The sequence below is a fragment of the Micromonospora sp. DT178 genome (assembly GCF_049841695.1).
Taxonomy (GTDB): domain Bacteria; phylum Actinomycetota; class Actinomycetes; order Mycobacteriales; family Micromonosporaceae; genus Micromonospora.
On sequence record NZ_JBNCKV010000002.1, the window covers coordinates 1 to 223163 of the forward strand.

Annotated in this window: 218 protein-coding genes, 1 tRNA gene, 4 pseudogenes and 2 riboswitches (1 of these 225 running past the window's edge); of the genes and pseudogenes, 128 read left to right on the forward strand and 95 right to left on the reverse strand. The window is 74.2% G+C overall.

Features of this window, described 5'->3' with window-relative positions; translation table 11 throughout:
• Positions 1-243 (forward strand): C39 family peptidase (locus tag ACLQ22_RS03715; RefSeq protein ID WP_425691076.1); only part of this gene is annotated, 243 nt, incomplete at its 5' end.
• Positions 244-334: 91 nt separating this feature from the next.
• Here ACLQ22_RS03715 and ACLQ22_RS03720 read toward each other — a convergent pair.
• Positions 335-1234, reverse strand: coding sequence for an A/G-specific adenine glycosylase (locus ACLQ22_RS03720; RefSeq protein WP_425691077.1), 900 nt, complete (start codon positions 1232-1234; stop codon positions 335-337).
• 131 nt (positions 1235-1365) lie between these two features.
• Here ACLQ22_RS03720 and ACLQ22_RS03725 point away from each other — a divergent pair, with 131 nt between their 5' ends.
• The 3 genes from ACLQ22_RS03725 to ACLQ22_RS03735 all read left to right on the forward strand — a co-directional run bounded on the left by ACLQ22_RS03725 (position 1366) and on the right by ACLQ22_RS03735 (position 3345).
• Positions 1366-1878 (forward strand): glycine cleavage system protein R, encoded by a 513-nt coding sequence (locus tag ACLQ22_RS03725; RefSeq protein ID WP_121401563.1) that lies wholly within the window; start codon positions 1366-1368, stop codon positions 1876-1878.
• Entirely contained in the window at positions 1875-2450 is a 576-nt protein-coding gene (locus tag ACLQ22_RS03730; RefSeq protein WP_366640188.1) for a peptide deformylase, read from the forward strand. Before ACLQ22_RS03725 ends, ACLQ22_RS03730 begins: the two co-directional genes overlap by 4 nt.
• 148 nt (positions 2451-2598) lie before the next feature.
• A complete protein-coding gene (locus tag ACLQ22_RS03735; protein WP_425691078.1) occupies positions 2599-3345 on the forward strand; it encodes a hypothetical protein in 747 nt (248 codons plus the stop codon).
• Positions 3346-3571: 226 nt separating this feature from the next.
• Here the strand turns inward: ACLQ22_RS03735 and disA are convergent, their stop codons facing one another.
• From disA to ACLQ22_RS03755, 4 genes are all read right to left on the reverse strand, one after another.
• Complete coding sequence (disA, locus tag ACLQ22_RS03740) at positions 3572-4753, reverse strand: DNA integrity scanning diadenylate cyclase DisA (RefSeq protein ID WP_121401744.1); 1182 nt, start codon at positions 4751-4753, stop codon at positions 3572-3574.
• 142 nt (positions 4754-4895) lie between these two features.
• Positions 4896-6350 carry a DNA repair protein RadA gene (gene radA / locus ACLQ22_RS03745; protein ID WP_425691079.1) on the reverse strand — a complete coding sequence of 485 codons (1455 nt, stop codon included), beginning with the start codon at positions 6348-6350 and terminating at the stop codon, positions 4896-4898.
• A 90-nt stretch (positions 6351-6440) separates the two neighbouring features.
• Entirely contained in the window at positions 6441-7190 is a 750-nt protein-coding gene (locus tag ACLQ22_RS03750) for a hypothetical protein (protein WP_425691080.1), read from the reverse strand.
• 139 nt (positions 7191-7329) lie between these two features.
• Positions 7330-8169: a UbiA family prenyltransferase gene (locus tag ACLQ22_RS03755; RefSeq protein ID WP_425691081.1), complete on the reverse strand. Its 840-nt coding sequence runs from the start codon at positions 8167-8169 to the stop codon at positions 7330-7332.
• Positions 8170-8214: 45 nt separating this feature from the next.
• On the opposite strand from ACLQ22_RS03755, the gene ACLQ22_RS03760 reads away from it, so the two are divergent.
• From ACLQ22_RS03760 to ACLQ22_RS03775, 4 genes are all read left to right on the forward strand, one after another.
• Complete coding sequence (locus ACLQ22_RS03760; RefSeq protein ID WP_425691082.1) at positions 8215-8988, forward strand: methyltransferase domain-containing protein; 774 nt, start codon at positions 8215-8217, stop codon at positions 8986-8988.
• Between the two features lie 44 nt (positions 8989-9032).
• Positions 9033-10199: an acyl-CoA dehydrogenase family protein gene (locus ACLQ22_RS03765; RefSeq protein WP_425691083.1), complete on the forward strand. Its 1167-nt coding sequence runs from the start codon at positions 9033-9035 to the stop codon at positions 10197-10199.
• A 100-nt stretch (positions 10200-10299) separates the two neighbouring features.
• Complete coding sequence (locus ACLQ22_RS03770; protein ID WP_425691466.1) at positions 10300-11358, forward strand: type III polyketide synthase; 1059 nt, start codon at positions 10300-10302, stop codon at positions 11356-11358.
• Between the two features lie 31 nt (positions 11359-11389).
• Positions 11390-12151, forward strand: coding sequence for a hypothetical protein (locus tag ACLQ22_RS03775; RefSeq protein ID WP_425691084.1), 762 nt, complete (start codon positions 11390-11392; stop codon positions 12149-12151).
• 124 nt (positions 12152-12275) lie between these two features.
• Here the strand turns inward: ACLQ22_RS03775 and ACLQ22_RS03780 are convergent, their stop codons facing one another.
• Positions 12276-12977: a hypothetical protein gene (locus ACLQ22_RS03780; RefSeq protein ID WP_425691085.1), complete on the reverse strand. Its 702-nt coding sequence runs from the start codon at positions 12975-12977 to the stop codon at positions 12276-12278.
• Positions 12978-13303: 326 nt separating this feature from the next.
• Between ACLQ22_RS03780 and ACLQ22_RS03785 the strand changes: the two genes are divergently transcribed.
• Genes ACLQ22_RS03785 through ACLQ22_RS03800 form a run of 4 tightly spaced genes read left to right on the forward strand, consistent with a single transcriptional unit; the run spans position 13304 to position 16076 of the window.
• Entirely contained in the window at positions 13304-13789 is a 486-nt protein-coding gene (locus ACLQ22_RS03785) for a CarD family transcriptional regulator (RefSeq protein ID WP_007073334.1), read from the forward strand.
• A gap of 56 nt (positions 13790-13845) precedes the next feature.
• A complete protein-coding gene (ispD, locus tag ACLQ22_RS03790) occupies positions 13846-14541 on the forward strand; it encodes a 2-C-methyl-D-erythritol 4-phosphate cytidylyltransferase (RefSeq protein WP_366640176.1) in 696 nt (231 codons plus the stop codon).
• Between the two features lie 16 nt (positions 14542-14557).
• Positions 14558-15040, forward strand: a complete 483-nt coding sequence (gene ispF, locus ACLQ22_RS03795) for a 2-C-methyl-D-erythritol 2,4-cyclodiphosphate synthase (RefSeq protein WP_091101607.1) — start codon at positions 14558-14560, stop codon at positions 15038-15040.
• A 10-nt stretch (positions 15041-15050) separates the two neighbouring features.
• Positions 15051-16076, forward strand: coding sequence for a tetratricopeptide repeat protein (locus tag ACLQ22_RS03800; RefSeq protein ID WP_425691086.1), 1026 nt, complete (start codon positions 15051-15053; stop codon positions 16074-16076).
• On the opposite strand, the gene ACLQ22_RS03805 is transcribed toward ACLQ22_RS03800, so the two are convergent.
• The gene (locus ACLQ22_RS03805; protein ID WP_425691087.1) at positions 16073-17239 is read right to left on the reverse strand and encodes a homogentisate 1,2-dioxygenase; all 1167 of its coding nucleotides are present in this window, start codon (positions 17237-17239) and stop codon (positions 16073-16075) included. The genes ACLQ22_RS03800 and ACLQ22_RS03805 overlap by 4 nt on opposite strands.
• A 95-nt stretch (positions 17240-17334) precedes the next feature.
• Between ACLQ22_RS03805 and ACLQ22_RS03810 the strand changes: the two genes are divergently transcribed.
• From ACLQ22_RS03810 to ACLQ22_RS03835, 6 genes are all read left to right on the forward strand, one after another.
• Complete coding sequence (locus ACLQ22_RS03810; RefSeq protein ID WP_425691088.1) at positions 17335-18207, forward strand: hypothetical protein; 873 nt, start codon at positions 17335-17337, stop codon at positions 18205-18207.
• Positions 18204-19403, forward strand: coding sequence for a fumarylacetoacetase (gene fahA, locus ACLQ22_RS03815; RefSeq protein ID WP_366640168.1), 1200 nt, complete (start codon positions 18204-18206; stop codon positions 19401-19403). The genes ACLQ22_RS03810 and fahA overlap by 4 nt, the downstream gene beginning before the upstream one ends.
• Positions 19404-19577: 174 nt before the next feature.
• A complete protein-coding gene (locus ACLQ22_RS03820) occupies positions 19578-19787 on the forward strand; it encodes a DUF397 domain-containing protein (RefSeq protein ID WP_132239904.1) in 210 nt (69 codons plus the stop codon).
• A 102-nt stretch (positions 19788-19889) separates the two neighbouring features.
• Positions 19890-20363 (forward strand): SRPBCC family protein, encoded by a 474-nt coding sequence (locus tag ACLQ22_RS03825; RefSeq protein WP_121401548.1) that lies wholly within the window; start codon positions 19890-19892, stop codon positions 20361-20363.
• A 153-nt stretch (positions 20364-20516) separates the two neighbouring features.
• Complete coding sequence (locus ACLQ22_RS03830) at positions 20517-21797, forward strand: PQQ-binding-like beta-propeller repeat protein (RefSeq protein ID WP_425691089.1); 1281 nt, start codon at positions 20517-20519, stop codon at positions 21795-21797.
• Between the two features lie 58 nt (positions 21798-21855).
• Entirely contained in the window at positions 21856-21981 is a 126-nt protein-coding gene (locus tag ACLQ22_RS03835; RefSeq protein WP_425691090.1) for a hypothetical protein, read from the forward strand.
• Positions 21982-22064: 83 nt separating this feature from the next.
• Here the strand turns inward: ACLQ22_RS03835 and hisC are convergent, their stop codons facing one another.
• From hisC to hppD, 4 genes are read right to left on the reverse strand one after another with little or no spacing between them, the layout of a single operon-like run.
• Complete coding sequence (gene hisC, locus ACLQ22_RS03840; protein WP_121401543.1) at positions 22065-23168, reverse strand: histidinol-phosphate transaminase; 1104 nt, start codon at positions 23166-23168, stop codon at positions 22065-22067.
• Positions 23165-24172, reverse strand: a complete 1008-nt coding sequence (locus ACLQ22_RS03845; protein ID WP_425691091.1) for an RDD family protein — start codon at positions 24170-24172, stop codon at positions 23165-23167. The genes hisC and ACLQ22_RS03845 overlap by 4 nt, the downstream gene beginning before the upstream one ends.
• Positions 24173-24194: 22 nt before the next feature.
• Positions 24195-24920, reverse strand: coding sequence for an RDD family protein (locus tag ACLQ22_RS03850; protein WP_425691092.1), 726 nt, complete (start codon positions 24918-24920; stop codon positions 24195-24197).
• An 11-nt stretch (positions 24921-24931) separates the two neighbouring features.
• Complete coding sequence (gene hppD / locus ACLQ22_RS03855; protein ID WP_425691093.1) at positions 24932-26137, reverse strand: 4-hydroxyphenylpyruvate dioxygenase; 1206 nt, start codon at positions 26135-26137, stop codon at positions 24932-24934.
• 150 nt (positions 26138-26287) lie between these two features.
• Here hppD and ACLQ22_RS03860 point away from each other — a divergent pair, with 150 nt between their 5' ends.
• From ACLQ22_RS03860 to ACLQ22_RS03870, 3 genes are all read left to right on the forward strand, one after another.
• Positions 26288-26776, forward strand: a complete 489-nt coding sequence (locus ACLQ22_RS03860) for an Lrp/AsnC family transcriptional regulator (RefSeq protein WP_121401539.1) — start codon at positions 26288-26290, stop codon at positions 26774-26776.
• A gap of 106 nt (positions 26777-26882) precedes the next feature.
• A complete protein-coding gene (locus ACLQ22_RS03865; protein ID WP_121401538.1) occupies positions 26883-28307 on the forward strand; it encodes a PQQ-binding-like beta-propeller repeat protein in 1425 nt (474 codons plus the stop codon).
• Positions 28308-28374: 67 nt separating this feature from the next.
• On the forward strand, positions 28375-30042 hold the full coding sequence (locus tag ACLQ22_RS03870; protein WP_425691094.1) for a fumarate hydratase: 1668 nt from the start codon (positions 28375-28377) through the stop codon (positions 30040-30042).
• Positions 30043-30102: 60 nt separating this feature from the next.
• Here ACLQ22_RS03870 and ACLQ22_RS03875 read toward each other — a convergent pair whose 3' ends face one another.
• Both ACLQ22_RS03875 and ACLQ22_RS03880 read right to left on the reverse strand, forming a co-directional pair.
• Positions 30103-31953 carry a DNRLRE domain-containing protein gene (locus ACLQ22_RS03875; protein ID WP_425691095.1) on the reverse strand — a complete coding sequence of 617 codons (1851 nt, stop codon included), beginning with the start codon at positions 31951-31953 and terminating at the stop codon, positions 30103-30105.
• A gap of 165 nt (positions 31954-32118) precedes the next feature.
• A complete protein-coding gene (locus ACLQ22_RS03880; protein ID WP_425691096.1) occupies positions 32119-34518 on the reverse strand; it encodes a hypothetical protein in 2400 nt (799 codons plus the stop codon).
• 153 nt (positions 34519-34671) lie between these two features.
• Here ACLQ22_RS03880 and ACLQ22_RS03885 point away from each other — a divergent pair, with 153 nt between their 5' ends.
• Positions 34672-36081, forward strand: a complete 1410-nt coding sequence (locus ACLQ22_RS03885) for a class II fumarate hydratase (RefSeq protein WP_425691097.1) — start codon at positions 34672-34674, stop codon at positions 36079-36081.
• Positions 36082-36280: 199 nt separating this feature from the next.
• Here ACLQ22_RS03885 and ACLQ22_RS03890 read toward each other — a convergent pair whose 3' ends face one another.
• Positions 36281-36826 carry a CGNR zinc finger domain-containing protein gene (locus ACLQ22_RS03890; RefSeq protein ID WP_425691098.1) on the reverse strand — a complete coding sequence of 182 codons (546 nt, stop codon included), beginning with the start codon at positions 36824-36826 and terminating at the stop codon, positions 36281-36283.
• A 75-nt stretch (positions 36827-36901) separates the two neighbouring features.
• Here ACLQ22_RS03890 and ACLQ22_RS03895 point away from each other — a divergent pair, with 75 nt between their 5' ends.
• Positions 36902-37867 carry an EamA family transporter gene (locus ACLQ22_RS03895; RefSeq protein ID WP_425691099.1) on the forward strand — a complete coding sequence of 322 codons (966 nt, stop codon included), beginning with the start codon at positions 36902-36904 and terminating at the stop codon, positions 37865-37867.
• Between the two features lie 136 nt (positions 37868-38003).
• Entirely contained in the window at positions 38004-39692 is a 1689-nt protein-coding gene (locus ACLQ22_RS03900; protein WP_425691100.1) for a S8 family serine peptidase, read from the forward strand.
• A 98-nt stretch (positions 39693-39790) separates the two neighbouring features.
• On the opposite strand, the gene ACLQ22_RS03905 is transcribed toward ACLQ22_RS03900, so the two are convergent.
• Positions 39791-40999 (reverse strand): hypothetical protein, encoded by a 1209-nt coding sequence (locus tag ACLQ22_RS03905; protein ID WP_425691101.1) that lies wholly within the window; start codon positions 40997-40999, stop codon positions 39791-39793.
• Between the two features lie 177 nt (positions 41000-41176).
• On the reverse strand, positions 41177-41824 hold the full coding sequence (locus ACLQ22_RS03910; protein ID WP_121401531.1) for an IclR family transcriptional regulator: 648 nt from the start codon (positions 41822-41824) through the stop codon (positions 41177-41179).
• 63 nt (positions 41825-41887) lie between these two features.
• Here ACLQ22_RS03910 and cysS point away from each other — a divergent pair, with 63 nt between their 5' ends.
• Both cysS and rlmB read left to right on the forward strand, forming a co-directional pair.
• Positions 41888-43303, forward strand: a complete 1416-nt coding sequence (gene cysS, locus ACLQ22_RS03915) for a cysteine--tRNA ligase (protein ID WP_425691102.1) — start codon at positions 41888-41890, stop codon at positions 43301-43303.
• Positions 43303-44436 carry a 23S rRNA (guanosine(2251)-2'-O)-methyltransferase RlmB gene (gene rlmB, locus ACLQ22_RS03920; protein WP_425691103.1) on the forward strand — a complete coding sequence of 378 codons (1134 nt, stop codon included), beginning with the start codon at positions 43303-43305 and terminating at the stop codon, positions 44434-44436. The genes cysS and rlmB overlap by 1 nt, the downstream gene beginning before the upstream one ends.
• 123 nt (positions 44437-44559) lie before the next feature.
• Here rlmB and ACLQ22_RS03925 read toward each other — a convergent pair whose 3' ends face one another.
• On the reverse strand, positions 44560-45651 hold the full coding sequence (locus ACLQ22_RS03925) for an ABC transporter ATP-binding protein (protein ID WP_425691104.1): 1092 nt from the start codon (positions 45649-45651) through the stop codon (positions 44560-44562).
• 332 nt (positions 45652-45983) lie between these two features.
• On the opposite strand from ACLQ22_RS03925, the gene ACLQ22_RS03930 reads away from it, so the two are divergent.
• Positions 45984-46060: transfer RNA gene (locus tag ACLQ22_RS03930), tRNA-Thr, on the forward strand.
• A gap of 178 nt (positions 46061-46238) precedes the next feature.
• Here ACLQ22_RS03930 and ACLQ22_RS03935 read toward each other — a convergent pair.
• Complete coding sequence (locus ACLQ22_RS03935) at positions 46239-46466, reverse strand: hypothetical protein (RefSeq protein WP_425691105.1); 228 nt, start codon at positions 46464-46466, stop codon at positions 46239-46241.
• A 114-nt stretch (positions 46467-46580) separates the two neighbouring features.
• Between ACLQ22_RS03935 and ACLQ22_RS03940 the strand changes: the two genes are divergently transcribed.
• From ACLQ22_RS03940 to ACLQ22_RS03955, 4 genes are read left to right on the forward strand one after another with little or no spacing between them, the layout of a single operon-like run.
• Complete coding sequence (locus ACLQ22_RS03940; protein ID WP_425691106.1) at positions 46581-47288, forward strand: TetR/AcrR family transcriptional regulator C-terminal domain-containing protein; 708 nt, start codon at positions 46581-46583, stop codon at positions 47286-47288.
• Between the two features lie 23 nt (positions 47289-47311).
• Positions 47312-47770 (forward strand): helix-turn-helix domain-containing protein, encoded by a 459-nt coding sequence (locus tag ACLQ22_RS03945; RefSeq protein WP_425691107.1) that lies wholly within the window; start codon positions 47312-47314, stop codon positions 47768-47770.
• A gap of 10 nt (positions 47771-47780) precedes the next feature.
• The gene (locus tag ACLQ22_RS03950) at positions 47781-48200 is read left to right on the forward strand and encodes a VOC family protein (protein WP_425691108.1); all 420 of its coding nucleotides are present in this window, start codon (positions 47781-47783) and stop codon (positions 48198-48200) included.
• Positions 48201-48239: 39 nt separating this feature from the next.
• Positions 48240-48905 carry a histidine phosphatase family protein gene (locus ACLQ22_RS03955; protein WP_425691109.1) on the forward strand — a complete coding sequence of 222 codons (666 nt, stop codon included), beginning with the start codon at positions 48240-48242 and terminating at the stop codon, positions 48903-48905.
• Between the two features lie 27 nt (positions 48906-48932).
• Here the strand turns inward: ACLQ22_RS03955 and ACLQ22_RS03960 are convergent, their stop codons facing one another.
• Positions 48933-49400 (reverse strand): hypothetical protein, encoded by a 468-nt coding sequence (locus ACLQ22_RS03960; protein WP_425691110.1) that lies wholly within the window; start codon positions 49398-49400, stop codon positions 48933-48935.
• Between the two features lie 207 nt (positions 49401-49607).
• Between ACLQ22_RS03960 and ACLQ22_RS03965 the strand changes: the two genes are divergently transcribed.
• The gene (locus tag ACLQ22_RS03965; RefSeq protein ID WP_425691111.1) at positions 49608-52001 is read left to right on the forward strand and encodes a M4 family metallopeptidase; all 2394 of its coding nucleotides are present in this window, start codon (positions 49608-49610) and stop codon (positions 51999-52001) included.
• Positions 52002-52120: 119 nt separating this feature from the next.
• Positions 52121-52894: an enoyl-CoA hydratase/isomerase family protein gene (locus tag ACLQ22_RS03970; RefSeq protein WP_425691112.1), complete on the forward strand. Its 774-nt coding sequence runs from the start codon at positions 52121-52123 to the stop codon at positions 52892-52894.
• A gap of 73 nt (positions 52895-52967) precedes the next feature.
• Here the strand turns inward: ACLQ22_RS03970 and ACLQ22_RS03975 are convergent, their stop codons facing one another.
• From ACLQ22_RS03975 to ACLQ22_RS03990, 4 genes are all read right to left on the reverse strand, one after another.
• Positions 52968-53411, reverse strand: coding sequence for an HNH endonuclease (locus ACLQ22_RS03975; RefSeq protein WP_121401520.1), 444 nt, complete (start codon positions 53409-53411; stop codon positions 52968-52970).
• Between the two features lie 239 nt (positions 53412-53650).
• The gene (locus ACLQ22_RS03980; protein WP_425691113.1) at positions 53651-54859 is read right to left on the reverse strand and encodes a hypothetical protein; all 1209 of its coding nucleotides are present in this window, start codon (positions 54857-54859) and stop codon (positions 53651-53653) included.
• 49 nt (positions 54860-54908) lie between these two features.
• Positions 54909-56441: an FAD-dependent oxidoreductase gene (locus ACLQ22_RS03985; protein WP_425691114.1), complete on the reverse strand. Its 1533-nt coding sequence runs from the start codon at positions 56439-56441 to the stop codon at positions 54909-54911.
• An 85-nt stretch (positions 56442-56526) separates the two neighbouring features.
• Positions 56527-57018: an MSMEG_6728 family protein gene (locus tag ACLQ22_RS03990; protein ID WP_425691115.1), complete on the reverse strand. Its 492-nt coding sequence runs from the start codon at positions 57016-57018 to the stop codon at positions 56527-56529.
• Between the two features lie 100 nt (positions 57019-57118).
• On the opposite strand from ACLQ22_RS03990, the gene ACLQ22_RS03995 reads away from it, so the two are divergent.
• Entirely contained in the window at positions 57119-58897 is a 1779-nt protein-coding gene (locus ACLQ22_RS03995; RefSeq protein WP_425691116.1) for an NAD-binding protein, read from the forward strand.
• Between the two features lie 37 nt (positions 58898-58934).
• On the opposite strand, the gene ACLQ22_RS04000 is transcribed toward ACLQ22_RS03995, so the two are convergent.
• A complete protein-coding gene (locus ACLQ22_RS04000) occupies positions 58935-60173 on the reverse strand; it encodes an APC family permease (RefSeq protein WP_425691117.1) in 1239 nt (412 codons plus the stop codon).
• Positions 60174-60182: 9 nt separating this feature from the next.
• On the reverse strand, positions 60183-60944 hold the full coding sequence (locus ACLQ22_RS04005; RefSeq protein ID WP_425691118.1) for a phosphatase PAP2 family protein: 762 nt from the start codon (positions 60942-60944) through the stop codon (positions 60183-60185).
• A gap of 113 nt (positions 60945-61057) precedes the next feature.
• Between ACLQ22_RS04005 and ACLQ22_RS04010 the strand changes: the two genes are divergently transcribed.
• Positions 61058-62266, forward strand: coding sequence for a DUF4032 domain-containing protein (locus tag ACLQ22_RS04010; RefSeq protein ID WP_425691119.1), 1209 nt, complete (start codon positions 61058-61060; stop codon positions 62264-62266).
• Positions 62267-62892: 626 nt separating this feature from the next.
• Here ACLQ22_RS04010 and nagA read toward each other — a convergent pair.
• Genes nagA through ACLQ22_RS04025 form a run of 3 tightly spaced genes read right to left on the reverse strand, consistent with a single transcriptional unit; the run spans position 62893 to position 65848 of the window.
• Entirely contained in the window at positions 62893-64002 is a 1110-nt protein-coding gene (gene nagA / locus ACLQ22_RS04015; RefSeq protein ID WP_425691120.1) for an N-acetylglucosamine-6-phosphate deacetylase, read from the reverse strand.
• On the reverse strand, positions 64002-64922 hold the full coding sequence (locus tag ACLQ22_RS04020) for an ROK family protein (RefSeq protein ID WP_425691121.1): 921 nt from the start codon (positions 64920-64922) through the stop codon (positions 64002-64004). Before ACLQ22_RS04020 ends, nagA begins: the two co-directional genes overlap by 1 nt.
• A complete protein-coding gene (locus ACLQ22_RS04025; RefSeq protein WP_425691122.1) occupies positions 64919-65848 on the reverse strand; it encodes an SIS domain-containing protein in 930 nt (309 codons plus the stop codon). The genes ACLQ22_RS04020 and ACLQ22_RS04025 overlap by 4 nt, the downstream gene beginning before the upstream one ends.
• A gap of 194 nt (positions 65849-66042) precedes the next feature.
• On the opposite strand from ACLQ22_RS04025, the gene ACLQ22_RS04030 reads away from it, so the two are divergent.
• From ACLQ22_RS04030 to ACLQ22_RS04120, 19 genes are all read left to right on the forward strand, one after another.
• On the forward strand, positions 66043-66828 hold the full coding sequence (locus tag ACLQ22_RS04030; protein WP_088998118.1) for a DeoR/GlpR family DNA-binding transcription regulator: 786 nt from the start codon (positions 66043-66045) through the stop codon (positions 66826-66828).
• A gap of 171 nt (positions 66829-66999) precedes the next feature.
• Positions 67000-68010: an ATP-binding cassette domain-containing protein gene (locus ACLQ22_RS04035; RefSeq protein ID WP_425691123.1), complete on the forward strand. Its 1011-nt coding sequence runs from the start codon at positions 67000-67002 to the stop codon at positions 68008-68010.
• Positions 68007-69023 carry an ABC transporter permease subunit gene (locus tag ACLQ22_RS04040; protein WP_425691124.1) on the forward strand — a complete coding sequence of 339 codons (1017 nt, stop codon included), beginning with the start codon at positions 68007-68009 and terminating at the stop codon, positions 69021-69023. Before ACLQ22_RS04035 ends, ACLQ22_RS04040 begins: the two co-directional genes overlap by 4 nt.
• A gap of 234 nt (positions 69024-69257) precedes the next feature.
• Positions 69258-69791 (forward strand): DUF3263 domain-containing protein, encoded by a 534-nt coding sequence (locus ACLQ22_RS04045; protein WP_425691125.1) that lies wholly within the window; start codon positions 69258-69260, stop codon positions 69789-69791.
• Between the two features lie 222 nt (positions 69792-70013).
• Complete coding sequence (locus tag ACLQ22_RS04050) at positions 70014-70748, forward strand: hypothetical protein (protein ID WP_425691126.1); 735 nt, start codon at positions 70014-70016, stop codon at positions 70746-70748.
• Complete coding sequence (locus tag ACLQ22_RS04055; protein WP_425691127.1) at positions 70745-71137, forward strand: phage holin family protein; 393 nt, start codon at positions 70745-70747, stop codon at positions 71135-71137. Before ACLQ22_RS04050 ends, ACLQ22_RS04055 begins: the two co-directional genes overlap by 4 nt.
• Positions 71138-71159: 22 nt before the next feature.
• The gene (locus ACLQ22_RS04060) at positions 71160-71867 is read left to right on the forward strand and encodes a DUF3618 domain-containing protein (protein ID WP_425691128.1); all 708 of its coding nucleotides are present in this window, start codon (positions 71160-71162) and stop codon (positions 71865-71867) included.
• The gene (locus tag ACLQ22_RS04065) at positions 71836-72735 is read left to right on the forward strand and encodes a hypothetical protein (protein ID WP_425691129.1); all 900 of its coding nucleotides are present in this window, start codon (positions 71836-71838) and stop codon (positions 72733-72735) included. The genes ACLQ22_RS04060 and ACLQ22_RS04065 overlap by 32 nt, the downstream gene beginning before the upstream one ends.
• 252 nt (positions 72736-72987) lie before the next feature.
• Positions 72988-73497: a GNAT family N-acetyltransferase gene (locus tag ACLQ22_RS04070; RefSeq protein WP_425691130.1), complete on the forward strand. Its 510-nt coding sequence runs from the start codon at positions 72988-72990 to the stop codon at positions 73495-73497.
• Between the two features lie 274 nt (positions 73498-73771).
• A complete protein-coding gene (locus tag ACLQ22_RS04075; RefSeq protein ID WP_425691131.1) occupies positions 73772-74257 on the forward strand; it encodes a hypothetical protein in 486 nt (161 codons plus the stop codon).
• Between the two features lie 2 nt (positions 74258-74259).
• Complete coding sequence (locus tag ACLQ22_RS04080) at positions 74260-75522, forward strand: SRPBCC family protein (RefSeq protein WP_425691132.1); 1263 nt, start codon at positions 74260-74262, stop codon at positions 75520-75522.
• Positions 75519-75956, forward strand: coding sequence for a gas vesicle protein GvpJ (gene gvpJ / locus ACLQ22_RS04085; RefSeq protein WP_425691133.1), 438 nt, complete (start codon positions 75519-75521; stop codon positions 75954-75956). The genes ACLQ22_RS04080 and gvpJ overlap by 4 nt, the downstream gene beginning before the upstream one ends.
• A 2-nt stretch (positions 75957-75958) precedes the next feature.
• Positions 75959-76714 carry a GvpL/GvpF family gas vesicle protein gene (locus tag ACLQ22_RS04090; protein WP_425691134.1) on the forward strand — a complete coding sequence of 252 codons (756 nt, stop codon included), beginning with the start codon at positions 75959-75961 and terminating at the stop codon, positions 76712-76714.
• A gap of 3 nt (positions 76715-76717) precedes the next feature.
• Positions 76718-77269, forward strand: a complete 552-nt coding sequence (locus tag ACLQ22_RS04095; protein ID WP_425691135.1) for a gas vesicle protein GvpG — start codon at positions 76718-76720, stop codon at positions 77267-77269.
• Positions 77229-77576 (forward strand): gas vesicle protein, encoded by a 348-nt coding sequence (locus ACLQ22_RS04100; protein ID WP_425691136.1) that lies wholly within the window; start codon positions 77229-77231, stop codon positions 77574-77576. The genes ACLQ22_RS04095 and ACLQ22_RS04100 overlap by 41 nt, the downstream gene beginning before the upstream one ends.
• Before the next feature lies 1 nt (position 77577).
• Positions 77578-77946 carry a gas vesicle protein gene (locus tag ACLQ22_RS04105; RefSeq protein ID WP_366640096.1) on the forward strand — a complete coding sequence of 123 codons (369 nt, stop codon included), beginning with the start codon at positions 77578-77580 and terminating at the stop codon, positions 77944-77946.
• Positions 77930-78769 (forward strand): GvpL/GvpF family gas vesicle protein, encoded by an 840-nt coding sequence (locus ACLQ22_RS04110; RefSeq protein ID WP_425691137.1) that lies wholly within the window; start codon positions 77930-77932, stop codon positions 78767-78769. The genes ACLQ22_RS04105 and ACLQ22_RS04110 overlap by 17 nt, the downstream gene beginning before the upstream one ends.
• Complete coding sequence (locus ACLQ22_RS04115; protein ID WP_425691138.1) at positions 78766-79014, forward strand: gas vesicle protein; 249 nt, start codon at positions 78766-78768, stop codon at positions 79012-79014. Before ACLQ22_RS04110 ends, ACLQ22_RS04115 begins: the two co-directional genes overlap by 4 nt.
• Entirely contained in the window at positions 79011-79454 is a 444-nt protein-coding gene (locus ACLQ22_RS04120; RefSeq protein ID WP_425691139.1) for a gas vesicle protein K, read from the forward strand. The genes ACLQ22_RS04115 and ACLQ22_RS04120 overlap by 4 nt, the downstream gene beginning before the upstream one ends.
• Before the next feature lie 78 nt (positions 79455-79532).
• Here the strand turns inward: ACLQ22_RS04120 and ACLQ22_RS04125 are convergent, their stop codons facing one another.
• The 7 genes from ACLQ22_RS04125 to ACLQ22_RS04155 are packed head-to-tail and all read right to left on the reverse strand — an operon-like array spanning position 79533 to position 87891.
• Complete coding sequence (locus ACLQ22_RS04125) at positions 79533-81851, reverse strand: AAA family ATPase (protein ID WP_425691140.1); 2319 nt, start codon at positions 81849-81851, stop codon at positions 79533-79535.
• Between the two features lie 22 nt (positions 81852-81873).
• Positions 81874-82422: a hypothetical protein gene (locus ACLQ22_RS04130; RefSeq protein ID WP_425691141.1), complete on the reverse strand. Its 549-nt coding sequence runs from the start codon at positions 82420-82422 to the stop codon at positions 81874-81876.
• 45 nt (positions 82423-82467) lie between these two features.
• Positions 82468-83205 carry a GTP-binding protein gene (locus ACLQ22_RS04135; RefSeq protein ID WP_425691142.1) on the reverse strand — a complete coding sequence of 246 codons (738 nt, stop codon included), beginning with the start codon at positions 83203-83205 and terminating at the stop codon, positions 82468-82470.
• Positions 83183-83656, reverse strand: coding sequence for a DUF742 domain-containing protein (locus ACLQ22_RS04140; protein WP_425691143.1), 474 nt, complete (start codon positions 83654-83656; stop codon positions 83183-83185). The genes ACLQ22_RS04135 and ACLQ22_RS04140 overlap by 23 nt, the downstream gene beginning before the upstream one ends.
• Complete coding sequence (locus ACLQ22_RS04145) at positions 83653-84123, reverse strand: roadblock/LC7 domain-containing protein (RefSeq protein ID WP_088998136.1); 471 nt, start codon at positions 84121-84123, stop codon at positions 83653-83655. Before ACLQ22_RS04145 ends, ACLQ22_RS04140 begins: the two co-directional genes overlap by 4 nt.
• Positions 84120-86720 (reverse strand): nitrate- and nitrite sensing domain-containing protein, encoded by a 2601-nt coding sequence (locus tag ACLQ22_RS04150; RefSeq protein ID WP_425691144.1) that lies wholly within the window; start codon positions 86718-86720, stop codon positions 84120-84122. The genes ACLQ22_RS04145 and ACLQ22_RS04150 overlap by 4 nt, the downstream gene beginning before the upstream one ends.
• The gene (locus ACLQ22_RS04155; RefSeq protein ID WP_425691145.1) at positions 86707-87891 is read right to left on the reverse strand and encodes a hypothetical protein; all 1185 of its coding nucleotides are present in this window, start codon (positions 87889-87891) and stop codon (positions 86707-86709) included. The genes ACLQ22_RS04150 and ACLQ22_RS04155 overlap by 14 nt, the downstream gene beginning before the upstream one ends.
• A gap of 362 nt (positions 87892-88253) precedes the next feature.
• On the opposite strand from ACLQ22_RS04155, the gene ACLQ22_RS04160 reads away from it, so the two are divergent.
• Both ACLQ22_RS04160 and ACLQ22_RS04165 read left to right on the forward strand, forming a co-directional pair.
• On the forward strand, positions 88254-91121 hold the full coding sequence (locus tag ACLQ22_RS04160; protein ID WP_425691146.1) for an alpha/beta fold hydrolase: 2868 nt from the start codon (positions 88254-88256) through the stop codon (positions 91119-91121).
• Positions 91118-91993, forward strand: coding sequence for an ABC transporter permease (locus ACLQ22_RS04165; protein ID WP_366640078.1), 876 nt, complete (start codon positions 91118-91120; stop codon positions 91991-91993). The genes ACLQ22_RS04160 and ACLQ22_RS04165 overlap by 4 nt, the downstream gene beginning before the upstream one ends.
• 43 nt (positions 91994-92036) lie before the next feature.
• Here the strand turns inward: ACLQ22_RS04165 and ACLQ22_RS04170 are convergent, their stop codons facing one another.
• Positions 92037-92597: a DUF4232 domain-containing protein gene (locus ACLQ22_RS04170; RefSeq protein WP_425691147.1), complete on the reverse strand. Its 561-nt coding sequence runs from the start codon at positions 92595-92597 to the stop codon at positions 92037-92039.
• An 811-nt stretch (positions 92598-93408) separates the two neighbouring features.
• Here ACLQ22_RS04170 and ACLQ22_RS04175 point away from each other — a divergent pair.
• Complete coding sequence (locus ACLQ22_RS04175) at positions 93409-94332, forward strand: hypothetical protein (protein ID WP_425691148.1); 924 nt, start codon at positions 93409-93411, stop codon at positions 94330-94332.
• A gap of 21 nt (positions 94333-94353) precedes the next feature.
• On the opposite strand, the gene ACLQ22_RS04180 is transcribed toward ACLQ22_RS04175, so the two are convergent.
• Entirely contained in the window at positions 94354-95112 is a 759-nt protein-coding gene (locus ACLQ22_RS04180) for a hypothetical protein (RefSeq protein ID WP_425691149.1), read from the reverse strand.
• Positions 95113-95286: 174 nt separating this feature from the next.
• Here ACLQ22_RS04180 and ACLQ22_RS04185 point away from each other — a divergent pair, with 174 nt between their 5' ends.
• The 4 genes from ACLQ22_RS04185 to paaN all read left to right on the forward strand — a co-directional run bounded on the left by ACLQ22_RS04185 (position 95287) and on the right by paaN (position 100421).
• Positions 95287-95715: a DoxX family protein gene (locus ACLQ22_RS04185; RefSeq protein WP_425691150.1), complete on the forward strand. Its 429-nt coding sequence runs from the start codon at positions 95287-95289 to the stop codon at positions 95713-95715.
• A gap of 120 nt (positions 95716-95835) precedes the next feature.
• Positions 95836-95971: riboswitch (SAM riboswitch) on the forward strand.
• A gap of 10 nt (positions 95972-95981) precedes the next feature.
• Entirely contained in the window at positions 95982-97268 is a 1287-nt protein-coding gene (gene thrC, locus ACLQ22_RS04190) for a threonine synthase (RefSeq protein ID WP_425691151.1), read from the forward strand.
• 407 nt (positions 97269-97675) lie between these two features.
• Positions 97676-98695 carry a GNAT family N-acetyltransferase gene (locus ACLQ22_RS04195; RefSeq protein ID WP_425691152.1) on the forward strand — a complete coding sequence of 340 codons (1020 nt, stop codon included), beginning with the start codon at positions 97676-97678 and terminating at the stop codon, positions 98693-98695.
• Positions 98696-98747: 52 nt separating this feature from the next.
• Positions 98748-100421 (forward strand): phenylacetic acid degradation protein PaaN, encoded by a 1674-nt coding sequence (gene paaN, locus ACLQ22_RS04200; protein ID WP_425691153.1) that lies wholly within the window; start codon positions 98748-98750, stop codon positions 100419-100421.
• 51 nt (positions 100422-100472) lie between these two features.
• Here the strand turns inward: paaN and ACLQ22_RS04205 are convergent, their stop codons facing one another.
• Entirely contained in the window at positions 100473-101006 is a 534-nt protein-coding gene (locus tag ACLQ22_RS04205) for a GNAT family N-acetyltransferase (RefSeq protein ID WP_425691154.1), read from the reverse strand.
• 211 nt (positions 101007-101217) lie between these two features.
• Between ACLQ22_RS04205 and ACLQ22_RS04210 the strand changes: the two genes are divergently transcribed.
• From ACLQ22_RS04210 to groL, 3 genes are all read left to right on the forward strand, one after another.
• The gene (locus ACLQ22_RS04210; protein ID WP_425691155.1) at positions 101218-101421 is read left to right on the forward strand and encodes a cold-shock protein; all 204 of its coding nucleotides are present in this window, start codon (positions 101218-101220) and stop codon (positions 101419-101421) included.
• A gap of 185 nt (positions 101422-101606) precedes the next feature.
• Positions 101607-102695: a hypothetical protein gene (locus ACLQ22_RS04215; RefSeq protein ID WP_425691156.1), complete on the forward strand. Its 1089-nt coding sequence runs from the start codon at positions 101607-101609 to the stop codon at positions 102693-102695.
• Between the two features lie 274 nt (positions 102696-102969).
• A complete protein-coding gene (gene groL / locus ACLQ22_RS04220) occupies positions 102970-104592 on the forward strand; it encodes a chaperonin GroEL (protein WP_425691157.1) in 1623 nt (540 codons plus the stop codon).
• Between the two features lie 56 nt (positions 104593-104648).
• Here groL and ACLQ22_RS04225 read toward each other — a convergent pair whose 3' ends face one another.
• The 3 genes from ACLQ22_RS04225 to ACLQ22_RS04235 form a co-directional block, all read right to left on the reverse strand.
• Positions 104649-104846 (reverse strand): hypothetical protein, encoded by a 198-nt coding sequence (locus ACLQ22_RS04225; RefSeq protein ID WP_088998151.1) that lies wholly within the window; start codon positions 104844-104846, stop codon positions 104649-104651.
• 91 nt (positions 104847-104937) lie between these two features.
• Positions 104938-105867 (reverse strand): GNAT family N-acetyltransferase, encoded by a 930-nt coding sequence (locus tag ACLQ22_RS04230; protein ID WP_425691158.1) that lies wholly within the window; start codon positions 105865-105867, stop codon positions 104938-104940.
• Positions 105868-105970: 103 nt separating this feature from the next.
• Positions 105971-106681, reverse strand: a complete 711-nt coding sequence (locus ACLQ22_RS04235) for a helix-turn-helix domain-containing protein (protein ID WP_425691159.1) — start codon at positions 106679-106681, stop codon at positions 105971-105973.
• Positions 106682-106744: 63 nt separating this feature from the next.
• Between ACLQ22_RS04235 and ACLQ22_RS04240 the strand changes: the two genes are divergently transcribed.
• Positions 106745-107335 (forward strand): dienelactone hydrolase family protein, encoded by a 591-nt coding sequence (locus ACLQ22_RS04240; protein ID WP_425691160.1) that lies wholly within the window; start codon positions 106745-106747, stop codon positions 107333-107335.
• A 9-nt stretch (positions 107336-107344) separates the two neighbouring features.
• Here ACLQ22_RS04240 and ACLQ22_RS04245 read toward each other — a convergent pair whose 3' ends face one another.
• Positions 107345-109915 (reverse strand): S8 family serine peptidase, encoded by a 2571-nt coding sequence (locus tag ACLQ22_RS04245; RefSeq protein ID WP_425691161.1) that lies wholly within the window; start codon positions 109913-109915, stop codon positions 107345-107347.
• Between the two features lie 78 nt (positions 109916-109993).
• Here ACLQ22_RS04245 and ACLQ22_RS04250 point away from each other — a divergent pair, with 78 nt between their 5' ends.
• The gene (locus ACLQ22_RS04250) at positions 109994-111811 is read left to right on the forward strand and encodes a glycerol-3-phosphate dehydrogenase/oxidase (protein WP_121400179.1); all 1818 of its coding nucleotides are present in this window, start codon (positions 109994-109996) and stop codon (positions 111809-111811) included.
• Between the two features lie 90 nt (positions 111812-111901).
• Positions 111902-112432 (forward strand): hypothetical protein, encoded by a 531-nt coding sequence (locus ACLQ22_RS04255; RefSeq protein ID WP_425691162.1) that lies wholly within the window; start codon positions 111902-111904, stop codon positions 112430-112432.
• Between the two features lie 25 nt (positions 112433-112457).
• On the opposite strand, the gene ACLQ22_RS04260 is transcribed toward ACLQ22_RS04255, so the two are convergent.
• Positions 112458-113858: an FAD-binding oxidoreductase gene (locus tag ACLQ22_RS04260; protein WP_425691163.1), complete on the reverse strand. Its 1401-nt coding sequence runs from the start codon at positions 113856-113858 to the stop codon at positions 112458-112460.
• 67 nt (positions 113859-113925) lie between these two features.
• On the opposite strand from ACLQ22_RS04260, the gene ACLQ22_RS04265 reads away from it, so the two are divergent.
• Positions 113926-114372 carry a DUF4031 domain-containing protein gene (locus ACLQ22_RS04265; protein ID WP_425691164.1) on the forward strand — a complete coding sequence of 149 codons (447 nt, stop codon included), beginning with the start codon at positions 113926-113928 and terminating at the stop codon, positions 114370-114372.
• Here ACLQ22_RS04265 and ACLQ22_RS04270 read toward each other — a convergent pair.
• Positions 114369-115004, reverse strand: a complete 636-nt coding sequence (locus ACLQ22_RS04270; protein ID WP_425691165.1) for an HD domain-containing protein — start codon at positions 115002-115004, stop codon at positions 114369-114371. The two genes, ACLQ22_RS04265 and ACLQ22_RS04270, sit on opposite strands and share 4 nt — an antisense overlap.
• A 74-nt stretch (positions 115005-115078) precedes the next feature.
• Here ACLQ22_RS04270 and ACLQ22_RS04275 point away from each other — a divergent pair, with 74 nt between their 5' ends.
• Positions 115079-116335, forward strand: a complete 1257-nt coding sequence (locus ACLQ22_RS04275) for an FUSC family protein (RefSeq protein WP_425691467.1) — start codon at positions 115079-115081, stop codon at positions 116333-116335.
• A 99-nt stretch (positions 116336-116434) separates the two neighbouring features.
• Here ACLQ22_RS04275 and ACLQ22_RS04280 read toward each other — a convergent pair whose 3' ends face one another.
• The gene (locus tag ACLQ22_RS04280; RefSeq protein WP_425691166.1) at positions 116435-117826 is read right to left on the reverse strand and encodes a PLP-dependent aminotransferase family protein; all 1392 of its coding nucleotides are present in this window, start codon (positions 117824-117826) and stop codon (positions 116435-116437) included.
• Here ACLQ22_RS04280 and ACLQ22_RS04285 point away from each other — a divergent pair.
• The gene (locus ACLQ22_RS04285) at positions 117825-118763 is read left to right on the forward strand and encodes a DMT family transporter (protein WP_425691167.1); all 939 of its coding nucleotides are present in this window, start codon (positions 117825-117827) and stop codon (positions 118761-118763) included. The genes ACLQ22_RS04280 and ACLQ22_RS04285 overlap by 2 nt on opposite strands.
• 82 nt (positions 118764-118845) lie before the next feature.
• On the opposite strand, the gene ACLQ22_RS04290 is transcribed toward ACLQ22_RS04285, so the two are convergent.
• Positions 118846-120141, reverse strand: coding sequence for an aminotransferase class V-fold PLP-dependent enzyme (locus tag ACLQ22_RS04290; RefSeq protein WP_425691168.1), 1296 nt, complete (start codon positions 120139-120141; stop codon positions 118846-118848).
• Positions 120142-120187: 46 nt separating this feature from the next.
• Positions 120188-120308: riboswitch (SAM riboswitch) on the reverse strand.
• Positions 120309-120330: 22 nt separating this feature from the next.
• Here ACLQ22_RS04290 and ACLQ22_RS04295 point away from each other — a divergent pair.
• Positions 120331-121824, forward strand: a complete 1494-nt coding sequence (locus ACLQ22_RS04295; RefSeq protein ID WP_425691169.1) for a PrsW family intramembrane metalloprotease — start codon at positions 120331-120333, stop codon at positions 121822-121824.
• Positions 121825-121887: 63 nt separating this feature from the next.
• On the opposite strand, the gene ACLQ22_RS04300 is transcribed toward ACLQ22_RS04295, so the two are convergent.
• Together ACLQ22_RS04300 and ACLQ22_RS04305 are read right to left on the reverse strand one after the other, a co-directional pair.
• Positions 121888-122055 carry a hypothetical protein gene (locus tag ACLQ22_RS04300; RefSeq protein ID WP_165947924.1) on the reverse strand — a complete coding sequence of 56 codons (168 nt, stop codon included), beginning with the start codon at positions 122053-122055 and terminating at the stop codon, positions 121888-121890.
• 100 nt (positions 122056-122155) lie between these two features.
• Entirely contained in the window at positions 122156-122494 is a 339-nt protein-coding gene (locus tag ACLQ22_RS04305) for a GroES family chaperonin (RefSeq protein WP_121400053.1), read from the reverse strand.
• 88 nt (positions 122495-122582) lie between these two features.
• Here ACLQ22_RS04305 and ACLQ22_RS04310 point away from each other — a divergent pair, with 88 nt between their 5' ends.
• A complete protein-coding gene (locus ACLQ22_RS04310) occupies positions 122583-123950 on the forward strand; it encodes an AI-2E family transporter (RefSeq protein ID WP_425691170.1) in 1368 nt (455 codons plus the stop codon).
• 121 nt (positions 123951-124071) lie between these two features.
• On the opposite strand, the pseudogene ACLQ22_RS04315 reads toward ACLQ22_RS04310, so the two are convergent.
• Positions 124072-124770: pseudogene (locus ACLQ22_RS04315) on the reverse strand (ATP-dependent DNA helicase); the annotation flags it as partial.
• Positions 124771-124890: 120 nt separating this feature from the next.
• A pseudogene (locus ACLQ22_RS04320) lies at positions 124891-126308 on the reverse strand (ATP-dependent DNA helicase); the annotation flags it as partial.
• A gap of 69 nt (positions 126309-126377) precedes the next feature.
• Between ACLQ22_RS04320 and ACLQ22_RS04325 the strand changes: the two are divergent.
• Positions 126378-126884, forward strand: a complete 507-nt coding sequence (locus ACLQ22_RS04325; RefSeq protein WP_425691171.1) for a DUF402 domain-containing protein — start codon at positions 126378-126380, stop codon at positions 126882-126884.
• Positions 126885-126960: 76 nt separating this feature from the next.
• Here the strand turns inward: ACLQ22_RS04325 and sigJ are convergent, their stop codons facing one another.
• Complete coding sequence (gene sigJ, locus ACLQ22_RS04330) at positions 126961-127923, reverse strand: RNA polymerase sigma factor SigJ (protein ID WP_425691172.1); 963 nt, start codon at positions 127921-127923, stop codon at positions 126961-126963.
• A 301-nt stretch (positions 127924-128224) separates the two neighbouring features.
• On the opposite strand from sigJ, the gene ACLQ22_RS04335 reads away from it, so the two are divergent.
• The 3 genes from ACLQ22_RS04335 (at position 128225) to ACLQ22_RS04345 (ending at position 130909) form a co-directional block, all read left to right on the forward strand.
• Positions 128225-129130, forward strand: a complete 906-nt coding sequence (locus ACLQ22_RS04335; RefSeq protein ID WP_425691468.1) for a PPK2 family polyphosphate kinase — start codon at positions 128225-128227, stop codon at positions 129128-129130.
• Positions 129131-129273: 143 nt separating this feature from the next.
• On the forward strand, positions 129274-129900 hold the full coding sequence (locus ACLQ22_RS04340) for a DUF47 domain-containing protein (protein ID WP_088998168.1): 627 nt from the start codon (positions 129274-129276) through the stop codon (positions 129898-129900).
• 4 nt (positions 129901-129904) lie between these two features.
• Positions 129905-130909, forward strand: a complete 1005-nt coding sequence (locus ACLQ22_RS04345; protein ID WP_425691173.1) for an anion permease — start codon at positions 129905-129907, stop codon at positions 130907-130909.
• A 52-nt stretch (positions 130910-130961) separates the two neighbouring features.
• On the opposite strand, the gene ACLQ22_RS04350 is transcribed toward ACLQ22_RS04345, so the two are convergent.
• The gene (locus ACLQ22_RS04350) at positions 130962-131930 is read right to left on the reverse strand and encodes a Gfo/Idh/MocA family protein (protein WP_366640033.1); all 969 of its coding nucleotides are present in this window, start codon (positions 131928-131930) and stop codon (positions 130962-130964) included.
• A 71-nt stretch (positions 131931-132001) separates the two neighbouring features.
• Here ACLQ22_RS04350 and ACLQ22_RS04355 point away from each other — a divergent pair, with 71 nt between their 5' ends.
• On the forward strand, positions 132002-132835 hold the full coding sequence (locus ACLQ22_RS04355) for an NUDIX hydrolase (protein ID WP_425691174.1): 834 nt from the start codon (positions 132002-132004) through the stop codon (positions 132833-132835).
• 34 nt (positions 132836-132869) lie between these two features.
• Here the strand turns inward: ACLQ22_RS04355 and ACLQ22_RS04360 are convergent, their stop codons facing one another.
• From ACLQ22_RS04360 to ACLQ22_RS04395, 8 genes are all read right to left on the reverse strand, one after another.
• Positions 132870-133283, reverse strand: a complete 414-nt coding sequence (locus tag ACLQ22_RS04360; protein ID WP_425691175.1) for a VOC family protein — start codon at positions 133281-133283, stop codon at positions 132870-132872.
• Positions 133284-133426: 143 nt separating this feature from the next.
• A complete protein-coding gene (pstB, locus tag ACLQ22_RS04365) occupies positions 133427-134203 on the reverse strand; it encodes a phosphate ABC transporter ATP-binding protein PstB (RefSeq protein ID WP_121400045.1) in 777 nt (258 codons plus the stop codon).
• 20 nt (positions 134204-134223) lie between these two features.
• On the reverse strand, positions 134224-135312 hold the full coding sequence (gene pstA / locus ACLQ22_RS04370) for a phosphate ABC transporter permease PstA (RefSeq protein WP_425691176.1): 1089 nt from the start codon (positions 135310-135312) through the stop codon (positions 134224-134226).
• Positions 135309-136400, reverse strand: coding sequence for a phosphate ABC transporter permease subunit PstC (pstC, locus tag ACLQ22_RS04375; RefSeq protein WP_121400043.1), 1092 nt, complete (start codon positions 136398-136400; stop codon positions 135309-135311). Before pstC ends, pstA begins: the two co-directional genes overlap by 4 nt.
• Before the next feature lie 51 nt (positions 136401-136451).
• A complete protein-coding gene (gene pstS, locus ACLQ22_RS04380) occupies positions 136452-137555 on the reverse strand; it encodes a phosphate ABC transporter substrate-binding protein PstS (RefSeq protein WP_425691177.1) in 1104 nt (367 codons plus the stop codon).
• A gap of 274 nt (positions 137556-137829) precedes the next feature.
• On the reverse strand, positions 137830-138756 hold the full coding sequence (gene mshD / locus ACLQ22_RS04385) for a mycothiol synthase (RefSeq protein WP_425691178.1): 927 nt from the start codon (positions 138754-138756) through the stop codon (positions 137830-137832).
• A 112-nt stretch (positions 138757-138868) separates the two neighbouring features.
• Positions 138869-139798, reverse strand: a complete 930-nt coding sequence (locus ACLQ22_RS04390) for a polysaccharide deacetylase family protein (protein WP_425691469.1) — start codon at positions 139796-139798, stop codon at positions 138869-138871.
• 106 nt (positions 139799-139904) lie between these two features.
• Entirely contained in the window at positions 139905-140624 is a 720-nt protein-coding gene (locus ACLQ22_RS04395; protein ID WP_425691179.1) for a winged helix-turn-helix transcriptional regulator, read from the reverse strand.
• 245 nt (positions 140625-140869) lie between these two features.
• Here ACLQ22_RS04395 and ACLQ22_RS04400 point away from each other — a divergent pair, with 245 nt between their 5' ends.
• The 6 genes from ACLQ22_RS04400 (at position 140870) to ACLQ22_RS04425 (ending at position 145310) form a co-directional block, all read left to right on the forward strand.
• The gene (locus ACLQ22_RS04400) at positions 140870-141931 is read left to right on the forward strand and encodes a hypothetical protein (protein WP_425691180.1); all 1062 of its coding nucleotides are present in this window, start codon (positions 140870-140872) and stop codon (positions 141929-141931) included.
• An 82-nt stretch (positions 141932-142013) separates the two neighbouring features.
• Positions 142014-142802 (forward strand): DUF2993 domain-containing protein, encoded by a 789-nt coding sequence (locus ACLQ22_RS04405; RefSeq protein ID WP_425691181.1) that lies wholly within the window; start codon positions 142014-142016, stop codon positions 142800-142802.
• A gap of 93 nt (positions 142803-142895) precedes the next feature.
• Positions 142896-142973: an Ms5788A family Cys-rich leader peptide gene (locus ACLQ22_RS04410; RefSeq protein WP_311202345.1), complete on the forward strand. Its 78-nt coding sequence runs from the start codon at positions 142896-142898 to the stop codon at positions 142971-142973.
• A 204-nt stretch (positions 142974-143177) separates the two neighbouring features.
• Positions 143178-144026 (forward strand): sulfurtransferase, encoded by an 849-nt coding sequence (locus ACLQ22_RS04415; RefSeq protein ID WP_357874982.1) that lies wholly within the window; start codon positions 143178-143180, stop codon positions 144024-144026.
• A gap of 3 nt (positions 144027-144029) precedes the next feature.
• Positions 144030-144353 (forward strand): DUF1416 domain-containing protein, encoded by a 324-nt coding sequence (locus ACLQ22_RS04420; protein WP_132230747.1) that lies wholly within the window; start codon positions 144030-144032, stop codon positions 144351-144353.
• A gap of 90 nt (positions 144354-144443) precedes the next feature.
• On the forward strand, positions 144444-145310 hold the full coding sequence (locus ACLQ22_RS04425) for a hypothetical protein (RefSeq protein WP_425691182.1): 867 nt from the start codon (positions 144444-144446) through the stop codon (positions 145308-145310).
• A gap of 7 nt (positions 145311-145317) precedes the next feature.
• Here the strand turns inward: ACLQ22_RS04425 and ACLQ22_RS04430 are convergent, their stop codons facing one another.
• The 3 genes from ACLQ22_RS04430 to ACLQ22_RS04440 are packed head-to-tail and all read right to left on the reverse strand — an operon-like array spanning position 145318 to position 148181.
• Complete coding sequence (locus tag ACLQ22_RS04430) at positions 145318-147375, reverse strand: glycogen debranching N-terminal domain-containing protein (RefSeq protein WP_425691183.1); 2058 nt, start codon at positions 147373-147375, stop codon at positions 145318-145320.
• The gene (locus ACLQ22_RS04435) at positions 147372-147752 is read right to left on the reverse strand and encodes an SCP2 sterol-binding domain-containing protein (RefSeq protein WP_425691184.1); all 381 of its coding nucleotides are present in this window, start codon (positions 147750-147752) and stop codon (positions 147372-147374) included. Before ACLQ22_RS04435 ends, ACLQ22_RS04430 begins: the two co-directional genes overlap by 4 nt.
• Before the next feature lie 54 nt (positions 147753-147806).
• Positions 147807-148181: a DsrE family protein gene (locus tag ACLQ22_RS04440; protein WP_121400033.1), complete on the reverse strand. Its 375-nt coding sequence runs from the start codon at positions 148179-148181 to the stop codon at positions 147807-147809.
• A 12-nt stretch (positions 148182-148193) separates the two neighbouring features.
• Between ACLQ22_RS04440 and mtfM the strand changes: the two genes are divergently transcribed.
• Positions 148194-148298: a small membrane protein MtfM gene (gene mtfM / locus ACLQ22_RS04445; protein WP_267897534.1), complete on the forward strand. Its 105-nt coding sequence runs from the start codon at positions 148194-148196 to the stop codon at positions 148296-148298.
• A gap of 55 nt (positions 148299-148353) precedes the next feature.
• Positions 148354-148947 (forward strand): FABP family protein, encoded by a 594-nt coding sequence (locus tag ACLQ22_RS04450; protein ID WP_121400032.1) that lies wholly within the window; start codon positions 148354-148356, stop codon positions 148945-148947.
• Positions 148948-148959: 12 nt separating this feature from the next.
• On the opposite strand, the gene ACLQ22_RS04455 is transcribed toward ACLQ22_RS04450, so the two are convergent.
• A complete protein-coding gene (locus tag ACLQ22_RS04455; protein ID WP_425691185.1) occupies positions 148960-149808 on the reverse strand; it encodes an aminotransferase class IV in 849 nt (282 codons plus the stop codon).
• 69 nt (positions 149809-149877) lie between these two features.
• On the opposite strand from ACLQ22_RS04455, the gene ACLQ22_RS04460 reads away from it, so the two are divergent.
• The 4 genes from ACLQ22_RS04460 to ACLQ22_RS04475 all read left to right on the forward strand — a co-directional run bounded on the left by ACLQ22_RS04460 (position 149878) and on the right by ACLQ22_RS04475 (position 153406).
• Entirely contained in the window at positions 149878-150306 is a 429-nt protein-coding gene (locus ACLQ22_RS04460; protein ID WP_121400030.1) for a Fur family transcriptional regulator, read from the forward strand.
• Positions 150303-151415, forward strand: a complete 1113-nt coding sequence (locus ACLQ22_RS04465) for a YgfZ/GcvT domain-containing protein (protein ID WP_425691186.1) — start codon at positions 150303-150305, stop codon at positions 151413-151415. Before ACLQ22_RS04460 ends, ACLQ22_RS04465 begins: the two co-directional genes overlap by 4 nt.
• Positions 151416-151507: 92 nt before the next feature.
• The gene (locus tag ACLQ22_RS04470; RefSeq protein WP_425691187.1) at positions 151508-152350 is read left to right on the forward strand and encodes a 3-keto-5-aminohexanoate cleavage protein; all 843 of its coding nucleotides are present in this window, start codon (positions 151508-151510) and stop codon (positions 152348-152350) included.
• Positions 152351-152446: 96 nt separating this feature from the next.
• Positions 152447-153406 carry an asparaginase gene (locus tag ACLQ22_RS04475; RefSeq protein ID WP_425691188.1) on the forward strand — a complete coding sequence of 320 codons (960 nt, stop codon included), beginning with the start codon at positions 152447-152449 and terminating at the stop codon, positions 153404-153406.
• 73 nt (positions 153407-153479) lie between these two features.
• On the opposite strand, the gene ACLQ22_RS04480 is transcribed toward ACLQ22_RS04475, so the two are convergent.
• Positions 153480-154277, reverse strand: a complete 798-nt coding sequence (locus ACLQ22_RS04480) for an alpha/beta fold hydrolase (RefSeq protein WP_425691189.1) — start codon at positions 154275-154277, stop codon at positions 153480-153482.
• A 168-nt stretch (positions 154278-154445) separates the two neighbouring features.
• On the opposite strand from ACLQ22_RS04480, the gene ACLQ22_RS04485 reads away from it, so the two are divergent.
• The 6 genes from ACLQ22_RS04485 (at position 154446) to ACLQ22_RS04510 (ending at position 159190) form a co-directional block, all read left to right on the forward strand.
• A complete protein-coding gene (locus ACLQ22_RS04485; protein WP_425691190.1) occupies positions 154446-155702 on the forward strand; it encodes an FUSC family protein in 1257 nt (418 codons plus the stop codon).
• 85 nt (positions 155703-155787) lie between these two features.
• A complete protein-coding gene (locus ACLQ22_RS04490) occupies positions 155788-156411 on the forward strand; it encodes a helix-turn-helix domain-containing protein (RefSeq protein ID WP_425691191.1) in 624 nt (207 codons plus the stop codon).
• A complete protein-coding gene (locus tag ACLQ22_RS04495; protein WP_425691192.1) occupies positions 156408-157172 on the forward strand; it encodes a hypothetical protein in 765 nt (254 codons plus the stop codon). The genes ACLQ22_RS04490 and ACLQ22_RS04495 overlap by 4 nt, the downstream gene beginning before the upstream one ends.
• 70 nt (positions 157173-157242) lie before the next feature.
• On the forward strand, positions 157243-157557 hold the full coding sequence (locus ACLQ22_RS04500) for a DUF2516 family protein (protein WP_425691193.1): 315 nt from the start codon (positions 157243-157245) through the stop codon (positions 157555-157557).
• A complete protein-coding gene (locus ACLQ22_RS04505; protein ID WP_366639995.1) occupies positions 157554-158441 on the forward strand; it encodes an alpha/beta fold hydrolase in 888 nt (295 codons plus the stop codon). Before ACLQ22_RS04500 ends, ACLQ22_RS04505 begins: the two co-directional genes overlap by 4 nt.
• Positions 158442-158452: 11 nt before the next feature.
• Complete coding sequence (locus ACLQ22_RS04510) at positions 158453-159190, forward strand: alanyl-tRNA editing protein (RefSeq protein WP_366639993.1); 738 nt, start codon at positions 158453-158455, stop codon at positions 159188-159190.
• Between the two features lie 46 nt (positions 159191-159236).
• Here ACLQ22_RS04510 and ACLQ22_RS04515 read toward each other — a convergent pair whose 3' ends face one another.
• Positions 159237-160139, reverse strand: coding sequence for a GNAT family N-acetyltransferase (locus tag ACLQ22_RS04515; RefSeq protein WP_327029680.1), 903 nt, complete (start codon positions 160137-160139; stop codon positions 159237-159239).
• A 157-nt stretch (positions 160140-160296) separates the two neighbouring features.
• A complete protein-coding gene (locus ACLQ22_RS04520; protein WP_425691194.1) occupies positions 160297-160920 on the reverse strand; it encodes a CGNR zinc finger domain-containing protein in 624 nt (207 codons plus the stop codon).
• Positions 160921-160985: 65 nt separating this feature from the next.
• Here ACLQ22_RS04520 and ACLQ22_RS04525 point away from each other — a divergent pair, with 65 nt between their 5' ends.
• Positions 160986-161435, forward strand: a complete 450-nt coding sequence (locus ACLQ22_RS04525; protein ID WP_425691195.1) for a VOC family protein — start codon at positions 160986-160988, stop codon at positions 161433-161435.
• 58 nt (positions 161436-161493) lie between these two features.
• Here ACLQ22_RS04525 and ACLQ22_RS04530 read toward each other — a convergent pair whose 3' ends face one another.
• Complete coding sequence (locus ACLQ22_RS04530; protein WP_425691470.1) at positions 161494-162189, reverse strand: nucleotidyltransferase domain-containing protein; 696 nt, start codon at positions 162187-162189, stop codon at positions 161494-161496.
• A 76-nt stretch (positions 162190-162265) separates the two neighbouring features.
• On the opposite strand from ACLQ22_RS04530, the gene ACLQ22_RS04535 reads away from it, so the two are divergent.
• A complete protein-coding gene (locus ACLQ22_RS04535) occupies positions 162266-163180 on the forward strand; it encodes an SDR family oxidoreductase (RefSeq protein WP_425691196.1) in 915 nt (304 codons plus the stop codon).
• Here ACLQ22_RS04535 and ACLQ22_RS04540 read toward each other — a convergent pair.
• Positions 163171-164160 carry a helix-turn-helix transcriptional regulator gene (locus tag ACLQ22_RS04540; protein WP_425691197.1) on the reverse strand — a complete coding sequence of 330 codons (990 nt, stop codon included), beginning with the start codon at positions 164158-164160 and terminating at the stop codon, positions 163171-163173. The genes ACLQ22_RS04535 and ACLQ22_RS04540 overlap by 10 nt on opposite strands.
• 137 nt (positions 164161-164297) lie before the next feature.
• Here ACLQ22_RS04540 and ACLQ22_RS04545 point away from each other — a divergent pair, with 137 nt between their 5' ends.
• From ACLQ22_RS04545 to ACLQ22_RS04555, 3 genes are read left to right on the forward strand one after another with little or no spacing between them, the layout of a single operon-like run.
• Positions 164298-164834, forward strand: coding sequence for a VOC family protein (locus ACLQ22_RS04545; protein WP_425691198.1), 537 nt, complete (start codon positions 164298-164300; stop codon positions 164832-164834).
• The gene (locus tag ACLQ22_RS04550) at positions 164827-165630 is read left to right on the forward strand and encodes a MerR family transcriptional regulator (RefSeq protein WP_425691199.1); all 804 of its coding nucleotides are present in this window, start codon (positions 164827-164829) and stop codon (positions 165628-165630) included. The genes ACLQ22_RS04545 and ACLQ22_RS04550 overlap by 8 nt, the downstream gene beginning before the upstream one ends.
• A 50-nt stretch (positions 165631-165680) precedes the next feature.
• Positions 165681-166514 carry an EI24 domain-containing protein gene (locus ACLQ22_RS04555; RefSeq protein ID WP_425691200.1) on the forward strand — a complete coding sequence of 278 codons (834 nt, stop codon included), beginning with the start codon at positions 165681-165683 and terminating at the stop codon, positions 166512-166514.
• A gap of 36 nt (positions 166515-166550) precedes the next feature.
• Here the strand turns inward: ACLQ22_RS04555 and ACLQ22_RS04560 are convergent, their stop codons facing one another.
• The 8 genes from ACLQ22_RS04560 to ACLQ22_RS04595 form a co-directional block, all read right to left on the reverse strand.
• On the reverse strand, positions 166551-167447 hold the full coding sequence (locus ACLQ22_RS04560; RefSeq protein WP_425691201.1) for a GNAT family N-acetyltransferase: 897 nt from the start codon (positions 167445-167447) through the stop codon (positions 166551-166553).
• Position 167448: 1 nt separating this feature from the next.
• Complete coding sequence (locus tag ACLQ22_RS04565; RefSeq protein WP_425691202.1) at positions 167449-167862, reverse strand: RidA family protein; 414 nt, start codon at positions 167860-167862, stop codon at positions 167449-167451.
• 57 nt (positions 167863-167919) lie between these two features.
• Entirely contained in the window at positions 167920-168924 is a 1005-nt protein-coding gene (locus ACLQ22_RS04570; RefSeq protein WP_416607580.1) for a LacI family DNA-binding transcriptional regulator, read from the reverse strand.
• A 17-nt stretch (positions 168925-168941) separates the two neighbouring features.
• Positions 168942-170312 carry a GH1 family beta-glucosidase gene (locus tag ACLQ22_RS04575; protein WP_425691203.1) on the reverse strand — a complete coding sequence of 457 codons (1371 nt, stop codon included), beginning with the start codon at positions 170310-170312 and terminating at the stop codon, positions 168942-168944.
• Positions 170309-171142 carry a carbohydrate ABC transporter permease gene (locus tag ACLQ22_RS04580; protein ID WP_366639974.1) on the reverse strand — a complete coding sequence of 278 codons (834 nt, stop codon included), beginning with the start codon at positions 171140-171142 and terminating at the stop codon, positions 170309-170311. The genes ACLQ22_RS04575 and ACLQ22_RS04580 overlap by 4 nt, the downstream gene beginning before the upstream one ends.
• On the reverse strand, positions 171139-172149 hold the full coding sequence (locus ACLQ22_RS04585) for a carbohydrate ABC transporter permease (protein ID WP_425691204.1): 1011 nt from the start codon (positions 172147-172149) through the stop codon (positions 171139-171141). Before ACLQ22_RS04585 ends, ACLQ22_RS04580 begins: the two co-directional genes overlap by 4 nt.
• A 76-nt stretch (positions 172150-172225) precedes the next feature.
• The gene (locus ACLQ22_RS04590; RefSeq protein ID WP_425691205.1) at positions 172226-173527 is read right to left on the reverse strand and encodes an ABC transporter substrate-binding protein; all 1302 of its coding nucleotides are present in this window, start codon (positions 173525-173527) and stop codon (positions 172226-172228) included.
• A gap of 240 nt (positions 173528-173767) precedes the next feature.
• Positions 173768-174529, reverse strand: coding sequence for a maleylpyruvate isomerase family mycothiol-dependent enzyme (locus ACLQ22_RS04595; protein ID WP_425691206.1), 762 nt, complete (start codon positions 174527-174529; stop codon positions 173768-173770).
• A gap of 70 nt (positions 174530-174599) precedes the next feature.
• Here ACLQ22_RS04595 and ACLQ22_RS04600 point away from each other — a divergent pair, with 70 nt between their 5' ends.
• Positions 174600-175691: a UDP-N-acetylmuramate dehydrogenase gene (locus ACLQ22_RS04600; RefSeq protein ID WP_425691207.1), complete on the forward strand. Its 1092-nt coding sequence runs from the start codon at positions 174600-174602 to the stop codon at positions 175689-175691.
• A 22-nt stretch (positions 175692-175713) separates the two neighbouring features.
• Here the strand turns inward: ACLQ22_RS04600 and ACLQ22_RS04605 are convergent, their stop codons facing one another.
• Together ACLQ22_RS04605 and ACLQ22_RS04610 are read right to left on the reverse strand one after the other, a co-directional pair.
• Positions 175714-176511, reverse strand: coding sequence for a class I SAM-dependent methyltransferase (locus tag ACLQ22_RS04605; RefSeq protein ID WP_425691208.1), 798 nt, complete (start codon positions 176509-176511; stop codon positions 175714-175716).
• A gap of 22 nt (positions 176512-176533) precedes the next feature.
• A complete protein-coding gene (locus tag ACLQ22_RS04610) occupies positions 176534-177295 on the reverse strand; it encodes an SDR family NAD(P)-dependent oxidoreductase (RefSeq protein WP_425691209.1) in 762 nt (253 codons plus the stop codon).
• A 180-nt stretch (positions 177296-177475) separates the two neighbouring features.
• On the opposite strand from ACLQ22_RS04610, the gene mshA reads away from it, so the two are divergent.
• The 3 genes from mshA (at position 177476) to ACLQ22_RS04625 (ending at position 180926) form a co-directional block, all read left to right on the forward strand.
• A complete protein-coding gene (gene mshA, locus ACLQ22_RS04615) occupies positions 177476-178840 on the forward strand; it encodes a D-inositol-3-phosphate glycosyltransferase (RefSeq protein WP_425691210.1) in 1365 nt (454 codons plus the stop codon).
• Positions 178841-179080: 240 nt separating this feature from the next.
• A complete protein-coding gene (locus tag ACLQ22_RS04620) occupies positions 179081-179608 on the forward strand; it encodes a YbjN domain-containing protein (RefSeq protein ID WP_425691211.1) in 528 nt (175 codons plus the stop codon).
• Between the two features lie 322 nt (positions 179609-179930).
• Positions 179931-180926, forward strand: a complete 996-nt coding sequence (locus ACLQ22_RS04625; protein WP_425691212.1) for a hypothetical protein — start codon at positions 179931-179933, stop codon at positions 180924-180926.
• Between the two features lie 549 nt (positions 180927-181475).
• Here the strand turns inward: ACLQ22_RS04625 and ACLQ22_RS04630 are convergent.
• Together ACLQ22_RS04630 and ACLQ22_RS04635 are read right to left on the reverse strand one after the other, a co-directional pair.
• Entirely contained in the window at positions 181476-182855 is a 1380-nt protein-coding gene (locus ACLQ22_RS04630) for an MFS transporter (protein ID WP_425691213.1), read from the reverse strand.
• Positions 182856-183124: 269 nt separating this feature from the next.
• Positions 183125-184456 (reverse strand): annotated as a pseudogene (locus ACLQ22_RS04635) (MDR family MFS transporter); the annotation flags it as partial.
• 150 nt (positions 184457-184606) lie between these two features.
• Here ACLQ22_RS04635 and ACLQ22_RS04640 point away from each other — a divergent pair.
• Positions 184607-185374, forward strand: coding sequence for a phosphoglyceromutase (locus ACLQ22_RS04640; RefSeq protein WP_121400171.1), 768 nt, complete (start codon positions 184607-184609; stop codon positions 185372-185374).
• Positions 185375-185432: 58 nt separating this feature from the next.
• Here ACLQ22_RS04640 and phoU read toward each other — a convergent pair whose 3' ends face one another.
• The gene (gene phoU / locus ACLQ22_RS04645) at positions 185433-186086 is read right to left on the reverse strand and encodes a phosphate signaling complex protein PhoU (protein WP_425691214.1); all 654 of its coding nucleotides are present in this window, start codon (positions 186084-186086) and stop codon (positions 185433-185435) included.
• A 199-nt stretch (positions 186087-186285) separates the two neighbouring features.
• On the opposite strand from phoU, the gene ACLQ22_RS04650 reads away from it, so the two are divergent.
• Both ACLQ22_RS04650 and ACLQ22_RS04655 read left to right on the forward strand, forming a co-directional pair.
• Positions 186286-187572: a sensor histidine kinase gene (locus tag ACLQ22_RS04650; protein WP_416607566.1), complete on the forward strand. Its 1287-nt coding sequence runs from the start codon at positions 186286-186288 to the stop codon at positions 187570-187572.
• Between the two features lie 23 nt (positions 187573-187595).
• On the forward strand, positions 187596-188279 hold the full coding sequence (locus tag ACLQ22_RS04655) for a response regulator transcription factor (RefSeq protein ID WP_088998216.1): 684 nt from the start codon (positions 187596-187598) through the stop codon (positions 188277-188279).
• Between the two features lie 59 nt (positions 188280-188338).
• Here the strand turns inward: ACLQ22_RS04655 and ACLQ22_RS04660 are convergent, their stop codons facing one another.
• On the reverse strand, positions 188339-189148 hold the full coding sequence (locus ACLQ22_RS04660; protein WP_425691215.1) for a hypothetical protein: 810 nt from the start codon (positions 189146-189148) through the stop codon (positions 188339-188341).
• 74 nt (positions 189149-189222) lie between these two features.
• Between ACLQ22_RS04660 and ACLQ22_RS04665 the strand changes: the two genes are divergently transcribed.
• Both ACLQ22_RS04665 and ACLQ22_RS04670 read left to right on the forward strand, forming a co-directional pair.
• On the forward strand, positions 189223-190167 hold the full coding sequence (locus ACLQ22_RS04665; RefSeq protein ID WP_425691216.1) for a Ppx/GppA phosphatase family protein: 945 nt from the start codon (positions 189223-189225) through the stop codon (positions 190165-190167).
• A 175-nt stretch (positions 190168-190342) separates the two neighbouring features.
• The gene (locus tag ACLQ22_RS04670; RefSeq protein ID WP_199729520.1) at positions 190343-191149 is read left to right on the forward strand and encodes a sugar phosphate isomerase/epimerase family protein; all 807 of its coding nucleotides are present in this window, start codon (positions 190343-190345) and stop codon (positions 191147-191149) included.
• Positions 191150-191230: 81 nt separating this feature from the next.
• On the opposite strand, the gene ACLQ22_RS04675 is transcribed toward ACLQ22_RS04670, so the two are convergent.
• Genes ACLQ22_RS04675 through ACLQ22_RS04685 form a run of 3 tightly spaced genes read right to left on the reverse strand, consistent with a single transcriptional unit; the run spans position 191231 to position 193260 of the window.
• Positions 191231-191803: a CGNR zinc finger domain-containing protein gene (locus tag ACLQ22_RS04675; protein ID WP_121400170.1), complete on the reverse strand. Its 573-nt coding sequence runs from the start codon at positions 191801-191803 to the stop codon at positions 191231-191233.
• 19 nt (positions 191804-191822) lie between these two features.
• Positions 191823-192989, reverse strand: coding sequence for a glutathionylspermidine synthase family protein (locus ACLQ22_RS04680; RefSeq protein ID WP_425691217.1), 1167 nt, complete (start codon positions 192987-192989; stop codon positions 191823-191825).
• A gap of 1 nt (position 192990) precedes the next feature.
• Positions 192991-193260: a hypothetical protein gene (locus tag ACLQ22_RS04685; RefSeq protein WP_233600126.1), complete on the reverse strand. Its 270-nt coding sequence runs from the start codon at positions 193258-193260 to the stop codon at positions 192991-192993.
• A 131-nt stretch (positions 193261-193391) separates the two neighbouring features.
• On the opposite strand from ACLQ22_RS04685, the gene ACLQ22_RS04690 reads away from it, so the two are divergent.
• Complete coding sequence (locus ACLQ22_RS04690) at positions 193392-194312, forward strand: proline dehydrogenase family protein (RefSeq protein WP_121399992.1); 921 nt, start codon at positions 193392-193394, stop codon at positions 194310-194312.
• A gap of 1 nt (position 194313) precedes the next feature.
• On the opposite strand, the gene ACLQ22_RS04695 is transcribed toward ACLQ22_RS04690, so the two are convergent.
• On the reverse strand, positions 194314-194724 hold the full coding sequence (locus ACLQ22_RS04695; protein WP_425691218.1) for a VOC family protein: 411 nt from the start codon (positions 194722-194724) through the stop codon (positions 194314-194316).
• A gap of 77 nt (positions 194725-194801) precedes the next feature.
• Between ACLQ22_RS04695 and ACLQ22_RS04700 the strand changes: the two genes are divergently transcribed.
• The 9 genes from ACLQ22_RS04700 to ACLQ22_RS04740 all read left to right on the forward strand — a co-directional run bounded on the left by ACLQ22_RS04700 (position 194802) and on the right by ACLQ22_RS04740 (position 202172).
• Positions 194802-195599, forward strand: coding sequence for an alpha/beta fold hydrolase (locus ACLQ22_RS04700; RefSeq protein WP_425691219.1), 798 nt, complete (start codon positions 194802-194804; stop codon positions 195597-195599).
• Complete coding sequence (locus ACLQ22_RS04705) at positions 195592-196161, forward strand: TetR/AcrR family transcriptional regulator (protein ID WP_425691220.1); 570 nt, start codon at positions 195592-195594, stop codon at positions 196159-196161. The genes ACLQ22_RS04700 and ACLQ22_RS04705 overlap by 8 nt, the downstream gene beginning before the upstream one ends.
• A gap of 5 nt (positions 196162-196166) precedes the next feature.
• A complete protein-coding gene (locus tag ACLQ22_RS04710; protein ID WP_425691221.1) occupies positions 196167-196502 on the forward strand; it encodes a YrdB family protein in 336 nt (111 codons plus the stop codon).
• Positions 196503-197058: 556 nt separating this feature from the next.
• Entirely contained in the window at positions 197059-198333 is a 1275-nt protein-coding gene (locus ACLQ22_RS04715) for a hypothetical protein (RefSeq protein WP_425691222.1), read from the forward strand.
• Between the two features lie 497 nt (positions 198334-198830).
• Positions 198831-199040, forward strand: a complete 210-nt coding sequence (locus ACLQ22_RS04720; protein ID WP_007465625.1) for a helix-turn-helix domain-containing protein — start codon at positions 198831-198833, stop codon at positions 199038-199040.
• Positions 199041-199256: 216 nt separating this feature from the next.
• A complete protein-coding gene (locus tag ACLQ22_RS04725) occupies positions 199257-199358 on the forward strand; it encodes a 30S ribosomal protein bS22 (RefSeq protein ID WP_007465623.1) in 102 nt (33 codons plus the stop codon).
• A 120-nt stretch (positions 199359-199478) separates the two neighbouring features.
• Positions 199479-200552: an NAD-dependent epimerase/dehydratase family protein gene (locus tag ACLQ22_RS04730; protein WP_425691223.1), complete on the forward strand. Its 1074-nt coding sequence runs from the start codon at positions 199479-199481 to the stop codon at positions 200550-200552.
• Between the two features lie 203 nt (positions 200553-200755).
• Positions 200756-201658: a lysophospholipid acyltransferase family protein gene (locus ACLQ22_RS04735; protein WP_425691471.1), complete on the forward strand. Its 903-nt coding sequence runs from the start codon at positions 200756-200758 to the stop codon at positions 201656-201658.
• Between the two features lie 196 nt (positions 201659-201854).
• Positions 201855-202172 (forward strand): hypothetical protein, encoded by a 318-nt coding sequence (locus tag ACLQ22_RS04740; protein ID WP_425691224.1) that lies wholly within the window; start codon positions 201855-201857, stop codon positions 202170-202172.
• Between the two features lie 43 nt (positions 202173-202215).
• Here ACLQ22_RS04740 and ACLQ22_RS04745 read toward each other — a convergent pair whose 3' ends face one another.
• The 3 genes from ACLQ22_RS04745 to ACLQ22_RS04755 form a co-directional block, all read right to left on the reverse strand.
• Positions 202216-203169 carry an HAD family hydrolase gene (locus tag ACLQ22_RS04745; protein WP_425691225.1) on the reverse strand — a complete coding sequence of 318 codons (954 nt, stop codon included), beginning with the start codon at positions 203167-203169 and terminating at the stop codon, positions 202216-202218.
• A gap of 48 nt (positions 203170-203217) precedes the next feature.
• A complete protein-coding gene (locus ACLQ22_RS04750) occupies positions 203218-204102 on the reverse strand; it encodes a DUF5667 domain-containing protein (protein ID WP_425691226.1) in 885 nt (294 codons plus the stop codon).
• Between the two features lie 288 nt (positions 204103-204390).
• Positions 204391-205350, reverse strand: a complete 960-nt coding sequence (locus ACLQ22_RS04755; protein WP_425691227.1) for an ECF subfamily RNA polymerase sigma factor, BldN family — start codon at positions 205348-205350, stop codon at positions 204391-204393.
• 553 nt (positions 205351-205903) lie between these two features.
• On the opposite strand from ACLQ22_RS04755, the gene ACLQ22_RS04760 reads away from it, so the two are divergent.
• Genes ACLQ22_RS04760 through ACLQ22_RS04770 form a run of 3 tightly spaced genes read left to right on the forward strand, consistent with a single transcriptional unit; the run spans position 205904 to position 208554 of the window.
• On the forward strand, positions 205904-207637 hold the full coding sequence (locus ACLQ22_RS04760) for an AMP-binding protein (RefSeq protein WP_425691228.1): 1734 nt from the start codon (positions 205904-205906) through the stop codon (positions 207635-207637).
• Positions 207630-207881 carry a glutaredoxin family protein gene (locus ACLQ22_RS04765; RefSeq protein WP_121399981.1) on the forward strand — a complete coding sequence of 84 codons (252 nt, stop codon included), beginning with the start codon at positions 207630-207632 and terminating at the stop codon, positions 207879-207881. The genes ACLQ22_RS04760 and ACLQ22_RS04765 overlap by 8 nt, the downstream gene beginning before the upstream one ends.
• Positions 207882-207903: 22 nt before the next feature.
• Entirely contained in the window at positions 207904-208554 is a 651-nt protein-coding gene (locus tag ACLQ22_RS04770; protein WP_425691229.1) for an HAD family hydrolase, read from the forward strand.
• Positions 208555-208666: 112 nt separating this feature from the next.
• Here the strand turns inward: ACLQ22_RS04770 and ACLQ22_RS04775 are convergent, their stop codons facing one another.
• Together ACLQ22_RS04775 and ACLQ22_RS04780 are read right to left on the reverse strand one after the other, a co-directional pair.
• Positions 208667-209320, reverse strand: a complete 654-nt coding sequence (locus ACLQ22_RS04775; protein ID WP_425691230.1) for a LuxR C-terminal-related transcriptional regulator — start codon at positions 209318-209320, stop codon at positions 208667-208669.
• Positions 209321-209344: 24 nt separating this feature from the next.
• Entirely contained in the window at positions 209345-210646 is a 1302-nt protein-coding gene (locus ACLQ22_RS04780) for a sensor histidine kinase (RefSeq protein ID WP_425691231.1), read from the reverse strand.
• A gap of 399 nt (positions 210647-211045) precedes the next feature.
• Here ACLQ22_RS04780 and ACLQ22_RS04785 point away from each other — a divergent pair, with 399 nt between their 5' ends.
• The 6 genes and pseudogenes from ACLQ22_RS04785 to ACLQ22_RS04810 all read left to right on the forward strand — a co-directional run bounded on the left by ACLQ22_RS04785 (position 211046) and on the right by ACLQ22_RS04810 (position 218408).
• A complete protein-coding gene (locus ACLQ22_RS04785) occupies positions 211046-211816 on the forward strand; it encodes a redox-sensing transcriptional repressor Rex (RefSeq protein ID WP_425691232.1) in 771 nt (256 codons plus the stop codon).
• Positions 211813-213171: pseudogene (locus ACLQ22_RS04790) on the forward strand (glutamyl-tRNA reductase); the annotation flags it as partial. The gene ACLQ22_RS04785 and the pseudogene ACLQ22_RS04790, both read left to right, overlap by 4 nt.
• Positions 213172-213284: 113 nt before the next feature.
• A complete protein-coding gene (gene hemC / locus ACLQ22_RS04795; protein ID WP_425691233.1) occupies positions 213285-214280 on the forward strand; it encodes a hydroxymethylbilane synthase in 996 nt (331 codons plus the stop codon).
• Positions 214277-215857 carry a uroporphyrinogen-III synthase gene (locus tag ACLQ22_RS04800; RefSeq protein ID WP_121399975.1) on the forward strand — a complete coding sequence of 527 codons (1581 nt, stop codon included), beginning with the start codon at positions 214277-214279 and terminating at the stop codon, positions 215855-215857. Before hemC ends, ACLQ22_RS04800 begins: the two co-directional genes overlap by 4 nt.
• Positions 215858-215876: 19 nt before the next feature.
• Positions 215877-216860, forward strand: coding sequence for a porphobilinogen synthase (gene hemB / locus ACLQ22_RS04805; RefSeq protein ID WP_121399974.1), 984 nt, complete (start codon positions 215877-215879; stop codon positions 216858-216860).
• 852 nt (positions 216861-217712) lie between these two features.
• Positions 217713-218408: a helix-turn-helix domain-containing protein gene (locus ACLQ22_RS04810; protein WP_425691234.1), complete on the forward strand. Its 696-nt coding sequence runs from the start codon at positions 217713-217715 to the stop codon at positions 218406-218408.
• Between the two features lie 65 nt (positions 218409-218473).
• Here the strand turns inward: ACLQ22_RS04810 and ACLQ22_RS04815 are convergent, their stop codons facing one another.
• From ACLQ22_RS04815 to ACLQ22_RS04825, 3 genes are all read right to left on the reverse strand, one after another.
• Positions 218474-221752 (reverse strand): lamin tail domain-containing protein, encoded by a 3279-nt coding sequence (locus ACLQ22_RS04815; RefSeq protein ID WP_425691235.1) that lies wholly within the window; start codon positions 221750-221752, stop codon positions 218474-218476.
• A gap of 97 nt (positions 221753-221849) precedes the next feature.
• Entirely contained in the window at positions 221850-222866 is a 1017-nt protein-coding gene (locus ACLQ22_RS04820) for a GNAT family N-acetyltransferase (RefSeq protein ID WP_425691472.1), read from the reverse strand.
• Between the two features lie 72 nt (positions 222867-222938).
• Positions 222939-223163: the 3' end of a lytic murein transglycosylase gene (locus ACLQ22_RS04825; RefSeq protein WP_425691236.1), read on the reverse strand. 1440 nt of this gene lie beyond the right edge of the window; only the last 225 of its 1665 coding nucleotides appear in the window; its start codon lies beyond the right edge, outside the window; the stop codon is at positions 222939-222941.

A 223163-nucleotide genomic window follows, 5' to 3' on the forward strand; every position in this document is an offset into this window, starting at 1 on the left:
GCCGACATCGTCACCGCCATCGACGAAGGCCACGCCGTGGTCGCCAACATCGCCGGCACCGCCACCGACACCGACGGAGTCACCCACTCCTTCGAGGGCGGGCACTACATCAGCGTCGTCGGCTACCGCGACAACGGCAACACCGTGACGATCGCCGACTCGGCCAACCCGGACCAGGCCTCCTACCGGATGAGCGTGGACAACCTGGCCGACTGGATCGCCACCCGCGGCTACACCGCCTGACCGACGACAACACCCACACGAAGACGGCAAAGGGCCGGACCCCGCACAGGGGGCCGGCCCTTTCGTCATGCCCGGGGCTGGCCCAATCCGGTCAGACCACCGGGACCGGTGGCCCGTCGCCGACGAGGCGGAACGAGGATTCGCCGACTGGTTCCACGAGACCGTCCCGCACCAGTCCGGCGAGGGCCCGGGACCGCTGGACGTCGTCGGCCCACACCTGGTCGAGCCGCTGGTGCGGCACCGGCCCGGGCGCCTCCCGTAGTACGCCGAGCAGCAGCCCGCGCACCTGGCGGTCGGTGCCGGCGTACCGCTGGGGGCGGCGGGTCGGACCCGCGGGGGCCTCGCGGCCGGACGCGCGCCAGGCGCAGACCGATTCGACGGGGCAGACGCCGCAGCGGGGCGAGCGGGCGACGCAGACCACCGCGCCCAGTTCCATGAAGGCCGCGCTGGCCAGGGCGGCGGCGGCCGGTTCGGCGGGGAGCAGTTCCTCGGTGGCGACCAGGTCGGCCGGGCGGGTCGCCGGGCCGGCGTCCGGTTCGCCGGCGATCGCCCGGCAGACCACCCGCCGCACGTTGGTGTCGACCACCGGGTGCCGCTGACCGTACGCGAACGCGGCCACCGCCCGGGCCGTGTACGTGCCGACGCCCGGCAGGGCCAGCAACTGGTCCAGCCGGTCCGGGACCCGGCCCCCGTGGCGCTCGACGATCGCCACGGCGCACTCCCACAGCCGCACCGCCCGACGGGGATAGCCGAGCCGCCCCCACATCCGGATCGCCTCGGCGGGGCTGTCCGCCGCCAGCGCGGCCGGCTCGGGCCAACGCGCCAGCCAGGCCTCCCAGGCGGGGAGCACGCGTACGACCGGCGTCTGCTGGAGCATGACCTCGCTGACCAGGATGGCCCACGGGCTCACGTCGGGTCCGCGCCAGGGCAGGTCGCGGGCGTTCTGCTCGTACCACCGGCTGACCAGGGTGGCGAAAGTGGGCTCAGACATGGCGTCGCCGATGATGCCACGCGGCCCGCCGCGGGGGCGGCGCGGGCGACGGGTGCCACCACCGTCCCGCTGGCTGGGCGGTCCGGGCGGGGCGCTGCGGCGGCGGCGCGCGGATCGGGCAGAATGCCCGGATGAACGAGCTCGCGATCACCGTCATCGGCCGGGACCGGCCGGGCATCGTGGCCGACGTCGCCGAGCTGCTCGCCCGGCTCGGCGCGAACCTCACCGACAGCACCATGACCCGGCTGCGGGGGCACTTCGCGATGACCCTGATCTGCGTGGGCCCGGCCGCCGCCGACGTCGAGGCCGCGCTGGCGCCGCTCTCCGCCGACGGCCAGCTGCTGGCCACCGTACGCGCGGTCACCCCCGACGGCGAGACGGCCCCTGCCGGCGAGCCGTACGTGATGGCGGTGCACGGCGCGGACCGGATGGGCATCGTGGCGGCCATGACCCGGGTGCTCGCCGACGCCGGCGGCAACGTCACCGACCTGAGCACCCGCCTGACCGGCTCGCTCTACGTGGTGGTCGCCGAGGTGGAGCTGCCGCCCGGAACGGCCGACGGGCTGGCCGGGCGGCTGGCGGCGACGGCCGAGGAGTTGGGCGTCGGGGTGAGCCTCCGGCCGGCCGATCCGGACCTGCTGTGACCGGCGGACCGGAGACCGAGGCGTACGTCGGCCTCGGCGACTGGACCCCGGAGTCCCTGGCCGTGCCGGGGGAGGTGCGACCGGTGGTGTCCGCGCCGGAGCAGGTGCTCAGCCGGGCCGGCGGCGAGGTGGATCCGACGGCGGCGGAGACGGTACGGCTGGCCGCCGACCTGATCGCCACCATGCGGGTGTCGCCGGGCTGCGTGGGGCTGGCCGCCCCGCAGGTCGGGGTGGGCGCGCAGGTCTTCGCGGTGGACGTGACCGGCCACCCGAAGGCGCTCACCGTGCACGGCACCTTCGTGCTGTGCAACGCCCGGGTCGTCGAGGCGAGCCGGTGGAAGGTGGCACGCGAGGGGTGCATGTCGGTGCCCGACCTGACCGGGGACGTCAAGCGGGCGAGCCGGCTGGTGGTGGAGGGCGTCCTGCCCGGCACCGGCCGGCCCGTACGGCTCGTGACGGACGGGTTCGAGGCGCGGGCGCTCCAGCACGAGATCGACCACTGCGCCGGCCTGCTCTTCCTGGACAGGGTCGCGGGCGCCCATGCCATCTACCAGCGCAAGGTGTACCTCTGAGTGGCGGCGGCGCGGCGACCCAGCGTCGTCGGCGGGCCACGGTCGGCAGGCGGAGACGTCGCATGTGGAGGGTCGGTGCGGTGAGCCACGGACGACTCGGCGCGTCGTGCGGGGCTGGCGTGCCCCGCGCCGCTACGGTGGGGGAATCATGCGTCTGACGGTCGGCCCCCTGCCACCCGCCGTTTACTGGCGGCGTCGCGCCGTCGTACTCGGAGCGGGGCTTCTCTTCCTGATTGTCCTGCTCTATTCGTGCACCGGGTCGGACCGGAACGCGAACAAGGGCGGTGACGCGCAGCCCACTGCGGGCGCGACGTCGTCCGGTGCCTCGCCGGAGCCCACCGGCTCGGTGCTCGCCCCGCAGACCGGGGGGCCCTCGCCGGGCGCGGCCGGTGGCCCTGACGCCGGCGAACCGTCGGGTGGTTCCGCCGGTGACCCGCCGGGTGGCTCGGTCACCACCGATTCGCCGCCGGTGGCGCCCGTGGTGCCGGCCGCCGGAGACGGCACCTGCACGGACGCCGAGATCACGGTGACCCCGGTGGCCCAGCCCGCCTCTGTGGTGCGCGGGGCCGTCGTGGACCTGCAACTCAAGATCAAGAATCGGTCCGAGCGGACGTGCAGCCGCGACGTCGGCGCCTCCGTGCAGGAGCTGTTCATCAAGTCGGGGGCCGAGAAGATCTGGTCGTCCGACACGTGCGGCACCGCCCAGGGCGCCGACGTGCAGTCCTTCACCCCGGGCTTCGAACGCTCCTACCAGGTGGGCTGGAACGGCCGCGACACCACCAAGTGCGCCAACGGGGTGGCGGCGGGCCCCAACCCGCCGGTCGGGACCTACCAGGTCTACGCCCGGGTCGGCACCAAGCTCAGCGAGCCGGTCAAGCTCACCGTCACCGGCTGAGCAACAGTGGGCCGGGCCGCCGCGCGGTCGACCGGCCAGGCCGGAGCGCGCGCCCGCCGGACGACGACGGCGGGCGCGGCCCTGGAACCATCACCCTGGCGGACCCAGGCCGGCGCGGCCGGGAGCCGTGGCTCTGGCGGGACCAGGCCGGCGGTAGCGGCGCGGCCCTGGAGCCGGTGCTGTGGGGCGTGGGGGACCGGGTCGGCGGCCGGCGTACCGGTCCGGGTCAGACGTAGCGTTCGAGGATCGACGCCTCGGCGAGGCGGGACAGCCCCTCGCGGACGCCCCGGGCGCGGGCGTCGCCGACCCCCTCGACGGCCTGGAGATCCTCGACCGTGGCGCCCAGCAGCCGCTGGAGGCTGCCGAAGTGCACGACGAGGCGGTCGACCACGGCCACCGGCAGCCGGGGCACCTTGGCCAGCAGCCGGAACCCGCGCGGGCTGACGGCCGCGTCGAGCGCGTCGGACGCGGCCGGGTAGCCGATCGCCTTGGCGACCGCGACCAGGTCGATCAGCTCGGTCGCGCCGAGCAGGTCCAGCTCCACCAGGGCCTCGTCGAGGGTGCGGGACTTCCGGCCGGCCGGCAGGTAGTCCCGGATCACCAGGGTGCGGTCGGCGTCGACGCCGGCCATCAGCTCGTCGAGCTGGAGGGCCAGCAGGCGACCGTCGGTGCCCAGTTCCACCACGTAGCCGGCGATCTCGTCGGCGATCCGGCGGACCATCTCCAGCCGCTGCACCACCGCGACCGCGTCCCGTACGGTGACCAGGTCCTCGATCTCCAGCGCGGAGAGGGTGCCGGAGACCTCGTCGAGCCGCAACTTGTAGCGCTCGAGCGTGGCGAGCGCCTGGTTGGCGCGGGACAGGATCGCCGCCGAGTCGTCCAGCACGTGCCGCTGGCCGTTGACGTAGAGGCTGATGATCCGCATCGACTGGCTGACCGAGATCACCGGGTAGCCCGTCTGGCGGGCGACCCGCTCCGCCGTGCGGTGTCGGGTGCCGGACTCCTCGGTCGGGATGGTGGGGTCGGGCATCAGGTGCACGGCGGCCCGCACGATGCGGGTGCCGTCGCTGGAGAGCACGACCGCGCCGTCCATCTTGCACAGCTCCCGCACCCGGGTGGCGGAGAACTCGACGTCGAGCGGGAACCCGCCGGTGCAGAGACCCTCGACCACCTTGTCGTAGCCGAGGACGATCAATGCGCCCGTCCGGCCGCGCAGGATGCGCTCGAGGCCGTCGCGCAGCGCGGTGCCCGGGGCCATCAGGGCCAGGTTCGCCCGCAGCGGGTCGCCGGCGCCCCCGGCGCCGCCGGTCACGCTCACGCTGATCGGGCGGGCGGGCGAGCCCACGGCGCCGGTGCGGGCGTGGGGTGTCGCGCCGGCGGGCTTGGTGGTGTCGCGGTCGATCGGCACGGGCACAGTCTACGGACTGCCCTGCGGTGGGTGCTGTCGTGGTTACTGTGATGTGTCGCGATGCCCCGCCTCGCCCGGACCGTGGGTCGGAGTCCGGGCTGTCCGGTTTCGGGTCGGACGTTCCGCCGACCTCCGCCGGCGCTCACTCGGCGGACGCCCGGGCGACGGCCTGGAGCGCCGAACGCACGTCGGTCACCTCGATCACCCGCATGTGCTCGGGCGTGACGCCGGTGCTCTCGGGGCCGCAGCCGGTCGGCACCAGCGCGAGCCGGAACCCGAGCCGGGCCGCCTCGGCCAGCCGGCGCGGCACCGCGCCGACGCGGCGCACCTCGCCGGTCAGGCCGACCTCGCCGATGGCCACCAGGTGCGGCGCGATGGCCAGGTTGAGCCCGCCCGAGGCGACGGCGAGGGCCACGGCGAGGTCGGCCGCCGGCTCCACCACCCGGATGCCGCCGACGGTGGCCGCGAAGACCTCCCGGTCGTGCAGGGTCAGGCGTTCGGTGCGGCGCTGGAGCACGGCCAGCACCATCGCCAGGCGGGCCGAGTCGAGCCCCGAGACCGTCCGCCGGGGCGAGCCGGCCACGGTCGCGCCGATCAGCGCCTGCACCTCGGTGACCAGGGCCCGGCGCCCCTCCATCGCCACCGTGACGCAGGTGCCGGGCACCGGCTCCGAATAGCGGGTCAGGAAGAGCCCCGACGGGTCGGCCAGGCTGCTGATGCCGCCCTCGTGCATCTCGAAGCAACCGACCTCGTCGGCGGCGCCGAACCGGTTCTTCACGCCGCGCACCATGCGCAGCGACGAGTGCTTGTCGCCCTCGAAGTGCAGCACCACGTCGACCAGGTGCTCCAGCACCCGGGGACCGGCCACCTGGCCGTCCTTGGTGACGTGGCCGACCAGCACGGTGGCGATGCCGCGCTCCTTGGCCACCGAGACCAGGGCGGCGGTGACCGCCCGCACCTGGGTCACCCCGCCCGACACCCCCTCGGCGTTGTTGGTGGAGATGGTCTGCACCGAGTCGAGCACCAGCAGGCCCGGCTTGACGGCGTCGAGGTGGCCGAGCACCGCGGCGAGGTCGCTCTCGGCCGCGAGGTAGAGCTGGTCGTGCAGGGCGCCCATCCGCTCCGCGCGCAGCCGGACCTGGCTGACCGACTCCTCGCCGCTGACCACCAGGGAGGGGCTGCCGGCGCCGGTGGCCCACTGCTGGGCCACGTCGAGCAGCAGGGTGGACTTGCCGACCCCCGGCTCGCCGGCGAGCAGCACCACCGCGCCGGGGACCAGGCCGCCGCCGAGGACCCGGTCGAGCTCGCTCACCCCCGTGGGGCGGGCCCGTGCCGGCGCGGCGCTGATGGTGGCGATCGGCCGGGCCGGCTCGGCCGGCATCCGGGAGCTGACCACCTTTCCGGAGACCGTCGGGCCGGTGACCGTGCACTCGACCACCGAGCCCCACTCGCCGCACTCCGGGCAGCGCCCGACCCACTTCGGCGGCTGGTGCCCGCAGGCGTCGCACTCGTAGGCCGGCCGGGGCTCCCGGGCGCCGGCACGGCCGCGCCCGCCGGCCCCGCCGGCGCGGGGGGAGGTCGATCGGGAGGTGGTCACATTGGGACGTTAGTCCCCCGGTACGACGAAGACACCGCCGGCGTGGCGGTCACCACGCCGACGGTGTCGTCGGTCGTCTGAGGGGCGGGGTCAGTGGCCGCCGTCCTCCTGGCCCTCGTAGCCGCCCTCACGCTCGATGATCGGCGACGGGGGCGCGGCCGGGGTGAGCGGCACGGCGACGGGCGCGGGGCCGGTGACCGTGACGCCGTTGCCGAAGTCGAAGGTCACGAAGACATTCTGGCCGGAGCGCAGCGACTCGTTGAGGCCGATGAGCCGGAGGACCCGGTCGGACCCGGTGTTGAGCTGCACGTAGCTCAGCGGCGGGATCTCGATCCGGGCCGGCTCGCCGGCCGGCGCGGCCGGGCTCTGCGGAGCCGCCGGGCTCTCCGGGGCGCTCGGGCTGGCCGACCCCGAAGGGCTCTCGGAGGCGCCGGGGCTCTCGGGGGCCGCCGGGCTCTCCGGGGCGCTCGGCGACGGCGACTCGCTCGGGGACGCCGACGGGCTGGCGGTGGCGCCGGCGCCGGTGATCACGACCTCGCGGGCGCTGTCGGTGGTCACGGTCACGGTGACCGGGTTTCGGGAGTCGTTGTAGATCACGGCGTTGAGGACGGCGTCGGCGCCCGTCTTGTAGCCCTCGGTGCCGGGGAAGTCGAGCAGCAGGCCGCGGACCGCGTACTCGCCGTTGCGGGCCGACAGGTTGACGCCCTGGACCGACGGCTCCTTGTTGGCGGTCTCGGAGACCTGGCCGGCGCCGCAGCCGGACAGCAGCAGCCCGGTCGCCGCGGCCATCCCGGACAGCAGCAGGGCCGCCCGCCGGGAACCCCTGATCGAGCGCGTCACGTCGGTCCTCCTCGTCACGATCCCACCCGGTGCTCACGCCGGGCGTGGTGGCCATGCCCGCGCAGACCGCGCTCCAGGGTAGTTGGGCCTGATCGACCCCCGCACGCCGACCCGGAGATGGCACCTGAGGGGGCGCGCCTCACACCAGCCGGCCGCTCGTGACCAGCAGGACGACGTCGATGAGGGCGACCAGCATCACGGCCCGGAAGGCGGCCACCTGCCGGCCTCCGGCCCGGGTGGCGGCGCGTCCCGCGTACCAGCTCAGCGGCGGCACCACGACGGCGACCGCGACCGCGGCGAGGCCGACCCCCGACGGCGGCCCGGGCGGCCCGAGGACCAGCGTGGCGGTCGCCGCGAGCAGCAGCAGCGCGGCGGCGGCCCGGCTGCCGGCCGGACCGAGCCGGTGCGGCAGCCCGCGCACCCCCGTCCGGGCGTCGTCGGCCAGGTCGGGCAGGACGTTGGCGAAGTGCGCCCCCGCGCCCAGGCAGGCCGCCGCGGCGACCAGCCAGACCGGCGGCAGCACCGCCCCGGGCAGCGCCAGCACCACGAAGGCGGGCAGCGAACCGAAGGAGACCGCGTAGGGCAGCACCGAGACCGGGGTCGACTTCAGCGGCCAGTCGTAGAGCAGCGCGGAGACCAGCCCGAGGGTGGCGCAGAGCGCGGCGGTCGGGCCGGTGGCCAGCGCCAGCGCCGGGGTGGCGAGCGCGGCCACCGCCGCGGCCACGGCCGTCGCGCGCCGACCGACCGCGCCGGCGGCGACCGGCTTGTCGGTACGCCCCACCGTGGCGTCCCGGTCGGCGTCGAGCGCGTCGTTGGCCCAGCCGACGGCGAGCTGGCTGGCCGCCACGGTGAGCACCACGGCGAGAATCCCACCCGGCCGGTGCCCGACGCCCCACGCCAGCAGCCCGGCCACCGTGGTGACCGCGGCGGCCGGCTCCGGGTGACTCGCCCTGACCAGCCCTAGCACCGTTGGCGACATGAGGAAAGTCTGGTCGTTACCGGGCAGTCGTGCCACGCTCGGTCCATGCCAGACGCAGGCCGCACCCTGCCACGCAACGATCCGCGCCAGTACGACGACCTGGCCGGCGAGTGGTGGCGGCCGGACGGCGCGTTCGCGATGCTGCACTGGCTGGCCGAGGCCCGCGCGGCCCTGGTGCCGACGGCCGCTCGCCCCGGTGCCCTCCTCGTCGACCTCGGCTGCGGCGCCGGGCTGCTCGCCCCGCACCTGGCCGGCAAGGGCTACCGGCACGTGGGCGTCGACCTCACCCGGTCGGCCCTGGAGCAGGCCGCCGCGCACGGGGTGACCGCCGTCAACGGCGACGTCACCGCCGTACCGCTGGCCGACGGCTGCGCCGACGTGGTCGCCGCGGGCGAGTTGCTGGAGCACGTGCCGGACTGGCGGCGCGCGGTCGCCGAGGCGTGCCGGCTGCTGCGGCCCGGCGGCCTGCTGGTCCTGGACACGTTGAACGACACGGCGCTGAGCCGGCTGCTGGCCGTGCGGATCGCCGAGCGGCTGCCCACGGTGCCGAAGGGGATCCACGATCCACGGTTGTTCGTGGACGCCCGGGAGCTGGTGGCGGAGTGCGCCCGGCACGGGGTCGACCTGCGCCTGCGGGGCATCCGGCCGGGGCTGCCCGGCCTGCTCGGCTGGCTGGTCCGCCGGATGCGCGACGCCGGCCGCCCGTACGCGGTCCCGGGCGACCGTCCGCACGCGACGGCTGCCGGCCCCACGCCGCGGATCGTGCCGACCTGGTCCACCGCCGTGCTCTACCAGGGGCGTGGTACGCGGAGCGGATAGCGGTGCCCGTCCCTGGGTAGGGAGAGGGCCGAGAAGGGGGCTGTATGACGCAGCACGCGTTGGCGGCGGCTCGCCGCCTGGCACCGAGGCTGGCCGCCCGGGCGGCGGAGCACGACCGGGACGGCTCGTTCCCGGTCGAGGACTTCCGTGACCTGCGCGAGGCCGGGCTCTTCGGCCTGATGGTCCCCACCGCCCTCGGCGGGATGGGCGCCACCTTCGCCGAGTACGCCGCGGTCGCCACCGAGCTGGCCCGGGGCAACGGCGCGACGGCCCTGGTCTTCAACATGCACGCCTCGGTCACCGGTGCGCTGGGCGCGGTGACCGAGGAACTGGCCGAGGCGCTCGGGGTCCCGGACGAGGCGCTGGCCGCCCGGGACCGGCTGCTCACCGCCGCCGCCCAGGGCTCCTGGTACGCCGTGGCGATGAGCGAGCGCGGCGCCGGCGCCCGGCTCTCCCAGCTCAGCACCGTCTACGAGCCGGCCGACGGCGGTTGGCACCTCAAGGGCAGCAAGACGTTCTGCTCCGGGGCCGGGCACGCGGACGGCTACCTGGTGGCCGCCCGCAGCGCCGCCGACCAGTCGGTGGTCTCCCAGTTCCTGGTGCCGGCCGGCGACAGGCTGACCGTCGAGCCCACCTGGGACTCGCTCGGCATGCGCGCGACCTCCTCGCACGACCTGCACCTGGACGTGACCGTGCCGGCCGACCGGCTGCTCGGCGGCGTGGAGGGGCTGGCCCTGGTGGTCGCCCAGCTCATGCCGCACTGGCTGGTGGCCAGCTACGCCGCCGTCTACGTCGGGGTCGCCCGGGCGTCGGTCGACGCGGCGGCCGAGCACCTGAACGCCCGCAACCTCGCCGGCCTGCCGGCGGTCCGGTCCCGCCTGGGCCGGGCCGACGCGGCGGTGGCGGCGGCCCAGCTGGTGGTCGCGGAGGCGGCCCGCCGGGTGGACGAGGCGCCGGGCGACGCGGAGACCAACCGCTGGGTCTGGCGGGCCAAGCTGCTCGCCGGCACCACCGCCGCCGACGTGGCGGCGTCCATGCTGGAGGCGGCGGGCACGTCCGCCACCCGGCGGGGACATCCGCTGGAGCGGCTCTACCGGGACGCCCGCTGCGGCTCGCTGCACCCGGCGACGTCGGACGTCTGCGCGGACTGGCTCGGCGTCGCCGCGCTGGGCGGTGACCCGGACCGCGACGGAACGGTTCCTCGTTGGTGAGCGTGGGGGGTCCGCCGAGGCGGCGGACGCACGGGCACACGGTGCGGGGGGCCCGCCCAGGGGCGGGTTCGACAGCCCGGTGCGCAAGGCCGGACGAGAGGTGGGCATGGTGGCCGTACCGGTGATCGCGGGGCTGGGGACGGCGCACCCGCCGTCGGCCGCGCAGGACGACCTGTGGGAGGGCTTCTTCTCGAAGCACTTCTCCGGCAGCACGCGGGCGCTGGCGCAGCGGATCTTCGCGCACTCGGGGGTCACCCGCCGGCAGGCCGCCGTGAACCCGCTGCTGGAGGACGTCTCCGACTGGCCGACGGAGCGGCGGATGCGCCGCTACCTGGTCGAGGCGCTGCCGCTGGGCAAGGAGGCGGTGGGCCGGGCGCTGACGGCCGCCGGCCTCTCCGCCGGCGACGTCGGGCTCTTCGTCGTCTGTTCGTGCACCGGGTATGCCACCCCGGGGCTGGACATCCTGCTCGCCCGGGACCTGGGCATGGCCCCGGACACGCAGCGCATGTTCGTCGGGCACATGGGCTGCTACGCCGCGCTGCCGGGCCTGGGCGCGGCGAGTGACTTCGTCACCGCCCGGGGCCGGCCCGCGCTGCTGCTCTGCGCGGAGCTGACCAGCCTGCACATCCAGCCCTCCAGCGCCCGGGTCGACACCCAGCAGATCGTCTCCCACGCGCTCTTCTCGGACGCCGCGGTCGCCGCCGTGGTCGTCCCCGGCGGCCGGGGGTACGCGCTGCGCGAGGTCACCTCCGTCACGGACACCTCGACGGCCGACCACATGACCTGGGACGTCACCGACACCGGTTTCCGGATGGGGCTGTCGCCGAAGGTGCCGCAGGTGCTCTCCACGCACGTCCGGGGCCTGGTCGAGGGGCTGTTGGCCCGGCACGGCACGGCGCTGTCCGGGGTGGACGGCTGGGCGGTGCACCCGGGCGGCCCGCGCATCCTGAACGTGGTCGAGCGGGAGCTGGCCCTGCCACCGGAGGGGCTGGCGGCGTCGCGGGCGACGCTGGACGAGCACGGCAACTGCTCGTCGCCGACGGTGCTGCTGATCCTCGACCGGCTGCGCCGGGCCGCGTCGCCGCCGCGGCGGGTGGTGATGCTGGCGTTCGGCCCCGGCCTGACCCTCTACGCCGCGTTGCTCGAACGACAGGAGTGAGCCGTTCGCCCGGCGCGGTTACCCTCTGATGATGGACGCCGATGCGGCAGGCCGGCCGGGATCCGGGCCGGGCGCGGGTGAGCACACGACTGCCGTCGGGGCCGACGATCGGGTGCGCGGCGCCGTACTGGCCGTGGCGGGGCTGGCCGCGTTGGTCGGCGGCGGCTGGTGGTGGCAGGCCGAGGCGCCCCGCACCGACCCCGTGCCGGACGCGTCGAACGTCGCACCGGCGGACCGGGTCCGGCCCGGCTTCCCATCGCAGGCCCGGGCCCGGGTGATGGTGACGGAGGGGGCCGGGGGCATCACCAACGTCTGGGTCGTCGATCCGGCGACCGGTGCTGTGGTCGGTACCGCCCCGGGCAGCGGCGCCACCTTCCGGACCGACCCGCGCGGCGGCGACGCGCTCGGGATCGACGTCAGGCCTGGCGGGCCTGACGATCCCCGCCGGCTCATGGACGAACGGCTCGACGGCGGCGCGCGTCGCGGCAGACTGGCCAGCTTCCCCGACACGGTCTGGACCGCCCGGGCCGAGCTCAGCCCGGCGGAGGGTCTCGTCAAGCGGGCCTCCGCCGAGGGCGGGGCGCGTCACCTGCTCCAGTACCGCTGTGTCGGCCCCGGCGAACTGCTGATCGTGGTCGAGGGGGCCTGGGCGGCGGACCCGATCACCAGCGCCTGCGACGGCTCGGTCACGTCGACGGAGGTCACCGGCAGGGGCGGGCGGTTCCAGGTCTCGCTGTCGAGCGCCAACGCCGAGCCACTACGGGTCGAGGCGCAACTGGTCGCCCTGCCCTGATCGCCGCCAGGCCCGCCCGGGGTGCCGACGGGCCCCGGCACGTCAGGAACCGGTGGCGGAACCCTCCCGTCCGGGCGGTGCCTTCCACGCGGTCGCCCGGGCGGTTCCTGCCCGGCGGTGCGGCTCAGGCGGCGAGGCGGGTCAGGTCGGCGCGGTAGTCCTCGGCCGAGTGGATCTCGGGGACCACCTTGACGAGGACGCCGGACCGGTCCACCAGCAGCGCGGTGGCGGCGCCGGGGCGGGCCGGCAGGTGCAGGAACGCGCGCAGCCCGCCGGCCGGGTCGGCGAGCGGTCGCACCGTGACCCCGGCGGACGGCGGCGTGGCGCGTACGGACCGGGTGCCGGTGACGGTGACCACCGTCACGCCGGCCGGCGCCAGGGCGGCGGCGGTGGCCACGTCGTCCGGGCAGGGGCAGCCGTCCACCAGGATGATCATCGCCGGCACCAGTCCGCGCAGGGGCACCGGTGACTGGCCCGCGTCGACCAGGTCCAGCGCGGGCAGCGGTCGACCGGCCGACCCGGCCGGCGGCGCGTACGGGGTGGGGGTGGGGGTGGGCTCAGGGGTGGACCGGCCGGACCGGGGCCAGGTGACCGCCGCGAGGCCGGCGAGGGTGGTCAGCACCGCCACCAGCAGCACCAGCAGGGGCAGGGCGAACGCGGACCGGGCCGGCGGCCACGGGACGGGGCGACGGGGCGTGTGACCCAGCTCGCGGCGGATCTGTTCGGCCTCGGCCGCCAGCGCGGAGGCGTCGTCCGGCACGACCACCCGACCCCACTCCGGTGGCAGGTCGGGCAGTCCGGGGCCGTCTGCGTCGGGCTTGCCCATCGGACCCCCAGGACGTCTCGGCGAGCGGACAGCGGCGCTACCTCCAGCGTCCCGCACGGGGCGGGCTGCCGCTACACCTGGGCGCGTACCCGGCCGGCGGGCTACCATGGGAGGAGCGCATAGCCCTTGATCTCGACGTTCGCGTCACTCGTGCCGGGGCGTCATCCGAGCGTTACGGAGCGTGGTCAAACCACCGGTTTGGCGGCCTGTCAAGCTGAAGAAATACCTCTCACAGGGCCCCTGAGCTGCGCCAACGGTCAGGACAGCGGTGAGACATCGGTGCCTGAGCGTGTTACCCTAGACACAGCGAAAGGGGTTTCGAACCTATGGTTTTCAGTGTCGGCGAGACCGTTGTTTACCCCCACCACGGGGCCGCACTCATCGAGGCAATCGAGACTCGGGTGATCAAGGGCGAGCCTAAGCAATACCTCGTCCTGAGGGTCGCACAGGGTGACCTGACGGTCCGGGTGCCCGCCGAGAACGCCGAGATCGTGGGTGTGCGCGAGGTGGTCGGCGAAGAGGGCCTCGGCAAGGTCTTCGACGTGCTCCGTGCACCGCACACCGAGGAGCCGACCAACTGGTCGCGGCGTTACAAGGCGAATCTGGAGAAGCTGGCCTCCGGTAACCCGCTGAAGGTCGCCGAGGTCGTGCGCGACCTGTGGCGCCGGGAGCGGGAGCGGGGTCTCTCCGCGGGTGAGAAGCGCATGCTCGCGAAGGCCCGCGACATTCTCGTCGGCGAGGTCGCGCTGGCCGAGAAGAGCACCAAGGACGAGGCGGAGACGCTGCTCGACAAGGTCCTGACCGAGGCCTAGTCCCCGCAGCATCGTCGTACCCGATTCGTAGCGAACAAACCACCGAGGACCGCGACGTGACCGCGCAGCTCAATCCGTGCGGTGACGTCGCGGTCCTCGTGCCTGCGGCCGGTGCCGGCGTACGGCTCGGCCCCGGCCGGCCAAAGGCGTTGCGCCTGCTCGGCGGGGAGCCCCTGCTGGTGCACGCGGTCCGCCGGCTCGCCGCCGCGCCGTCGGTGCACACCATCGTCGTGGCCGCCCCGGCCGCCGAGGTGGCGGCGGTGCGCGACCTGCTCGCCCCGGTCGCCCCGGTGACCGTGGTGCCCGGCGGCGCCGAGCGGCAGGCGTCGGTGGCCGCCGCCCTCGCGGCGGTGCCCGCCGGCCCGGAGATCGTCCTCGTGCACGACGCCGCCCGGGCGCTGACCCCGCCCGATCTGGTGGAATCCGTCGCGGCGGCCGTCCGCGCCGGGCACGACGCGGTGATCCCGGTGCTCCCCGTCGTCGACACGATCAAGGAGGTCGGCGCCGACGAGGTCGTCCTCGGCACCGTCGACCGCTCCGCCCTGCGGGCCGTGCAGACCCCGCAGGGCTTTCGCCGGGCGGTGCTGACGGCCGCGCACGCCGCCGCCGGTGACCCGCTCACCGACGACGCCGGTCTGGTCGAGAAGCAGGGCGTCCCGGTGTCCTGCGTCCCCGGCTCGGAGTACGCGCTGAAGGTCACCCGCCCGTTCGACCTCGCGCTGGCCGAGCACCTGCTCGCCGGCGGCGCCTGACGCGTACCCTCTTCGCATGATCGTTCCCCGGGTGGCCATCGGCACCGACGTGCACGCCTTCGAGGCGGGCCGGCCGTGCTGGGTGGCCGGCCTGCACTGGCCCGACCAGGACGGCCTGGCCGGGCACTCGGACGCCGACGTGGCCGCGCACGCCGCCTGCAACGCGCTGCTCTCGGCGGCCGGCCTCGGGGACCTGGGCGCCAACTTCGGCGTGGGCCAGCCCGAGTGGGCCGGCGCGTCGGGCGTCGCCCTGCTCACCGAGAGCGCCCGCCGGGTGCGGGCCGCCGGCTTCGCGATCGGCAACGTGTCCGTGCAGGTGATCGGCAACCGGCCCAAGATCGGCCCGCGCCGCGAGGAGGCCCAGCGGGTGCTCTCCGAGGCGGTCGGCGCACCGGTGACCGTCTCCGCGGCCACCACCGACGGCCTCGGCTTCCCCGGGCGGGGCGAGGGGCTCACCGGCATCGCGGTGGCCCTGGTGTACGAGGCTCCGGCCGCCTAGGCTCGCCGCGATGTCCAGCGACGCCACCTCCGACCGCTCCGCCGCCGACGGCTACCTCCAACGCGCCCAGCTCCTCGCCGAGCTGGGCCGCTACGACGAGGCCGCCGCCGAGGTCTCCTACGCCGTCGCCCTGGATCCGGCCGACGCAGGGGCGCTGACCATGCTGTCCCGGGTGCACCTCGCGGCCGGCCGGCCGACGGAGGCGCTCACCGCCGCCGACGCCGCGGTCGCCGCCGCCCCGGAGAGCGTTCCGGCGCTGGTCGCCCGCGCGCTCACCCTCGGCGATCTCGAGGAGTACGCCGAGGCGGCCCGCACCGCCGACCGGATCCTGGCGCTGGGTCCCGACGACGCGTACGCCCAGAGCAGCGCGGCGGCGATCCTGGCCGGCTCGCGCAACGGGCAGCCGGCGCTGAACGCGGCCTGGCGCGGGGTGGAGCTGACGCCCGAGAATCCCCAGGCGCACCTGGTGCTCGGGCTGGTGGCGGCGAACATGCAGATGTTCGACCTGGCCGAGCGCGCCTACCGGGAGGCGCTGCGGCTGGACCCGCAGCTCGCCGAGGCCCGGCACGACATCGGGGTGCTGCGGCTGGAGCAGCGGCGCTGGAGCGAGGCGCTGGAACACCTCGCCGAGGCCGCCGCGATGAGCCCCGGGCGGGTCGACTCCGGCCGGACCATCTCGGTGGGCCTGCGCCAGCTCGTGGTCTACGGCGCGGGCTGGACGATGATCACCGCCGTGCTGATCGCCTGCATGGCGCCGGGCAGCGCGGGGCTGTCCCGGGTCGCGGCGGCGTTCGCGGCGCTCGGCGGGGCCCTGGTGGTCTGGCGCTTCGCCGCCCGGCTGCCCGGCCTGTCCCGGACCATCCTGCCGAGCCTGCTCCGCTCCGACCGCACGCTGGCGCTGGCCGTCTACGCGGCGGCCGCCGCCCCGGCGCTGATCCTGCTCTACGCCCTGGTCGGCACCCCGTGGCCGCTGGCCCTCGCCATCGTCGCCGCGGTCGCCGCCGAACTCGCCGTGCTGTCCCGCACCACGGTCTAGGGGCGGCGGGCCCAGGTCCAGGCGTAGCCGTCGTCCTCGCAGGCGGTCGCGGCGTCGCAGAGGTCCAGCGGCCGGAACGTGTCGACCATGACGGCCAGCTCGTCGAAGAAGTCGGCGCCGATGGAGCGCTCGGCCGCGCCCGGCTGCGGACCGTGGGTGAACCCGGACGGGTGCAGCGAGATCGAGCCCTGCTCGATGCCGGAGCCGCGCCGGGCCTCGTAGTTGCCGCCGGTGTAGAAGAGCATCTCGTCGGAGTCGACGTTGTGGTGGTTGTACGGCACCGGGATCGCGTCCGGGTGGTAGTCGACCTTGCGGGGCACGAACGAGCAGATCACGAAGTTGGGGCCCTGGAAGGTCTGGTGCACCGGCGGCGGCTGGTGGATCCGGCCGGTGATCGGCTCGAAGTCGTGGATGGAGAACGCCCACGGGTACATGTGCCCGTCCCAGCCGACCACGTCGAACGGGTGGTGGGCGTAGACGTAGCGGGTCCAGCCGCGCCGGTGCCGGACGAGCACCTCCACGTCCTCGCCGTCGACCAGCAGCGGCGCGTCCGGCCCCCGGACGTCGCGCTCGCAGTAGGGCGAGTGCTCCAGGAACTGGCCACGCACCGAGAGGTAGCGCTTGGGCGGGCCGATGTGCCCCGCCGCCTCGACGGCGAGCAGCCGGGTCGGCGCGTCGCCGGTGGGCACCAGCCGGTGGATGGTCGAGGTGGGGATGACGACGTAGTCGCCGGGCACCGCGTCGAGCACGCCGAAGGTCGACTCGACCCGCAGGGTGCCCGACTCCACGTACAGGCAGTGGTCGCCGGTGGCGTCCCGGAACAGCGGGGACGGCCGGTCCGCCAGCACGTACGCGATGCGCACGTCGTCGTTGGCGAGCAGGTACCGCCGGCCGAGCACCGGGTCGGCGCCGGCGCCGTCGAGCTTGTGGGTGCGCAGGTGCCGGGGCTTGAGTGGAAGGTTCGGCACCCGGGTGAACGTCGGCGGAGCGAACTCCTCGGCCGCCACGATCGCGGTCGGCGCGTGCCGGTGGTAGAGCAGGGACGAGTCGGAGGAGAAGCCCTCCTGGCCCATCAGCTCCTCGGCGTAGAGGCTGCCGTCGGGCTGGCGGAACTGGGTGTGGCGCTTGCGCGGCACCTCGCCGACGCTGCGGTAGTACGGCATCTCGCCTCCCGGTTCGTCCCGTTCACCGATCCAATGGCGTCCGATAATCGGACGCTGTTGTCCGTTCCTTGTAGCGTCCCGTACATTCTTGTCTCGTGTCAACGCAGGTGCCCGCGCTTCTCGACGGCCTCGTCGACGACGCCGCCGTCTTCCCGCCCGGCAGCGCGCCGCTGCCCGACGCCGTCGCCGCGCACCGGCGGCACCGCACCTCCTGGTACGCCGACCTGGTCGGCCCGCTCCTGGCCCCCGCCACGAGGCTGCCCGAGCTGGCGGGCCTGCTCGGCGCCGACGAGCGGATCGCGGTCGGTGTGATCGGCGACGTGCCCCTCGACCGGCTCGACGAGGTGCGGAGCACGGCCGACCCGCGCATCCGCGTACGCCAGGTGGAGGCGGCGGTGGCCCGGCGCGGCGAGGACCCGCTGCCCGGCCTGACCGAGCTGGTGGCGCTGGCCCGCCGGGCCGGTGCCGGCCCGGCCGCCCTCGACGCCGTCTACGCCGAGCTGCCCCTCACGTTCGGGCTGATGGGGGCGCTGGACGCGCTCGCCGCCGCCCGCGCCGAGGGGGTGCCGATCGCCGCGAAGTTCCGCACCGGCGGGCTGGCCGCCGAGCTGTTCCCGACCCCGGCGGAGCTGGCCGCCGTGATCTGCGCCTGTCGGGACCGGGGCCTGCCGTTCAAGCTGACCGCCGGGTTGCACCAGGCGGTCCGGCACCTCGACCCGGAGACCGGCTTCACCCACCACGGCTTCGTCAACGTGCTGGCGGCGACGCTGGCGGCCGCCGGGGGCGCCACCGTGGAGCGGGTCGCCGAGGTGCTCACCGCGACCGACCCGCGCCCGCTGGTGCAGTACGCCGAGGCCGGGCTGGACGGCCCGCGCCCGCTGTGGATCGGCTTCGGCTCGTGCAGCATCCTGGAACCACTGACCGATCTGATCCGGCTGGGGCTGGTGAACGGGGGCTTCGACGCATGACGTGGGTGACTGGTGCCGACGGTTCGCCGTACGGGGTGACCAACCTGCCGTACGGGGTGTTCCGCCGCGCGGAGGGCGCGCCGCGCGTCGGCGTACGCATCGGCGACTTCGTGCTCGACCTGGCCGGCGCGGAGGAGGCCGGCCTGGTGCTGGCGGCCGGGACGCTGGGTCGGCCCACCCTCAACGACTTCATGGCCCTCGGTCGTCCGCAGTGGACGGCCGTCCGGCAGCGGGTGACCGAGCTGCTCACCGACGCCGCCCACCGGGCGGCGGTGGAGCCGCTGCTGGTGCCGCTGGCCGAGGTGCGGATGCAGCTGCCCTTCGAGGTCGCCGACTACGTCGACTTCTACTCCTCCGAGCACCACGCGTCCAACGTGGGCCAGATCTTCCGCCCCGGCCAGCCGCCGCTGCTGCCCAACTGGAAGCACCTGCCGATCGGCTACCACGGCCGGGCCGGCACGGTGGTCGTCTCCGGCACCCCGGTGGTGCGGCCGAGCGGGCAGCGGGCCACCCCGCAGGGCCCGGTCACCGGCCCGTCCGTACGCCTCGACATCGAGGCCGAGGTCGGCTTCGTGGTCGGCGTGCCCAGCCCGCTGGGCGGCCGGGTGCCGACCGAGGACTTCGCCGATCACGTCTTCGGCGTCGTGCTGGTCAACGACTGGTCGGCCCGCGACATCCAGGCCTGGGAGTACCAGCCCCTCGGCCCGTTCCTGGGCAAGTCCTTCGCCACCTCGGTCGCGGCCTGGGTGACCCCGCTGGACGCGCTGGGCGACGCCTTCGTCCCCGCCCCCGACCAGGACCCGCCGGTCGCCGACTACCTGCGCGACGTGCCGCACGTCGGGCTGGACCTGCGCCTGTCGGTGGAGTGGAACGGCGAGCGGGTCAGCGAGCCGCCGTTCGCCACCATGTACTGGACGCCGGCCCAGCAGTTGGCCCACCTCACGGTCAACGGCGCCTCGCTGCGCACGGGCGACCTCTACGCCTCGGGCACCGTCTCCGGGCCGGAACGGGGACAGGTCGGCTCGTTCCTGGAACTCACCTGGGGCGGGACCGAGCCGGTGAAGTTCGCCGGGGGCGAGACCCGCACGTTCCTGGAGGACGGCGACACGGTGACGATCACCGCCACCGCGCCCGGCCCGGACGGCACCACGATCGCCCTGGGCGAGGTGACCGGGAAGGTCCTCGCCGCCCGCTGACCCACCTTCCGATCATCGACGGTCCCCGGTCGCACAGTTGGTGCGACCGGGGACCGTCGCTTGCGCGTTGATCGTCGCGGATTCCGTGCCATGCCGCGCCGGGCCGGACCGGACGCCCCTTCCGGTCCCGGCCCGGCCGCCGGTTGGCGTACCGACGACAGGAAGGTGACGACGATGAACGATCTCCCGGGCGCGGTCTGGCGTACCAGCAGCCGCTCCAACGACCAGGGCCTCTGCGTGGAGGTGGCGGACAACCTGGTCGACGCCCTCGGCGTGGTGGGCGTACGCGACTCCAAGGACCAGGCGGGCCCCACGCTGGCGGTCAGCCCGCCGGGGTGGGCGGCCTTCGTCGGCGCGATCCGGGCCGGCCAGTTCGGTCGCTGACGGGTCGACCGCTCCGGATCGGGGCTCCCGGCGGTGGAAAATCCGCTCCGGGGGCCCCGATCCGCGCTCACCCGGCGTACCGTCGAGGCCACGGGAGGTGGCATGTCGACGGTGGCGGTCACGGAGTTCGTGGAGGCGCACGACGTCGACCTCTGGCGGCTGCTGACCGACCTGACCACCCGCACCCGGCGCTTCACCGGGCCGGTGGAGGTGCTCACCCCCGGCCGGTTCGGTCCGGGCACCGTGTGGCGGGAGACCCGTTCCCAGCCCGACGGCACCGCGCTGGTCGAGGAGTTCGTCGTCATCGAGGCCGAGCCGCCCCGACGGCTGGTGCTCGGCTCGCGGGGCGCCGGCGTGGACTACCGGATCACCTGGACGCTGCGCCCGGTCGAGCGGCGTCGCCGGGGCTGCACCGCCGTCACGGTCGAGCAGGAGGCGGTGCCGACCGCCCCGTACGGCCGGGTGGTCGCGCTGCTGCTCGGCGGGCTGGCGGCCCGGGCGGTCGAGCGCGCGCTGCGGCAGGATCTCGCCGACCTGGCCGCCGCGGCGGCCGCCAACGCGACCGAGGCGGCCTGAGGCGCACGCGGGGCGGCCTGGGACGAGTGCACGGGCAATGCGGCGCGCCGCGTGCGTGGCCCGGCAGGGGCCGCCGCCGGCACGCCCGTCCGCCGGTGACCTGACAGGGCCCTGACCGGCTCCGCTGGGTAGGGTGCCGGGCGGAGGTGCGGCATGGGGTTCCCGAACGGCCGGCGGCGGATCGCGGTGGCGGTCGCGGCGCTGCTCGGCACCGTCGCCGTCGCGACGACGGTCTACCGGGTGCTCGCCCCCGCCGAGGTCGTCACGCCCGCCCGCGCCGGGTATCCGCCGGCCGTGTCCCCCTCCGCCGGTGTGATCGGCCGGCTCCCCGTCGCCCCGCTCGTCGTGGACGGCCGGCTGCGGGTCTACGCGGCCCACCGCCAGGTCTACGCCGACCGCCCGGTCGACGGCCGGCACCGGACCACCCCGTACTGGTCGTACCGTCGCTGGCCGGCGGCGCTCGACGGGGTCGTGGCGAGCGGAACGACTGTGGTCACCCGCTGGTCGGACGGGCGGCTGGTGGCGCTGGACGCGCGGACGGGCCGGGTCGCCTGGCGGGCGGACGGGCCGGCGCCGGCCGGGGAGCGGATGGTCCGGCGCACCGGCGCGGCGACGGTCTGGGATCCCCGAGGGCTTCTCGTGGCCCGGGCGTCCGACGGCCGGCAGGCGGTGGTGGCGGCCGGGGCGGAGCGGATGAGTGCCGTGGATCTGGCCGACGGCCGCGAACTGTGGCAGTCCCACGTCACCGTCACGGTGCCACCGGGCGACACGGTCGCCGGGTGCCGGGACGCGCTCGGCACGACCGCGTCGGGGCACCTGATCATCGTCGACTCCTGCGCGGGGCCGGCGGTGGTGGAGTTCCGCGACACCGCGACCGGGGCGGTCGGGCTGCGCTGGCGCCCGCCGGCCGCCGGCGATGAGCTGGTGGCGACGCCGGTGGGCTGCGGCACCGGCCGGACGGGGTGCACCGGGTTGCGGACGGCGAGGCCGGGCGACGACGCGGGCCGGGGCTGGCTGCTCGGCGCCGGTGAGCCGGTCGCCGCCCCGGCCCTGGACCGGCCGGACGCCGAACTCGTCGGCGGGACGGCCGTGGCGGTCGTGGACGGGGTGGCGGTCGGCCGCTCGGCGCGTACGGGCGCGGAGTTGTGGCGGCGTCCCGACCTGCCGCAGGCGCGGCTGCTCGCCGTCCAGCCCGACCGGGTGCACCTGCTGACGGAGACGAACGACCTCGTGACGCTGGACCCGGCGACGGGGGCGCAGCGGTCCTTCTTCGCGCTCAACGTGGGCTCGGACGGGATCGGCTGGGCGCCCGGCGCGGCGTACGCGGCCGGCGGGTTCGTGGCCGTGGAGCGGCTCCGCAAGCCGGTCGACCCGACGGCGGACGACCAGCGGTACTACCTGACCTCGGAGCCGTTGGTCTTCGCCGCGACGTGAAACGCCGACTGGGCCCGGGTGCTCGACAAAACGGACATAAGTTACTTACAGTCCCTTTGTGCGTCTCCTGGCTGCCCTGTTGGGCGCGATCCTCATCCTCGTCACCGCGTCGCCGGCCGACGCCGCGCCGACCGACCCGGTGGGCGCCGTCCACCGCGGCGCCAATACCCGTTCCGCCGCCTGAGAGCGCGGCTCCGGGCCGGTGGCGGTCGCCGGAGACTGCCGGTCCGGTCCGCGAGGGGATGGCGGACCGGACCGGCACCTGCCTCAGGCCAGCGCGGCCTCCGCCGCCGCCAGGAAGGCGTCGTTCTCGGCCGGGGTGCCGATGGTGACCCGGACCCCGTCGCCAGGGAACGGCCGGACGATCACGCCCCGCGCCTCGCACGCCTTGCCGAAGTCCACGGCCCGGTCGCCCAGCGGCAGCCAGACGAAGTTCGCCTGACTGTCCGGCACGTCGGCGACGAGCTTGCGCAGGGCCTCCGTCACGCGGTCGCGCTCGGCCACCACGAGGGCGCACCGCCGCCGCACCTCGTCCTCCTGCGCCAGCGCGGCGAGCGCGCCCGCCTGCGCGGCCATGTTGCTGGAGAACGGCGTCACGACCTTGCGCACGGCCGCCGCCACCGTCGGGTGGGCGACCAGGAAGCCGATCCGCAGGCCGGCCAGGCCCCAGGCCTTGGAGAGCGTGCGCAGCACGGCCACGTTCGGCCGGTCGAGGTAGGTGAGGCCGTCCGGCACCTCCGGGTCGGTGACGAACTCGCGGTACGCCTCGTCGATCACGACCAGCACGTCCTCGCCGACCGTGTCCAGGAACCGGTCCAGTTCCGCCCGGCGCACCGACGTTCCGGTGGGGTTGTTCGGGTTGCAGACCACGATCAGCCGGGTCCGGTCGGTGACCGCCGCCGCCATCGCCGCCAGGTCGTGCCCGTGCCCGGCGTCGTTGGGCACCCGCACGCTTGTCGCACCGCTGGTCGCCGCGATGATCGGGTACGCCTCGAAGGAGCGCCACGCGTAGAGGAACTCGTCGCCGGGCAGGCAGGTGGCCCGGACGAGGTGCTCGGCCAGCGCCACCGACCCGCAGCCGGTGGCGATCCGGTCGACGTCCACGCCGTACCGCTCGGACAGCGCCTCGCGCAGCGCGAGCGCGCCCATGTCCGGGTAGCGGTGCACTCCGGCGACGGCCTGGGCGACGGCCTCCACCACGCCGGGCACCGGCCCGTACGGCACCTCGTTGCTGGCCAGCTTGATCGCCTCGGGGAGGCCCAGCTCGCGGGCCAGGTCGGCCGGGCTGCGGCCGGGCACGTAGTTGGGCAGCGCGTCCAGGTCGGGGCGGGTCAGCCGCAGCGCCGGCTGGTGACGTCCAGGGTCGGTCATGGGGTGTCTCCCGAGGGGTCGGTGCGGTCGTCGGGGGTGCGCTCGCCCGTGGTGGTGGGTTCGCGCGTGGTGGTGCGGTCGTCCGGCGTGGCGCGCTCGCCCGTGGTGGTGCGGTTGCCGCGGGGAAGCTGGACCACCACGGTCTGCGCCCGCTTGTCGTGCAGCGCCTGACGCAGGGGGTGGTCGAAGAGCGGGGAGAGCGCGTCGACGAGCTGGAGCAGCAGGCCGAGGCCGCAGCAGTACCAGAGCAGGGTGGGCAGGCCGAGGGTGTTCCACCGGCGCAGCGCCCGGCCGAAGCCGAGCGGCTCGTTCGCGCTCATCGGCACCACCTTGACGCCGACCAGCCGCTTGCCGAACGTCTGCCCGCCCGAGGCCGTCGTCGGCACCTCGTACGCGAGCCAGAGCGCCGTGGCGATCAGCAGGATGACGACCTGGAGGCCGCCGGCCTGCTCGCTGGGCTGCGGCAGGTTGTCGGTGGAGCTGTCGCCCGCCATCGCCCGCCGGAACACCTCCCGCCAGTACGGCGTGACCTCCTCGACCAGCCGCCAGACGAACCAGCCGTTCACCACGGCGTTCAGCGCGAAGACGATCGTGAAATCGATCAGCCGGGCGACCAGCCGGGCGCCGAACCCGGCCAGCGGGAGCCCGTGCGGGCGCGGCTCCGGCGGTCGTCCGGGCCAGCCGCCGGGTGGCCAGCCGGGCGGCGGAGCGCCGCCGGGCGGCGGGCCCTGCGGTTGGCCGTGCCCCTGCGGCGGCTGCCAGGGATAGGGCTGGCCCGGCTGCGGCTGCCCCGGCTGGGGTGGCCCGCCCGCGGGGGCGCCCGGCGCGGGGACCGGGGCCGCAGGCGACGTCGGGGCGGGCGCGGGTGGCGGCTCGGCCGGCGGCGGCCCCTCGGGCGGGGTGGCGTCGACGGGGATCGGCGCGCCGATCCAGCCCTCGCCGTCCCAGTAGCGTCGGGTCTCCGGATCGGCCGGGTCGACGTACCACCCCGGTCCGACACTCATGGCCTGGCCTCGCTGCGCTCGCTCACGCAGACACCTTAACGACGACGGTGCCGGCGAACTTGTCGTGGAGGCACTGCTGCCAGGGCTTGTCCCACAGCTGCCAGAGCCCGTCGAGGTAGCTGAGGCCGGGCAGGAAAGCGGCGGCCAGGTACTGCACGGCGTACCGCCTGCCGGCCATCCGCCGGTCGAGCGTGGCGGCCGGGTCGAGCGGCACGATCCGCAGCTTCATCATCCGCTTGCCGAACGTCTGCCCGGTGCGCTTCATGTACTCCACGTGGTAGAGCCAGTAGAGCCCGAGCATCACCACCACCAGGCCCAGTTCGAGCAGCAGGATCGGCAGCATGAAGTCGGTCAGGAACGACGCGGGGTCGGGCTCGGCGAGAGTGCCGTCCGGGTTGGTCCGGGTCAGGTCGTCCATCATGTTCCAGAACAGGATCAGGAACGGCGGCAGGAAGAGGACCATCGCCACCGCCGTGCTCACCGCGCCGTCGATCAGCGCGGCGAGCAGCCGGTCGCCGAAGCTGGCGAGCGGCCGGCCGCCCGGTCCGAGCGCCGGGGCCGGGCGGGGCGGCCCGGCCCAGCCCGGGGGCGGCGGCGTCCAGCCCGGGGGCGGGACCTGGCCGGGCGGGGCGTGCTGCGGCGGCACCGCGTACCCCTGACTGGCGGGACCGGAGGGCGGCGCGAAGCCGCCGGCGGCGGGCGGGGGCCCACCGGCCGGCGGCGTCGGGTACGTCGGAGGCTGCGTCACGCTCGTCAGTGTTACAGGTTGCCGCGCGCTTCCTGCTCCCGCTCGATGGCCTCGAAGAGCGCCCTGAAGTTGCCCTTGCCGAAGCCGAGCGAGCCGTGCCGCTCGATCAGCTCGAAGAAGACCGTCGGGCGGTCCTGCACCGGCTTGGTGAAGATCTGGAGCAGGTAGCCGTCCTCGTCCCGGTCGACCAGGATCTTGCGGGCCTTCAGCTCCTCGATCGGCACCCGCACCTGGCCGATCCGGGCGCGCAGCTCCGGGTCGTCGTAGTACGAGTCGGGGGTGTCGAGGAACTCGACGCCGGCGGCGCGCATCGCGTCGACGCTGGCCAGGATGTCGTTGGTGGCCACGGCGATGTGCTGGGCGCCCGGGCCCTGGTAGAACTCCAGGTACTCGTCGATCTGCGACTTCTTGCGGGCGATCGCCGGCTCGTTGAGCGGGAACTTCACCTTGCGGGTGCCGTTCGCGACGACCTTGCTCATCAGCGCCGAGTAGTCGGTGGCGATGTCGTCGCCGATGAACTCGGCCATGTTCGAGAAGCCCATGACGCGCTTGTAGAACTCGACCCACTCGTCCATCCGGCCGAGCTCGACGTTGCCGACCACGTGGTCGACGGCCTGGAAGAACCGCTTCGGCTGGAGGCCGGCGTCGATCATCGGCTGCCGGTCCACGATCGGCTTGCGGGCCACGAACCCGGGCAGGAACGGGCCGGTGTAGCGGGACCGGTCGACCAGGGTGTGCCGGGTGTCGCCGTACGCCGCGATGGCGGCCAGCCGTACGGTGCCGTGCTCGTCGCTGACGTCGTGCGGTTCGAGCAGGCCGGTGGCGCCCTGCGCGGTGGCGTGCGCGTACGCGGCGTCGACGTCCGGCACCTCCAGCGCGATGTCGGAGACACCGTCGCTGTGCCTCGCGACGTGCTCGGCGCCCTCGGCGTCCGGGCGGACCGCGCCGGTCAGCACGAACCGGGCCGAGCCGCTGGTCAGCACGTACTGGGCGTGGTCCCGGTAGCCCTGCTCGGGGCCCCGGTACGCCACGCAGGTCATGCCGAACGCGGTGGAGTAGTAGTGCGCGGCCTGCTTGGCGTTGCCCACCAGGAAGTGCACGTGGTCGAGGCCCTTGACCGGGAACGGGTCGCGGCTGATGTCGTGGTCCACGGCGCCGACGAGCACGTCGACGTCGACGTCGTCGGTCGCCTGGGGTCGGTCGATCGCCTGGGTCATCGCGGTCTCCCTCAAGTTCCGGTCGGCCCCGTGGCCGCCGCCGTTGGTCGTGTGCCGGGTTCCTGTGGCGAGGATCGCGGTGGAGTGCCGTACTGGGCAACTGTCGCGCCAACGCCTGGTCAGGTTGCGCATTAAGTAGGGTGATACACCATGAGTGCTGGTCAAGGTGTACAGCTCGATGCCCTCGACGCGCGGTTGATCGAACTGCTCGCCGAGGAGCCGCGCATCGGGGTGCTGGAGTGCTCCCGACGTCTCGGGGTCGCCCGGGGCACGGTGCAGGCCCGGCTGGACAAGCTCGTCGAGCGGCGCGTCATCTCGGGGTTCGGGCCGGAGATCACCCCGGCGGCGATCGGGTTCGGGGTCACCAGCTTCGTCACCCTGGAGATCAGCCAGCGGCACGGGCACGACAAGGTCGCCGCGCACCTGGCCGCGATCCCGGAGGTGCTGGAGGCGCACACCATCACCGGTTCCAGCGACCTGCTCTGCCGGATCGTGGCCCGCTCGAACACCGACCTCCAGCGGGTGATCGACCAGATCGTCTCGTACGAGGGCATCCGCCGCGCCTCGACGATCATCGCCCTGGCCGAGCAGATCCCCTACCGCACCCTCCCCCTGATCCGCTCCGCCGCCCAGCGCTGAGCAGCGGGCCGGAGCCCCTCCCGTACGCCCTCGGGCACGCGAGAAAGGGCGGCGACACGGCGGCGCGGGAGAGCGGCGGCGCTGCGGTCGTCGCTACCGTGTGCGTGTGGCGAAGGCGGGCGGCCTCGGGGGGTGGCGTGGCGGGCTGCTGCTCGCGCTCGTCGTGGTCGTCGCGCTCGCCGCCACCGGAGTGTGGAACCCGTTCCCCGGGGTGTGGGAGTGGGTCGACCGCAGCGAGCCGATCTCCGAGCCGGACGTGGTCTGGCAGCAGCGCGTCGGCGGCACCCCGCGCAGCGTGACCATCGCCGGCGACACCGTGGTGGTCGAGCAGCGCACCCGCGTGGAGGCGCGCAGCCTGGCCACCGGCGCCCAGCTGTGGGAGCGCAAGGCCGACTGGGCCGCGGTGGCCGGCGGCGACCGGGACCCGGTCGTCGTCGTGGGCAAGCTGCTGGTCAAGGGGTACGAGGTGCTGGACCCGACGACCGGCGCCACGCGGCGGCGCAACGGCGACGCGGTGGCCGTCTGGACGTACCGCAACATGCTGCTCGACGCCCGCTGCGTCGAGGCCACCGACTGCACGGTGAGCGCCTGGGACGCGCGCGGCACCGCCCCGCTCTGGACGGCCTTCGTGCCCGGGGTGCGCAGCGGGCTGCTCGGCGACAACCCGGGGCTGCTCGACACCCGCCGGCTCGACGCCGTTCGGATCGACGACGAGGTGGCCGGCCCGGAGCCCGTGCCGCCGCTGCTCGGCTTCCCCATCGACGGCCGGGTGCACGTCCTCGACACCGCCACCGGGCGGGTGCTCCAGGACGTCGAGCCCGGCCGCGACGAGCGGCTGTCGGTGGTCGGTGGCCGGCTGCTGCGGATCACCGCCCGCTCCCAGGACGGCACCTGCTACTTCGCCATCTCCGGCCGCGACCCGGCGACCGGCCAGGAGACGTGGCGGCGGGCCGGGATCAACCTGCGGACCGCCGACAACGCCGGCTGCGTGCAGCGGGAGGACCCGCACGGCGCGCGCAACGTGCTGATCGGGGTGGCCCCCGACGCCCGCGAGGCGGTCCTCGACGGCTACGACGGGCGGCTGCTGCTGGTGACCTCCGCCGGGGAGAAGCTGCTCGCGGTCGACGACCGGTACGCCCTGGTCCGGTCGGCCGACAAGCGCGCGGTGGTCGGCCGGGAGCTGGGCGCCGGGCGGGTCCGGTGGACCCGCCCGACCGGGGCGAAGGCCGGCGCGGCACTCACCCCGTACGCGGCCGTGATCGCCGACGAGAAGCCGTCCCGGCTGGTGGCGCTGGACCCGCGTACCGGGCGGGAACTGGCGAGCCTGCGCACCTCCGCGAACGCCCTCGCCGTCGGCCCGAGGGGCATGGTCATCGGCGAGGGGCGGGAGATCGGCTACGTCCGCTTCGGCGGGGTGCCGGGCGCCCCCGCCCCGCCGCGCGACGGCGGCGTACCCGGTCCCGGCGGCACGGCGGGCGTCCCCGGGCCGGAGGACAGCTGCGGCCCGAAGCGGGAGCTCTGCCCCGGGTGAGAGCGTCGTCCCAGGACCCACCCGGCGGGTGGGACTGATCGACTCTTCTGCCCTAGGCTTTCCGCTCATGAGCAGTGCCGCCGCGTTCTCGTACGCTCCCTTGCTGCCGACCGGCCCCGACCAGACGGAATACCGCCTGGTCACCGACGAGGGCGTCGACGTCGTCAACGGGCCGGGGGGTCGCCGGTTCCTCACCGTGGAGCCGACCGCGCTCACCGCGCTGACCGCCGAGGCGATGCACGACATCGCGCACTACCTGCGCCCCGCGCACCTGGCCCAGCTGCGGTCGATCATCGACGATCCGGCGGCCTCGCCGAACGACCGGTTCGTCGCGCTCGACCTGCTGCGCAACGCCAACATCGCGGCCGGCGGCGTGCTGCCGATGTGCCAGGACACCGGCACCGCGATCGTGATGGGCAAGCGCGGCCGGCACGTGCTCACCGACGGCAGCGACGCCGAAGCCGTCTCGCGCGGCGTCTACCAGGCCTACACCCGGCTCAACCTGCGCTACTCGCAGCTCGCCCCGCTGACCATGTGGGAGGAGCGCAACACCGGCAGCAACCTGCCGGCCCAGGTCGAGCTCTACGCGGAGGACCCGGACGGGCAGCCCGACGCGTACAAGTTCCTCTTCATGGCCAAGGGCGGCGGCTCGGCCAACAAGTCGTACCTCTACCAGGAGACCAAGGCGCTGCTGAACCCCACGCGGATGATGCAGTTCCTGGAGGAGAAGCTGCGGCTGATCGGCACCGCCGCCTGCCCGCCGTACCACCTCGCCGTCGTCATCGGCGGCACCTCCGCCGAGTACGCCCTGAAGACCGCCAAGTACGCCAGCGCCAAGTACCTCGACGCGCTGCCCACGTCCGGTTCGATGAGCGCGCACGGCTTCCGCGATCTGGAGCTGGAGGCGGAGGTGCTGGAGCTGACCCGCAACTTCGGCATCGGCGCGCAGTTCGGCGGGCGCTACTTCTGCCACGACGTGCGGGTGGTCCGGCTGCCCCGGCACGGCGCGTCCTGCCCGGTGGCGATCGCCGTCTCCTGCTCGGCCGACCGGCAGGCGGTCGCCAAGATCACCCCGTCGGGCGTGTGGCTGGAGCGGCTCGAGACCGACCCGGCGCGCTACCTGCCCGACGTCACCGACGAGACGCTCGACGCGTCCGAGGTGGTCCGCGTCGACCTCAACCGGCCGATGGACGAGATCCGCGCGGAGCTGTCGAAGTACCCGGTGAAGACCCGGCTGTCGCTGACCGGCCCGCTCGTGGTGGCCCGCGACATCGCGCACGCCAAGATCGCGGAGCGGCTGGACGCCGGTGAGCCGATGCCGCAGTACCTGCGCGACCACGCGGTCTACTACGCCGGCCCGGCCAAGACGCCGGAGGGCTACGCGTCCGGCTCGTTCGGCCCGACCACCGCCGGCCGGATGGACGCGTACGTGGAGAAGTTCCAGGCCGCGGGCGGCTCGCAGGTCATGCTCGCCAAGGGCAACCGCTCCGCCCAGGTCACCCGCTCCTGCCAGCAGCACGGCGGCTTCTACCTCGGCTCGATCGGTGGCCCGGCCGCCCGGCTCGCCCAGGACTGCATCAAGCACGTCGAGGTCCTGGAATACCCGGAGCTGGGCATGGAGGCGGTCTGGAAGATCCAGGTGGAGGACTTCCCGGCCTTCATCGTGGTCGACGACAAGGGCAACGACTTCTTCGCCGAGGTCACCAAGCCGGTGCTGACGGTCGGTCGGCGCTGATCCACGCGTACGCGAAGGGGCGCCGGGCGGTGGCCCGGCGCCCCTCGTCGTTGCCCTACGTCAGCTGGCCCGGCTGGCGTAGAAGGTGCCGCTGAAGGTCTCCGACACGATGCCGTCGGCGGTCCGCGTGTGGACGGTGACCCGGTGGATCCCGGCGGTCGTCGGGGTGTACCCCACCGACGCCGACCCGTCTGCGCCCGCCGCGACCGTCTGCGCCGGACGGCCGTCGAAGGAGTAGACGAACTCCGTCACCCCGGGCATGCCGGCCTGGAGGACGAACGTCCCCGGCGTGCCGGCGACCGCCCCCTGGATCTTGTTGATCGGGTACTCGACGGAGCTGACCGTGGGCTTGGTCGCCAGGTGGAACCGGTAGCTGCCCTCGCCGGACGGCAGGTCACCGGCCGTGCGACTGCGGACGTACACGGTGTTGTAGCCCGGCTTCGTCGGCGTGACCGTGACGGTGGCCGTGCCGTCAGCGGCCGCCGGGACGGTCTGCTCCGGCCCGTCGTCGAGCCGGTACGTGTACTCGACGACGCCCTCCATCCGGGGCGCGAACGTCAGGGTGCGCGGCTGGCCGTACCCGGCCGTCGGGTTGGCGTCGGTGATGGTCGGGCTGGTGGTGCGCACCCGGAACACGTAGCTCGTGGGCGTGGAGCGGTTGCCCGCGAGGTCCACCGCCTCGACGGTGAGCGTCCTCGGCCCGTCCCGGTCGGGGGTGAGGGCGACGGTCGCCGAGCCGCCCGGGACGTCGGCCGCCACGTCGGTCGCCGGCTGCCCGAACACGGTGTAGCGGAATCGCACCGTGTCGGTGTCGCCGCCGGCGGAGAAGGTGAACCGGCCCGGGATGCCGGGACCGCCGTACCAGCCGTCGTCGGCCGGGTAGTCCGTGGAACTGACCGTCGGCTGGGCGGGGCTGGTGGTGTCGACGGCGAACCGGCACTCCGCCGACCAGGCGGAGGTGGCGTGCTGGTCGGCCGCGCGGACCGCGAAGGCGTAGCTGCCGCCGTCGACCATCGCGCCGGCCGGCACCGTGTACTGGAAGCGGCGCGGCGCGGAGAACGTCCCCGAGGTCCACTCCGTCCGCTCGTCGGGCCGGTCGACCGGCCACCACGCGAAGGTCGCCGTCACCTGCTCAACGAGGCCGGACCCGCTCGCGTCCGGGTCGGTGACCTCGGCGGTGAGGGTCGGCGTGGCGGTGTCGACGACGTGGTCGCCGGCGCAGTCCCGCCCGGCGACGGTGAGGGCGCCCGGCACGTCGGGCGCGGCGTTCGCGGTCAGCGAGATGCCCGGCGTCCGCAGCCGCCGACCGTGGTGCTTGTTCTCCTCGTGGTCCCCGGGGACCCGGATCATCAGGGTGAGCGAGTCCCGCCCGGAGTCGACCGCCTGCTGCACGGTCCGCGTGAGCGGCAGTTCGAGGTGGGCCGCCGGGCAGGGGGCGGTGGGACCGAGGTCGCCGACCTTCTCCCGTACGGTCGGCGCGTCGTCCCAGGTCGGCGCGGTCGCCGGCGAATCGGTGCGCCACAGCTCCAGCTCGCGCGGCCGGTCGCAGTCCACTACCGCCGACTCCCCGGTGCGCAGCGTGGCGTCGATGATCTCCTTGCCCCGGTAGGGCGTCAGGTCGAACGTGAGGTAGGCCCTGGTCGTGTGCTTGACCCCGGCGGTCTCCAGGGTGCCGACCGGGACGTCCGCCTCGGTGGTGGTGGTGAAGGCCGCGCCCTGCTGCCGCGCGTCCGTGTAGCTCACGCTCGTCGGCGGGACCCAGTGGGCCGGTGCGGCGACGGCGGGCTGGGCGGTGACGGCGACCGCCCCGGTGGCGGTGAGTAGTGCGGTGAGCCCGGTGGTGAGGAACCGGCGCGGAGCGCGCCGACGGCGTACGGCGGGCACGCCGGTGGAACCCCGTTCTTCGTGCAAGGTGGAAGACCCTCCGATGGAGTGTGAATACTTCCACGATCTTAAGTGCCTGGTCCCGGTGCCGGCGCCCGACTTTCGACCGACCCCGTGCGCCGGTCGGTCCCTGCCGCGTACGCGAAGGGGGCGCCGGGCGTGCTGCCCGGCACCCCCTCGACGTTCCCGTGGTCAGCTCCAGTCGATCCAGAAGCCGTAGTACACCTCGCCGGAGACCACCCCGGCCGCCGTCCGGCTCCGGACGGTGATGTTGTGGCTGTACGGCGAGTCCGCCGTCCACGTCACCCGGGCCGTGCCGTCCGCGCCGACCGCGACGGTGCGTTCCGGGCCGCTGTCGATGGAGTAGACGAACTCGGTGCTGCCGGCCAGCTGGCTGGTGAAGACGAACTCGCCGGTCTGGCCGACCACCACCCCGCCCTGGTGGCCGAACACGTCCGAGGCGACCAGCGGGCTCTTCGGGTCGACCCGGAACGAGTAGTACTGGGCGTCCGTGACGATCCCGCCGGCCGTCCTGGCCCGCACCACGAGCTGGGTCCAGCCGCCGTACTCGGTGTTGAAGGTCTGCGGAGTCCAATGGATGGTGGCGGTGCCGTCGGCGCCGGCCTCGACCGTCCGCTCCGGCTCGTTCGCGAACTGGTACACGTACGAGGTGACGCCGCTCGTGCCGGCGTGCGGCGTAAACGTGAACGCGCCCGGGGCCCCGGGCCCGCCGCCGGTCAGGTTCCGCGGGTACACCTCCGAATTCACCTCGGGGGCGACGGAGGCCGCGTGGAACGAGTAGTAGGTGGATTCCGACTGCACCCCGGCACTGGTCCGGCTGAACACCTCGAGGGTCTGATTGGACACGTCGCGCGGGGTGTAGTTGATCGTCACGCTGCCGTCCGGGCCGGCCGCCACGGTCTGCGGGTCGCCGCCGTCGAAGCTGTAGACGTACTCGACGACGTCGTCCATCGCCGGCCGGAACACGAAGGTCCCCTCGGTGCCCGCCGGCGTACCGGGCCACCCGTTGTCCGGCCAGTTCGGGGAGCTGACGAAGGGTGAGGTCCGGACGTGGAAGGCGTACTGCGCGTCGCCGGAGGGCACGCCGCCGCTGGTGCGGCTCTGCACCCGCAGCGTGTTCTGGATCTCGGTCGGGATCACCGTCACCGTGGCGACGCCGGCGGCGTCGGCCGCGACGGTGCGCTCCTCGCCGTTGAACCACCACACGTACTCGGTCACGTCCGCCATCACCGGAGAGAAGGTGATCTCCCGCGGCTGGCCCAGCCGACCCTCCGGGTTGCCGTCGGTGACCCGGGGCGCGGTGTCCCGGACCCAGAACTGGTAGTCGACCGTGGCGGACCGGTTGCCGGTCCGGTCCACGCTGTACACCTCGATCCGGTGCGGACCGGAACGCTTCGGGGTGTAGGTGAAGGTGGCGCCGCCGCCGAGCCCGTCGGCGGCGACCTGCCCGTATCCGTCGTAACCCCAGTACTGGTAGCGGACGACGTCGTCGGAGCCGTTGGCGCCCAGGGTGAACCGGCCCGGGACGTTCGGCCCGCCGACGGACTGTTCCGGGTAGCGCGGGAAGTCCGTCGAGACGACCGTCGGCTCCGCCGGCTTGCGGGTGTCGACCGTGAACCGGCACTCCGGCGACCAGGCCGAGGTGTCCCCGTACTGGTCGGTCGCGCGGACGGCGAAGGCGTAGCGCCCGCCGTCGGCCAGCTGCCCCTGCGGCACGACGTACCGGAACCGGGCGGGCGCGTACATCGAGCTGGGCCACGTGAACTCGGTCCGCTCGGTGGGCCGGTCCACCGGCCACCAGGCGAAGGTCGCCGTCACCTGGTCGCTGCCGCCGGTCTCGTTGACGTCCGGGTCGGTCAGCTCAGCCTGGAGCTCGGGCGTGGTGGTGCCGACGAACGTGGCGTCCGTGCAGGCGACGCCGCTGACGCTCAGCTTGCCGGGCGCGTCCGGAGTGGCGTTGTGCTCCAGCGAGAGGCCGAGGTTGGTGATCCGCCGCCCGTAGTGGAGGGACTCCTCCGCGTCGCCGACCCGGATCATGAGGGTCAGGGTGTCCTGCTGCCCGTTGACCGCGGTGGCGACGGTCTCGGTGATCAGCCTGGAGAGGTAGCTCCAGGGGCAGGGCGCGTCCGGCAGGCTCAGATCGGCGATCTTCGCCCGGGCGGTGGGCGCGTTCTTCCACGTCGGCGGGGTGGCCGGAGTGTCGGTCCGCCACAGTTCCAGCTGTCGCGGCTTGTCGCAGTTGTTGACCGTCTTCTCGCCGGTGATGGCGCGGGCGCTGATGATGCGCTGCCCGTGGTACCGGGTCAGGTCGAAGGTGAAGTACGCCCGGGAGGTGTGGTTGCCGCCCTCGGCGTCGTTCCAGGTGCCGACCGGCACGGTGCCGTCGGTGGAGGGGAAGGTGCCGGTGGGTCGCTCGGCGTCCGTGACGGCGACGCTGGTGGGACGGAGGAAGGTGAGGCCGGCCGAGGCGGGCTGTGCGGTGACGGCCAGCGCGCCGGTGGCGGCGAGCAGGGTGGCGAGGCCGGTGGCCAGGAGTCGGCGCGGAACGCGCCGGTGGCGTGCGACGGGCACGCCGGCGGAACCCCCGTTGTTGTGCAAGTTGGAGCCCTCCATCGAAGAGGCAGAATTTTCGCGAGTTTAAATCAATCAGTTGATGCCAAGCGCCAGACTTTCGGCCGAGCTGGAGTCGGCGATCATCTGCGAGTCCCTCGTCGAGGCGGCAGGATGGTACGCGTGACGACTCCAGAGGCGACGGGCTACCGGATCGAACGCGACTCGATGGGCGAGGTGGAGGTGCCCGCCGAGGCGCTGTGGCGGGCGCAGACCCAGCGCGCGGTGCAGAACTTCCCGATCTCCGGCCGGGGCATCGAGCCGGCCCAGATCCGGGCGCTGGCCCAGATCAAGGGGGCGGCGGCCGAGGTCAACGGCGAGCTGGGCGTGATCGACGCGAACGTGGCGGCGGCGATCGCCGCCGCCGCCGCGCACGTGGCCGACGGCGGCTACGACGACCAGTTCCCGATCGACGTGTTCCAGACCGGTTCCGGCACGTCGTCGAACATGAACACCAACGAGGTCATCGCGACGCTGGCGAGCCGGGAACTGGGCCGGGACGTGCACCCGAACGACGACGTGAACGCGTCGCAGTCCAGCAACGACGTCTTCCCGTCCTCGATCCACCTGGCCGCCACCGAGGCGGTCGCGCGGGACCTGTTGCCCGCGCTGACCCACCTGGCGGAGGCCCTGGAGGGCAAGGCGGCGGAGTTCGAGACCGTGGTGAAGGCCGGGCGTACCCACCTGATGGACGCCACCCCGGTGACCCTCGGGCAGGAGTTCGGCGGGTACGCCGCCCAGGTCCGCTACGGCATCGAGCGGCTGGAGGGGGCGCTGCCCCGGCTGGCCGAGCTGCCGCTGGGCGGCACGGCGGTGGGCACCGGCATCAACACCCCGCTCGGCTTCGCCGCGAAGGTCATCGAGAAGCTGCGTGGCTCGACCGGGCTGCCGCTGACCGAGGCGCGCAACCACTTCGAGGCGCAGGGCGCCCGGGACGCGCTGGTGGAGACCTCCGGGCAGCTGCGTACGGTCGCCGTCGGTCTCTACAAGATCGCCAACGACATCCGCTGGATGGGTTCGGGCCCCCGCGCCGGCCTGCGCGAGCTGCGCATCCCCGACCTCCAGCCCGGCTCGTCGATCATGCCGGGCAAGGTGAACCCGGTGGTCGCCGAGGCGGTGCGGCAGGTCTGCGCCCAGGTGATCGGCAACGACGCCGCCGTCGGGTTCGCCGGCTCCCAGGGCGACTTCGAGCTGAACGTCATGCTCCCCGTGATGGGTCGCAACCTGCTGGAGTCGGTCCGCCTGCTCGCCGCGTCGAGCCGGCTCTTTGCCGACCGCCTGGTGGTCGGCCTGGTCGCGGACGCCGAGGTCTGCCTGGCGTACGCCGAGGGCTCGCCGTCGATCGTCACCCCGCTCAACCGTCACCTCGGGTACGACGAGGCCGCCTCGATCGCCAAGGAGGCGCTGGCCAAGCAGGTCTCGATCCGTGAGGTGGTCGTCTCCCGGGGGCACGTCGACTCGGGCAAGCTGACCGAGACCCAGCTCGACGAGGCGCTCGACCTGCTCCGGATGACCCACCCCTGACCCCGCGCCGGTGCCGCCGGCCGGTCCGGCCCGGTGGGCTCGGCACGTCGGCGGCGTTCCGGGAGGCGATGCCGGCGGGGCTGGTCGAGGCGAGCCGGCGGCCACCGTGATGCCCAGTGGGCCACGCTGCCGCGAGCCTTTGGAACTGGCCGGGGCAGCCGGTGCCGGGCCGTGTCGCTGACGGTTCCCCACCTTCGGTTCAGCGCCCGTCGGCGGCCTTGCGGGCGCGGTAGGCGGTGACGGCGGCGCGGTTGCCGCAGCCCGCGTCACAGAACCGGCGGGAGCGGTTCTTCGACAGGTCGACGAGCACGTTCTCGCAGTCCGGGTGGTCGCAGATCCGCAGCCGGCGCAGCTCCCCGGTGCGTACGAGATCCGCCAGCGCCATCGCGGCCTCGACGGCCATCCTGGTCGCCAGCGGCGCGTCGCGCGGCACGGCGTGGATGTGGTACGGCTCGTCGTCGTGCGTGATGAGCTGCGGCAGCGCGGCGTTCTCGCGCAGCAGCCCGTTGACGATGGCGACGATCCCCTCGGTGTCGGCGTACCAGACGTGGCGCAGCCGGGGTCGCAGGTCGCGTACGGCCCGCAGTTCGCTCTCGGTGTGCTCGTGCCGCCCGCTGTAGGCGTGGGCGACGAAGAACGCGTCCAGGGCGGCGACGTCGGGCAGGCCCTCACCGGCGCGGCCGTCGGTGTTGACCAGCGCGGCCATGGCAGTCAGGGAGCATTCCGTGTCATGGGTGAATAGCAACTTGACTCCTGTCGGGGTGGCCGCATAGCGTCACGAGCATAGTGGCATTTTACTCATGACAGTGGGAGTGGATCGATGCGTCAACCACCCGCCGCCGGGCTCGGTCTCGGCCTCGCCCTGCTCTCCGCCGTCACCTTCGCCACGTCCGGCACGTTCGCCCGGTCCCTCATCGACGCCGGCTGGTCGGCCGAAGCGGCCGTGGCCGCCCGGGTCGGCATCGCCGCGCTGGTCGTGGCGGTCCCGGCCGTGCTGTCCCTGCGCGGCAAATGGGACGTGCTGCGCCGCAACCTCGCCGCGATCGGCGTGTTCGGGCTGCTCGGGGTCGCCACGGCCCAGGTCTGCTTTTTCAACGCGGTCCGCTACCTGCCGGTCGGCGTCGCGCTGCTGCTGGAGTACCTCGGCATCGTCCTGGTGGTGGGCTGGATGTGGCTGGTCCACGGGCAGCGTCCCCGCCGGCTGACCGTCGCCGGCTCGGTGGCGGCCCTCGCCGGCCTGTTCTTCGTCCTGGACCTGACCGGCGCCGGCCGCCTCGACCCGGTGGGCGTGCTCTGGGGGCTCGGGGCGGCGGTCGGCCTCGCCGGCTACTTCGTGCTCGCGGGACGGGTCGACGAGGAGCTTCCGTCGGTGGCCATGGCCAGCGGCGGCATGGCCGTCGGGGCCGCCGTCCTGCTGCTGCTCGGCGCGGTCGGCGCGCTGCCGCTGCGCGTGTCCCTCGGCGAGGTCACCTTCGCCGGGCAGCGCACCAGCTGGCTGGTGCCGGTGGTCGGCCTGTCGCTGGTCGCCGCCGTCGTCGCGTACCTCGCCGGGATCGCCGGCACCCGGATCCTCGGCGCCCGGCTGTCGTCGTTCGTCGGGCTGACCGAGGTGATGTTCGCCGTGCTGATCGCCTGGCTGGTGCTGGGCGAACTGCCCACCGTGGTGCAGTTGCTCGGCGGCGCCCTGATCGTCGCCGGCGTCGCGCTGGTACGTGTCGACGAGCTGCGTGCTCCCCGTGCCGGGGACCGCCCGGAGCCGCGCGCCACCGAGCCCGCCCTGCCGTGACGGCCTGAACGGTGCGGCCTGCCGCCCGCGCTGCGGATGAAAGCGAGATTCCCGCCATAGCCGACGCTGCCCTGGCGGAATGCGCACCGGTGATGTCTGATGGCTGCCACGTCCCTCAACGAGAGGATCTGATGTGGTGAGCAAGCGCTTCACCGCCGGTGCTGTCGCGTCCGCGACCGTGCTGGCACTTGCGGTGACAGGTATGAGCGTGCCGGCCAGTGCCGAGCCGAGCAGTGCCCGTACCTTCACCGTCGTGGCCGAGGACGGCGTCTCGGCGGACGCCGCGATCGCCGCCATCCGGTCGGCCGGCGGCACGGTGGTCTCCCGCTCCGACGACGTCGGCATGTTCCGGGTGACCAGCGACCGGGCCGACTTCGCGGCCAAGGCCACCGCCGCGACCGCGCTGATCGGCGCCAGCGAGCAGAAGGCCATCGGCCGCAAGCCCAAGCTGGACCGGGTCGAGCAGGAGCACCTGCTGGCCGCCGCCGCGGCCAAGGGCGCGGGCGCCAAGCGCGGCAAGAAGATGGACCCGCTGGACGAGAAGCTCTGGGGCCTGGAGATGATCCGGGCGGACCAGGCGCGCAAGGTCGAGCCGGGTGACCGCCGGGTCACCGTCGGCGTGCTGGACACCGGCGTCGACGCCAGCAACCCCGACATCGCGCCGAACTTCAACTGGGCGCTGTCCCGCAACTTCGCCCCCGACATGGTGGACATCGACGGCCCGTGCGAGGTGGCGAGCTGCCTCGACCCGGTCGGCACCGACGACGGCGGGCACGGCACCCACGTGGCCGGCACGATCGGCGCCGCCGCCAACGGCTTCGGCCTCTCCGGCGTCGCCCCGAACATCTCCCTGGTCGAGCTGAAGGGCGGCCAGGACGCCGGCTACTTCTTCCTGGAGCCGGTGGTCAACAGCCTGCTGCACGCCGGCAAGGTCGGCCTGGACGTGGTCAACATGTCCTTCTACGTCGACCCGTGGCTCTACAACTGCACCGCCAACCCGGCCGACTCCCCGGAGGACCAGGCCGAGCAGCGGGCCACCATCAAGGCCATGAAGCGGGCGCTGAACTTCGCCCACGACCGGGGCGTCACCCTGGTCGGCGCGTTGGGCAACAACCACGAGGACCTGGGTGCCCCGCGCACCGACGTGTCGAGCCCGGACTACGGCGACACCGCGCCCTACCCGCGCGAGATCGACAACGACAGCTGCTGGGACCTGCCCACCGAGGGCCCCAACGTGATCAGCGTGTCGGCGGTCGGGCCGTCGGGCAAGAAGTCCGACTTCTCGAACTACGGCACCGAGCAGACCGCCGTGGCGGCGCCCGGCGGCTGGTTCCGCGACGGCTTCGGCACGGACACCTACCGCACCGACGCCAACATGATCCTCTCGACGTACCCGAAGAAGGTGCTCCAGGAGGAGGGCTCGGTCGACGCCGACGGCAACATCGTCGCCGGGTTCGAGGAGACGGTCTTCAAGCAGTGCAAGGCCAACGGTGAGTGCGGCTACTACACCTACCTGCAGGGCACCTCGATGGCGGCCCCGCACGCCTCCGGCGTCGCCGCGCTGATCGTCAGCAAGCACGGCAAGAAGGAGCGTCACGGCGGCTTCGGGATGGCACCGAAGCTGGTGGAGCAGCACCTCTACCGGACGGCGGCCGAGCACGCCTGCCCGGAGCCGCGCCTGCAGTCGTACGCCAACGAGGGCCGGGACGCCGAGTTCGACGCCTACTGCGCCGGAGGGCTGAACTTCAACGGCTTCTACGGTTACGGCATCGTCGACGCGTACGCGGCGGTAAAGACCCCGCTCAAGCCCAACGCCCGCCCGTAACGGCGGACGGCAGGGGCCCGGCCGACTCGTTCGGCCGGGCCCCTCGCATGTCCGGCGGCGGGCGGCCGATCCGCCGGACGGTGGCGGGAGCCTCCCGGTCACTGGCGCCAGCCCCGGGCCCCGAGCGCGGCGCGAACCTCGCGCAGGACACCGGGGAAGTCCTGGCGCAGTCGCCTGCCGGTCACGGGCAGCACGAGCCAGCCGGCACCGACCAGTCCGGCGATCCGGTCGAGGTGCCCGTTGCCGGCCTCGGCATGCCGCCCGTCCTGCGCGACGGCGACGCGGTACGCCGGCCACGCCAGGTCCGCGTGCAGGACCAGCCCGGAGACGACCCGGACCGGGTGCCGGGCGGCGGGGCGCGGCAGCCCGGCCAGCACCAGCCGCACCCGCAACTCGGACTCGACCGGCGACCGGGCGCCCGGATCCGCCAACTCGAACACCCAGCGCGCCCGGCGACCGCCGGGCCGCTCGGCATTGCGGTCGGCGACGGCGACGAGGGCTTCGCGGCTGGTCAGCCCCTCCCGGAGCAGCGAGTCGACGATGCCGACCGCACGGAGCGGTTCCAACCAGACCGCCGTCTCCCACGCTGCCGAGGTCGGATCCGTGCGGGCCGGCACGCCGGCGGTCCGCAGATCCGCCACCAGCAGGCCACCCGGGGGCGGAAGGATCGCGCCGGTCCGCCCGGTGGCGGACGGACGGGCCGCCGTGCTCCGGCCACCGGCGGGCGGGCGGGCCGCGACGTTGCGGCGCTCGGCGGCCGGGCGGGCCGCCGTGCTCGGGTCCTCGCCGGGCGGGCGGGCCGCGACGTTGCGGCGCTCGGCGGGCGGGCGGGGCGCGGTGCTCGGGCCCTCGCTGGGCGCGCGGGCCGCGATGTGCCGGCGGTCGGTGGGCGGTCGGCCCGGCACGCCCGAACCGTCGCCCGCCCCTCGGGATCGCGCGGACGCGCACGACGGCGGCGTGGCCGGGCCCGTGGAGTGCACGCGCAGGCCCCGCTGCGGGCCGAGGCGCATCGTCCTGGGGACGAGGACGTGCACGTCGTCGGCGAAGGAGGCGGCGTGCTCGACGCCGTGCAGGTAGGCCGCCGAGGGGCCGGCGACGACCGCCTCGGGCGGCAGCCGCAGGGCAGCGGCCCGGCAGGCCAGGGCGTGGTCCCGGTCCAGCCGGGCGTCGGCGTAGACGTCGTGGCGCAGGCGCAGCCAGGCCGAGCTGCGCAGCTGGTGCTCGGTGACCAGCCCCTGTCGGATCGCGTCTGAGCCGCGGAAGACCTGCCAGGCCAGTACGCCGGGCCGGTGCGGTGGAGGTGGCATGTGGGCAGCGTGCCCGCCGTCCGGCCCCGCCCGACAGCCCTGTGGACAACCGGGGCCGCCCCGAGGAATGCCGACTGTGGACAACCGGCACGGCGGCCGCCTGATGTGGTAGTGGCCGTTCCGACCTGGGGGCGACGACCCGTGGAGGGCGGCGGCTCGGGAAAGGAACGCGGTGGCTCAGGAGAGGGCGGTGGCGATGGCGGTGGCGGCGGCGAGGACCTGCGCGCCGACCACCTCGGCGTCCAGCGGGGCCAGCGCCACCACCCCGACGCTCGCCTCCAGGCCCGGCACACCGAGCACCGGGGCGGCCACTCCGTACGCGCCGGACTGGAGCTCCCCGGCGGTGCTCACCGGGCCGGCGGCGCCCGTCCGGCCGGCGAGGATGGCCCGCCCGGCCGCCCCGCGCTCCAGCGGGTGCCGTGCCCCCGTCCGGTACGCGACGTGGAACGACGTCCAGCTCGGCTCGACCACGGCGAGCGCGACCCCCTCGCCGCCCTCGACCACCGTCAGATGGGCGGTCGCGCCGGCCTGCTCGGCGAGGCGGCGCAGCGCGGGCAGTGCCCCCTCGGCGAGCAGCGGCTGGGCCCGCCGGGCCAGGTGCAGCACCCCGGCGCCGAGGCGCAGGCGGCCCTCGCCGTCGCGGCGCAGCATGCCGTGCGCGGCGAGCGCGCCGACCAGCCGGTACACCGCCGCCCGGCCGACGCCCAACCGGTTCGCCGCCTCGGTGACGGTCAGCCCGCCCGGCGCGTCGGCGACCAGGTGCAGCAGGCGCAGCCCCCGGTCCAGCGTCTGCGCCGTCTCCCCGCCCCGCGCCGTCGTCTCCACGCCAGCAGCGTACGACCCGGCTCCGGACAACCCCGGAACGCGTGGGACGGCTACCCTTGTACGGTGACGCTACGCCTGTATGACACCGCCACCCGATCGGTGCGGGACTTCGTCCCGCGGGAAGCCGGCAAGGTGGGGGTCTACCTGTGTGGTCTCACCCTCCAGGCCCCGCCGCACATCGGTCACCTTCGCTCCGGCGTCAACTACGACGTGCTGCGCCGCTGGCTGCTCGCCGCCGGCTACGAGGTCACCTTCATCCGCAACGTGACCGACATCGACGACAAGATCCTGGTCAAGGCGATGGAGCAGGGCCGGCCGTTCTGGTCGATCGCGTACGCCAACGAGCTGATCCTCGCCGATTCCTACCGGGCGCTCAACGTGCTGCCCCCGACGTACGAGCCGCGGGCCACCGGGCACATCCCGGAGATGCACGAGCTGATCGCCAAGCTGATCGCCGACGGGCACGCCTACCCGGCCACCGACGACTCCGGCGACGTCTACTTCGACGTCTGCTCGTGGCCGTCGTACGGCTCCCTGTCGGGGCAGTCGCCGGACGCGATGCAGTCGGCCGGGGACGCGCCCGACCGGGGCAAGCGCGACCCGCGCGACTTCGCGCTCTGGAAGGGCGCCAAGCCCGAGGAGCCGGCGGACGCCTACTGGCCGTCGCCGTGGGGGCGGGGCCGGCCGGGTTGGCACATCGAGTGCTCGGCGATGTGCTGGCGCTACCTCGGCGCCGAGTTCGACATCCACGGCGGAGGGTTGGACCTCACCTTCCCCCACCACGAGAACGAGATCGCCCAGTCGCAGGCCGCCGGGCTGCCGTTCGCCCGCTACTGGGTGCACCACGGGCTGCTCAGCATCGGCGGCGCCAAGATGGGCAAGTCGCTCGGCAACGCCCTCGACCTGACGTACGTCGACTCCCTCGGGGTGCGCCCGGTGGAGCTGCGCTACTACTACGCCGCCGCGCACTACCGGTCCCGGATCGACTACTCGGAGGACGCGCTGCGCGAGGCCGCCGTCGCGTACCGCCGGATCGAGGGTTTCGTGCAGCGGGCCGTCGAGCGCGTGGGCGCCGGCCAGCTCGGTGAGCTGCCGGGCGCCTTCGCGGCGGCCATGGACGACGACCTGAACACCTCCGCCGCGTTCGCCGTCCTGCACGAGGTGGTCCGCGACGGCAACACCGCGCTGACCGGCGGCGACGATGTGACCGTCCGCACGGCGCTGGCCTCGGCGCGCGCCATGCTGGATATCCTCGGGGTCGACCCCCTCGACCCGGCGTGGACCGGTGGCGGCCGCGCGGACGACCTGCGCGGCGTGGTGGACTCGCTGGTCGCGCTGGCCCTGGAGCAGCGCGCACAGGCCCGCGGCCGCAAGGACTGGGCCGCCGCAGACGCCGTACGCGACCAGCTCAAGCAGGCCGGCGTGGTGGTCGAGGACACCCCCCAGGGCCCCCGTTGGACTATTGGAGAGCAGGACTGATGGCCGGCAACTCGCAGCGCCGTGGCCGGCGTCTGACGCCGAAGGCGGGAGCCCCGAAGGGCTCCGGTGGCAAGAACAAGGACGCCCTCGCCGGGCGGGGCAGGACCCTGCCCGCCGACGAGCGGCCCTGGCACAAGGCATACTCGGGCACCGAGAAGCTGCCCCAGCGCACCGCCTGGAAGCAGGACAAGGAGCGCCGGGCGGCGGCCGAGGAGGGGCGCGCCCCGAAGATCGGTCAGCCGGGCAGCAAGGACACCACCTGGGGCAGGGGCGGTGGCCGGGGCACGCCGACCGGCAGCGGTCGCGGCACGGGCGGTCGGGGCGCCAGGCCCACCGGTCGTGGCGGCCCCCGGGTCGCACCGGGCCGCAAGTCCAACCCGTCGAAGGACACGCCGGAGCTGCTGGTCGGGCGCAACCCGGTGCTGGAGTCGTTGCGCGCCCAGGTGCCGGCGACCGCGCTCTACACCGCCCAGGGCATCGACGCCGACGACCGGGTCAACGAGATCGTCCGGACGGCCGCCGACCGGGGCATCGCGATCCTGGAAATCAGCCGGGCCGAGCTGGACCGGATGACCGGCGGCGTGCTGCACCAGGGCATCGGGCTCCAGGTGCCGGCGTTCGCGTACGAGCCCTTCGAGGACCTCGTCGCGGCGGCGCTGGAGCAGGCCGCCCCGCTGCTGGTGGCGCTGGACGGGGTGACCGACCCGCGCAACCTCGGCGCGGTGATCCGGTCCGCCGCCGCCTTCGGCGCGCAGGGTGTCTTCGTACCGGAGCGGCGGGCGGCCGGGATCACCGCGACCGCCTGGCGGACCAGCGCCGGCGCGGCGGCGCGGGTGCCGGTCGCCCAGGTGACCAACCTGACCCGGTCGCTGAAGGCCTGCCAGGACGCCGGCTTCCTGGTCGTGGGCCTGGACGCCGACGGCGAGACCGACCTCTACGACCTGGAGGCCGCCGTCGGCCCGCTGGTCGTGGTGGTCGGCTCCGAGGGGCGGGGGCTGTCCCGGCTGGTCGGCGAGACCTGCGACCTGACGGTCAGCATCCCGATGGTCTCCGACGTCGAGTCGCTCAACGCCAGCGTCGCGGCGGCCGTCACCCTCGCCGAGGTGGCGCGCCGCCGGGCCGCCGAGGGCTGATCCGCAGACACGGCAAGGGGTGGTCCGCCGACGGCGGACCACCCCTTCGCCTTCAGAGGCCCACGGCCGGACAAGACGATGGGGGTGCCCGCCGATCGGCGGGCACCCCCATTTCGTCGTACGTCAGATGCGGTTGCCGGTGCCCGCGTTGAAGACGTGGCTGCGGCCCTCGCGCGGCTTGACGAACACGGTGTCGCCCATGTTCGGCATGGTGCGCCGGTCGGTGCGGACCACGAAGCGCTCGTTGCTGCCCTCGAGCGCGGCGTGGCCGTAGATGTTGGCGTCAGAGCCGAGGTCCTCGACCAGCTCGACGACGACGGGCATGCCGCCCTCGGTCGGGCTGACCAGGTCGCAGTCCTCGGGGCGGAAGCCGACGGTCACCTTGTTGTCGCCGCCGTCGGCGCGGGCCGCCTCGACCTGCTCACGGGTGAGCGGGATCTGCAGGTCGGCGAAGGCGGCGCCCCGCTCGCTCAGCGGCACGGTCTTGATGTTCATGGCGGGGGAGCCCATGAAGCCGGCGACGAAGACGTTGGCCGGGGTGTCGTAGAGCGCCCGCGGGGTGTCCACCTGCTGGAGCACGCCGTCGAGCATGACCGCCACCCGGTGGCCCATGGTCATGGCCTCGACCTGGTCGTGGGTGACGTAGACGGTGGTGACGCCCAGCTTCGCCTGCAGCGACGCGATCTGGGTACGGGTCTGCACACGCAGCTTCGCGTCGAGGTTCGACAGCGGCTCGTCCATGAGGAAGACCTGCGGCTCGCGGACGATCGCCCGGCCCATGGCCACCCGCTGGCGCTGACCGCCGGAGAGGGCCTTCGGCTTGCGGCCCAGGTACTCCTCCAGCTGGAGCAGCGCCGCCGCCTCCTTGACCCGCCGGTCGATCTCGGCCTTCGAGGTCTTGCGCAGCTTGAGCGCGAACGCCATGTTCTCGTACACCGTCATGTGCGGGTAGAGGGCGTAGTTCTGGAAGACCATCGCGATGTCGCGGGCCTTCGGCGGCAGGTGGGTGACGTCCCGGTCGTCGATGTGGATCGAGCCCTGGTCGACGTCCTCCAGGCCGGCGAGCATGCGCAGGCTGGTGGACTTGCCGCAACCGGAGGGGCCGACCAGGACGAGGAACTCGCCGTCGCCGATCTCCAGGTCGAGCTGGTTGACGGCGGGACGCTCCGTGCCCGGGTAGATCCGGGACGCCTTGGAGTAGGTGACCGTAGCCATGGTGGGGTGCTTCCTTTCACCGGCAGGAACGTGCCGGACGATCCGAGTGAAGGAGCGGCCGGCACGGGTGCGCGCCGGCCCACGGGCAGCCTCTCGATGATCGAGATGTCGTCCGTGTCACTGCACGGTAAACGGCTTTTCGTCACCTGCCAAGGCGGGGCGCACGGGATGGGACGGACCGCATAGACATTCCGGTCACTCGGGCACGGGCGGACATCAATCGACCGTCGATGTCGGTGGACGTCGTTGGATCGGCGACGTTTCCCGTGGTCGGGGGGCCTGCCGAGGCGGAAATCCGGACGTCAGTCGCTATGCTGACGTCGGCACCACACGCCCCTGTAGCTCAGCTGGCCAGAGCACTCGCCTTGTAAGCGAGATGTCGCCGGTTCGATCCCGGCCGGGGGCTCCAAATTTCATCAGGCATGCCACGCCCGGTGCTGTCTGAACCGGGCGGTCGACCGCGACCCAGCAACTGGGTTCACGACAGCCGCGCCGAGGCTTCGCCCGTCGTGCAGAGTACGTCGGTGACAGCGGCGGCCCCGACGGGGACGCCCACTGTCGGACGCGCGGCGCCGGGCTGGCCGGTGTCAGGGCGTCGTGTCGAAGTGGACCTCCACGTCGTAGATCAGGCGGAGGGGCTTGCCGTTGGTGACGCCGACGAAGACCGGCTCGGCGGCCGGGGTGCGGCCGTGGCGCCAGACCTCGCTCCGGGCGGCGTCCCGGGACTCGTGGTGGTGTCTGCCGGCCCGGTGCAGGGCCAGGACCCGGCGGGCGGTGGTCGGGTCGGTGTCGAGATGGATCCGCATCAGGGGCATGTCCGGGCCTCCTCCGTGGCGTCACCACGGGCATGCGTGGCGGCCGACGGACCTAACGCGCGTCGAGCAACTTACCAGCGTTAAGTCACCCGATCACCGTACTAAAGTGGTCGGGTGACCATCAACCGATCCGGCCGGGCGCCGCGCGAAGAGCCGGCCGCCGTCAGCTCGGTGTGGCTCCGTGCGGAGTCCGCCCGTCCGCGCCGTACGCCGCCGCTGAGCCGGCAACGCATCGTCGACGCCGCGGTGACCCTGCTCGACGGGCACGGTATGGACGGCCTGACGATGCGTCGCCTCGCCCAGCAGCTCGACGTCACCTCCACCGCGCTCTACTGGCACGTGAAGACGAAGGACGACGTGCTCGACCTGGCCGTCGACCAGATCTTCGGCGAGGTACGGCTCCCGCACGAGGTGGGCGACTGGCGGGACGACGTCCGAGCGCTGGTCCGGGACTGGCGGGCGGCCATCCTCCGGCACCCCTGGGCGGCGAGCCTGATCGGGCGTCCCATGCTCGGCCCCAACGTGCTCGCGCGCACCGAGTTCCTCCAGTCGGCACTGGTCCGCGGCGGCTTCTCGGGCCGTCGGCTGGCGGTGGCGACCCGCCTGCTCGCCAACTACGTCGTCGGCGCCGCGCTCACCGAGGCCACCTGGCGGCGGACCGCGGATCCGCACGCGCGCGGCGAGGCCCGGCGGCACATCACGGCGGATCCCGCCGCCTATCCGACCCTCACCGCCTCCGGTCATCTCGACGATGCCCGATGGAGCGACGACGAGCTGTTCGACCAAGGCCTCGACGCGATCCTGGCGACCGCGCCGAGGTGACGGGCCCGGCGTGGCGGCACCCTATGCTGGGCGGCGTGAGCAGGGCTGTGGAGGAGTCGAACCGGGCCATGCTGCGCGCCCGGGACGCCATGGACCGCGCGTACGACCAGCCGTTGGACATTCCCGCCCTGGCCCGGATCGCGTACGTCTCCGAGGCGCACTTCATCCGCACCTTCCGGGCGACCTTCGGCGAGACCCCGCACCGCTACCTCCAGCGGCGGCGGGTGGAGCGGGCCATGTACCTGCTGCTGCACACCGACCGGGACGTCACCGACGTCTGCTACGCGGTCGGCTTCTCCAGCCTGGGCACGTTCAGCCGCACGTTCCGGCAGATCGTCGGGGAGCCGCCGTCGGAGTACCGCCGGCGCAAGGCGCCGACCGCCGCCGTGCCGGTGTGCTTCACCAAGGCCTGGACCCGGCCCAGCAGCTTCGGACAGCAGAGGTCAGTTTTGGATAAGCAGCAGGTCAGGCCCGCCCCGTAGCGTTCCCGGCATGACGATGAACGCGATCAGCCGCTCCCAGATCTACGTGCTCGACCAGGACGAGGCCCTCGACTTCTACGTCGGGAAGCTCGGCCTGGAGGTCAACACCGACCAGGACCTCGGCTTCATGCGCTGGCTGACGGTGAACCTGCCCGGCGACCCGGAGCGCGAGATCCTGCTGGAGAAGCCGGGCCCGCCGGCGCTGGACCCGGCCACGGCCGAGCAGGTCCGTGAGCTGCTCACCAAGGGGGCGCTGGGCGGTTACCTCTTCATGACCACCGACGACGCGCACAAGACGCACGAGGACCTCGTCGCCAAGGGCGTCGAGATCACCGACGAGCCGATGGAGCGCCCGTACGGGATCGACTTCGGCATCCGCGACCCGTTCGGCAACAAGATCCGCATCGGCCAGATGTTCCCCAGGGGCTGACCTGGCGGCGGGGAGCCATGATCGACAGGTGTGCCGCCGGTGGCACGCCTGTCGATCGCGTACGAGGGGGACGACGTGGGGACCCGCCTGCTCTACCTGGCCCGGCACGGCGAGCAGGACCGCCCGGCGGGAACCCCGCCGGGCGTCGACCCGCCGGAGACCGGCCTGTCCGACCGGGGCCGGCGGCAGGCGACCCTGCTCGGCGAGCGGCTGCGCGGCGTGCCCGTCGACGCCGTCCACCACGGCCCGCTGCGGCGCGCCGCCGAGACCGCCGAGCTGGTCGCGGCGTCGCTGCCCGGGATTCCGGTGTACGCCGCCGAGGAGGTCGGCGACCATCTGCCGCACGACACCGATCCGGCCGGCCTGCCGCCCGCGTACGCCCGGCTGCTGGCGGGTTTCTCCCCGGCGGAGCGGGCCGACGGGCCGCGGCTGACGGCGGCGGCCGTGCGGCGCTTCGCCACCGCGCCGGTGGACGGGGACCGGCGGGACCTGGTCGTCACGCACACCTTCCTGATCGCCTGGTTCGTCCGGCATGCGCTCGACGCGCCGGAGCGGCGCTGGCTGGGGTTCAACGCGCACCACTGCGGGCTGACGGTGATCCGCTACGGCCCGGGCGGGCCGCCCACCCTGGTCGCCGTCAACGACACCGCCCACCTGCCGCCCGAGCTGCGCGGCACCGGCCTGCCGGCGGACCACCGGTTCTGAGAGCCCGCCCGCTCGGCAGGGCCCGGCTCAGCCGGTGGCCGTGACCAGCAGTTCCACCACCGCGCGGGCCGTCGCCGGCGGGCCACCGTCGGACGGGCAGTCCACGTAGCCGGTCTCCACCGTCCCGACGGTCAGCCGGTAGCTGAAGGCATCCCGGCAGGCGGTGGGGGTCGGCGGGCGGCCGGCCTCGGCGGCGAGGGCCGGGTCGGCGACGAGTCGGCGCAGCCGGTCCAGGTCCGCGCCGGAGAGCCGGCCGGTACGCCGCGACCCGGCGCGGTCGACGACGCTCCACCGGCCGTCGGGCTCCACCGTCACGGTGTCGCCGCGCCCGGCGAAGCCACCCGACCGGGTCAGCACGACGCGGGCCGCGGCGGCCGTCGGTGCGGAGGCGGGCGGCGCGGTGGCCGGTGCGGACGGGCTTGCCGGGAGGCTCTTCGGCGGCGGCACCCGGTGCGGCGGCTCGGTCGTGGCGCAGCCGGACAGAACCGTCGCCACCAGCGCGATCTTGACGCCGGCCATCGAAGCTGATCTCATGCCGCTCGGACGCGCGGCGCGGCGGCGCGGTTCCCGCCGGCGCTGGTTCCACCGAACGGTCAGTGTCCCGGGCGGAATTCCGATCACCCCTTCTCTTTTGGGTCCTCACATCGTTATATCTACATGCGTGACTATACCTGTCACGCATACCCCCGTTCAGGAGGGCACGTGAAAAGACCCCTCGCCGCCGTCGGTACGGCCCTGCTCACCAGCGGCCTGCTGACCGTCGTCGCCACCCCGGCGCTCGCGGCACCCCCCACCGCCCCCGCCCCGGGCGGGCCCGCCGCCGCCGCGGCGAGCGTCCTGCGGACCAACCCCGGCGCCGTCCAGGGCACCGGCGCCGAGTCCTACCAGGTGCACAGCACCAAGGTGGACGCCGACGGCGCCGCGCACACCCGCTACACGCGGACCTACCTGGGCCTGCGGGTGTACGGCGGTGACTTCGTCATCCACACGACCCCGAGCGGCGGCTACGCCGGCTCCTCGGTCGGCCTGGACGCCCCGCTGACCCTGCCCACCACGGCGAAGGTCCCCGCCGCGGCGGCGAAGAAGGCCGCCCGCGCCGAGTTCTCCGGCACGCTCACCGCCGTGGGCACCCCGGAGCTCTTCGTCGACGCCAGCTCCGGCAAGGGCCGGCTCGCCTGGGAGACCGTCGTCACCGGCTGGCACCCGGACGGGCAGACGCCGTCGCGGTTCCACGTCGTCACCGACGCCACCACGGGCAAGGTCGTCGGCTCGTACGACGAGATCGAGGCCGTGGCCGGCACGGGCAACAGCGTCTACTCGGGCGCGGTCACGGTGGACACCACGCTCTCCGGCAGCACGTACCAGATGATCGACCCGCTGCGCGGCAACGGCTCCACGTGCGACATGAACAACGGCACGTCGACGTGCACCACCTTCACCGACGCCGACAACACCTGGGGCACCGGCGCCGCCTCCAACCGGCAGTCCGCCGCAGTGGACGCGCACTACGGCGCCGCCAGGACCTTCGACTACTTCAAGAACGTGCACGGTCGCAACGGCATCTTCGGCGACGGCCGGGGCGTGCCCAGCCGGGTGCACTACGGCAACAACTACGTCAACGCCTTCTGGGACGGCTCCCGGATGACGTACGGCGACGGCAGCGGCAACTCCCGGCCGCTGGTCTCCATCGACGTGGCCGCCCACGAGATGAGCCACGGCGTGACCGAGAACGTGGTCCCCGGCGGCCTGACCTACTCCGGCGAGTCCGGCGGCCTCAACGAGGCCACCAGCGACATCTTCGGCAACATGGTCGAGTTCTACGCCAACAGCCCCGCCGACCCGGGTGACTACCAGGTCGGCGAGAAGATCAACATCAACGGCGACGGCACCCCGCTGCGCTACATGTACAACCCGGCCCTGGACGGCTCGGGCGACAGCTGCTGGTCCACCTCGACGAAGAACAAGGACGTGCACTACTCGTCCGGCGTGGCCAACCACTTCTTCTTCAACCTCGCCGAGGGCACCGGGGCCACCCCGTACGGCACCTCGCCGATCTGCGGCTCCGCCCCGGCGGTGACGGGCATCGGCCGCGCCAAGGCCGAGAAGATCTGGTGGCGGGCGCTGGACACGTACTTCACCTCCAACACCTCGTACGTCAACACCAGCAACCCGGCCAACACCGCCCGGGCGTACAGCCTGCGCGCCGCGACCGACCTGTACGGCAGCTGCTCCACCGAGTACCGGACCGTCCAGGCGGCCTGGACCGCGGTGAACGTGGCCGGCAACGACGCGCCGTGCTCGACCGGCAACGACTTCTCGGTCTCGCTCTCGCCGACCTCCGGCGCGGTGAACCCGGGCGGCTCGGTCTCCACCACCGTGGCCACGGCCACCACCAGCGGCTCGGCGCAGACCGTGACGCTGTCGGCCGCCGGCCTGCCGAGCGGGGCGACCGCCTCGTTCAGCCCGGCCTCGGTGACCTCGGGCGGCTCCTCGACCCTCACCGTCGCCACCACGGCCGCCACGCCGCCGGGCACCTACACGGTCACCGTGAACGGCGCCGGCTCGGTCACCCGCAGCGCCACCTACACGCTGACGGTGAACGGCACCGGCGGCGGCTGCACCAGCCCGGGTCAGAAGCTCGGCAACGCGGGCTTCGAGTCCGGGGTCACCACCTGGACGCAGACCTCGGGCGTGATCGGCCAGCACGGCACCTCGCAGCCGGCCCGCACCGGCACGTGGAACGCGTGGATGAACGGGTACGGGAGCAGCCGCACCGAGACGCTCTCCCAGTCGGTGAGCCTGCCGGCCGGCTGCACGTCGTACAACTTCAGCTTCTGGCTGCACATCGACACGGCGGAGACCACCACCGGCACCGCGTACGACACGCTGCGGGTGCAGGTGCTCAACTCCTCCGGGACGGTGCTGGCGACCCTCGCCACGTACTCGAACCTGAACAAGGCCGCCGGGTACAGCCAGAAGTCGTTCTCGCTGGCCGCGTACAAGGGGCAGACCGTGACCCTGCGGTTCACCGGCGTCGAGGACGCGTCGCTCCAGACGTCCTTCGTCGTGGACGACACCGCCCTCAACGTCTCCTGACGTAGCCGTACCGTCGCCGGCCCGGTGACCACCCCGCCAGGGTGGCCGTCGGGCCGGCGCCGTTATGGTCGCCGCACGCGTCGCCGGTCCCGGCGGCCGGGCGGGACGTCGAAGGGGTGGTGACGGTGGCGGACGCGGAACTCCTCGTCGAGATGACCGGGCCGGTGGCGACGGTGGTGATCCGGAACCCGGCGCGGCGCAACGCGATGACCACCGCGATGTGGCGGCGGCTGCCGGAACTGCTCGACGGGCTGGAGGCCGACCCGGCCGTCCGGGCGCTGGTGCTCACCGGCGCGGGGGACACCTTCTGCGCCGGCGCGGACCTGGGCGACCTGGACGAGCTGCTGGACGCCGGCGACGCCAGCATCGCGGTGGCCGCTGAGGAGCGGCTCGCCGCCTTCGCCAAGCCGACCGTCGCCGCCGTCCGGGGCGCGTGCGTGGGCGGCGGCTGTCAGCTCGCCGTCGCCTGCGACCTGCGGATCGCCGCCGCCGACGCGCGGTTCGGCGTGCCGCCGGCGCGGCTGGGCCTGGTGTACCCGGCGCCGACCACCCGCCGGCTGGCCCGGCTGGTCGGCCCGGCCGCGGCCAAGCACCTGCTCTTCACCGCCGAGCTGGTCGACGCCGAGCGGGCGCTGCGGGTGGGCCTGGTCGACGAGGTGCTGCCGGGCGACGGGCTCGCCGCCCGGGTGGACGAGCTGACCGCCGCCGTGGTCGCCCGGTCTCAGCTGAGCGTCGCCGCCGCCAAGGAGATCGTCGACGGGCGGGCGGACGACGACCGGATCGCCTGGTGGCACGGGCAGGTCCGGGCCAGCGGCGAGGCCCGCGAGGGCGTCGCCGCCTTCCACGAGCGCCGCCCGGCCCGCTTCGGCTGGACCCCGCCCGCCCGGCACTGACCGCCGGGGGGCCGGCGGGCGCCGCGCCGGGGCGTACCCCCGACGCGGCCCCCCGTTCCCGCCGGCCGGCCCGTCACCGCCCCGCCAGCGACGCCCAGCTCGGCACCGCCGGCTCGCGCCGCAGCGGCATGCCCGCCTCGGCCGGCGTCCGGTCGCCCTTGCGCTGGTTGCACCCGTAGCAGGCGGCGGTCGTGTTCCGCCAGGTGTTCCGGCCGCCGCGCGAGCGGGGCAGGACGTGGTCGATGGTGCCGGCCGGCCCCCCGCAGTACGCGCAGCAGCGCCCGTCGCGGCGCAGCACGCCCGCCCGGGACCAGGCCGGTCCGGCGCTGAACCGCCACCGGGTCACCACGTAGCGGACGAGGCGCACCACCCGGGGGACGGGGAACACCCCGATCACCCGGTCCGGCTCGGCCTCGTGGATCTCGGCGACCCGCCGGCAGAGCATCCGGATCGCGTGCTGGACGGTGACCCGGTGCAGCGGGCCGAGGTCGGCGTTGACGACGAGGACGGCGTCCACCGGTGTCTCCCTTCGTGGCGGTGACGAGCTGGGCGGGCCGGAGCGCGAAAGAGCCGCCCGGTCCGGGTGCGGACGGGCGGCTCGACGTCGTGTGGGCACGCGTCAGTCGGGCCGGCCGCCCCCGGGGTCTTCGGCGCGGTGACCGCCGTTCGCCGAAGGCGTGGGCAGGCACGACGGCACACAGGTGACGTGCGACATCGACATGACCAGCTCCCGCGGCGGTGGTTGACCTTGCGCGATCACGGTAGGTCGGCGGGGGAGAGAGGGGCAACGGATTTCGATCGAGGCCCCGGCTCGTCGGGGCGGCGCTGCCGGCGGGCCCGGCCGGCGGCCCGCGCGGCGGCCAGCGGCCGGTCGATGCGTACGGCCATCCGGGCGGTCAGCTCGCTCTCCAGCAGCGGCCGGTTGACCTCCCCGGCGACCGCGAGCGCCGGCCCGGAGACGGTGCGCCAGATCGCGGCCAGCCCGGCGCCCAGCCCGAGCAGGGCCACGGCGGCGCGCGTCACCGGCGAACCGGCGGCGGCGAGCGCGCTCACCCCCACCACGGCGAACAGCACGGCGAGCAGCGGTACGAGCACCGGCCAGAAGATCCCCCGCACGGCCTGCACCACCAGCTTCCGGTCCCGGACGATCAGGTTCCGGGCGACGATGGCGTAGTCCTCCTCGTCGAGCAGGTCCCTCGGGTGCAGCCCGCCGGTGAGCACGCCCTGCCACAGCTCGCCCTGGTTGCGCAGCTCGCGGGCCAGCTCGGGCAGCCCCGCCTCGGTCGGGTCGCCCACGCCCGCCCTGGTGACCGCCGACGCCCACGCCGACAGCGAGCGGCGGACCACCGCGGCCGAGTACGGGGGCAGCACGCTGGCCAGCTCGCCCAGCCAACGGCCGATCTCGAACTGCCGCCCGCCGAAGCGCTGGGCCACCTGCCCGGCGTCGCCGTTGCGCACGGCCTCGCCGTACCGGACGGTGTCGGCCAGTGAACGCCCCAGCCGGTACGCCAGCCCCACCCGCTGGTTGGTGGCCATCGTCCAGCGCAGCAGCTCCACGTTCAGGTCGTCGAGGGCGAGCAGCAGGGCGTCGGCGGACCCGTCGGCCACCCGGCCCCGCGCGTCGGCGGTGGCGGGCACGGGGCCGACGCGCCGGGTCAGCTCGGCGATCTGGGTGAGCGCGACCTCCACGCCGTCCAGGTACATGTGCATCCGCCGCCGCCCCGACATCTCGGTCAGGTTGGACAGCTTCGCCGGTGCGCCCGCCGGCCGGTCGGCCCCGGGGTCGCGCAGCTCGGCGGTCCGCGCGTGGTGGTAGGCGTCCGCCATCCACCAGCCGAGCCGCAGGGCGGTCACGACGCAGGCCCGCTCGTCCCGGACCAGCGGGTACGCGTCGTCCCGCGGCACGTCGGCGACGAGTGGGTCGTCGTCCGTACGCGGCGACATCCCGCTGACCTCCCGGCTCATCCCAGACGGTCAGCCTAGGCCAGCCGGGCGGCCCATTTGTCCGTTTTGCTCATCCCCGACCGGCGAGCAGGCCCCGCGGCCGGATCGAGCGGACCGGCTCGGCCGCGCCACCCTCGGCCCGCAGGACGTGGTTGGCCGCGATGATCCCGGTCGCCGCCGACCGCTCCATCAGCGCGCTCGGGAAGTCCGTCCGGATGCCGTCGCCGGCCAGGTAGAGCCCGTCGGCGTCGGTGCGTACCCCCGGCCGCCAGGCGTGACTGCCGGGCGTGAACGCCGGCGCCTGCGCCTCCACCCGGGCGCGCAGCTCGCGGACCCGCAGCCGGGCCGCCTCCGGCCAGAGCGCCGTCAGCTCGACCCGCATCCGCTCGGCCAGCTCCTCGGCCGGCACGCCCGCGTCGCAGGCGTACGCGTGCAGCTCCACGACCGAGCCCCCGGTGCGTTCCGCCCAGCGGCGGGACTCGTTCTCCAGCCGGTGGTAGAGGGTCACCGAGTCCAGGGTGGGCTGCCGGGACACCCCGCTGAACACCGCCCGGTCGGCGGAGACGTCCCCGTCGCACCAGTAGCGCGCCACCGCGTACGGCGGGCCGGGCCGGCCGAACGCGGGCATCCGCGCCGCCAGCCGGGGCGCGTGGTCGGCCAGGCCGGGCGAGGCCGCGACCAGCGCGGCGAGGGCGGGCGGGTCGACGGCGAGCACCACGTGCCCGGCCGGGTACGACGTGCCGTCGGCGGTCGTCACCCGCCAGCCGGCGCCGTCGCGGGTCAGGGCGGTGGCGGCGGCGCCCGTCACCACCCGGCCGCCGTGCTTCTCCACGTGCCGCGTCAGCGGCTCCCAGATCGCCGTCGCGTAGTCCTCGTCCGGGCAGTCGAAGGCCAGCCCCTCCGGGTTGCCCAGCAGGTAGAAGTGGAACTGGGCGATCATCTCCGCCGCCGACATCTCCGCCTCGTGGTTGAAGAACGAGTGGGAGAAGACCTCGAAGAGCATGGCCCGGGCCCGGTCGGGCAGCCGCAGCGAGGTGAGCAGCGCGTCGGCGGTGGAGTCGTCGAACTCGGCGTAGGTGCGCCCCGGGTCGTAGGTGAGCAGCGGCAGCGCCGCGTCCCGGTCCATCCCCCGCAGGTCGCCCAGGCGCAGGCTGGGGCTGCGCAGCAGCAGCGCCAGCAGGTTCGCGGGTGGCGCGGGCGGCAGCCTGCCGAACTCCTCGGTCGGCCACCGCTCGCTCAGGATCGGGTAGCCCGGAACCGGCCTGAGGAAGCCCAGGTCCGGGTCGGCGCGGCGCAGGATCGACCGCCAGTTGTAGTACTGCCGGAAGAACGCGTGGAAGCCGTGCTCGTTCATCTGCCGGGTGCCGTCGGCGAGCGTCTCCGGCCAGGCCCCGAGCCGGCCGCCGAGCGTCGGCGCGGCCTCCAGCACGGTCACCGTCACCCCGCGCTCCGCCAGCACCACCGCCGCCGACATGCCGGCGATCCCGCCGCCGACCACCACCGCCTCGACCCGGCCCGGCACGCGCGGGGCGCCGCCACCGCCCGGGTCCACCTCATGCTCGCGTACGCCGATGAGCCGACCGACCACCTTCGACAGCGCCATGTGAACCTTCCAGCCGGATGGTCTCCAGTCTGCCCGGTGACCCGTCAGGAGGAACCTTCCCTCGCCGGGACCGCCTGACACGCTCTCACGTCGGCGGCGGCAGGCAGCGCCGCTGCCGGTCCGAGGCGGGCCAGACGTACTCCAGGTCGGGCGGGATGTCGTCGCCGAAGATCGGGCCGTAGTGCCCGGGGTCCTTGCGCAGCAGCGACGAGCGGTGGCTCAGGTGCAGGTCGTCGCGGCCCAGCCAGGGCGGCAGCTCCCCGGCCTCGGCCAGCTCGGCCTGGGTGCGCACCCGGGTCAGGCCGCAGGCGGCGGCGAGGTCGGTGGTCATCGTGGTCGCGCAGGTGTCGGCCCGGCCGGGCTCGCACCAGACCGCGCAGACGTCCAGCCCGTACCGGGTGAGGGCCTCCTCGTACCCGGCCCACATCTTCACCGCCGGGTGGTTGCGCCAGCCGTACGTGGGCCAGGTCAGCCCGCGCAGCACCTGGATGGTCTCCACCCGCTGCTTGCCCAGCCGCTTCTGGTCCAGCGTCCGGGCGCTGGTCAGGAAGTCCGGGTACGGCAGGAACGTCTGCATGCCGGTGCACTACCCGTCACCGGAGGGGACATGCCGACGCGACCAGCGTTCATGATCAGGGGGCTGCGCGCGGCGCGACCGGCTGACTACGATGCGGCGCATGGCGGAGCCCCTGCTGGATCGTGCGCGGCGTGCCGGCCGGCGGCTCCGGGTCAACGGCGACGCGCGGGCGCACTACGTGATCTGTGGTCGCGACGCCCTCGCCTACTGGGTGGTGCGGGCGCTGCTCGCCACCGAACTCCAGGCCGGCCGCGTCCGGATCACCCTGGTCGTGCCCGAGCGACCGCGCTCGGACGAGCCCGACGGGCGGGACCTCCAGGGCGTCGAGGTCGTCCGCGCCGACCGGCTGGACGAGGTCACGTTCCGCCGGGCCGGGCTGGCCGGCGCCGACGGGCTGGCCCTGCTGCACCAGGACGACGTCGGCAACATGCACGCCGCGCTGTGCGCGCAGGAGGTCGAGCCCGGGCTGCGCCTGGTGGTGCGGATGTTCAACACCGGCCTCGCCAACGGGGTGCGGCAGATCTTCCCCGACTCGGCGGTGCTCTCCGACGCCTCCATGGCCGCCCCCGCCTTCGTGGCCGCCGCGCTCGGCGAGGTCGCCCCCACCCACTTCCGGCACGGCGGGCGCACCCTCTACGTGGCCCGCCGCGACGACGTACGCCCGACCGACGTGGTGTGCGGGGTGGCCGACACCCGCGACCCGCAGCAGGTCCGGCTGCTGCCCGCCGACGAGCGCGCGGCCGACCTGGTGATCGCCGAGGCGACCGGGACGCCGCCCGGGACGGAGCTGGCCGCCCGCCGGCTGAGGCGGGCCCGCCGGCGCCGCCGCCCCCTGACGGTGCTGCTGCGCGCCGTGCGCAGCTTCGCCACCCGCAAGATCGGCGTGGCGGTGATCGTGCTGCTGGTGGTGATCGGCGTGCTCGGCTGGCTCAACGGCTACGCCGCGCACGAGAAGGACTGGGGGGACTCGCTCTACCTCACGCTGGTCACCACGCTGACCGGGCAGGATCCCAACCCCGACAAGTCGGCCGCCGAGCAGGTCATGCAGGTGGTGCTCAACCTGGCCGGGCTGGCGCTGATCCCGCTGATCACCGCCGTGGTGGTCGACGGCATCGTCAACGCCCGGCTGGCCCTGCACTCCGGCCGCATCCAGCCGGAGCGCTCCGGGCACGTGGTGGTGGTCGGGCTGGGCAACGTCGGCACCCGGGTGATGGCCCAGCTCTGTGACTTCGGCGTCGAGGTGGTGGCGATCGACAAGCTGGCCGAGCCGCGCGGTGGGGCGCTCGCCCGGCGGCTCGGCGTACCGCTGATCGTGGGCGACGCCGCGCTGGAGGAGACCCTCCAGTCGGCGTCCGTGGGCGGCTGCCAGGCGCTGGTGGTGGTCTCCACCGACGACGAGACCAACCTCCAGGCGGCGCTCATCGGCCGGGCCGTCAACCCGGAGCTCCAGGTGGTGCTGCGGCTCTTCGACGGCCACTTCGCCGAACGCATCCAGCAGGCGTTCGGCATCGGCGTCTCGCGCAGCGTGTCCTACCTCGCGGCCCCGTCGTTCGCCGCCGCGCTGCTGGACCGCGCCGTGATCGCCACCATCCCGGTCGGCCGACACGCGCTGCTGGTCACCGAGGTCTCCGTCGCCGCCGGGTCGTCGCTGGACGGCCGGCCGCTCGCCGCCGTCGGGCGGGCCGAGAGCGTACGCCTGCTGGCGCACGCCCGGGCCGGCCAGCGCCTCGACTGGGCGCCCGACGCGCGGCTGGTGATCGTCGCGGGCGACCGGCTGACGGTGGTGGCCCGCCGGGCCGGCCTGAACGCCCTGCTCCGCGAGGCCGCGCCCCCGCCGGAGGACCCGGTCGCGCCCACGCCCCGCGAGCCGGAGGAGTGACGGCGTCCGGTCCGCCGTGCTGCGACCCAGAAGGGCGTCAGACCCGGTGGGGGCGCAGGGCGTACCAGAGGGCGCCGACGGCGAGCACGGCGGCGCCGGCGAGCACGCTGGCCGGCGGCAGGTTGACCGCGAGCAGCAGGCAGCCGGCCAGCCCCAGCACGGCCAGCGCCCGCACCGGCAGCCGCCGGCCCGGGTTCCGGCCCAGCGTCAGCGCGGCGGCGTTGGTGATCGCGTAGTAGACCAGCACGGTGCAGCTGGAGAAGCCGATCGCGTCGCGGACGTCGCCGAGCAGCACGATCGCCACCACCACGGCGGCCACGGCCAGCTCCGCCCGGTGTGGCACCCGGTGCACCGGGTGCACGGCGGCGAGGGCCCCCGGCAGGTCGTGGCGGCGGGCCATCGCCAGCGCGGTACGCCCCACCCCGGCGAGCAGGGAGAGCAGCACCCCGGTCACCGCCACCGTCGCCCCGGCCCGCACCAGCCACGCCAGGCCGGGCAGCCCGGCGGCGGTCACCACGTCGGCCAGGGGCGCGGCGGATGCGGCCAGCCGGTCGGCCCCGAGCACGCCGACCGCCACCACGGCGAGCACCAGGTAGACCGCCAGCACCACGCCGAGGGCCAGCGGGACCGCCCGGGGGATGGTCCGCGCCGGGTCGCGCACCTCCTCGCCGAGGGTGGCGATCCGCGCGTACCCGGCGAAGGCGAAGAAGAGCAGCCCGGCGGCGGTGAGCACGCCCCGCCCGCCGGCGTCGAGGTCGCCGAGCCGGTCGAGCGAGAAGTCGCCGCCGGCCGCGCCGGCCACCGCGACCAGGGCCAGCACCGCCAGCACCACGACCACCAAGACCTTCGTCGCGGCCGCGGTCCTGCCGATGCCGCGCAGGTTCACGGCGGTCACCGCCGCCACCGCGCCGACGGCGACGAGCCGGGCCTGCCCCGGCCAGAGGTACGCCCCGACGGTCAGCGCCATCGCCGCGCAGCTCGCCGTCTTGCCGACCACGAACCCCCAGCCGGCCAGGAACCCGGCGAACGGGCCGAGCCGCTCCCGCCCGTACACGTAGGTGCCGCCGGACTCCGGGTAGCGGGCCGCGAGCCGGGCCGAGCTGGTCGCGTTGCAGAAGGCGACGAAGCCGGCCAGCGCGAGGGCCGCCAACAGGCCGGCCCCGCCGGCCGCCGCCGCGGCGGGCGCGAAGACCACGAAGACGCCCGCGCCGAGCATCGACCCCAGGCCGATGACCACCGCATCTCGTACGCCCAGCCGGCGCGCCAGTCGATCCACGACGGGACCCTAGGGGGCGGAGATGAACGGACGGTTCCAGTCCCGCAGCGCTCCCGGCAACGGCAGGTCGTCCCAGGGCACCCGGTGCACCAGCCGGTCGAGGACGAGGCCGAGCATCAGGGCGGCCAGCCCGTCGGTGAGCCAGTGGAAGTTCAGGTAGGTGGTCGTGACCAGCAGGATCGCGGGTGGCGCGAAGCGGACCAGCCGGTACGCGACCGGGGACAGCCGCCCGGCGGTCAGCGCGGTCAGCAGCACGGCGATCACCCCGTACCAGACGATCGCGTTGGCGACGTGCCCCGACGGGTAGGACATCGAGTAGGCCCCCGCCGGCAGCCGGTTGAAGATCTCCACCGCCTCGCCGGGCGGCAGGAACGGATCCTTGACCGTCGCGCTCGGCGCGGCCCGGTCGGTCCACAGCTTGAGCGGGCCGATGGTCAGGGACGTCAGCACGAACGCGCTCCCCACCAGCAACAGCGGCCGGACGGAGTGCCGGCGCCAGGCCACCGCGAGGGCGAGCGCCCCGGAGACCGGCATCAGCAGCCAACCGCCCTGCCCGAGCAGGTTGAACACCCGGGCGGTCCAGTACAGCGGCGCAGGGTCGTGCGCGAACGCCCACTCGCTGACCGCCAGGTCGAGATCGTGGAGCTGCCCCTCGGCGAGCGCCAGGGTCAGCGCGGCGAAACCGGTGAGCAGCAGCGCGTCGAACCACCAGCCGGCCGGCCGGACCGGCCGGAGCTGCGCCTTTCCCCGTACCGTCGTGGTCTCCCGCACCCCGTCACGCTACCGGCCCCGGTCGGTGCCGGACCGGGACGGGCCGGGGCCGCCCTGTGTGACGAGCCACGAAGGGAGGCGCTCGGCGGGGGGAACCCGTCAGACTTGTGCCCGTGCGGATCACCTCGGCCCTCGTGGACCCGGCGCTGCTCGATCTCCCCTGGTCGACCCCGCTGGAGGAGTGGCCTGCGCAACACCTGGTGGCGTTGCCTCAGGGCATCTCCCGGCACATCGTCCGCTTCGTCCGGCTGGGTGAGTACGTCTACGCGTTCAAGGAGACCCGCGAGCGGATCGCCGAGCGGGAGTACGACCTGCTGCGCGCCCTGGAGCGGATCGACTTCCCGTCGGTCGAGGCGGTGGCGATCGTCGCCGACCGGCAGACAGAGGACGGGGAACCCCTCGAGTCGGTGCTGATCACCCGGCACCTGCAGTTCTCGCTGCCCTACCGGGCGCTCTTCTCGCACACCCTGCGCCCGGAGACGATGGGCCGGCTGCTCGACGCGCTGGCCGCCCTGATCGTCCGGATGCACCTGACGGGCTTCTTCTGGGGCGACTGCTCGCTGTCGAACACGCTGTTCCGGCGGGACGCGGGGGCGTTCGCCGCGTACCTGGTGGACGCCGAGACCGGGGCGCTGCACCACTCCCTGTCCAACGGCCAGCGCGGCGAGGACCTGGAGATCGCCCGGGTCAACATCTTCGGTGAGGCGCTCGACCTCCAGGCCGCCGGGCTGCTGCACGAGTCGATCGACCCGGAGGTGGTCTGCGAGGAGGTCGTGCAGCGCTACGAGCGGCTGTGGCACGAGATCACCTACGAGCAGCAGATCGAGCGGGAGGCCCGGCACGACATCGAGGGGCGGATCCGCCGCCTCAACGAGCTGGGCTTCGACGTCGCCGAGGTGGCCATGTCCACGATCGACAACGGGCGGTACCTGGTCCGGCCGAAGGTGGTCGACGCCGGCTACCACACCCGGCGGCTGCTCCGCCTGACCGGCCTGGACGCCGAGGAGAACCAGGCCCGCCGGCTGCTCAACGACCTCGACGCCTACCGGGCCGAGAGCTACCTGACCGACGAGCAGCAGGCCGCGCACCGCTGGCTGACCGAGGTCTTCGAGCCGGTGGTCCGGGCCGTGCCCGCGCACCTGCGCCGCAAGCTGGAGCCGCAGGAGCTCTTCGCGCAGATCATCGAGCACAAGTGGCTGCTCTCCGAGCGGGCCGGCCGGGACGTCGGGATGGCCCCGGCCGTGCAGTCGTTCCTCTCCGACGTGCTGGTGCACCGCCCCGACGAGCAGGCGGTGCTCGGCGTCGAGGTCCCCACCGCCTGACCTCCCCAGAGTTCAGCCCAGCCCAGCCCAGCCCAGCCCAGCCCAGCCCAGCCTGGCCTGGGTGGCGTTCGGTCTGTCGTAACGCCCCGGTCCGGTCGGCGCGGGCTGGCGGTCCTGTTCGGCTTCACGCGGGCCTGAAAAACGAATGGCCTCGGTGCCGGGCCCTCGGCGGGAGGCATGGTGGCTCAGGCACTGTCGAGCTGCCCTCACAGATGGGGCAGACCGCTGGCCGGGCGTCCCGACGCTGCTGGCCCCGCTGGCCGGGCAGACCGATCCCAGGTAGACCCGATGTCGGGCGGACCCGGCGCCGGTAGACCGGCGCCAGGGGCAGACCCGACGACGGGGGTACGTGGGATGGCCGGGACAGCCGGCAGTGCCGGCCAACGTCATCAGACCATCGCCCTCAGCCAGGGCGCTCAGACGGCGTGGTCTCACAGATGGGGCAGCTCGACAGCGGCGAGGCGGTCACAGGGCGGGTGGCTCGGCGGCCTCGGCTCCGACGGCCCGTCCGGGAGCCCGCAACCGGCAACAGAGGTTCCGCCGCCACCGCCGCCATTGTCACTTCCGCCACCGCCACCGCCACCGCCGCTGCCGCCGGCCTGGCCTCGCCCGCCCTGCGGCGAGCGTCACTCCACCCAGGAGCCGCCGCGCATCACCCGGACCACGTTGAGCTCGTCGTCGAGCACCACCAGGTCGGCCCGGAGCCCGACCTGGAGCGCGCCCAGCTGGTCGCCGAGGCCGATCGCGCGGGCCGGCGTGGTGGACGCCATCCGCACGGCGTCCGCGATCGGGATGCCGGCGCCCACCGCGTGCCGCAGCGCGGCGTCCATGGTCAGGGTGCTGCCCGCGATCGCGCCGTCGCGGGCCAGCCGGGCCACGCCGTCCGCCACCGTGACCGTCTGGCCGCCCAGGTCGTACTCGCCGTCGGCCATGCCGGCGGCGGCCATCGCGTCGGTGATCAGGGCGGCCCGCTCGGGGCCCGCCGTCGACGTGGCGAAGGCCAGCATCCCGTCGTGCAGGTGCACGCCGTCGGCGACCAGTTCGCAGACCACGTTCGGGGCGTCCAGCAGGGCCACCACCGGGCCGGGTTCGCGGTGGTGCACCGGCCGCATGCCGTTGAACAGGTGGGTGCCGACGCTCGCGCCCGCCGCGACGGCGGCGCGGGTCTCGTCGTACGTGGCGTCGGTGTGGCCGACCGCGGCGACCACCCGGTGCGCGGTGAGCAGCTTGATCGCCTCCAGCGCGCCGTCCCGCTCGGGGGCGAGGGTGACCATCCGGACCGCCCCGCCGCCCAGCTCGATCAGCTCGGCCAGCTCGTCGGTGGACGGGTCGCGAAGGTATTCGGGGTTCTGCGCGCCGCAGCGGGCGGAGGAGAGGTACGGCCCCTCGAAGTGGATCCCGGCCAGCACCCCCTCGGCGACCAGCGGGGCGAACGCCTCGGTGGCCGAGCGCATCAGCACGAAGGGCGAGCTGACGAGGCTGGCCAGCAGGGTGGTCGTGCCGTGCCGCAGGTGGAAGTCGGCGGCCTGCCGGGCCTGCTCGGCGTCGCCGGTGGTGAAGGTGTGTCCGCCGCCGCCGTGCGTGTGCATGTCGACGAAGCCGGGCACGATCCAGTGCCCGTCGCGGACCGACGGGTACTCGGCCACCGCCCGGATCCGGCCCTCGTCCACCTCCACGCAGCCCTGCCGGACCACGCCGGTCGGGGTCACCACCTTGCCGTTCACCCGAAGAGCCATCACTTCTCCAGACTGTCGAGGGCGAGCAGGGCGGCGCCGAGGCAGCCGGCCTCGTCGCCGAGGGCCGCCGCGACCAGGCGCGGCTCCCGATGGAACGTCATCCGCTCGTGCAGCGCGGCCCGGAGCGGGTCGAGCAGCCGCGCGCCGGCCCGCGTGAGGCCCCCGCCGAGCACGACGGTCTCCACGTCGTAGAGGGCCTGACCGGTGGCGAGACCGTCGGCGAGCGCCTCGACGGCCTCGCGCCAGACGTCCGCCGCCAGCGGCTCGCCGGCCGCCGCCCGGTCGGCGACCTCGGCGGCGGTCGCCGGTTCGGCCGCCAACTCCGAGTAGCGCCGCCCGATCGCGGCGGCGGAGGCCACCGCCTCCAGGCAGCCGGGACGGCCGCAGCCGCAGCGCGGCCCGCCGGGGCGTACGAGGATGTGGCCGATCTCGCCGGCGGCGCCGTGCGCGCCGGTGGCGGCCGTGCCGTCGACGACGTGGGCGGCGGCGATGCCCGTGCCGATCGCGACGAAGAGGACGTGCCCGGCGTCGCGGCCCGCGCCGAGCCGCGCCTCGGCCAGGCCGCCGGCGCGCACGTCGTGGCCGAGCGCCGTGGGCAGCCCGAGCCGCTCGCGGGCGAGATCCCGCAGCGGTACGTCCCGGAAGCCCACGTTCGCCGACCAGACGGCGATCCCACGCTCCTCGTCGATCACCCCGGGCACCGCGATGCCGACCGCGACCGGGTCGAGCCCGTCGGCACGGGCCTTGCCGGCCAGCCCCTCGGCGACCCCCAGGACGGTGTCCACCACGGCGTCCGGGCCGCGCCCGGCGTCGGTGGGGTGCCGCTCGGTGTGCAGCACGGCACCGTCCGCCCGGACCAGGGCGCACTTCATCCCGGTGCCGCCGACGTCCAGCGCGACGACGACGTCGGCTGAGCTCACGCGAGGACCACGGAACGGGTCAGGTGCCGGGGCGCGTCGGGGTCGAGGCCCCGGCTGGTGGCGAGCGCGACGGCGAACCGCTGCGCCAGGATCAGGTCGGCCATCGGGTCGACCGGCGTACGGCCGGCGGCCCAACTGCCCAGGACCGTGCGGCAGCCGTGGGTGCGGCTGTGCACGAACGCGGCGCCCGTCGCCGCCACGTCCGCCGGCAGCCCCTCGGGCAGCTCGCCGAACGCCCAGACCAGCCGGCCCGGCGCGGCGATCGAGATCGGCCCGTGCCGGTAGTCCATCGCCGGGTACGCCTCGGCCCAGAAGGTGGCCGCCTCGCGGCACTTCAGGGCGGCCTCCTGGGCCAGCCCGACCGTCCACCCGCGACCGAGGAAGGTGGCCTGCTCGATGCGGGTCGGGTCGATCGGCAGCGGGGCGCGCACGGCCACCTCCGCGTCGGCGGCGAGCGCGTCGATGTTGTCGCCGAGGTGGGCGCGGAGCAGGGCCAGGGCGGTGGTCGCGAAGCGGGTCTGCACCACCGAGCGCTCGTCGGCGAAGGGCATGGTGACCGCCGCGTCGGCCAGCGCGGCGGCGGGGGAGTCGGGGTCGCCGACCAGGACGGTGGTCGGCACCCGCCCGCGCAGGGCGGCGATCAGCTCGGTGACCTCGGTGGTGGTGCCGGAGCGGGTGATCGCCACGAGCCGGTCGTAGCGCCGGCCGGTCGGGAACTCGGAGGCCTGGAAGGCGTCGGTCTCGCCCTGGCCGAGGTGCTCGCGGCGGGCCGCGTACGCCATCGCCATGAACCACGACGTGCCGCAGCCCACGACGGCGACCCGCTCCCCGGGGCGGGGGAGGTGGTTCGTCGCGGTGGCGGCGAGTCGCGCCGCCTCCCGCCAGCAGTCGGGCTGGCTCGCGATCTCGGCGTCGACGTACGACATGAGAACTCCTACGCAGGGGAGCGGTGCGCAATACGGCTCGTTAGAGCCGCCTTTCGCGCGTTATTCTGCGCGAAAGCGCCTGGTCGTGGCAACCAGCTCCGGCATCGCGCAAGCCAGGGTTTTGCGCCCTCGCAGTTTCGCGCACTACTGTGCACGCAATCAATCACCGACCGCGCAGTAACTGGAGGGCCCGGGTGGACCGGTACGCCAGATGGAACGCCCTGCTCGAGATGCTGACCGACAACGGCCGGGTCAGCGTCGAGGAGGCGGCCGAGCGGCTGGACGTCTCCCAGGCCACCATCCGGCGCGACTTCGACCAGCTCGCCCAGCAGCAGATGATCACCCGGACCCGGGGCGGCGCGGTCGCCAACGGCGTCTCGTACGACCTGCCGCTGCGCTACAAGACCGCCAAGCACTCGGCGGAGAAGCAGCGGATCGGCGCCGCCGCCGCGGCGCTGGTCTCGCCGGGCACCGTGGTGGGCCTGAACGGCGGCACGACCAGCACGGAGGTCGCCCGGGCCCTCGCCGTCCGGCCCGACCTGAACACCAGCGCCGAGGGCGCCCAGCTCACCGTGGTCACCAACGCGCTGAACATCGCCAACGAGCTGCTGGTCCGCTCCCGGATGAAGGTCGTGGTGGCCGGCGGCGTGGTCCGCCCGAAGTCGTTCGAGCTGGTCGGCCCGCTGGGCGGGGCGCTGCTGCGCGAGGTCACCCTGGACGTCGCCCTGCTCGGCGTGGACGCGATCGACCCGCAGCTCGGCGCCGCCGCCCACCATGAGGGCGAGGCGGCGATGAACAACCTGATGGTGGCCCGGGCCAAGCGGGTCGTGATCATCGCGGACTCGTCCAAGTTGGGCGGTCACGCCTTCGCCCGGATCTGCCCGGTGGACCGGGTGGAGACGCTGGTCACCGACTCCGGGGCCAACCCGGAGGTGGTGGAGGCGTTCCGCGCCGCCGGGGTGACGGTCGTCTGCGCCTGAGGTGACGGCAGGGGCGCCTTCCTGACCGGGGGGCGCCTCTTTCGACGGCTGGCGCGCGGGCGGAGCCGTTCCGGTCACCTGTTCGGCGCGTCGGATGCATACCGGGTATTGCAGGCCGCTGCATACCGCGTATGGTGTCGCGTGTCATACACCCATCGGGGGAGGTGCAGCTTGCCAGCTGTCCTGGAGATCGAAGGTCTCCGCAAGACGTACAAGAGCCGTCGGCGCGGCACCCGCAACGCGCTCGACGGTTTCGACATGCGGGTCGAAGAGGGGCAGGTGCACGGCTTCCTCGGCCCCAACGGGTCGGGCAAGACCACCACGCTGCGTACGCTGCTCGGCCTCATCCGGCCCGACGGCGGCCGGATGACGGTCCTCGGCCACGAGGTGCCCGCGGCGCTGCCCGCCGTCGCCGGTCAGGTCGGCGCGATCGTCGAGAGCCCGCAGTTCTTCCCGCACTTCACCGCGCGCGACACCCTGTCCCTGCTCGCCGGCGCGGGCGACGTGCCGCAGCAGCGCGTGGACGAGGTGCTGGAACTGGTCGGGCTGCGCGACCGTGCCGGCGAGCGGGTCAAGACCTACTCGCTCGGCATGAAGCAGCGGCTCGCCGTCGCCTCGGCCCTGCTGAAGAACCCCAAGCTGCTGATCCTCGACGAGCCGGCCAACGGCCTCGACCCGGGCGGCATCCGGGAGATGCGCACCCTGACGCGCAGCCTCGCCGAGTCGGGGATGACCGTGGTGCTGTCCAGCCACATCCTCGGCGAGATCCAGCTGATCTGCGACTCCGTCACCATCATCTCGCTGGGCCGGCGGGTGGCCTTCGGGCCGGTGGAGCAGGTGCTCGCCCAGCACTCCTCGGGGGCGGTCCGGGTGCGGCTGGAGGCGGTCACCGACCTGCCGATCGCCGCCGAGGCGCTGACCCGCGCCGGGATCCGGGTGACCGGTCAGCCCGACCATCTGATGCTCGCCGGGGTCGACAAGCCGGCCACGGTGACCCGGCTCCTCGCCGACCAGGGCCTCTACGTCAGCGAGCTGGCGCCGATCGCCGTCGACCTGGAGAGCGTCTTCCTCGAACTGACCGCCACCGCGCCGGTACCCGGGCAGCACCGGCAGGTCGACCAGTCCACGAAGGTCGGTGGCGCGGGGCAGCCCGGCGCCGCCGGAGGAGGGTGGGGCGCGTGAGCCTCTACCGTACGGAGCTGCGCCGGCTCACGAAGCGGCGCTTCACCCGCTGGATGAGCCTGCTGGGCCTGCTGGTGCTCGCGTTGGTGGTGATCGGGGTCTTCCTCACAAACGAGAAGATCGACGCCGCCGCGCTGGCGAAGGCCGAGCGCGCGGCCGAGCAGCAGTGGCAGCAGGACGTCCGCCACAACGCGCAGTACCGCGCGGAGTGCGAGAAGGCGAAGGCCGCCGGAACGGCCCAGGCCGAGCAGTTCCCGGAGGACTGCGCGGCCATCCAGCCGCCGCCCCGGGAGGCGATCGAGACGTCGTGGTTCCTGCCCTCCACGTTCGACTTCCGGGAGAACTTCGGCGACACGCTGCTGCCGCTCGCGGCGATCCTGGCGCTGGTCGGGTTCGTCGTCGGCGCCTCCTTCGTCGGGGCCGAGTGGAACACCGGCGGCATGATGAACCTGCTGCTGTGGCGGCCGAAGCGGCTGACCGTACTGCTGACGAAGCTGGCGGCGCTGCTCACCGGGCTGGTCGCCCTGGCGGTGCCCACGACGGCGCTCTGGTTCGGCAGCTTCTGGCTGGTCGCCACCTTCCGTGGCAGCACGGCGAAGATGACCTCCGGGGCATGGCAGTCCTTCGCCCTGACCGGGCTGCGCGGGCTGGTGCTCGCCCTGGTCACCGCGACCATCGGCTTCGCGCTCGCCTCGCTGGGGCGGCACACCGCGATGGCCCTGGGCGGGGTGATCGCCCTGATGGTCGTCGGCCAGTTCGGCCTCGGCATCCTGCTGGCGATGGCCGGCGTGCGCTTCGCCGAGGCCTGGCTGCTGCCCACCTACGCCCTGGCGTGGATGCAGAAGAAGGTGACGCTGGAGGACTGGAACGCCTGCCAGGCGACCTACTTCGGTGAGTGCAAACCGGACACCCTCGACATCACCTGGCAGCAGTCCTCGGTGATGATGGCGGTCGGCTTCGTGGTGATCCTCGGCGCGGCCCTCTGGGCGATGCGCCGGCGGGACATCTCCTGACCGTGGGCGGTGCGGCCGGCGGCTCTCCCCGGCCCCGGTCGCACCGCGCCCGCCTCGGCGGGGATGACGAATCCGGGCGGATCCGGTGGGTTCGCGGGACGGACACGACGTGAACCGGAGCGGTCACGTTCCGGCACTGTCGTCCGATGCGAACCTGGTCGGCCCTGGTTAGGCTGGTGTCCCCCCACCGGTCGGCGTCGTGGTGTGCCGCCCGCCAGCCCCACGAGGAGCGCCATGCAGCCCGCCGACGCCGCCCCGGCCGCCACCGAGCCGCCCGTGACGGGTCGGCCCGGCGAGACCGGCGCGACCGTCGGGGCGGACCCCACCGGGGAGGCGCGGGACGCCGGCAGCGTCGTTCCCCAGCCGCGTACCGGTCCGGGTGCCGGGACGCCGACGGTCCCGCAGCCCCGCTCGGCGCCGGCGCCGGACGTCGCCGTGGCGGCACCCCGCGAGGCCGACGCCCCGCCCCGCGAGGCCGGCGCCGACGCCCTGCCGGACCCGGTCACCCGCCCCGCCCCGGCGGACGCCCGGCCGGAGGACGGCCTCACCGAGCGTGAGCGCGGCATCCTCGCCTTCGAGCAGCAGTGGTGGCGGCACGCCGGCGCCAAGGAACAGGCCATCCGGGACACCTTCGGCCTCTCGGCCACCCGCTACTACCAGTTGCTCAACGCGCTGCTCGACAACCCGGCCGCCCTCGCCGCCGAACCGGTGCTGGTGGGCCGGCTGCGCCGGTTGCGGTCCTCCCGGGCCCGCAACCGCCGCCGCTGACCGCTGTCGCACCCCGCGACCGGTCCCGGCCTCCCGACCCCGTTCCGACCGCCCGGTCCGGTCCCGTCGCGCCCGGGCGGACCACCGCTCCTACCCCCGCCGCCGGCACGGAATGTCGGCGATCCGTGCGGGTACGCGGGTGTCGTTCCGGGCCGCGTCTCGCGGCCGGTTCACGTTCCGGGCCGTGACCCTGCGGCCCGGGGCCGACGGAGGGAGCGGGCGATGACGCAGATCAACCCGAGCCGGCCACCGGACGGTGCGACCGGCACCGCACAGCAGGCCCGGCAGGAGGCGTCCCGGGTCGGGCACCAGACGGCCCAGGTGGGCGGCCACGTCGCGCACACGGCCGCCGAACAGGGCGGACACGTGGCGACGGAAGCCCGGCGGCAGGCGCACCACCTGACCGACGAGGCCGGCACGCAGTTGCGTGACCAGGCCCGGGCACAGCAGCACCGGGCCGCCGAAGGGCTGCGCGGCATCGGGCGCGAACTCAGCTCGATGGCGGAGCGGAGCGAGGACTCCGGGATGGCCGGCCAGGCGGTCCGCCGTGCGGCGGACGCCGCCCAGCAGGCGGCCGGTTGGCTCGACGAGCGCGAACCCGGGGCGATGCTCGACGACGTGCGGTCGTACGCGCGCCGGCACCCGGGCACCTTCCTGGCCGGCGCGGCCCTGGCCGGCATGCTGGTCGGGCGGCTCACCCGGAACCTGACCGCCTCGAGCGACGGGGCGCGGGGCGCCGGCCGGCCGTCGATGCCGCCGACCGCCGCGCCAACCGGGCCGGGCACCGCGCCCACCGGGCCGGCCGCCGCGGCCACCACGGCCGGGCCGCAGCCGTACGAGCGGAGTGTCGAGGCGCCGTACCAGCCGGAGGAGGCGTACACCGGGACGGCCCGGGTGCGCAACGCCTCGCCGCCCGGCCGGCAGGGGCCGGACATCCCCGGTGGGGTGGCGCCGTGAGTGCCCCCGAGAAGGAACGGACGCAGTCGGTCGGCGACCTGCTGGTCGACGTGACCCGGGACTTCTCCACGCTGGTCCGCAAGGAGGTCGAACTGGCCAAGGCGGAGCTGCGCGAGGAGGCGGGTCAGGCCGGCAGGGTCGGCGGTATGTTCGGCGGGGCGGCGCTGGCCGGCGTCCTGACGGTGCTGTTCGTGTCGTACGCGCTGTGGTGGGGGCTGTCCAACGTGATGGACCAGGGCTGGGCGGCGCTGATCGTGGCCGTCATCTGGGCCGTCGTCACGGGTGGCCTGCTCAGCAGGGCGCGCAAGGAGATGGCGCAGCTCCGCTCGGTGCTGCCCCGCACGCAACGGACCGCGCGGGAGATACCGGACGCGGTGCGAGGCCGGTGAACCTGCCGGGAGGGAGCAGATCATGTCCAACGATCCGGACCGGATCCGGTGGGAGATCGAGAACACCCGGAACGAACTGAGCAGCGACGTCGACGCGCTGGCCGACAAGGTCAATCCGCGGCGGATCGCCGGTGAGCGCGTCGGGCAGGCGCGCGGCGCGTTCACCCGGGCCAGGGAGAAGGTGATGGGCGTGCAGTCGGACGGGCACGGCACCGCACAGCGGATGTCGCACGCGACAGGTCAGCGGATCTCACACGCGGCCGACTCGGCGCGGGGGTTCGGGGAGCAGTCCCGGGACCAGATGTCGCACATGGCCGGGTCGGTGCGGGATGAGGCCCGCTCGCTCGGGCAGCAGTCGCGCCAGCAGGCGCAGGGCAACCCCCTCGCGGCCGGCCTGATCGCCTTCGGCGCCGGGCTGCTGGTCTCGTCGCTGATTCCGCCCAGCCGCCCCGAACGGCAGTGGGCCGGGCAGGCCAGGGACATGGTCGGCGAGCACTCGGACCAGCTGCGGGCGCAGGCCGGACACCTGCGGGAGCAGGCCGGCCAGGTCGGCCGCGAGATGGGCCGCGAGATGGGCCACAACCTGCGCGAGCCGGCGCAGCAGGCGGCCCGGTCGGTCGGCTCCACGGCCGTCAGTGGCGCCTCCGCCGTCCGGGACGAGGGCCGGTCGGCCGCCCACCAGATGCAGGGGCAGGCGCATGAGGCCGCCGACGACCTCCGTCGCCGCTGAGGCGACCCGGGTGGTCGGGGCGGCGCGGACGATGCGGGTACGCTCCGCGTCCGCGCCGCCCCCCGGCCGGGCGGTCAACGAGGACCTGGTCTTCCGGTTCGGGCCGCTGGTCGGCGTGCTGGACGGCGCCAGCGTGCCGGAGGACTTCGACACGGGCTGCGTGCACGGCACCGCCTGGTACGTCCGGCACCTCGCGGCCCGGATCGGGCTGGCGGAGGCGGTCCGCCCGACGGCGACCCTGATGAGCAACCTGGCGGCGGCGATCCTCGCGGTGCGGGCCGACCACGGCGACGAGTGCGACCTGGACCATCCGGGCACCCCGTCGAGCACGGTCTGCCTGCTCCGCGACGGCGGCGACCACGTCGACCACCTGGTGCTCTGCGACAGCCCGCTGGTGCTCGACGCCGGCGGTCGGGTCGCCGTGGTCACCGACGACCGGCTGGACGCCGCGACGGCGGAGCTGCGGGCCATGGTCGCGGCCCTGCCGGCCGGAGGCGTCGACCGGGTCGCCCGGATCCGGCAGGCGGTCCACATGCAGCGGGCGCGGATGAACCGCACCCACGGTTACTGGGTGGCGGCGGCCGACCCGGACGCGGCGTTCCACGCGGTGACCGGGACCCTGCCGCTGCGGGGGCCGGGCGCGGTACGTCGGGCGGCGCTGCTCAGCGACGGCGCGTCGGCCCTGGTGGAGCAGTTCGGCGTCCTCGACTGGGCGGGGCTGCTGGACGTGGCGACCGCCGAGGGCCCGGGCGCGCTGATCGACCGGGTACGCGTCGCCGAGCGTGAGCATCCGGACCGGTTGCGCCGGCACAAGCCGGCCGACGACGCCTCCGTGGTGCTCTGCGAGTTCGACGCCGAGGAGCCCTGACCGGCCCCCGGGCAGGCGGTCCGCCGCACGAGGCCGGCTGCTCGGCCTCGCCGTGCAGTCGCTGCGTCGAGGCCACCGAAGAGCTGGACCCGCGCGTCTCCCCGCCCGCCCCTTGCCCTGGCCGGACGGCGGCCGACAGCGGAGCGTGAGGCGGAACACGATACGGTCCGACCGGCCGGTACCTTCCGCCGGACCGCCAGTCGGGGCCCGATGGGGTGGACTTGGGCCGGTGGGGCCGGCAGACTGCGGCACGTGGCGGGAACGGTACGGCTGGAGCCGGTGGACGAGCAGAACCTGGAACCGTTGCTCTCCGTAGCGGCTGCGGAAGCGGAGCCCGGCGACGTGATGCCGCCGGTGGAGGCCCCTGCGGGGTGGTCGTGCGCCCGGCGGGAGGCGTTCCGGGAGTTCCACCGGGCGAGCTTCGGGGGTCTGGACGGCCCGACCGGCACGTGCATGTACGCGATCCTGGCCGGCGGCGAGGTGGTGGGGATGATTCGGATGACCCGCCGCGACGAGCCGGGCACGGTCGAGACCGGGATGTGGCTGGGCCGCTCCGCCCGGGGTCAGGGAATCGGAGCGGTCGCCCTGCGTGAACTGTTGAACGAGGCGGCGGCGGCCGGAATGCGACTGGTGGTCGCGGAGACCACCGCCGACAACCACGGTGCCGTTTCCGTGCTGGAGAAGTGCGGCGCCAAATTGCACGAGAGTGGCGGCAAGGTGCACGCCGAGATATGCCTCGATTCGGCGCTGCCGGCCCTGTGACGCCCATTCTGCAATTCTTTCCTTTCTGACGTTCTTCCTGCTCGGCGCTGCCTCGCTGTCCGGTTTATCCGGTCTGTGAGGTGCCCGCTCCGGTCCGCGCGAATGGTGCCGACAAAGCGGCGGTGTGTTTCGCCGATAGGTCAACGGGTACTGCCCGTCGGGTCCGATTGAACGGGACACCTGATGTGCGGTCCGGCGCGTGCTGATCCCCGGCGGCCATTCTTTCGACCATTGCCGTCAGGTGTCCGGCGCTCCGGGGAGCGAAGGAGAACTGATGAACAGCGGAGCACGAATCGGGCTCGCGGTCGGCTTCGGCTACCTGCTGGGCCGCCGGCGCAAGCTGCGTACCGCCCTCACCCTGGCCGCCGCGGTCGCGGCCGGTCGGGCCAGTCGGGAGCCCGGCGGACTGCTGAAGGCGGGCGGCAACCTGCTTCACAAGTCCCCCCACCTGAGCAACGTCGGCCGCCTCGGCGGCCCGCTCGCCGCCGCCTCCAAGGCGGCCGCGACCGCCGCCGCCGGCAGCGGCATCGATGCCATCAGCGGCAAGCTGCGCGGCTCGGCCGACGCGCTGCGCCGCAAGGGCGGGGCCGGCGCCCCCGACGACGGCGACCGGCCGGACCGGGACACCGACGCCGAGCAGCAGAAGCGCGACACCGACGGCGGGCAGCGGGACCGCGACACCGGTGGCGGGCAGCAGGACCGCGACACCGACGGCGGGCAGCGGGACCGCGACGCCGACGACGAGCAGCGGGGGCGGTGACCATGCCGGACACGACGAACCCCGGCGGCCTCGGGAACAAGCTCCGGGGCCAACTCGCCGGCGAGGCGCGCAACCTGGCCAGCGCCATCGGCGAACGAGCGATGCAGGTGGTGACCGAGCGCATCACGGGCGCGACCGGCCGGCTCAGCGACTACGCGAAGCAGGGCGGCGGTCCCGGCCTGATCGCCGCAGCCACCGGCACGCAGAAGCTCGCCGAGGGCGGTTCACCGGTGAAGGCGATGTTCCATGCCGGACTGGCCGGCGGTAAGGAGAAGGTCATGTCGGCGCTCGGCAAGGGCGGCAAGGGCGGCAAGGGTGGCGGCAAGAAGGTCAAGGTCACCAACATCGTGGAGGCGATCGAGGTCGGCGTGCCGGTCCGGGTCGCGTACGACCAGTGGACCCAGTTCGGCGACTTCCCGAGCTTCATGAAGAAGGTCGAGAACGTCGACACCGAGTCGGACGAGAAGCTGACCTGGAAGGCGCAGGTCTTCTGGTCGCACCGGACCTGGGAGTCCACCATTGTCCGGCAGATCCCGGACAAGCTGATCCACTGGCGCTCCAAGGGCGAGAAGGGCTCCGTCGACGGCACGGTCAGCTTTCACGAGCTGTCGCCCGACCTGACCCGGATCCTGGTGGTGCTGGAGTACCACCCGCAGGGTCTCTTCGAGCACACCGGCAACCTGTGGCGGGCCCAGGGCCGTCGCGCCCGGCTGGAGTTGAAGCACTTCGTCCGGCACGTGATGACCCGGACCGTCCTCGATCCGGAATCGGTGCAGGGCTGGCGCGGCGAGATCGAGGATTCGAAGGTCGTCCGCGACCACGAGACCGCGCTGCGCGAGGAGCAGGAGGAGCGCGAGCGCCAGGAGGAGCGCGAGCAGCAGCGGGAGGGCGAGGGTCAGGAGGAGCGCGCGCCGCGCGGTCGGCGTGAGCCCGAGCCCGAGGAGGAGCCCGAGGAGGAGCCGCGCGAGGAGCGCCGGCCCGCCGAGCGTGGCCGCCGCCGACCGCCCCAGCGCCGTCGCCCGGCCGAGGACGAGGAGTACGAGGACGAGTACGACGAGGGCGACTACGACGAGTACGAGGAGGAGCCGGAGGAGGAGCAGCCCCCGCCGCGCCGCCGTGCCCCGGAGCGGGCTCGCCGTCCGCAGCCCCGCGAGGAGCCCCGTTCCCGCGAGGAGCCCCGGCCCCGCGAGGAGCCCCGCGCCCGCCGTTCCCCGGAGGCGCCCCGGCGACCCGTGGTCCGCCGTCGACGGGAGGAGCGGGAGTGACCATCGCGACGAGTGAGGGTCAGGCCGGCGGCGCCCTGGAACGCGGCGGTGCGGGCTCCAGCCTGGCCGATGTCGTGGAGACCGTGCTGGACAAGGGCGTGGTGATCGACGCCCAGGTCTCGGTCGCCGTGGTCGGCATCCAGCTACTGGAGATCAACGCCCGGATCGTCATCGCCAGCGTGGAGACCTACCTGCGCTTCGCCGAGGCGGTCGACCGGTTCGACATCACTCCAAAGGGCCAGAAGGGGCTGCCCGACCTGGTCGAGGGAGCCTCCGGGGCGGTCGGCGCCGGCAAGGCGGCGTCCGGGATCGGCAAAACGGTGGGCGCGATCGGCGGCGCGGTCAAGGACGCCGTCGACGAGCTGGGCTCGGACGACCGGGACCGGGACCGGGACCGCGACCGGCCCCGGCGGCGCCGGGACGAGGAGCGGTGAGCATGGCCGAGGAGACCGGACTGTTCATCTACGGCATCGTGCCCTCCGACGTGGAGCCGACCCCGGACGCCGCCGGGGTCGGCGACCCGCCCGGAGAGGTGACGGCGGTCCGGCACGACGACCTGGCAGCGCTGGTCAGCGAGGTGAGCCTGACCGAGCCGCTCGGTCGGCCGGCGGACCTGACCGCGTACCAGGAACTGGTGGACGGCACGGCGGCGGTGGCGCCGGTGCTGCCGGTGCGCTTCGGCACGGTCGTCACCGGGCCCGACGCGGTCGCCGACCTGCTGGACGCGCACCACGACCGGTTCGCCGCCGCCCTCGACGAGTTCGAGGGCCGGATCCAGTACACGGTGCACGGGCGCTACGACGAGGCGAACCTGATCGCGGCGGTGCTGGCGGACAATCCCGCCGCCGCAGACCTGGCGGACCAGGTGCGTGGGCAGCCGGAGGCGGCCACCCGGACGCAGCGGATCCGGCTCGGCGAGATCATCAGCCAGGCGGTGGAGCTGCGCCGGGAGGCGGAGAACCGGCAACTGGTCGACACCCTCGGTCCGCTCGTCGTGGCGAGCGCGCCCCGGGCGCCCAGCAACGAGCTGGACGCGTCGAACGCCGCCTTCCTGGTCGACCAGGACCGGGAGGACGAGTTCGTCTCGGCGGTCGAGGAGTACGCCGAGCAGCGCCGCGAGCTGATCCGGATGCGGCTGCTCGGCCCGCTCGCGCCGTACGACTTCGTCAGCGCCCATCAGTTGATGGGGTGACCGGTGGACATCCTGTGGACGCTGCTGACCCTGCCGTACGCGCCCGTGCGGGGGCTGACCGCGGTGGTGAAGGTGATCGCCCGGGAGGCGGAGTCGCGGCAGCGCAACCCCGTCGACGTCCGGCGCGAGCTGGAGGCGCTGGACGAGGCGGCGGCCGCCGGCGAGATCAGCGCCGCGGAACGGGACCGGGGGCAGCAGCAGGTGTTGGAGCGGCTGACCGGCGGTGTCCGGCGGCCGGCGCCCGCCCAGGGCCGGACCCCGGCCCGGAACGGCCCCGGGTCCCGTCGGGAGAACGGCGGGACCCGGCACCAGCCCGGCGCGGAACGGGCGCGGCAGCCCGGCACGGGCCGGGCGCGGCAGGCCGCCACGGAACGAGCCTCGCAGTCCGGCGAGGGTCGGGCGCGGCAGTCCGGCACGGGCCGGGCACGGCAGGGCGCCACGGAACGGGCCCGGCAGGCCGGTACGGAACGGGCGCGGCGGGTGTCGCGCGGCGGCGGCGAGGGAGGTGAGCGCGGTGGTGGACCTGATCCGCGGCGACGGCGGTCGGGCGCGTAGGAGTGAGCCCGTCGACGACCGGTACGACGACGAGGAGGAGTACCTCGAACCGATCTCGGCTGCCGAGGCGGCGCGCGAGGGGATGCGGCAGATCGTCGAGTTGACCGGCCGGGATCCGGTGGGGACCACCTCGCTGAAGTCGTCGCGAGACGGCTGGCTGGTCGGGGTGGAGGTCATCGAGGACCGGCGGATCCCCAGCTCCACCGACCTGCTCGGCCTCTACGAGGTGGAGCTGGACCTGGAGGGCGGCCTGCTCGGCTACCGGCGGGTGCGGCGCTACCAGCGCGGGAAGGGCGAGGTGGGTTGAGGTGAGCGTGCAGCCGCCGCCGGTGGTGCAGAACTCCGGCCAGGTCCTGCCCGCCGGGCACGAGCCGGCCAATCTCGGCGACATCCTGGAACGCGTGCTCGACCGGGGCATCGTGATCGCTGGCGACATCCGGGTCAGCCTGCTCGACATCGAGCTGCTGACGCTCAAGCTGCGACTGGTCATCGCCTCGGTCGACACGGCCCGGCAGATCGGCATCGACTGGTGGGAGCACGACCCGTGGCTCAGCTCCCGGGCGCGGCCGCCGGTGGAGCCCGGCCCCCGGGACCCGGAGCAGGTGGAGGCGGAACGCCGTCCCCGGGTCGCCCGGGAGGCCGCCCGCAGGGAGGAGCGGGATGAGTTCGACGGCTGACCTCGTACCCGCCACCGGGCCGGCGAGCCTCGGCGTCGGGGTGTGGCTGCACGGCGTGGCGCGGGACGTCGACCCGGCCCTGCTCGCCACGACCGCCGGGATGGACGGCGCTCCGGTGCGCGCGGTGCGGGCCGCGGGCCTGGTCGCCGTCGTCAGCGCCGCGCCGCTGGCCGAGTACGGCGAGGAGGCGCTGCGCCGCAACCTGGAGGACCTGGCCTGGCTGGAGCGGGCGGCCCGGACGCACCACGCGGTGGTCGCGGCCCTGTCCCGCGGCGGCGCCGTGGTGCCCGCCCGGCTCGCGACCGTCCACCACGACGACGCCCGGGTGGCGGGCCAGCTCACCGCCCGCCGGGTCGAGCTGACCGCCGTCCTGGAGCGGCTCACGGGCCACGACGAGTGGGGCGTCAAGGGCTACGTCGTGCCGGGCGCGACGCCCCGTGCGGCGGAGCCCGCCGATTCGGGCGGGGCCGGGGCGGCGTACCTGCGGCGGCGCCGGGCCCAGCTCACCGCCCGCGAGGAGGGGCAGCGGATCGCCGCCGACGCCGCCTCCGCCGTGCACGGGGCACTGGCCGGGCACGCAACGGCCGCCCGACGGCACCCGCCGCAGGACCGCCGGCTCTCCGGGGCACCCACCGCCATGGTGCTCAACGGGGCGTACCTGGTCGGGCACGGGTCGGTCGCCGGATTCCGCCAACTGGTCGGCGCGCTCGCCGGGCGGCACCCGGAGATCCGGCTGGAGCTGACCGGCCCGTGGCCGCCGTACTCCTTCGCCGAGGAACGGTCCGCCGGGCCGGCGCTCACCGTCCGGGAGCCGGCGTGGTGACCACGTCGCTCGCGGCCAGCAGCGCCGACGACCCGCTGGCCTACCGGCCGGTGGCCCTGGTCGACCTGCTCGACCGGGTCCTCGCCACCGGCGTGGTGATCAGCGGCGACATCACCATCGCCATCGCCGACGTCGACCTCGTCCGGATCTCCCTGCGGGCACTGGTCGCCTCCGTCGGCGCGCTCGCCCCGCCCGAGCTGCGGAACGCCACCTTGGACGACGTCTCGCCGGGAACGCCGGCATGACCGCCCCCGGCGACCGCGCGGTCGGCCCGGGCAGGCACGCGGACGGCGGGGCCGGGACAGCGGGCGCGGGCCGCGCGGGCGGCGGTGGCACCCGCCGGGACGAGGCGGCCGAACTCGCCGCCGCGCTCGGCGACACCCGGTGGCAGCCGCCCCGGGTGACGCCGCTGGACCGCCGGCTGGCCGTCGACCGGGACTCCGTCGAGCGGGGGCTGGCCAGCCTCGTGCTCACCGTGATCGAGCTGCTGCGGCAGCTCATGGAGCGACAGGCGCTGCGCCGGGTCGACCTCGGCGACCTCACCGAGGAGCAGGTCGAACGGATCGGCACCACGCTGATGGCACTGGAGGAGCAGATGACGGGGCTGCGCGAGTACTTCGGCCTCACCCCCGAGGACCTGAACCTCGACCTGGGGCCCCTCGGCCCCCTCCTGCCCACCGACTGACGAGTCGTCCACGACATCAGCCCGACAGCGCCCCGGCGGGCACACCCTCGCCCCCGGCCGGGCCGTGGGAGGCGGCGCTCAGCCCGCCCGCTTCTCGGCGTACGCGGCGAGCCAGGCGACCTGGGCCGGGTCCAGGGACGGGCGGACCCGGGCGCGGGCTGCCGCCACGTGCGCGGCCGTGACCGTGGACGCCGTCAGCGACTCCCGCATGGCGGCCAGGGCCGCCTCCCGCACCAGCGCGGCACAGTCCGCCGCCGAGAAGCCGTCCAGCTCCCCGCCCAGCTCCACGAGGTCCACCTCGGGCGCCAGCGGCACGTTCCGCGCCGAGGCGCGCAGGATCTCCGCCCGCGCCGGCCCGTCCGGCGGCGGCACGTAGACCAGCCGTTCCAGCCGTCCCGGGCGCAGCAGCGCCGGGTCGACCAGGTCGGGGCGGTTCGTCGCGCCGACCACCACCACGTTGCGCAGCGTCTCCACGCCGTCCAGTTCGGTCAGCAGCGCGGCCACCACCCGGTCGGTGGTGCCGCCGTCGCTGGCCTGGCCGCGTACCGGGGCGAGCGCGTCCACCTCGTCGAGGAAGATCAGGGTGGGCGCGGCCTCCCGGGCCCGGCGGAACAGCTCGCGGACCGCGCGCTCGCTCTCGCCGACCCACTTCGACAGCAGCTCCGCGCCCTTCACCGAGAGCACGTTCGCCCGCCCCGAGCCGGCCAGCGCCGTGACCAGGTAGGTCTTGCCGCAGCCGGGTGGGCCGTAGAGGAGCACCCCGCGCGGCGGCTGCACGCCGAGCCGGGCGAAGGTGTCCGGGTAGGTCAGCGGCCAGAGCACCGACTCGGTCAGCGTCTCCTTGACCTCCGTCAGGTCGCCCACGTCGTCCAGCGTCACCGAGGCCAGCTCCAGGGTGGAGGCGGCCATGGTGGTCGGGCGGACCACCTCCAGCGCGGCGGTGAAGTCGGCCATCGCCACCGTCGGCGTCTCGGCCGACTTCTGCCGCAGCGCCGCGCGCACCCCGGCCTCGCGCAGCAGCGCGGCCAGGTCGGCGGCGACGAAGCCGGGGGTACGCCCGGCGACCTCGTCGAGCCGCACGTCGTCGGCGAGCGGGACCTGCCGGGTCAGCACCGTCAACTGCTCCCGGCGCAGGGCCGCGTCCGGCAGCGGCACGCTGATCCGCAGCGAGAGCAGGTCCGGGGCGCGCAGCGCGGGGTCGACGGCCTCGGGCCGGCCGGTGGTGCAGACGACCGCCGCCCCCGCCCGTACGGTCTCGGCGACCACCTGCCGGAACACGGTCGCCACCGGCCCCGGCCCGTCCGCCGGGGCGAGCGCCTCCACGTCGGTGACCAGCAGCACCCCGGGGCCGTCGGCGCGCGCCTCGGCGGCGGCGGCGCGCAGCCGGTCGGCGGCGGCCTGGTTGGTCAGCGCGGCCACCTCGGGGGCCCAGAGCGGGCTGACCCGGGCCCCGACCCGGGCGGCCACGGCCCGCACGAGCGCCGCCTTGCCGGAGCCGGCCGGCCCGGCGATCAGGACGCCCAGCGAGACGGTCGTGCCGAGCCGGCCGAGCACCTCCCGGTGGTGGAAGCCGAGGTCGAGCAGCTCGGTCAGCTCCTCGGCCTGCGCCCGCAGCCCGGGCAGCTCGTCCACCGCGGGCGGCGCGTCGTCGACGCTCCCGACGGTCCGCCCGGTGGCGTCCACGGTGCCCGGGGGGCGTACGTCCGCCAGGCCGGCGCCCGTGGCGGGTGCCCGGCCCGGCGCGGTCCCGTTCGCCGTCGGGCCGGCCGCGTCGAGGCGTCGCCCCCGCGCGGCGGGTCCGGTGCCGGCGGAGCCGTGGGTCGCCTGACCGTGTTCCCAACCGACCACCGTGTCCATGGTGACCAGCGAGCCGGTGTCAGGCTCGGCGGCGACCACGGCGAGCAGCGTGCTGGTCCAGGCGTACCCGACGCTGTTGGAGAGGCTGCGCCGGGCGGCCTCCACCAGGCTGCGCACCGAGGCGTCGGGCAGCACGTCCTGCGGCAGCAGCGACACGTCGTCCCCGGTCGTCACCACCTTGCCGAGCAGGGCCAGCCGGAGCATCTCGGGCGAGACCACGGCGGCGATCTGCGCCGGACCGGCGAGGAGCACCCGACGGGCCGGCGTGACCGGCAGGCGGCTCACCGTCACCTGGGCGCCGTCGCGGATGCCGAGGTTGCCCAGCATCAGGTCGTCGGCGTAGAGCAGCGCGGTGCTGGCGGTCGGCTCGGCCGGCGCGACGATGCCGGCGGTCACCCGCCGGCCTGCCAGCCGCACCGGGTCGCCGGGACGCAGCGCCAGCGCGGTGAGCACCTCCGGGTGCAGCCGGACGACGCCCCGTCGGGCGTCGAGGGCCGCCGGCCGCAGGCTCGCGGTCAGGGTCAGGTCGGGTTCCGCCACCGCCCGACCCTAGCCGCCGTGGTCACGCCCTGCCCGTCCCCGGCGCGTTCCGCGCTCCGCGAGGAGCGTCACCGTCCCCGAGCAGGGCGGGGTCGCGGCGGATCAGCTCGGCCAGCCGCGCCGCCGGGTCGGGGGTCAGCCCCTCCTGGGCCGGCGTCCAGGCCGGCACCGTCTTGACCGACATCGGCCACGCCGGCGGCGGCGCGGGGGCCTCCGCGTCGACCGTCACGCCCGCGTCGGTCCAGGCGACCCGCAGCGGGTACGCCTGCCCGTCGTGCTCGACCCGGATGCTGACCGCCGTGCCGGGATGGCCGGCCACCACCCGGCGGACCGCCTCGGCGATCTCCACCACGGGGTCACGGGGTTCCGCGCCCCGCCGCGCGTCGGCCCAGCCGGGTCCGGCGTTGCGCCCCTCGCCCCGGACGTCGGCGCGCCCCGGGTCGGATCCGCCCCGCGCCTCCGACGCCGCGACGGCCTCCCCGCCCGTCGCCTCCGCGTCGGCCGCCCGCCGTCGCAGCGCCTCCTCGCGGCGGGCCATCCGGGCCAGTGTCTCGTCCAGTCCACCTCTCATCACGACCACCCCTTCTCGTGAAACGGGTCGAACCGCCGGAACGGTTCAGGACTTCCCCTCCCGGGTGGCCCGCTCGAGTGCGCGGTCCAGGACGACCAGCAGGGCGTCCCGCACCGAGAGCCGGTCCCGGGCGTCGAACTGCACCAGGGGCACGTGGTCGCCGACGGCCAGCGCCCACCGGATCGCGTCGAGGTCGTGCGCCAGCCGCCCGTCGAACGCGTTCACCCCGACCACGAAGGGCAGGCCGGCCCGCTCGAAGAAGTCGATCGCCGGGTAGCAGTCGTCCAGCCGGGCGCTGTCCACCACGACGAGGGCGCCGAGCGCCCCCCGGGCCAGGTCGTCCCACATGAAACCGAACCGGGCCTGACCCGGCGTGCCGAACAGGTACAGCTTCAGGCTGCGGTCGATGGTGACGCAGCCGAAGTCCATCGCCACCGTGGTGGTGGTCTTCGCGGAGCGTACGCCCGGGTCGTCGACGCCGATCCCGGCGGTGGTCATCTCCGCCTCGGTGGTCAGCGGGGCGATCTCGGAGATCGCGCCGACCGTGGTGGTCTTGCCGACCCCGAAGCCGCCGGCGATGAGGATCTTGACCGGGATCGGTGGTGCGGCGGCCGGCGCCGGCCGGGGCACGGCGGCCACCCCGGTTGCCGGCGCCCGGTGCGGCGGCGGAGCGGACGCGGCGGGCTGCGGCCCCGTGGGGGAGCCGTACCGGGCGGCGGCGCTGTTGGCGGCGATCCCGCCCAGCGGGGCGACCGGCCATTCAGGAGATCGCACGGAGTCCATCAATCACTCGCAGGATGATGTCGGGATCGAGGGCGTCGGCGCCCTCGTGCACGTCCAGGTGGCCGGCGGCGCGGAGGTCGCCGACCAGCACCCGGGTCACGCCGAAGTGCAGCCTGGTACGGGCGGAGATCTCGGCGACCGAGATCGGCTCGTCGCAGAGCGAGACGATCGCCTGCAACTCGGGCGCCAGCCAGGTCGGCGGCGCAGCCCGGTCGGCCGCCGGCCTGGCGGTCACCTGCGTCTCCAGCCCGATCGCCGGGTCGGCGCCGGCCACCCGCCCGGCGGTGAGCACGAACGGGCGCGGGCCGGCGGGCCCGTCCTCCGCCGCCGGCGCGGCCGTGGTCGCCGGCAGGCCGGGCCGGGCGTCGTGCGGGGACGACGCGCGCAGGTAGGGCCGGATCCGGACCGTGGGTTCCGGGTCCGGCCCCTCGCCGGCGACCTCGGGGGTCATTGCTGGGCGGCGTTCTTCAGTTCGGCGATCAGTCTCGGGGTGAGGGCGCCACCGGCCCGCCCGGCGAAGAGCGTCATCTCGTAGGCGACAGTGCCGAGGTTCGCCGAGCGGTCGGCGACCACCCCGAGCACGGAGCCGCTGCTGATCGCGCTGATCAGCAGGTAGCCCTCGGCCATGTCCACGACCACCCGGTTCAGCCCGCCGAGGGCGTACCAGCTCGCGGCGCCGCCGGCGAGGCTCGTCATGCCGGAGACCACCGCGGCGAGCCGCTCCGCGTTGGAGCGGTCCTTGATCGCCGACATGGCCATCAGCAGCCCGTCCGACGAGACGGCGATGGCCTCCAGCACGCCGGCCGTGCTGGAGGTGAAGGAGTCCAGCAACCAGTTGAAGGTGCGCGCCTCCGGGCTCAGGTCCCCGGCGCCCGGGTTCTGGTGGTCGACGTTGTCGTGCAGGAAGGGGCTGGTCACCGTGATGTTCCCTCTTCGTAGCGGCGGTCTTGGCTGACTTCACGCAGAGCGCGGGCGACGCCCGCCTCGAACGCGGTGAGGAGGTCGCGGACCTCGTCCGGGTTCTCCGGTGGGCTGTCGGGCTGACGGGCCGGCGTGGCGGTCAGGTTCGCCCCGGGCACCCGCCGGGTCAGCCCGGCCGGCGCGGTGCCGTCGGGCGTACGCCGGCCCACTTCGGCCCGACGTACGCCCGACTCGACGGCCTCGACGAGGGCGCGGGCGGCGGCCGGGTCCGCGTCGGTGACCTCCACCGGCCCGGGCTTCGGCGGGGCGGCCGGCGGCCCGGCCGGGCGCAGGGTGGCGCCGGGTATCCGCTGCCGGATGCCCCGCGGGGCGGCTGCGGCCGGTGCGGGTGGCCCGGTACCGGCCGGTGCCCGCAGCTCGACGCCGGCCGGTTCGCCACCGGAGCTGAACGCGTCCCAGGAGGCGCCGGACTCCAGGCTGCGGGTGGCGCGGCTCAGCAGCGCCGCGTCGAACCCGGACGGCGCCGCCTCCGGCGCCGCGCCGACCACCGCGTCGGGCCCGGCCGGGGCCGCGCCGATCGCCGGCCCGGACCTGGCCGGCGCCGCGCCGACCACCGCGTCGGACCCGGCCGGGGCCGCGTCGACCGCCGCCCGGGGCCGGGCGGCCTCCGGCGCGTCGGGCGGGCGCCGGTCGCGGGCGGGCACGGCGGCCCGGGCCACGGTCACGCCGGCCCGCTCGGCGCGGTGGACCACCAGCGACGTCTCCGGGACGGCCAGGTGCGCGGTCACCCCGCCGCCGGCGGTCGGCGTCAGGCGCACCTCCCAGCCGTGCCGGCGGGCCAGCCGGCCCACCACGAAGAGCCCCAGCACCTCGGTCGGCGCGAGATCGAGCCGCTCCCGCCGGGTGAGCCGGGCGTTCTCCTCCGCCAGCCGTTCCGGGGCCATGCCGATGCCCCGGTCCACCACGGTCAGCCGGGCGCCGGATCCGGTCGGCTCGCCGCCCACGGTGACCCGGGTGTGCGGCGGGGAGAAGACCGTCGCGTTCTCCATCAGCTCGGCCAGCGCCAGGACGAGGTCGCCGACGGTGCCGGGCGCCACCGACACGCCGGGCGGGACCTGCACGTCGACCCGGGTGTAGTCCTCGATCTCGCCGAGCGCCAGCCGGACCACGTCCCCGAGCGGCACCGGCGCCACGTGGGGGTCGGCGCCGGCCGAGCCGGAGAGCACCACCAGGCTGCCGGCGTTGCGGCGCAGCCGGCTGGAGATGTGGTCGAGCCGGTACAGGTGCTCCAGCCGGCCGGGGTCGGTCTCCTGCCGCTCCAGCCGGTCGATCAGCGCGATCTGCCGGCCGACGAGGTTCTGCGTACGGCGGCCGACGTGGCCGAACATCTGGGCCACGTTGCGCCGGCCGGCGACCTGCCGTTCCACGAGCCGGGCGGCGGTGCTCTGCACCCGGTCGAACGCGCGGGCCAGGTCGCCGATCTCGTCGCGGGCGCGCACGTCGACGGGGTCGAGGCGTACCGGTGCGGCGCCCTCGGTCTCGTCGTCGGCGACCCGGGTCAGCTCCGCCTCGGCGACCCGGGCCACCCGGTCGGCGGAGCGGGTGAGCCGGGTCAGCGGCCGGGCCACCGTCCGGGCGACGGCCGCGCTGAGCAGCACCACCAGGGCGAGGATCAGGGTGACGATCCCGCCCACCAGGTACGCCTCGGTCAGCGCCCGGCGTTGCTGCCCGCTCACCTCGGCGATGACGTCGGCGACGAGCTTCTTCTCGATGAACTGCCCGAAGGTGATCATCGAGCGGACCGACGGGAAGAGCGCGTCCAGCGGGATGTCCCTGGTCGCGCCGGCCGGGTCCAGCGCGCTCCTGGTGAGGAAGTCGGTGCTGGTCCGGGCGGCCACGGCCGCGTCGTTGAGCGTCACCAGCTTCAGCTGCTCCGGCGTGATCAGGCTGCGGAACCCCTGGTTGTCCGCCCGCAGCCCCGCCATGCAGGCGACGTACGAGGCGCTCGCCCGGGGCGAGCCGGTGGCCTTGACGAGCACGATGAGGGTGGCGCAGGCGCCCATCGCCTCGTCGACGCGGAGCAACCCGTCCAGCGCCAGCACCTGCCGCCCGGCCGCCGTGTCGGTGTCCACCCCGAACGGCAGCCGCAGCGCGTCGATCAGTCCCGTGCTGACCGGCCCGTACGCGGCCATGATCTGGTCGGGGGTGGCGGTGCCGGCGAGCACCGCGGCACGCAGGTCGGTGAGCCCGCGTACGCCGTGCAGGGCCTCGGTCACCTCCGGCGGCAGCAGGCCTGCCGGGGCGGCCCGCAGGTCGGCGACCCGGTCGTCCACGCCGGCGGTCTTCTGCATCAGCTCGCTGCGGGTGACCCGGCCGAGCAGCAGCCCGACCGAGAGGACGCGCTCCTGTTGCAGGTCCTGCACGAGGCTGCCGATCCGGCTGGCGACGCGGACCCGGTCGGCGATCTCGCCGGCCCGTTGCGCGGCAGCCACGCGGTCGAGCACCGCCGGCACGGCCAGCGCCACCATGCTCAGCAGCGGGATGACCACGAGCAGCGCGAGCTTGCCCCGGATGCGGAGCCTAGCGAGCAGCATCGAAGGTCCCCCACTGCGCGCTCCCGGACGCGCGGGCCGAACCCGCCGGCTGGAGCTGACGCGGTTCCGTGTCCCGGTCGGCGCCCGGCTGCCACGGCGTGTCCTCCGGCGGGACGTCGGCGCCGTACCGCTCCTGCCGGGCCTGTGCCGTGCGCCCGGAGGCCCGCCGGACGGCGGCGAGCCACACCGCGCCCAGCGCCGCCCACAGCAGGACGGCCAGCGCCCCGGCCGCCACGGTCAGCCAGCGGTCCCGGTCCAGGTCGCGGGAGCGTCCGGCGAGCAGCGCGTCGAGTTCGTCCAGGATGACGGGCTGGAGCTGCTCGGCGGCGGTCTGCGCGTTCAGCCGGGCGCCGGCGATCCGCGCCTGGTCGGTCTCCGCGTCGCGACCGGCCGGCGCGGAGTGGGCCGCCAACGCCTCGACGGCCCGCTGGTAGGTGTCGAGCGGGTTCAGCACGCTCGGGCCGAGGTCGGCGCTCTCCGAGCTGTCCACGGCGGCCCGCAGGTCGGTGACCAGGTCGCCGGCCGGGGTGAGGACGCCCACCCGGAGGGCGGCGATCTCGACGGCGGTGCGGTTCCGGTCGGCGGCGGGCCGGCGGGCGGCGAGCACGGCCAGGTCGGCCAGCCGTCCGGTCGCCACCACCGTCTCGGGCAGGTCCCGGCTCGCGTGCTGGAGGAAGAAGGAGTCCGGCCGGGGGTCGCGGACGAGCCCGGACGTTTCCCGGACCTTGCCGTGCAGGGCCAGCAGCAGGTCGGTGGCCTCGCCGTACGCGGTGAAGGCCGCCTCCGGGTCGGCGGGGCCGCGGGCGCCCAGCGCCTCGATCCTGGCCCGCAGGCCCGCCCAGCGTTCCTGGGTGCGCAACTCGTCGCCGATCCGCGCGTCGACGGAGGCGGCGGCCTCGACCGCGCGGGTCAGCGCCTCGCTGGTGACGGGCCGGGCGGCGACGGCGGCGGACTGGGCGTCGACCAGGGCGTGGGTGACCGGGGTGAGGGCGCGCAGGTACTCCACGCCCAGCCGTTCCCGCCCGGCCAGGTCCCGGTCGTCGGCCGTGAGCTGCCAGGTCTGGACGAAGAGCAGGGTCATCGGCGCGAGCAGGGCGACGAGGAGCAGCAGCGGCAGCACGCGGCCCACCGCGGCGGGCCGCCGGGGGGCCGGCGGTGCGGGGACGGTCATGTCTGTCTCCTCCGGCGGGAGCACGGGATCGGCGGGGTGTCGAGGGTCGACGGTGAAGTCCCGTGCACCGGACCGGAAAACTAACCGACCAGCGGGGGCCGTTCCGGCCGCCGGACGGTCAGCTTTGCGTCATGAAGCCCGAAGTAACCGTTGGGTCACCCGTCGGGCACCGTGCGTGCCGGGCCAGAGAGTGACAAGGATGGATCGGAGTTGATTTCCGACGAACATCGGAATTCACGTGATCCGAATTCATCTCGGTGGGACGGTCTGGACCGCGCCGGTGCGACACCGATCGGATCAGCCGGACGGACGTACGGAGGATCTCAGCCAACGCTCAGGATCCGGGCCGTACCGTGTGCCGAATGAGATCGCCGTTGTCGGCCGCGTGGATCCGGCGTGCCCTGCCCACCCGCCGACGCGCCGTCGCCGCGACGGTGGTCGTCGTGCTGCTCGCCGCCGCCGTGACCTGGGCCGTCCTGCCGCAGGAGCCGGCCGTCCGCACCGAGGCGGCGTTCGTGAACGTCCGCTCCGGGCCGGCCGGGAACGAGCCCGTCGACCTGGACACCACCTTCTACCTGCCGGAGGACGCCTCGGCGGCGAACAAGGTGCCGGCGGTGCTGCTGGCGCACGGCTTCGGCGGCACCAAGGAGTCCGTCCGCGCCGACGCCGAGGAGTTCGCCGGACGCGGCTACGCGGTGCTCACCTGGACCGCGCGGGGCTTCGGCCGCAGCGGCGGGCAGATCCACCTGGACCACCCGGACTACGAGGTCCGGGACGCCGAACGCCTGCTGGACTGGCTCGCCGCCCGGCCCGAGATCCGCACCGACGCCGCCGGGGACCCGAAGGTCGGCGTCGTCGGCGGCTCGTACGGCGGTGGCCTGGCGCTGCTGCTCGCGGCGCAGGACCAGCGCGTCGACGCGATCGTGCCGATGATCACCTGGAACGACCTGTCCCGCTCCTTCCTGCCGGAGAGCACGGGCAAGGAGCCCACCGACGGCGTGTTCAAGTCCGGCTGGGCCGGCCTCTTCTTCGGCGGCGGCGGCAACGTCGGCTCCGGGCCGGCCGGGCTCTCCGGGACCAGCGCCGCCCAGCCCGAGGGGGCGCCCGCCTCCGCCGGCCCGCCCAGTCCGGGTCCGGGCGCCGGGCCGGGCACCGGACCGGGACGCGGGCCCGCCGGGGCGGCCGACCCGGCCTGCGGCCGGTTCGCCGCCGACATCTGCGCCGCGTACCTGCGGATCGCCACCACCGGTAGGGCCGACCAGGCCGCCGTGGACCTGCTGCGCCGCTCCAGCCCTGCCGGGGTGCTCGACCGGATAAAGGCGCCGACCCTGCTGGTGCAGGGCGAGGCGGACACCCTCTTCCCGCTCGGCGAGGCCGACGCCAACGCGCGTGGCATCGCTGCCGCCGGCACGCCCGTCCGGGTGGCCTGGTTCACCGGTGGGCACGACGGCGGCGAGGGCCCGAAGACCGACTCGGACCGGGTGAAGTTCCTGACCGTGCAGTGGCTCGACCACTACGTCAAGGGCGAGGGCGACGCACCGGGCGACGACTTCACCTGGTCCCGCATCGCCGGCTTCGACGCCCTCGACCGGGGACTGGTGGCCACCGGCTACCGCTACGCCGACTACCCCGGCGTCGCCGGCACGGCCCGCCGGGACGTGCCGGTGGCCGGCCCCGCCCAGCCCGTGGCCAACCCGCCGTCGCGTAACCCGGCCGCCATCTCCTCGGTGCCCTTCGCCGGTGAGTTGTCGTCGCTGCTCGGCGGCGTGGCCGGGGACATCCCCGGCCAGCACGCCCGGTTCGAGTCGGAGCCGCTGGCCGAGGCGGTGGACGTGGTGGGCGCCCCGACCGTCGACGTCCGGGCGGCGTCGCCGACGGGGGAGGCGGTGCTCTTCGTCAAGCTCTACGACGTCGACCCCAACGGCGCGGCCACCCTGCCCAACGGCCTGGTCGCCCCGGTCCGGCTCACCGGCCTGCCGCCGACGATCGACGCGGCGCGGCCGGTCACCGTCACCCTGCCGGCGATCGTCCGGCGCTTCGAGGCCGGGCACCGGCTGCGCGTGGTGGTGGCGACCTCCGACCAGGCGTATGCCACTCCCGTCGAGCCGGCGGTGCACACCGTCTCGGCCGGCGGGAGCACGGTCAGCCTGCCGACCGTCGCCGGCGACCCGATCCCCACCTCCGCCACCGTGTGGCGCTGGGTGCTGGCCGGCCTGGTCGCGGCGATCGCCGTCGGGCTCGTCGTGGTCGTCGCCGTGGTCCGCCGCCGGCACCGCCGCCAGGACAGTTCCGTGCACCCGGCGTACGCGGGCGTCCCGCTGGCCGTGCGGCAGCTCCGCAAGGAGTACGCGGACGGCTTCGTCGCCGTCTCGAACGTGGACTTCGAGGTGCACCCCGGTCAGGTCGTCGGCCTGCTCGGCCCGAACGGCGCGGGCAAGACCACCACGCTGCGGGTGCTGATGGGGCTGACCCAGCCCACCGCCGGCGAGATCTACGTCTTCGGGCACCGGTTGGTGCCCGGGTCGCCGGTGCTGTCCCGGATCGGCGCGCTGGTCGAGGGGCCGGGCTTCCTGCCGCACCTGTCGGGGCTTGCGAACCTGAAGGCGTACTGGCGGGCCACCGGGCGGCCGGCCGAGGACGCGCACTTCGAGGAGGCCCTGGAGATCGCCGGCCTGGGCGACTCCGTGCACCGGCGGATCAAGAACTACAGCCACGGCATGAAACAGCGCCTCGCCATCGCGCAGGCGATGCTGGGCCTGCCCGAGCTGCTGGTGCTCGACGAGCCGACCGACGGGCTCGATCCGCCGCAGATCGCGGAGATGCGCCGGGTGCTCCAGCGCTACGCCACCGACGGCCGGGCGGTGCTGGTCTCCAGCCACCTGCTCGCCGAGGTGGAGCAGACCTGTACGCACGCCGTGGTGGTGAACAAGGGCCGCATCGTCGCCTCGGGCCCGGTCGAGGAGATCGTGGGCGAGTCGCCCAGCGTGCTCTTCGACGTGACCGACCCGGAGGCCGCCCGGGCGGTGCTGGACGGCCTGGACGGGGTGCGGGTGCTTCCCGACGGGGAGGGGCAGCTCGTGGTGGACACCAACGGCACCGCCCGCAGCGAGGTGGTCGCCGAGCTGGTCCGGGCCGGCATCGGGGTGGACCGGGTGGTGCCGCGGCGCCGCCTGGAGGACGCGTTCCTCGCCCTGGTGGGCGAAAACTCTCGGGGAAGCGGGGACCGATGATGGCGGGCACGTCACCCACGGTGGGAGCGGCGGCCGGCTACCGGCCCTCGGCGACCCTGCCGTTCGGCGCCGAGTTCCGGCGGCAGGCCTCCCGGCGGCGTACGCAGCTCGCGCTCGGCTTCATGGTGCTGCTGCCGCTGATCATCCTGATCGCGTTCCAGTTCGACACGGGCGACGACGACGACAACGGGCGCGGGGAGTTCGGCAGCCTGGTGGAGTTCGCCACGTCGGGCGGGCTGAACTTCACGCTCTTCACCATCTTCGTCTCGGCGTCGTTCCTGATGGTCGTGGTGGTGGCGCTGTTCTGCGGGGACACGGTGGCCAGCGAGGCGAGCTGGGGCAGCCTGCGCTACCTGCTGGCGGTGCCGGTGCCCCGGGCCCGCCTGCTGACGGTGAAGCTGCTCGTCGCGCTCGTCTACTCGGCCCTGGCGCTGCTGCTGCTCGCCGGCACCGCCCTGCTGATCGGCACGCTGCGCTACGGCTGGGAGCCGTTGCGTAGCACCGTGGCGGCCCAGCTCGAACCGGGCGAGGGGCTGCTGCGGCTGCTGGGCGTGCTCGGCTACCTGGCGGTCGTACTCCTGGTGGTGGCCGGCCTGGCGTTCCTGCTGTCGGTGGTGACGGACGCCGCGCTGGGCGCGGTCGGCGGCGCGGTGCTGCTCTGGATCCTCTCCAGCATCCTCGACCAGATCACCGCCCTGGGCGCGCTGCGCGCGTTCCTGCCGACGCACTACAGCACCGCCTGGCTGGGGCTGCTGTCGACGCCGGTGCAGACCGACGACGTGGTACGCGGCGCGATCTCGGCGATCAGCTACGCGACGCTGTTCTGGGGGCTCGCCTTCTGGCGCTTCACCCGCAAGGACGTCACCAGCTGAGACGCCGGGGTCGGCCGCGTGTTGCTGTGCGGGGCTGGACGCCTCACGGCAGCGGCACGGGGCTGCCCGGCGCCGACCTGCCCGGCACCGGGCTGTCCAGCCGGGTCGGCGTCGGTGCCGGGTCGGGCGCCCTCTTCTTCCATGCGCTCACGCCGATCCGACCCGTGTTGCCGAGGTCGATGGGCCCGTCCAGGCCGACGACCTGCGCGGGCACGCCCACGGCGGGCGCGACCTCCAGGCGCTCGCCGTTGGTGGCGACGACCGTCGAATCGGTGACCAGGTTGCGCCAGAGCACGGCGGCGCCGGCCCGCTCGCCGGGCCGCAGGGTCAACGGCCGGGGCGGGTCGTCGAAGCCCGACGTGATCTCCTTGGCCCCGTCGACCACCCGGACCGGTATGGGGTCGCCGTCGCCGTCGAACAGGCGCAGCACGGGGTAGCCGTCGAGCCGGTAGGGCTTCGTGCCGCAGTTGACCAGTTCCAGGCCGAGCGCGCGCAGACCCATCGCGGCGCTGGTGCCCGGCGAACTGATCCGGACGCCGGATGCCGGGCACTCGGTAGTGGGAGTGGCCCAGAACGCCGTCGCCGTCGCGGACGCTGTCGGCATCGTGCCGGGCATCGTGGTCGGTGCCGGATCGGCCGATGGCGGGTCGGCCGATGGCGGGTCGGCCGACGGCGGGTCGGTCGCCGGCGCACAGGCGCCGAGCAGGACGAGGCCGGCGATCGCGAGCCCGACCGTCCGTGCCGGACCTGGAACGCCGCCGCGAGAGCCCGGTGCAGGTCGGTCCGCGGGCCGGCGTGCGGGTCGGCGCGCGAGTCGGCGCGCGGGGAGTGCCATCGCCCGATCATCGCACCGGCCGGCGCGCCACCGATCCGCAGACACCCGCCCGGTGGAGGTTCGGTGGGCCCTGTCGAGCTGCCCCGTCGGTGCGACCGGCCGGAGCGGGTCACCCCTGCGGTTCCTGTCGAGCTGAATCGCCTACGACATCAACCGGCCCGGAACACCCGGGCGAGGTGGCGGCGGGTGCGGCGCTCCTGTCCGGACATCGTCCGGACGCTCTCGGTGAGGGAGTGGTGCCGGTGGGTGAGAATCGGGTATGGCCACTCCTCCCGCCGTGCCGCCACCTGAGCCGCCGGCCGAGCCGTCGTCCGTGTCCCCGCCCGTGCCGCAGGTCGAGCCGCCGTCCGTGTCCTCGCCCGTGCCGCCGGCTGAGCCGTCGTCGGTGTCTTCGCCCGTGCCGCCGGCCGAGTCGTCGTCCGTGTCTCCGCCCGTGCCGCCGGGTGGGCCGGCGTCGGTGTCTCCGCCCGTACCGTCACCGGCGCAGCCGGCCGGGCCGTCGCCCGGGGCGAAGGCCTGGGCCGTGCTGGCGGATGAGCGCCTGCCCGGGTTTCGCGGGCTTCCGCCGAAGCAGCGTGCGGTGTACGCGACCGTCGCCGCCGTCGTCGTCGTGCTCGGCGTGCTGTTCGCCTACCACGCCAACCTCCTCCTGGACCGGTCGACGGCCACCGATCGGGCCCGCTCGGACAGGCAGGCTCAGCAGGCGGTCGACCGGGAGCAGTCCGCGTTCGTGCCCACCGTCACTCCCCTCGACTACGACCAGTTCCTGCCCGAGGCATTCGCCGTGCTGCTCGACCGGCCGCTGACCGAGGGCGAGCAGGCCACCCTGACCGCCCTGAACGGCGACGCGTCGCGGGTGTGGGAGTTCATGAAGCCGCTCGGCGGCCGGATCGTCGAGGACGCGTCCTATGTGGCGCCCTTCGAGGACGGCAACGAGAACCGCGGCAATGCCCAGACGTTCGACCTGAACCTCAACAGCGACCGCGCGGCCGGACTCACGATCAACAACATGACCGCCGTCAAGGACTCGTGCCGCGCACCCACCGCGCAGACCGTCGTCGTCATCCCCCCGGCGGGTGCCGAGTCCCGGCAGGGCCTGCTGTGGGACCTGACCGGCGGGCCGACGGACAAACCGCACGGCCCGTACGTCCTCGACGAGGGCGAGCCGCAGGAGGGCCAGCTCTACTTCCGTCGCAACGTCGTCGAGCTGGGCAACGGTCAGTCGAACATGGCGTTCCGCATCCAGCCGGAGGTGTCCACCCACACCTGCGAGTGGCACATCGTCGCCTCGTACACCGACACGACCGGTTCCCACGAGCAGCGCATCCCGAGCGGCACCGGCACGTTCACCACCGAGGCGATCCCGTCGCAGCCCGTGCAGTACTTCGAGCGCGTGCCGACCTCGGGGTGGGGCTGCCTCGGCGAGGTGAGTCAGCAGAACTGCCCGGCCACCAGGAGCGTGCGGCTGCCGAGGCCACCAGTCCACCGGCCGGTCCCGGACTGAGGCGACAAGTTCCCGGGGAGGTCAGCGGGAGCGGGACCTGCGCTTGCGGGTGGGGGAGTCGGCGTCGGGGACCGTGTCCCCCGCGCCCGGGGCGTCGGCGGTGCCCCCGTCGCCGGACGCCCCGGTCACCCGGGCGTCGGTGTGGCTCAGCTCGGCCAGCGTCGTGCCCCTGAGCTGGTAGACGGCGGTGCGCCGGATGCTCAGCTCCGCCATCGGGCCGTCCGCCGGCCGGGTCAGGTAGACCACCGTCGCCCTGCCGTCGCGCACGCTGACGCTCTCCACCGGCGTACGGTCGCCGAGGTCGACCTGGGCCTGGTAGTCCGGTTCGCCGTCAACGTTGAGCCAGGCGGCGAGGGTGAAGAAGCGGCCGGTGCCGCCGCCGTCGAGCATGACCACGCCGATCGCGTCGCCCGCGCCGTCGCCGTCGAGATCGCCGACGGCGCACGGCCTCTGCAACTCCACCGTCGTGCCGTTCCGGTCGGCCCACCGGCCGTCCGTGAGGCGGATCGGGGCGGCGTACTCCCGGTAGCGGACCTTCCTGCTGCCGACCCGGGTGTCGCGCAGTTCGAGGCAGGTGAGCCGGTCGCCGGTGCGGCGAGGGCTCGGGGTCGCCCGGGTGGTCGCCGGGGTGGTGTCGACGTCGTCCCGCTTGGCGGCGGTGCCGGCGGGCCGGTCGGCGGACCGGTTCCGCTTCTTGCGGTTGCCGGTGGAGCAGGCGGTGGTGAGCGCCAGCAGGCAGGCCATGGAGAGCGCCACCACCGGGACGAGCTTGCGACGCATCGCGCGTTCCTTTCCGTCGATGTGCCCGCACGGTAACGGGCCCGCGCCAGCGCCTCTGTGGACGGTGCGTCGGCTCACCGTGGGAGCGTTCCCAAGGAGGGGGATTCGATCGACATCGCCAAATGTCCGACGGCATCCTGGTGTCGTCCCGTCGTCCTGCCCGGAGGTGCCCTGATGCTCACTGACCGGATCGGTGGCCCGGCCCTGTCCCTGTTCCGCGCCGTCGTCGGCCTGCTCTTCCTCTGCCACGGCCTGGCCTCGCTGCTCGGGGTGCTCGGCGGCAGCCGTGGCACCGGCGAGGCGGTCCCACTCGGCGAGTGGCCGGGGTGGTGGGCCGCGCTGATCCAGGCGGTCTGCGGCGGGCTGGTGCTCGTCGGGCTGTTGACCCGGGCGGCGGCCCTGCTGGCGTCCGGCTCGATGGCCTACGCGTACTTCGTGGTGCACCAGCCCGACGCGCTGCTCCCGCTGCGCAACGGCGGTGAGCTGGCCGTCCTGTTCTGCTGGTCGTTCCTGCTGATCGCCGTGTTCGGTCCCGGCGCGTGGGCGGTCGACACCGCGCTGCGCGCCCGACGCCCCGCCGACTCCCGCTCGGTGACCGCCTGAATCCGTACCGTCGAGGAAGGTCCGCCGCCCGCCCGACGGCGGCTGCGGGATCGCTCACAGCGTGGGATCTCCCGTCGATCCGGGCGGCGTCGGTGCTTAGACTCGATGGCACAACTGCATACCTCATCCAGAGGGGCTGAGGGATACGGCCCGACGACGCCCCGGCAACCACCCCGCGCGCTCACCGCAGAGCGACCGGCGGGGCAGGTGCCAATTCCGTCCCCGCCGCAGGGTGCGATGCGGGGAAAGATGAGAGGACCCTCGACATGACGTCGACGTTCGCCCCCTCCGGCATCGACACCGCCGCCAGCCCCGCCCGCGCCCTGGTCTGCCGCGCCTGTTCGGCCCGCTACCCGCTCGCCGCCCAGCACGCCTGCTACGAGTGTTTCGGCCCGCTGGAGGTCGACTACGACGCCGCCGCGCTGGCGACGGTCACGCGGGAGCAGATCGAGGCGGGCCCGCAGAACATCTGGCGGTACGCGGCGCTGCTGCCCGCCGGCCAGGACCCGGCCACCCGCGTCACCCTCGACCCGGGCTTCACCCCACTGGTGGCCGCCCCGAACCTCGCCGCCGAGCTGGGCATCACCGCCCCGCTCTGGGTCAAGGACGACAGCGCCAACCCGACCCACTCGTTCAAGGACCGGGTGGTCTCGGTGGCGCTGACCGCCGCCCGTGCGCTCGGCTTCAGCCGCTACGCCTGCGCCTCCACCGGCAACCTGGCCAACTCGGTCGCCGCGCACGCCGCCCGGGCCGGCGCGCCCTCGGTGGTCTTCATCCCCGGCGACCTCGAGCAGGGCAAGGTCATCACCACCGCCGTCTACGGCGGCGAACTGGTCGCCATCGACGGCTCGTACGACGACGTGAACCGCCTCTGCGGCGAGCTGGTGGAGACGGACGAGTTCGAGGACACCGCCTTCGTCAACGTCAACGTGCGCCCGTACTACGCCGAGGGCTCGAAGACGCTCGGCTACGAGGTCGCCGAGCAGCTCGGCTGGCGGATCCCCGCCCAGGTGGTGATCCCGATGGCCTCCGGCGAGCTGCTCACCAAGATCGACAAGGCGTTCGCCGAGTTGGTGGAGATCGGCCTGGTCGAGGCGCCGGCCGGCGGCTGGAAGGTGTTCGGCGCGCAGTCGGCCGGCTGCAACCCCATCGCCACCGCCCTGCACGCCGACACCGACACCATCACGCCCGTCAAGCCGACCGGCATCGCCAAGTCCCTCAACATCGGCGACCCGGCCGCCGGCGTCTACGCGCTGGAGGCGGTGCGCCGCACCGGGGGCTGGATGGAGTACGTCGACGACGACGAGATCCGCGCCGGCATCCGGCTGCTGGCCCGGACCACCGGCGTCTTCGCCGAGACCGCCGGCGGGGTGACCGTGGCCGTACTGCGCAAGCTGGTCGAGTCCGGCCGCCTCGACCCGACCGCGGAGACTGTCGTCTTCAACACCGGCGAGGGCCTCAAGACCCTCGACGCGGTGGCCGGCGAGGTCGGCCCCACCCACCGCATCAAGCCCTCCCTGCGCGCCGCCCGCGACGCCGGCCTCCTCGGCTGACCCTCTCCCACCCCCACCCCCACCCCACCCCCACCCCCCACCCCACCTCCACCCTGGCCGCGCGCCCTTCTCCGCGTCGATCATGAGGTTGGCGGCGAAGTCGATCGCGAACAGTGCCGCCAACCTCATGATCGACGCTCGGGACCCCGGGGTCCGAGGGTGGGGGTGGGGGATTCGGGGGGTAACTGGGTTTTCGCTGTGAGTGCGGAAAACGCGCCGACAAGGACTTGACGGCAGGAACCGGACGGCGCAAGATGCTCCGTGCGGGAGGGCGTTTCGCCGGAGACTTTCAGTTCTTGCGACCCAACGCCGGAGGCGTTGTGCGAGCGTCCCTCCCGACCAACTTCCGATCGGGCCAGCGGTTAATTCGCTGGCCCGATCGTCGTCGTGTGGCGCATCCTCGGCCGATGAGCATCGCGATCGCGCCGCTCGACGCCGCCGACCAGGCCGCGATCGACGAGGCGTACCGGATCGGCGCGGAGGCCAACGACGTCGACCTGCCGGACTTCCCGCCCCTCTGCCGGCGGCGCTTCGAGGCGGCGATCCGGCACCCGATGCCGGGCAACGAGCCGCTCTGGGCGCTGGCCCGGCTCGACGGCGTGCCGGCCGGCTACCTCGCGCTGGACCTTCCGCAGCTCGACAACATCGAGAACGCCACGGCCGAGGTGGTCGTGCACCCGGAGTGCCGGCGTCGCGGCGTCGGCCGGGCGCTGCACGACCACGGCGTACGCCTGCTGCGGGAGCGGGGCCGCAAGCGGGTGCTGGCGATGGCGGTCTCCGCGCTGCCCGGCGGCCCGGCCCGCTCCGGGGCCGCCGCCGCCTTCGCCGCGTCGACCGGCGCCCGGCCCGCGCTGGCGGAGGTCCGCCGCCGGCTCGACACCACCCGGCTTGACCAGGACGGCCTGGACGCCGCCCTGGCCGAGGCCCGGGGCCGGGCCGCCGGCTACCGCCTCCTGCGCTGGCAGGGGAACACCCCCGAGGAGTACGCCGCCGACATCGCCTACCTCGACGGCCGGCTGATGGCCGACGCGCCCCTGGGTGACGTGGAGTGGGAGCCGGAGCGGATCGACGTCGAACGGGTCCGTGGCATCGAGCGGGCGCTGGAGGCGCGGGGGCGGCGGCGCTACCACACGGCGGCGCGCCACGAGGCGTCCGGCCGGGTGGTCGCCTGGACCCTGCTCGACGTGGGGCCGTCGGCCGACTGGCACGCGTTCCAGCAGATCACCATCGTCGACCCGGAGCACCGCGGCCACCGGCTCGGCCTGCTCACCAAGGGCGAGAACCTGCGCCACCTGCTGGCCCACGAGCCGGCGGTACGCGCGATCGACACCTTCAACGCGGCCGAGAACGCCCACATGGTGCGGATCAACGAGCAGCTCGGGTTCCGCCCCGTCGACGGTTGGACCGACTGGCAGCTCACGATCTGAGTTGTGACACGGCCCTACTGATCCTGGTGCTTTCTGTTGCATGATGGCGGGCATGACGGAGACCCCGCACCCCCTGTACGACAGGCACGCCGACACCCTGACCCGGGCGCTGACCGCCATCACGGAGCGCGGGTACTGGTCCGCCTACCCCGAGTCGCCCAGCCCCCGGGTCTACGGGGAGACCGCCGCTGCCGACGGCAAGGCCGCCTTCGAGGCGTACCTCGGCGGTGACTTCCCCCTCGACCAGCCGGGCGCGGCCGACCGGGTCGCCACCGAGACCAGCCCGTTCGGCGTCGAGCTGAACGTCCGCTACCCGCACGCCGGCGCCGACGAGCTGGTCGCCGCCGCCTCCGCCGCCCTGCCCGGCTGGCGCGACGCCGGCCCGCAGGCCCGGGCGGGGGTCTGCCTGGAGATCCTCGACCGGCTGCACAAGCACATCTTCGAGCTGGCGAACGCGGTGCAGTTCACCAGCGGCCAGGCCTTCGTGATGGCCTTCCAGGCCGGCGGCGCGCACGCGCTGGACCGCGCGCTGGAGGCGGTCGCCTACGCGTACGCGGAGATGACCCGGCACCCGGGGACGGCGGGCTGGGAGAAGGCGGCCGGCAAGGGCGACCCGCTGCGGATGACCAAGACCTTCCACGTGGTGCCCCGTGGCGTGGCGCTGGTGATCGGCTGCAACACCTTCCCGACCTGGAACTCGTACCCGGGGCTGTTCGCCTCGCTGGTCACCGGCAACCCGGTGGTCGTCAAGCCGCACCCGCGCGCCGTGCTGCCGCTGGCGATCACGGTGAAGTACGCCCGCGAGGTGCTCGCCGAGGCCGGCTTCGACCCGAACCTGGTGCTGCTCGCCCCCGAGGCCCCCGGGGAGAAGCTCGCCTCCACGCTGGCCCTGCACCCGGCCGTGAAGATCATCGACTTCACCGGTTCCACCGAGTACGGCGACTGGCTGGAGGCCAACGCCCGGCAGGCGGCGGTTTACACCGAGAAGGCCGGGCTGAACACGGTGGTGATCGACTCCACCGACGACTTCGCCGGGATGTGCCGCAACCTCGGCTTCACCCTGAGCCTCTACAGCGGCCAGATGTGCACCACGTCGCAGAACATCCTGATCCCCGGCGACGGCATCGAGACCGACCAGGGGCACAAGAGCTTCGACGAGGTGGCGGGCGGGATCGCCGCGGCGGTTGCCAAGATCATCGCCGACCCGGCGCGCGGGGTGGAGATGACCGGCGCGATCGTCAACGACGGGGTGCTGGAGCGCCTCGACGAGGTCACCAAGGTCGGCGAGGCGGTGCTGGAGTCGCGTACGGTCGAGCATCCCGCCTTCCCCGGCGCGGTGGTCCGCACCCCGACGGTGGTCAGGCTGGCGGCCGACGACACCGCGACCTACTCGAAGGAGTGGTTCGGGCCGATCTCGTTCGCGATCGCCACGGACTCCACCGCGCACAGCCTGGAGATCCTGCGCGCCACGGTCGGCGAGAAGGGCGCGCTCACCGCGGCGGTCTACTCCACCGACGAGGCGGTCCTCGACGCGGCCGAGGCCGCGGCGATCGAGGTCGGGGTGCACCTGTCCTGCAACCTGACCGGCGGGGTCTTCGTGAACCAGTCGGCGGCCTTCTCCGACTTCCACGGCAGCGGCGCCAACGCGGCGGCCAACTCGGCGCTGACCGACGGCGCCTACGTGGCCAACCGGTTCCGCATCGTGCAGTCCCGCCGGCACGCGTGATCCCTCCGGCTGCCCGGACCGGCCCCGCACGGGTCGGTCCGGGCAGCCGGGTCAGGCCGGGCGGCGCATCTGGAGTTCGGTGAGCGCCGCAACGGTGGGGTGCGGGACGCGTACGCCGGTGTCGACGAAGCCCAGCCGCCGGTAGGCGCGGTAGGCCCGGTCGTTGCCGACCACGACCTCCAGCATCAGTTCGGGGCGACCGCAGGCGCGGGACCAGGACGCGACCGCGTCGACCAGGTCGCCGAGGAGGCCCGTGCCCCGCCAGGGCGGGGTGACGTAGACGGCGTACACCACGGTCAGCCCCGGCTCCCCAGGGACCGCCGTGCCGCCGGCGTGCCCGACGAGCCGGCCGCCCGGGTCCGCGACGAACTGCGCGGTGCCCGCCCCGACGGAGACGGACGCGATGCGGGCGGCGTAGTCCGCGTGCGACCGGGCCGCCGCGTCGGCGAGGGTCTCCAGGAAGGCCAGCGGGGCGTCGGCGAGCATCTCCAGCCGCAGCGCCCGCATCCGGGCCGCGTCCCGGGGCCGGACCCGCCGGATCTCCGCCCGCCGCGTCGGCCCCGAACCGCCGGGCGTGCTCGTCATGACGAATGCCTATCACAGCGATGACCGCCGATGGCGGTCGATCGAAGTATGTCCGATTTGTGGTCGTGCGCCGTCGTCACGCTTCGTGTAGCGTGCGATTTCGGTCACCGTTTCAGCGGCCCTCGTCGATCGCCGATCCGGTGGTCCTCCTGGTGCCGGCCCGCCCGGCCTCCGGGGTCGTGGAACGCCGCGCAGAGTGAGGAAGTGCACCGTGGCAGAGGGCACCGTGAAGTGGTTCAACTCCGAAAAGGGCTACGGCTTCATCGCCGTCGACGGCGGGCAGGACGTCTTCGTCCACTTCTCGGCGATCGAGATGGACGGCTACAAGGCGCTGGACGACGGCCAGCGGGTCGAGTTCGAGATCACCCAGGGCCAGAAGGGTCCCCAGGCCGAGCGCGTGCGCGTCATCGCCTGACGGGCGTCTCTCCCGCGCCCCCGCGCCGACCGACTTCCCGGCCACCGGTCGTGAGGCGCCGGCCGGGGGTGGTCCGGCGGGGCCGGGCAGCCGTCGGCCGGCCCGCCCCACGGGGGCGGGCCTCGGCCCGGTTGCGCCGGCAGGGGAGGATCGTGAGCCGTTCCAGCCATCGCTGAGGAGGGTTCATGTCCGACCAGCCGCCCCAGGCCGCGCCGCCCCCGGGAGATCCCGACCCCGCCGCGACGCCACCCGTCGGCCCGGGCGGCGCTGCGCCGGCGGGCCCGCAACAGCCGCAGGACTGGGTCTTCCCGCCCACCGGCGGGTATCCGGTCGGCTCCGGGCCGTACGGCGGGCAGCCGTGGTACCCGGGCGCCCCGGTCGCCTATCCCGGGCAGCCGGTCCACGGGTGGTACCCGCCGGGGCACGGCCTCGATCCGGCCGACCTGCTCGTCACCCCGCCCGGCGCCGGCGTCAACGGCTGGTTCGGCCGGTGCGTCGGCGCGGTGCGCCGGGGCTGGCGGCTGCTGCTGCCGATCCTGCTGCTCACCCAGGTGCTGCCGGCCCTGGTGGTGTCGGTGCTCTCGCTCGTCGTCGACCCGTCCGCGAAGTGGGAGGAGTCGATGGCCGACGATCCCGCCGCGCTGCCCGACACCTTCCTGGCCGACACGGGCATCCTGCTGTTCGTGGTGCTCGGCAGCGCCCTCGTCTTCGGTTTCGTGCAGAGCCTGGGCTGGGCGGCCGGCACCTGGGTGGTCACCCGGCAGGCGGCCGGTCAACCGGTGAGCGTGGGTGCGGCCCTCTCCTACGGGGCGCGCCGGGCGCTCGGCCTCTGGGGCTGGACCCTGCTGATGAGCGTGATCATCGGGCTCGGGGTCTGTTTCTGCGTGATCCCCGGGATCTACTTCGCCTTCGCGCTGAGCATGGCCGGCCCGGTCTACCTGTTCGAGCGGCAGCACCCGATCGGCCGTTCCTTCCGGATGTTCCACGACCGGCTCGGTCTGCTGCTCGGCCGGGTGGCGCTGGTGGCGGCGGCGGTCATCGTCGGCAGCGGGGCCGCCGGCATGGTGGAGGGCATCGGCACGCTGCCGTTCGGCACCACCCCGCTGGAGTCGCCGGGCACGGCGATCGGCGTGCTCGCGGTGACGCTGGTGGGCGCGGTGCTGGCCCTGCCCACCCACCTCGCCCAGCTGGTCGGCCTGGTCGTCACGTACGCCGAGCAGCGGGCCCACGAGGGGCCGGTGGACAGCGCGCGGCTGACCGGCGAACTCGGCTGACCGGGGCGATCGTGCTTGCACTCGGCAGGGGAGAGTGCTAAACAAGTCATTGGCACTCGCATACCGCGAGTGCCAACGGTCGGGGCGGTAGGGCCACGGTCGTAGCGGCGTCCAGACGCGGCTGCGGCACATGGCCGGTCGTCGCGGGCTATCCGGCCCGGCCGAGGAGACGTCGTCGTCGCCAGGTGGCGACGTCCCAAGGTGCGTACACCAGGCGGCCCATCCGGGACACACACTCCGGGTGGCCCGTGAGTGTCCAGGAGGACAACGCCGTATGGCCAAGATGATCGCGTTCGACGAAGAGGCGCGCCGCGGCCTCGAGCGGGGCATGAACCAGCTCGCCGACGCCGTGAAGGTGACGCTCGGCCCCAAGGGCCGCAACGTCGTGCTCGAGAAGAAGTGGGGTGCCCCCACCATCACCAACGATGGTGTGAGCATCGCCAAGGAGATCGAGCTCGAGGACCCCTACGAGAAGATCGGCGCCGAGCTGGTCAAGGAGGTCGCGAAGAAGACCGACGACGTCGCCGGTGACGGCACGACGACGGCGACCGTCCTGGCCCAGGCCCTGGTCCGCGAGGGCCTGCGCAACGTGGCCGCCGGTGCCAACCCGATCGCCCTGAAGCGGGGCATCGAGGCCGCCGTGGCCAGCGTCTCGGAGGAGCTGCTCAAGCTCGCCAAGGACGTCGAGACCAAGGAGCAGATCGCCTCCACCGCCTCCATCTCCGCCGGTGACACCAGCGTCGGCGAGATCATCGCCGAGGCGATGGACAAGGTGGGCAAGGAAGGCGTCATCACCGTCGAGGAGAGCAACACCTTCGGGCTGGAGCTGGAGCTCACCGAGGGTATGCGCTTCGACAAGGGCTACATCTCGGCCTACTTCATGACCGACCCGGAGCGCATGGAGGCCGTCTTCGACGACCCCTACCTCCTGATCGTCAACAGCAAGATCTCGTCGGTGAAGGACCTGCTCCCGATCCTGGAGAAGGTCATGCAGTCGGGCAAGCCGCTGCTGATCATCTCCGAGGACATCGAGGGCGAGGCCCTGGCGACCCTGGTCGTCAACAAGGTCCGGGGCACCTTCAAGTCGGTCGCCGTGAAGGCGCCGGGCTTCGGTGACCGCCGCAAGGCCATGCTGGCCGACATCGCCATCCTCACCGGTGGCCAGGTCATCAGCGAGGAGGTCGGCCTCAAGCTGGACGCCGTCGGCCTCGACATGCTGGGCCGCGCCCGCAAGGTCGTGGTGACCAAGGACGAGACCACCATCGTCGACGGTGCCGGCGACGCCGAGCAGATCCAGGGCCGGGTCAACCAGATCCGGGCCGAGATCGACCGGAGCGACTCCGACTACGACCGCGAGAAGCTGCAGGAGCGGCTGGCCAAGCTGGCTGGCGGCGTCGCGGTGATCAAGGTCGGCGCGGCCACCGAGGTCGAGCTGAAGGAGCGCAAGCACCGCATCGAGGACGCCGTCCGCAACGCGAAGGCCGCCGTCGAGGAGGGCATCGTCCCGGGTGGTGGCGTCGCGCTGGTGCAGGCCGGCAAGACCGCCTTCGACAAGCTGGACCTGGTCGGCGACGAGGCGACCGGCGCGCAGATCGTCAAGATCGCGCTGGACGCCCCGCTGCGGCAGATCGCCGTCAACGCCGGTCTTGAGGGCGGCGTGGTCGTCGAGCACGTCCGCAACCTCAACCCGGGTCACGGCCTCAACGCCGCCAACGGCGAGTACGTCGACCTGCTGGCCGCGGGCATCATCGACCCGGCCAAGGTGACCCGCTCGGCGCTGCAGAACGCCGCGTCGATCGCGGCGCTCTTCCTCACCACCGAGGCCGTCGTGGCGGACAAGCCGGAGAAGACCCCGGCCGCCCCGGCTGGTCCGGGTGGCGGGGACATGGACTTCTGAGTCCAGCTCCAACGCCGAAAGGGGCGGGCCGCGTCAGCGGTCCGCCCCTTTCGCTGTCACGTCGGCAGTGGCCGTTGGTTGCGTCTCTTCTGCGCCCGGTCGTACGGCTGCGGGATCTGCACCGGCTCGTCGACCAGCGTCACCGGCTCGTCGGCCGGCTCGTCGACGCCAGCCATCTCCGCCTGCTGCTCGGCGTCGCCGTAGTCGAGCCGGTCGAACGGCAACGGGCCGGGGCGTTCGTCGTCCGTGGTCATGGCTGCCTCCTCTACCGGAAACGGTAGGGCGCGACGATCACCAATGCGGGCGAATGGCGTTATGAGGATCTATATCCCCTTCGACCCTTTGTCAGCCCCCGAGTCCCTTGCGGTACAGGAAGAAGACGCGCTCGATCCGGGCACCCGCGCTGCCCGAGTAGAAGGGGACCGGCCCCACCCAGCCGATCTGCGCCGCCGTCACGCCCGCCGCCCGCTGGTCGCGCAGGCACCGGCGCAGCAGCACCCCGCCGATCCCCGAGCCCTCGGCCGCCGGGGCGGTGCCCATCGGGCCGAACCAGCTCGGCCGCGACGACCCGTACGCGGCGAAGCCGAGCACCTCGCCGTCGCGTTCGGCCAGGTGACAACCCGCCCCCTCCCGGCCCACCGAGCCGGCCAACTCGGCGTCCCAGGCCCCGCCGAAGGTGGCGCGGGCGAACTCCGCCAGCACCGGCAGGTCGCCCGCCTCGGCGCGGCGGACCGTCACCCCGAGCCCGGCCAGCCGCGCCTCCGCGGCCTCCGTCGGGCGCAGCGCGGGCGAGCCGTCGTACGACAGGTCGGCGGTCATGTTCCACGCCGTCCGGTCCTGTCGGTAGCCGAGCGCCAGCGCGGCACAGACCGCCGGGGTGTAGCGCACGTCGATGCCGGGCCAGGCGTAGTAGGGCGGATTCCCGGCGAGCAGCACCTCGGCCGCGCCGAGGCCGGCGAGGGCCCGCTCGGCGGTCGACAGCAGCGCCCGCCCCACGCCCCGCCGCCGGTGGGCGGGGTCCACCGCGACCAGGTCGACGTGACCACGGGCGTCGCCGTCGCTGGCGGCGAGGGAGCCGACGAGCACGCCCACGAGGCGCCCCTCCCGGTACGCGCCCCACGTGACCACCGGACGGTGGGTGGCGGCCCGTGCCCAGAGCGTGTCCACGATGGCCGGCGCCTCGGCCGTGTCCTCCGGCAGGTCGAGTGCCCGCCCGCAGAGTTCCACCACGGCGGGCCGCTGGTCGGGCCCCAGCTCGACGATCTCCAGGTCCATGGACGCCGACCCTAGATCACCGGAGCGTTCTGTCGGGAGGGGGCCTTGTCGGCGCCGCCCGGCCGGCGGGATGCCGTGGCGTGCCGCGACCGCCCCGGTCGCGTCAGCCGGCCGGCTTCGCCTCCGGTTGCGGTTCCGGCTTCGTCTCCGCCTCCGGTTGTGGTTCCGGCTTCGGCTTCGGTTCCGGCTTCGCCTCCGCCTCGGGCTTCGGTTCCGGCTCCACCTCCGGTTCCGGCCCCAGCTCCGGGTCGGGCTCCGGGAGGGTCGGCGCGTCGGTGGGGTAGAGGCCGGCGACGAAGCCGTAGACCTGATCGCCGGACCGGGGGATCTGGGCGAAGCGGCGGGCCAGCGCCTGGACCTCGGCCCAGAACGCGCGTACCTCCTCGACCGGGATACGGGCGTGGACGAGGGTGCAGCGCAGGTCGTCGGCGGCGTGGGCCGCGGCGGACTCGGCGACCGCCTCCGCGAGCCCGTTGACGGCGGTCGCGACCCGCTTGTCCTCGGGGCGGGTGAGCGCGCCGATGTAGAGCGTGCGGGCGACCCGGCCGTAGTACCGCTCGTCGATCGCCCGCACCCGCCGGGTCCGCACCACCCGGAGCAGGCCGGCGTCGACGAGCGCGTTCACGTGGTAGGCGACGCTGCTCTTGGGCCGATCGACCGCCCGGGCCAGCTCGGTCACCGTGGCGGCCCGCTCCAGGAGCAGCTCCAGGAGAGTCGCGCGCAGGGGATCGGCCAGCGCGCGGAGCTGCGCGGGCGCGGTGACCACGAGCATGTCGTCGAGGTCGTAGTCCGGGATCCGCTCATTGCTCGACATTTCTCGACCGTTCTAGAATCATGGATCATTCGATCGTTGTCGTCTGTTGACAGGAGTGTAGAGATGGCCGACGTCGTCCTGTTCCACCACCTGCGTGGGGTCACCGACGGGGTGCACGAGTTCGCCGAACAGTTGCGGGTCGGCGGGCACACCGTGCACACGCCGGACCTGTTCGACGGCGAGCGACCGGCGACCCTCGACGAGGGCTTCGCGCTGACGAAGCGCATCGGGGGCGAGGTGCTCCGCGAGCGCGCCGACCGGGCCGTGGCCAACCTGCCCGAAGGCCTGGTCTACGGCGGCTTCTCCTGGGGCGCCGCCACCGCCCAGCGGCTCGCCCAGACCCGGCCCGGGGCCCGGGGTGCGCTGCTCTACGAATCCTGCCTGCCCGTCACCGGCGAATGGGCCGTCGGCCCCTGGCCCGCCGGGGTCCCGGTGCAGATCCACGGCATGGACGCCGACCCGTTCTTCGCCCTGGAGGGCGACATCGACGCCGCCCGCGAGCTGGTCGGCATCGTCGGCCCCGACCTCGCCGAGCTGTTCGTCTACCCAGGCGATCAGCACCTGTTCACCGACAGCACGCTGCCGTCGTACGACGCGGACGCGACGACCCTGGTGGTGCGGCGGTCGCGAGGGCTGCTCGACCGGTTGCGCTGACCCCGGCTCTCACCCCCGCGCCCTCCGGACGGCGGCGTACGCGTCGACCAGGCCGGCGCCGGTGATGTTCGCGTCGCCGCCGCAGGTCTGCGTCCGGGAGGCGTACGTCGCCACGGCCGGGGCCGCGGTGTCCCGCAGGATCTGCCGCGTACGGGGCAGGTCGCCGACCAGCGCCGGGTCGGCCGACCACATCAGCGCCACCACGCCGGCCACCTGCGGCGTCGCCATGGAGGTGCCGCTCAGAACGGCGTACCCGCCGCCCGGCATCGCCGAGAGCACCTCGTCGCCCGGCGCGACCAGGTCCGGCTTGGCCGCCCCCGGCACCGGGCCCCGGGACGAGAACAGCGTCACCCGACGCTGCCGGTCCACCGCGCCCACGGTCAGCACGTCCGCGTACGGGGCGGGCGGGTCGTCGATCGAGCCGCAGTACGGCCCCGTGTTGCCGGCCGCGGCCACCACCATGATGCCGGCGGCGTCCAGGGCGGCGGTGGCCGGCCGGAGCACGCCCGGGTCGCAGCCCTCGATCGCCGGGCAGCCCCACGAGTTGGTGAGGATGTCCGGGGCGCGCGCCGGGCGCCCGTCGGTGAACGGGTCCCCGCCCGGGGGAAAGGGCGCCAGCATGAACTGGAGGCAGTCCAGGTAGTAGGCGGGGTTGCCGAGGTTGCGGTCCAGGTTGACGCAGCCGACCCAGCGGGCGCCCGGCGCCACCCCGATGCCGCCCCGCCCCACCGCGCTGCCTGCCGTGTGGGTGCCGTGCCCGCCCTGGTCGGTCGGCGCCCGGGTGCCGGCCCACGGGTCGTGCCAGGAGTCGTCGCCGCCCCGGAAGCCGCCCGCCAGCGCGGGGTGCCCGCCGTCCACGCCCGAGTCCGAACTGCCCACCACGATGCCGGAGCCGTCCACCCCGAGCTGGGACCAGACCCGGTCCGCACCGAGCATCCGGACGTTCCACTCGGGGCCGGCGGGCGCGGGCGCGGTGCCGCGACTGCGGCCGGCCGGCGCGGGCAGCGGTCGTACCCGCTGGCTGACGAGCACCCGGGCGACCTCGGGGCGGCGCGACAGCCAGGCCCGTACCGCCGGCCCGCCGTCCACCTCGACCGCGTTCACTAGGTAGTAGGGGGTGTGGTCCAGCCGCAGCCGGCGCAGGTCCCGGCGCAGGTCGGCCTGGGTCCGCTCGGCGGTCGCGACCAGCCGCCGGTGGACCTCGGCGACCCGGGCGTCCCGGCCGGCCCGACCGGTCGTCGCCGGGACGCCGGCGAGGTCGGCCTGCTCGCGGAGCACCACGAACAGCCGCTCGCCGTGCAGGCCGGACTGGCCCGCGCCGACGGCCACCACGCCGACCGCGACCAGCAGGGCGCCGGCGGTCACCCCGGCGACCCGCCGGCTCGGCCGCCGGCCCCGGGTGAGCAGCACCCCGTACGCCACGGCGAGGACGGCCGCGACGGCGAGCCCGGCGCCGGCGGCGGCGGCCACCCAGAACGGCACGTCCCGGGTGCCGGCCAGGAGGAGGGTGATCTCCTCGGGGTCGGCGAAGGCCAGCGGACCGAGCACGCCGAGCCCGACCAGCCAACGGGCCGCGGGCCGGAGGGCGCCCGTCCCCGCCCGCCCGGCCTGCTCCCGGCCGTCGGGGTCGGTGGGGACGGCTCCGGCGGGATCGGCCGGGAGGGGGCCCGACGGGTCGGCCGGAGCGACCCCCGGGGAGCCGACGGGGGCGGAATCCGGCGGGCCGGCCGGGGTCGGGCGGCGGGCCGCCGCGTGCAGGGCCGCCAGCGCGAAGCCGACCGGCGGCAGGGTCAGCAGCAGGGGGAGCTGGGCCCCGGACTGCCCCACCCCGGCGGCGAGCAGCAGCAGCGCGACCCCGGCGACCAGCCCGCCGACCAGCACCAACCGGGTCGGCCGGGGCGGCTCGCCGACGGTGAAGCGGGACCAGAACGCGTCGTCCAGCAGCGCCCCGGCCAGCACGCCCAGTGCGGCGGCGGCGAGCCCGGCGAGCACCGTCTCCAACAGCCCGCCGAGCGCCCCCAGCCAGGCCCAGGGCAGCAGCAGCGCCAACCCGCCGGCCACCCCGAGCAGCGTGGCGGCCGACGCGGGCACCCGGCGCGTCGCGACAGCCGCGGGCACCCGGCGCGTCGCGACCGCCGCGCGGCGGGCCAGCGCCCGCAGGACGAGGGCGGCCAGGGCGGCCGTGGCGGCCAGCGCGGCGAGGTACGCCTCGTGGTGCACCGGTGGCAGTGCCCGGAGCAGCCCCAGCGCGCCGAGCGCGAGCGCCGCCGCCAGCCAGGTCCGGCCGGCGGTGCGGGCCGCCGCCGAGCGGGGCAGCAGGGCGAGCGCCAGCGCGGGCGCGCCCACCAGCAGCACGGTGAACAGCACCGTCGCCGGCCAGAGCCAGACCACGCGGTCCAGCCCGGAGGCCAGCAGGACCTGGTCGGCCAGCCAGCCGCCGAGCTGGCCGACGACGACGAGTCCGACCGTCCAGCAGCCGGTCACCGCCGCCGCCACCACCGCCCAGGGGCTCGGCCGGCCCGGCGTGGCCGCCGGGCGTGGGACGGGTTGACCAGCGGGGAACGGGGGGCCGACCTCCATCCCCAGACAGTACGGCGCGGACGGCGTGTCCCGCGGGATGGCGGCGGCGGTTACGGTGGACGGGTGCGTGACCCCAACGTGTCCCGAACGACGGCCGGCCAGCTCTCCCCCGAGCGCCGGGCCGCCGACCTGCGCCGCCTGCGCGCCGAACGCTTCGACGTGCTGGTCATCGGCGGTGGCGTGACCGGAGCGGGGGCCGCCCTGGACGCGGCCTCGCGGGGGTTGAAGGTGGCCCTGGTGGAGGCGCGCGACTACGCCGCCGGCACCTCCAGCCGCTCCAGCAAGCTCATCCACGGTGGCCTGCGCTACCTGGAGCAGCTGGAGTTCCACCTGGTGCACGAGGCGCTCACCGAGCGCGGGCTGCTTGCCACCCGGCTGGCCCCGCACCTGGTCCGGCCGGTGCCGATCCTGGTTCCGCTGCCCGACGGGCGGGGCGTACGCGGCCTGCCCGCCCGGCTGTTCCGCCGCTCCTACTACGGCGCCGGCGTGGCGGCCTACGACGCCTTCGCCGGGGTCTTCGGCGGCGGGCGCGGCATGCCGCTGCACCGGCACCTGACCCGCGAGGGCGCCCGCCGGGTCTTCCCCAGCCTGCGCGCCGACGCGGTGGCCGGCGCCATCCGCTACTACGACGGGCAGGTCGACGACGCGCGGCTGGTGGTGACCCTGGCCCGCACGGCGGCCAGCCTGGGCGCGACCGTGGTGACCAGCACCCGGGCGGTCGGGCTCATCCGGCAGGCCCGCGAGGTCACCGGCGTCCGGATCCGCGACCTGGAGGCGCCCCCCGGCTCCCCGGACGCCGAGTTCGAGGTACGCGCCCGCACCGTCATCGCCGCCACCGGGGTGTGGAGCGACGACATGTCGCGGATGCTGAACGACGTCGGGCTGCGCCCCGGGATCCGCGTCCGGGCCTCCAAGGGCGTGCACCTGGTGGTGCCCCGCTCGGCGATCACCGGCGAGGCCGGGCTGATCCTGCGTACGGCCACCAGTGTGCTCTTCGTCATCCCGTGGGGCGGGCACTGGATCATCGGCACCACCGACACCGACTGGCGGCTGGACCGGTCCCACCCGGCGGCCTCCGCGCGGGACATCGAATACCTGCTGGAGCAGGTCAACACGGTGCTCGACCGGCCCCTCACGACGGCGGACATCGAGGGCGTCTACGCCGGGCTGCGGCCGTTGCTGGCCGGCGAGGCCGACTCCACCTCCAAGCTGTCCCGCGAGCACGCCGTCTTCGAGCCGATGCTCGGTCTGCTGCTGGTCGCCGGCGGCAAGTACACGACGTACCGGGTGATGGCATCCGACGTGGTCGACCGGGCCGCCCACCGGCTCGGTGCCGTACGCCCCTCCCGCACCGCCGACCTGCCGCTGCTCGGCGCCGACGGCTACCCGGCGATGTGGCGGGACCGGGCGGACCTGGCCCGCCGGCACGGGATGCCGGTCGGGGTGATCGAGCACCTGCTGGAGCGCTACGGCACCCTCACCCGCGACCTGCTCGCGCTGATCGACGCGGACCCGCTGCTGGCCTCCCCGCTGGCCGGCGCCCCGGAGTACCTGGCGGCCGAGGTGACGTACGCGGCCCGGGCCGAGGGGGCGCTGCACCTGGAGGACGTGCTCACCCGGCGGACCCGGATCTCCTTCGAGACGGCGCACCGGGGCCTGGAGTCGGCGGGCCACGCGGCCGAGCTGATGGGCGCGGTGCTCGGCTGGGACGAGGCCACCCGGGCCCGCGAGGTGGAGCACTACCGGGCCCGGGTGGAGGCAGAACGCGAGTCCCAGCTGATGCCCGACGACGCCACCGCCGACGCCGCCCGGCTCGGCGCACCCGACGTACGGGGCTTCGCGGCGGACCGCGGCGCGGACGACGACCAGGCCGAACTGCCGTCCTCGTCCCGCTGACCGGCGCGGCCCCGGTCACCCCCTACATTCGCCCGCCCCACCCCGGTCAGCGGTTACGGCCCTTACCTACGGTGGGGTAGGTTCCGGCGCGTGCCCCCCGCTTCCTGGTCGCGTCCGGTCCGCGTGTCCGTCGCCGCCCTGTTGGCCGCCGCCCTCGCCGGCTGCTCGCTGCCCGGAAGCGCCGACGACGGCCCCGCGCCGGGGCCGGCCGGCACCGGGTTGTCGCAGCCGGGTCCCGGCGGTGCGGCGACCGCAGGGAAGGGCGAGGTCAGCCTCCTCCAGCGGGTCGGCACGGACGGCCCGCTGCGCACGCTCAACGTGGAACCGGACGGCAGGTGGGAGTGCGTCGACTGCGCCGGCGACGGCGTGACGTCGACCGGGATGCTCGGCCCGGAACACGTCACCCGGCTCCAGGGGCTGCTCGCCGACCCGGGGCTGGCGAAGGAGACCGACCAGGCCCGGCGCTACCAGGTCACCTGCATCGACGCCCTGACCTCCAGCCTGCTCACCTCGACCGGCCTGGTCACGTCGCAGGACTGCCCGGGCGAGGAGCACCCGCCCATCGCCAACGAGATCCTGCTGCTGCTCACCCAGGCCACCCCGGCCGAGATGACCGCCTGACGGCGCCCGCCCCGGTCCGCGCCGGTCAGAGGACCTTGCCGGGGTTGAGTAGGCCGGCCGGGTCCAGGGCGGCCTTGATCGCCTGGTGCACCCGGACGCCGACCGGGCCGATCTCGCGGGCCAGCCAGTCGCGCTTGAGCAGGCCCACGCCGTGCTCGCCCGTGCAGGTGCCGCCCAGCTCCAGGCCGAGCCGCATGATCTCGTCGAAGGCGTGCCGGCCGCGTTCGAGGCTCGCCGGGTCGGCCCGGTCCACCACGATGTTCGGGTGCATGTTGCCGTCGCCGGCGTGGCCGACCACGCCGATCGGCACGTCACACTCCGCCGCGATCCGGGCCACCCCGTCGAGCAGCGCGGCCAGGGCGCCCCGGGGCACCGCCACGTCGTCGATGACCAGGCCGCCGTTGCCGCCCGGGTACGTCTCCGCCGCGAACTTCTCCATCGCCGGGTGCGCGAGCCGGCGGGCCTGCAGCAGGGCCGCCGCCTCCACGGCGTCGGTGGCCGCGTAGACCTCGTCGGCGCCGGCCGCCTCGCAGACCGCGGCCAGGCCGGCCAGGTCGTCGGCCGCGCGGGAGCCGGTGTCGGCGGCGGCCAGCAGCAGCGCCTGGGCGTCCGTGCGCAGCCCCATCGGCCGGTACGCCTCGATCGCGCGCAGGTGCGTCCGGTCGAGCAGCTCCAGCAGGCTGGGGGAGAGCCCCCGGGCGGCGATCTCGGCGACGGCCGCGCCGGCGGCGGCGGTGGACGGGAAGACCGCCACCATGGTCAGCGACTGCGCCGGGGCGGGCCGCAACGCCACGGTCACCTCGGTGATCACGCCGAGGGTGCCCTCGGAGCCGACGAAGAGCCGGGTGAGGTCGTACCCGGCCACCCCCTTGGCGGTACGCCGGCCGGTGCGCAGCACCTCGCCGGAGGCGAGCACCACCTCCAGCCCCAGCACGTACTCGGTGGTGACGCCGTACTTGACGCAGCACATGCCACCGGCGTTGGTGGCGACGTTCCCGCCGATCGTGGACGACTCCCACGAGCCCGGGTCGGGCGGGTACCACAGCCCCTGCTTCGCCACGGCGGCGGCGAGCGTCGCGTTGACCACGCCGGGCTGCACCACGGCGATCCGGCTGACCGGGTCGATCTCCAGCACCGCGTCCATCGCGACGGTGCTCAGCACCAGCGCGCCGTCGACGGCGTTGGCCGCGCCGGCCAGCCCCGTGCGCGCCCCCTGCGGCACCACCGGTACGCCGTGCCGCGCGGCCGCCCGCAGCGCGGCGGCCACCTGTGCGGTGGTGCGGGGACGGACCACGACCAGGGGCGTGCCGGCGGCGCAGAGGTCGGCCTCGTCCCGCTCGTGCATCCGCAGCAGGTCCGGGTCGGTCAGGACGGCGTCGTCGCCGAGCGCCGCCCGCAGGTCGTCGAGGAGGGGGGAACCGGCCATGTCGCCGAGGCTACGGTCGGTCCCGCGCGATCACCAACCGGTCCCCGCTGGGGGTAGCTTGGCCGACATGCTCTACCTGGACCGGCCCGCCTGGCCGTGGCGGGGACGGCTCTGGTCCCACCTGATCAGCGACGTCTCCCCCGCCGAGCTGCACGCCTTCGCCGAGACGTTGGGCGTGCCCCGCCGGGGGTTCGACCGGGACCACTACGACATCCCGGCCGACCGGTTCGCGATGGCGGTCTGGCTGGGCGCCCGGGTGGTGCCGAGCCGGGAGCTGGTACGCCTGCTCCGCGAGGCCGGCCTGCGCCGCCCCAAGCACCTGACCCGCCCTCGCCCCGACCAACCCCCCACCCCCACCCCCACCCCCACCCCCACCCCGGCCTGCGTCGATCATGCGGTTGTGGTGCCCCGCGAAAGCCACGAAGGGGCGCTTCTCGCCCACCACAACTCCATGATCGACGCGCGAGGGCGGGAGGGCGGAAGGCAGGGGCGGGAGGGAACGGGGCGGGGTTAGGAAAGGGTGGATAGTTCGCGGGTCAGGTTGGCTCGGGCCTGGGACTCCCAGCGGCGTGTCAGGGGCGGCAGCCGGAACAGCGCCGGCAGGGCGAGCAGCCCGGCGAGCACCCGGGCACGGCCGGCCCGGAAGGCGGGCTCGGGCACGTGCGCGTACTCCCGGCGGATCGCCGCGGCGTAGCGGTCGTACGCCTCGGGTGGCGCCGCCAGGACGGCCAGGTCGGCGTCGCAGAGCAGCGCGCCGTCGGCGTCGCCCGGCTCCACCGCGTGCCCGGCGGTGAGCAGCACCAGCCGGCGCACCTCGGCCACGGCGTCGGCCGGCAGGCCCGCCCGGGTGAGCAGCGTGCCGGCGAGCGCCGCGCTGTCGCGCTCGTTGGCGTCGCCCCCGGCGCGCGGGTCGTAGACGGCGTCGTGGCACCAGGCGGCGAGGCGCACCAGGTCCGGCCGCCCGGCGGCCGGCGCGTGCGCGTCGACCACGTCGAGGACGGCCGCCAGGTGGTCGGCGTCGTGGTAGTGCCGGTGGGGCTCCCGCCAGCGGGTCAGCAGATCCTCGCCGACCCGGGTCAGCTCCGCCGCGTCGGTCATTCCGGCGCCCCGGGCCGCGGCCCGCCACCGGTCGAGAAGGTCGACCACCCGGCCGAGTCTGCCCTACCGCCGTCCCCGCCGAGGATTCACCAGGCGTGGCACGGGTAGTCCCCGCCATGGCCGTGGCCCGGGACCGTCGACCCTCACTGGTGCGACGCGCCATACTGCGCGACCGGGGCAAGGAGCTCGACACGGCCCGGGTCGCCCAGGCCGTGGAGACCCTGCGGCACCGCAGCAAGACCACCCTGCACGACCGCCTGCACCGGTTGCGGATGGCGATGGGTCTCGCCGTGCAGGCCGGCCTCGCCGCCGGACTGTCCTGGCTGGCGGCGCACGAGCTGCTCGGCAACCCGCAGCCGGTCTTCGCGCCGATCTCCGCGGTCGGCACCCTCGCCGCCTCGGTCGGCCAGCGGTTCCGCCGTACGGTGGAGTTGATCGTCGGGGTGGCGATCGGGGTGGCCGTCGGTGACTTCCTCATCTACCTGCTCGGCACCGGCCCTTGGCAGCTCGGCCTGGTGGTCACCCTGGCCATCGTGCTGACCATCTTCGCGGGCGCCAGCGTGGCCATCGTCATCCAGGCGGCGGCCACGGCGGTGCTGATCGTCACGCTCAGCCCGTCGACCGAGAACCTGGAGATCCCCCGGTTCATCGACGCGTTCGTCGGCGGCGGCATCGCGCTGCTGGTCACCGCCATCCTGCTGCCGCTCAATCCGCTGCGGGTCATCAACCGGGCCGCCCGGCCCGCCCTGGACCTGCTCGCCGCCCAGCTCGACATGGCCGCGGACGCCCTGCGGGAACGGGACCGGGACAAGGCCCAGCGGGCCCTGGATCGGCTCCGCAACAACCAGGATGAGCTGAGCGCCTTCACCGAGGCCATCGAGGGGGCTAAGGAGACCGCCATGCTCTCCCCGGCCCGGTGGCACCGGCGGGACGAGCTCACCCACTACGCCGACGCCGCCGACCCGATCGACCGGGCGATGCGCAACGCCGGCACGCTGACCCGGCGCGCGGTGACCCTGATCGAGGACGAGGAGCCCATCCCGGAGACGATGCCCGACGCGGTGTCCCATCTCGCCGAGTCGGTACGCCTGCTCAAGCACGAGTTCGCCGTCGGCGAGGAGCCGGAGCAGGCACGGGAGCGGGCGCTGCGCGCCGTCAGCGAGGCCGGCCGGGCGTACGCCGAGGGGGTCGGCTTCTCCGGCAGCGTGGTGATCGCGCAGGTGCGGACCACCGCCAGCGACCTGATGGTGGCCTCCGGCGTCACCCAGGAGGAGGCGAACCGCGGGGTCCGGCAGTCCTTCGGCGACCAGGACCGGCCGCGCAACGAGGGGGAGCGGGACGACGGCCCGAAGCCGCCCGCCGCCCCGCCGCTCGGCTGACCCGCACCCCCCGTCGCCGGTCAGGTTGCAGGGCGCGGGCGAATGACCCATGCCCGCGTCGCCCGGTCGGGCCCGCAGGACGCGGGCGAGTGTCCCCGGTCAGGCCCGCAGGGCGCGGGCGAGACGGTGGACGGCCTCGTCCATGAGGTCGGGTGGGGCGGCGGCGTAGGTGAGGCGAAGGTGGGGGGCCGGGGGTTCGGCGGCGTACCAGGGGCGGCCGGGGAAGACGACGACGCCCTCGGCGGCCGCGGCGGCAGCCAGCGCGACGTCGTCGGTGCCCTCCGGCAGGCGTACCCAGAGGTGCATGCCGCCGCGCGGGACCGGCTGCCGGGCCAGTTCCGGCAGGTGCCGGCGGAGCGCGGTCAGCAGCGCCTCCCGGCGGGTCCGCAGCGCGGTGCGCAGGGCGCTGCGGTGACGGGTCCAGGCCGGGGCGGTGACGAAGTCGAGCGTGGCCTGTTGCAGTGGCCCGGCGACGAAGAAGTCGTCGAGCAGCCGGGCCGCCCGCAGCCGGGCGCCGGCCGGGCCCCGGGCGCCGATCGCCGCGACGCGCAACCCGGGGGCGGTCGACTTGGTCAGCGAGCGCAGGTAGACGACGTGCCCGTCGGGGTCGTCGGCGGCCAGCGGCGGCGGGGCCTGGCCGTCGATGGTGAGGTCGCGGGCGTAGTCGTCCTCGATCAGGAACGCCCCGGCGTCGCGTACGGCCTCGGCGACCCGGGCCCGGCGGTGATCCGCGAGCGTCGCGCCGTGCGGGTTGGCGTACAGCGGCTGGCAGTAGAACAGCCGGGCGCCGGTGCGGGCGAACGCGGCGGCGAGCTGGTCGGGCCGTACCCCGTCGGCGTCGGCGGGCACGGGCACCACCCGTAGGCCGGCTGCCCGGGCGGCGGCCAGTGCGCCCAGGTAGGTCGGCGACTCGACGAGCAGGGTGTCGCCGGGCGCGGCGAGCGCCCGCAGCGCGGACGACAGCGCGGCCTGTCCGCCCGGGCAGATCACCATGTCCCCGGCGCGCAGCCCGGCCCCGGCCTCGCGGGCGAACCAGGCGCGCAGGTCCTCGCGCCCCTCGGCCGGCCCGCGCTGCCAGGACGCGGGCTGCCGGGCGGCGCGGGTGAGCGCGGCCCCGAGCGCGGCGGCGGGTTGCAGCTCCGCGTCCAGGTAACCCCCGGACAGCGGGATCGCTCCTGCGGGCGGTAACGCCAGTAGCGCCTGCATCTCGTCCTCGCCCGGTCGGCGGGGGCCGAGCGCCACGGTCTGCCACGACAGGTCGGGGGCGTGCCACTCGCGGGGCGGGGCGGCCACGAAGGTGCCTCTGCCGGCCCGAGTCTCGACCAGCCCCTGGGCCACGAGCTGCCGGATGGCCTCGGCGACGGTGACCGGGGAGGCCTGGTGCCGGGCGGTCAGCTCGCGCACCGAGGGCAGCCGGGTGCCGGGCTCCGCGACGGCCGCGAGCGCGCGCAGGTCTTGGACGACGCGGTCGGCTGCGTTACCGTCATTCATGAACGGCAACAGTAGCGCTACTGTCAGGACCACGGTAACGGCGGACCGGACGGTCGGTCTCGCCCTCGGCGCGCTGGGCGTGCTCGCCTTCAGCATGTCGCTGCCCGCGACCCGCGTCGCCGTGCAGCAGCTCGACCCGTGGTTCGTCGCCTTCGGCCGGGCCGTCGGCGCGGCGCTGCTGGCCTGGGCGTACCTGCGCTCCACCGGCGCCCCGCCACCCACGCGCGGTCAGTGGCGGCGGCTGACGGTCGTCGCCCTCGGCGTCGTCGTCGGTTTCCCCCTGTTCACCTCGCTGGCGCTCATCACCCAGACCTCCGCGCACGGCGCGGTCGTCATCACCGTGCTGCCCGCCATGACCGCCGTGTTCGCGGTGCTGCGGGCCGGCGAGCGACCGCCGCCGCTGTTCTGGGTCGCCAGCGCCGGCGGGCTGCTGGCGGTGCTCACCTTCCTCGGCGCCAGCGGCGCGGTACGCGGGGCCCTCGCCCCGCCCGACCTGTTCCTGCTCGCCGCGGTCGTGCTCTGCGGCCTGGGCTACGCCGAGGGCGGTGCGCTCGCCCGCGAGCTGGGCGGCGCCCGGACGATCTGCTGGGCGTTGCTGCTCTCGCTGCCCGTCACCGTGCCCGTCATGGTCGTCGCCGCCGTGGCCGCTCCGCCGCGCGCCGACCCCGTCGCCTGGTCGGCGTTCGGCTACCTCACCGTGGTCTCCATGTTCCTGGGCTTCTTCGCCTGGTACGCGGGCCTGGCCCGGGGCGGCATCGCGCAGGTCGGCCAGATCCAGCTCGCCCAGCCGGTGCTCACCCTGCTCTGGTCGGCGCTGCTGCTCGGCGAGGCCGTCACCCCCGCCTCGATCGCGGCGGCGGTGGCCGTGCTGGCGTGTGTGGTGCTGATCCAGCGCACCCGCGACCGCGCGCCGGCACCGGCGGTGGGGGAGGCCTGACGGTACCCGCCGCTGCGCGCGGGGCCCGTACCGGAGCCGGCCGCCCCGCCGGCTCCGGTACGAGAAACGGGGCGTGGGCCGGTCAGGCCAGCGCGGCGAGGGCGGCGAGCAGCCGGTCCACGTGCCCGGTCGTGCTGCCCAGGCCGATGCTGGCGCGCAGGGCGGTCGGCGGCAGGTCCCGCCGACCGCTGCGGGCGGCCGCCTCGCCGAGCAGCCGCCGGGCCAGCGGGTGGGCGCAGAAGAGGCCGTCGCGCACCCCGATGCCGTACGTCGCCGCCAGTTCCGCCGCCACCTCCGCCGAGTCCCGGCCGGCCACCACGAACGACACGATCCCCACCCGGGGCGCGGCCGGCCCGAACATGCGCAACTCCAGCACGTGCGGCAGGGCCGCGAAGCCCGCGCGCAGCCGGGTCAGCAGAGCCTGCTCGGCGTCGTGCAGGGCGGCCCGGTCGGCGTCGGCCAGCGCGGCGCAGACCGCCGCCAGGGCGACCGCGCCGAGCAGGTTCGGCGTGCCCGCCTCGTGCCGGGCCGGGCCGGTCGCCCACCGTACGTCGTGGGTGGCCGCCCCGACGTGGCTGGTGGCGCCCCCGCCGGCCAGGTACGGCGGCGCGGCGTCCAGCCAGTCCGCCCGCCCGACGAGCACCCCCGTGCCGAACGGCGCGTACAGCTTGTGGCCGGAGAGCGCGAGGTAGTCGACGTCGAGGGCGGCGACGTCCACCGGCGCGTGCGGGGCGAGCTGCGCGGCGTCCACCGCGATGCGGGCCCCGTGCCGCCGGGCCACCCGGGCCAGCTCGGCCACCGGCCAGCGTTCGCCGGTCACGTTGCTCGCGGCGGTCACCGCGACCAGCACGGGCGGGCCTTGCCCGGCGCCGGGGCGGGCGGGCCCCGAAGGGCCCCTCGCGTCCGGCCTGCGCAGCTCGCCGAGCGCGGCGTCCAGCGCGCGGACCGCCCCGGCGGGCTCCTCCGGCACCGGCAGCCGGACCGAGCCCCGCGGCCAGGGCAGCAGGTTGGCGTGGTGCTCCCCGCCGAAGGTGACCACCGTCGTGCCGGCGGGCAACGCCCGGGCCAGCAAATTCAACGCGTCGGTGGTGTTGCGGGTGAAGACCACGTGGTCGTCGGCTCGGGCGCCGAGGAAGTCGCCGACCGTCTGCCGGGCGCGCTCGTAGGCGAGGGTGCAGCGCCGCGACAGCGCCCCGGCGCCGCGGTGCACGCTGGCGTACCAGGGCAGCAGCTCGGCTACCGCGTCGGCCGCGGCCCGCGCGCAGGGCGCGGTGGCCGCGTAGTCGAGGTTCACCTGGCCGGGTACGCCCAGCACGTCGAGCGGGGCGGCGACGGCGGGCGGCTGCGGCGCGGGCGGGGGTACGAGGGTGACGGTCATGGCCGACCTCCGGGTCCAGGGACCCCGGGTGGGCGCACACGGGCGGGGTCCGCGCTTGCCCGGCGCGCGGATCGGGCCGGGCCCGGTCATCACCCGGGGCACCCCACCGCGAACTCGACGAGGGTTGCCGGCCAGCAAGCCGGGGCTTGACGCTGGCGCTCGTGACCTGCCGGCAGCATAGCCGGGTGAATGCGGCCGGACCAGGCGGCCGGGGATGGCTACGCTGACCGCATGGCCGACACCCCGCCCGGCGCACCCCTGCCGCCGTCGCCGACCGCGCCCGCCGTTCCGCCGCCCGGCGGGGCCGGGCCCCGGATGCCGCTGCGTCGGCTGGGGTGGCGCCGGGCCCTGGTGCTGGCCGGCACCGTCCTGTTCATCGCGGCGTGCGCGCTGTTCATGGTCTTCACGCTGGGCGAGAACCTGGGCGTCGAGGCGCTGCTGATCGGCGTGGTGGCCGCGATCCTCCCGGTTCCGGTGCTGGTGGGCTGTTTCCTCTGGCTCGACCGCTACGAGCCGGAGCCCCTGAAATACCTGGTCTTCTGCTTCGCCTGGGGCGCGTTCGTCTCCACCGCGGCCTCGCTGACCGTCAACGAGTTCTCCGCCGGGCTGTTCGAGGACTGGGGGCTGCCGACCGCGCTGACCGCGGTGCTGGTCGCGCCGTTCATCGAGGAGCTGACCAAGGCCCTCGGGCCGATCCTGCTGCTGATCTTCCGCCGGCGGGAGTTCTCCGGGATCACCGACGCCCTGGTCTACTGCGGGCTCTCCGCGATCGGGTTCGCCATGGTGGAGAACATCCTCTACCTGGGCGGCTACGGCTACGCCACCGGCGTGGAGCGGTACGGGCCGGCGACCGGCACCCAGCAGGTCATCGCCATCTTCATCGTCCGGATCCTGCTCTTCGGCTTCGCCCACCCGCTGTTCACCTCCATGACCGGGGTGGGGCTGGGTATCGCCGCGCGCGCCGCCAGCCGGTGGGTGCGGGTGCTCGCGCCGCTCGCCGGCCTGCTGCTGGCGATGATGCTGCACGGGCTCTGGAACCTGCTGCCGACGCTCACCCAGGCCACCGGCGAGACGCTGATCATGTTGTACGGGTTCATCGGCGTGATGGTGCCGGTCTTCTTCGGCATGGTCGGGCTCGCCGTGTGGCTACGGGCCTGGGAGGGGCGGCTCACCGAGCGGACCCTGCCCGACTACGTCCGGGCGGGCTGGCTCACCCCGCCGGAGGTGGCGGCGCTGAGCAGCCTGGGACGGCGGCACGCGGCCCGGGTGTGGGCCAAGCGGGTGGCCGGCGACGGCGGGTTGAAGGCGATGCGCGGCTACCAGTTCGCGGCGACCCGGCTGGCGCTGCTGCGCGACGGCGCGCTGCGCGGCCTGGACCGCCGCCCGGTGGACCGGGAGCGGACCGCGCGGGAGGAACGGGAGCTGCTGGAGGCGATCGGCGCGTACCGGTCGTTCTTCGTGGGCCGGGACCCGCAGGCGCCGGCGGGGATCTGGGACGGGCACCGCTACCACCTGCGGTTCCCGGACGGCACGCAGCGGACGGTCGAGGCGCCGGACGAGCCCGTCGTGCCGATCCCGGTGGTGCTCGTCCCGCCGCCGCCCCCGGCGCACCCGGCCAACTTCGGCCCGCCCGGCTGGCACGGCCAGCAGCCGCCGGCGCCGTGGCCCCCCGGTCGCCCCTGACCCAGCCGCCGGCCACGCCCTGACCCCGGGACCGGGGCCGCCCTGTGAGGTCGGCCCCGGTCGTCAGGTCATCAGGCTGGTGAGGAAGTCACCGAGGCCCTGCGCCATCGCCATCAGCCCTGCCCCGATCGCCTTGAACATCTCCGCCGCGCCCTCCGGCCGGAAGGCCATGAAGTAGATCAGGAACGCGACGCTCCCCCAGAGCAGAATCTTCTTCACGAGTACCGGCATCGCGTCCCTCCCCAGGGCCGGTGATGCGGCTGGCTTCCCGGCGGGGAGCGACGCAAACGGCACCGGCGCCCTCATCCGGGCGGGTGGGGCGGGGGTGGGCTCAGAGGTAGAGGCCGGTGGAGTCGTTCTCCACCCGCTCGGCGGCCACGGCGTGCACGTCGCGTTCGCGCAGCAGCACGTACCCGCGGCCGTGCAACTCGACCTCGGAGCGGTCGTCGGGGTCGAAGAGGACCCGGTCGCCCGAGACGATGGCGCGTACGTTCGGCCCCACGCCCACGGCGGTGGCCCAGGCCAGGCGCTTGCCCACGGCGGCGGTCGCCGGAATCACGATGCCGGCGGTCGAGCGTCGCTCACCCTCGCTCCCCTCCATCCGCACCAGCACACGGTCGTGCAGCAGGCGGATCGGCAGCTTGGAGTCGAGATTCTGGTCGGCGGTCACGCCGGAGACGCTACCGTGTCCCGGTCGGCCGGCCGTGGGCGGTTACGCGCCGGGGGCCGGGGGCAATGTGTGGCGGACCTGCCCTACGGTGGCGTCGTCGGACGTATCCTGTCCGCCCACCGGCGTGGGCGGGCCGGTCTCTTGCCAGGAGGTGCGCTTGAGCCGCTTCGAGCAGATACGCGGACGGCTCCGTCGCGCGTACGAGTCGGGCCGGGAGTCGGTGCGGACGCGCCGTACGGACCCGGTCGACGGCCCCGAACCGGCCGGCGTGGCCTCGCCGACGTCCCCCGGACCGGCGGCGGCGCCGTCCGCGACCGTGGTCGGCGCCCCGCCGCCCGGGGCGATGCACAACTCCACCTCCAGCCGCGACGACGCGGACGTGCCGCACGCGTTGCGGATCGCCGCCGCCTGGTCCTGGCGGCTGATCGTGATCGGCGTCGTGGCCTGGGCGCTGCTGAAGATCGTCGGCACGGTCCGGATCGTGGTCATCCCGCTGGCCGTCGCGCTGCTGCTCTCGGCGCTGCTCGCGCCGGCGGTCGGCTGGCTGCTGCGGGCCCGGTTCCCCCGGTCCATGGCGACGGCCGTGGTCCTGGTGGGCGGCCTGGCCGGGGTGATCGGCACGCTGACCCTGGTGGTGAACGAGTTCATCCAGGGCGTGCCGGAGCTGAGCAAGAAGTCCTCGGAGGGCGTCCGGCAGATCCAGGACTGGCTGAAGACCGGCCCGCTGCACCTCTCCGACGGACAACTCGACAACTACATCGAGGAGGGCCAGAAGTGGATCAACAACAACACCGAGAAGTTCACCAGCGGCGCCCTCTCCACGGCCGCCACGCTGGCTGAGGTGCTGACCGGCACGCTGCTGGTGCTCTTCGCCACCTTCTTCTTCCTGCGGGACGGCAACAAGATCTGGCGCTTCCTGGTCCGGCTGCTGCCGGTGGCCGCCCGCTGGAAGGTCGACGACGCCGGGCGGGCGTCCTGGGCGACCCTGGTCGCCTACGTCCGGGCGACCGTGCTGGTCGCCTTCATCGACGCGGTCGGCATCGGCGTCTTCCTGGTCATCTTCGACATCCCGTTCGCCTTCCCGCTCGCCGCGCTGGTCTTCCTCGGGGCGTTCATCCCGATCGTCGGGGCGACCCTGTCGGGCGTCGTCGCGGTCCTGGTCGCGCTGGTCGACAGCGGCCCGGTGACCGCGCTGATCATCCTCGGCGCGGTGATCGGGGTGCAGCAGGTGGAGGGGCACCTCCTCCAGCCGCTGATCATGGGCCGGGCGGTGGCCATCCACCCGCTCGCGGTCATCATCGGCATCGCGGCCGGCGTGGTCCTCGCCGGGATCACCGGCGCGCTGGTCTCGGTGCCGCTGATCGCCGTGCTCAACACGGCCGTGCGCCGGCTCGCCGCCCGCACCGTCCCGGACACCCCGCCCGACGCCGTCGTCGTCGCCTCCCAGGCGCCCTGACCCACCCGACAACGCGGCCACGATCCGCGCAGCCGCACCGAGAGGGTGGCCTCCCGAGCCGGGGGTCACCCTCTCGGCGTCGCGTGGCCCCGGCAGGCGGTGCCGGGACCGGCGCGCGGGGTCAGGGCTTGGCGAGGCGTTCGAGGGCGCCGCGGGCGACCTCGGGCCGGGTGGTGTACCAGAACGGCGGCAGCGACCGGCGCAGGAACGGCCCGTAGCCCCGTGCGGTCTCCAGGCGCGAGTCGAGCACCGCCACCACGCCCTTGTCGCCCGTCGACCGGATCAGCCGCCCCACCCCCTGGGCCAGCCTGATCGCGGCGATCGGCACGCTGACCGCCGCGAAACCCGACCCGCCGCCGGCGTCCACCGCCGCCGCCCGCGCCGCCGCCAGCGGCTCGTCCGGCCGGGGGAAGGGCAGCCGGTCGATGACCACCAGCTGGCAGGAGTCGCCCGGCACGTCGACCCCCTGCCAGAGCGACATCACCCCGAACAGGCAGCTGGACTTCTCCTCCCGGAACCGGCGTACCAGCAGCGGCAGCGCCTCCTCGCCCTGGAGCAGGACCGGCAGGTCGGTCCGCGCGCGCAGCAGCTCCGCCGCCTGCTGCGCGGCCCGCCGGGAGGAGAAGAGGCCGAGCGTACGCCCGCCGAGCGCGGTGACCAGCGCGAGCAGCTCCTCGCCGGCCGCGTCGGGCAGCCCGGAGACGCTGGGCCGGGGCAGGTGCGCGGCGACGTACAGGATGCCCTGCCGGGGGTAGTCGAACGGCGAGCCGACGTCGAGGGAGCGCCACCCCGGCCCCGAGGTCGCCGGTGCCCCCGCCGGGCCGGTCGGGGCGCCGCCCCCGGTCGCGCCGCTGCCCTCCGCCGGCCCGGTGCCGCCGGTGCGCCCGGCGGAACGGGCGGCCAGGGCGGCGGCGGCCGGCGACGGCGGGTCGGCCGGGGGCGCCTCCAGGCCCAGCGCCCGGGCCACCGTGTCGAACCGGCCGCCCAGCGTCAGCGTCGCCGAGGTGGCGACCACCGTGCGCTCCTCGTACAGGTGGGTGGCGAGCGTGCCGGCGACCGAGAGCGGCGCGACCACCAGCGCCCGGCGACCGGTGTTGTCGTTCTTCTCCACCCAGGCGACGTCGTGGTCGGCCTCCTCCAGCAGCCGCTGCGCGGTGGCGGAGAGCTCGTCGAGCACGGCCTTGGCCTGCTGCTTGCGCACCGGGTCCGGGTCGTCGGACTTGACCTCGCCGATCGCGTCGAGCGCCGCCCGGGTGGCCGCGTCGAGCAGGGTGCACGCCTCGCGCAGCGCGGACGGCAGCCCCGAGGTGATCCGCCCGGCCGGCGCCTCGGCCAGCCCGACCGCCAGGGCGTCGCCGGCCGCGGTGAGCGACTCGGCGACGTCCGGCCGCAGCAGCGGGCGGGCCCGCTTCGCGGAGCGGTCGATCAGCTCCGGCACCAGCTCGGCCTGCGCGGCGGAGGAGACCCGGTCGGCCAGCTCGTGCGCCTCGTCGACGATGAGCAGCTTGTGCGGCGGCACGATGTGCCGGCCGGCGAGCATGTCCACCGCGAGCAGGCTGTGGTTGGTGACCACGATGTCTGCCTCCCGGGCGCGGGCCCGGGAAGCCTCGGCGAAGCACTCCGCGCCGAACGGGCAGCGGGATGCGCCGACGCACTCCCGGGCCGGCATGGAGACCAGCCGCCAGGCCTGGTCGTCGACGCCCGGGTCCAGCTCGTCACGGTCGCCGGTGTCGGTCTTCTCCGCCCAGTCGCGCAGCCGCTGGACCTGCTTGCCGAGCCGACCCGCCTCGCCGAGCCACTTGGTGCCGCCGCCGGGGCGTGCGGCCGGGGCGTCGAAGAGGGTGTCCTCCGGCTCGTCCTCGGTGGAGTTGTCCAGCCGGGCCAGGCAGAGGTAGTGGTGCCGGCCCTTCAGCACCGCGAAGGTGGGCCGCCGGCCGAGCACCGGCTCCACGGCGTCGGCGAGCCGGGGCAGGTCGTGGTCGACCAGTTGGGACTGCAACGCCAGGGTGGCCGTGGAGACCACCACCGGACCGTCCACCGTCAGCGCGGGCGTCAGGTAGGCCAGCGACTTGCCGGTGCCCGTGCCGGCCTGCACCAGCAGGTGCTCCCGCGCCTGCACGCACTCCTCGATGGCGGTCGCCATCTGCTGCTGACCGGGACGCGCCGCCCCGCCCGGCACCGCGCCGACCGCGGCGGCGAGCAGCTCCACCCCGCTCGGCCGGGCGCCCCGCCGCCGGCCTCCGGTGCGGGGCGAGGGGGCGGCGGAACCGGTGGCGAGGCGCGGAGTCACCGTGCGACGGTACCCGCCGTCCCCGACACCGGCCGCGCCGATCCGGGTGTGGCGTCGTCACGGTACGGTCTCCCGTCGACCGCGTCCGGTTACTTCCGTGCGGCGACCGATGGGCGGTATCGGTTAGGGTGCGACTCATGCCGAGCGACATGGTCCGCGTGATCTACCGCAAGTACGACGGCAGCGCCCACCGTGACTACCCGGCCCGCCGTCTGGCCGAGGACGAGCTCGGCGTCTGGCTCGGCGTGACCGAGGGCACGAAGTCCGTCTACCACGGCCGGCCGTCGGTGGAGCAGATCCCGTTCGTCCTCCTGGTGCCGCACCACGCCTGGTGGACCGGCATGTTCAACCCGCCGCCCCGGACCAGCGAGGTCTACTGCGACATCGCCAGCCCGGCCCGCTGGGAGAACGACGACACCGTCCACCTCATCGACCTCGACCTCGACGTGGTGCGTCGGCGGGCCACCGGCCTGGTGGAACTGCGCGACGAGGACGAGTTCGCCGAGCACCGCGCCCGCTTCGGCTATCCGGACGACGTGGTGACGCAGGCCGAGGCGGCGGCCCGGTGGCTCCTCGGGGCGCTGGGCGACGGCGTCGAACCGTTCGCCACGTCGTACCGGAAGTGGCTGGCCCTGGTGGTCTGACCGCCGGGCCGGCGGGACCCGAGCTGGCTGCCGCACATGCGGCTCGTCGGGATCAACGGCAGCGGCCCGGTCCTCATCAGCGCGGCGGCCAGCCGTCCTCGGCCGCCAGCGGCGGCAGGTCGCCCAGCTTCTCCGGGTTGAGCTGGTGGAACAACCCGGTCACCCGGCCGTCGTCGACCGCGAGGGCGGCGACGACCCGCAGCGTCCGGCCGTCCGGGTGCGGGCTCTCCATGTGCAGGCCCTCCACGCCGTCGACCAGCACCCGACGGGCGCGCAGCGTGCCGCCGTACCGGCCGGCGCGGCCGAACAGGCCCAGGACGAAGCGGGCCACCGAGTCGGCCCCGACCACCGGGCGCCGGGCCGCCGGGAAGTGGCCGCCGCTGTCGCCGATGGCGACCACGTCCGGGGCGAGCACCCGCACCAGCGCGGCCAACTCGCCCGACTCGACGGCGGCCACGAAGGCGGCGAGCACCCGGCGCTGCTCGACGGCGTCGGCGGTGTGCCGGGGCGCGTCGGGCGCGTGCACCGCCCGGCGGGCCCGGGAGGCGAGCTGGCGGGCGGCGGCGTCGGTCGTGCCGAGCACCTCGGCGATCCGGGAGAACGGCACGGCGAAGACGTCGTGCAGCACGAACGCGACCCGCTGCTCCGGCGCGAGTCGCTCCAGCACCACCATCAGGGCGGTGCCGACCTGGTCGGCGCGGACCGCCCGCTCGGCGGGGTCGGGCGCGAAGCCGTCGGTACGCGGGCCCTGGTCGAGCGGCGTCACCACGGGCTCCGGCAGCCACTGGCCCGGGTACGCCTCCCGCCGCATCCGCGCCGAGCGGAGCACGTCCAGGCAGATCCGGGCGCAGGTGGTGGTGAGCCAGGCGCCGAGGTGCCGGATCTCGGCGCGGGCCGCCGGGTCGGCGAGCGCGGCGGCGTACCGCAGCCAGGTCTCCTGGACGGCGTCCTCCGCCTCGCTGCGGCTGCCGAGCATCCGGTGGGCCACCGCCAGCAGCCGCCCCCGCTCCACCTCGAACTCCGCCACCAGATCCCCCACGCCACCCCTCCCGCCCTGACCCGCTCCCGCCCCGCCCACCCGCTCCCGCCCCATTCTCCCGCCCCCCGCACCCGCGCCCCGAGAGCGGGTCGATCATGCAGTTCTGGTGCCCCGCACAAGGGGCGAAGGCGCCGATTTCGCCCACCATAAGTCCATGATCGCGGGGCCGAGGGGCGACGGTCGGCGGGCGGGACGGGTGGGGGTGGGTGATGATCCGAGGGTGCGAGCGACTGATGAGCCGGACGTGGGCGGCGCGGGTGCGGAGCGGGTCGACGGGGTCGTGGGGCCGGTCGGGGGCGGCATGCGGGAGTTGCTCCGGGTGACGCCGGGCGCGCCGGCCGACCTCGGGGCGGTCGATCCCCGGTCGACGCCGGGTCTGCCCGGGCCCGAGGTGACCGGCCGGCGGCGCAAGGAGTGGGCGCGCCGCCAGGTCGGCCTGGTCGGCGCGGAGCTGGGTCGGCAGCAGGAGATGCTCTTCGCCGACGCGAAGGCCCGGGAGGCGGCCCGGGGCGGTGGCGCGGACGGGCCGGGTGCGGCCGCCGGGCGCCGGGTGCTGCTGGTGCTCCAGGCGATGGACTGTGGCGGCAAGGACGGCACCATCAAGCGCGTGGCCGGCGCGATGAACCCGCTGGGCCTGCACGTCCGCTCGTTCGGTCCGCCCACCCCCGAGGAGCTGCGGCACGACTTCCTGTGGCGGATCCGGCGGGCGCTCCCGCCGCCCGGTCAGGTGGGGGTCTTCAACCGCTCGCACTACGAGGACGTGCTCGTGGCGCGCGTCGACTCGCTGGTTCCCGAGTCGATCTGGCAGGCCCGGTACGACGAGATCAACGCCTTCGAGCGGGAGCAGGTCGACGCCGGGGTGGCCCTGGTGAAGGTGATGCTGCACATCTCGTACGCCGAGCAGGGCCGGCGGCTGCTGGAGCGGCTCGACGAGCCGCGCAAGCACTGGAAGTACGACCCCTCGGACATCGACGCCCGCGCCCGCTGGGACGACTACCAGGCCGCGTACGCCGAGGCCCTGGGCCGGTGCGGCACGGACGCCGCGCCCTGGTACGTGGTGCCGGCGGACCGCAAGTGGTACCGCGACTGGGCCGTCGCGCACCTGCTACGCGAGACGTTCGACACTCTCGATCTCGGGTATCCGCCTGCCGGTTTCGACGTCCGGCGCGAACGGGAGCGGCTGCTGGGACCCGGGAGAACGGCGTAGATGAACGGCAGGTGAACGACCGGTGAATGTGGCCTGACCAGGGGGAGGCCGCGCAATTCCCGGTCCGGTCGTTTTCTAGCATTCCCAGGCGGGCACCCTCCGGGCGACCGCGACCCTTCCACCGACACGACGAGGTCCGTGCTGTGAAGTTTTCCTTCCGCCCGAACGAGGGCGCCTTCTACGAGCTCTTCACCAGGGCCGCGCAGAACCTGGTGAAGGGCACCGAGCTGCTCAACGAGCTGGCCCTCCCCGGGGTGGAGGTGCAGTCGGTCAGCGAGCGGCTCACCGAGGTGGAGCACGACAGCGATCAGATCACCCACGAGCTTTACAAGAAGATCAACTCAACCTTCATCACGCCGTTCGACCGGGAGGACATCTACCGGCTCGGGTCGCTGCTCGACGACGTGATGGACCACCTCGAGGCGGTCGGCAACCTGCTCTACCTCTACGGCCTGACCAAGCTCCCCTCGCTGCCCCGCGAGATGCACGAGATGGTCAACGTCCTGGACGCGCAGGCGAAGCTGACCGCCGACGCCATGCCGCGCCTGAAGTCGATGAAGGACCTCGAGGACTACTGGATCGAGTGCAACCGGCTGGAGAACGACGGCGACCAGGTGTACCGGATGCTGCTGGTCCGCCTCTTCTCCGGCGAGTACGACGCGCTGACGGTGCTGAAGATGAAGGAGGTCGCCGACGAGCTGGAGGCCGCCTGCGACGCCTTCGAGCACGTGGCCAACACCGTCGAGACCATCGCGGTCAAGGAGTCCTGATCCTGTGAGTCCCGAACTCATCGCCGTGCTGGCGGTGATCGCGGTGGCGTTGGCGTTCGACTACACCAACGGCTTCCACGACGCCGCCAACGCGATCGCGACCAGCATCTCCACGCGGGCGCTCACACCCCGGGTGGCCCTGGCCATGGCGGCGGTCGGCAACTTCATCGGCGCCCACTTCGGCGCCGAGGTGGCCAAGACCGTCGGCAGCGGCCTGGTGAAACTGCCCACCGGCACGTCGAGCCTCGGCATCGTCTTCGCCGGCGTGATCGGCGCGATCGTGTGGAACCTGGTCACCTGGTACTTCGGCCTGCCGTCGTCCTCGTCGCACGCGCTGATCGGCGGCCTGGTCGGCTCGACCGTCGCCGCGTCCGGCACGGTGCTCTGGACCGGCATCGGGGAGAGCGTGATCATCCCGATGATCCTCTCGCCGATGGTCGGCTTCGTGCTCGGCTACGTCGTCATGATCGCCGTGCAGTGGATCTTCCGGAAGGGGCACCCGGGCCGGCTCAACCGGGGCTTCCGCTGGGCGCAGACCGCGTCCGCCGCCGCCATGTCGGTGGGCCACGGCATGCAGGACGCCGCCAAGACCATCGGCATCGTGGTGCTCGCCCTCTACGTCGGCGGCTACCAGGACGACCCCAGCTTCATCCCGGAGTGGGCGTTCTGGACGTCGGCCGCCGTGCTCGCCGCCGGCACGTACGCCGGTGGCTGGCGGATCATCCGGACCCTGGGTCGTAAGATCATCGACCTCCGGCCGCCGGAGGGCTTCGCCGCCGAGGCCGTGGCCAGCGGCGTGCTCTACTTCAACGCGCTGGTCCTCGGCGCGCCGATCTCGACGACCCACACGATCACCTCGGCGATCATGGGCGTCGGCGCCACCAAGCGGCTCTCCGCCGTCCGGTGGGGCGTGGCCGGCAACATCGTCGGGGCGTGGATCCTCACCTTCCCGGCCGCCGGTTCCATCGGCGCCCTGATGTACTTCCTGTTCCGCCCCCTGTTCAGCTGACGTACGCGAAAGGGGCCCCTCGTCGACGAGGGGCCCCTTCTCCGTTCCTCCGTCAGGAGTAGGAGACGCCGATCTGGGCGCGGACGGTGTCGAGGAGCGCCATCACCTCCAGCGTGGCGGCGTGGGGGACCAGGGGGCTCTCCAGGAGGCCCTCGGCGAGGCAGCGCTGGACCTCGGCCGCCTCGTACTGGTAGCCGCCGCCGACCAGCTCGCCGGTGATCGTCTCCGGCTCGGCGCCGGCCCGGTGCAGGGTCAGCGAGCCGGGGCGGAAGAACGGCTCGGGCAGGTCGATCCGGCCGGTGGTGCCGGTGACCGAGGCGACCAGCGGGGGCGCGCCGACCATGCCGCAGCTGAGGGTGGCGACCGCGCCCGAGTCGTACCCGAGGACGATGCCGGTGTTCTCGTCCACCCCCTCCGGGCTCAGCTTCGCCCAGGACCGGACGTGGTCGGGCACGCCGAGCAGCAGGTGGGCCAGGCTGACGGGGTAGACGCCGAGGTCGAGCAGGGCGCCGCCGCCGAGCGTACGGGCCCGCATCCGGTGCTCCGGCGGGAACGGCCCCGCCACCCCGAAGTCGGCCCGGACGCCGGTCACCGTGCCGATCGCGCCGTCCGCGACCAGCGCGCAGAGCCGCCGGACGAGCGGGTTCGTCCGCATCCACATGGCCTCCATCAGGAAGACCCCGGCCGCGCGGGCGGTGTCCACCAGCTCGACGCTGGTCGCCAGGTCGAGGGTGAACGGCTTCTCCAGCAGCACCGCCCGGCCGGCCGCGAGGCAGGTCGTGGCCGCCTCGTGGTGCGCGGCGTGCGGGGTGGCGACGTAGACGACGTCCAGCTCGTCGTCCGCGGCGAGTTCCGCCCAGGAGGCGTACGCCCGCGGCACGCCGTGCCGGGCCGCGAACCGCTCCGCGCTCTCGGCGGTCCGCGAGCCGACCGCCGCGAGTTCGGCGCCCGGGACCAGGCGCAGGTCCTCGGCGAAACGGGCGGCGATGTTGCCGGTGGCCAGGATGCCCCATCGAGTCATGCCGGCCACGCTAGCGAAGATCACCCGACGGCGGCGGGGGCGATCCATCCGTCGGGAACTAGGCTCGGCGCATGACGATCGACGCCGACGGCTTCCCCGCACCCCCGGCGCTCGTGGAGCACGCCCGCCGCTTCCGCGCCGAGGGCGGCACCCCGGCGGCGCCCCGGGTCGCGTCCACCGTGCTGCTGCTCCGCCCCGCCGGCGACGACTTCGAGGTGTACCTGATCCGACGGGTCGCCGCGATGGCCTTCGGCGGGATGTACGCCTTCCCCGGCGGCGGGGTGGACCCCTCGGACTCGCAGGCGCACCTGGACTGGGCCGGCCCGACGCCGGCCGGGTGGGGTGAGCGGCTGGGGCTGACCCCCGAGGCCGCGCAGGCGGTCGTCTGTGCCGCCGCCCGGGAGGTCTTCGAGGAGGCCGGGGTCCTGCTCGCCGGCCCCGACGCGCAGACCGTGGTCGGCGACGTGAGCGGTGACGACTGGGAGGCCGACCGGGTGGCGCTGGAGCAGCGCCGGGGCGGCTTCGCGGACCTGCTCGCCCGGCGCGGGCTCACCCTCCGGTCGGATTTGCTGCTGCCGTGGAGCCGGTGGATCACGCCGGAGTTCGAGCCGCGCCGCTTCGACACGTACTTCTTCGTGGCCCTGCTGCCGGAGGGGCAGCGGACCCGGGACGTCTCCGGGGAGGCCGACCACACCCTGTGGGTCCACCCGGCGGACGCCCTGGCCCGGGCGGAGGCCGGCGAGCTGACCATGCTCCCGCCCACCCTGGTGAGCCTGGCCCAGGTGGCGGCCGGCGGCGACCTGGCCGGCGTCGCCCGCGCGGCGGCGACCCGGGACGCGGCCACCCCGGTCACGCCCCGCCTCGACGTGCCCGAGATCGGCGAGCCCCGGTTCGTGCTGGGCTGACTGTGGTCGCCTCGTGCGCGGAGGCCGGCGCGGCTCAGGCCACGAAGATGCAGAACGGGTGACCGGACGGGTCCGCGAACACGTACAACGGCTCGTCGGGGTCGTCGGTCCGGTCGAGCAGAAGCTCCGCGCCCAGGGCCTCCGCCCGCGCACGCTGCCTCTCCAGCTCGGACGCGTTCGAGACCGTGAAGTCGAGGTGCAACTGCATCGGCACGTCGTGCCGGGGCCAGGTGGTCCGGGGCAGGCGGTCGACGAGTTGGAAGGCGAGCTTGGCCGCTCCGTCGGAGTCTCTGAGCACGAGCCAGTCCCGGTCGTCGGCCGTCCCGTCCGTCGGTGGTTCGTCACCGGGTCGGTACCGCAGCCCGAGCAGCTGCCGGTAGAACTCGGCAAGCTCTCGCGGGTTCGTGCTGTCGAGCACGGTGTGCAGCAACCGGGGATATTCGGACATGCCCGTCCTCCGCATCGACCGTAGGCGTTTCCCGACTCTAAGGCAGATCCTGGGGCGCTGCCGGGTTGCCACGGCCCGGGTGCGGGAAGGGAAGGGCCCCTTCCCCGCAGGGAGAGCGGGAGAAGGGGCCACCGCCTCGCGGCTCAGCCGAAGCGGCCGGTGATGTAGTCCTCGGTCTTCTTCACGCCGGGGTTGCTGAAGATCTTCTGCGTGTTGTCGTACTCGATGAGGCGGCCCGGGTCGCCGGTCTTCTCGATGGAGAAGAAGGCGGTCCGGTCCGAGACGCGGGCGGCCTGCTGCATGTTGTGCGTGACGATGATGATGGTGAACTTGTCCTTGAGCTGGAACATCAGGTCCTCGATGGCCAGCGTGGAGATCGGGTCGAGCGCCGAGCAGGGCTCGTCCATCAGCACCACCTGCGGCTCGACGGCGATGGTCCGGGCGATGCAGAGCCGCTGCTGCTGACCGCCGGAGAGGCCGGCGCCGGGCTTGCCCAGCCGGTCCTTCACCTCGTCCCAGAGGTTGGCCGAGCGGAGCGCCCGCTCGGCCGCCTCCTCCAGGATCGACTTCCTGCGTACGCCGTTGAGCCGCAGCCCGGCCACCACGTTCTCGAAGATGCTCATGGTGGGGAACGGGTTCGGCCGCTGGAAGACCATGCCGATCATGCGCCGGACGGCGGTGACGTCCACGTCCCGGTCGTAGATGTCCTGGTCGTCGATGGTGAGGCTGCCCTCGACCCGGGCACCGGGGAGCACCTCGTGCATCCGGTTGATCGACCGCAGGAAGGTGGACTTGCCGCAGCCGGACGGGCCGATCAGGGCGGTCACCGTCTTCGGCTCGACCGTCAGGTTGATGTTCTCGATGGCCTTGAAGGCGCCGTAGTAGGCGGTGACGTTCGAGGCTTCGATGCGCTTGGCCATGGTGGTGGTACCTCCGGGGTTCATCGGCCGAGCCGGTTGCGACGGGCCAGCAGCTTCGCCGCGACGGTCAGGATCAGCACGAGGGCGACCAGGGTGAGTGCCGCCGTCCACGCCCGCGCCGGCGCGTACCGGGACGCGTCGCCGGCCTGCTGGTAGACGAAGAGGGCCAGCGACGACTGGTTGTTCTCGAACGGGTTGAAGTTGATCGCCGCGCCGCCGCCGGCGACGAGCAGCACCGGGGCGGTCTCGCCGGCCGCGCGGGCGATGGCGAGCATGACGCCGGTGACGATGCCCGGCAGGGCGGTCGGCAGTACGACCCGCAGGATGGTCTTCCACTTCGGCACGCCGAGGGCGTACGCCCCCTCGCGCAGCGGCGCCGGGACGAGACGCAGCATCTCCTCGGTGGAGCGGACCACGGTGGGCAGCATCAGCACGCTCAGCGCGAGCGCGGCGGCGAAGCCGGAGAAGCTGGGCCGCCCGTCGTTGAACCACGGCGAGACGATCAGCACCCAGAACGCCAGCACGAACAGGCCGGCGACGATCGACGGGATGCCCGTCATCACGTCGACGAAGAACCGGATCGCGGCGGCGAACCGGCCCCGGCCGTACTCGACGATGTAGATCGCGCAGAGGATGCCGAGCGGGACGGTGATCAGGGCGGCGATGCCGACCTGCTGGAGCGTGCCGACGATCGCGTGGTACGCGCCGCCGTTCGGGTCCCGCGCGCCGATGTTGTTCATCGAGGTGAGGAAGAAGTCGGCGTCCAGCCGCTCGGCGCCTTTGCTGACCAGCGTCCAGACCACCGAGGCCAGCGGCAGGACGGCCAGCACGAACGCGGAGTGGATCAGCGCGCTCCAGGTGCGGTTGCGGGCCGACCGCCGCCCCTCGACCCTGTTGGCGGCGGCGAACAGGCCGGCCAGGTAGAGCAGCGCGGCGACCACCACGACCAGCACCGGGCCGCCGGTGCCGGTGCCGTACACGAACGCGGCGGCGACCAGCAGGGCGGCTGCCGCGATGGCCGGCGCGGCGTACCTCGGCAGGCGCCGGGCCCGCAGCGTGGGCGGCTGGGCCGGCGGACGGGTGCGGTGCGACGTGAGAGTGGTGGTCATGCGGCCGACTCCGTGAACTCCCGGCGGCGGTGGATGATCGCCCGCGCCGTGATGTTGACGATCAGCGTGATGGCGAAGAGCACGAGGCCCGAGGCGATCAGCGCGCCCCGTCCCGTGTCGTTCGCCTCGCCGAACGTGTTGGCGATGTTGGCGGCGATGGTGTTGCCGCCGCTCTCGATGAGGTTGAACGAGATGTTGAAGGTGATGCCGAGGGTCATCGCCAGGGCGATGGTCTCGCCGAGCGCCCGGCCCAGGCCGAGCATCACCGCGGCGACGATGCCGGGGCGGCCGTACGGCAGCACCGCGGTGCGGATCATCTCCCAGCGGGTCGCGCCGAGGGCGAGGGCCGCCTCCTCGTTGGCGGTCGGGGTCTGCGTGAACACCTCGCGGGAGAGCGAGGTGATGATCGGCAGCACCATGATCGCCAGAACCAGCGCGCCCAGCATGATCGACTTACCGAACGGGCCGTCGCCGCCGAAGATCGGGATCCAGCCGAAGTACGTGTTCAGCCAGGCGGAGAAGTCCCGTACCGGGTTGATGAAGACGTCGCGGCCCCAGAGGCCGAAGACCACGCTCGGCACCGCGGCCAGCAGGTCGATCAGGAAGCCCAGCGTGGTGCCGAGCCGGCGCGGCGCGTAGTGGGACAGGTAGAGCGCGATGCCCAGGGCCACCGGCACCGCGATGAGCAGGGCCAGCGCGGAGCTGAGCACGGTGCCGAAGGCGAGCGCCCCGATGCCGAACTTCGGCTCCGCGTCGTTCGGGAACCAGCCCTCGAAGCTCCAGAAGCTCTCGGTGTTGGCCCGTAGCGCCGGCACCGCCTTGGCGACGAGGAAGACCGCGATCGCCGCGATGACGACCAGGACGGCGGTGCCGGCGGCGAGGGTGAGGGCGCGGAAGGCCCGTTCGGCGCCGAACGCCCGGGCCCGGGGCAGCGCGCCGCCGCCGCCCAGGCCGGCTCCGCCCGGTGTACGGGTGCTGACTGGTGCCTCGGCCGGACGCGCCGAGGCACCGGCGGGCCGGTCGTGACCTTCGGTCACGCGCGTCCCGCCGGTGCCGGCGTGGGCCGAGCGGTGAGGGGTTTCACCCATCTGCTCGCTCGCTTCGGGTTGAGGTGGTGGTGTCGGTGTCGGTGCGGCGGCTCAGGCGAGGTTCTTGACTGCGGCCTCGACCTTGGTGCGGACCGTCTCGGGCAGCGGGGCGTAGCCCAGCTCGGTCAGGTCGGCCTGGCCGGCGGTGCTCGCGGCGTGGCCGAGGAAGCCCTTGACCAGCGGGAGCTTGTCGGCGGCGAGGCCCTTGGTGCAGACGATCTCGTAGGTCACCAGGACGATCGGGTAGGCCCCGGCCTCCTTGGTGTTGTAGTCGATCTTCATCTTGAGGTCGTCGCCCTGGCCGACCACCTCGGCGCCGGCGATGGTCTTGCCGGCCGACTCGGCGGTCAGCTCGGCGAACTCGCCCGCGCCGTTGCCGACCTTCGCGGTCTTCAGGCCGCCGTTCTCGGCGTACGACCACTCGACGTAGCCGATGGTGCCGTCCTGGCCCTTGATCGCGCTGGCCACGCCGTCGGACTTCGCCGCGCCGGTGCCGCCCGGGGCCTTCCACTCCTTGGCCTTGCCGAAGGTCCAGTCGGCCGCGGCGGTCTTGGTGAGGAAGTCGGTGAAGTTGTCGGTGGTGCCGGAGGAGTCCGAGCGGTGCACCGCGTTGATGGTGGTCGACGGCAGCTTGGCGTCCGGGTTGTCGGCCTTGATCGCCGGGTCGTCCCACTTGGTCACCTTGCCGGCGAAGATCTTCGCCAGGGTGGCCGGCTTGAGCTGGAGGTTGTCCACGCCGCTGACGTTGTAGGCGATGGCGACCGGGCCGATCACCATCGGCAGGTTGATCGCGGCGCCGCCGACGCACTTGGCGTTGGCCTGCGGCTGCTCCTCCTCCTTGAGGGCGGAGTCCGAGCCGGCGAAGTCGGCGGTGCCGGCGATGAAGGCCTGGATGCCGGCGCCCGAGCCGGAGGGCTCGTAGTTGATCTTGGCTCCGGAGCACTTCTGCTGGTACGCCTTGATCCACTCGTCCATCGCGTTCTTCTGCGCCGACGAGCCCTGGGCGTTCAGCGTGCCGGTGGCGCAGTCGGCGGCGGCCGACCCGGAGGCGGAGGCGCTGCTCGCGGGCTCGTTGTTGTCCGAGCCGCATGCGCTGAGAGCGAGCGTCGCGGTAAGAGCGAGGCAGGCGAGGGTGCCGTGCCGCTGGAGCTTCACCTGAGAGGTTTCCCTTCACGTCTGACTTCGCCCCCGGATTTGGGCCCGGGGTACCGGCGCTCACCGGCTGACCCAAAAGTTAGGAGCGCCAGGTAGCCGGTTCGCCGGTCGGAAGTGAACGTGGAGTGAACAGGTGCGGCAGGGCAGGTGACCGCTCGCTGAGGGTGAGTTGTCCGTTAAGTGAACCCGGGTGCCGCTGTCGGAAGTATGAGGATTTTCCCGGGTCGGGCGGCGCGGGCCCGGGTCGCGACGACGACCCGGGCCCGCGCCGACGTCAGGCCGACTGGTAGTTGACGTGCGCTGACCAGCGGGCGAAGCCGAGCCGCTCGTAGAGCGCCACCGCGGCGACGTTCGACTCGTCGACGTAGAGCATGACCCGGTCCAGGTTTCGCCGGTCCCGCAGGTACGCCAGGCCGGCCGCGGTCAACGCCCGGCCCAGCCCGCCGCGGTGGGCCGACGGGTCCACGCCGAGGACGTAGACCTCGCCGATCCGGGCCGAGCCGGGTCGCTCGTGGACCTTCGTCCAGTGGAAGCCGAGCAGCCGACCGGTGGAGCCGTCGACGGCGAGCAGGAAGCCCTCCGGGTCGAACCACGGCTCGGCGAGGCGTACCCGCAGGTCGGCGGGGGACCAGCGACCCTGTTCCGGGTGCTCGGCGAAGGCCCGCGCGTTGAGCGCCAGCCACTCCTCGTCGTCGGCGCCGGGCCGGAACGCGCGCAGCGTCACCCCGTCCGGCAACGGATGGTCGGGGATCGGGGCGGTCAGCGGCCGGCGCAGCTGCCAGAGCACCCGGGCCCGGCGCAGGCCCAGGTCGACGCCGAGCGCGGCGGCCGAGGGGTGGTCGCCGTGCGCCCAGACCCGCAGCGGGCCGTCGGCCGCTGCCAGGACGCCCCGGGCCAGCGCCCGGCCCGTCCCGCGCCGCCGGTACGCCGGGTGCACCACCAGTTCCACCCCGATCCCCGCGCCGGGGTCGGTGGTGTCCAGGTGCGCGTACCCGGTCAGTGTGCCGTCGTCCGCCCGGGTGGTCAGGTGCACCGCGGGCGCGTCCGGGTCGCGCAGCCGGAGCAGGACGTGCTCGTCGAACGGGTCGGCCCCGTCCGCGTCGCCGGCGACCCGTGCGAGGGTCGTCACGTCGGCGATCTCCGTGGGGCTGAGGCGGTCGGCCCGGGTCACCCGGGCGCTGCTCGCTTCGGGGTTGCTCATGACGTCACCGTAGTCCGGTCGACCCCCGGCGCCGCCGCGCTCGTCGGCCGCCGGGGCGGTGCGGGGGTCGCCCGCGCCGGACCGCCCCTGGTCGCGCCGTCCGCCGGCCGGCTCACGTCGCCCCGTCGGGCAGGGCCTCCACCTCGAACCGGCTGGTCAGGTCGGGCAGGATGCGGTGCAGGGCGTCCACGGTGCCCTGCCGGTCGCCGCCGGCGTCGTGCAGCAGCACGACCGAGCCGGGTACGACACCCGCCACGACCGTCGCCGCGATCCGGGCGGCTCCCGGCACCTCCCAGTCCTCCGGGTCCACGGTCCAGTGCAGCGGCGTCATGCCGAGCTCGTGGGACACCGACACCACCTGGCCCGTCCACGCGCCGCCGGGCTGCCGGTAGTACGCGATCGGCACGTCGGGCACCGCCGCCCGGATCGCCTCGCTGGTGCGCAGCAGGTCCGCCCGGATGGCGGCCGGCGACCGCCGGCCGAGTTCGACGTCGTGGTTCCAGCTGTGGTTGCACAGGGTGTGCCCGCCGGTCACGATGGCCCGGATCAGGTCCGGGTGGCGCTGCGCGTTCTCGCCGACCACGCAGAAGGTGGCCCGCACCTGGTGCTCGCGGAGCAGGGCGAGCACCTGCGGCGTGTACAGCGGGTCCGGCCCGTCGTCGAAGGTCAGCGCGACCAGCGAGGTGCCGCTGGTCGTCTGCGTGCCGAACGGCCCGTCGGCCGGTCCCGGCGACGGCGTGCCGTCGGGGCTGGCGCCGCCGTCCTGCCCGGCCTCCGCCGGGCTGGTGCTCGGCTCACCCTGCGGGGTGTGGCGCGGAGCGTCCTTTGTCGGGGGCTGGTCGGCGTAGTGGGGGCCGGTGGCGCTGGTGGTCACGCTGGACCGGGACGTCGGCGGGTCGGGGACCAGGCTGCGCCCGAGGGCGTACGCGGAACCGAGCAGCGCGGCGACCACCAGCGTGACGAGACCGATGGTGCGCGCGGCCGAGGGATCCCGGATCAGTGGGCCCGTTCGTGTCGATCCGCCGCCGCCCCCGTGGTCGATACGCACTCCGCCGCCCCCTTTTGTCGCAAACCCGGCAGTCAGAATAGAACCGACGAGCAGCACAAAAGGGGCATATGCGAAACCGTCCCGCGAGGGAACGGGAAAGTCAGACCGGCAGGGGCACGTGCTCGCTCTCCGGCAGGGACCGCGAGGGCGGTACGACGAACTTGTAACCCACCTGCCGCACCGTGCCGATCATCGACTCGTACTCGGAGCCGAGCTTGGCGCGCAGCCGCCGGACGTGCACGTCGACGGTGCGGGTGCCGCCGAAGTAGTCGTAGCCCCACACCTCGCGCAGGAGCTGGTCGCGGGTGAACACCCGGCCCGGGTGCTGGGCCAGGAACTTCAGCAGCTCGAACTCCTTGTAGGTGAGGTCGAGCGGCCGGCCCTTGAGCTTCGCGGCATAGGTGTCGGGGTCGATCGTCAGCTCGCCGGCGCGGATCGAGCCGCCGGCCCCGGAGGTGGCGTTGCTCAGCCGCCCGACGGCGAGCCGCAGCCGGGCCTCCACCTCGGCCGGCCCGGCGGTGGCGAGGATGACGTCGTCGACGCCCCAGTCGGCGTTGAGCGCGATCAGGCCGGCCTCGGTGACCACCGCGACCAGCGGCACCCCGAGCCCGGTGGCGTGCAGCATCCGGCAGGTCGCCCGTGCCTCGCTCAGCTCGGAGCGGGCGTCGACCAGCACCGCGTCCGGACTGGGGCCGGCGACCAGGGTGCGGACGTCGCGTGGCGCGGTGCGGACCGAGTGCGGCAGCAGGTCGAGCGCCGGCAGCACTGCGGATGGTTCGCCTGCGCGCGCGGTCACCAGCAGCAGGATCTCCACGATCACCTCCGTCCCGGCGGCCGTCGGCCGCGCGCGACCAGCGCACTCCGTGGCGGGGTGTGACGCTGATGAACTTGCGTGGTCCCGGCGTCGCTGACGGGGCGGGTAACGGCTTGAGCGTAACCGATCACCCCGGTCGCGCCTCCGCGTCCTTTCCCGTTTGCCCGGCTTGCCCCTGATCGTGCCCCAGGTTTTAACGTTGCCGAAACCGTGACCCCCGCGTCGGCCGGCGGGTCTGGCACGATCGGGGCGTGTTTCCCTCCAGCTCGCCCGAGGCCGGCCGCGACCAGTGGCCCGACGGGCCCCGCCCCGGGCCGTCCGGCCCGTCCCGTGGCCAGCCGCCGGCGCCGCGCACCGGGCCGGCCCCAGACGACGACGGCGAGCGCCGGGAGCGCAGCGGCCCGCGTCGCGCCCGGCGGGCCGGTGAGCCCGCCCGCCGGCCCGACGACGAGCCGGACGACGAGCCGGACGAGGAACCGGTCGAGCCGGTCGAGGTGCGCCGCCCGCTGGCGCTGACCGTCGCCGGGTTCGCCGCGCTGCTCGGGGTGGGTCTGGTGCTCGGGGCGCAGACCTCCGGCCCGGGGCACCGGCTGCCCTTCGCGTTCGTCATCTTCGGCGTGCAGTTGCTCTTCGTGCTGGCCTGGACGATGGCCATGCGGCCGCCCGCGCTGCTGCTGGTGGCCGCGGTCAGCGTCGGCGCCGCGGTGGCGGCCGACACCGCGGCCGTGCAGACGGACGTCGCCGGCCTGGCGCCGCTGGGCTACGTCGCGGCCGGCGGCTTCGCCCTGGGGGTGCTCGGCCAGCTCGTCCGGCGGGTCGACCGGGTGCGGGTGACCGACTCCCTCGGCAGCACCCTGCTGATCGTGGTCGGCGTCGTCGCCTTCGCCACCCTGATCGTGCTCAGCCGGATCCCGGCGGGCACCCAGGCCATCACGGTGTGCCTCACCGCCAGCGCGGTCGCGCTCACCGTCGCCCGGCTGACCGACGCGTTCGCGCCGTGGCCGCGGCTGGCCCCCCAGGTGCCCCGGGGCGCGGCCGGCGTGGTCGCCGGCGCGATGGTCGGCACGCTGGTCAGCGCCCTCCTCGGCAGCTACCTGGTGACGCCCTTCACCCCGACCCGCGCCGCGATCATCGGGCTGGTCGCGGCGGTCACCGCCGTGCTGGCCGACCTCGCCGTCGGGTACGCCGAGGCGGGCCGGCTGATGGCGGGGGAGCCGCCGACCATGTGGGTGGCCCGGCACATGCAGGGGCCCCTCGGTGGCTTCGCCCTGGCCGCGCCGGCCGCGTACGCCATGTGCAAGCTCGTTCTCTGACGCGGCGATTGAGTTTTTCCCCGATCGGGTACCACCGGTGGGCCGCTCCGCGGCACCCTCGGCACTGACGACAGGAGGCGGCGTGGCGCACGACGACACGTACGAGGAGCGGCCCCGGCGACGCGGGCGCAAGGTGCTCATCACGCTCGTCGTGCTGCTGCTGGTCCTGGGCGGCCTGATCGTGGCAGCCGACCGGATCGCCGTCGGGGTGGCCGAGCGGGCCATCGCCGACCAGGTCCGGCAGGAGATCGCCAAGCAGGGGGCACAGTCCTCGCCGCCGGAGGTGGAGGTCGGCGGGGTCCCGTTCCTCACCCAGGTGCTCGACGGCCGCTACGAGCGCATCTCCATCGCGCTGCGCGACGTGCAGGGCTCGGTGCGGGGCGACGCGGTCGCGCTGCCGAAGCTCGACGTGGACGCCCGCAACGTGCGCGCCTCGCTCGACACCATCCGTTCGGGGCAGGGTGACGTGGTCGCCGAGACGGTCGACGGGACGGGCACCATCAGCTACGACAGCCTCGCCAAGCTGCTCGACCGGCCGGGGCTGACCCTCGGCGAGCAGAACGGCCGGCTGGCCGTCACCGCCCCGGTCGACATCCTCGGTCAGCGGCTCACCGTGACCGGCACCGCCGAGATCACGGTCGGCAAGGAGGGGCAGGTGGCGCTGCGCTTCAACGACCTGAACGCCGACGGCCTGCCGAACCTGCCGCTGGCCCGGACGCTGCTGAACAACTACGCCCGCAGCATCTCCATCGACGTGCCCCTGCCCGAGCTGCCGTTCCAGCTCGCTGTCCGGGAGGTCCGGCCGCTGCCCGAGGGGCTGGCCGTCACCGCGGACGCCAGGAACGTGCCGATCAACTCCGCCGCCGGCTGATCCGACGGGCGCGGGGCGGGTGCCCGCCCCGCGCGTCCCGGATGCTGGTCGGCCCGCTGGTGCCCCGCCCCCCGGCTGGTAGGCTCCCTGCTCATGGGGACGCTCCTCACCAAACGGCGCGCGGTCGACCTGTGCCGCGTGGCCACCTGCCTGTGTCGCCCCGTCATCTGACGGCGGGGCTGTCCTCGGCCGCCTAGCGGCCACCGGCACGCAGGGGCTTTTTTCGTCTCCGTGCTCTCTTTCAACGCCCGGCAGCGGCGCCGTCGCACGAACCCGTGATCCGTCCATACGGTGGATCCCGCGCGTGGTGCGATCGTCATGACTTTCGATGCCCTCGTGCTGGTTCACCATTCATCCTCACCAGGGAGTGATCTGATGAGTCGCGACACCGCACTCGTCTCGGCCGAATGGGCCGAGAAGAACCTCGACGCCCCGGGCGTCGTCTTCGTCGAGGTCGACGAGGACACCTCGGCCTACGACACCGGCCACATCGCCGGCGCGATCAAGCTGGACTGGAAGACCGACCTCCAGGACCAGGTGCGCCGGGACTTCGTCAACAAGAGCCAGTTCGAGGCGCTGCTCTCCGAGCGGGGCATCAGCAACGACGACACCGTCATCCTCTACGGCGGCAACAACAACTGGTTCGCCGCGTACGCGTACTGGTACTTCAAGCTCTACGGCCACCGCGACGTGAAGCTGCTCGACGGCGGTCGCAAGAAGTGGGAGCTCGACGCCCGTCCGCTGGTCACCGACGCGGTGACCCGCCCGGCGACGCAGTACGTGGCGCAGGAGCCGGACACCTCGATCCGGGCCTTCCGCGACGAGGTCGTGGCCGCCATCGGCACCAAGAACCTGGTCGACGTGCGCAGCCCCGACGAGTTCGCCGGCCGGCTGCTCGCCCCCGCCCACCTGCCGCAGGAGCAGGCGCAGCGGGCCGGACACATCCCCACGGCGATCAGCGTGCCGTGGTCCAAGGCGGCCAACGAGGACGGCACCTTCAAGTCCGACGACGAGCTGCGCAAGATCTACGCCGACGCCGGGCTGGACGACAGCCGCGAGACCATCGCGTACTGCCGGATCGGCGAGCGCTCCTCGCACTCGTGGTTCGTGCTCCAGGAGCTGCTCGGCCACCGCAACGTGAAGAACTACGACGGATCCTGGACCGAGTACGGCTCGCTGGTCGGCGTGCCGGTCGCGCTCGGCGACGAGCCCGGGGAGGCCTGAGTCATGACCGCACCCACCGCTGCCGGCTGCGCAGCCCCCGACCAGGCCGCCCCGCTGCCCGCGAGCCTGGACCTGGAGAAGGAAACCGTGATCACCGGCGTCGTCCGGTCCGACGCGGGCGAGGCCGTCCCGGGCGCGTACGTCCGGCTGCTCGACTCGACCGGCGAGTTCACCGCCGAGGTGGTGACCTCGCCGGCCGGCCAGTTCCGGTTCTTCGCCGCGCCGGGTGCCTGGACCCTGCGGGCGCTCTCCCGGCACGGCAACGGCGACACCGCCGTGACCGCCGCGCGCGGCATCAACGAGGTCGCCGTCACGGTCGCCTCCTGACCCCCCACGCCCCGGCTCGGTTCGTGGCCCGTCCCCTGCACAGGTGGCGGGCCACGACCGTCTCCGGGCCCGGCCGACCGGCGTGACACGATGGCCCCCGTGAACGGCGTGGAAGCGGCGGGGCAGGCCCCGCCAACCGGGACCGGTCGGCCGGCGTCCTCCGGGCGGCGGTGGCGCTGGCTGCTCGCCGCCACGGTGGCGTGGGCGGTGCTGCTGGCGGCGCTGACCTGGACGTCGGTGCGCAACGATCCGCCGACGGTCCGGGAGCAGCGCACCCTGACCGAGGCCGGCCCGCTCGTCGACCGCGCGGTCGGCGCACTGGTCGCGGCGGCCGGCGACACCGCCGTGCTGACCCCGCCCGAGGTCGACCGGGGCTGCCGCGTCACCCCGTTCGCCGACGGCGCCACCCTGACCCGCGGGGTGGACGTGTTCGTTCCCAGCGGCCTGGAGCGGTCGCTGCTGGAGCGGGTCGCCGACCGACTCCCCGAGGGCTGGCGGGCCGGGGTCCGGGTGACGGCGGAGGACGGCCCCCGGCTGCGCGCCGACGCGGGCGAGTTCGTCACCGTCTCCGGCGGGGTCGCGGCGGACGGCCTCGTCCGGCTGACCGCAGACACGGGCTGCCGGCCGGTCGGCGACGGCTACACCGCGCCGGCGGTCGGCGCCGACGGCGCCGAGGCCGAGGCCCTGGCCGCGGCGCTGCGGGCGCTCGGCGGCCCGCCCGGGTCGGCCGCCGAGGTGGTCGTCGCGCCGTGCCCCACCGGCGGCACGGCCCGCACCGCCCGCGTCGCCGCCATCCCGGCCCCGCCGTCGCCGGCCGACGCGCTCGCCTCCGTGGCCCGCGTCCCGATGCTGGACACCGCGCAGGCGTACGCCTACCGGCGCGGCGCCGCCATGGTCGTCGCCGACCTCTCGGGCGACCAGGTCGTCGTCTCGGTCAACACCGGCTGCCCCGCCTGAGAAGGGGTCAGCGGCTGCGCGGATGGTCGTGCGGGGTGCGGCTGCGGCCCAGGGCGTCGACCCGGCCCCAGCGGCCGGGGATGTCGAGCAGCTCGATCCGCCCCATCCCCTCGGGCACGGCGGGGTCGATGATCAGGTGGTCGCCCTGCGGCTCCAGCCCCAGCATCACCCGGAGCAGCAACAGCGGCGTGCCGGCCGACCAGGCCTGCGGGCTGCACGCGGTGGGGTACTCCACCGGATACTCGGTGAGGGCCCGCTCGTAGCCGGCGAAGGCCTCCGGCAGCCGCCCGTCGAAGAACCGGGACGCGGCCAGCATCGCGTCGCAGATCTGCCCGGCCTCCTTGCGGAACCCGTACCGCCACAGCCCCCAGGCGATGATCGAGTTGTCGAACGGCCACACCGTCCCGACGTGATAGCCGACGGGATTGTACCGCCCCTGGTCGTCGGCGAGGGTCCGGACGCCCCAACCGGAGTAGAGCCGCGGCCCCAGCAGGTGCTCGGCGATCCGGCCGGCCCGCGACTCGTCGACGATGCCGCTCCACAGCAGGTGCCCGATGTTAGAGGTGAGGGCGTCCACCTGCCGGCCGTCGGCGTCCAGGGCGAGCGCGTAGTACTCCCGCTCCGGGATCCAGAAGTCCCGGTTGAACCGCATCTTCAGCTCCGCCGCCTCCCGCTCCAGCCGGTCGGCGTACGCGGGGTCGCCCCAGAATTCGCGGGCCAGTCGGGCCCCGCGGATCTTCGCGTCGTACGCGTAGCCCTGAAGTTCGCAGGTGGCGCGGGGGAAGCCGGGGAACCGGCCGTCGCGGTACGAGATCGCGTCCCAGGAGTCCTTCCAGCACTGGTTCGCCAACCCGCTGTCCGGGTTGCGGGTCTGGTACCAGAGGTAGCCGGTGCCGAGCAGGTCCCCGTACGTGTCGATCCAGGCGAGGGCGGCCCGGGCCTGGGCCTCCAGGCCCCGTACCAGCTTGTCGTTGCCGGTCCACCGCTCGTACTCGTCGAGCAGGATGACGAACAGCGGCGTCGAGTCGGCCGAGCCGTAGTACGGCGAGTGGGGCTGTTCCTCGAAGCCCGCCGTCTCGCCGTAGCGCAGCTCGTGCAGGATCTTGCCCGGCTCCTCGTCCCGGAAGTCGTCGATCCGGTGCCCCTGGAGGCCGGCCAGCATCATGAGGGTCGGCGGGATCAGCTCCGGCAGGAAGGGCACCAGCTGGAGTGAGGTGATGATGCTGTCCCGGCCGAACAGGGTCATGAACCACGGCAGGCCGGCGGCCAGCAGGCGCACGCCGAGGGTGATCGACTCGTAGCGCAGCGCCGCCAGGTCGTTGAGGCTCTGCCGGTACGCCCCGGCCAGCGGCTGGCAGTCGCAGCCGAGCTTCGGCGCCCGGGCGACGAGTTCGTCCTGCTCGGCCCGGATCGCGTCCGGGCCGCGACTGCCTCCGTACTGCGGCAGGTTGGCCCGGATGTCCTCGCCGCGCGCGCCGTAGACGACGGTCGACACGTGCAGCCGGGTCGTCCACTCGCCGCGCGGGCCGACCCGGACCCGGTAGGTCATGCCGGAGACCTCGATCTGCGCGGGCGCGCTGGTGCTGATGACCGTCTCCCGGTGGAACCGCTCCCGGCGGTAGGCCAGCCGCAGCTCGTTGTCGCCGACGGTGGCGGTGGTGTGGCCCTGTTTGTGTCGGACGTGCTTGATCTCGAACAGGTCCGCGAAGTCGGCGGCCATGTCGAGGTGGACGACGAACTCCACCTCCTCCCCGGAGTGGTTCAGCAGCGTCAGTTCCTCCTCGAAGCTGCCGCCGATGGCCCGGCTCCGGATCATCGAGACCTTCGCGTCCAGGTAGTGCGTCGGCTCGCCGGGGACGAGGAAGAACCGGGTGCGGAAGGACTCCGCCGTGTCGACGGAGAGGGCGTGCAGCCGTTCGCCGTCGAGGGTCAGCAGCCAGGTGGACAGGTGCCGGGTGTCGAACGAGAAGAGCCCGGTCGGGAAGTCGAGGGACGGCTCGATGTCGCCGCGGTTGTCGCTGACCAGGAAGGTGTTGCCGTCCAGGATGCTGACCAGTTGCTTCACCGCAGTCGCCCGGCCTGTTCACGGGCGACCGTGCGGGGGTCCCGGGTGCCGGGCGGGTCGGGGAAGAACCGGTGGAACAGCAGGAAGAGCACGACGTCGCCGCTGAAGCTGCTCTCGTTGCGCAGCACCGACGAGATCGCCTGGGCCCGGCCGGTGACGAGCCGGTCGAACAGGTCCACGCTGGTGTACCAGATCGCGTCGGCGGGGCCCCGGTTGCGGCTGACCTCGACCTCGCCCGGGCGGAGGTGCACCAGCCAGTGCACCGTCTGGCCGTCCTCCGCGAGGTCGATCTGCATCGTCCCGCTGACCGGACTGACCAGCACCTCGGGGGCGCGCGCCGGCAGTGATTCGAAGAATCGCTCCGTCGCCTCGGTCACACCCGAATCGTAGGCATTCGCCTGACCTGTCGGGCCGGTATCAGTGGGCGGCGGTCAGTAGACCAGGGCCTGGGCCCCTTCGGCCGTCGCCTCCTCGACGAAGACCGCGGCGCCGGCGATGCGGACGCCCGGCAGCACGTCGTCCGGCCCGATGTCCCGCCGGGCGGCGCACTGCGTGCAGGCGGTCACCGTGCCGGTGGTCAGGATCACGTGCAGCAGCTCGGCGAGCGGGGCCGAGTGCGGCAGCTCGAACTCCTGCGCGCGGCCGGGCAGCGCGAACCAGGTCGACTCCCCGGTCAGCCAGAGCGACACGTGCAGGCCGGCGGCGGCTGCGGTGGCGGCGACGGTGAATGCCTGGGCGCACCGCTCCGGGGCGTCCGCGCCGGCGGTGGCCTTGACGACGAGAGTGCGGGCCATGGGGCCCAGCATAGGATGGTCACGATGGTTACCGAGATCGGGTTCGTCAGCCTGCTGGTCGCCGGCCTGGGCGCGCTCGCCGGTGGCCTGGTCTACCTGGCCGTACGCATATCGAGAGGACGCTGGTGAGCGCGAGGAGTGAGCCGGGTCTGCGAGCCCCGCAGTCGCGAACGAAGGTGGCCTGGTGAGCGACGAGAACCCCCTGCAGCCACCGCCGTGGCTGAACGCGCCGCCGGTCGACCCGTACCCCTACGAGGAGAGCCACGACCTGCGCGTCGGCCCGAAGCTGCACCCCACGCTCGACGGCCTGCTGCCGTACGTCGGGGTGTGGCGCGGCCGGGGGCGGGGCGGCTTCCCCACCATCGAGGACTTCGACTTCGCGCAGGAGATCCGGATCAGCCACGACGGCCGGCCGTTCCTGTTCTACGAGTCCCGCGCCTGGATCCTCGACGAGCAGAGCCGCCCGGTCCGCCCGGCGGGTCGCGAGGTCGGCTGGTGGCGGCCGGTGATGGACGGCGACCGGGCCACCGACGAGCTGGAAGCGCTGATGACCGTGCCCACCGGGGTGATGGAGCTGCACATCGGCAAGCGCAAGGGCACACAGATCGAGTTCGTCACCGACGCGGTGGTCCGCACGGCGACCGCCAAGGAGGTCACCGCCGGTCACCGCCTCTTCGGCATCGTCGAGGGCGCCCTGCTCTACGCCCAGGAGATGGCGGCCGTGGGCCATCCCCTCTCCCCCCATCTCTCCGCCCGCCTCACCCGGGTGGCCGGCTGACCCTCCCCGGGGTCACGGGCGGGGAAAGCCCAGGAGCGCCTGGAGGGCGGGGGTACGCGCGCAGCGGCGCAGCGGGACGGCGTCCAGGGTGCGGATCTCCGCGAGGCCACGGACGGACGAGCTGAGCCAGACGCCGTCGGCGGTACGCAGCTCGGCCGGGGTGACCAGGCGCTCCTCGGCGCGCAGGCCCAGCTCGTGGGCGTGGCCGAGGAGCCAGCCGGCGGTCACGCCCGGCAGGATGCCGGTCTCGGCGGCGGGCACGGTGCAGAGGGTGTCGCCGGTCAGCCAGATCAGGTTGGCCGTGGGCCCCTCCAGCGCGTACCCGTCAGAGGAGACCCAGAGCGCGTCGTCCACGCCGGCACGGGCGACCCAGCGGCGGGCGGCGGTGCTCACCGCGTACGAGGTGGACTTGACGCCGACCGGCAGCCAGTCGAGTTCGGCGCGGGCCCGCGCCGCGACGCCGAGCGGCAGGGTCGCCACGGTGATCCCGTCCCGGCGCGCCGCCCGGGCCGCCGCCGGCACCTCGCCCAGCGTGGCGTAGCCGGTGGGTGGGCCGCCGCCCTCCGGGCCCCGGGTGCAGACCAGCCGCAGCGCCCCCTCCACCTCGGCGGGCCAGCCGGCGCGCACGGCGTCCAGCAGTTCGACCAGCACGTCGGCGGCGGGCAGCGCCAGCTCGACGGCCGCCGCCGCCCGGGCGAGCCGGGCCAGGTGCGCGTCGCGCAGCCACGGCCGCCCGTCGCGCAGGTGCATCGTCTCGAAGAGCCCGTCGCCGTGCAGCACGCCCCGGTCGTCGCCGCGCAGCACCGGCTCCCCGGGCGGCACCAGCCCGCGCCCCGGCACGGCGATCCTCGACGCCACCATGACCGCCGAGCCTAGCGGCGGACCGGTCGACACCGGCGGCGCGTGGGCGGGGCGAACTATGATCGGACGGTGTCCGAATCCTCCCTCGCGGAAATGCTCCGCGCCCGTGGGCTCCGGCTGACGGCGCAACGGCAGTTGATCCTCCAGGCCGTGCTGGAGTTGGGGCACGCCACCCCGGAGCAGGTGCACACCGCCGTCCGGGAAGTGGCCGCGGGGGTCAACATCACCACCATCTACCGCACGCTGGAGCTGCTGGAACGGCTCGGCCTGGTCACCCACACCCATCTCTCGCACGGCTCGCCGACCTACCACGCGGCCGGTGAGGACCAGCACGTCCACCTTGTCTGCCGGGACTGCGGCGCGATCGATGAGATCGATCCGGAGCTGCTGCGCCCGCTGGCCGAGCAGTTGGCGAGCCAGCGCGGGTTCCGGGTGGACATCGGCCACGTCTCGTTCTTCGGCGTCTGCGTCCGCTGCGAGAACGGGGACCGGAAATGATCGACATCGCGGGTGCGGTGAGCGTCGAGAGCATCGACGAGGCCAGCCGGGACCAGCCCGAGCCGGCGCACGCGGCGGCCGGCGTGCGGGGCGTGGCGGCGCACTACGGCGACCCGATGCGCGAGCAGCGCACCCTCGACACGGCGGTCGGCCTGGTCGACCGGTCGCACCGGGGCGTCGTCGCGGTGCCGGGCGAGGAGCGGATCGGCTGGCTGCACACCCTCACCAGCCAGCACCTGGCGCAGCTCGGTGCCGGCCAGGGCACCGAGCTGCTGGTGCTCTCCCCGCACGGGCACGTCGAACAGCACGCCATGGTCGCCGAGGACGGCGTCACCACCTGGCTCGACACCGAGCCGGGCGCCACCGCGGGCCTGCTGGCGTACCTGGAGCGGATGCGGTTCTTCAGCAAGGTCGAGCCGCGCGACGTGACGCCCGAGCATGCGCTGCTCTCCCTGGTCGGGCCGGAGGCGCCCGCCGCGGTGGAGACGCTCGGCGCGACCGGGCTGGCCGCGCCCGACGTGGTCGCGGTGCCGGGCCCGAAGTTCCGCTCCGGCGAGCTGCCGCCACGGCCGACCGCGCTGTACGACGTGCGCCCGCTGCCCGTGGGCGGCTGGGCCCGCCGGGGCCCGCTCGGCGTGGACCTGCTGGTGCCCCGGGCCGCGATGGAGCAGGTGGTCATCGAGCTGCGGGGCAACGGGGTGCCGGTCGCCGGCCTGTGGGCGTACGAGGCGGTGCGGGTGGCCGCCCGGCGGGCCCGGGTCGGGGTGGACACCGACCACCGGACGATCCCGGCCGAGGTGGACCTGGTCGCCCCGGCCGTGCATCTGGACAAGGGCTGCTACCGGGGCCAGGAGACCGTGGCCCGGGTGCACAACATGGGCCGACCGCCGCGTCGGCTCGTACTGCTGCACCTGGACGGGGTGACCACCGACCAGCCGCCGGTCGCCGGCACGCCGGTGACCCTCGACGGCCGGGCGGTCGGCTTCGTCGGCACGGCCGTGCACCACCACGAGCTGGGCCAGGTCGCCCTGGCCGTGGTCAAGCGCAACGTCGCCGACGACGCCCGCCTCCTCATCGGCGAGACCGCCGCCGCGATCGATCCGGCCTGACCGCCCGTCGGCGAAAGAATCTCTGCTCCGCGGGGCTGAGGCCGGAAAAGTTCCGGTCGACTGGCTCGCCGGCCTCGGTCTAGGATCCGGGCATGACGACAGGGACGTTGATCACGGTTGCCCCCACTGGCGCGGAGTCGGCCAAGGCCGAGGTGCCGGCCCTGCCGGTGACGCTCGACGAGCTGCTGCTCACCGCCAAGGAGTGCGAGGCGCTCGGCGCCGCCGTGATCCACGTCCACATCCGCGACGACGAGGCGAAGCCCACCCTGGACCAGGGGCGGCTGCGGGAGACCGTGGCGGCGCTGCGGGAGGGCACGGACCTGATCGTGCAGCTCTCCTCGGGCGGTGCGGTGACCGACCCGGAGGCCGACCGGCTCGCCGTGCTCGACGCCGGGCCGGACATGGCCTCCTGCACCATGGGCACGCTCAACTTCGGCGACGACGTCTTCCTCAACCGGTGGGAGTTCATCGTCGACCTGCACACCCGGATGCAGGAGCGCGGCATCGTGCCCGAGTACGAGATCTTCGACCTCGGCCACCTGACGGCCCTGCAACGGCTGCTCGGCAAGTACGGCCTGCCGGCCGGCGGGCACGTGCACGTCGACTTCGTGATGGGCGTGCCGGGCGGCATGCCGGGCAACACGGCCACGCTGGTCGCCGCCCACCAGGCGCTGCGCGACCTGCCCGAGGGCACCACCTTCTCGGCCACCGGCATCGGCCGCAGCACCATCCCGGTCATGCTGGCCTCGCTCTCGGCCGGCGGGCACCTGCGGGTCGGCATGGAGGACACGGTGACCTACGCCAAGGGCCGCCCGGTCGAGTCCAACATGCAGCTCGTCGCCCGGGCGGTCGGCTTCGCCCAGCTCGCCCAGCGGCCGCCGCTGACCACCGCCGAGGCGCGCGGTCTGCTCGGCGTGCCCGCCGCCGGCCGGTAAGCGGCGGCCTGGGCCGGCGCTGCTGTACACCGGCTCGTCGACGGCCTGCTCACCCGCCCGCCGGGCCCGGTCGGCGGTGCCGGTACCGTCCACCCTGTGGGAAAGACGTACGAGGGCGGCGCGCCGCTCGCCGAGGTGGTCCGGTCGGGGTTCGTCGAGGGCGTGCACCGGGGTTCGGTGGTGGTGCTCGACGCCTCCGGTGCGACGGTGGCCGGCGCCGGGGACGTGACCTCCCCGGTCTTCCCGCGCTCGTCCAACAAGCCGATGCAGGCGGTCGGGATGCTCCGCGCCGGGCTGGCGCTGACCGACCCCGCCGACGTGGCGCTGGTCTCGGCCAGCCACGCCGGTGAGGACTTCCACCTGGCCCGGGTCGGGGCGCTGCTGGCCCGCGCCGGGCTGGACGAGTCGGCCCTGCACTGCCCGCCGGACCTGCCCGTGGGCGACGAGGCCCGGACGGCCGTGCTGCGGGCCGGCGGCGGACCCACCCGTACGCAGATGAACTGCTCCGGCAAGCACAGCGGGATGCTGCTGACCTGCCTGGCCGCCGGCTGGCCGCTCGACGGGTACTGGCGTCCGGAACACCCGTTGCAGCAGCGGCTGCGGGACGCGGTGGAGGAGTTCACCGGCGAGTCGGCCGCGGCGGTCGGGGTGGACGGCTGCGGCGCCCCGGTGCTCGCCGTATCGCTGACCGGGCTCGCCGGGGCGTACCTCCGGCTCGTCTCGGCGGAGCCGGGTTCCGTGCCGCGGACGGTGGCCGACGCGATGCGCGCCCACCCGGACCTGGTCGGCGGCACCCGGGCCGAGGACAGCCGGCTCATGCGCGGGGTGCCCGGGCTGCTCGCCAAGGTGGGGGCCGAGGGGGTCATGGCCGTGGCGGTGCCCGAAGTCGGCGCGGTCGCCCTAAAGATCGACGACGGCGCGGGCCGCGCCCGGATGCCGGTGCTGGTCTCCGCCCTGCGCCGCCTCGGGCTGGACGCGCCGGTGCTGACCGAGTACGCCGAGCTGCCGCTCTTCGGCGGCGGCCTGCCGGTCGGCGCCGTCCGGCCCCTCTGGTAGCCACCCCGCCCGGCGCCCGGGGCCGTCGGCACCGGTGAGGTGCCCGTTCGGCCGGGGCGTCGGGCGGCCCGTGTCAGGGGAGGAAGTCGAGCAGGGCGGCGTTGACCGGGGCGGGGCGCTCCAGCGGCATCAGGTGGCCGGCGTCGGGCACGTCGGGCAGTCGGGTCGCGTCGGGCGCCTCGGCGGCGATCCGGTCGGCGAGCCGGCTGATGTCGGGCACGTCCGCGCCGCCGGCACCGACCAGGAGGGGCATCCGCAGCTCGTGGAGGCGGCCGATCGCGGGCGGGTCGAGTTCGGCGACGTCGACCGCGCTGAGCGCCAGCTCCGCGGCGAGCGCCCGCTGGTCCATCTCGCGGGCGAAGGCGAGCAGTTCCGGGTCGACGTCGGCGGGCTCGCGGCCCGGGCCGACCACCCAGAACCGCACCTCGCCGGCGGCGCTGGCGGCGAAGTCCTCCGGGTCGACCTCCCCGACCAGGCTGTCCCAGAGGTCGTTCGCCTCCTCCGACCATTCGTGGCCCGAGGCGGCGGTGCCGAGGAGTGCGAGCGCGGTGACCCGCTCCGGGTGGGCCAGCGCGGTGTCGATCGCCACGGCGCCGCCGAACGAGCAGCCGACCAGGGCGGCCCGGGGGATGTCGAGCGCGTCGAGCAGCCCGGCCACGTCGTCGTGGTGGGCGAACGGGGCCGGCGGCAGCTCGGAGTCCCCGTAGCCGCGCAGGTCGAGGGCGATCACCCGGTGCCGCGCGGCCAGCGGGCCGACCTGCTCCCGCCACATCCGGCGGTCGGCGATGCCGGCGTGCAGCAGGACGACGGGTGTGCCGCTGCCGGTGTCGTCGTACGCGAGCAGGGCGCCGTTCACCTCGATCTTGGTCACTGCGGAAAGGTACGCACCGGGCGACCCGGGACGCAACCGCGCGGAGGAGAAGGCGGGCGCCTTCCCGCCCGGCGCATCGCCGTCCGTCGACGCGGCGGTGCGCGATCCGCACCGCCGCCGTGCGGACGTCCCGGCGTTTGTCCGACCGGCGGCGGGGTAGTTGCGGGCATGCGGGGGCCGGAGCGAACCACGGGTGATCCGGCCCGGCGTGGCCCGGACGACCGGGTCGACATGGCGCTGATGTCCCTGCGGCGGTCCAGCCCACAGACGGCCCGCGACCGGCTGGTGAAGCTGCGGCTGAGTCTCCTGCTCGCCGTCCAGACCGGTGTCGCCGCCGCGCTCGCCTGGTGGATCGCCAACGACCTGCTCGACAATCCCCAGCCGGTCTTCGCGCCTGCCGTTGCGGTGGGCGCGGTCGCCAGCTCCGTCGGCCACCGCCTCCGTCGCACGCTGTTCCTGGTGGCCGGGGTGGCGGTCGGGATCACCGTGGGCGACCTGCTCGTCGCCGCCGTCGGCAGTGGCCACGTGCAGATCGGGGTGATCGTCGCCGTCTCCATCCTGCTGGCCGTGGTCCTCAGCGGCGGCGAGGGCGGCTTCATCACTCAGGCCGGCGGTAGCGCGATGGTCGTCGCCGTGCTGGCTCCCGCCTCCAACGACCTGGCCCTGCCACGCTTCATCGACGGGGTCGTCGGAGGCGGGGTCGGCGTCCTCGTGTCGCTGATCCTTCTGCCGTTGCACCCGATCCATCGGCTGAAGAAGGCCGCGGAGCCCCTGTTGGCACTGCTCGCACAGGAGATCGGCAACGCCGCCGACGCGCTGGCCGCCAGGGACGCCCGACTGGCGAAGGTGTCGCTCGACCGGCTGCGCGCCGCGGACCTGACGGACGTCGAAACGATCCTCGGCGCGGCCGACGAGGTCGTGCGGATCTCGCCGATACGGCGGCACAACCGCTCCGCGTTGCAGGGCTGGCAGCGGGGCGCCGGCCTGATGATGCGGTCGCTCGTGCAGAGTCGTCCGCTCATGGTGGCCCTGGAGACGGCGATCCGCCACGACGAACCGCTACCCGACACCCTCGAACGCGCGCTCCGCGACCTGTCCACAGCCGTCGCCCAGGTGCATCACAGTTTCGCTCCCAGCCGCCGCCAACCCACCGGTTCCCGGCGTGCCGCGCTCAGCGCCATCCGGCTCGCCCACGACGCCCTCACCGGCGGACTGCGCCTGAACGGCACGAACGTCGCCGCCCAGATCAAGATCATCGCCGTGAACACCCTCCGCGCGACCGGCCTGAGCAAGGCCGACGCCGAAGAGCTCGAACGCGAGGTCGCGCCCGATCCCGCCGCGCAGGCCCGGAGCGGGGCCGGCGCGACCGCCGGCGACGAGGGCGCGCACGCCGTCGGTGACGGGCCCGGGCGCGCGGACTCCTGACCCTGGGGCGGGTGCGGATGAGACTTCGCTAACTCTGGTTAGCATTTTGCTTGCAGCAGCTAGCAGGGCGCGTTAGCGTCGGGCCATGGCCACTGGTAAGGACCTTCCCGACGTCGGCGGGTTCATTCGCGACCTGCGCCGCAACGCGAAGATCTCGCTCCGACAGCTCGCCGAGCAGGCGGGGGTCAGCAACCCGTACCTCAGTCAGATCGAGCGCGGCCTGCGCAAGCCGAGCGCCGAGGTGCTCCAGCAGCTCGCCAGCGCGCTGCGCGTCTCCACCCCGGCGATGTACCTGCGGGCCGGGCTGCTCGACGACAAGGAGGGCCAGGGCGTGCTCGCGGCCATCTCCGTCGATCCCGACCTGACGATGGCGCAGAAGCAGTCGCTCACCCAGATCTACGAGACGTTCCGCCGGGAGAACGCCCGGCTCGCCGAGGCGACCGCGGCGGCCACCGGCACCACGCCCCCCGCCGGGCCCGACGCCACTTCCGGCGCGGGCACGCCGGATCCCGTCGAGGCGGCGCCCGACCTGGCCAACCTCGCCGCCACGGGCCCCACCACACCGGAGGGCACCCCGACCGAGGCCGTTCTGGAGTCGGTCGCCGTCACCGAGGCCGGCCCCGCCCCCGCTCCGACCGACACCCCCGAGAAGAAGGCCGCCCGCGACGCGGCCCGGAAGGCCGCCGACGCGGCCGAAGAGGAGAAGTGATGACCCAGCCGAAGACCAGCCGCATCCCGGCCCCGATCTACGCCGCCGCGGGCGCGGGCGAGCTCGCCCTCCAGCAGCTGCGCAAGCTCCCCGCCGTGGTGACCGACCTCGGCACCAAGGTCGTCGCCGACCTGGGCGGCAAGGCCGTCGTCACCGGCGTCGAGCTGCGCCAGAAGGCCAACGACACGCTGCGGACGGCGAACCTGACCGCCGGCAGCCTGCGGGAGAAGGCCGTCCCGACCGAGCTGGACCTGAAGCGCCTCCGCGAGGCCGCCGACCTGAACAAGCTGCGCGAGGTCGCCGACCTCGAGCGGCTGCGCGAGATCGCGGACCTCGACCGGCTCCGGGCGGTGGCGACCCGCAACGCCGCCGTGGTGGTCGCCGGCGCCCAGGCCGCGCAGGAGCGGGCGCAGGCCGCGTACGTCGCGCTGGTCGCCCGGGGCGAGCGGGTCGTCGGGGCCGGCGTGCTGGAGGCCGCCGAGACCGTGAACGCCGACATCGAGGCGACCGAGGCCGAGACCGAGCCGGCCGGGGCCGCCGCGAAGCCGGCCACCGTGCGCTCCGTCACCGCCGACGTGCCCACCCAGGCCGTCGCCGAGGAGGTGCCGACCCCGGCCGACGTGGCCGAGGTGCTGGAGGCCAAGCCGGCCGCCGCGAAGAAGGCGACGACCAAGGCCACCAAGGCCGCCGCCAAGCCGGCCGCCACCCCGTCGGCGAAGCTGCCCCGGGCCACCAAGCGGACCCGCCCGGCCGCCGAGTAGTTCGTTCCGCCGGTGACCCCGGATGCGTCCTGTCGGACGTATCCGGGGTCACCGGCATAAGCTTGCCGGCATGGCCTACGCCGCGCCGCTCTTCGCCTTCGATGTTCGCTACGTGGTCGAGCTGATCCTGCTCGTCTTCGCGTTGGTCGTGCAGGGCATCGCCCTGGTGCACGCCATCACGCAGCGTTCCGACGCCTTCTCCGCCATCGGCACCCTGCCCAAGGGCGGCTGGATCGGCATCCTCGCCGTCTGCCTGGTGCTGACCCTGCTCGGCTTCGGCCCGATCAGTCTCTTCGGGCTCATCGGCATCGCCGCCGGCCTGATCTACCTGCTCGACGTCCGGGTGGGGCTGCGCGACCTGAGCGACGGCAAAGGGTTCTGGTGAGGGGTTTCCGCTGGCCTCCGCCGCCGGACGGCGGGCCCCGCACCTGGGGGCCGGGCCCGGGCGCCCCGCGTACCGGCCGACCGGCCCTGCCGGAGCCGGACACCGAGCTGGTCGCCACGCCGCACGGCGTACGCCTGGAACAGCTCGTCACCGGCACGGGTGACCCGGTCACGGTGTTCGCCCACGGGCTGGGCAACGGCATCGCGACCACCCGGCCGTTCGGCAGCGGCGTGACGGGCCGCAAGCTGTTCTTCCAGTTCCGCGGGCACGGCCGCTCCGACGCGCCACCCGGCCCCTGGAGCTACCTGGACCTCGCCCGCGACCTGCGCGCGGTCGCCGACCTCGGCGGCGCCACCCGGGCCTTCGGCGCCAGCCTCGGCGCGGGCGCGCTCTGCCGGCTGCTCGCCGAGAGCCCCGAACGCTTCGAGCGACTCGTCGTCTTCCTGCCCGCGGCGCTCGACCGGCCGCGCGGCGAGGTCGCCCGGGCCCGGCTGACCGCGCTGTTCGAGGCCGTGGAGAGCGGCGACGCCTCCGCCGTGGCCGACGTGGTCCAGGCCGAGCTGCCGTCCGCCGTACGCAACACCCCGGCCGGCTGGGCCTACCTGCGCCAGCGCCTCGACCAGCTCCTGCGCGACGGGCTCGCCCCCGGGTTGGCGAGCCTGCCCGAGCAGGCGCCCCTGGACGACGCCGGCTCGCTGGCCGCGGTCGCCGCGCCGGCCCTGGTGATCGGTTGCGCCGGCGACGACCTGCACCCGGTCGAGGTCGCCGAGCAGCTCGCGGCCGCGCTGCCCCGGGCCACCCTGCACGTGTACGACCGGCCCGGCGTCCTCTGGACGGAACGCGCCGACCTGCGAAGCCGGATATCCGCCTTCCTGAACGAGTAACGTGCCCTGACATGGGCGTCACACACCACGGTCGTACGCACCGGTTGGACCTCGCCGATCCGACGCTGCGGGAGTGGGAGTGCACGGTGCTGCACGCCGATCCCGAGCAGGGCATCGTGCTGGACCGGTCGGCGTTCTATCCGGGCGGCGGCGGACAGCCGCCGGACCACGGCGTACTGCTCTGGCAGGGGGTGCAGACCCGGATCGTCGGCACCCGCAAGGGCGACGACCTCTGGCTGATCCCGGCCGAGGGCGACCCGCTGCCGCCGGCGGGAACGGCGGTCACCGGCGCGGTCGAGGACGACCGGCGCACCCGGCTGATGCGGACCCACTCCGGGCTGCACGTGCTCTGCGGGGTGGTGTTCCGCGACTTCGGCGCGCTCGTCACGGGCGGCAACATGGAGCCGGGCGAGGCCAGGATGGACTTCAACCTGCCCGAGGTGCCGTCGGACTTCAAGAGCCGCATCGAGGAGCTGGTCAACGCCGAGGTGGCCGCCGACCGGGCGGTGGCCGTGCGGGTGCTGCCCCGGGCGGAGGCGCTCGCCCTGCCCGACATCATCCGTACCCAGTCGAACCTGATCCCGCCGGAGGAGCAGGAGGTGCGGATCGTCGACATCGTCGGGCTGGACGTCCAGGCCGACGGCGGCACGCACGTCGCCTCCACCGCGCAGATCGGCAAGGTGCAGGTGGTCAAGGTGGAGAGCAAGGGGCGGGCCAACCGTCGGGTCCGCGTACGGCTGGCCGACTGAACCGGGTGGCTCCCGGCGCCGGTCGTCGACGCCGGGAGCCGGGCCGTCACACGAGATCGATGCGTTCCCGCTCGATCGGGTAGCCCGCCCGGGCGAAGGCGGCGGCCATCGGATGGTTCGTCTGGTCGGTGGCCGCCACGATCTCGGTCACTCCCGCCTCGACGAGCAGGTGGGTGGCCTCGACCAGCAGGTCGTACGCGTAGCCGTGCCCGCGCTGCTCGGGCACCACGCCGACGAAGCCGACGACCGGATCGCTGTGGTTGCGGGCCGGCACGGTGACGCCGACCAGTTCACCGGCCGGCGTCCAGGCCAGCCGCCACCAGTCGCGCGGGCTCGGCAGCCAGCGCAACAGGTCGAGCTCCTCCCGCGCCGCCGCTTCCGGCCCGTGCTCGGCGGCGGCGCGGCGGGTGTGGGCGTCGAGACTTCCCTCGCCGATGCGGCGCAGCACGTCGAGGATCACGGCGTCGTCGGGTTCCGGGCGGAACTCCAACCGGCCGGGCCGGGCGGGCAGCCCGTGCTCCCGCGTCCACCGGTACCGGTACCGCGCGACCAGCGGGGACATGCCGGCGGCGGTCGCCGCGTCGATGCGGGCCTGCGCCTCCGCCCGGACGGCCGGGTCGTCCCGCCAGCCGGATGGCAGCGAGAGAGAGTACTCGGCCCGCAGCGGCGCGGCGCGCAGCAGCCGGACCGCGGCCTCGTGGTCGGTGAAGTCGAGCCAGTCGAGGGCCAGCGGAGACTCGTCGTCCGGCCCACCCCACCAGGCGGCGCGGGCCACCACGGTGCCGGCGCGCAGGGCGACCCAGCTCCACTCGGGACGGTACTGACCGTCGGCGGCCATGTCGGAGTAGTTGTCGCCGAAGGCGGCGCGCCCCACCAGCCTGGTGTGGGGCAGGGAGTCGAACAGTGCTTCCTCGCCCGCGGTGAGCGGGCGGATGACCAGGTCGGTCATGAGGTCCTTCCGGGTTTCGTGCCCCCGGCTCAGAACCGTGGTGCCCTCGTGGCCGGGCGGGAGCACAGCGATGTCGTGGACACGGCGCTCACCTCCCTTTCCTCGACGAGGGCGTGCCGGAACCCTAACAGGGGCCCGCGGCCGCCGGGCAACGGATTTACTCGGCGCGGCGGGCGCGCAGCGAGCGGACCTTGTGCCGGTTGCCGCAGCGCTCCATCGCGCACCAGCGTCGCCGGCCGGGGCGCGAGGTGTCCACGAAGACGAGGTAGCAGTCGTGCGTGGCGCACTCGCGGATGCGGTCGCGGTACGGGCCGGTGAACAGGTCCACCGCGTCCCGGGCGATGCTGGCCAGCGGCTGTCCGCCGGTGGCCGGCAGCGCCCAGGCGCGCGCCCCGTCCGGGGCGAGTTGCGGCGCCAGCGGCATGCCGGCCGCCGCCCGGTTGAGGCTGGCGAGGTCGTCGGGGGTCGCGTCGAAGGTGGCCGGGTCGCCGGCCGGCGGCCGGGCCCCGGTGCGTACGCAGACCAGCCGCCACAGCGCGTCCCGTAGCCGGCGGGCGGCCACCAGTTCGTCGGCGGCCACCTCGATCCGGGCCGGGTCGAGGCGCAGCCGGGACAGCGCCAGCCAGTCGGCGAGGTCGCGGGGCCGGTGCAGCACCTCGTAGCGGGCCAGCGGGCCCGGGCCGCCGGTGGTGAGGAGTTCCAGGCAGAGCGCACCGGGGTCGAAGAGGTAGCGGGTCCCTTCGGGGCTGGTCAGGGTGAGTCCGCTTGCGCCGTCGGTCATGTAACCACTATAACTGGTTACATCGGTGGTCGTGAGGGCGGTCGCCGGAGACCGAGGAGGACGCCATGGCCGTGGAGTGGAAGCTCGTCGTCGACTGCGCCGACCCGAACGCGCAGGCCCGGTTCTGGGCGGCGGCCCTCGGCTACGAGATCGAGGACAACAGCGGGCTGATCGAGCGCCTGCTCGGCGGCGGCGCGATCGGGCCGGAGGCGTACCTCGACATCGACGGGCGCAAGGCGTGGCGGCAGTTGGCCGCCGTCCGGCACCCCGACGACCCGGTCGACCCGGCCAGCGGCACCGGGCTGGGCCGCCGGCTGCTGTTCCACCAGGTGCCCGAGCGCAAGCAGGTCAAGAACCGGCTCCACGTCGACCTGCACGTCGGCCCCGCCGAGCGGGAGGCGACGGTGAAGCGGCTGGAGGGGCTCGGCGCCACCGTGCTGCGCGAGGTGGCCGACTTCGGCAGCGTGCACACCACCATGGCCGACCCGGAGGGCAACGAGTTCGACGTGCAGTGACCCACCCCCGCACGGCCCCGCCAGGGGCACGTCCGCACCCCGGATCGGCCGGGGGAGGTCAGGGCGTGGCGGCCGCCGGTGGCAGGTGGGCGGCGCGCACGTCGAGCAGCCAGCGCTCCACGGTCGCCTCGTCCGGGCGGTCCGGCAGCGGGGTGCGGACGCGGTCGAAGTCCCGCTCCGCCTCGGCGATCAGCGTCCGGGCCTCGTCCAACGCGCCGCCGGCCACCCGCTCGCCGAAGCTGCGGAACCACTGCGGGTCGGCGAGCCGGATCTCCAGCACGCCGGTGGCGTAGAGCAGCCGGCCCTGGTGCACCAGCCGGGCCAGGTGCCGGGCGTGCTTGGCGGTGCGCCGCCGGGTGTCGGCGGAGAACGTCCCGTCGCCCCGGGACTCGAGCTTGCGGAACTGCTGGCCGGCGTAGCCCAGGTAGGCGTCGCGGACGCGGGGCGCGCTGAGGAACGCCGAGCGGATGGCGACCAACCGGTCGCCGAACTCCGTACGGGTCTCATAGCAGTCCTCCGGCAACCAGGCCAGCTCGGTGGCGGTCGGGTTGCCGCTCATCGCCAGGCGGCACCACTTCGCCGCCTCGTGCAGGGTGACGTCGGGGTCGGTGGTCACCACCGACTCGCGGGGCGGGTGCAGACCGTGGAACGCGACGGTGGGCGCGGCGAAGACGCCGATCCGGTCGACGTCGGAGCCCGGCCCGGCCAGCCCGTACGCGACCGAGCCGACGATCCCGGAGAGCAGCAGGTGCATGCCGGCGAGCATGACGGACGACACGGCTTCGCGAAACCGGACTTCGGCTGTCAGGTATCGCTGACAGGCTCGCCGCATGACGAAACCGCTGACAGGAAAGATCGCGCTCGTCGCCGGGGCGACCCGGGGCGCCGGCCGGCAGATCGCGGTCCAGCTCGGTGCCGCCGGCGCCACGGTCTACGCCACCGGCCGCAGCAGCCGGGCCGGCCGCTCCGAGATGGACCGCCCGGAGACCATCGAGGAGACCGCCGAAATGGTCACCGCCGCCGGCGGCACCGGCATCGCGGTCCGGGTCGACCATCTCGTACCCGAGCAGGTCCGCGACCTGGTCGCCCGGATCGACGCCGAGCAGGGCCGGCTCGACGTGCTGGTCAACGACATCTGGGGCGGCGACCCCCTGACCACCTGGGAGAAGCCGGTCTGGGAGCAGCCGCTGGAGGCCGGCTTCCGCAGCCTGCGCCTGGCGATCGACACGCACATCGTCACCGCCCACTTCGCCCTGCCGCTGATGATCCGCCGTCCCGGCGGCCTGGTGGTGGAGGTCGGCGACGGCACACGGGAGCACAACGAGGCCAACTACCGCCTCTCGGTCTTCTACGACCTGGCCAAGGTCTCCGTGAACCGGCTCGCCTTCAGTTGGGCGCACGAGCTGAAGCCGCACGGCTGCACCGCCGTCGCGCTCACGCCGGGCTGGCTGCGCTCCGAGGCGATGCTGGAGCACTACGGCGTCACCGAGGAGAACTGGCGCGACGGTGCCGCGAAGGAACCGCACTTCGTCATGTCGGAGACGCCGGCCTTCGTCGGGCGCGCGGTGGCCGCCCTGGCCGCCGACCCGGACCGGGCCCGCTGGAACGGCGAGTCGCTCGACAGTGGAGGGCTGGCCCAGGTGTACGGCTTCACCGACCTGGACGGCACCCGGCCGCACTGGGCGCGCTACAACACCGAGGTGGTGGAGCCCGGCCTGCCGGCCGACGACACCGGCTACCGCTGACCCGGGCCGGGGCCGGCGTAGCGGCGGGCCGTTCGCTCGGCCGCCTCGGCCAGCCGCGCCCGCAGCTCCGGCGGGTCGAGCACCTCCACCTCGGGGCCCAGCCCGAGCAGCTGGTGGTACGCGACGTCGACGGACTCGACGGGCAGCCGGGTCACCACCCAGCCCTGCCCGTCGGGGCCGCCGGCGGCGGCGACGGCCTCGTCGTACGCGAAGGGGGCGTCCGCCACGTGCCGGAGCTGGCGCAGGCCGGCGGGGCTGAGCCGGACGGTGGCCCGCTCCCGCAGCACGCCCCGGTGGAACGCCTCGGCCTGTTCCCGCCAGTACCCGGCCAGGTCGAAGCCCTCGTCCCGGTCGAAGGTCTCCGGGGCCACCCGCACGCCGGTGACCCGGTCCACCCGGTAGGTGCGCACGTCGTCGCCGACCCGGCCCACCAGATACCAGACGCCGTTCTTCAGTACCAGCCCGTACGGCCGCACGGTGCGCGTCACCTCGCGGTCGCCGCGTCGGTAGCGCAGCTCGACCACCCGGTCCCGCCAGACCGCGCCGGCCAGCTCGGTCAGCCACGGCGGCGGCCCCACCTCCCGGAACCAGCCCGGCACGTCCAGGTGGAACCGCTGTCCGGTGCGGGCCGGGGCGTCGCGGAGCGTGGGCGGCAGCGCGGCCAGCACCTTCAGCTCGGCCGAGGCGACGGCGTCCGCGAGCCCCATGTCGCCCGCCGGCCCGGGCAGCCCGGCCAGGAAAAGCGCCTCCGCCTCGTCCCGGGTCAGCCCGGTCAGCCGGGTCCGGTAGCCGCCGAGCAGTCGGTAGCCGCCGGTGCGGCCCCGGTCGGCGTAGACGGGCACCCCGGCGGCGGAGAGCGCCAGCACGTCCCGGTAGACGGTCCGCTCGGAGACCTCCAGCTCCCGGGCCAGCTCCGCCGCGGTCATCGTCTCGCGCGCCTGGAGCAGCAGAACCAACGAGATCAACCGGGCCGCCCGCACGCGTCCATCCTGCCGTGCCCGCTCGGCCGTCCCCAGCCGGTGGTCCGCCTCCTCCGGCGTCGTGTCCGGTCACGCCCACCGAGATTGTTGCGGATCCGGCTTGACCCTCACGGTGCGTGAGGCCGGAGGGTAGGTGCATGAGTGACTACTACGACGCTTTCGAGATGAGTCCCGTGCCCACCCCCGGCCCGGACGCGGTCGCGCCGGAGCCGTTCCGGGGCATCTACGGAATGCCCGCGTTCGTGACGATCCCCACGACCGACCTGGCGGCGTCGGTGGACTTCTGGACCCGTGGTCTCGGGTTCTTCGAGCTGTTCAGCATCCCCGGCACGCTCGTGCACCTGCGCCGGTGGGCGTTCCAGGACGTGCTCCTCCGCTCGGCGGAGAGCGTGCCGGCGCAGGCACCGGCGATGAGCTTCAGTTTCTCGGGCGTACTCAACCAGATCGACTCCCTTGTCGAGGCATGTCGTGCGTTGCGCCCGGACTCGGTCGACGGCCCACGGGACACCCCCTGGAACACCCGCGACGTGGAGGTGATCACCCCCGAGAACGCACGGATCATCTTCACGGCGGCGAAGCCCTTCGACCCGGCCAGCCAGGAGGCGCGCAACCTTGAAGCCATCGGGATCACCCCACCGGGCTCCGGTCGCGGCGACAATGAGGAGCATGCCTGACGCCACCGACGCGGACGGCCTGACCGTCGGCCAGGTTTCGACGCGTCTGGGCGTGACGGTCCGCGCGCTGCACCACTGGGACGACATCGGTCTGGCGCGCCCGTCGCTGCGCACGACCGCCGGATACCGGCTCTACACCGCCGGCGATCTGGAACGCCTGCACCGCATCGTCGTCTATCGGGAACTCGGCCTCGGCCTGGACGGAATCCGGGCCATCCTGGACGACTCGGCGGCGGACGTGCCCGGCGCACTGCGCGCGCAGCGCACCCAGATCGCCCAACGGATCGACCGCCTCCAGCAGCTCAGCGCCGGCCTGGACCGGATGATCGCCGCCCACGAACGCGGCCTGCTGCTGACCGCCGAGCAGCAGGCCGCGATCTTCGGTCCGCGGTGGGACCCGGACTCGCCCGCCCAGGCGCGTCAGCGCTACGGAGACACGACGCAGTGGCAGCAGTACGCTGAACGCTCCGCCTTCCGCAGCCCGGAGGAATGGCAGGCCGTCGCCGACGCGGTCGCCGACCTCGACCGTGCCCTCGCGGACGCGATGGACGCCGGTGTCACCCCTGGCAGCCCGCAGGCCAATCAACTCGTCGAGCGGCACCGCGCGGTGTTCACCTCGTACTTTCCCCTCACCAGGCAGATGCAGGTCTGTCTCGGTCGCATGTACGAGGCCGACCCGGGGTTCGCCGCCCACTACGACGGCATCCGCGCCGGCCTCGCCACGTGGTTCCGGCAGAGCATCGACGCCAACGCACGCGCCCACGACATCGACCCCGACACCGCCACCTGGCAGTAGCGCGCGGGTCCGGAGCCCGCACTGGTGGGGTACAACTAGGCTCTGCGGTCGTGAACGCACCCCGCATCGCCGCGCCCGTGACCGGTGCCGCCGGCCGGTTCTTCACCGGCGTGGGCCTGCTCCTGCGCGGCCTCGGTCTCTACGTCCGCAGCCCCGGGCTGATGCTGCTCGGCGTCATTCCGGCGCTGATCTCGGGCGCGCTCTTCGTGACCGCGTTCGCCACCCTGGCGTACTTCGTCGACGACCTGGCGGCGCTGGTCACCCCGTTCGCCGACGACTGGTCGACCACCTCGCGCAGCCTCGTCCGCGTGATCGCCGGGCTGGCCTTCCTCGGCCTCGGCGGCCTGCTCGCGGTGGTCAGCTTCACCGCCGTCACCCTGGTCATCGGCGACCCGTTCTACGAGAAGATCTCCGAACGGGTCGAGGAACGCCTCGGCGGCACCCCCAACGCGGTCGACGTGCCGTTCTGGCCGTCGCTGCGCCGCAGCATCGCCGACTCGCTGCGGCTGGTGGGCCTGTCGATCCTCTTCGGCATCCCGCTCTTCGCCGCCGGCTTCATCCCGGTGGTCGGCCAGACCGTGGTGCCGGTGATCGGGGCGGCGGTCGGCGGCTGGCTGCTCGCCGTGGAACTCGTCGGGGCCCCCTTCTACCGGCGCGGCATGCGGCTGCCGGACCGGCGCTCCATCCTCAAGGCGGACCGGCCGACCACGCTCGGCTTCGGGGTGGCGGTCTTCGTCTGCTTCCTGATCCCGCTCGGCGCGGTGATCGTCATGCCGGCCGCCGTCGCCGGGGCGACCCTGCTGGCCCGCCGGTCGCTCGGCCAACCCATCACGGAGGGGCGACCCGTGCCTCCGCCGGTCGGAACGGGCCACGCCGCCGGCTGACCGGACCCGTCAGGACAGGCCGCCGACCGGGACCCGTCAGGGCAGGTCGCGCAGGCAGGACCAGCTCGAGCCGACCGGGCGGTAGCCGAGCCCGACGTTGACCGCCAGCATCGGCGCGTTCGCCTCGTCGTTCGAGGTGTAGGCGACACGTACTCCGCCGGTGGCGGCGCGGTGCAGCGCCGCCGTCTTGACCAGGCGCGCGAGCCCACGCCCCCGGTGCGCCGGCACCGTGCCGGTGTAGTCCGACCACATCCGGTCGCCGTCGCGCTGGACGAGGCTGAAGGACACCACCTCGCCGCCGATTTCCGCCACCGTGCTGGCCACGTGGTCCAGGCCCAGGCTGTCCCAGATCTCGGAGCGCCAGCTCTCGTAACTGATCGCGTCGGCGGGCACGTCCTCCGGCTCGTCGGCCGCCGCCGCCACCTCGGCCAGGTAGACCCGACGCGGCTCGACGTCGGTCAGCGCAAGCAGCCGTACGCCCGGCGGCGACTCCGGCATCGGCAGGGCCGGCCGCAGGTCGAGGGCCGAGTAGCGCAGCTCCCGGCTCGGCGTGAAGCCGTGCCGGCGGGCGAACGGCAGCGACTCCGGCAGCGCCCAGGTGCGGATCCGGCGCGTCCCGATGTCGCGCAGGTGCCCGAGCGCGGCGGTCAGCAACGCGGTGCCGGCGCCCCGGCCCCGGTGCTCCGGATGGACGTGCAGGGTGGAGATCTCGCCGACGTCCGGCTCCGAGGTCCGGCCGTTGCGGTACGCCGACACCCAGCCGACCACGGTGTCGTCGACCTCGGCGACGTACGCGGTCCAGTCCTCACCGGGCGGGGGCTGGGCGATCATCTGCCGGGTCGACTCGACGCCGCGCACCAGATAGGGGTGCACGATCGCACGCATCGCCACCACGGCGGGCGCGTCGTCGGGGCGGGCGGTCCGGATCCGCACGTCAGTTCTCCTCGCGTACGGCGGCGACGACCTCGACCTCGACGAGCTGGTCGGGGTAGCCGAGCACGGCCACCCCGAGCAGGGTGCCGGGCGGCTCGTGGTCGCCGAACGCGTCCCGGACCACCTCCCACACGGCCACCAGGTCGGCCTGCCGGGACGACGCCACGTACACGGTGGTCTTGACGACGTCGGTGAGCCGGGCCCCGGCCGCCGCGAGGGCGGTCTCCAGGTTGGTCATCACCTGCCGGGCCTGGCCGACCGGGTCGCCGGGCGCGACGGTCCGGCCCTCGGCGTCGAGCGGGCAGGCGCCGGCGGTGAACACCAGCCGGGCGGGCGGCTCGACCGTGGCCGCGTACGCGTACTCGGCGACGTCGGAGAGAGCGGGCACGCGGATCAGCCGGGTCGGTGGGGTCACGGCGGTGACGCTACCGCCGGACCCCCGCGGGGCTCGACCGGTTATCCGCCGGCCCGGTCAGGCGGACTCGCGGACGATCAGCTCGGTGGGGAGCACCACGGGCTCGATGGCCTCGCCGGCGGCCAGCCGCAGCAGCAGCCGGGTCATCTGCCGGCCGAGCTGCACGATCGGCTGGCGGACGGTGGTCAGTGGCGGCTCGGTGTACGCGGCCGTCTCGATGTCGTCGAAGCCGATCACCGCCACGTCGTCGGGCACCCGCCGCCCCGCCTCGCGCAGCGTCCGCAGGGCGGCGTGCGCCATCAGGTCGGAGGCGGCGAAGACGGCGTCCAGGTCGGGGTGCTCGGCGAGGAGCTGCCGCATCGCCGTCGCCCCGGACTCGCGGGTGAAGTCGCCGGTCGCCACCAGCTCCGGCAGGCCGGCCTCGGCGACCGTGTTCCGGTAGCCGGCGAGGCGCTCGATGCCGGCCACCATGTCCTGCGGGCCGGCGATGGTGGCGATCCGGCGGCGCCCGCCGTCGAGCAGGTGCCGCACCGCCGTGGCCACCCCGCCGACGTGGTCGACGTCGACGTAGGGCACGTCGGCGCCGTCGAGCGGGCGACCGCTGCACACGACGGGGATGCCCAGCCGGGCGAGCCGGCCGGGCAGCGGGTCCTCGCCGTGCAGCGAGGCGAAGAGCACCCCGTCGACGTGCCGGCCGGTGGTGTAGCGCTCGACCCGGTCGTGCCCGGCGGGCGAGCCGGCCAGCATCAGCACGAGCTGCTTGTCGGCCGCCTCCAGCTCCTGCGCCGCGCCCCGGATGATCCCGGGGAAGACCTGGTCGTCGGAGAAGACCCGGGTGGCGGCCTCCGGCAGCACCAGGGCGATCGAGTCGGTCCGCTGGGTGACCAGGCTGCGGGCGGCCAGGTTCGGCACGTACCCCAGCTCGGCCACCGCCCGGCGGACCGCGTCCCGGATGGGCTCGGCGACCGTCGTGGAGCCGTTCACCACCCGGGACACGGTTGCCCGCGAGACGCCCGCCCGCCGGGCCACCGCCTCCAGTGTCGGCCGCTGCGCCGTCGTCATCCCCGTTACCACCCTCGTCACAGCCCGTTCCGGGAGATCACCTCCTGGTACCACCGGGCGCTGGACTTCGGTGTGCGTCGCTGCGTCAGGTAGTCGACGTGGATGATCCCGAACCGTCGACGGTAGCCCTCGGCCCACTCGAAGTTGTCCAGCAACGACCATACGAGATAGCCCCGGAGGTCCACTCCCCGGGAGATCGCCTCGTGCACGGCGCGCAGGTGCCCGTCGAGGTAGGCGATGCGGTCCGCGTCCACCACCTGCCCGGCGCCGTCGGCGTCGGCCTTGTCGGGGAACGCCGCGCCGTTCTCGGTGACCATCAGCGGCACGCCGGGGTAGTCCGTGGCGATGCGTTCCAGCAGCCGGGTCAGCCCGGCCGGCTCGATCATCCACCCCATGTCGGTCAGCGGCCCGGTCGGCGGGAGGAACTCCACCGCGCCCTCGGTGCCCGGCCAGGCGCTGCCGCCCGCGCCGTCCGGCCGGCCGGCGACGTAGGTGGGGGCGTAGTAGTTGACGCCGAGCAGGTCGATCGGGGCGGCGATCAGCTTCTCGTCGCCGTCGCGGACGAACGTCGGCTCGACGATGCGGGCCACGTGTTCCAGCACGTCGTCCGGGTAGGCCGCCCGCAGCAGAGGGTCGAGGAAGATCCGGTTGTGCAGGCCGTCGACCAGGCGCACCGCCGCCGCGTCCGCGGCGCTGTCCGGGTCGGCCGCGCGCACGTCGGCCGGGTTGACCGTGATCCCGACGGTCTGCGCGCCGGCCGCGCGCAGCGCGCGGGCCGCCAGGCCGTGCCCGAGCAGCAGATGGTGTACGGCGGTGAAGGCCGCGCCCGGGTCCTGCTCGCCGGGGGCGTGCACCCCGTTGCCGTAGCCGAGGTAGGCCGAGCACCACGGCTCGTTGAGCGTGGTCCAGGTGCGGATCCGGTCGCCGAGCCGCGTGTGCACCGCCGTGGCGTACGTGGCGAAGTGCTCGGCGGTCTCCCGGTTGGTCCAGCCGCCCCGGTCCTGGAGGGCCTGCGGCAGGTCCCAGTGGTAGAGCGTGACGATCGGGTCGATGCCCCGGGCCAGCAGCGCGTCGGTCAGCCGGTCGTAGAAGTCCAGGCCGCGCGGGTTGACCGGGCCGGTGCCGTCCGGCTGGATCCGGGGCCAGGCCACCGAGAAGCGGTACGCCCGCAGCCCCAGCTCCGCCATCAGCGCCACGTCGTCGGCGTACCGGTGGTAGTGGTCGCAGGCCACGTCGCCGGTGTGGCCGTGGTGGACCTTGCCCGGCGTACGGCTGAAGGTGTCCCAGATCGACGGGCCGCGACCGTCGTCGGTGGCCGCGCCCTCGATCTGGTACGCGGCGGTGGCCGCACCCCAGACGAAGTCGTCGGGGAATCGCAGAGTGCTCACGCCTTGACCGCACCTTCCATGATGCCGCCGATGATCTGGCGGCCGAACAGGACGAAGACCAGCAACAGCGGGAGGGTCGCGATGGCCGTTCCCGTGAACACCTGGGACATGTCCGTGTAGTACCCGTCGGACAGGGTGCGCAGGGCCAGTTGCACGGTGGGGTTCTCCGGGTCGTTGAGGACAGCGTACGGCCAGAGGAAGTCGTTCCAGGTCGTCATGAACGTGAGCAGCCCCAGCACGGCGGCGGCCGGGCGCAGCGCCGGCAGCACGACGTTCCAGTAGATCCGCGCGGTGTTGCAGCCGTCCACCCGGGCCGCCTCGATCAGCTCGTTGCTGACCGCCTGGCCCGCGTACTGCCGCATCATGAACACCCCGAAGCCGGTGACCAGGGCCGGCACGATCACCGCCGGCAGCCGGTCGTTCCAGTTCAGCTTCGTCATCAGCAGGTAGAGCGGGATGACGCCGAGCTGGGTGGGCACCATCATCGTCGCGATGATCACCATGAGCAGCGCGTTGCGCCCCCGGAACCGCAGCTTGGCGAAGGCGAACCCGGCCAGCGTGGAGAAGAAGACCACCGAGACGGTGACCGTGGTCGCCACGATCGCCGAGTTGACCAGGCCGGCGACGAAGTACGCGTCGGTGTTGTCGAGCAGCCGGGACACGTTCGCGCCGAAGTTGCCGCCGGGGGTGACCGGGGGCGGCAGTTGGCCCATCGCGTCGTTGGAGCGGCTCGCCACCACGAACATCCAGTAGATCGGGAAGATCGACAGGACCCCGGCGGCGATCAGCGCGGCGTAGGTGAGCCGGCTGGCGGCCCAGAGGCGGTTCATCGCGCTCCCTCCTTCGACTTCGCGTCCGCCTTCGGCGCCTTCGTGCCGCCGAGCCGGCGCAGGAGCAGCACGTTGATCGCCGCGACGACCGCGATCAGCGCGAAGAGCAGCCACGCCACCGCCGAGCCGTACCCGAAGTTGTAGTGGGGCGCGAAGGCGTTCTCGAACATGTACATGGTCACGGTCTGCGACTCCCGTAGCGTCCCGCCCCGGATCGGGTTGGTGCCGGAGTGGAACAGCCGGGGCTCGGTGAAGAGCTGGAGCCCGCCGATGGTGGAGATGATGACGGTGAAGATGATCGTCGGCTTGAGCAGCGGCACGGTGATCGACCAGAACTGCCGCGCCCGGCCGGCCCCGTCGATCGCGGCCGACTCGTAGAGGTCGCGCGGGATGGCCTGCATCGCGGCCAGGAAGATCAGCGCGTTGTAGCCGGTCCACCGCCAGTCGACCATGGTGGAGATGGCCACCCAGGACGCGAACCGGTTGGACTTCCACTCGATCGCGTCGATCCCGACCAGGTCGAGCAGCCAGTTGACCATGCCGAACTCGCGGCCGAAGAGCACACCGAAGACGATCGCGACCGCCGCCGTCGACGTGATGTTCGGGATCAGCACCGCCATCCGGAACGTCGTCCGGGCCCGCAGCTGCCGGTTGAGCAGGTTGGCCAGCCAGAGCGCGGCCAGCAGCTGCGGGACGGTGGAGATGACGAAGATGCCGAGGGTGTTGACCACGGCGTGCCAGAAGTCGGCGTCCTCCAGCAGCCGGCTGTAGTTCTCCAGCCCGACGAACGGGTGGTTGCTGCCGAGCAGGTCCCAGTCGTGCAGGGAGACCCAGAAGGTGTAGATCAACGGGTACGCCCCGAACACCCCGAAGAGCACGAAGAACGGGGCGATGAACAGGTAGGGCGAGTACTTCGTGTCGAGGCGGCTGAACCGCATCGTCGGTGGACGCCGACCGGTGCGGGGCGCCGGTGCGACCGGCGGGCGCGGGTCGAGCTGGACGGTCATGCCCGGACCACTCCTTTCCCGGGTGCGGGCGGGACCGGCGCCCCCGGCGCCCTCCCGCCCGCATCCCCGGCTCGGGCTACTTGGCGGCGGCCTTCTTCGCGTTGTTGACCGCGTCCGTCCAGCCCTGATCGGGCTTGCGCTGACCCAGCTCCACCGTCCGGACGGCGTTCTCGACCTCGGTGCGGACGGCCTGGTTCTTCGGCCCCATGTAGACGGGCTTCAGCGTCTTGGCGCCCTCGCCGAAGATCTGCCCGACGGGGGCGTCGGAGAAGTACGCGTTCTTCGCGTCGACGATCGCGGGGTCCGCCAGCGCCTGCGGCGAGGAGGGCAGCGGGCCCTTGGCCTTGAACGCCCCGATCTGGCCCTTGGCGCTGGTCAGGAACTTCGCCAGCTCGATGGCCTCGGCGCGGTGCTTGCTCTGGGTCGGTACGGCGAGCCAGGACCCGCCCCAGTTGCCGCCGTTGCCGGGCACCCGGGCGATGTCCCACTTGCCCTTGGCCTCGGCGCCGGCGTTGCCCTCGATGACGCCCGTCATCCAGGCCGGGCAGGCGATGGTGGCGAACTTGGCCTGCTTGAAGGCCGACACCCACTCCTCGGACCAGGAGCCGTACTTGCCGGAGAGGCCGGAGTCGATGATGTCCATCGTGGTGTCCCAGGCCTGCCGGACCGCCGGGTTGCTGTCCACCACCAGGTTGCCGCTGGTGTCGTAGTAGTGGTAGCCCTGCGCGTTGCCGGCCGTCTGGAGCACGATCGTGTTGAAGATGTTGGTCGCGGCGTCCAGGAACGCGGCGCCGGTGTTCTTCGCCTTGAACTGCTCACCGATCTTGATGTACTCCTGCCAGGTCGGCCAGAGCTTCGACACCGCCTCGCGGTCGGTGGGCAGGCCGGCCTTGGCGAACAGGTCCTTGCGGTAGCACATGGCCATGCCGCCGACGTCGGTGCCCAGGCCGATCAGCTTGCCGTCCTGGGTCATCCCGCCCTTCCACTTCCACTCCAGGAAGTTGCCCTGGAGCTCGGCCCCGCCGTGGTCGAGCAGGTTGACGAAGTTGTCGGGGTTGGCCTTGTACTCGACCATCAACCCCTCTTCGATGGCGACGACGTCGCCCGCGCCCTTGCCGGCGGCGAGCCACTGGGTCAGCTTCGGCGAGTAGTCGTCGAGGTTGGTGCCCGTGCCACGCTCGACGATCTTCACGTTCGGGTGGCTGGCCATGTATTCCTTGTAGAGCTCTTCGTAGCCGAACTGGCTGAACACGTCCACGGTCAACGTGATCTTGCCGTCCTCGGCGGGTTCGTCGCCGGCGCAGCCGGCGGTGGCGAACAGCGCGGTGGCGGCGACGAGGGCCACCGCCGCCAGGCGGCGGCGCGGAAAGACACCCATATCGGTCGGACCCCTCTCAGGTCGTCTGAGGTGGTGAGGCAGGTGGTGGAGCAGAGCTGAGAGAGCGCTCTCACGACAGGGTGGTGGTTGGTCCCGTCCGGTGTCAAGAGAGCGCTCTCTGCTGGTTATCGGTGGGGCCGGACGCGAAGAGAGTGGCCGCCTGTGCCGGGCGGCCACTCTCTTCGTACGTGCGGTGGGATCGCGCGGAGCCCTCGGGGCCCGGCTCCGCGCGGCGGTGGATCAGCCGACGCGGAGGCCCTCCAGCAGGGTGCGGTCGCCGGCCACGTCCAGCGTGTCGAGGCCGACCCGGCCCCAGAGCGCCAGCAGCAGGTCGCTCGCGGTGCCGCTGACCTGCGCCCGGGCGTGGTGGTCGTCGTGGTCGAAGATGGTGGCCGTGTCGAGCAGGGCCACGCCCTCGCCGCGCAGCCGCAGGAACCACTCCTGCCCGGCGTCGACGGCGGAGATCTGCACCACCCCGCGCCACTGGCCGGCGGTGCGGCGCCGGCCGGCAGGCAGCCAGGTGTCCAGGATCTCGCTCACCCCGTCGGCGGCGAGCTTCGCCTCGATCGGCTCGCCCGCCGCGATGGCGAGCTGGGCGTCCCACCGGTGCACCGCGGTCTCGTGCGCCATCCGGCGCGGCCAGAAGCCCGCCCGCTTCGGCTGCGGCGCCCAGTTCCACGCCGGGGCCTCCGGGTCGAGGCCGTCGAAGAGGGTCATCAGCTGGTCGTACGCCTGCTGCCAGAGCTGGAGCGGGGCGACGCCCGGCTCCGGCTCGACCGGCTTCGACCCGCCGGGCGACGGGGTGGCCGCGCCCGTGCCCACGAACGAGTGCACCCAGCGGTAGATCGAGGTGAGGTGCAGCGTCAGGTCGGCGACCGTCCAGCCGGGACAGGACAGCACCGGTGTCTCCGGCGGCGCCTCGGCCGCGGCTGCGGCGAACGCCGGGCCCTCCGCCCGGAGCGCTCCCAACCAGAAGTCCTTCGTGCCATGCAGTCTGCTCATCGCCATCCTCCCGGGGGTGACCGGGCCACCAGTGGGCGCCGCGGCTACCCCTCAGCCTAGGGTGAAAGGCGTGTCAGACGTCTACGCCCAGCCGACAACCGGAACCGAACCCGCCACGACGTGCGACCTGGCGCGATACACCACCTTACGCCTGGGCGGCCCGGCCGGCCGCGTCGTCGCCGGCACGGACGCCGACGGGATCGTACGGGCCGTGCGGGAGGCGGCCGGCCGCGACGAGCAGGTCCTGCTCCTCGCCGGGGGCAGCAACGTCGTGATCGGGGACGCCGGCTTCCCCGGCACCGTGGTCCTGGTGCGCTCCCGGGGCCTGCGGGTGGTCGCCGAGGACGCCGACACCGTCACCGTACGCGTCGAGGCCGGCGAGCCCTGGGACGAGTTGGTCGCCACCACCGTCGCCAACGGCTGGTCCGGGCTGGAGTGCCTCTCCGGCATCCCCGGCTCGACCGGCGCCACCCCGATCCAGAACGTCGGCGCGTACGGCCAGGAGGTCGCCGAGACCATCACCGGCGTCGTGGTCCACGACCGGGTCGAGGGGACCGTCGGGCGGATCGCCGCCGCCGACTGCGGCTTCGCGTACCGGTCCAGCATCTTCAAGTACAGCGACCGCTGGGTGGTGCTCTCCGTCGACTTCCGGCTCGACCGCTCGCCGCTGTCCGGCCCCGTGCGCTACGCGGAACTGGCCCGGGCGCTCGGCGTGCAGGTGGGGGACCGGGTGCCGCTGGCCGATGCCCGCGCCACCGTCCTGCGGCTGCGCGCCGGCAAGGGCATGGTGCTCGACGCGGCCGACCCGGACACCCGCTCGGTCGGCTCGTTCTTCACCAACCCGGTGCTCGACGTCGCCGCGTACGAGCTGCTGCGGGAGCGCGCCGCCGACATCGGCGAGCCGCCCGCCTGGCCCGGCGCGGGTGACGTGGTGAAGGTCAGCGCCGCCTGGCTGATCGACAAGGCCGGCTTCGGCAAGGGCCACCCGGGGCCGGAGGGCGTCGCCATCTCCAGCAAGCACACCCTCGCCCTGACCAACCGCAGCGGCACCGCCAGCACCGCGTCCCTGGTCGAGCTGGCCCGGGAGATCCGCGACGGCGTCCACGACCGCTTCGGCGTGACCCTCCACCCCGAACCCGTCCTCGTCAACTGCACCATCTGACCCCGCCCTCCCGCCGACGGGGTCAGGTGGGGGCGATGGCGGGCCAGGGGAGGGTGAGTTCGCCGTGGCGCCAGCGGCGGGGGCCGTCCAGGACCGGCCAGCCCGCCTCGCGGATCGCGGAGACCGCGCGCAGCCAGCGTTGGCGCGGGCCGTACGGGGCGTAGCCGGCGGCGGCGTGCCAGGCGTCGTCGAGCGCGCGGATCAGGTCGTGGATCCGCTCGCCGGGCACGTTGCGGTGGATCAGCGCCTTGGGCAGCCGTTCGGCCAGCTCCGCCGGGGTGTCCAGGGTGGTGAGCTTCGCGGCGAGGGTGAGCGTACGGGGGCCGTCGGCGTCGATCAGCAGCCAGCCGCCGAGCCGCCCCAACTCGTCGCAGGTGCCCTCGACCAGCAGCCCGCCCGGGGCCAGCCCGGCGGTCACGGCGCGCCAGGCGTCGGCGACCTCGCGCTCGTCGTACTGGCGCAGGACGTTGAACGCGCGGACCAGGGCGGGTCGCAGCCCGGCCAGCTCGAACCCGCCCCGGGCGAAGGTGAGCCGGGGCGGGTCGGCGGACGGCTGGGCGGCGGCGACGCGTACCGGATCGATCTCCAGCCCGACGACCCGCACGTCGGGGCGGACCGCGGTGGCGAGCCGTGCGCACAGTTCGACGGCGGTCACCGGGCTGGCGCCGTAGCCGAGGTCCACCACCAGCGGGTCGGCCGCCTCCCGCAGCGCCTCGCCGCAGGTCTCGACGATCCAGTTGTCCACCCGGCGGAGCCGGTTCGGGTTCGTCGTCCCCCGGGTCACCACGCCGAGCGGCCGGTGCCGCGCCGTGCCCGCCATCTCCGCGACCGTCCGGGCCGGCTCAGCCGACCCGGTGCACCTTGTGCTGGGCGGCCTGCGCCAGCGGGCGTACGACGAGGCGGTCCACGTTGACGTGCTGCGGGCGCGTCGCGCACCAGGCGACGCAGTCGGCGACGTCCTCGGCGACCAGCGGCTCGGCGACCCCGGCGTAGACGGCCGCCGCCCGCTCGGCGTCGCCCGCGAAGCGGACCAGCCCGAACTCGTCCGTCCGGACCATGCCGGGGTCGATCTCGATCACGCGCACCGGTCGGCCGCACAGTTCCAGCCGCAGCGTGCCGGCGATCGCCGTCTGCGCGTGCTTCGCGGCGGCGTAGCCGCCCCCGCCCTCGTACACGGTGAAGCCGGCGGTCGAGGAGACGACCACGATGGTGCCGGCCCCGGACGCCTCCAACGCGGGCAGCAGCGCCTGGGTGACGCGCAGCGTGCCGAGCACGTTGACGTCGTACATCCACTGCCAGTCGCCGACCGACCCGGACTCGACCGGGTCCAGGCCGCGGGCGCCGCCGGCGTTGTTGACCAGGAGGGTGACCGGGCCCAGGGCCGCCGCCGCCGTGGCCAGGCCGGCCACCGACTCGTCGGAGGTGACGTCGCAGGCCACGGCGGTGGCCGCGCCCCCCGCGGCCTCGATCTCGGCCACCAGGGCGGCCAACCGGTCGGTACGCCGCGCGGCGGCGAGGACGTGGAATCCCTCGGCGGCGAGCCGGCGGGCGGTGGCCGCCCCGATCCCGCTGGACGCTCCGGTGACGACGGCGACAGAGGTCATCCGGCCATTCTCCCCCGGGCCCCCCGGGCGGGTGCCGGGGGAGCGGTGATGAGGTCCGTCACGCCCGGGCGCCGTCCCGGCGCATTACGGGTGCCCGATGGGGAAGATGACATCGGCCGGGGACGTTGTCCGAAGGGCGCCGGGCGTGCGGACGGCATCAACGTGACAAAAGGAGCGGACGTGGCGGAATTGCACACCGGTGTGGGTCGTCAGCGCGGTGCGCGCCCGTGGCCCCGCCCCCGGCGGATCGCGACGCTCTCGGTGCACACCTCACCCCTGCACCAGCCGGGCACCGGCGACGCCGGCGGCATGAACGTCTACATCCTGGAGGTCGCCCGGCGGCTGGCCGAGGCGGACGTCGAGGTGGAGATCTTCACCCGGGCCACCTCCGGCGACCTGCCCCCGGTGGTCGAGACGGCGCCCGGGGTGCACGTCCGGCACGTCACCTCCGGCCCCCTCGAAGGGCTCACCAAGGAGGAGCTGCCGGGGCAGCTCTGCGCCTTCACCGCCGGCGTGCTGCGCGCCGAGGCGTCCCGGCCCCCGGGCCACTACGACCTGATCCACTCCCACTACTGGCTCTCCGGCCAGGTCGGCTGGCTGGCCAAGGAGCGCTGGGGCGTGCCGCTGGTGCACACCGCGCACACGCTGGCGAAGGTCAAGAACGCCCAGCTCGCCGCCGGGGACCGGCCCGAGCCGAAGGCCCGCGTCATCGGCGAGGAACAGGTGGTCACCGAGGCCGACCGGCTGGTCGCGAACACGGCGGTCGAGGCCCGTGACCTGATCGACCGGTACGACGCCGACCCGGCCCGCGTCGCCGTGGTCGAGCCCGGCGTGGACCTGGACCGGTTCCGCCCGGCCCCGGGGAACCGCGACCGCGTCGTCGTCGAGGCCCGCCGCCGGCTCGGGCTGCCCGCCACCGGGTACGTGGTGGCCTTCGTCGGCCGCATCCAGCCGCTGAAGGCCCCGGACGTGCTCATCCGCGCGGTGGCCGCGCTGCGCGAGCGCGACCCGGTGCTCGCCGACGAGGTGACCGTGGTGATCTGCGGGGGCCCCAGCGGCAGCGGCCTGGACCGGCCGACCGCCCTGATGGAGCTGGCCGGCACGCTCGGCGTCACCGACCGGGTGTGTTTCCTGCCCCCGCAGACCGGTGACGACCTGCCCGCCCTGTACCGGGCCGCCGACCTGGTCGCGGTGCCGTCGTACAACGAGTCCTTCGGCCTGGTCGCGCTGGAGGCGCAGGCCTGCGGTACGCCGGTGGTGGCCGCCGCCGTCGGCGGCCTGGTGACCGCCGTGCGGGACCAGGTCAGCGGCGTGCTCATCGACGGCCACGACCCGGCCGACTGGGCCCGTACGCTCGGGCGCCTGCTGCCGGATCGGCTCCACCGGGCCGACCTGGCCCGGGGCGCCGCCCGGCACGCCCGCAACTTCTCCTGGCACCGCACCGCCTCCGGGCTGCTCACCGTCTACGGCGAGGCGATCGCCGCGCACCGGGCCCGGCTCGCCTCCGAGCTGGCCTGCGGCCCGGCGATGTCCTGCTCCTGGTGACCGTTCGCGCGCCAACCGCCAACCTGCTGTCGCGCCGTACCGCCGGCCGGTTGTCGTGCCGGCCGCCGGCTTGCTGTCGTGCCGGCCGTCGTCGTCCGGTGCCGGGGCGGTGCCGGCCACTGTCGTGCCGGCCGTCGTCCGGTCACGTGCCGGCCTCCGGTCACGTGCCGGCCTCCGGTCGTCGTCGTGCCGGTCGTCGTCGTCCGGTGCCGGGGCGGTGCCGGCCGTAGAGTGGATCCGATGAGCGGGAAGAGTGATCTTGCGGCCCTGATCGAGTCGGTCTGCGACGAGCGGGAGCTGGCCTGGGAGTCGACCGGCCCGGGCTCATACGCGGTCACGCTGCCGGGCACCCACAAGCTGAAGACGGTCTGCAACCTCATCGTCGGTGAGCACGCGCTGCGGATCGAGGCGTTCGTGATGCGCCAGCCGGACGAGCGGCGCGAGGAGCTGTGGGCCTGGCTGTTGCAGCGCAACGCCCGCATGTACGGCGTGTCGTTCTCCGTCGACGCGGTCGGCGACGTCTACCTGACCGGTCGCGTCAACCCGGCCGGGATCGACGCCGACGAGCTGGACCGGCTGCTGGGCGCGGTGCTGACGTACGCCGACGAGTCCTTCGACACGATGCTGGAGATCGGCTTCGGCAGCTCGATCCGGCGGGAGTGGGAGTGGCGGGTCAAGCGGGGCGAGTCCACCGCCAACCTTGCGGCGTTCGCCCACCTCTTCGAGCCGTCCCCGGGCGCGGCCGGGCCGTCGGGCGCGGCCGGGTAGTTGGGGCGCTGCCGGGCCGCGGGGCCGTCGGGCGTCGGGCGTGGCGGGGTAGTCGCGCGCCGCCGGGACGCCGGGCCGTCGGGCGCGGCCGGATAGTTGGGGCGCTGCCGGGCCGCCGGACCGTCGGGCGCGACCGGGTAGCCGGGCGTCGCCGGGCAGTCGGGCGTCGCCGGGCCGACCGGGGGTGCCGCGGACGACGCCTCGGGCACGGGTGCCCCTCCCGGAGGTTCGGACCGGTCCTGACGGGTATGCCGCACCGCGCGGTGCGGCACTGGGACCCGCCGCGCGCCGAGGACCAACTGTCTAGGAGCGTGAGCGTCCCATGGCTCAGCGGAACAGCTCAGGTCGCGGCGGGACTGCGACCAGGACGAAGCGGCAGCCGGGCAACCAGACCCCGAACACCCCGACGATCTCCGAGTCCGAGATCTCCCGGATGAAGGTGGACGAGATCCGGGGACAGCTGCGCAAGCGCGGGGTCTCCGGCATCTCCGCCCTGCGCAAGCCGGACCTGGTGAAGACCCTGGCGAAGACCCTGCGGGCGGAGCGTCCCTCGGGCGGTGCCGCGCGTCGCAGCACCGGGCCCGCCGGTCGGGCGACGGGAACGCGGGCGTCCGCCGGACGGGCCGCCGCCACGAAGAAGGCGGCGTCGGGCCGGGCGGCGAACAAGGCCGCCCCGGGCCGGGCGCAGGCCGCGAACAAGGCCGCCCCGGGCCGGGCGCAGGCCGCGAACAAGGCCGCCCCGGCAAAGAAGGCGGCGGCGAAGAAGACGGCAGCGAAGAAGGCTCCGGCGGCGAAGAAGACCGCGGCGGCGAAGAAGGCCCCGGCCAGGAAGGCCGCAGCGAAGGCGGCCCCGGCGAAGAAGACCACGTCGGCGGCCCGGAAGTCCACGGCGCCCCGCGCGTCGGCGACGTCGCGGGCGGGCACGACGCGCGGCGGTACGGCGACCGGCGTCCGGACCGGGCGGAGCACCTCGCGGTCGGTGCGTTCCTCGCAACTCATCTCGTCCACCGCCGACCGGCCGGAGCGCCCCGGCCGCAGCCTGGTGACCACCAACCACGACGTGATCCGGAACTGGGCGCGGGAGCGCGGCGCCAAGCCGGCCACGATCGCGGGCACCGAGCGGGAGGGGCGGGCCGGCGTGCTCACCTTCAACATGCCCGGTTACCGCGAGAGCAGCCGGGTACGCGAGATCACCTGGGACGAGTGGTTCCGGACCTTCGACGAGCGGAAGCTGAACCTGATCTACCAGGAGCAGCTCCGCGACGGCCGGCCGAGCAACTTCTTCCGTACGGAATCGCCCGATCGTGAGGACGCCTGACGTGTTTGGGGGAATGGTCGACGGGTAAGCGCTGTTGGCCAACACCGAGGCCCGAGGTGGCGGCAGTTCCGGTGGGACCCGGAGCTGTGACCGGCGAGACAGCCCAACCAGGTTGTCTTCGTAATCCCGGGCGAACTAACTTTATTGCACCGCGCCACGCTTGGAACCGTTCGGGGGAGCGGTGGATCGATCAGATCCGTGCACCGAGTGAGGCGCAGGGGACGGGTGGAACAACACCGTTGGGGGACGGTGGCCACCTGTTTGGACCGGCGGCGCGAGCGGGCGACGCCTACGGGGGTGGGCTTCGCCCGCCGCCGCCGGTCATACGGTGCGAACGCCCATCGCGATCACGAGTCGCGATGGGCGTTCTGCTGTCCCCTCAACCACCCCACCCGCCCCGCCCCCACCTGTGCCTGGGCGCTGCCCGACCGCCGCCCGTCGGGCCTCCTCTCCCGGCCCCACCCGCCTGCCTCCCCCGCCGCTCGCGGCCTCCGTTGACCATGGGGTTGACGGCGATGTCGATCTCTCCAGACGCCGCCAACCTCATGATCACCGCACGGGGGCCGGGGTCGGGGTGGGAGGTGGTGGGAGGGGGGTGGAGAGTTGGCGGAGGGCGGCGACGCGACGTTCGCGGGGTGGGCCGGCGAGCAGGTGACAGCCGGCGGCCAGCAGTCCGAGCCCGCCGACGATGAGCCAGTGCCGGTCCCCGAGGTACTGCAGGCTGACCCCGCCCAGGGTGGGTGCCACGAACGACGCCGCCGGGAAGGCCAGGTAGAACACCGACTGGTAGCGGGCCCGCAGCTCGAGCGGGGCGAGGTCGGCGTTGATCTGCGCGTTGGGCGGCGCGGCGAGCATCTGGCCGATCGTCCAGACCACCGCCGCGGCCAGGTAGACGGCCACGTCGTCGGCGAACGCGAGGCTGGCGAACCCGAGCGCCAGCAGCGCGGTGGAGACGGCCAGGACGCGGTCCTTGCGGTGCCGTTCGATCAGCCGCGGCACGAAGAGCTGCCCGAGCACGATCAGGACTCCGCCGAGCGCCACCACCGCGCCGTACGCCGACGGGCGCAGGCCGTCCGACCGCATCGCGAGGGGCATGATCGTCGACGTCTGCATGGTCAGTACGGCCAACACGAAGGTCAGGCCCACGAAGGTGAGGAAGGTGCGGTCGGTCAGCGCCGTGTGCAGCCCCGGCTGCCGCTGCCGCCCCGCCCGCCGCTGCCGCCCCGCCCGCCGCGGCGCCACTCCGCCGCCGCGGACCGGTGCCGGCCGAAGATCTTGGACACCTGCCGTCCGGTCGGAACGGGAAGTGTCCAAGATCGGTGCAGGCGTGGCGGCGCGGCGGGGGAGCGTCTCCGGGACCTTCCAGGCGATGACCGCCGCCGCGAGGACGGTGGCGGCGGCGTCCACCAGGAAGAGCGCGACGAAGCTCGCCTCGGCGAGCAGGCCGGCCAGCAGCGAGGCGACGGCCATGCCCAGGTTGAACGCCCAGAACTGGAGGTTGAAGGCCCGGGAACGCCGCCGTTCGGGCACCACGTCGACGATCGCCGCGACGAAGGCGGGGCTGGGCATCGAGTGCGCCACCCCGACCAGCGCGGCGAGCGCCGCGATCATCACCAGGTGCCGGCTGAAGGCCAGCCCGACCATCAGCGCGGCGGTGGCCAGGTGAGCGGCGAGCAGGGTGGACCGCCGGCCCCACCGGTCGGCCAGCACCCCGCCGAGCAGCACGCCGCCCGCCCCGCCCAGCCCGTACGCCCCGACGACCGTCCCGGTGAGCGCCTCGCTCGCGCCCCGCGCCTCGGTCAGGTAGAGCGACAGGAAGAGCATCGCGAAGGCGCCGGCCCGGTTGATCAGCAGGCCGGCCCAGAGGTACCAGAAGGTGGCGGGGAGCCCGCCCGCGGTGTCGTCCAGCCAGCGGCGCAGGGCCCGCACCCGTCCTCCCGACAGTTCTGTTTCCTAACCGAAGCGCCCTCGACCGTAGGAAGCCGGGGGCTGCCGCGCCAGCGTGTCGCTGGTCACCGCACTCCCGTCGGCTCCGTCGCCCGCCCCGGGCCCTTGTCCGGCAGGTCGTCGTCCCAGGCCGGACCGACCGCCTCGGCGGGGGCCGCTCGGTCCGGGCCCTTGTCCGGCAGGTCGTCGTCCCAGGCCGGACCGACCGGCTCGGCGGGAGTCGCCCGCCCCGGGCCCTTGTCCGGCAGGCCGTCGCCCGACGCCGGATCGATCGGCTCGGCGGGGGCCGTCGCCGCCGCCTCGGCCACCTGCGGGGCGGGCGGCCGGATCGCCACGACCGGCACGACGGGACCGGTGGCCGTCCGTAGCAGCGTGGCCCGCCGCTCCCGGGTCGGGCCGGAGATCAGGTGGGCGAGCGCCATCAGCCCGCCGATGGCGGCGCAGCCGAACCAGAGCTGGGCGTTGCCGGCCTGCTCCCGGACCAGGCCGCCGAGCACCGGCGCGACCGCGGCGGCACCCTGCCAGGAGAGCGAGAAGACGCCCTGGTAGCGGCCGCGCAGCTCGGCGGGGGAGAGCTCTGCGATCAGGGTGGCGTTGGACGGCGAGTTGAGCATCTCGCCGACCGTCCAGATCAGCACGGTCAGGCCGTAGAACCAGGCGGTGTCGGCGAAGGCGGTGAGCCCGAACCCGACGCCCATCACCACCGACGCCAGGGCGAGCACGTGCGACCGGCTCCGGCCCCTGATCAGCCGGGGTACGAAGAGCTGGCCGACCACGATCAGCACCCCGTTGAGCGCGATCACGGAGCCGTAGGTGGTGGGGCTGAGGCCGGAGTCGCCCATCGCGATCGGCAGCATCGAGATGTGCTGGAGGAAGACCAGCGCGGCGAACAGGTTGAGCGTCACGAAGCCGAGGAAGACCCGGTCGCGCAGGATGGTGCGCAGCGCCCCGACCGGGGCGCCGGCGCCCTTGTGGCCGCCCCCGCTGGCGGGGGCCCGCCGGGTCTCGCCGACCTTGGCGAAGATGATCAGCGCGGTGATCACGGTGGTGGTCGCGTCGACCACGAAGAGCAGCAGGAAGCCGGCCTCGGCGGCGAGGCCGGCGAGGATCGCCGCGCTGGCGAAGCCGAGGTTGATCGCCCAGTAGTTCAGCGAGAAGGCCCGCAGCCGGTCCTTCTCCGGCACCACGTCGATCACCATCGCGCCGAACGCGGGCCGGGCGGCCTCGGCGAACATGCCGAGCAGCAGGGCGCCGAGCGCCACGGCCCACAGTTCCCGGGCGAAGCCGAGGGCGAGCATCATGGCCGCCGCGCCGAGATGCGCGGTGAGCAGGGTCGGCCGGCGGCCCCAGCGGTCGCTCAGCGTGCCGCCGGCGGTGGTGCCGAGCGCGCCGCCGACGCCCCACAGGCCGAGCACCAGCCCCGCCTGCGACGCGGAGAAGCCGCGCTCCTGCGTCAGGTAGATGGCCAGGAAGACCAGGACGAACGAGCCGAGCCGGTTGATCAGCGTGCCCGCCCACAGGTACCAGAAGGTGACCGGCAGGCCGCCGGTGGTGTCCCGGAACCAACCCCGCATCGTCCGCACGCCGGCGCCCCCGCCTCGTAATGACCGCCCTGATTATTGCGCCTTACAACCTAGTGCCGGGCCGGATGTCCGGGCAGCGCTTTTTCCACGTGGTGGTCGTCACGACCACCGCCCGCGCGTCGCCCGACGGCGTGCGGCAGGATGATCGGCATGACTGCTAGCGAGGGGCCCACCGTCGGGACGCTGGTCCTGCTGCGGCACGGCGAGAGCGACTGGAACGCCAAGAACCTCTTCACCGGCTGGGTCGACGTCGACCTGACCGAGAAGGGCGAGAACGAGGCGCGCCGCGGCGGCGAACTGCTGCGCGAGCACGACCTGCTGCCGGACGTGGTGCACACCAGCGTGATGCGCCGCGCGATCCGCACCGCCGAGCTGGCGCTCAACGCCGCCGACCGGCACTGGATCGCCGTGCGCCGGTCGTGGCGGCTCAACGAGCGGCACTACGGCGCCCTCCAGGGCAAGAACAAGAAGCAGACCCTGGAGGAGTACGGCGAGGAGCAGTTCATGCTCTGGCGCCGCTCGTACGACACCCCGCCGCCGCCGATCGCGGACGACGACGAGTTCTCGCAGGTCGGCGACCCGCGTTACGCGCTGCTGCCGAGCGAGCTGATGCCCCGCACCGAGTGCCTCAAGGACGTCGTCGGGCGGATGCTGCCGTACTGGTACGACTCGATCGTGCCGGACATCCTGGCCGGCCGTACGGTGCTGGTGGCCGCGCACGGCAACTCGTTGCGCGCCCTGGTCAAGCACCTGGACCAGATCTCCGACGAGGCGATCGCCAAGCTGAACATCCCCACGGGCATCCCGCTGCGCTACGACCTGGACCCGCAGCTGCGCCCGCTCACGCTTGGCGGCACGTACCTGGACCCGGCCGCCGCCAAGGCGGCCGCCGCCGCCGTGGCCAACCAGGGTCGCTGACCCCCGAGCACGAGGAAGGGTCCCTCCCGGCGCGCCGGGAGGGACCCTTCCGTGCGTCTCAGCTCGCCGAGGGCGTGGTCTGCCCGGTGATCAGGTAGACCACGTGCTCACCGGCGTTGACGGCGTGGTCGGCGAAGCGCTCGTAGAAGCGGCCGAGCAGGGTGGCGTCGATGGCGGTCTCCACCCCGTACGGCCAGTCCTCGCCGAGCAGCAGCCCGAACAGGCTCCGGTGCAGGTCGTCCATGGCGTCGTCGTCGCCGTCGAGTTCGGCGGCGAGGTCGGCGTCGGGCTTGGCGAGCACCGAGCCGATCTTGATGGCCATCCGGTCTGCGATGGCGGCCATGGCGGTGAAGGTCGGCCGCAGCTCCGCCGGAACGGCCGGCGAGGGGTGCCGGCGCAGGGCGGTCTTGGCGACGTGGTCGGCCAGGTCGCCCATCCGCTCCAGGTCGGCCGCGACGTGCAGCGCGGTGATCATCGCGCGCAGGTCGGAGGCGACCGGGGCCTGCCGGGCGAGCAGGTCGCAGACCCGCTCCTCGACGTGCCGGTAGAGCTCGTCGATCTCGGCGTCCCGCTCGATCACCGTCTCGGCCGCCCGGCGGTCCGCGGTGAGCAGGGCGTGGGTGGCCTGCCGCATCGCGGCCCGGACCCCTTCCGCCATGTCCACCAGCAGTTGGCTGACGATCTGCAGGTCAGCCCGGAACTCGTCGCGCATTGTCACGTCCTGTGGTCGGTGGTCGCCGGCCCGGGGGTCGGCGGGGAGCAGGTGTGCCGCCCACGGTAGGTCGGACGGGCGGACCCGAGGTGAACCTCGGTGAACGACGCCGGACGCGGGAGTGAACTTTGCCGGAAGCGAAGGTGATTCATCCTATTTGTGGTGGTTGCCAGGTTAACAATGACCATACGATCGCCGGGTGGAATGGGCGGTGGCGGTCGCGGTGGCCGTGGGGCTGGCGGTCGGACTGATCGCCGGGGTGCTGCTGCCCCGGTTCGTCCCGGCGCCGGGCGGGCGCGCCACGCGGGCGGGGAGCCGGTCCGGCTTCCCCAACACCTGGGGGAGGCTCCCGATAGCCGAGGATCCGCAGTCCGGCATCGGCCGCCGGACCATCGACTCCCTACGGGCCGGCGTGGTCGTGCTCGACCCCGACGACCTGCCCGTCCTGGTCAACCCGGCCGCCCGCGCGATGGGGCTGCTCCGCACCGGCCCCACCCAGGGCTCGATCGCCGCCCACCCGCTGATCCGTACGCTCGCCGGGCAGGTGCGGCGCACCGGCGTGCGGCGCGAGATCGAGCTGGACCTGCCGCGGGGCCGCGACAACGCCGGGGTGAACCCGCTCGGGGTGCACCTGCGGGCGATGGGGATCGGGGCGGGCTTCATCGCCGTCGAGGCCTCGGACGTGACCGAGTCGCACCGCCTGGCCCGGGTCCGCCGCGACTTCGTCGCCAACGTCAGCCACGAGCTGAAGACCCCCATCGGGGCCCTGCAACTCCTCGCCGAGGCGCTGCTGGACGCCACCGAGCCGGCCGGGGCGGGCGCGCCCGACCTCTCCGAGGACCTCGTCGCCGCCCGTCGGTTCGCCGAGCGCATCCAGCACGAGTCGACCCGGCTGGGCCGCCTGGTGCAGGAGCTGCTGGAGCTGACCCGGCTCCAGGGCGCCGAGCCGCAGCCGCCCCCGGAGCCGGTCGCGATCGACTGGGTGATCGCCGAGGTGATCGACCGGACCCGCACCTCCGCCGCCGCCCGCCGGATCGAGGTGACCGTCGACGCCGAGCGGGGCCTGACCGTCCACGGCAGCGACACCCAGCTCGCCACGGCCGTGTCCAACCTGGTGGAGAACGCCGTCAACTACTCGGGCGAGGACACCACCGTCCGGATCACCGCCCGCGCCACCGACGAACACGTGGAGATCTCCGTCGCCGACCAGGGCATCGGGATCGCCCCGACCGACGTCGACCGGATCTTCGAGCGGTTCTACCGGGCCGACCAGGCCCGGTCCCGGTCGACCGGCGGCACCGGCCTCGGGTTGGCCATCGTCAAACACATCGCCGGCAACCATGGCGGAAGGGTGCAGGTGTCGAGCACTCTTGGTGGTGGATCGACGTTCACCCTCCGGCTGCCCACCCGTCCCCCCGACGAGGTCCTGGCGACACCGCCGTCCGCTGGGATCGAGGCCGGTCCGGCCGAGCTCCGGCAGGCCTGACAGCACATGGAAAGGAAGTCCCGTTGAGCCGCGTTCTGGTGGTCGAGGACGAGGAGTCGTTCTCCGACGCCCTGTCGTACATGCTCCGCAAGGAGGGATTCGAGGTGTCCGTCGCCGCGACGGGAACCTCCGCCCTCACCGAGTTCGACCGGACCGGCGCCGACATCGTGCTGCTCGACCTGATGCTGCCCGAGATGTCCGGCACCGAGGTGTGCCGGCAGCTGCGGCAGCGCTCGCACGTGCCGATCATCATGGTCACCGCCCGCGACAGTGAGATCGACAAGGTCGTCGGCCTGGAGATCGGCGCCGACGACTACGTGACCAAGCCGTACTCGCCCCGGGAGCTGGTCGCCCGGATCCGCGCGGTGCTGCGCCGGCAGAGCGCCGAGGCCGCCGAGTCGGGCGGGCCGACGCTGGCCGCCGGCCCGGTCCGGATGGACATCGAGCGGCACGTGGTGACCGTCGACGGCGCCCCCGTCCAGCTCCCGCTCAAGGAGTTCGAGCTGCTGGAGCTGCTGCTGCGCAACGCCGGCCGGGTGCTCACCCGGGGCCAGCTCATCGACCGGGTCTGGGGGGCCGACTACGTCGGCGACACCAAGACCCTCGACGTGCACGTCAAGCGGCTGCGCTCCAAGGTCGAACCCGAGCCGTCCGCGCCGCGCTTCATCGTCACCGTGCGGGGTCTGGGCTACAAGTTCGAGCCCTGACCGGCGTACGCACGACGGGGCCCGCGCCGCGCGCGGGCCCCGTCGTCGTCGGTGGTCGGTCAGGCGCCGTCGGCGGGGTGCGGGGCGACCATGCCCTGCCGCCTGCGCGCCCCGCACACCTCGGCCAGCTTCGCGTACGCGGGGGCGCCGACGAGCGCGGTCAGCTCCGGGCCGTAGGAGACGTACATCGGCTCGCTGCCGACGTGCGCGTCGGTGGAGGAGGTGCACCACCAGTCCAGGTCGTGCCCGCCGGCGCCCCAGCCCCGCCGGTCGAACTCGGAGAGCGTGGAGACCAGCACCTTCGTGTTGTCCGGCCGCTTGACCCACTCCTGGTCGCGGCGGATCGGCAGCTGCCAGCAGACGTCGGGCTTGTATTCCAGCGGGTGCACCCCGTCGCGCAGCGCCTGCGCGTGCAGGGCGCAGCCGCCGCCGGCCGGGAAGTCGGCGTCGTTGAGGAAGACGCACGGCCCGTCGTCGCCCTGCGTGGCGGTGCGGCGGGCGGAGTTCTTGCCGTCGATGGTGTCGTTCTCGGTCCAGTTCTTGAACCCGCGCCGGAAGTGCTGCCACGTCGACGGGGTCAGCCGCTTGACCGCGGCCCGGACCCGCTGCTCGTCCTCGGAGTCGGTGAAGAACGCGCCGTGCGAGCAGCAGCCGTCGGCGGCCCGGCCGGCGACGATGCCGTGGCAGCCCCGGCCGAAGATGCACGTCCAACGGGAGAGCAGCCACGTCAGGTCGGCCCGGATGAGATGGTTGTCGTCCGCCGGGTCGGCGAACTCGATCCACTCCCGGGGAAAGTCCAGGGGCACCTCGCGGCTGCGGGGGTCGTCCGGGTCGTCCACCAGCACACGGAGTTCGATCTGGCCTGTCACCCGGCCCAGCGTACGCCCGGTGCCCCCGCCGGTCCGCCGAGCCGCGCAAACCGAGTGGCCCTAGTGTCTTCAGCATGCGACTGGGTGTCCTCGACGTCGGTTCCAACACGGTGCACCTGCTGGTGGTCGACGCCCATCACGGGGCGCACCCCTGGCCGGCGCACTCGGAGAAGGTCGTGCTGCGGCTGGCCGAGCAGATCGGCCCGGATGGCGCGCTCACCGAGGCCGGCGCCGACGGCCTGGTCAAGGCGGTCGGCATGGCCAAGGCGGCGGCCGTGGGGCTGGGCGCCGACGACCTGATCGCGTTCGCCACCTCCGCCGTGCGCGACGCCACCAACGCCGCCGAGGTGCTGGCGCGGGTGCGCGACGAGACCGACGTACGCCTGGAGGTGCTGCCGGGTGTGGACGAGGCGCGGCTGACCTTCCTCGCGGTGCGGCGCTGGTTCGGCTGGTCGGCGGGCCGGCTGCTGGTGCTGGACATCGGCGGCGGCTCGCTGGAGCTGGCGGCCGGCATCGACGAGGATCCGGCCGTCGCGGTCTCCCTGCCGCTCGGCGCCGGCCGGCTCACCCGGGACCGGCTCCGGGTGGCCCCCGACAGCGCGGCGCCGCCGCCGGCCGAGGCGGTCGACGAGCTTCGGGCGTACGTCGACGGGCTGCTCGAACCGGCCGTCGCGCAGCTGACCGCGGTGGGCTGGGAGCGGCCGGTGGCCACCTCGAAGACGTTCCGGACGCTGGCCCGGCTGGCCGGCGCGGCGCCCTCCGGTGCCGGACTGTGGGCGCCCCGGAGGCTCACCCGCGCCGGGCTGCGGCAGGTGCTCGCCTTCATCCGGCACATCCCGCCGGCCCAGCTCGTCGAGCTGGAGGGGGTCAGCGCCGGCCGGGCCCACCAGCTGCTCGCCGGTGCGGTCGTCGCCGAGGCCGTGCTGCGCCAGCTGGACGTGGACGCGCTGGACATCTGCCCCTGGGCGCTGCGCGAGGGCGTGATCCTGCGTCGCCTGGACCAGCTCGGCCCCGTGTGAGCGTGAGGAGTGAGCTTGCGAGCCCCGCAGTCGCGAACGGAAGGCGGACCCGTGTGAGCGCGAGGAGTGAGCTTGCGAGCCCCGCAGTCGCGAACGAAGAGCTGACCGGTGTGATTCGTGCGGTTTGCGGTTTCTCGTCACGAGCTGTCGATCGACCCCGGCTACCCTCGATGGTGTGACTTCCCGCGTCCCCGTGCTCCTGTCCACGTCCTCGGTCTTTCCTGAGCGGACCGCGGCGGCGTTCCAGTTGGCCGCCGCGCTCGGCTACGACGGCGTCGAGGTGATGGTCTGGACCGACGCCGTCAGCCAGGACGCCGGCGCGCTGCGCGGGCTCGCCGAGCACTACGGCGTCCCGGTGCTCTCCGTCCACGCGCCCTGCCTGCTGGTCACGCAGCGGGTGTGGAGCCCCGACCCGTGGGAGCGGCTGCGCCGCTCCGCGGAGCTGGCGGCGACGCTCGGGGCGCCCACCGTGGTGGTGCACCCCCCGTTCACCTGGCAGCGGGACTACGCGCGCAACTTCGCCGACGGGCTCGCCGCCATCGCCGCCGACTACCCCGACCTGCGCTTCCCGGTCGAGAACATGTACCCGGTCCGGATGGCGGGGCGGCAGTTCGTGCCGTACGTCCCGGGCTGGGACCCGACCGAGACGGGGTACGCCTCCTACACGCTCGACCTGTCGCACTGCGCCGCCTCGCACACCGACTCGCTGGCGATGGCCGACCGGATGGGCGCCAACCTGGCCCACGTGCACCTCGGCGACGGCACCGGCGAGGGCCGCGACGAGCACCTGGTGCCGGGGCGCGGCACCCAGCCCTGCGGCGAGCTGCTCTCCTCGCTGGCCGGACGCGGGTTCACCGGCTCGGTCGCCGTGGAGGTCACCACCCGGGGCGCGAAGAGCCGCGCCGTGCGGGAGGCCGACCTGCGGGAGTCGTTGGCGTTCGCCCGCCAGCACCTCGGCACCCCGTCCCCGGTCGACGCCTGAACGCCGCGCCGGGCCCGGTCGACGCCCGGCAGGCCGCCGCGCCGTGCCCGGCCGACGCCGGAGCGCCGGCCGGGCCGGGCGTCAGACGACCGTGCTGAGCGATTCCTTGCTGCTCACGCCGGCCTGCTCGCCGATGGCCGCGCGCTTGCGGGCGCGGTGGGCGGCCACGTGTGAGCGGGTGGCGCAGCGTTCCGAGCAGAACCGCCGGCAGCAGTTGGACGACGTGTCCAGGTAGACGTTGCCGCAGCGCTCGTCGGCACACACCCCGAACCGGGCGCTGCCGTACTCGCAGAGCCAGACCGACAGCCCCCAGGCGGCGCCGGCCAGGTATTCGGCGCTCACCGAGGCGCCCCGGCTGGTCACGTGCATGTGCCAGTCGCTGGAGTCGTGCCCGGAGATGCGGGGCTGCACCGGGAACGCCTCCAGCAGCGCGTTGAGCTCGGTCACCGCCTGGGCGTCCCGCCCGGATGTGCCGTACTCGAAGACGTCGCGCAGTCGCTTCTGCGCCCGCCGGAAGGTGGCGAGGTCGCGCTCCGCCACCTCGTCGCGCATCCACGCGTTGTCGTCGGGGAAGAGGGCCCGGAGGTCGTCGAGGTCGTCCAGGCGGGCGTTGACGAGATCAACGCCGGTCCGGGCGTACGCGTCGAAGTTCACGCCCACAACCGTAGACGACTCAGGGGATGCGTGGCGCGTCGATGTAGTGCGGCAGGAACCGCGCGTAGCCGTCGGTGATGAGGCTCCTGCTCTCCCGCACCCCCACCCCGGCCGACTCGCCGTCGACGATCCAGCTGCCCAGCACCATCCGGTTGCCGGCGAACTCGGGCAGCGCCCGGAACTCCTGGTAGCACCAGCCCTCGTCGCCGTAGATCCCCGGGTTGGTGATCTCGGTGTCGCCGGTGACGATCCGCACCGAGCCGCCCTCGCGGCCGAGCAGCGGCTTGGCCACGTACTCCGGCATGCCGCGCGGCGAGTCGAGGTACGCCGGCAGCAGCAGCTCGTGGCCCGGGTACAGCTCCCAGAGCACGGCGAGCAGCGCTTTGTTCGACAGCAGCAGCTTCCAGGCCGGCTCGATCCAGGTCGTCGGGGTGCCCGGCTCCAGCGCCAGCGGCCCGTACGGCTCGGCGAGCATCCACTCCCAGGGGTAGAGCTTGAAGCAGGTGGTGACCGCCTGGTCGGTCGCGTCGACGAAACGGCGGCCGTCCCAGCCGAGTCGCTGGATCGGCTGGAGCGTGACCTCCAGCCCGGCCTGGCGGGCGGTCTCGGCGAGGTAGCCGGCGGTCATGTGGTCCTCGCCGGACTCCTCCTCGTTCGACCAGACCACGTGCACCCGGCGGTCGTGCAGCCCCGCGCCGATCTTCGCCCAGGCGCCGACGAGGCGCTCGTGCAGGCTGTTCCACTGGTCCAGATCCGGCCGGGTGTCCTCCAGCCAGTACCACTGGATGATGCTCGCCTCGACCAGCGCGGTGGGGGTGTCGGCGTTGTATTCCAGCAGCTTCGGCGGCCAGCTGCCGTCGTAGGCGAGGTCGAAGCGCCCGTAGAGGGTGGGCGGCGTCTCGCGCAGCGACCGGGCCACGGCCTCGGCCGCCCAGGCCGGGATGCCGAACTCGGCGTAGCGGTTGCGCGCGACGACGTGTTCGGCGGCGGCGACCGACATCCGGTGCAGCTCCTCGGTCGCCTCCTCCAGCCGCAGCACCTCGTCCAGCTCGAACGCGTACGCGGCAGTCTCGTCCCAGTACGACATGATGCCGCCGTCGGGCAGCTCGGTGTCGACGTACACCAGGCCCTGCGAGCGGATCGTGGCGTCCCACTCCGGGCGGGGGGTGACCGACTCCCGGCGCACCTCAGCCGCCGCAGGAGGCGAGGTGGGTGCCGAAGCCGCCCCGGTCGGGCACCGCCGCGGCGGCCGGCTCCGGCGCGGTGCGCCCGGTGGTCACCGTGGGCGCCCGCAGCGCCAGGGCCACCGTCTCGCCGCCGCCCACGGGGCCGAGGGCGCAGTCGTCATCGTCGTCGTCCGAGGACATGTTGCAGCCGGAGAGGGTGAGCGCGAGGACGGTGAGCGCGCCGAGCTGCACGGAGGCCGACCGGAGCCGGCGACGGGGGCGATGTTCCACGTCATGGTTGTAACCGATGGGGTCCACCGCCGTCCGCCCCCGGACGGTGCCTGTGACGGTGTTGGAACCTGGCGACCGAGGCTGCCCCCGCTGCCCCGCGCGGGGCCACCGGCGGGCGTTACGCTCGGTCCATGCTCCGTACCGTCATCCTCGCCGCCTCCCGGTCACCCCAGGTCGAGCGGCTCGTCGCGACGGCCCCGTTCACCCGGGACCTCGTCCGCCGGTTCGTCGCCGGCGCCAAGACCGACGACGCGTTGCGCGCGACCCGCGAACTCGTCGACGACGGTCTCGCGGTCACCCTCGACAACCTCGGCGAGGACACCGTCACCCCCGAGCAGGCCACCGCCACCCGCGACGAGTACGTCGGGCTGCTGAAGCTGCTCTCCGGCGCGGGGCTCACCCCGGCCGCCGAGGTGAGCGTCAAGCTGTCGGCGCTCGGCCAGATGTTCGACGAGCAGCTCGCCTACGACAACGCGCGGGCGATCTGCGCCGCCGCCGAGGAGGCGGGCACCACGGTCACCCTGGACATGGAGGACCACACCACCACCGACTCGACGCTGGACATCCTCGCCAAGCTGCGCAAGGACCACCCGTCGACCGGCGCCGTGCTCCAGGCTTACCTGCGGCGCACCGAGTCGGACTGCCGCGAGCTGGCCACGGCCGGCTCCCGGGTGCGGCTGTGCAAGGGCGCGTACAAGGAGCCGGAGTCGGTGGCCTACCAGTCCGCGCGTGAGGTGGACAAGTCCTACGTGCGCTGCATGAACATCCTCATGTCCGGTGACGGCTACCCGATGCTGGCCACCCACGACCCCCGCCTGATCGCCATCGGGGAGGACCGGGCCCGCTGGTTCGACCGCGGCCCCGAGCGGTTCGAGTTCCAGATGCTGTACGGCATCCGCCCGGAGGAGCAGGCCCGGCTGGCCGGCGAGGGCTACACCGTGCGGGTCTACCTGCCCTACGGCGAGGACTGGTACGGCTACCTGATGCGCCGGCTCGCCGAGCGTCCGGCCAACCTCATGTTCTTCGGCCGGGCCGTGATGTCGAAGAAGTGAGTCAGTCGTTCGACCAGCCCCGGGTGCTCAGCACCAGGCGGTAGCCGTCCGGATCGGCCACCGCCACCCCCCAGCGGTCCCAGTACGGGCCGGCGGAGACCCTCGTCCCGCCGGCCCGTTCCAGTTCCCGGACCAGCTCGTCGTCGACGGGGCCGTCGAGGTAGAGCACCAGCAGGTCCGCGGGGGTCGGCGTCGGCGCGACGGCGAGCTGATCCCCGCCGACGAGTTCCAGGTGCCACTGGTCGCCCGGCCGGCCGACCATGAGCAGGTCGTGCTCGCCCGGCGCCTCGGCGGCGGAGCGCCAGAGCACGTCGAGGCCGAGCCCGCCGACCCAGAAGCGCTCGGCGGCCGCCAGGTCGCGGCTCGGTCGGGCGATGCGCAGGTGCGGGGCGGTGGCGTGGGTGAGCGGCATGAGCGGATCGTGCGACCTGAAGCCGGCGTGAGGTCAAGCCCTTGACGCCGTTGGCTAATTGCCTTAGCTTTTTGGATATGACAATTAGCTACGTCGAGCGGGACGGCGGACGGATCGCCTACGAGGCGCACGGGCGGGGGCCGCTCGTCGTCCTTTCGCACGGTGTGGGGGAGAACCGGGGCTCCTTCCGCCACCTGGTCCCGCTGCTCGTCGCGGCCGGGCACCGGGTGGCGTCGGTGGACGTCCGGGGGCACGGCGCGTCGAGCGCCGGCTGGCCGTCGTACACCCCGGCGGAGGTCGGCGCCGACCTGCTCGCGGTGGTCCGCGACCTGGGCGGCGGGCCGGCCACCCTGGTCGGCAGCTCGTCCAGCGCGGCGGCCGTGGTCTTCGCCGCCGCCGACGCCCCCGCCCTGGTCGACGGCATCGTCCAGGGCGCCCCGTTCGTCGAGGAGCCGAAGCTCAACCCGGTCACGCGGGTGGTCCAGACCGCCGTGCTGCGCAGCCCCCGGATCTTCGGGCTGTTCCACCGCACGCTCTTCCCGTGTGACCGGCCGGCCGACGACGCGGCGTACCGCAGGGCGATGGTCGCCAACCTGCGCGAGCCCGGCCGGATGGCGGCGATGCGCGGCGTGCTCGCGCCGGCCGAGCCGCACTGGACCGCCCGCGCCCGCGAGGTCCGGCAGCCGGTGCTGGTGCTGATGGGCACGAAGGACCCGGACTTCCGCGACCCGGGCGCCGGGGCGCGGGCGGCCCGCCGGCTCTTCGCCACCGCCGAGGCGCGGATGATCGACGACTCCGGCCACTACCCCCACGCCGACCAGCCGGCCCGCACCGCCGCCCAGCTCACCGAGTTCCTGGCGGTCACCGGTGCCTAGGGCCGGGCTGACCCAGGGCAGCGTGGTGCGCGAGGCGGCCCGGCTCGCCGACGAGGTCGGCGCCGACCAGCTCACCCTCGCCGCGCTGGCCGGCCGGCTCGGCGTCGCGCTGCCCAGCCTCTACAAGCACGTCCGGGGGGCCGACGCGCTCGCCCAGAAGCTCTCCGCGCTGGCCACCGCCGAACTCGCCGACGAGCTGACCGCCGCCGTCGCGGGCCGGGCCGGCGGGGAGGCGCTGCGGGCGGTCGCCGCCGCCTACCGGGCGTACGCCCACCGGCACCCCGGCCGCTACCCGGCCAGCCAGCGGGTGCCCGACCCGGCCGACCCGGAGCACGTCGCCGCCGGGGAACGGGCCGTCGGGGCGATCCGGGCCACCCTGCGGGGCTACGGGCTCGACGGCGACGCCGCCCTCGACGCGACCCGGATGCTGCGCAGCACCCTGCACGGGTTCGTCTCGCTGGAGGCGGCCGGCGGGTTCGGCCTGCCCCGCGCCGTCGACGCCTCCTTCGACAACCTGGTCGCCGCGCTGGACGTCGCGTTCCGGTCCTGGCCCCGGCGGTAAGGCCGGTGAAGGCCCTGGGACTGCTGCTGCTCTTCCTGCTGGAACTGGCCGTGCTGGCCGTCGGCGGCTGGTGGGGCTGGACCCTGGACGCGGCGACGCCCGTCCGGGTGGGCGCCGCCGTCGCCGTGCCGCTGCTGCTCGCCGCGCTCTGGGGAGTCCTCGGCTCGCCGAAGGCCCGCGTGCCGCTGCCGGCGGCGGGCAAGCACGCGTTCCAGGCCGCCTGGTTCGTGGCGGGCGGCGGGATGCTCGCCCTGCGCGGGCTGTCGCTGGCCGGGGTCGCGCTGGTCGTGGCGTGGGCGGTCACCGTCACCCTGCTCCGCCTGACGGGCCGCCCCGCCTGAACACCCGGGGGCTGCCGGGCGGCGTGGCTCGCCGGGGCGGCCCGATGGTCGTACCCTTCGGCGGGTGACTGACGGGCAGCCCGGCACGGACGGCCGACCGGTGACGGACGGCACGCCGGCCACCGCGACAGCAAAGGCCGAGCCGCCTGACCGGGCCGAGCCCGCTGACGGCGCCGAGCCCGCTGACCGTGCGGAGCCCACTGTCGAGGCCGAGCCGGCTGATGAGGCAGGGCGCACTGCCGAGGCCGAGCCGGTTGATGATGAGGCCGAGCCCGCTGATGGCGCCGAACCCACTGTCGAGGCCGATCCCGTTGACCGGGCGGAGCCCACTGTCGAGGCTGAGCCGGCTGTCGAGGCCGAGCCAGCCGATGAGGTCGAGCCCGCCGAGAGAGCCGAGCCCGCCGCGCCGCCCGCGCCGCCCGTTGTGAGCGCGTCGCCCGTGCCGGCCGTTGTGAGTGCGCCGGCCGCGCCGGCTGCTGCTGCCGGCGGGCCGGCGGCTCCCGGCGCACCGGGTGTCGCGGCGGCCGGGACCGGGCCCGGGGGGCCCGGTCCGGCGGTGGTGGGCCCCGAGCGGCCGTCGCGGCGGCTCCGGCCGCTCGGGGTGGCGCTGGCGGCGGTCGTGCTGCTGCTGGCCTGCGGCCTGCCCGCGGCGCTGGTGGCCGGCCTGGTGCGTGCCGGTGACCCGCCGGCCCCGGGGTCGTCCGCCGCGCCGGCCGACGATCCCGCCACCGCGGCCGCCCGCCGGCTCGGCGAGCGCATGACGGCGGAACTGGCCCGGCAGTCCGCCGCCCTGCTCGGCGGCGACCGCGCCGGGTTCCTGGCGGTCGCGGAGCCGGTCGCGCATCCGGACCTGCGCCGCCGGTACGCCGCGCTGCGCGCGCTGCGGGTGACCGCCTGGCAGGCCGGCGCCAACGGCCCGCCCACCCCGGTGGAGGGCCGGCCCGGCGAGTGGCGGTTGCTGGTCGAGTTCCGCTACTGCTTCGTCACGCCGGACTGCCGCACCAGCCGCGTGCTGACCGGCACCCGTTGGCGGGAGGGGGAGCGGCCCCGGCTGCTCGCCGTGGAGCCGTCCCGGTCCGCCGAGACCGGCACCCGGCCCTGGGAGGTCAGCGAGCTGGCCGTGGCCGTCGGTCGGCGCACGCTCGTGGCCACCACTCCCGCCCTGCGCAAGGAACTGCCCGGCCTGCTGGCCCAGGCGGAGGCCGCCGCCCGGGTCGCCGACACGTACGCCGTGGACGGCCGCACGCCGGACCGGTACCGGATCTTCTACGCGGGCCGGGGCGAGTGGCAGCGCTGGTACGGCGGTGGCCGGCCGAAGTGGACCGGCGGGTACGCGGTCACGGTCGGCGGCGGCCACCACGAGGTGGTGCTCAACGCCGACGGGCTCGTCGCCGGCGGGGTGGACGACCTGCTCCGGCACGAGCTGACCCACGCCGCCTCCCTGCCCGAGCGGGGCTACCCGGGCAAGGGCACCTGGTGGCTGGTGGAGGGGCTGGCCGAGTACGCGGGCGCCGACGGCGAGCCGATCGACCGGTACGCCGGACTGGACGAGGTGCGGCGCCTGCTCGGCGGCGGCTGGGACGGCCGGCTCGACAGCCTCAGCCCGGCCGACGACGCCCCGGCCGACCGGGTCAGCGGCAGCTACGGGGTCTCCTACCTGGCGGTCCGGCACCTGGTCGACCGGTTCGGCCCGGAGCGGCTGCTCGCCTTCTTCGCGGCCGTGGTGCACGAGCGCACGCCGGTGGACAAGGCGGCCGAGCGGGTCCTCGGCGAACCGTGGTCCGCCCTGCACGACGAGTGCGTCGGGTACGTCCGGGCCGTGGTCGGCTGATGCCCCCGGGCGGCACGGTGGGGCCCCGCCGGCGCCGGTCCGGGCGGCCCCGGCATTCATGATCGACCGCTGTCGGGCCGCGTCGGGCGACCTGACACACTGGTGTCCGCTCCCAGCGCGGAGCCCCGGTCCGCGTCCGGAAGCGGCCCGGGGCACCCGCCCGGTGGCTCCGGTGGCGCCGCCGGAGCCACCGGGCGCCTTCCGCGCGGCGGCCCGGCTCCGACCGTCGCGGCGTCCAGGGGCGTCGGGCAGCGTTCTCGACCGCCCCGGACCGGGCGGCGTGTTCCGGATGAGGACCGATCGGACGCCGGGCGCAACAGGTTCGACAACGAACCGACCGGTCGGGTGGACACCGGCGAGAATCATGATCAGTTGTACGAAGGGATCGCGCCGGTCACAGCCGTCCCGCTACCGTACTGGTAACACGCGCGTCGCCGGTCCGGGCGGGACGAACCCGTCCGGTGGCACGCGCCGGGCATGGGATTGGTCGGTGAGCCATGGCCGGGTCGCAGTCCGACGGACGGCTGTCGGAGGTCAAGTTCCTCACCGTCGCCGAGGTGGCGACGGTGATGCGGGTGTCGAAGATGACGGTCTACCGCCTGGTGCACAGCGGTGAGCTCACCGCGGTCCGGGTCGGCCGGTCGTTCCGGGTGCCCGAACACGCGGTGCACGAATACCTGCGGGGAGCCTTTCAGGAAACCGCCTGACGCTCCTGCGGGCCGTCGTCCGAGCACGACGTAACGGGCATCGACGGGGGCGCGTTGGTCCTGCTGACGCTCTCCGGCTACCCTGGACCCCGACCGTGACCGCAGGTGCGCCCTGCCGCTTACCCCGCTGGCCCGGTCCGTTGTCCGCAAGCGGTCGCCGACGCCACACCGTGGCGTCATCCGGTCGCCCCGCACGTTGCATCGAAAGGCTTTCGTATGGGCTCGGTGGTCAAGAAGCGCCGCAAGCGCATGGCTAAGAAGAAGCACCGCAAGCTGCTGCGCAAGACCCGCGTCCAGCGTCGCCGTCTCGGCAAGTGACCGGGGCCGGGTCCCGACCCGGCTCCCGTCGTCACTTGCCAACTGTCGACCCCCGGAGGCTCAGGTGATCACGCCGCGGATTTCCCGGTTCGATCCCTCCTGCCGGGGAAGGTGCGCGACATGACCCCCGGTGGCACCCCAGGTGCCCCGGGGGTCGTCGTCGTCACCGGGGTCAGCCGCTACCTCGGCGCACACGTGGCCGCCCGGCTCGCGGCCGACCCCCGCATCGAGCGGGTCATCGGCGTGGACCAGCCCGAGCCCGGCGCCGAGTTCTCCGACCTGCTCGACCGGGTCGAGCGCGTCCGCATCGACGCCGGCTCGCTTGGCGGCCTCCTCGCCGACCTCGACGTCGACGCGGTGGTCCACCTCGCGCTGGTGACCGCGCCGGACCCGCAGCACGGCGGCCGCTCGGCGATGAAGGACCAAAACGTCATCGGCACGATGCAGCTCCTCGCCGCCTGTCAGCGCGCCCCCCGCCTGCGCAAGCTCGTGGTCCGCTCCTCGACTGCCGCCTACGGGGCGTCGTTCCGCGACCCGGCCGTCTTCACCGAGGAGACCGAGCCGCGTGAGGTGCCACGCGGTGGGTTCGGCCGCGACATCCTCGACATCGAGGGGTACGTCCGAGGCTTCCGCCGCCGCCGGCCCGACGTCACCGCGACCGTGCTGCGCTTCGCGCCGTTCATCGGCTCGACCGCCGACACCACCCTCACCCGCTACTTCTCCCGGCCGGTGGTGCCCACCGTGTTCGGGCGGGACCCCCGGTTGCAGTTCCTGCACTTCGACGACGCGCTGGAGGTGCTGCACCGGTCGATCGTCGAGGACCACCCGGGGACGTACAACGTGGCCGGGCCGGGCGTGCTCTCCCTGTCGCAGGCGATCCGCCGGGCCGGCCGGGTGGCCGTGCCGGTGCTGGAGCCCGGCCTCTCCAGCGCCGCCGCGATCGCCCGCAATCTCGGCTTCGGCCGCTACGGCCTGGACCAGGTCGACCTCTTCGTGCACGGCCGGGTCGTCGACACCAGCCGGCTGGAGCGGGAGTACGGCTTCACGCCCCGCTCCACCGCCGCTGCCTTCGACGACTTCATCCGCGCCCACTACGGCGGGGTCGTGGTGAACCGGGACCAGTTGGCCGTCGCGGAGCAGCTCGTGCTGGACGGGATCCGGCAGGTCCGGGCGGCCGTGCGGGAGGGCTCGTGAACGGGCCGGAGGAGCGGCGCGACGGCCGCTACGACGTACCGCTGACCGTGGCCGCGCCGGACGCGGAGCCCGCGCGGGCGAACGGACACCACCCCGGCCCGCCCGACGAGCCCGACACGTCCGCCACCGACGAGGCGGTCGCAGGCGACGCGCCGGCCACCGTCGACGAGCCCGACGCCGGGGCCACCGACGAGCCGGCCACCGTGGCGGGCGGGGCGCCGGGCGGCACGGGACCGAACGGGCCGGCGGTGCCGGACCGGCCCGGCGACCACTGGGACCGCAAGGTCGCCAGGGGCCTGGCGTTCCTGCGTCGTCGGCTCTCCGGCGACTACGAGGTCGACGAGTTCGGCTTCGATCCCGAGATCACCGAGGCGGTCTTCCACCCGCTGCTGCGGATGCTCTACCGGGACTGGTTCCGCACCGAGGTCACCGGCCTGGAGCACGTGCCCGCCGAGGGCGCCGGCCTGGTGGTGGGCAACCACTCCGGCACCGTGGCGCTGGACGCGCTGATCCTCTCGGCCGCGCTGCACGACCAGCACCCGGCCCGCCGCTACCTGCGGCTGCTCGGCGCCGACCTGGTCTTCCGGATGCCGGTGGTCTCCGAGCTGGCCCGCAAGACCGGCGGGACGGTCGCCTGCAACCCGGACGCCGAGCGGCTGCTCGGCAACGGCGAGCTGGTCGGCGTCTTCCCCGAGGGCTTCAAGGGCATCGGCAAGCTCTACTCCGAGCGCTACAAGCTGCAACGCTTCGGCCGTGGCGGGTTCGTCTCGGCGGCGCTGCGCACCGGCACCCCGATCGTGCCGGTCGCCATCGTCGGCGGCGAGGAGACCTATCCGATGCTCGCCGACATCAAGCCCCTGGCGCGGCTGCTCAAGCTGCCCTACTTCCCGGTCACGCCGACCTTCCCCCTGCTGGGGCCGCTCGGCATGGTGCCGCTACCGAGCAAGTGGCTGATCGAGTTCTGCCCGCCGATCCCCACCGCGCACCTGATCGACTCCGCCGACGACCCGCTGGTCGTGTTCAACCTCGCGGACCAGGTGCGGGAGACCATCCAGCAGACCCTGCACCAGTTGCTGGAGCGGCGCCCGGACCCGTTCGGCCCCTGAGCAGCCCGTGACACAGTTGGTTCGCATACTCGCTCAGCTTGCGGGCGTGCTGGACGAGGTGGGCTGACCGAGAGGCGCCACCGTTGGCGGAAGGACTGGGACGGTGACCGCAGACGACGCCGGACGGGCGGCTCGCGACGAGGCCGCCCGAGCCGAGTACCAACGTCTTCGGGAGCGTGGGGAGGCGTGGCGTCTGATGCGCACCGTCGATGGGGAACTGACCCTGTACCGGCCGGAGGAGGTCGGCTTCGTCGGGGGCGGATCAGGCGTCATGGTGCGTACCGTGGGCGGGCTGCGAGTCCTCGCCGTCGTGTTCACCGCGTTCACCGTGGTCCTGGCGCTGACGTTGCCCATCTCGTGGGCGCAAGGCCGGCCCTTCTGGGGAGCCATTCCGCTGGCGCTGGTGTCCGCTGCGTTCACCTGGTACGCCGTGGCCATCATCCACAAGGAGAAGCGGGCGGTCGAGCTGCGGCGCCAGCGCGGCGTTCCGACCCCGGCCCGCTACCCGTACTGAGGCGGTCGAGGCCTCCGCACCGGGCCAGCCCGGACACGCCTGCTCAGCCGTCGCGGCGGCGACGGTGCAGCGCCAGCCCGGCGCCGACCACCCCGGCGATCAGGCCGGCCGCCGCGGTGGACGGCACGGCGATCTTGACGGCGCGGCGGCCGGTGCGGAAGTCGCGGACGTCCCAGCCGCGCTGCCGGGCCTCCTTGAACAGGGCCGCGTCCGGGTTCACCGCCACGCCCCGGCCGACCATCGAGAGCATCGGCAGGTCGTTGCACGAGTCGCTGTAGGCGGTGCAGCGGCGCAGGTCCAGCCCTTCGACCGCGGCGAGCTGGGTGACCGCCTCCGCCTTGGCCGGGCCGTGCATCAGGTCGCCGACCAGCCGGCCGGTGTACGCGCCGTCGACGATCTCGGCGACCGTGCCGACCGCGCCGGTCAGGCCCAGCCGCGCGGCGATCACCCGGCCGATCTCCACCGGCGCGGCGCTGACCAGCCAGACCCGCTCGCCGGCGTCCAGGTGACGCTGGGCGAGCTGGCGGGTGCCGGTCCAGATCCGGGGCGCCATCAGCTCGTCGAAGATCTCCTCCGCGAGGCGCTCCACGTCGTCCACCCGCCAGCCCTCGACGAAGGCGAGGGCGGCCTCCTTGGCCTGCGACATGTCGCCTGCGTGCTCGGTGGCGAGCAGCCGGAACCGCAGCTGCTGCCAGGCGAACCGGGCCAGGTCCTTGGTGGTGAAGTAGTCGCGCGCGGCGAGGCCCCGGGCGAACCAGTAGATCGACGCGCCCCGCATCATCGTGTTGTCGACGTCGAAGAAGGCCGCCGCGGTCGGATCGGGTGCCGGGGGAGCGAGGGGCGCGAAGTCGGTCTCCGCCCAGCCGGCGGTGTGACCGTGGGCGTCGGTGCTGACGGTCACCTTGCGGCTGCGGGCCACGCGACCTCCCTCCGCTGGACCGGCGCGACGTGTGCTTCCGCGAGGGTAGCCGGGTGCGCGTGGCGGACGGCCGCCCATGGGGAGAAGTGTGGCGCGGACGTCTCGGCCGGTTCGGCCGACGCCGGGTCAGCGGTCGCCGGGGCAGCTGGCCGGGGCCGGGCCGAGGGCGTCGCTGCCGACGGGCGCGGACCGGCCGCAGGCGATCGCCGCCCGCAGCGCGTCGGAGCGCTTGCGGGCCGCGTCGAGCAGGGCGAGCGAGCGGCGGGTCCGGTCGCGCTCGGCCCGGCTGGCGTCGTCGAGGAGCCCGCCGACCGCCCGGCGCTGGCCGGTGAGGAAGGAGTTGACCGCGTCCAGGGCCGCCGGGTCCGAGCGCTGCGTCGCGGCGGTGGTCAGCAGGCGTACGCCCTGGCGGGTGTCGGCGTCCATGTCGTCCAGCACCGCGCTGAAGCCGTCCTCGTCCCCGCGCAGCGCGGCCGCCTCGGCGAGCCGGATACGGGCGAAGTCCAGGAACAGTTGGCCCCGGCTGACGTCCGAGCTGGCCAGCGCGAGCTGGGCGCGTTCGGTGGAGCGCTTCATGCCGTACAGCGCGTCACCGGGTACGGCGTTCTCGCTGGCGGCCGAGATCCCCGAGAGGGCGACGGCACCGGCCGCGACGCCGACCAGGATGGCGCCCCGGGCACGGGCCCGGCGGGCGGTCACCGCCGGCAGCAGCCGGTTGCGGCCGGCGTCGGCGGCGGAGCGCCGGGACGACGGCTCGGCGGTGACGGCGGCCGGGGCACCGATGCCCTCGCGCTCGGCCGTGGCCAGCAGCATGGCCCGCAGTCCGGTCCGGAACTCCGGGTCCACCTCCACGGCGGGCGGGGCGGCGGGCAGCCGCTGACCCACCGCGACGAGCGCGGCCAACTGGTCGTCGGCCCGGGAACGGACGTGGTGTCGCCGGCCCCCGTTGGCCTCGTCGAGAAGCTGCGCGAAGCGCTCCGCGCGCCGACGGGAGAAGAGGTTGCTGTCCACCGCGGGCACCTCCTCTCGCTGGTCGCGGCCGGTCGGCCGCTGTCTTCGACAGCGACCGGTGACGGCGTGACACCACGGACGAAGGTCGTGGCCGGCCGCGCTGCCGGGCCTCGGGGGCCCGGGGGATGCCGGGCTACCACCGGTCGCACCCGGAGAAACGGTCCGCACCGGACATGGGTTACGGGGCCGGCGGAGGCGAAATCACGCAAAGTGATCGCTGTCACGGGGTCGCGACGCCACGGAGCTGCGCGTACATCGATCGATGCACGGCGTTCTTCCCGGCCGGGACTACGGTTGGAAGCCGTCCGGCAGCAGCCGGGCCAGCGCGCGTACCGCGCGGTACTGGAGCGCCTTGATCGCGCCCTCGTTCTTGCCCATCGTGCGGGCCGTCTCGGCCACGGAGAAGCCCTGCAGGAAGCGGAGCACGATGCACTCCTGCTGCTCCGGGTTGAGCTGCTTGACGGCGCTGAGCAGGGCCACGTTGGTGATGTGCTCGACGACCGCCGCCTCCGGGCTGCCCTCCGGGCCCCGGTCCTCGCGGTCGGCGTCCAGCACGTCCCCGGTGGTGACCTCCAGCCGGTAGCGGCCGGACTTGAAGTGGTCCGCCACCAGGTTCCGGGCGATGGTGACCAGCCAGGCGCCCAGGTCGCGCCCCTGCCAGGTGAAGCTGCCGATCCGCTTGAGGGCGCGCAGGAAGGTGTCGGAGGTGAGGTCCTCGGCGAGTTGCCGGTTGCCCACCCGGAAGTAGACGAACCGGAACACGGTGTCGACGTACCGGTCGTAGATCAGCCCGAACGCCTCGGACTCGCCGGCCTGGGCCCGCTCGACCAGCCCCCAGACCTCGGTGGCGGGGTCGGACGGGTCCGGACGGCTGGGGAAGCCCGTCGAGGTGTTGACCGGCGCGGCGGCGGCCGGCACCGCCGGGATGACCGCCGTCTCCGCGCCCGACTCGTCGGGTGCCTTGGCCGGCTCCGTGGTGCGGCGGCCCTGCGCCGGCATGGTGGGCCGGGCAGGCACGGCGACCCGTCCGCCGGCCGGCTTGGCGTTGCCGCCCGGTGTCGCGGAGCGCGGCGGTGGTTCGTTCTGGTGCGGCCGGCTGCGGGTCCGGCTCGACGTGCCCTCCCCCCGGACGGCGAGGCTGCCCGTGTCGTCCAGCGGATTCCGGGCGGCGGGCCGTTCGTTGAGCGGCCCGCGGATCGCCGGGTTGGACAGGCCGGCAGGCCGTTCCGCGTATCCGAAGGTGGTCACCGCGCCGCCTCCGTCCCGCCGGCCGACCACGCCGGTCGGCGCGTCGCCGTCGTGGCCCGGCCGGTACGGCCGGGCAGGGCTGGCTCGGGGTGTGCCGACGGGCGGCAGATCCCCTTGAGGTGCTGGTCCAATGCGCTCACAGGCACGGGGGCCTCCTCGGGCTGAGGGGTGTCGACTCACGGCAAATGGGGTGAGCCGACCCGAGTGATGATAGGGCCAACGTCACCCACGCGTGGCAAGTCCGTTACACAGGGCGGAAGTATTTCCCGCTGCGTCGCACAACTGGCGGACCGGTTGTCCGTCGTGTGCGGTTGACTTTCGGATTGCCGCGTGGTCGCGAAAGAAATTCCAGGTCAGCGCACGCGTTGCGGGGTCGGGCGGGCCGGCGGCGCGGGTGTCGACCCAGGACCGTCCGGCGGGCCCGGCGCCTCCCGGAGTGTCCTGTGGACGGGACCGGTCCTGTCCCGCCCGCGCCCACCCGTCGTCCTGTCGACGGGACTTCTCCGGGCCGCCGTTCCCGCCGGCCGGGGTGTCCCGTCGGCCTCCGGCGGGCATGGCCCGCAGGCCCCGCCCTGTGCCAGACTCAGCCACCGTGCAGGACGCAACCGACAGCTCCGCCTCGACCCTCGTCGAGCGGCTCCACCGGGCGGCCGCCGCCCACGGCGACCGACCCGCGCTGCACTGGCGCGAGCGGACCACGACCTGGTCCGAACTGGACGCCTCGGTGACGGCCACCGCCCGCGCCCTGGCGGCCCTGACCGCGGCGAGACCCGCCGGGCCCGGCCCGCCGCCGGGGGCCGCCGACCCGCACCCGCCCAGGGTCGCCGTGGCGCTCGGCAACTCGCCGGACTTCGTGGTGAGCTGCCTGGCCGCGCTGCGCGCCGGGCTGGTCGCGGTGCCGGTCAACCCCGGCCTCACCGCCCCCGAGCTGCGGCACGTGCTGGCCGACTCCGGTGCCTCGGTGCTGATCTGCACCGAGCGGGTGCGCGACCTGGTCGCCGAGGCCGCCGGGGAGCTGCCCGCGCTCGTCGCCGTGCACACCGCGCCGCCGGTGGCCGACGCCGGTCACCCGTTCCCCGACCGGGGTGGCGACGACCTGGCGCTGCTGCTCTACACGTCCGGCACCGAGGGGCGGCCGAAGGGCGCGATGCTGACGCACCGGGCGCTGGCGGCCAACCACGAGCAGGTCGGCCGCATCGAACCGCCCGTCGTCGGCCCGGACGACACCGTGCTGCTGGCGCTGCCGCTGTTCCACGCGTACGGGCTGAACGCGGGGCTGGGCGCGGTCGTCCACCATGGCGCGACCGGGGTGCTCGTCGACGACCTCGGCGCCGACGCGGGGCTGGCCGTGATCGCCCGGCACCGGGTCACCGTGCTGGTCGGCGTACCGTCGATGGTGGCCGCCTGGTCCACGGCGGACGCCGCCGCCCTCGCCGCGGCGATGACGTCGGTCCGGGTCGCGGTCTGCGGCGCGGCGCCGCTGGAGCCGGCCGTCGCGGCGCGCTTCGCCGAGGTCGCCGGTCGCCCGGTGCACGTCGGGTACGGCCTGACCGAGACCGCCCCGGTGCTGACCTCCACCCTGGTCGGCGGGGAGCCGAAGGCCGGCTCGATCGGCCGGCCGCTGCCCGGCGTCGAGCTGCGTCTGGTCGGGACGGACGAGGCCGACCTGTGGCGCGACGGCGTGGCCGAGCCGGACGACGACGCCGACGAGCTGGACCTCTCCGACGGCACGCCGGGCACCGATCCGGGCCAGGTCGTGGTGCGTGGGGCGAACGTCTTCTCCGGCTACTGGCCGGACGGCCGGGGCGGCCCGGACGCCGACGGCTGGTGGGCCACCGGCGACGTGGCGTACGCCGACTCCGACGGCGACCTCTTCCTGGTGGACCGGATCGGCGAGCTGATCCTGGTCAACGGGTTCAACGTGTACCCGCACGAGGTCGAGCTGGTGCTCTCCGCGCACCCGGGGGTGGCCGAGTCGGCGGTACTGGGTGTGCCGCACCCGCGGACCGGCGAGACTGTCCGGGCGTACGTGGTGCCGGCGCCGGGGCGTCCGGTGACCGGTGAGGAGTTGCTCGCCCACTGCGCCCGCAGCCTGGCCCGGTTCAAGTGCCCGACCGCCGTCGAGTTCGTCGACGAGTTGCCGCACTCGGTCATCGGCAAGGTACGCAAGACCCTGCTCCGGACGGCGTCGTCCCCGACGGCCCCGGCGCCGTCCCCGGCGGCGTCGCCGGAGACCCGCCAGCCGGCCGTGGCCGGCACCAGCACGACGGAGGAGACCGATGCGTGAGCCCCGACTCACCCTGATCACCCGCCCCGGCTGCCACCTCTGCGACGAGGCGAAACTGGCGCTGGACCGGGTGGTGGCGGTCACCGGGGACCGGTGGACCGAGAAGGACGTCACCGACGACATCGAGCTGGAACGCGAGTACGGCGACCGGCTGCCCGTGGTGCTGCTCGACGGCAAGGAGCACGGCTACTGGCGGGTGGAGGAGGAGCGGCTGCTGCGGGACCTGACCACGCCGCAGCTGTGACACCAGGCGTTAGGGTGCTCCGATGACGCCTGCGCGCAACCACCTGGTGTGGGACTGGAACGGCACCCTGCTCAACGACCTGAGCCTGGTGGTCGACTGCACCAACGCCGCCTTCGCCAGCGTCGGCGGGCCCGCCGTGACCGCCGACGAGCACCGGGTGCGGTTCCGCCGGCCGATCGCCGACTACTACGCGGAGGTGCTCGGCCGGGCGGTCGACGACGAGGCGTTCGGCCGGCTGGACCGGATCTTCCACGACGCGTACCGCACCGGGCTGACGACCTGTGCGCTGGCGCACGACGCCACCGACGCGATGGCGGCCTGGCCGGGCAGCCAGTCGCTGCTGTCCATGTGGTTCCACGAGGAGCTGGTGCCGACCGTGCACACGTACGGACTCACCGGGCACTTCGTCCGGGTGGACGGGCTACGGGCGAGCGTCGGCGGGGACCGCAAGGCCGAGTCCCTCCGGCGGCACCTGACGGAGCTGGGCGTGGACGGCCGGGACGTGGTGCTGATCGGGGACTCCGTCGACGACGCCGACGCCGCCGCGTCGGTGGGCGGCCGCGCCGTCCTCTACACCGGGGGGTTCACCGACGCGGCACGGCTGCGCGCCTCCGGCCACCCGGTCGCCGACACCCTCAGCGAGGCGGTGAGCCTGGCGGCCACGCTGCCCTGACCGGCCGGGGCGGACGGCACGGTGCGGGTCGGCGGGGCCGGCAGGTGGCCTCGGGTCCGCGGCGGGCCGGGGGCACCGGCGTCGGCCGCGCGGCGTCGCGCCGGGCGTCCGGTCAGTTGCGCAGGTAGGCCAGCACGGCCAGGACCCGCCGGTGCTGCTCCGTGTCGGGCGGGAGCTGGAGCTTGGTGAAGATGTTCCGGACGTGCTTCTCGACGGCGCCGTCGGTGACCACCAGGGTCCGGGCGATCGCCGTGTTGGAGCGGCCCTCGGCCATCAGCGCGAGCACCTCCCGTTCGCGCGGGGTCAGCTCGCGCAGCGGGTCGTCGCGCCGGCGCCGGGCGAAGAGCTGGCCGACCACCTCGGGGTCGAGCACCGTCCCGCCGGCGGCCACCCGGTCCAGCGCGTCGAGGAACTCGTCGATCGCGGCCACCCGGTCCTTGAGCAGGTAGCCGATGCCGCCCCCGCCGCCGCCGGTGGTGGCGAGCAGGTCGTCGGCGTACGACACCTCGACGTACTGGGAGAGGACCAGGATCGGGGTGCGGGGCACCAGCCGGCGGGCCTCCACCGCCGCGCGGAGCCCCTCGTCGGTGTGCGACGGCGGCATCCGGACGTCGACGATCGACACGTCGGGCCGGTGGGTCACCACCGCCACCACCAGCGCGTCGCCGTCGGCCACGGCGGCCACCACCTCGTGCCCGCGCTCGGTGAGCAGCCGTACCAGCCCCTCCCGGAGCAGCACCGCGTCGTCCGCGATCACGATCCGCATGTCCTGTTGTCTACCACGTGCGGCTCACAGCGGGAGTTCCGCGCGGATCTTGGTGGGCCCGCCGGCCGGGCTGACCACGGAGAGCCGGCCGCCGGCGGCGCGGACCCGGTCGGCGATGCCGACCAGCCCGTGCCCCTTGGCCAGGTGGGCGCCGCCCTGCCCGTCGTCCTCGACGTCGACCTCCAGCCGCCCGTCGTGCCGGGTCACGGCGACCTGGCACTCGGTCGCCCGACTGTGCTTGGCGACGTTGGTCAGCGCCTCGGAGACCACGAAGTAGGCGGTGCTCTCCACCGCCGGGTCGAGCCGGCCGGCCGGGCTGGCCAGTTCCGGGTCCACCCGCAGCTCGATCGGGATCAGGCCGCGCCCGGCCAGTGCCGCCAGGGCGCTGGGCAGTCCCCGGTCGACCAGGATCGGCGGCGCGATGCCCCGGGACAGGGCGCGCAGCTCGGCGAGCGTCTCCCGGGTCTGGGTGACCGCCTCGTCCAGGGTGCGCCCGGCGGCCTGCGGGTCGGTGGCGAGCTGCTGGCGGGCCCGGCTGAGGTCCATCGCGAGCCGGACCAGGCGCTGCTGCGGGCCGTCGTGGATGTCCCGCTCCAGCCGGCGCAGCGCGCTCGCCTCGGCGGAGACGGCGGCCCGCTTCTGCTCCTCCAGCACGGTGATCCGGTTGCGCATCTCGGCCACGCCGGTGAGCAGGGCCCGGCCGAAGCCGGCCTGGAGCAGTGCGCAGCCCCGGGCCACGATCGGCAGGGTGATCAGGAAGAACAGCCCGATCGCGGTGTGCAGCCCGATCCGGGCGACGGTCGAATCGCCGAGGCCGAGGAGCTGGGGGAGGCCGACGTCCTCCGGGTCGCCGTGCGGCAGCGTCCAGTCGTACGCCCAGTAGAGGGTGCCGGCGATGGCGCCGGCCCACCAGACCAGCGTGACCACGAAGGTGACGATGGCCACGATCAGCTTGAGGATGCCGTGCGCCAGGTCGAGCCAGGACTGCGCGTCTCCCATCGGCACGAAGATCCGCCGCCAGGCGCTCGCGCCGGGCTCGGGGAGCCGGTACTGGGGGCGGATCCGGGCCTGGTGGAGCACGGTGGGGAGGCGGAGGCGCTCGATGTCGGCGAGGCCCCGGGCGGCGTAGAGGGTGCCGCTGAGGATCGGCAGGCCGATCACCGTCACGACCAGTCCCAGCCCGGCAGCCAGGCCGACCAGCAGGACGACGAAGCTGGCCAGGGCCAGCGGTAGGCCCAGCAGCACGTAGCCGGAGTCCAGCAGGAGCTGTCGGGAGATGGTCGGCGCCGGCACGGGCTGATCGGCGGCGACGGGTACGGCGGTCATGTCAAGAGGCTAGGCAGCGCGGGGTGGCCGACCCATCCCGTCGGCCCGCCTCTCCGGCGTAGGGCTGGCCCTACCGTGACCGGATCGTGGGCGAGCCGTGGGCCGCGTGATTGGTCAGAGAAGTCTTAATTGAGCAATAATCGGCGCGCCGGCGCCATCGGCGTCGCCCGGAGGCCGGGCGGCGGCCGGCGGCGGCCGCCGGATCGATCTTGCGGAATGGAGGGGCTGGTGAAGCCGCGTCGCGAGCTTTCAAGATCGCGATTTGTGCACGCCTTCACAAGCGCCTACTCTGTAGTTCCGACGCGCCCTGCTAGCACAGCCGGCAATCTCGGTCGCCAGCGGGGATCCCGAAACGGCCAGCCGCGTGAGTTGGCCGAGGATCGCACCGCACGGAGTCTCATGAGTCAGCACCGTCACCCTGGCGCGCCCGGCCGCGCCGGTGCCGTACCGGCGCTCCCGGATCTGCCGGAGGCGACCGTCGCGCGGCTCCCGGAATACCTCCGTGCCCTGCACAACCTCGCCGAAACCGGCCACGAGACCGTGTCCAGCGAAGGGCTGGCCGGCGCCGCCGGCGTGAACTCCGCGAAGCTCCGCAAGGACCTCTCACACCTCGGCTCGTACGGAACCCGTGGCGTCGGCTACGACGTGGCGCTGCTGGTCGACCAGATCGAGTACGTGCTCGGGCTCACCCAGCGGCGGGCCGTCGCCCTGGTCGGCGTGGGTAATCTCGGTCACGCCCTCGCCGGCTACGACGGCTTCGCCAGCCGCGGCTTCCGGATCGCCGCACTCTTCGACGCCGACCCCGCACGGGTCGGCGAGGAGATCAACGGGCTGGTCGTCCGGCACATCGACGAGCTGCCCCGGGTCGCCGTCGAGGAGGCCATCGCCATCGGCGTGATCGCCACCCCGGCCCCCGCCGCCCAGGCGGTGGCGGACCAGCTCGTGGCCGTCGGCGTGACGAGCATCCTGAACTTCGCCCCGTGCGTACTCTCGGTTCCGGAAGGGGTCGACGTGCGCAAGGTCGACCTCGCGATCGAGCTGCAGATCCTGTCCTTCCACGAGCACCGCAAGGCATCGCTGACCGCGCTGCCCGCCACCGGTGGGTCCGCCCTCACCGCCCTGCCCGGGGGGCTCGCCGTCACCGACCCGCAGGAGGCGATAGGCACGTGAAACTGCTCGTCGTCGGCGCGTCCTACCGCACCGCTCCCGTCGCCACGCTGGAGCAGCTCGCGGTCGGCCCCGCGGACCTCACCCGCACCCTGGACCGCCTGGTCGCCCAGCCGTACGTGACCGAGGCCGTGCTCGTCTCCACCTGCAACCGGGTGGAGATCTACGCCGCCGTGTCCGGTTTCCACGGCGGCCTCGGCGACATCTGCGCGGTGCTGGCCGAGCAGGCCGGCTGCCAGCCCGCCGCGCTCGCCAACCACCTCTACGTGCACTTCGACGCCGCCGCCGTGGACCACGTCTTCCGGGTCGCCGCCGGGCTGGACTCGATGGTGGTCGGCGAGGCGCAGATCCTCGGCCAGCTCCGCGACGCCTACCATTCCGCGACCGGGGCCGACAGCGCCGGGCGGCTGCTGCACGAGCTGATGCAGCAGGCGCTGCGGGTCGGCAAGCGGGCGCACGCCGAGACCGGGATCGACCGGGCCGGCCAGAGCGTGGTGACCGCCGCGCTGGAGCTGGCCGCCGGGCACCTCGACGGCGACCTCGCCGGCCGTCCCGCGCTGGTGGTCGGCGCGGGCGCGATGGGCTCGCTGGGCGTCGCCACGCTGTCCCGGCTGGGCGCCGGGCCGATCACGGTCACCAACCGGGGCGCCGACCGGGCCGTCCGGCTGGCCGAGGCGTACGGGGCCAGTGCGACACCGATGGCGGAGCTGACCACCGTTCTCTCCACAGTGGACATCGTAGTGGCCGCCACCGCGGCCACCGAAGCGGTCCTCACCCGTGACGTGGTGACCCGGGCGCTCGCCCGGCGCGACCCCGGCCGGGGGCCGCTGGTCCTGCTCGACCTGGCCGTGCCGCGCGACGTGGAGGCCGGCGTCGCCGAGCTGCCCGGCGTCGAGGTCATCGACATCGACCGGATGGCGACGCTGCTCGCCGACGGGCCCGCCGCCGCCGACGCCGCCGCCGTCGAGCGGATCGTGGCCGGCGAGGTCGACGCCTTCCTCACCTGGCTGCGCGGCGCCGACGTGGCGCCCACGGTGGCCGCCCTGCGTGGCCGCGCCGACGACGTGGTCGGCGCCGAGCTGCGCCGGCTCGCCCAGCGCCGCCCGGACCTCACCGACGACCAGCGCGCCGAGGTGGCCCGGACGGTGCACCGGGTCGTGCAGCGGCTGCTGCACCAGCCGACCGTGAGGGTGCGCCAGCTGGCGGCCGAACCCGGCGGCGACCAGTACGCGGCCCTGCTGCGCGAGCTGTTCGACCTCCAGGTGCCGCAGACGTCCCCGGTCGACAACGTCCCCGACATCGTGGCCGGCGACGCCGCACCGCCGTTCGGCCTCGCCGACGTCCTGCCGCCCGTCGGCCTCGCCGACGTTCCGCCGCCCGTCGGCCTCGCCGACGTTCCACCGCCCGTCGGGCACGCCGACATTCCACCGTCGACGGGTTCCGCCGACGTCCCGCCCATCGGAGGTGAGCGATGAGCACGCCCCTGCGCCTCGGTACCCGGGGCAGCAAGCTGGCGATGGCCCAGTCCGGCCACGTCGCCGAGGCCCTGACCGCCGCCACCGGCCGGCCCGTCGAGCTGGTCGAGGTGGTCACCGCCGGCGACCGCTCGTCCGCGCCGGTGCACCGGCTCGGCGTCGGCGTATTCGTCTCCGCCCTGCGCGACGCGCTGACCGCCGGCACCATCGACTTCGCGGTGCACTCCTACAAGGACCTGCCAACTGCGGCGGCGGCCGGGCTGCACATCGCGGCGGTGCCGACGCGGCAGGACCCGCGGGACGCGCTGGTCGCCCGGGACGGCCGGACGCTCACCGAGCTGCCCTCCGGCGCGACCGTGGGCACGGGCGCGCTGCGCCGCATCGCCCAACTGCACGCCCTCGGGATGCAGCTGGAGGTCACCCCGATCCGCGGCAACGTCGACAGCCGCCTCGCGCGGGTGCTCGGCCCGGAGGCCGACCTCGACGCGGTCGTCCTGGCCCGAGCCGGGCTGGCCCGGATCGGGCGTACCGACGCGATCACCGAGACGCTCGACCCGATGCTGATGCTGCCCGCGCCCGCCCAGGGCGCGCTGGCGGTGGAGTGCCGGGCCGACGACACGGACCTGGTCGAGCTGCTCGCCGTGCTCGACCACGCACCGTCCCACGCCGCGGTCACCGCGGAACGGGCGCTGCTGGCCACCCTGGAGGCCGGATGCTCCGCTCCGGTCGCCGCCTACGCCGTCGTCGCCGAAGGCGAGCCAACCGGCTCGGGTGCCGAGGGCGATGTCGTCCAGGAGATCTATCTGCGCGGGGCGGTGATCAGTCCGGACGGTACGAGAGACCTCCGGCTGTCCTGCACCGGAACGCTCGCCGACGCGGCGGAGATCGGCAAGGCACTCGCCGCCGAACTCCTCGACCTCGGCGCCGACTCGATCCTCGGCCACGATGGACACGCCGGCCCGGGGACCCAGCAATTTGGGAGCACAGAATGACCCGCACCCGTAAGCCCGTAGGCCGCATCGCCTTCGTCGGGGCCGGTCCCGGCGACCCGGGCCTGCTGACCCGCCGGGCGCACGACGCCCTGGTCGACGCCGACCAGGTGGTGTACGACCGGGGAGTCCCCGAGTCGCTGCTCGACGCCGTCCGCGCCCAGGCCAGGGAGGACGCCCAGTTCACCCCGGCGGAGGGCGCGCCGGGTGACGTGGCGAAGGTGCTGATCTCGGCGGCCCGTTCCGGGCTGAACGCGGTGCACCTGGTCGCCGGCGACCCGTTCGGCCACGAGTCGGTCGTCAAGGAGGTGCAGGCGGTCGCGCGGACCGCCGCGCACTTCGAGGTGGTCCCCGGCGTCGGCCAGGCCGAGGGGGTGGCGACCTACGCGGGCGTGCCGCTGCCGGGCGTACGGACGGCGGCCGACGTCGAGGACGTCAGCGCGCTGGACTTCGACGCGCTGGCCGCGGCCGTCGGGCGGGGCTCGCTGGCCCTGGCCGTGGACGCCGGTGACCTCGCCGCGATCCGCGACGGGCTGCTCGCGGCCGGGGTGGACGGCACCACCGGCGTCGGGGTGACCGGCGACGGCACCGGCGAGACGCAGTACACCACCACCTCGACCGTCGACTCGTTCGTCGCGGCGGCGCTCGGCTTCACCGGCCGGGTGGTCCTCACCGTCGGCGAGGGCGTCGGCCAGCGGGACAAGCTGAGCTGGTGGGAGAACCGGCCGCTGTACGGCTGGAAGGTCCTCGTGCCCCGCACCAAGGAGCAGGCCGGCGTGATGAGCGCGCGGCTGCGCGCGTATGGGGCCATCCCCTGCGAGGTGCCGACCATCGCGGTCGAGCCGCCCCGGACCCCGGCCCAGATGGAGCGGGCGGTCAAGGGCCTGGTCGACGGCCGGTACGCCTGGGTGATCTTCACCTCCGTCAACGCGGTCCGCGCGGTCTGGGAGAAGTTCGCCGAGCACGGCCTCGACGCCCGGCACTTCGGCGGCGTAAAGATCGCGTGCATCGGTGAGGCGACCGCCGACGCCGTCCGCGCGTTCGGCATCCAGCCCGAGCTGATCCCGTCCGGGGAGCAGTCCTCCGAGGGGCTGCTCGCCGAGTTCTCGCCGCACGACGAGATCCTCGACCCGGTCGGTCGGGTGCTGCTGCCGCGCGCCGACATCGCCACCGAGACCCTCGCCGCCGGGCTCACCGAGCGCGGCTGGGAGGTCGACGACGTGACCGCCTACCGGACGGTCCGGGCCGCCCCGCCGCCCGCCGAGATCCGGGACGCGATCAAGTCGGGTGGCTTCGACGCGGTGCTCTTCACGTCCAGCTCGACGGTGCGCAATCTGGTGGGTATCGCGGGGAAGCCGCACGCCCGTACGGTCGTTGCAGTGATCGGGCCCAAGACGGCGGAGACCGCCACGGAGTTCGGCCTGCGGGTCGACGTCCAGCCGCCGCACGCCTCGGTCCCCGATCTGGTGGAGGCGCTCGCCGCCTACGCGGTCGAGCTGCGCGAGAAGCTCGCCGCCATGCCGGCGAAGCAGCGTCGTGGCTCGAAGGTGCAGGGGCCGACCGCCCTGAGGTTCCGGTAGTCGTAGCAGGAGGTCCGTGATGCCGTACCCCGAGATCCGGCCCCGCCGGCTGCGCCGCAACGCGGCCATCCGGCGGCTGGTCTCCGAGACCCGTGTCGACCCGGCCGAGCTGGTCGTGCCGATGTTCGTCAAGGAGGGGCTGACGGAACCGCGGGCGATCGCGTCGCTCCCGGGGGTGCTCCAGCACTCCCGGGACTCGCTCCGCAAGGCCGCGGCCGAGGCGGTCCAGGCGGGCGTCGGCGGCATCATGCTCTTCGGCGTGCCGGAGCGGCGGGACCCCACCGGGTCCGGCGGGATCGACCCGAACGGCATCCTCAACGTCGCGATCCGCGACGTCGTGGCCGAGGTGGGCGACGCCACGGTGGTGATGAGCGACCTCTGCCTGGACGAGTTCACCTCGCACGGGCACTGCGGCCTGCTCGCCCCCGACGGGAGCGTCGACAACGACGCCACGCTGGAGGCGTACGCCGAGATGGCGGTCGCCCAGGCCGCCGCCGGGGTCGGCGTGGTCGGGCCGTCCGGGATGATGGACGGCCAGGTCGCCGTGGTACGCCGGGCGCTCGACGCCGCGGGCCACCAGGACGTGGCTGTGCTGGCGTACGCCGTCAAGTACGCCTCGGCCTTCTTCGGCCCCTTCCGGGACGCGGTGGAGTCGGCTCTGGAGGGCGACCGCCGCGCTTACCAGCAGGACCCCGCCAACCTGCGGGAGTCGCTGCGCGAGGTCGAGCTGGACGTCGCCGAGGGCGCCGACATGGTGATGGTCAAGCCGGCGCTGCCGTACCTCGACGTGGTGTCGGCGGTCCGCGCGGCGGTGGACGTCCCGGTCGCCGCCTACCAGGTCTCCGGCGAGTACGCGATGGTCGAGGCGGCCGCCGCCAACGGCTGGATCGACCGGGAGCGGGTGATGATGGAGACGCTCACCTCGATCCGTCGGGCCGGCGCACAGATCATCCTCACCTACTGGGCGGTCGAGGCCGCCGGACTCCTCCGCCAGCGCTACTGACCCGACCTGGTCCGACCCGGCCTGGTCCGGCGCGGCGCGTCCCGCTCTGGCCTGGCGCGTCCTGGCCTGCCCTGGCCTGGCGTGGCCTGCCCTGGCCTGGTCCGGCCCCTTCGGGTTCTGACACGTCCGGGGCAGCGGTCAGGGCTCTCTGATTGAGCCGGCCCAATCGTGGCCTGGTGCCGGGCGCCGACCGGGGACGACAGCGGCCCATTCATCCGTCGCCCGTCTCGGCGCCGCCGGATCCTCGCCTGCCCGCTCGTCGTCCAGGTCGAGGGGCTGGTGCTGGTCGCTGTCGTCGTCGCTGGCATACGCGGGCGTCGGCTCTGGTCGCCGGCGTCGAGCAGGCGCCCGCCTCGCACGTCAACAGCAGGCGCCCGCCTCGCACGTCAACAGCAGGCGCTCGTCCACGGGGCGCCGCCGGTGAAGCACTCCAGGGTCAGCTCGGTAACGCTGAGTGCTCGCCCTGTGTCCCGGATGCCACCGCCTTCGGACGCTTTGCTCTGCATTCCCTTACGCACCAGGCGCGCAGGGTTGCTGGTGCGTAAGGGAATGCAGAGCAAAGGGTGGGCGGGGGTTGGTTGGGCCCGAGAGGGCTTAGCGCTGAATTCGCAGGTCACGGCGCTGTCGACGTCATCGGCGGCGATCCAGGCCCTTTCGGGGCCGAAGATGTCATCACTCAGCGTAGTGATTGGTCGAGGTGTTGCTTCTGTTACGGAGCGTTACCGTCTTGCTGGAGGGCGTTCCCGGGTGTAGCGGCAGGACCCGTCGCTGGTTTTCCACAGGCGGCTGCGTTTTCCACAGGCGGAGTGGGCGGGATTGCGGGAGAGGCGTCGTGGCCGGGACCGTGACGGGATGACCGAGCTTCCCGCCGAATCGGAACGTGACCGGTCCCAGGATTCCGACCAACTGCCTGGCTCCGACCAGTTGTCCGCTCCCGCCGGGCTGTCTGCTCCCGCCGGGCTGTCGGGTGCCGCCGGGCCGGCGAGCGTCGACCGGACGGCCGGCACCGACCAGGCGGCGGGATCGCGTGAGCGGCCCGTGATGCTGACCGAGCCGTTCGACACCCCGTGGCCGGCCGCGGGCATCGTCCGGGCGGTTCGGCGGTACGCCAGCCTCAGCCAGCGGGAGCTGGCCCGGTGGGCGGGGGTGAACCATTCCACCGTCGGGCGGATCGAGGCGGGCCGGCTGGTGCCGAGCATCCTGCTCCTGCGCCGCATCATCGGGGTCGCCGGGTTCCGGCTGGCCGTCGTCGACGAGTTCGGTCGGGTGCTGAAGCCGATGCGGGACTGGCAGGACACCCGGGACGGGGCGGGGCGTCGCTACCCCTCGCATCTGGACACCATTCTCGATCCGGAGCCGGGCGAGTGGTGGGCGGACATCTACGGGCTGGCGCGCCCGCCGGAGACGTTCTACCGCGACCGCAGGGTCCGCGACGCCATGCGGCGGCGCAGCCAGTGGGAGGTGCGGGTGGCCAAGTACCGCAGCGTGCCCCCACCGCCGCGCGTACCCCCGCCGCCGCAGGTGCCCGACCCGCGTTTCCCGTGGTGATGCGGACGGCCCGCCGCCCAGGGACTCCTGGGCGGCGGGCCGTCGGGACGGGCTCCGGTGTGACGTCAGTCGTCGTCGGTGATGGTGCCCACGGCGAGCGGGTCGGCCAGGCGCAGGCCCGGCACCCCGGCCACCACGAGGTTCAGCTTCTCGTCCGCCTCCCGCTTCCGGTCACCGCGCACGGCCACCGGGAACGCCAGCGAGGTCTGCCCGGCGGCCAGGACCTTGCAGCCGACGTACGGGTCGTAGTCGGCACCTGCCTGGGCCGTGGTGCCGTAGGTGGCGGCGCAGAGCAGCACCGGCTGGGACAGCGGGCGCGACACGGTGACCGTGTAGGTCAGCGGCCGGCTGCCCCGGTCGCCCTCCACCACCGACGCGTCGCTGACGCTCAACGACGCCCGGGAGCGGAAGCGGGCCACCTGCGGGTCGTGGTCGCTGGAGCCCCGGCTGCCGTCGGCCGCGTGGTCGGCCGGCCAGTCGGCATTGATGTGCGCCGCCCGCATCTGCACCAGGTCCCGGTGCAGCGCGCCGTTCACGAACAGGTGGTCCAGCGTCTGCGCCTGCCCCTCGAAGCTGTACGAGTAGGCGGACGACGGCGCGTCGGCGAGCAGGTCGTCCCAGAGGTTGCGCATGCCGGCCTCGTACAGCGGCCCGAGCTGGTCCGACGGGGTGGGCTCCGCCGCCGTCGCGATGGGATCGTCGGGGCGGGGGAAGACGTTCAGGTCCCCGCCGTAGACCACCCGCGCGTGCGGGTCCGACGCCTCGATGGCGGTGACGATCGCGGCCCCGTACGCGGCCTGCTCCCGGCGCTGCCCGACCCGGCTGTCCGGCCCCGACGAGTAGTGGTTGCTCGCCGCCCACAGCGTGTACCGCTCGGCGGAGCCGGGGGCGGCCGCGACGGTGAACTTGCCGAGCTGCGGGGCGCGGGTGAAGACGTTGTCGCCGTCCTTGCCGGTGGACGTGTCCACGTCGGCGGGGAGCACCGCGTTGAGCGCCTTCGGGTTCTGCACGTCCGCGTTGCCCGGCAGCCCCGCGCCCCGGTACCGCACCGTCGGCGCCGAGCCCAGCAGCGGGTCGCCGGCGGTGGGCGCCGCCAGCGACACCCGGTCGGTGCGGAACAGGAACGCCGCGGTGATGCCCCGGGCGTCCGCGCCCGTGCGGTCGTACGCGGCCTGGTAGGCCGGGCCACCGACGGCCGTGATGGCCAGCGCCAGGTCCTGGAGACTGTCCGGCGCGCCGTCGGCGTTGTCCGTGCTGCCGCAGACCAGCGCACCGCCGGAGACCGAGCAGATGTCCTGGTCCTCGGCCTCCTGCACCAGGATCAGGTCCGGGGAGTGCAGGTCGGTGGTGATCTGGTCGGCCAGCGCGGCGAGCTGCTCGCGGTACTCCTGCTCGCTGCCCGGGACGTAGTCGAACGGCGGGCGCACCCCGGTGCAGCCCGCGTTGCCGGCGAAGTCGCAGCCGTCGAACGGGTCGTCGCGGTAGTCGTACAGGTTCTCGACGTTGTAGGTCGCGACCGCGACCTCCTCCGACCGGTTGGCCGGCTTCGGCGGGTTGTTCTTCGACGGGTCGGCCCCGCCGGTGAACGCGGCCGCCTCGACCTGCACGCCGTACTTCTCGAACGAGTAGTAGAGCCCGCCGACCGCGTCGGCGGTCAGCGTGTCGAAGGTGCGCGCGGGCGGGAGCAGCGCGGCGCTGTCGCCCGTGCTGCCCTTGACGCCCATGCTGCCGAGCAGGATGCGCTGTCCGTTGCCGTCGTCGAAGCGGCGGGTCGGGTCGTTGTCCAGCGGGTGCGCGTCCCGGAACACCCGGCGGGCGTACGCGTCGGCGCGGTCGAGCAGCGGGTCGTCCCGGTCGATCACGAAGATCTCCGCGTCGGCGGTGGAGGCGAAGACGTTCCGCCCGCTCACCGCGCCGCTGCCGGCCCGCACCCGCAGCCGGGCGCCCTCGTGCCGCTCGAAGAAGCGCTGCGCCGCCGCCACCTCGACCGGCGGCACCGCGTCGGTCACCTCAACCTCGGCGTCCACGTCCACACCCGAGGCGATCCGGCGGACCAGCGACGCGCCGGAGAGCTGGGTGAAGTTGAAGTACTCGGAGACCCGGGCGCGCAGCACCACCTCGTCGCCGACCGTCGGCACGTAGCCGCCGATCAGCGAGGTGAACGAGCCCATGAAGACGAAGATGCCGTCCGAGCTGGTCGGGTCGCCGTCGGTGGCGTCCGAGCGGCTCTGGAGGAAGAAGCCGCGCTGGTCCCGGCCCCCCGAGTCACGCGCCAGGGTGAGCTGGGTGATCACGCCGCGTACGTCGTACAGCGTGCTGCTGGTGCCGTTGCCGGACGCCGGCGCGAGCGGCGACCGGTCGGCGGGGCCGGACTCGCCGTCGGTGGTCGGGCCCTGCACCTCGCCGACGGTCAGCTCCCGGGTGACCTGCACGGCCAGGGTGCAGGTGGCGGTGTCGCCGTCCGCGTCGGTGGAGGTCAGCACGACGGTGTACGCCCCGGCGGCCAGGTCGGCGCTCGTGCCGACCGTGGCCCGGGCGGTGCCGCCGACCGTGTCGGCCGGGGTGACCGCCGAGCGGCTGACGGAGCCGGTGGCCGGGGTCGGGCTGACCGAGGTGACCGCCAGGTCGACGATCCGGTCGTCCGCATCGGTGGCGGTGACCTCCCGGGTGGCCGCCGTGCCGGCGGAGGTCACCAGCGTCGGGCCGCAGGTGAGCGTGGCGGGGGCGTCGACCGGGCCGCCGCCGTCGACGGCGTGCGTGCCGAGGCCGTCGAACGTGTCGACGGGGAAGCCGGCCCACTGCGCGGCCGGGTCGAACGCGTCGGAGGGGTCGGTGTCGCCGGACGTCACGGCGGCCGACCGACGCAGCGTGTTGTCGGCGGTGCTGGTGACGCCCGCGCCCCACTCGGTGCCCGGGTCGACGCCGACCTGGCCGATCGAGTCGAGCACGGTGCCGCCCCGACGCAGCACGATGGCGTCGTCGCCGTTGAACAGGCTGGCGCTCGTGGTCTGGTCGGCCCGGTCCAGGATGCCCGGCGCGGCCGAGGCGGCGGCGAGGACGAAGGCGTCGCCGGCCGCGACGGTGCCGGTGAGGGCCAAGTTGGTCGGCGTGGTGGAGCCGTTGAAGTGCAACTGGAGCTGGTAGCCGCCGGCGGCCAGGTCGACGGCGGCGCCGGTGCCGTTGAACAGCTCGATCGCCTTGTTGTTCGACGAGCCTTCGACGTACTCGGAGATGAAGAGGTCGGTGGGCGCGGCGCTGGCCGCGGTGGGTGCGACGCCGACAGCCGCGACAGTCACGGCGGCGGTGGCGGTCGCGAGCGCGGCAAGAGTGCGGCGCGGGCGCATGAGGCCTCCACGATGGGTGGACAGGGAACTAACGCACGTTAAGGGTCGGTGCTGACCGCCGTCCATCCCCCAGCGGACGGATTAGTGAACGTTCCGGTCAGCGTCCGGCGTCGAGGCGGTGCACCAGCTCGGCCACGTCGATGCTGTATTCGCACCATTCGCGGTCCGGGCGGTAGCCCAACTCGGCGTTGACCTTGAGCATGGCCTCGTTGGCCTGCGCGTTCCAGGTCTGCACCTCGGTCAGCTCCGCCTCCGCCGAGCGCAGCTCCATCAGCATCCGGGCCTTGATCGCCCGGTCGATGCCGTAGCCCCGGTGGTCCTGCACGACGATGGTGTCGTACTGGTCGGCGCGGGTGGGATGCTGGACCGGTACGACCACCTCGGTCAGCCCCGCGACCTCCCCGGTCTGCTCGTGCAGGGCGAGCACGATGTAGGGCTTCATGCCCCGCCGGTGCAGGCAGTCCAGACTGTCCCGCAGCCGCTGCGGGTCGTAGGAGCTGGGGCGCAGCTCGCCGTCCTCGACGTCGCGCACCTCGGCCTTGGCCCGCGCGTACGCCTCGATCAGCTCGTCCGGCGGGCCGCCGGGGTGGAACTCCAGGTGGTAACCCGCGCTGATGCCGGTGGCCATCTCGGACAGCTCGGCCCAGTCCACCCCGGACAGGTCCAGCACGCTGCGGGTCTCGACGTATTCCTTCGAGAAGCCGAGCGACTCGTAGAAGGCGACGGCCGGCGTGTCGCCGACCACCTCCACCCCGATCGACTGGAAGCCCTCCTGGTAGACCCGCCGGGCGGCGGTCAGGACGAGGTCCCGCCCGAGGCCCGTGCGCCGCTCCGACGGGTGCACCAGCACCTCAAGCACCCCGATGTCGCCGAGCAGCAGCACGTGAACGTGGCCCAGGATCGCCCCCGGGCTGCCGTCGGCCGCCGGCTCCGCTTGGGCGACCCAGGAGATCCGCCGCTCGCCGGGCATCACCTCGGCGAGGTATTCCCGCATGGAACTCTCCCGCCACGGTGGATCCTGCGGCAGATCGGCCGCCAGGACCGCGTTCAGCGTGGCCAGCAGCGACGCGATCTCGGCGGACGACGCGGTCCTGGGGTCCCACTCGCGCACCATCACCCGTCTAGCTTGCCGCTAACGGCTGCCCGGGGGAAGTGTCCAGTTCTCCAATGTATGCGGACGATCACTTCACGTGCGGCTCGCCTGTCCGTACCGGTTGGCGGTGTCGTAGACGTCCTGAGCGTACCGACGGACGTCGTTGTAGGACAGGATCGCGTTCCACCAGTCGGCCGGGATGGTCAGGTTCCGGCCGCCCTTGCAGAGGTAGTTGCCGGCGGCGAGGGCGGCGTCGTCCAGGTCGTGCGGGTCCTTGACGCCGTCGTTGTCGGCGTCGGCCCCGATCTCCTGCCAGGT

Excerpts from the sequence above, each read along its gene's own strand:
- ACLQ22_RS04260 (WP_425691163.1), bottom strand. The coding sequence starts at position 113,858 with ATGGCCGGTTCCCCCCTCCTCGACGACCTGCGGGCGGCGCTCGGCGAC.
- ACLQ22_RS04350 (WP_366640033.1), bottom strand. The coding sequence starts at position 131,930 with ATGACTCGATGGGGCATCCTGGCCACCGGCAACATCGCCGCCCGTTTC.
- ACLQ22_RS03720 (WP_425691077.1), bottom strand. The coding sequence starts at position 1,234 with ATGTCTGAGCCCACTTTCGCCACCCTGGTCAGCCGGTGGTACGAGCAG.
- ACLQ22_RS04510 (WP_366639993.1), top strand. The coding sequence starts at position 158,453 with ATGGGCGTCACACACCACGGTCGTACGCACCGGTTGGACCTCGCCGAT.
- ACLQ22_RS04135 (WP_425691142.1), bottom strand. The coding sequence starts at position 83,205 with ATGGACTCCGTGCGATCTCCTGAATGGCCGGTCGCCCCGCTGGGCGGG.
- ACLQ22_RS04140 (WP_425691143.1), bottom strand. The coding sequence starts at position 83,656 with ATGACCCCCGAGGTCGCCGGCGAGGGGCCGGACCCGGAACCCACGGTC.
- hemB (WP_121399974.1), top strand. The coding sequence starts at position 215,877 with ATGCCGTACCCCGAGATCCGGCCCCGCCGGCTGCGCCGCAACGCGGCC.
- ispF (WP_091101607.1), top strand. The coding sequence starts at position 14,558 with ATGATCGTTCCCCGGGTGGCCATCGGCACCGACGTGCACGCCTTCGAG.
- ACLQ22_RS04060 (WP_425691128.1), top strand. The coding sequence starts at position 71,160 with ATGTCCAACGATCCGGACCGGATCCGGTGGGAGATCGAGAACACCCGG.
- ACLQ22_RS03905 (WP_425691101.1), bottom strand. The coding sequence starts at position 40,999 with ATGCCACCTCCACCGCACCGGCCCGGCGTACTGGCCTGGCAGGTCTTC.
- ACLQ22_RS04415 (WP_357874982.1), top strand. The coding sequence starts at position 143,178 with ATGAGTCGCGACACCGCACTCGTCTCGGCCGAATGGGCCGAGAAGAAC.
- ACLQ22_RS04090 (WP_425691134.1), top strand. The coding sequence starts at position 75,959 with ATGGCCGAGGAGACCGGACTGTTCATCTACGGCATCGTGCCCTCCGAC.
- ACLQ22_RS04180 (WP_425691149.1), bottom strand. The coding sequence starts at position 95,112 with ATGCGTCGCAAGCTCGTCCCGGTGGTGGCGCTCTCCATGGCCTGCCTG.
- ACLQ22_RS04300 (WP_165947924.1), bottom strand. The coding sequence starts at position 122,055 with ATGCCGGTACTCGTGAAGAAGATTCTGCTCTGGGGGAGCGTCGCGTTC.
- ACLQ22_RS04490 (WP_425691191.1), top strand. The coding sequence starts at position 155,788 with ATGGCCACTGGTAAGGACCTTCCCGACGTCGGCGGGTTCATTCGCGAC.
- ACLQ22_RS04550 (WP_425691199.1), top strand. The coding sequence starts at position 164,827 with ATGCCTGACGCCACCGACGCGGACGGCCTGACCGTCGGCCAGGTTTCG.
- ACLQ22_RS04425 (WP_425691182.1), top strand. The coding sequence starts at position 144,444 with ATGGCCCCCGTGAACGGCGTGGAAGCGGCGGGGCAGGCCCCGCCAACC.
- ACLQ22_RS04570 (WP_416607580.1), bottom strand. The coding sequence starts at position 168,924 with ATGACGACGGCGCAGCGGCCGACACTGGAGGCGGTGGCCCGGCGGGCG.
- paaN (WP_425691153.1), top strand. The coding sequence starts at position 98,748 with ATGACGGAGACCCCGCACCCCCTGTACGACAGGCACGCCGACACCCTG.
- rlmB (WP_425691103.1), top strand. The coding sequence starts at position 43,303 with ATGGCCGGCAACTCGCAGCGCCGTGGCCGGCGTCTGACGCCGAAGGCG.
- ACLQ22_RS04325 (WP_425691171.1), top strand. The coding sequence starts at position 126,378 with ATGCCGAGCGACATGGTCCGCGTGATCTACCGCAAGTACGACGGCAGC.
- ACLQ22_RS04500 (WP_425691193.1), top strand. The coding sequence starts at position 157,243 with ATGGCCTACGCCGCGCCGCTCTTCGCCTTCGATGTTCGCTACGTGGTC.
- nagA (WP_425691120.1), bottom strand. The coding sequence starts at position 64,002 with ATGGCTCTTCGGGTGAACGGCAAGGTGGTGACCCCGACCGGCGTGGTC.
- ACLQ22_RS04780 (WP_425691231.1), bottom strand. The coding sequence starts at position 210,646 with ATGACCGCCGTACCCGTCGCCGCCGATCAGCCCGTGCCGGCGCCGACC.
- ACLQ22_RS04065 (WP_425691129.1), top strand. The coding sequence starts at position 71,836 with ATGAGGCCGCCGACGACCTCCGTCGCCGCTGAGGCGACCCGGGTGGTC.
- ACLQ22_RS04595 (WP_425691206.1), bottom strand. The coding sequence starts at position 174,529 with ATGAGCAGACTGCATGGCACGAAGGACTTCTGGTTGGGAGCGCTCCGG.
- ACLQ22_RS04440 (WP_121400033.1), bottom strand. The coding sequence starts at position 148,181 with ATGCTGGGCCCCATGGCCCGCACTCTCGTCGTCAAGGCCACCGCCGGC.
- ACLQ22_RS04585 (WP_425691204.1), bottom strand. The coding sequence starts at position 172,149 with ATGACCGTCCAGCTCGACCCGCGCCCGCCGGTCGCACCGGCGCCCCGC.
- ACLQ22_RS04230 (WP_425691158.1), bottom strand. The coding sequence starts at position 105,867 with ATGGACCTGGAGATCGTCGAGCTGGGGCCCGACCAGCGGCCCGCCGTG.
- ACLQ22_RS04245 (WP_425691161.1), bottom strand. The coding sequence starts at position 109,915 with ATGGAGGTCGGCCCCCCGTTCCCCGCTGGTCAACCCGTCCCACGCCCG.
- thrC (WP_425691151.1), top strand. The coding sequence starts at position 95,982 with ATGACGTCGACGTTCGCCCCCTCCGGCATCGACACCGCCGCCAGCCCC.
- ACLQ22_RS04160 (WP_425691146.1), top strand. The coding sequence starts at position 88,254 with ATGAGATCGCCGTTGTCGGCCGCGTGGATCCGGCGTGCCCTGCCCACC.
- ACLQ22_RS04695 (WP_425691218.1), bottom strand. The coding sequence starts at position 194,724 with ATGCCGCTCACCCACGCCACCGCCCCGCACCTGCGCATCGCCCGACCG.
- ACLQ22_RS03830 (WP_425691089.1), top strand. The coding sequence starts at position 20,517 with ATGGGGTTCCCGAACGGCCGGCGGCGGATCGCGGTGGCGGTCGCGGCG.
- ACLQ22_RS03980 (WP_425691113.1), bottom strand. The coding sequence starts at position 54,859 with ATGAGCCGGGAGGTCAGCGGGATGTCGCCGCGTACGGACGACGACCCA.
- ACLQ22_RS04110 (WP_425691137.1), top strand. The coding sequence starts at position 77,930 with ATGAGTTCGACGGCTGACCTCGTACCCGCCACCGGGCCGGCGAGCCTC.
- ACLQ22_RS04525 (WP_425691195.1), top strand. The coding sequence starts at position 160,986 with ATGGCCGTGGAGTGGAAGCTCGTCGTCGACTGCGCCGACCCGAACGCG.
- ACLQ22_RS04185 (WP_425691150.1), top strand. The coding sequence starts at position 95,287 with ATGCTCACTGACCGGATCGGTGGCCCGGCCCTGTCCCTGTTCCGCGCC.
- ACLQ22_RS04820 (WP_425691472.1), bottom strand. The coding sequence starts at position 222,866 with ATGGTGCGCGAGTGGGACCCCAGGACCGCGTCGTCCGCCGAGATCGCG.
- groL (WP_425691157.1), top strand. The coding sequence starts at position 102,970 with ATGGCCAAGATGATCGCGTTCGACGAAGAGGCGCGCCGCGGCCTCGAG.
- ACLQ22_RS03870 (WP_425691094.1), top strand. The coding sequence starts at position 28,375 with ATGAGCAGTGCCGCCGCGTTCTCGTACGCTCCCTTGCTGCCGACCGGC.
- ACLQ22_RS04640 (WP_121400171.1), top strand. The coding sequence starts at position 184,607 with ATGACTGCTAGCGAGGGGCCCACCGTCGGGACGCTGGTCCTGCTGCGG.
- ACLQ22_RS03985 (WP_425691114.1), bottom strand. The coding sequence starts at position 56,441 with ATGGCGCTGTCGAAGGTGGTCGGTCGGCTCATCGGCGTACGCGAGCAT.
- ACLQ22_RS03885 (WP_425691097.1), top strand. The coding sequence starts at position 34,672 with ATGGTACGCGTGACGACTCCAGAGGCGACGGGCTACCGGATCGAACGC.
- ACLQ22_RS04205 (WP_425691154.1), bottom strand. The coding sequence starts at position 101,006 with ATGACGAGCACGCCCGGCGGTTCGGGGCCGACGCGGCGGGCGGAGATC.
- ACLQ22_RS04335 (WP_425691468.1), top strand. The coding sequence starts at position 128,225 with ATGCGGGAGTTGCTCCGGGTGACGCCGGGCGCGCCGGCCGACCTCGGG.
- ACLQ22_RS04720 (WP_007465625.1), top strand. The coding sequence starts at position 198,831 with ATGGCCGGGTCGCAGTCCGACGGACGGCTGTCGGAGGTCAAGTTCCTC.
- ACLQ22_RS03785 (WP_007073334.1), top strand. The coding sequence starts at position 13,304 with ATGGTTTTCAGTGTCGGCGAGACCGTTGTTTACCCCCACCACGGGGCC.
- pstC (WP_121400043.1), bottom strand. The coding sequence starts at position 136,400 with ATGGGTGAAACCCCTCACCGCTCGGCCCACGCCGGCACCGGCGGGACG.
- ACLQ22_RS03760 (WP_425691082.1), top strand. The coding sequence starts at position 8,215 with ATGCCAGACGCAGGCCGCACCCTGCCACGCAACGATCCGCGCCAGTAC.
- ACLQ22_RS04775 (WP_425691230.1), bottom strand. The coding sequence starts at position 209,320 with ATGCGGATCGTGATCGCGGACGACGCGGTGCTGCTCCGGGAGGGGCTG.
- ACLQ22_RS04285 (WP_425691167.1), top strand. The coding sequence starts at position 117,825 with ATGAACGGCAACAGTAGCGCTACTGTCAGGACCACGGTAACGGCGGAC.
- ACLQ22_RS04120 (WP_425691139.1), top strand. The coding sequence starts at position 79,011 with ATGACCGCCCCCGGCGACCGCGCGGTCGGCCCGGGCAGGCACGCGGAC.
- ACLQ22_RS03845 (WP_425691091.1), bottom strand. The coding sequence starts at position 24,172 with ATGAGTGTCGGACCGGGGTGGTACGTCGACCCGGCCGATCCGGAGACC.
- ACLQ22_RS04665 (WP_425691216.1), top strand. The coding sequence starts at position 189,223 with ATGCGACTGGGTGTCCTCGACGTCGGTTCCAACACGGTGCACCTGCTG.
- ACLQ22_RS04810 (WP_425691234.1), top strand. The coding sequence starts at position 217,713 with ATGACCGAGCTTCCCGCCGAATCGGAACGTGACCGGTCCCAGGATTCC.
- pstB (WP_121400045.1), bottom strand. The coding sequence starts at position 134,203 with ATGGCCAAGCGCATCGAAGCCTCGAACGTCACCGCCTACTACGGCGCC.
- mshD (WP_425691178.1), bottom strand. The coding sequence starts at position 138,756 with ATGAGCAACCCCGAAGCGAGCAGCGCCCGGGTGACCCGGGCCGACCGC.
- ACLQ22_RS04290 (WP_425691168.1), bottom strand. The coding sequence starts at position 120,141 with ATGACCGTCACCCTCGTACCCCCGCCCGCGCCGCAGCCGCCCGCCGTC.
- ACLQ22_RS04515 (WP_327029680.1), bottom strand. The coding sequence starts at position 160,139 with ATGACCGACCTGGTCATCCGCCCGCTCACCGCGGGCGAGGAAGCACTG.
- ACLQ22_RS04280 (WP_425691166.1), bottom strand. The coding sequence starts at position 117,826 with ATGAATGACGGTAACGCAGCCGACCGCGTCGTCCAAGACCTGCGCGCG.
- ACLQ22_RS04410 (WP_311202345.1), top strand. The coding sequence starts at position 142,896 with ATGGGGACGCTCCTCACCAAACGGCGCGCGGTCGACCTGTGCCGCGTG.
- ACLQ22_RS04785 (WP_425691232.1), top strand. The coding sequence starts at position 211,046 with ATGAGTCAGCACCGTCACCCTGGCGCGCCCGGCCGCGCCGGTGCCGTA.
- ACLQ22_RS03800 (WP_425691086.1), top strand. The coding sequence starts at position 15,051 with ATGTCCAGCGACGCCACCTCCGACCGCTCCGCCGCCGACGGCTACCTC.
- ACLQ22_RS04455 (WP_425691185.1), bottom strand. The coding sequence starts at position 149,808 with ATGGTGGCGTCGAGGATCGCCGTGCCGGGGCGCGGGCTGGTGCCGCCC.
- hisC (WP_121401543.1), bottom strand. The coding sequence starts at position 23,168 with ATGACCGACCCTGGACGTCACCAGCCGGCGCTGCGGCTGACCCGCCCC.
- ACLQ22_RS04815 (WP_425691235.1), bottom strand. The coding sequence starts at position 221,752 with ATGCGCCCGCGCCGCACTCTTGCCGCGCTCGCGACCGCCACCGCCGCC.
- hemC (WP_425691233.1), top strand. The coding sequence starts at position 213,285 with ATGAGCACGCCCCTGCGCCTCGGTACCCGGGGCAGCAAGCTGGCGATG.
- mtfM (WP_267897534.1), top strand. The coding sequence starts at position 148,194 with ATGGTTACCGAGATCGGGTTCGTCAGCCTGCTGGTCGCCGGCCTGGGC.
- ACLQ22_RS04355 (WP_425691174.1), top strand. The coding sequence starts at position 132,002 with ATGACGATCGACGCCGACGGCTTCCCCGCACCCCCGGCGCTCGTGGAG.
- ACLQ22_RS03805 (WP_425691087.1), bottom strand. The coding sequence starts at position 17,239 with ATGCCGTACTACCGCAGCGTCGGCGAGGTGCCGCGCAAGCGCCACACC.
- phoU (WP_425691214.1), bottom strand. The coding sequence starts at position 186,086 with ATGCGCGACGAGTTCCGGGCTGACCTGCAGATCGTCAGCCAACTGCTG.
- ACLQ22_RS04530 (WP_425691470.1), bottom strand. The coding sequence starts at position 162,189 with ATGCACCTGCTGCTCTCCGGGATCGTCGGCTCGGTCGCGTACGGGCTG.
- ACLQ22_RS04700 (WP_425691219.1), top strand. The coding sequence starts at position 194,802 with ATGACAATTAGCTACGTCGAGCGGGACGGCGGACGGATCGCCTACGAG.
- ACLQ22_RS04170 (WP_425691147.1), bottom strand. The coding sequence starts at position 92,597 with ATGCCGACAGCGTCCGCGACGGCGACGGCGTTCTGGGCCACTCCCACT.
- ACLQ22_RS04770 (WP_425691229.1), top strand. The coding sequence starts at position 207,904 with ATGACGCCTGCGCGCAACCACCTGGTGTGGGACTGGAACGGCACCCTG.
- ACLQ22_RS04465 (WP_425691186.1), top strand. The coding sequence starts at position 150,303 with ATGATCGACATCGCGGGTGCGGTGAGCGTCGAGAGCATCGACGAGGCC.
- ACLQ22_RS03820 (WP_132239904.1), top strand. The coding sequence starts at position 19,578 with ATGAACGATCTCCCGGGCGCGGTCTGGCGTACCAGCAGCCGCTCCAAC.
- pstA (WP_425691176.1), bottom strand. The coding sequence starts at position 135,312 with ATGACCACCACTCTCACGTCGCACCGCACCCGTCCGCCGGCCCAGCCG.
- ACLQ22_RS04025 (WP_425691122.1), bottom strand. The coding sequence starts at position 65,848 with ATGTCGTACGTCGACGCCGAGATCGCGAGCCAGCCCGACTGCTGGCGG.
- ACLQ22_RS04045 (WP_425691125.1), top strand. The coding sequence starts at position 69,258 with ATGCAGCCCGCCGACGCCGCCCCGGCCGCCACCGAGCCGCCCGTGACG.
- ACLQ22_RS04470 (WP_425691187.1), top strand. The coding sequence starts at position 151,508 with ATGACGACAGGGACGTTGATCACGGTTGCCCCCACTGGCGCGGAGTCG.
- ACLQ22_RS04545 (WP_425691198.1), top strand. The coding sequence starts at position 164,298 with ATGAGTGACTACTACGACGCTTTCGAGATGAGTCCCGTGCCCACCCCC.
- ACLQ22_RS03935 (WP_425691105.1), bottom strand. The coding sequence starts at position 46,466 with ATGCCCCTGATGCGGATCCATCTCGACACCGACCCGACCACCGCCCGC.
- hppD (WP_425691093.1), bottom strand. The coding sequence starts at position 26,137 with ATGACCCAGGCGATCGACCGACCCCAGGCGACCGACGACGTCGACGTC.
- ACLQ22_RS04075 (WP_425691131.1), top strand. The coding sequence starts at position 73,772 with ATGAACAGCGGAGCACGAATCGGGCTCGCGGTCGGCTTCGGCTACCTG.
- ACLQ22_RS04745 (WP_425691225.1), bottom strand. The coding sequence starts at position 203,169 with ATGGGCGGCCGTCCGCCACGCGCACCCGGCTACCCTCGCGGAAGCACA.
- ACLQ22_RS04195 (WP_425691152.1), top strand. The coding sequence starts at position 97,676 with ATGAGCATCGCGATCGCGCCGCTCGACGCCGCCGACCAGGCCGCGATC.
- ACLQ22_RS04235 (WP_425691159.1), bottom strand. The coding sequence starts at position 106,681 with ATGTCGAGCAATGAGCGGATCCCGGACTACGACCTCGACGACATGCTC.
- ACLQ22_RS04485 (WP_425691190.1), top strand. The coding sequence starts at position 154,446 with ATGCGGGGGCCGGAGCGAACCACGGGTGATCCGGCCCGGCGTGGCCCG.
- ACLQ22_RS04725 (WP_007465623.1), top strand. The coding sequence starts at position 199,257 with ATGGGCTCGGTGGTCAAGAAGCGCCGCAAGCGCATGGCTAAGAAGAAG.
- ACLQ22_RS04130 (WP_425691141.1), bottom strand. The coding sequence starts at position 82,422 with ATGAGAGGTGGACTGGACGAGACACTGGCCCGGATGGCCCGCCGCGAG.
- ACLQ22_RS04150 (WP_425691144.1), bottom strand. The coding sequence starts at position 86,720 with ATGCTGCTCGCTAGGCTCCGCATCCGGGGCAAGCTCGCGCTGCTCGTG.
- ACLQ22_RS04295 (WP_425691169.1), top strand. The coding sequence starts at position 120,331 with ATGCGGCCGGACCAGGCGGCCGGGGATGGCTACGCTGACCGCATGGCC.
- ACLQ22_RS04590 (WP_425691205.1), bottom strand. The coding sequence starts at position 173,527 with ATGGGTGTCTTTCCGCGCCGCCGCCTGGCGGCGGTGGCCCTCGTCGCC.
- ACLQ22_RS03755 (WP_425691081.1), bottom strand. The coding sequence starts at position 8,169 with ATGTCGCCAACGGTGCTAGGGCTGGTCAGGGCGAGTCACCCGGAGCCG.
- ACLQ22_RS03765 (WP_425691083.1), top strand. The coding sequence starts at position 9,033 with ATGACGCAGCACGCGTTGGCGGCGGCTCGCCGCCTGGCACCGAGGCTG.
- ACLQ22_RS04165 (WP_366640078.1), top strand. The coding sequence starts at position 91,118 with ATGATGGCGGGCACGTCACCCACGGTGGGAGCGGCGGCCGGCTACCGG.
- ACLQ22_RS04225 (WP_088998151.1), bottom strand. The coding sequence starts at position 104,846 with ATGACCACGGACGACGAACGCCCCGGCCCGTTGCCGTTCGACCGGCTC.
- fahA (WP_366640168.1), top strand. The coding sequence starts at position 18,204 with ATGACGTGGGTGACTGGTGCCGACGGTTCGCCGTACGGGGTGACCAAC.
- ACLQ22_RS04080 (WP_425691132.1), top strand. The coding sequence starts at position 74,260 with ATGCCGGACACGACGAACCCCGGCGGCCTCGGGAACAAGCTCCGGGGC.
- ACLQ22_RS04740 (WP_425691224.1), top strand. The coding sequence starts at position 201,855 with ATGCGCACCGTCGATGGGGAACTGACCCTGTACCGGCCGGAGGAGGTC.
- ACLQ22_RS04360 (WP_425691175.1), bottom strand. The coding sequence starts at position 133,283 with ATGTCCGAATATCCCCGGTTGCTGCACACCGTGCTCGACAGCACGAAC.
- ACLQ22_RS04265 (WP_425691164.1), top strand. The coding sequence starts at position 113,926 with ATGCTCTACCTGGACCGGCCCGCCTGGCCGTGGCGGGGACGGCTCTGG.
- ACLQ22_RS03860 (WP_121401539.1), top strand. The coding sequence starts at position 26,288 with ATGAGTGCTGGTCAAGGTGTACAGCTCGATGCCCTCGACGCGCGGTTG.
- ACLQ22_RS04620 (WP_425691211.1), top strand. The coding sequence starts at position 179,081 with ATGAGCGGGAAGAGTGATCTTGCGGCCCTGATCGAGTCGGTCTGCGAC.
- ACLQ22_RS03725 (WP_121401563.1), top strand. The coding sequence starts at position 1,366 with ATGAACGAGCTCGCGATCACCGTCATCGGCCGGGACCGGCCGGGCATC.
- ACLQ22_RS04625 (WP_425691212.1), top strand. The coding sequence starts at position 179,931 with ATGGCTCAGCGGAACAGCTCAGGTCGCGGCGGGACTGCGACCAGGACG.
- ACLQ22_RS04155 (WP_425691145.1), bottom strand. The coding sequence starts at position 87,891 with ATGACCGTCCCCGCACCGCCGGCCCCCCGGCGGCCCGCCGCGGTGGGC.
- ACLQ22_RS03945 (WP_425691107.1), top strand. The coding sequence starts at position 47,312 with ATGCTGGGCGGCGTGAGCAGGGCTGTGGAGGAGTCGAACCGGGCCATG.
- ACLQ22_RS03950 (WP_425691108.1), top strand. The coding sequence starts at position 47,781 with ATGACGATGAACGCGATCAGCCGCTCCCAGATCTACGTGCTCGACCAG.
- ACLQ22_RS03780 (WP_425691085.1), bottom strand. The coding sequence starts at position 12,977 with ATGGGCAAGCCCGACGCAGACGGCCCCGGACTGCCCGACCTGCCACCG.
- ACLQ22_RS03895 (WP_425691099.1), top strand. The coding sequence starts at position 36,902 with ATGCGTCAACCACCCGCCGCCGGGCTCGGTCTCGGCCTCGCCCTGCTC.
- ACLQ22_RS04050 (WP_425691126.1), top strand. The coding sequence starts at position 70,014 with ATGACGCAGATCAACCCGAGCCGGCCACCGGACGGTGCGACCGGCACC.
- ACLQ22_RS04215 (WP_425691156.1), top strand. The coding sequence starts at position 101,607 with ATGTCCGACCAGCCGCCCCAGGCCGCGCCGCCCCCGGGAGATCCCGAC.
- ACLQ22_RS03990 (WP_425691115.1), bottom strand. The coding sequence starts at position 57,018 with ATGCAGACGTTCCTGCCGTACCCGGACTTCCTGACCAGCGCCCGGACG.
- ACLQ22_RS04420 (WP_132230747.1), top strand. The coding sequence starts at position 144,030 with ATGACCGCACCCACCGCTGCCGGCTGCGCAGCCCCCGACCAGGCCGCC.
- ACLQ22_RS03825 (WP_121401548.1), top strand. The coding sequence starts at position 19,890 with ATGTCGACGGTGGCGGTCACGGAGTTCGTGGAGGCGCACGACGTCGAC.
- ACLQ22_RS04730 (WP_425691223.1), top strand. The coding sequence starts at position 199,479 with ATGACCCCCGGTGGCACCCCAGGTGCCCCGGGGGTCGTCGTCGTCACC.
- ACLQ22_RS04520 (WP_425691194.1), bottom strand. The coding sequence starts at position 160,920 with ATGACCGACGGCGCAAGCGGACTCACCCTGACCAGCCCCGAAGGGACC.
- ACLQ22_RS04605 (WP_425691208.1), bottom strand. The coding sequence starts at position 176,511 with ATGGCGGGCACGGCGCGGCACCGGCCGCTCGGCGTGGTGACCCGGGGG.
- ACLQ22_RS04690 (WP_121399992.1), top strand. The coding sequence starts at position 193,392 with ATGCTCCGTACCGTCATCCTCGCCGCCTCCCGGTCACCCCAGGTCGAG.
- ACLQ22_RS04535 (WP_425691196.1), top strand. The coding sequence starts at position 162,266 with ATGACGAAACCGCTGACAGGAAAGATCGCGCTCGTCGCCGGGGCGACC.
- ACLQ22_RS03925 (WP_425691104.1), bottom strand. The coding sequence starts at position 45,651 with ATGGCTACGGTCACCTACTCCAAGGCGTCCCGGATCTACCCGGGCACG.
- ACLQ22_RS04800 (WP_121399975.1), top strand. The coding sequence starts at position 214,277 with ATGACCCGCACCCGTAAGCCCGTAGGCCGCATCGCCTTCGTCGGGGCC.
- ACLQ22_RS03775 (WP_425691084.1), top strand. The coding sequence starts at position 11,390 with ATGGACGCCGATGCGGCAGGCCGGCCGGGATCCGGGCCGGGCGCGGGT.
- ACLQ22_RS04760 (WP_425691228.1), top strand. The coding sequence starts at position 205,904 with ATGGCCCGCAGGCCCCGCCCTGTGCCAGACTCAGCCACCGTGCAGGAC.
- ACLQ22_RS04240 (WP_425691160.1), top strand. The coding sequence starts at position 106,745 with ATGGCCGACGTCGTCCTGTTCCACCACCTGCGTGGGGTCACCGACGGG.
- ACLQ22_RS03735 (WP_425691078.1), top strand. The coding sequence starts at position 2,599 with ATGCGTCTGACGGTCGGCCCCCTGCCACCCGCCGTTTACTGGCGGCGT.
- ACLQ22_RS03995 (WP_425691116.1), top strand. The coding sequence starts at position 57,119 with ATGGCGGAGCCCCTGCTGGATCGTGCGCGGCGTGCCGGCCGGCGGCTC.
- ACLQ22_RS04610 (WP_425691209.1), bottom strand. The coding sequence starts at position 177,295 with ATGACCTCTGTCGCCGTCGTCACCGGAGCGTCCAGCGGGATCGGGGCG.
- ACLQ22_RS04580 (WP_366639974.1), bottom strand. The coding sequence starts at position 171,142 with ATGAACCGCCTCTGGGCCGCCAGCCGGCTCACCTACGCCGCGCTGATC.
- ACLQ22_RS04765 (WP_121399981.1), top strand. The coding sequence starts at position 207,630 with ATGCGTGAGCCCCGACTCACCCTGATCACCCGCCCCGGCTGCCACCTC.